161 protein-coding genes are annotated in these 228,198 nt (G+C 36.4%); 94 read left to right on the plus strand and 67 right to left on the minus strand.

The window, feature by feature from the left end:
* Nucleotides 1–508 precede the first annotated feature (508 nt).
* Nucleotides 509–889 (minus strand): hypothetical protein, encoded by a 381-nt coding sequence (locus LUA86_RS13365; protein ID WP_231463520.1) that lies wholly within the window; start codon nt 887–889, stop codon nt 509–511.
* 462 nt (nt 890–1,351) lie between these two features.
* Here LUA86_RS13365 and LUA86_RS13370 point away from each other — a divergent pair, with 462 nt between their 5' ends.
* From LUA86_RS13370 to LUA86_RS13385, 4 genes are all read left to right on the plus strand, one after another.
* Nucleotides 1,352–1,918: a LytTR family transcriptional regulator DNA-binding domain-containing protein gene (locus tag LUA86_RS13370; protein ID WP_231463523.1), complete on the plus strand. Its 567-nt coding sequence runs from the start codon at nt 1,352–1,354 to the stop codon at nt 1,916–1,918.
* 1,009 nt (nt 1,919–2,927) lie between these two features.
* Complete coding sequence (locus LUA86_RS13375; RefSeq protein ID WP_231463831.1) at nt 2,928–3,827, plus strand: helix-turn-helix domain-containing protein; 900 nt, start codon at nt 2,928–2,930, stop codon at nt 3,825–3,827.
* Between the two features lie 12 nt (nt 3,828–3,839).
* Nucleotides 3,840–4,226 carry a response regulator gene (locus tag LUA86_RS13380; RefSeq protein ID WP_231463525.1) on the plus strand — a complete coding sequence of 129 codons (387 nt, stop codon included), beginning with the start codon at nt 3,840–3,842 and terminating at the stop codon, nt 4,224–4,226.
* A 13-nt stretch (nt 4,227–4,239) separates the two neighbouring features.
* Nucleotides 4,240–4,773 (plus strand): DUF892 family protein, encoded by a 534-nt coding sequence (locus LUA86_RS13385; protein WP_231463527.1) that lies wholly within the window; start codon nt 4,240–4,242, stop codon nt 4,771–4,773.
* An 81-nt stretch (nt 4,774–4,854) separates the two neighbouring features.
* Here LUA86_RS13385 and LUA86_RS13390 read toward each other — a convergent pair whose 3' ends face one another.
* Entirely contained in the window at nt 4,855–5,358 is a 504-nt protein-coding gene (locus tag LUA86_RS13390; protein ID WP_231463529.1) for an RNA polymerase sigma factor, read from the minus strand.
* Nucleotides 5,359–5,595: 237 nt separating this feature from the next.
* Between LUA86_RS13390 and LUA86_RS13395 the strand changes: the two genes are divergently transcribed.
* Nucleotides 5,596–6,258: a DUF4142 domain-containing protein gene (locus LUA86_RS13395; protein WP_231463533.1), complete on the plus strand. Its 663-nt coding sequence runs from the start codon at nt 5,596–5,598 to the stop codon at nt 6,256–6,258.
* Nucleotides 6,259–6,317: 59 nt separating this feature from the next.
* Here LUA86_RS13395 and LUA86_RS13400 read toward each other — a convergent pair whose 3' ends face one another.
* From LUA86_RS13400 to LUA86_RS13435, 8 genes are all read right to left on the minus strand, one after another.
* On the minus strand, nt 6,318–6,527 hold the full coding sequence (locus LUA86_RS13400; RefSeq protein ID WP_231463535.1) for a hypothetical protein: 210 nt from the start codon (nt 6,525–6,527) through the stop codon (nt 6,318–6,320).
* 31 nt (nt 6,528–6,558) lie between these two features.
* Nucleotides 6,559–6,762 (minus strand): hypothetical protein, encoded by a 204-nt coding sequence (locus LUA86_RS13405; protein ID WP_231463537.1) that lies wholly within the window; start codon nt 6,760–6,762, stop codon nt 6,559–6,561.
* 302 nt (nt 6,763–7,064) lie between these two features.
* Nucleotides 7,065–9,515: a PAS domain S-box protein gene (locus tag LUA86_RS13410; protein WP_231463539.1), complete on the minus strand. Its 2,451-nt coding sequence runs from the start codon at nt 9,513–9,515 to the stop codon at nt 7,065–7,067.
* A 274-nt stretch (nt 9,516–9,789) separates the two neighbouring features.
* Complete coding sequence (locus tag LUA86_RS13415; protein WP_231463541.1) at nt 9,790–10,071, minus strand: hypothetical protein; 282 nt, start codon at nt 10,069–10,071, stop codon at nt 9,790–9,792.
* A 64-nt stretch (nt 10,072–10,135) separates the two neighbouring features.
* Nucleotides 10,136–10,741, minus strand: a complete 606-nt coding sequence (locus tag LUA86_RS13420; protein ID WP_231463543.1) for a ferritin-like domain-containing protein — start codon at nt 10,739–10,741, stop codon at nt 10,136–10,138.
* Nucleotides 10,742–10,949: 208 nt separating this feature from the next.
* Nucleotides 10,950–11,534, minus strand: a complete 585-nt coding sequence (locus LUA86_RS13425; RefSeq protein ID WP_231463545.1) for a DUF4142 domain-containing protein — start codon at nt 11,532–11,534, stop codon at nt 10,950–10,952.
* 434 nt (nt 11,535–11,968) lie between these two features.
* Complete coding sequence (locus LUA86_RS13430; protein WP_231463547.1) at nt 11,969–12,865, minus strand: winged helix-turn-helix domain-containing protein; 897 nt, start codon at nt 12,863–12,865, stop codon at nt 11,969–11,971.
* Between the two features lie 158 nt (nt 12,866–13,023).
* A complete protein-coding gene (locus tag LUA86_RS13435) occupies nt 13,024–14,961 on the minus strand; it encodes an LTA synthase family protein (protein WP_231463549.1) in 1,938 nt (645 codons plus the stop codon).
* Nucleotides 14,962–15,187: 226 nt separating this feature from the next.
* Here LUA86_RS13435 and LUA86_RS13440 point away from each other — a divergent pair, with 226 nt between their 5' ends.
* The 6 genes from LUA86_RS13440 to LUA86_RS13465 all read left to right on the plus strand — a co-directional run bounded on the left by LUA86_RS13440 (nt 15,188) and on the right by LUA86_RS13465 (nt 24,155).
* The gene (locus tag LUA86_RS13440; protein WP_231463552.1) at nt 15,188–16,576 is read left to right on the plus strand and encodes a PAS domain-containing protein; all 1,389 of its coding nucleotides are present in this window, start codon (nt 15,188–15,190) and stop codon (nt 16,574–16,576) included.
* A 124-nt stretch (nt 16,577–16,700) separates the two neighbouring features.
* Nucleotides 16,701–18,026, plus strand: coding sequence for a paraquat-inducible protein A (locus tag LUA86_RS13445; protein WP_231463554.1), 1,326 nt, complete (start codon nt 16,701–16,703; stop codon nt 18,024–18,026).
* A gap of 32 nt (nt 18,027–18,058) precedes the next feature.
* On the plus strand, nt 18,059–19,393 hold the full coding sequence (locus LUA86_RS13450; RefSeq protein WP_231463556.1) for a paraquat-inducible protein A: 1,335 nt from the start codon (nt 18,059–18,061) through the stop codon (nt 19,391–19,393).
* 101 nt (nt 19,394–19,494) lie between these two features.
* Entirely contained in the window at nt 19,495–19,860 is a 366-nt protein-coding gene (locus tag LUA86_RS13455; protein WP_231463558.1) for a DUF2200 domain-containing protein, read from the plus strand.
* Nucleotides 19,861–20,125: 265 nt separating this feature from the next.
* Nucleotides 20,126–22,528: a TonB-dependent receptor gene (locus LUA86_RS13460; protein WP_231463559.1), complete on the plus strand. Its 2,403-nt coding sequence runs from the start codon at nt 20,126–20,128 to the stop codon at nt 22,526–22,528.
* Nucleotides 22,529–23,276: 748 nt separating this feature from the next.
* A complete protein-coding gene (locus LUA86_RS13465; RefSeq protein ID WP_231463561.1) occupies nt 23,277–24,155 on the plus strand; it encodes a DUF808 domain-containing protein in 879 nt (292 codons plus the stop codon).
* Between the two features lie 3 nt (nt 24,156–24,158).
* Here LUA86_RS13465 and LUA86_RS13470 read toward each other — a convergent pair whose 3' ends face one another.
* Together LUA86_RS13470 and LUA86_RS13475 are read right to left on the minus strand one after the other, a co-directional pair.
* Nucleotides 24,159–24,974: a response regulator gene (locus LUA86_RS13470; protein ID WP_231463563.1), complete on the minus strand. Its 816-nt coding sequence runs from the start codon at nt 24,972–24,974 to the stop codon at nt 24,159–24,161.
* On the minus strand, nt 24,959–28,129 hold the full coding sequence (locus tag LUA86_RS13475; protein WP_231463565.1) for a two-component regulator propeller domain-containing protein: 3,171 nt from the start codon (nt 28,127–28,129) through the stop codon (nt 24,959–24,961). The genes LUA86_RS13470 and LUA86_RS13475 overlap by 16 nt, the downstream gene beginning before the upstream one ends.
* Nucleotides 28,130–28,428: 299 nt before the next feature.
* Here LUA86_RS13475 and LUA86_RS13480 point away from each other — a divergent pair, with 299 nt between their 5' ends.
* The 6 genes from LUA86_RS13480 to LUA86_RS13505 all read left to right on the plus strand — a co-directional run bounded on the left by LUA86_RS13480 (nt 28,429) and on the right by LUA86_RS13505 (nt 39,158).
* Nucleotides 28,429–31,635, plus strand: a complete 3,207-nt coding sequence (locus LUA86_RS13480) for a TonB-dependent receptor (protein WP_231463567.1) — start codon at nt 28,429–28,431, stop codon at nt 31,633–31,635.
* A 17-nt stretch (nt 31,636–31,652) separates the two neighbouring features.
* On the plus strand, nt 31,653–33,554 hold the full coding sequence (locus LUA86_RS13485; RefSeq protein ID WP_231463569.1) for a RagB/SusD family nutrient uptake outer membrane protein: 1,902 nt from the start codon (nt 31,653–31,655) through the stop codon (nt 33,552–33,554).
* Between the two features lies 1 nt (nt 33,555).
* Nucleotides 33,556–34,278, plus strand: coding sequence for a DUF3823 domain-containing protein (locus LUA86_RS13490; RefSeq protein ID WP_231463571.1), 723 nt, complete (start codon nt 33,556–33,558; stop codon nt 34,276–34,278).
* 101 nt (nt 34,279–34,379) lie between these two features.
* A complete protein-coding gene (locus LUA86_RS13495; protein WP_231463573.1) occupies nt 34,380–36,830 on the plus strand; it encodes a glutaminase family protein in 2,451 nt (816 codons plus the stop codon).
* Between the two features lie 84 nt (nt 36,831–36,914).
* The gene (locus LUA86_RS13500; protein ID WP_231463575.1) at nt 36,915–37,991 is read left to right on the plus strand and encodes a glycoside hydrolase family 2 TIM barrel-domain containing protein; all 1,077 of its coding nucleotides are present in this window, start codon (nt 36,915–36,917) and stop codon (nt 37,989–37,991) included.
* A gap of 6 nt (nt 37,992–37,997) precedes the next feature.
* Nucleotides 37,998–39,158, plus strand: a complete 1,161-nt coding sequence (locus tag LUA86_RS13505; RefSeq protein WP_231463577.1) for an aldose epimerase family protein — start codon at nt 37,998–38,000, stop codon at nt 39,156–39,158.
* 244 nt (nt 39,159–39,402) lie between these two features.
* Here the strand turns inward: LUA86_RS13505 and LUA86_RS13510 are convergent, their stop codons facing one another.
* Nucleotides 39,403–39,570, minus strand: a complete 168-nt coding sequence (locus LUA86_RS13510) for a hypothetical protein (RefSeq protein WP_231463579.1) — start codon at nt 39,568–39,570, stop codon at nt 39,403–39,405.
* Between the two features lie 525 nt (nt 39,571–40,095).
* On the opposite strand from LUA86_RS13510, the gene LUA86_RS13515 reads away from it, so the two are divergent.
* The 7 genes from LUA86_RS13515 (at nt 40,096) to tatA (ending at nt 45,844) form a co-directional block, all read left to right on the plus strand.
* The gene (locus LUA86_RS13515; RefSeq protein ID WP_231463581.1) at nt 40,096–43,470 is read left to right on the plus strand and encodes a PAS domain S-box protein; all 3,375 of its coding nucleotides are present in this window, start codon (nt 40,096–40,098) and stop codon (nt 43,468–43,470) included.
* A complete protein-coding gene (locus LUA86_RS13520) occupies nt 43,463–43,867 on the plus strand; it encodes a response regulator (protein ID WP_231463583.1) in 405 nt (134 codons plus the stop codon). The genes LUA86_RS13515 and LUA86_RS13520 overlap by 8 nt, the downstream gene beginning before the upstream one ends.
* A gap of 155 nt (nt 43,868–44,022) precedes the next feature.
* Complete coding sequence (locus LUA86_RS13525; RefSeq protein ID WP_231463585.1) at nt 44,023–44,229, plus strand: hypothetical protein; 207 nt, start codon at nt 44,023–44,025, stop codon at nt 44,227–44,229.
* 139 nt (nt 44,230–44,368) lie between these two features.
* On the plus strand, nt 44,369–44,557 hold the full coding sequence (locus LUA86_RS13530) for a cold-shock protein (RefSeq protein ID WP_231463587.1): 189 nt from the start codon (nt 44,369–44,371) through the stop codon (nt 44,555–44,557).
* Nucleotides 44,558–44,666: 109 nt separating this feature from the next.
* Nucleotides 44,667–45,188: a protease gene (locus tag LUA86_RS13535; RefSeq protein WP_231463589.1), complete on the plus strand. Its 522-nt coding sequence runs from the start codon at nt 44,667–44,669 to the stop codon at nt 45,186–45,188.
* A gap of 130 nt (nt 45,189–45,318) precedes the next feature.
* Nucleotides 45,319–45,546: a hypothetical protein gene (locus LUA86_RS13540; RefSeq protein WP_231463591.1), complete on the plus strand. Its 228-nt coding sequence runs from the start codon at nt 45,319–45,321 to the stop codon at nt 45,544–45,546.
* Between the two features lie 106 nt (nt 45,547–45,652).
* On the plus strand, nt 45,653–45,844 hold the full coding sequence (tatA, locus tag LUA86_RS13545; protein WP_231463593.1) for a twin-arginine translocase TatA/TatE family subunit: 192 nt from the start codon (nt 45,653–45,655) through the stop codon (nt 45,842–45,844).
* Between the two features lie 68 nt (nt 45,845–45,912).
* Here tatA and LUA86_RS13550 read toward each other — a convergent pair whose 3' ends face one another.
* From LUA86_RS13550 to LUA86_RS13570, 5 genes are read right to left on the minus strand one after another with little or no spacing between them, the layout of a single operon-like run.
* Nucleotides 45,913–49,035, minus strand: coding sequence for an efflux RND transporter permease subunit (locus LUA86_RS13550; RefSeq protein WP_231463594.1), 3,123 nt, complete (start codon nt 49,033–49,035; stop codon nt 45,913–45,915).
* A 26-nt stretch (nt 49,036–49,061) separates the two neighbouring features.
* The gene (locus tag LUA86_RS13555) at nt 49,062–50,159 is read right to left on the minus strand and encodes an efflux RND transporter periplasmic adaptor subunit (protein WP_231463596.1); all 1,098 of its coding nucleotides are present in this window, start codon (nt 50,157–50,159) and stop codon (nt 49,062–49,064) included.
* Nucleotides 50,160–50,165: 6 nt separating this feature from the next.
* A complete protein-coding gene (locus LUA86_RS13560; protein ID WP_231463598.1) occupies nt 50,166–51,437 on the minus strand; it encodes a TolC family protein in 1,272 nt (423 codons plus the stop codon).
* Nucleotides 51,438–51,471: 34 nt separating this feature from the next.
* Entirely contained in the window at nt 51,472–52,842 is a 1,371-nt protein-coding gene (locus LUA86_RS13565) for an ATP-binding protein (protein WP_231463600.1), read from the minus strand.
* The gene (locus tag LUA86_RS13570; protein ID WP_231463601.1) at nt 52,842–53,519 is read right to left on the minus strand and encodes a response regulator transcription factor; all 678 of its coding nucleotides are present in this window, start codon (nt 53,517–53,519) and stop codon (nt 52,842–52,844) included. Before LUA86_RS13570 ends, LUA86_RS13565 begins: the two co-directional genes overlap by 1 nt.
* A gap of 158 nt (nt 53,520–53,677) precedes the next feature.
* Here LUA86_RS13570 and LUA86_RS13575 point away from each other — a divergent pair, with 158 nt between their 5' ends.
* Complete coding sequence (locus LUA86_RS13575) at nt 53,678–56,341, plus strand: alpha-L-rhamnosidase (protein ID WP_231463604.1); 2,664 nt, start codon at nt 53,678–53,680, stop codon at nt 56,339–56,341.
* Nucleotides 56,342–56,515: 174 nt separating this feature from the next.
* Here the strand turns inward: LUA86_RS13575 and LUA86_RS13580 are convergent, their stop codons facing one another.
* Nucleotides 56,516–57,235 (minus strand): DUF1080 domain-containing protein, encoded by a 720-nt coding sequence (locus LUA86_RS13580; protein ID WP_231463606.1) that lies wholly within the window; start codon nt 57,233–57,235, stop codon nt 56,516–56,518.
* A 109-nt stretch (nt 57,236–57,344) separates the two neighbouring features.
* Nucleotides 57,345–59,930 (minus strand): hypothetical protein, encoded by a 2,586-nt coding sequence (locus tag LUA86_RS13585; RefSeq protein WP_231463607.1) that lies wholly within the window; start codon nt 59,928–59,930, stop codon nt 57,345–57,347.
* Between the two features lie 235 nt (nt 59,931–60,165).
* Here LUA86_RS13585 and LUA86_RS13590 point away from each other — a divergent pair, with 235 nt between their 5' ends.
* From LUA86_RS13590 to LUA86_RS13605, 4 genes are all read left to right on the plus strand, one after another.
* Entirely contained in the window at nt 60,166–69,537 is a 9,372-nt protein-coding gene (locus LUA86_RS13590) for a putative Ig domain-containing protein (protein ID WP_231463608.1), read from the plus strand.
* 31 nt (nt 69,538–69,568) lie between these two features.
* Entirely contained in the window at nt 69,569–70,570 is a 1,002-nt protein-coding gene (locus tag LUA86_RS13595; protein WP_231463611.1) for a PorP/SprF family type IX secretion system membrane protein, read from the plus strand.
* A 6-nt stretch (nt 70,571–70,576) separates the two neighbouring features.
* Nucleotides 70,577–72,571 carry an OmpA family protein gene (locus tag LUA86_RS13600; protein ID WP_231463612.1) on the plus strand — a complete coding sequence of 665 codons (1,995 nt, stop codon included), beginning with the start codon at nt 70,577–70,579 and terminating at the stop codon, nt 72,569–72,571.
* A gap of 156 nt (nt 72,572–72,727) precedes the next feature.
* Complete coding sequence (locus LUA86_RS13605) at nt 72,728–72,925, plus strand: hypothetical protein (protein ID WP_231463614.1); 198 nt, start codon at nt 72,728–72,730, stop codon at nt 72,923–72,925.
* Between the two features lies 1 nt (nt 72,926).
* Here LUA86_RS13605 and LUA86_RS13610 read toward each other — a convergent pair whose 3' ends face one another.
* Nucleotides 72,927–74,129 (minus strand): sugar transferase, encoded by a 1,203-nt coding sequence (locus LUA86_RS13610; RefSeq protein WP_304622664.1) that lies wholly within the window; start codon nt 74,127–74,129, stop codon nt 72,927–72,929.
* A gap of 4 nt (nt 74,130–74,133) precedes the next feature.
* On the minus strand, nt 74,134–74,538 hold the full coding sequence (locus tag LUA86_RS13615) for a response regulator transcription factor (protein ID WP_231463616.1): 405 nt from the start codon (nt 74,536–74,538) through the stop codon (nt 74,134–74,136).
* Between the two features lie 634 nt (nt 74,539–75,172).
* On the opposite strand from LUA86_RS13615, the gene LUA86_RS13620 reads away from it, so the two are divergent.
* Nucleotides 75,173–78,616: a PAS domain S-box protein gene (locus LUA86_RS13620; RefSeq protein ID WP_231463618.1), complete on the plus strand. Its 3,444-nt coding sequence runs from the start codon at nt 75,173–75,175 to the stop codon at nt 78,614–78,616.
* A 51-nt stretch (nt 78,617–78,667) separates the two neighbouring features.
* Here LUA86_RS13620 and LUA86_RS13625 read toward each other — a convergent pair whose 3' ends face one another.
* From LUA86_RS13625 to LUA86_RS13645, 5 genes are all read right to left on the minus strand, one after another.
* Complete coding sequence (locus LUA86_RS13625) at nt 78,668–78,862, minus strand: DUF3606 domain-containing protein (RefSeq protein WP_231463621.1); 195 nt, start codon at nt 78,860–78,862, stop codon at nt 78,668–78,670.
* Nucleotides 78,863–78,919: 57 nt separating this feature from the next.
* Nucleotides 78,920–79,915 (minus strand): L-glyceraldehyde 3-phosphate reductase, encoded by a 996-nt coding sequence (mgrA, locus tag LUA86_RS13630; protein ID WP_231463624.1) that lies wholly within the window; start codon nt 79,913–79,915, stop codon nt 78,920–78,922.
* A 61-nt stretch (nt 79,916–79,976) separates the two neighbouring features.
* A complete protein-coding gene (locus LUA86_RS13635; RefSeq protein WP_231463626.1) occupies nt 79,977–80,603 on the minus strand; it encodes a M23 family metallopeptidase in 627 nt (208 codons plus the stop codon).
* 41 nt (nt 80,604–80,644) lie between these two features.
* Entirely contained in the window at nt 80,645–81,871 is a 1,227-nt protein-coding gene (locus LUA86_RS13640; protein WP_231463628.1) for a metallophosphoesterase, read from the minus strand.
* A gap of 101 nt (nt 81,872–81,972) precedes the next feature.
* Complete coding sequence (locus tag LUA86_RS13645) at nt 81,973–83,361, minus strand: response regulator (RefSeq protein WP_231463630.1); 1,389 nt, start codon at nt 83,359–83,361, stop codon at nt 81,973–81,975.
* Nucleotides 83,362–83,601: 240 nt separating this feature from the next.
* Between LUA86_RS13645 and LUA86_RS13650 the strand changes: the two genes are divergently transcribed.
* The 7 genes from LUA86_RS13650 (at nt 83,602) to LUA86_RS13680 (ending at nt 92,158) form a co-directional block, all read left to right on the plus strand.
* Nucleotides 83,602–84,048, plus strand: a complete 447-nt coding sequence (locus LUA86_RS13650; protein WP_231463631.1) for an Rrf2 family transcriptional regulator — start codon at nt 83,602–83,604, stop codon at nt 84,046–84,048.
* A 242-nt stretch (nt 84,049–84,290) separates the two neighbouring features.
* A complete protein-coding gene (locus tag LUA86_RS13655; RefSeq protein WP_231463633.1) occupies nt 84,291–86,375 on the plus strand; it encodes a HEPN domain-containing protein in 2,085 nt (694 codons plus the stop codon).
* Nucleotides 86,376–86,479: 104 nt separating this feature from the next.
* Nucleotides 86,480–87,250 carry a uroporphyrinogen-III C-methyltransferase gene (gene cobA, locus LUA86_RS13660; RefSeq protein WP_231463634.1) on the plus strand — a complete coding sequence of 257 codons (771 nt, stop codon included), beginning with the start codon at nt 86,480–86,482 and terminating at the stop codon, nt 87,248–87,250.
* Complete coding sequence (locus LUA86_RS13665; protein ID WP_231463636.1) at nt 87,234–88,745, plus strand: TSUP family transporter; 1,512 nt, start codon at nt 87,234–87,236, stop codon at nt 88,743–88,745. The genes cobA and LUA86_RS13665 overlap by 17 nt, the downstream gene beginning before the upstream one ends.
* A 2-nt stretch (nt 88,746–88,747) precedes the next feature.
* Nucleotides 88,748–89,476, plus strand: a complete 729-nt coding sequence (locus LUA86_RS13670) for a phosphoadenylyl-sulfate reductase (protein ID WP_231463638.1) — start codon at nt 88,748–88,750, stop codon at nt 89,474–89,476.
* A 381-nt stretch (nt 89,477–89,857) separates the two neighbouring features.
* Nucleotides 89,858–90,763, plus strand: a complete 906-nt coding sequence (cysD, locus tag LUA86_RS13675) for a sulfate adenylyltransferase subunit CysD (RefSeq protein ID WP_231463640.1) — start codon at nt 89,858–89,860, stop codon at nt 90,761–90,763.
* Nucleotides 90,764–90,907: 144 nt separating this feature from the next.
* Nucleotides 90,908–92,158, plus strand: coding sequence for a sulfate adenylyltransferase subunit 1 (locus LUA86_RS13680; RefSeq protein ID WP_231463642.1), 1,251 nt, complete (start codon nt 90,908–90,910; stop codon nt 92,156–92,158).
* A gap of 363 nt (nt 92,159–92,521) precedes the next feature.
* Here the strand turns inward: LUA86_RS13680 and LUA86_RS13685 are convergent, their stop codons facing one another.
* From LUA86_RS13685 to LUA86_RS13740, 12 genes are all read right to left on the minus strand, one after another.
* Entirely contained in the window at nt 92,522–93,079 is a 558-nt protein-coding gene (locus LUA86_RS13685; RefSeq protein ID WP_231463644.1) for a DUF4082 domain-containing protein, read from the minus strand.
* A gap of 25 nt (nt 93,080–93,104) precedes the next feature.
* The gene (locus tag LUA86_RS13690; RefSeq protein WP_231463647.1) at nt 93,105–93,578 is read right to left on the minus strand and encodes a hypothetical protein; all 474 of its coding nucleotides are present in this window, start codon (nt 93,576–93,578) and stop codon (nt 93,105–93,107) included.
* Nucleotides 93,579–93,608: 30 nt separating this feature from the next.
* Nucleotides 93,609–94,133, minus strand: a complete 525-nt coding sequence (locus tag LUA86_RS13695) for a hypothetical protein (protein WP_231463649.1) — start codon at nt 94,131–94,133, stop codon at nt 93,609–93,611.
* Between the two features lie 12 nt (nt 94,134–94,145).
* Complete coding sequence (locus tag LUA86_RS13700) at nt 94,146–95,609, minus strand: hypothetical protein (protein ID WP_231463650.1); 1,464 nt, start codon at nt 95,607–95,609, stop codon at nt 94,146–94,148.
* Nucleotides 95,610–95,614: 5 nt separating this feature from the next.
* On the minus strand, nt 95,615–96,592 hold the full coding sequence (locus LUA86_RS13705) for a hypothetical protein (protein ID WP_231463652.1): 978 nt from the start codon (nt 96,590–96,592) through the stop codon (nt 95,615–95,617).
* 20 nt (nt 96,593–96,612) lie between these two features.
* Nucleotides 96,613–97,182: a hypothetical protein gene (locus LUA86_RS13710; protein WP_231463654.1), complete on the minus strand. Its 570-nt coding sequence runs from the start codon at nt 97,180–97,182 to the stop codon at nt 96,613–96,615.
* 11 nt (nt 97,183–97,193) lie between these two features.
* Entirely contained in the window at nt 97,194–98,513 is a 1,320-nt protein-coding gene (locus tag LUA86_RS13715; protein ID WP_231463657.1) for an OmpA family protein, read from the minus strand.
* Nucleotides 98,514–98,523: 10 nt separating this feature from the next.
* Complete coding sequence (locus tag LUA86_RS13720) at nt 98,524–99,264, minus strand: hypothetical protein (protein WP_231463659.1); 741 nt, start codon at nt 99,262–99,264, stop codon at nt 98,524–98,526.
* Between the two features lie 79 nt (nt 99,265–99,343).
* Nucleotides 99,344–99,970 (minus strand): response regulator transcription factor, encoded by a 627-nt coding sequence (locus tag LUA86_RS13725; RefSeq protein WP_231463660.1) that lies wholly within the window; start codon nt 99,968–99,970, stop codon nt 99,344–99,346.
* A gap of 46 nt (nt 99,971–100,016) precedes the next feature.
* Nucleotides 100,017–101,891 (minus strand): tetratricopeptide repeat-containing sensor histidine kinase, encoded by a 1,875-nt coding sequence (locus LUA86_RS13730; protein ID WP_231463662.1) that lies wholly within the window; start codon nt 101,889–101,891, stop codon nt 100,017–100,019.
* A gap of 11 nt (nt 101,892–101,902) precedes the next feature.
* Nucleotides 101,903–102,268, minus strand: coding sequence for a hypothetical protein (locus LUA86_RS13735; protein ID WP_231463665.1), 366 nt, complete (start codon nt 102,266–102,268; stop codon nt 101,903–101,905).
* 153 nt (nt 102,269–102,421) lie between these two features.
* Nucleotides 102,422–103,267 (minus strand): hypothetical protein, encoded by an 846-nt coding sequence (locus LUA86_RS13740; RefSeq protein ID WP_231463666.1) that lies wholly within the window; start codon nt 103,265–103,267, stop codon nt 102,422–102,424.
* 234 nt (nt 103,268–103,501) lie between these two features.
* On the opposite strand from LUA86_RS13740, the gene LUA86_RS13745 reads away from it, so the two are divergent.
* Nucleotides 103,502–103,858 (plus strand): PleD family two-component system response regulator, encoded by a 357-nt coding sequence (locus LUA86_RS13745; protein ID WP_231463668.1) that lies wholly within the window; start codon nt 103,502–103,504, stop codon nt 103,856–103,858.
* A gap of 6 nt (nt 103,859–103,864) precedes the next feature.
* On the opposite strand, the gene LUA86_RS13750 is transcribed toward LUA86_RS13745, so the two are convergent.
* From LUA86_RS13750 to LUA86_RS13770, 5 genes are all read right to left on the minus strand, one after another.
* Nucleotides 103,865–104,215: a hypothetical protein gene (locus tag LUA86_RS13750; protein WP_231463670.1), complete on the minus strand. Its 351-nt coding sequence runs from the start codon at nt 104,213–104,215 to the stop codon at nt 103,865–103,867.
* A 65-nt stretch (nt 104,216–104,280) separates the two neighbouring features.
* Nucleotides 104,281–105,063 carry an HAD-IIA family hydrolase gene (locus LUA86_RS13755; protein WP_231463671.1) on the minus strand — a complete coding sequence of 261 codons (783 nt, stop codon included), beginning with the start codon at nt 105,061–105,063 and terminating at the stop codon, nt 104,281–104,283.
* Nucleotides 105,064–105,144: 81 nt separating this feature from the next.
* Nucleotides 105,145–105,354, minus strand: a complete 210-nt coding sequence (locus LUA86_RS13760) for a hypothetical protein (protein WP_231463673.1) — start codon at nt 105,352–105,354, stop codon at nt 105,145–105,147.
* Between the two features lie 368 nt (nt 105,355–105,722).
* Complete coding sequence (locus LUA86_RS13765) at nt 105,723–106,922, minus strand: pyridoxal phosphate-dependent aminotransferase (RefSeq protein WP_231463675.1); 1,200 nt, start codon at nt 106,920–106,922, stop codon at nt 105,723–105,725.
* A 62-nt stretch (nt 106,923–106,984) separates the two neighbouring features.
* The gene (locus LUA86_RS13770) at nt 106,985–107,380 is read right to left on the minus strand and encodes a DUF1573 domain-containing protein (RefSeq protein WP_231463677.1); all 396 of its coding nucleotides are present in this window, start codon (nt 107,378–107,380) and stop codon (nt 106,985–106,987) included.
* Nucleotides 107,381–107,553: 173 nt separating this feature from the next.
* Between LUA86_RS13770 and LUA86_RS13775 the strand changes: the two genes are divergently transcribed.
* Nucleotides 107,554–109,974 carry a thiamine pyrophosphate-dependent enzyme gene (locus LUA86_RS13775; RefSeq protein WP_231463679.1) on the plus strand — a complete coding sequence of 807 codons (2,421 nt, stop codon included), beginning with the start codon at nt 107,554–107,556 and terminating at the stop codon, nt 109,972–109,974.
* A 235-nt stretch (nt 109,975–110,209) separates the two neighbouring features.
* The gene (locus LUA86_RS13780; protein ID WP_231463681.1) at nt 110,210–112,492 is read left to right on the plus strand and encodes an ATP-binding protein; all 2,283 of its coding nucleotides are present in this window, start codon (nt 110,210–110,212) and stop codon (nt 112,490–112,492) included.
* Nucleotide 112,493: 1 nt separating this feature from the next.
* Here the strand turns inward: LUA86_RS13780 and LUA86_RS13785 are convergent, their stop codons facing one another.
* The 9 genes from LUA86_RS13785 to LUA86_RS13825 form a co-directional block, all read right to left on the minus strand.
* Nucleotides 112,494–113,228, minus strand: coding sequence for a LytTR family DNA-binding domain-containing protein (locus tag LUA86_RS13785; protein ID WP_231463683.1), 735 nt, complete (start codon nt 113,226–113,228; stop codon nt 112,494–112,496).
* Nucleotides 113,229–113,300: 72 nt separating this feature from the next.
* On the minus strand, nt 113,301–113,912 hold the full coding sequence (locus LUA86_RS13790; RefSeq protein ID WP_231463685.1) for a DUF1684 domain-containing protein: 612 nt from the start codon (nt 113,910–113,912) through the stop codon (nt 113,301–113,303).
* 185 nt (nt 113,913–114,097) lie between these two features.
* On the minus strand, nt 114,098–115,195 hold the full coding sequence (gene aroC / locus LUA86_RS13795; RefSeq protein WP_231463687.1) for a chorismate synthase: 1,098 nt from the start codon (nt 115,193–115,195) through the stop codon (nt 114,098–114,100).
* 71 nt (nt 115,196–115,266) lie between these two features.
* On the minus strand, nt 115,267–116,535 hold the full coding sequence (gene aroA / locus LUA86_RS13800; protein WP_231463689.1) for a 3-phosphoshikimate 1-carboxyvinyltransferase: 1,269 nt from the start codon (nt 116,533–116,535) through the stop codon (nt 115,267–115,269).
* A gap of 161 nt (nt 116,536–116,696) precedes the next feature.
* A complete protein-coding gene (locus tag LUA86_RS13805; RefSeq protein ID WP_231463691.1) occupies nt 116,697–117,836 on the minus strand; it encodes a chorismate mutase in 1,140 nt (379 codons plus the stop codon).
* 95 nt (nt 117,837–117,931) lie between these two features.
* Nucleotides 117,932–118,765: a prephenate dehydratase gene (locus LUA86_RS13810; RefSeq protein ID WP_231463693.1), complete on the minus strand. Its 834-nt coding sequence runs from the start codon at nt 118,763–118,765 to the stop codon at nt 117,932–117,934.
* Between the two features lie 680 nt (nt 118,766–119,445).
* Nucleotides 119,446–120,399, minus strand: a complete 954-nt coding sequence (locus LUA86_RS13815) for a sterol desaturase family protein (RefSeq protein ID WP_231463695.1) — start codon at nt 120,397–120,399, stop codon at nt 119,446–119,448.
* Nucleotide 120,400: 1 nt separating this feature from the next.
* Nucleotides 120,401–121,459 (minus strand): 3-dehydroquinate synthase, encoded by a 1,059-nt coding sequence (gene aroB, locus LUA86_RS13820; RefSeq protein WP_231463697.1) that lies wholly within the window; start codon nt 121,457–121,459, stop codon nt 120,401–120,403.
* On the minus strand, nt 121,459–121,665 hold the full coding sequence (locus LUA86_RS13825; RefSeq protein WP_056871128.1) for an RNA-binding S4 domain-containing protein: 207 nt from the start codon (nt 121,663–121,665) through the stop codon (nt 121,459–121,461). Before LUA86_RS13825 ends, aroB begins: the two co-directional genes overlap by 1 nt.
* Nucleotides 121,666–121,757: 92 nt before the next feature.
* On the opposite strand from LUA86_RS13825, the gene LUA86_RS13830 reads away from it, so the two are divergent.
* Nucleotides 121,758–122,945, plus strand: a complete 1,188-nt coding sequence (locus tag LUA86_RS13830; RefSeq protein WP_231463699.1) for a proline dehydrogenase family protein — start codon at nt 121,758–121,760, stop codon at nt 122,943–122,945.
* A gap of 278 nt (nt 122,946–123,223) precedes the next feature.
* Here LUA86_RS13830 and LUA86_RS13835 read toward each other — a convergent pair whose 3' ends face one another.
* The 4 genes from LUA86_RS13835 to LUA86_RS13850 all read right to left on the minus strand — a co-directional run bounded on the left by LUA86_RS13835 (nt 123,224) and on the right by LUA86_RS13850 (nt 125,820).
* Nucleotides 123,224–123,547 (minus strand): DUF962 domain-containing protein, encoded by a 324-nt coding sequence (locus tag LUA86_RS13835; protein ID WP_231463701.1) that lies wholly within the window; start codon nt 123,545–123,547, stop codon nt 123,224–123,226.
* Nucleotides 123,548–123,556: 9 nt separating this feature from the next.
* On the minus strand, nt 123,557–124,192 hold the full coding sequence (locus tag LUA86_RS13840; protein ID WP_231463703.1) for an HAD family phosphatase: 636 nt from the start codon (nt 124,190–124,192) through the stop codon (nt 123,557–123,559).
* A 65-nt stretch (nt 124,193–124,257) separates the two neighbouring features.
* The gene (locus LUA86_RS13845) at nt 124,258–124,455 is read right to left on the minus strand and encodes a hypothetical protein (protein WP_231463705.1); all 198 of its coding nucleotides are present in this window, start codon (nt 124,453–124,455) and stop codon (nt 124,258–124,260) included.
* A 51-nt stretch (nt 124,456–124,506) separates the two neighbouring features.
* The gene (locus LUA86_RS13850) at nt 124,507–125,820 is read right to left on the minus strand and encodes a patatin-like phospholipase family protein (RefSeq protein ID WP_231463707.1); all 1,314 of its coding nucleotides are present in this window, start codon (nt 125,818–125,820) and stop codon (nt 124,507–124,509) included.
* Nucleotides 125,821–126,004: 184 nt separating this feature from the next.
* Here LUA86_RS13850 and LUA86_RS13855 point away from each other — a divergent pair, with 184 nt between their 5' ends.
* Nucleotides 126,005–126,769 carry a LuxR C-terminal-related transcriptional regulator gene (locus LUA86_RS13855; protein ID WP_231463709.1) on the plus strand — a complete coding sequence of 255 codons (765 nt, stop codon included), beginning with the start codon at nt 126,005–126,007 and terminating at the stop codon, nt 126,767–126,769.
* 196 nt (nt 126,770–126,965) lie between these two features.
* On the opposite strand, the gene LUA86_RS13860 is transcribed toward LUA86_RS13855, so the two are convergent.
* Nucleotides 126,966–127,148: a hypothetical protein gene (locus LUA86_RS13860; protein WP_231463711.1), complete on the minus strand. Its 183-nt coding sequence runs from the start codon at nt 127,146–127,148 to the stop codon at nt 126,966–126,968.
* Nucleotides 127,149–127,401: 253 nt separating this feature from the next.
* Nucleotides 127,402–127,749 (minus strand): hypothetical protein, encoded by a 348-nt coding sequence (locus LUA86_RS13865; protein ID WP_231463713.1) that lies wholly within the window; start codon nt 127,747–127,749, stop codon nt 127,402–127,404.
* 281 nt (nt 127,750–128,030) lie between these two features.
* Between LUA86_RS13865 and LUA86_RS13870 the strand changes: the two genes are divergently transcribed.
* Nucleotides 128,031–128,807: an AraC family transcriptional regulator gene (locus LUA86_RS13870; RefSeq protein WP_231463715.1), complete on the plus strand. Its 777-nt coding sequence runs from the start codon at nt 128,031–128,033 to the stop codon at nt 128,805–128,807.
* Nucleotides 128,808–128,810: 3 nt separating this feature from the next.
* On the opposite strand, the gene LUA86_RS13875 is transcribed toward LUA86_RS13870, so the two are convergent.
* On the minus strand, nt 128,811–129,506 hold the full coding sequence (locus LUA86_RS13875) for an NUDIX domain-containing protein (protein ID WP_231463717.1): 696 nt from the start codon (nt 129,504–129,506) through the stop codon (nt 128,811–128,813).
* Nucleotide 129,507: 1 nt separating this feature from the next.
* Nucleotides 129,508–130,179, minus strand: coding sequence for an HAD family phosphatase (locus tag LUA86_RS13880; RefSeq protein ID WP_231463719.1), 672 nt, complete (start codon nt 130,177–130,179; stop codon nt 129,508–129,510).
* A gap of 128 nt (nt 130,180–130,307) precedes the next feature.
* Between LUA86_RS13880 and LUA86_RS13885 the strand changes: the two genes are divergently transcribed.
* Nucleotides 130,308–131,456, plus strand: coding sequence for an aldose epimerase family protein (locus LUA86_RS13885; RefSeq protein ID WP_231463721.1), 1,149 nt, complete (start codon nt 130,308–130,310; stop codon nt 131,454–131,456).
* Here LUA86_RS13885 and LUA86_RS13890 read toward each other — a convergent pair whose 3' ends face one another.
* The 4 genes from LUA86_RS13890 to LUA86_RS13905 are packed head-to-tail and all read right to left on the minus strand — an operon-like array spanning nt 131,457 to nt 134,252.
* Nucleotides 131,457–132,278 carry an amidohydrolase gene (locus tag LUA86_RS13890; RefSeq protein ID WP_231463723.1) on the minus strand — a complete coding sequence of 274 codons (822 nt, stop codon included), beginning with the start codon at nt 132,276–132,278 and terminating at the stop codon, nt 131,457–131,459.
* Between the two features lie 4 nt (nt 132,279–132,282).
* Nucleotides 132,283–132,612 carry an L-rhamnose mutarotase gene (locus tag LUA86_RS13895; protein WP_231463724.1) on the minus strand — a complete coding sequence of 110 codons (330 nt, stop codon included), beginning with the start codon at nt 132,610–132,612 and terminating at the stop codon, nt 132,283–132,285.
* Nucleotide 132,613: 1 nt separating this feature from the next.
* On the minus strand, nt 132,614–133,462 hold the full coding sequence (locus LUA86_RS13900) for a fumarylacetoacetate hydrolase family protein (protein ID WP_231463726.1): 849 nt from the start codon (nt 133,460–133,462) through the stop codon (nt 132,614–132,616).
* Between the two features lie 25 nt (nt 133,463–133,487).
* Nucleotides 133,488–134,252: an SDR family NAD(P)-dependent oxidoreductase gene (locus tag LUA86_RS13905; protein WP_231463728.1), complete on the minus strand. Its 765-nt coding sequence runs from the start codon at nt 134,250–134,252 to the stop codon at nt 133,488–133,490.
* Between the two features lie 372 nt (nt 134,253–134,624).
* Between LUA86_RS13905 and LUA86_RS13910 the strand changes: the two genes are divergently transcribed.
* From LUA86_RS13910 to LUA86_RS13940, 7 genes are all read left to right on the plus strand, one after another.
* Nucleotides 134,625–137,339: a hypothetical protein gene (locus tag LUA86_RS13910; RefSeq protein ID WP_231463730.1), complete on the plus strand. Its 2,715-nt coding sequence runs from the start codon at nt 134,625–134,627 to the stop codon at nt 137,337–137,339.
* A 1-nt stretch (nt 137,340) separates the two neighbouring features.
* The gene (locus tag LUA86_RS13915; RefSeq protein ID WP_231463732.1) at nt 137,341–138,888 is read left to right on the plus strand and encodes a glycosyl hydrolase family 65 protein; all 1,548 of its coding nucleotides are present in this window, start codon (nt 137,341–137,343) and stop codon (nt 138,886–138,888) included.
* A gap of 14 nt (nt 138,889–138,902) precedes the next feature.
* On the plus strand, nt 138,903–140,489 hold the full coding sequence (locus LUA86_RS13920; protein WP_231463733.1) for a glycoside hydrolase family 28 protein: 1,587 nt from the start codon (nt 138,903–138,905) through the stop codon (nt 140,487–140,489).
* A 19-nt stretch (nt 140,490–140,508) separates the two neighbouring features.
* Nucleotides 140,509–143,343, plus strand: a complete 2,835-nt coding sequence (locus tag LUA86_RS13925; RefSeq protein WP_231463735.1) for a glycoside hydrolase N-terminal domain-containing protein — start codon at nt 140,509–140,511, stop codon at nt 143,341–143,343.
* A gap of 3 nt (nt 143,344–143,346) precedes the next feature.
* A complete protein-coding gene (locus LUA86_RS13930) occupies nt 143,347–146,856 on the plus strand; it encodes a malectin domain-containing carbohydrate-binding protein (RefSeq protein WP_231463737.1) in 3,510 nt (1,169 codons plus the stop codon).
* Between the two features lie 235 nt (nt 146,857–147,091).
* On the plus strand, nt 147,092–148,657 hold the full coding sequence (locus LUA86_RS13935; protein ID WP_231463739.1) for a sodium:solute symporter: 1,566 nt from the start codon (nt 147,092–147,094) through the stop codon (nt 148,655–148,657).
* 54 nt (nt 148,658–148,711) lie between these two features.
* On the plus strand, nt 148,712–149,644 hold the full coding sequence (locus LUA86_RS13940; protein ID WP_231463741.1) for a dihydrodipicolinate synthase family protein: 933 nt from the start codon (nt 148,712–148,714) through the stop codon (nt 149,642–149,644).
* A gap of 87 nt (nt 149,645–149,731) precedes the next feature.
* Here the strand turns inward: LUA86_RS13940 and LUA86_RS13945 are convergent, their stop codons facing one another.
* Nucleotides 149,732–150,601 carry an AraC family transcriptional regulator gene (locus LUA86_RS13945; RefSeq protein WP_231463743.1) on the minus strand — a complete coding sequence of 290 codons (870 nt, stop codon included), beginning with the start codon at nt 150,599–150,601 and terminating at the stop codon, nt 149,732–149,734.
* 229 nt (nt 150,602–150,830) lie between these two features.
* Between LUA86_RS13945 and LUA86_RS13950 the strand changes: the two genes are divergently transcribed.
* The 21 genes from LUA86_RS13950 (at nt 150,831) to LUA86_RS14050 (ending at nt 190,276) form a co-directional block, all read left to right on the plus strand.
* On the plus strand, nt 150,831–152,462 hold the full coding sequence (locus tag LUA86_RS13950) for a fucose isomerase (protein WP_231463745.1): 1,632 nt from the start codon (nt 150,831–150,833) through the stop codon (nt 152,460–152,462).
* A 5-nt stretch (nt 152,463–152,467) separates the two neighbouring features.
* Nucleotides 152,468–153,142 (plus strand): DUF3826 domain-containing protein, encoded by a 675-nt coding sequence (locus LUA86_RS13955; RefSeq protein WP_231463747.1) that lies wholly within the window; start codon nt 152,468–152,470, stop codon nt 153,140–153,142.
* A 33-nt stretch (nt 153,143–153,175) separates the two neighbouring features.
* A complete protein-coding gene (locus LUA86_RS13960; protein WP_231463749.1) occupies nt 153,176–156,346 on the plus strand; it encodes a TonB-dependent receptor in 3,171 nt (1,056 codons plus the stop codon).
* A gap of 11 nt (nt 156,347–156,357) precedes the next feature.
* On the plus strand, nt 156,358–158,214 hold the full coding sequence (locus tag LUA86_RS13965) for a RagB/SusD family nutrient uptake outer membrane protein (protein ID WP_231463750.1): 1,857 nt from the start codon (nt 156,358–156,360) through the stop codon (nt 158,212–158,214).
* 115 nt (nt 158,215–158,329) lie between these two features.
* Nucleotides 158,330–159,307 (plus strand): hypothetical protein, encoded by a 978-nt coding sequence (locus tag LUA86_RS13970; RefSeq protein WP_231463752.1) that lies wholly within the window; start codon nt 158,330–158,332, stop codon nt 159,305–159,307.
* Between the two features lie 382 nt (nt 159,308–159,689).
* Nucleotides 159,690–161,345, plus strand: coding sequence for a polysaccharide lyase family 1 protein (locus tag LUA86_RS13975; protein ID WP_231463754.1), 1,656 nt, complete (start codon nt 159,690–159,692; stop codon nt 161,343–161,345).
* Nucleotide 161,346: 1 nt separating this feature from the next.
* Nucleotides 161,347–162,978, plus strand: coding sequence for a polysaccharide lyase (locus tag LUA86_RS13980; RefSeq protein WP_231463756.1), 1,632 nt, complete (start codon nt 161,347–161,349; stop codon nt 162,976–162,978).
* 230 nt (nt 162,979–163,208) lie between these two features.
* Nucleotides 163,209–166,361, plus strand: a complete 3,153-nt coding sequence (locus LUA86_RS13985) for a DUF6298 domain-containing protein (RefSeq protein WP_231463758.1) — start codon at nt 163,209–163,211, stop codon at nt 166,359–166,361.
* Nucleotides 166,362–166,363: 2 nt separating this feature from the next.
* On the plus strand, nt 166,364–167,764 hold the full coding sequence (locus tag LUA86_RS13990; RefSeq protein ID WP_231463759.1) for a glycoside hydrolase family 140 protein: 1,401 nt from the start codon (nt 166,364–166,366) through the stop codon (nt 167,762–167,764).
* A 221-nt stretch (nt 167,765–167,985) separates the two neighbouring features.
* On the plus strand, nt 167,986–168,933 hold the full coding sequence (locus LUA86_RS13995; RefSeq protein WP_231463761.1) for a glycoside hydrolase family 43 protein: 948 nt from the start codon (nt 167,986–167,988) through the stop codon (nt 168,931–168,933).
* 88 nt (nt 168,934–169,021) lie between these two features.
* On the plus strand, nt 169,022–170,848 hold the full coding sequence (locus LUA86_RS14000; RefSeq protein ID WP_231463763.1) for an exo-alpha-sialidase: 1,827 nt from the start codon (nt 169,022–169,024) through the stop codon (nt 170,846–170,848).
* 1 nt (nt 170,849) lies between these two features.
* On the plus strand, nt 170,850–172,574 hold the full coding sequence (locus tag LUA86_RS14005; protein ID WP_231463765.1) for a sialate O-acetylesterase: 1,725 nt from the start codon (nt 170,850–170,852) through the stop codon (nt 172,572–172,574).
* Nucleotides 172,574–175,384, plus strand: coding sequence for a glycoside hydrolase family 2 TIM barrel-domain containing protein (locus tag LUA86_RS14010; RefSeq protein WP_231463767.1), 2,811 nt, complete (start codon nt 172,574–172,576; stop codon nt 175,382–175,384). Before LUA86_RS14005 ends, LUA86_RS14010 begins: the two co-directional genes overlap by 1 nt.
* A 182-nt stretch (nt 175,385–175,566) precedes the next feature.
* Nucleotides 175,567–178,305: an alpha-L-rhamnosidase gene (locus tag LUA86_RS14015; RefSeq protein ID WP_231463769.1), complete on the plus strand. Its 2,739-nt coding sequence runs from the start codon at nt 175,567–175,569 to the stop codon at nt 178,303–178,305.
* A gap of 117 nt (nt 178,306–178,422) precedes the next feature.
* On the plus strand, nt 178,423–179,559 hold the full coding sequence (locus LUA86_RS14020; RefSeq protein WP_231463771.1) for an exo-alpha-sialidase: 1,137 nt from the start codon (nt 178,423–178,425) through the stop codon (nt 179,557–179,559).
* Entirely contained in the window at nt 179,556–181,256 is a 1,701-nt protein-coding gene (locus tag LUA86_RS14025; RefSeq protein WP_231463772.1) for an acetylxylan esterase, read from the plus strand. The genes LUA86_RS14020 and LUA86_RS14025 overlap by 4 nt, the downstream gene beginning before the upstream one ends.
* Nucleotides 181,257–182,180 carry a sugar phosphate isomerase/epimerase gene (locus LUA86_RS14030; RefSeq protein ID WP_231463773.1) on the plus strand — a complete coding sequence of 308 codons (924 nt, stop codon included), beginning with the start codon at nt 181,257–181,259 and terminating at the stop codon, nt 182,178–182,180. It begins immediately after the preceding gene.
* Between the two features lie 39 nt (nt 182,181–182,219).
* Nucleotides 182,220–184,775 (plus strand): L-rhamnose mutarotase, encoded by a 2,556-nt coding sequence (locus LUA86_RS14035; protein ID WP_231463775.1) that lies wholly within the window; start codon nt 182,220–182,222, stop codon nt 184,773–184,775.
* A 248-nt stretch (nt 184,776–185,023) separates the two neighbouring features.
* Nucleotides 185,024–186,109 carry a Gfo/Idh/MocA family protein gene (locus tag LUA86_RS14040; protein ID WP_231463777.1) on the plus strand — a complete coding sequence of 362 codons (1,086 nt, stop codon included), beginning with the start codon at nt 185,024–185,026 and terminating at the stop codon, nt 186,107–186,109.
* 290 nt (nt 186,110–186,399) lie between these two features.
* On the plus strand, nt 186,400–187,986 hold the full coding sequence (locus LUA86_RS14045; protein WP_231463779.1) for a sodium/solute symporter: 1,587 nt from the start codon (nt 186,400–186,402) through the stop codon (nt 187,984–187,986).
* 124 nt (nt 187,987–188,110) lie between these two features.
* Nucleotides 188,111–190,276 carry an alpha-rhamnosidase gene (locus LUA86_RS14050; RefSeq protein ID WP_231463781.1) on the plus strand — a complete coding sequence of 722 codons (2,166 nt, stop codon included), beginning with the start codon at nt 188,111–188,113 and terminating at the stop codon, nt 190,274–190,276.
* Between the two features lie 339 nt (nt 190,277–190,615).
* Here LUA86_RS14050 and LUA86_RS14055 read toward each other — a convergent pair whose 3' ends face one another.
* Complete coding sequence (locus LUA86_RS14055) at nt 190,616–191,386, minus strand: IclR family transcriptional regulator (protein WP_231463783.1); 771 nt, start codon at nt 191,384–191,386, stop codon at nt 190,616–190,618.
* A 292-nt stretch (nt 191,387–191,678) separates the two neighbouring features.
* On the opposite strand from LUA86_RS14055, the gene LUA86_RS14060 reads away from it, so the two are divergent.
* The 22 genes from LUA86_RS14060 (at nt 191,679) to LUA86_RS14165 (ending at nt 227,529) form a co-directional block, all read left to right on the plus strand.
* Nucleotides 191,679–194,816 (plus strand): TonB-dependent receptor, encoded by a 3,138-nt coding sequence (locus tag LUA86_RS14060; RefSeq protein ID WP_231463785.1) that lies wholly within the window; start codon nt 191,679–191,681, stop codon nt 194,814–194,816.
* 10 nt (nt 194,817–194,826) lie between these two features.
* Nucleotides 194,827–196,368 (plus strand): RagB/SusD family nutrient uptake outer membrane protein, encoded by a 1,542-nt coding sequence (locus tag LUA86_RS14065; RefSeq protein ID WP_231463787.1) that lies wholly within the window; start codon nt 194,827–194,829, stop codon nt 196,366–196,368.
* Between the two features lie 206 nt (nt 196,369–196,574).
* Nucleotides 196,575–199,334 (plus strand): family 78 glycoside hydrolase catalytic domain, encoded by a 2,760-nt coding sequence (locus tag LUA86_RS14070; protein WP_231463789.1) that lies wholly within the window; start codon nt 196,575–196,577, stop codon nt 199,332–199,334.
* Nucleotides 199,327–200,427, plus strand: coding sequence for a glycosylase (locus LUA86_RS14075; RefSeq protein ID WP_231463791.1), 1,101 nt, complete (start codon nt 199,327–199,329; stop codon nt 200,425–200,427). Before LUA86_RS14070 ends, LUA86_RS14075 begins: the two co-directional genes overlap by 8 nt.
* Before the next feature lie 12 nt (nt 200,428–200,439).
* Nucleotides 200,440–203,073, plus strand: a complete 2,634-nt coding sequence (gene galB, locus LUA86_RS14080) for a beta-galactosidase GalB (protein ID WP_231463793.1) — start codon at nt 200,440–200,442, stop codon at nt 203,071–203,073.
* 82 nt (nt 203,074–203,155) lie between these two features.
* Nucleotides 203,156–204,316: an ABC transporter substrate-binding protein gene (locus LUA86_RS14085; protein WP_231463794.1), complete on the plus strand. Its 1,161-nt coding sequence runs from the start codon at nt 203,156–203,158 to the stop codon at nt 204,314–204,316.
* Nucleotides 204,313–205,464, plus strand: coding sequence for a CaiB/BaiF CoA-transferase family protein (locus LUA86_RS14090; RefSeq protein ID WP_231463796.1), 1,152 nt, complete (start codon nt 204,313–204,315; stop codon nt 205,462–205,464). Before LUA86_RS14085 ends, LUA86_RS14090 begins: the two co-directional genes overlap by 4 nt.
* 322 nt (nt 205,465–205,786) lie before the next feature.
* Nucleotides 205,787–206,950: a CaiB/BaiF CoA-transferase family protein gene (locus tag LUA86_RS14095; protein ID WP_231463798.1), complete on the plus strand. Its 1,164-nt coding sequence runs from the start codon at nt 205,787–205,789 to the stop codon at nt 206,948–206,950.
* Nucleotides 206,943–208,181: an extracellular solute-binding protein gene (locus tag LUA86_RS14100; protein WP_231463800.1), complete on the plus strand. Its 1,239-nt coding sequence runs from the start codon at nt 206,943–206,945 to the stop codon at nt 208,179–208,181. The genes LUA86_RS14095 and LUA86_RS14100 overlap by 8 nt, the downstream gene beginning before the upstream one ends.
* The gene (locus LUA86_RS14105; protein ID WP_231463802.1) at nt 208,178–209,245 is read left to right on the plus strand and encodes a Gfo/Idh/MocA family protein; all 1,068 of its coding nucleotides are present in this window, start codon (nt 208,178–208,180) and stop codon (nt 209,243–209,245) included. The genes LUA86_RS14100 and LUA86_RS14105 overlap by 4 nt, the downstream gene beginning before the upstream one ends.
* A gap of 273 nt (nt 209,246–209,518) precedes the next feature.
* Complete coding sequence (locus LUA86_RS14110) at nt 209,519–209,959, plus strand: MaoC/PaaZ C-terminal domain-containing protein (protein WP_231463805.1); 441 nt, start codon at nt 209,519–209,521, stop codon at nt 209,957–209,959.
* 165 nt (nt 209,960–210,124) lie between these two features.
* The gene (fucP, locus tag LUA86_RS14115) at nt 210,125–211,414 is read left to right on the plus strand and encodes an L-fucose:H+ symporter permease (RefSeq protein WP_231463807.1); all 1,290 of its coding nucleotides are present in this window, start codon (nt 210,125–210,127) and stop codon (nt 211,412–211,414) included.
* 82 nt (nt 211,415–211,496) lie between these two features.
* Nucleotides 211,497–214,907 (plus strand): glycosyl hydrolase, encoded by a 3,411-nt coding sequence (locus LUA86_RS14120; RefSeq protein WP_231463809.1) that lies wholly within the window; start codon nt 211,497–211,499, stop codon nt 214,905–214,907.
* 88 nt (nt 214,908–214,995) lie between these two features.
* Entirely contained in the window at nt 214,996–217,017 is a 2,022-nt protein-coding gene (locus LUA86_RS14125; RefSeq protein ID WP_231463811.1) for a glycoside hydrolase family 127 protein, read from the plus strand.
* A gap of 40 nt (nt 217,018–217,057) precedes the next feature.
* On the plus strand, nt 217,058–218,302 hold the full coding sequence (locus LUA86_RS14130) for a ribulose-bisphosphate carboxylase large subunit family protein (RefSeq protein WP_231463813.1): 1,245 nt from the start codon (nt 217,058–217,060) through the stop codon (nt 218,300–218,302).
* A 4-nt stretch (nt 218,303–218,306) separates the two neighbouring features.
* Nucleotides 218,307–219,704, plus strand: a complete 1,398-nt coding sequence (locus tag LUA86_RS14135) for a four-carbon acid sugar kinase family protein (protein WP_231463815.1) — start codon at nt 218,307–218,309, stop codon at nt 219,702–219,704.
* Between the two features lie 21 nt (nt 219,705–219,725).
* Nucleotides 219,726–220,391, plus strand: coding sequence for an aspartate/glutamate racemase family protein (locus LUA86_RS14140; RefSeq protein WP_231463818.1), 666 nt, complete (start codon nt 219,726–219,728; stop codon nt 220,389–220,391).
* 4 nt (nt 220,392–220,395) lie between these two features.
* Nucleotides 220,396–221,691, plus strand: coding sequence for a bile acid:sodium symporter family protein (locus tag LUA86_RS14145; protein WP_231463821.1), 1,296 nt, complete (start codon nt 220,396–220,398; stop codon nt 221,689–221,691).
* On the plus strand, nt 221,672–223,111 hold the full coding sequence (locus LUA86_RS14150) for a sialate O-acetylesterase (RefSeq protein ID WP_231463823.1): 1,440 nt from the start codon (nt 221,672–221,674) through the stop codon (nt 223,109–223,111). The genes LUA86_RS14145 and LUA86_RS14150 overlap by 20 nt, the downstream gene beginning before the upstream one ends.
* A 152-nt stretch (nt 223,112–223,263) precedes the next feature.
* Nucleotides 223,264–225,498 (plus strand): DUF5703 domain-containing protein, encoded by a 2,235-nt coding sequence (locus LUA86_RS14155; RefSeq protein ID WP_231463825.1) that lies wholly within the window; start codon nt 223,264–223,266, stop codon nt 225,496–225,498.
* A gap of 91 nt (nt 225,499–225,589) precedes the next feature.
* On the plus strand, nt 225,590–226,378 hold the full coding sequence (locus LUA86_RS14160) for an SDR family oxidoreductase (protein ID WP_231463827.1): 789 nt from the start codon (nt 225,590–225,592) through the stop codon (nt 226,376–226,378).
* Nucleotides 226,379–226,515: 137 nt separating this feature from the next.
* Nucleotides 226,516–227,529 (plus strand): zinc-binding alcohol dehydrogenase family protein, encoded by a 1,014-nt coding sequence (locus LUA86_RS14165; protein ID WP_231463829.1) that lies wholly within the window; start codon nt 226,516–226,518, stop codon nt 227,527–227,529.
* Nucleotides 227,530–228,198: the final 669 nt, after the last annotated feature.

The raw sequence follows: 228,198 nt of genomic DNA on the forward strand, positions 1-228,198 counted from the left end.
TTTCAAGGGGGTCAATTTGGATCGGCGCAAAGGGGTCTTTTTGCTTTGGCGAACCTTATCAAATTAACTCGGCAAAGGGGGGCTTTTTAAAGTGGCGAAGAGGGGTCAATTTGAAGCGGTTTATCCATATTGGCTAAGAACATCATTTGTCCTGCAAACCAAAATCTTGTAGGTATTAGCCGTTCTGATGACGGGCGGTAGGCGGCTAGCGTTCCGGTTTCAACGAAGCATAGTCTATGAACTATTTTACCCCGGGTGAAGAGCGTATCGTTTCTATTGAGATACAGAGGTTCGGTAATACCGTTAATCAGTTCAAGTATATTGGGAGGTAAAGGTTGGATTCCGTTTAGGAAGCTTAAGAATGGTGTCATGATTTTGCTGAGTTAATTTCATATAAGAGGCAGCAAAAAACGGATGTTCCTGCCTCTTGATAGAATTAGCAATTTCGCTTGATGGCACCCTCAAACTTAGCTATTCGTTGTTTCTTGAGTTGGGATGAATTGGAAGCTTAGTAGCTGATTTGGATAATCAATTCACCTTCTGCTTCAAATTTACCATCTAATGTGGCTAATTCCATAACTAGCTGCTTAGGCTCGATAAGTTTACTATCATAACCAATTACCGGCTTAATCTCTGGTTTAATCAGCGTTACAGGTAAGCGACCTTGTATCGCAATTGCTGTTTGAGATGCTAATTGCGAGATGGTTTCCCCCGATAGTGTTTTTAGGTGATTGATTTGCTCCCGGTTTAATTCAAAATTGTTATCCATCCATTGGATAAAGTCTTGATTAATTAAGAGCGATTGATGTTCTAATTCTGCATCAGAATGTTTGTACAACACCCGCTGCAAGGCATCAAAGCCGAGCGTGTTTAGCTGGAATTTTTGCATAAAAAAAATGTTAAGGTTTAACTGCCGTGTGGCATTGTGGACAAAATTATTTTTAGAAATGTGCCAATTGCTATCTGTAAGGGGGTTTTAAGATGAGCGATACATTAATTAAGACGAGCGATATTTTAATATAGAAAGGTGATATGTATAGGATTATTATAGGTGGTTTTTATTCATTATATTGTATCTATCCAAACGCTTATGATTACGCTTTCAATTTATCCAAGGGAAAAATCAATCTACCCAAATTTTTATTACAGACTAATAGTCTGCCTTGTCATTGCTCATTTTATTGTTTCCTTTGGTGAGGAGCCAAATTTTTTTCAATTGATTTGTTTACCGAATTATTACCCTGCGTTGGCGGGTAGTTTGGGCATTACAGTTGTGTTAAGTGAATTTATTTACTTAATGCATCAGCATTTTGAAAATAACTTCTCTTGGCGTAACCAAATAAAGACCAGAATGATAGTACAAATTGTTTGTGGTTTCATTATTTCGAGTATGCTTGCGATATTTTTAGCGATGATATATTTCAAATTAAATGGCATTTCTATCTGGAACGCGGGTTATTTCAGATATGATTTTACAGTCGTTTTATGTTTTATCGCATTAGTTAATTCATTCTATGTTATACTTAGTTTATTCCAATTAAAACTTTTGCCTAGCAGACGGAACCATTCAAATGCAAGAATTTCATCACAGGAACAAATTAAAAAAGACATCCCAGCAATCATATTTAGTGAGCAAAAACATAATTTCGCCTTGCAATTCGATGCCCATAAGTTTAATTGGCCCAAATCACTGAAGGCAACTATGGGTGATTTACCACTAGAAGATTATTTTCAAATAAATCGCGGAACTATCATACACTATAATATCATCAGTCATTACCGACCATTGACATCAGATACGTTGAAGCTCGTGTTGAAAGCGCCATTTGAGGATATTTATTATGTAGTAAGTCAGCGTAATGCGGTAGATTTCAAACGTTGGTTTGATGGGGGAAATGATTTAACAGTTAATGCGTAGGATTTCTGAGACAAGGGACGGCAAATGTTATGGTGTTGATAGCCAATTCATTCATAATTTGATTTTGCCCAAATGTTTATTGTTTTGTTACTTTGGAAAAATTGAAACAGACTATATTATTCACTTATGTTAACTCTTTCAAAACCCTTTACTTTTATGTAGCCAAGTATACCGCATGCTGTAATTATTAAATATACATAATGGTCAATATTACACTGTACGGGTCCGTTTGCTGTATACAAAACATAGTTGTATTCGTCGAATTGAATACCGCCTACAATGAATTGACATTTAACACCAGTCTTAGTACCGAGTTGCACTCTGGGACAGGTCGGAGCGGAAGTTGGATATTTATTCCCAAGCAATTCATAATAGCCAAAAATATTCTTCTGAGAATACAATAAGCCATCGTTTGTTCGTAAGCAACCTATACCAGGTTGTGCATGTGTGCTGAAATTCAGTAGAGCAAATGCGCAAAGTAGAATAATATTTTTCATGACTAAGATATTATATCTTAATCAACTCGATAATTTTTTAATGGTTTAACAATGAATAAGTTGAACAAAATCAGAAGCACAAAATCACAAATTTTGATATATAATGAACAATTTAATTTGGTAATAATTCTTAAAAAATTTGCCTGATTACAGCTAAATCGACAGGCAAAAAGGTTTATGAGAGATCAATGGATTTGCATCCTGATCTCAGTGCTTTTGTTTTTCGCGTATAAATACCTGCGTATTCTTTTGCAATCGTTACATAGGTAATTTCTGGCTTCTAAGCCGGGATAGTTTCAGCGTCTGACCGGATGCCGCAACCTTTTGGTTAATCCGTTTATCTAATCTTCCCTCAACAGTGTAAATCCTCTTTAAAGGAGAAATTTCATCATTAAATTGCAGTGCCGGCATTTTGAAAAGCGCCTGTTAGGTATATAATTCTGACGTATTTATACCCATATCCGACAAAGTCGCGATTCGGGATTGCTTGGTCAAACATAATTCCCTTGATTGTGTTCCTTAATCAAAATGCCACCTCTGGCATTAGGATTTATCAGCTAATTGATGAAAATATTGAAATGGCAAATGTAATGGCACAGGATGTTTTTGAGATGGATTACTTGGTACAAATTATTCCGGACCTGGTGTGTGTAATTGGAGCGGATGGATGTTTTAAAAAGTTTAATAATTCATTACCTGAAACATTAGGTTACAGCAGTCAGGAATTGATGCGCTACCCTGTTACCCATTTCATTCATCCTGATGATTTGAGTGCCCATTTAACACTTTGCGATGCCTTGTTTGGTGGGGGGGAGAGCCAGAAATATGAGAACAGGTTTTTAACGAAGCAGGGGAAGGTTGTGTTTTTATTCTGGACGATTGTTTATGCGGAGCGATACAATGCTTTATTCTGCATTGCGAAAGATGTTACGCTTATTAACCAGCAGTCGGAACAGAGCCGTATTGACAACATATTATCTGGTTTGAAGCCAGAGCAGATTGAGCGGTTAAAGGTATCGCCTGAAACCCTTCGGAAAAATGCCGGCATGAGTGCCTTAAAACCAGATTTACAGCAGTTTGAAAATTTGTCTCAGCGTGAACGTGTATGGTTTGAAAAGTTTGAATCTGTTGTGCGTCATCATCAAAAAAAGGAGCCATTAACGCTGAGCATGGTTAGCTCGGAGCTTGCCATTACAGAGCGCCAGCTGTATCGTTTGGTGAAGAAGACCTTGAATACCACACCGAATATGCTGGTTAGGATTATACGTTTACAAATGGCATGGGAAGCCATTGCAACGGGCAAACACAGAACGGTTACGGAAATTGCCCATGTTGCGGGTTATCCATCAAGGGCTTATTTCCAGCGAATTTTTCTGGAGGTTTATGGAATAGAAGTTTCGGAGTTATTATAAATATGTGTTGATATGTCTGGATTAAATCTATCAAATAAAATAAACAAAACAATACTCGTAATTGACGACGATGAGGATATACTCTGCGTTTTGGATATTTTATTACAATTGGCGGGTTTCCAGCCATATCTATCCAGAACGGGATTGCCTATTGAAGAAGTTGCGGCCATTAACCCGGCTTTGATTATGACCGATGTACGCATCAGTGGTTATGAAAAAACCGGTGCTGAACTTTGTAAGGAGCTCAAGGAACATTCGGAAACCCTATCTTTTCCGGTGATATTAATTTCTGCGGAATATGAATTACCAAAGCTTGCAGCAGATAGCATGGCCGACGCATATATTGCCAAGCCTTTTGATATTGATTATGTACTGTCGACTGTAAACAGGTATTTTTAGTAAATTTTAGAATATGATTTCAAATTCAGGGCAATTGGGTGCGTGGTTACAGATTCCATTAGAAAAAGCGCAGTTACGCAAATTTATTATCAGCCATTTAAACCGGATTTATTCTGCTAAGTTGCATTTAACCAACCGGTTGCCTATGTTGCTTAAACATGTGCAGTTTTCGGTTTTAGAAAGTGCCATTGTTGAAACGGTAGAAGATGTAGAAAAACAACTTGCCAGGATGGAGCTGATTTATGCGCTTATGGATCGCAAGATATCTAAAAAGCCGATAAAAGGTTTGAGTGGTTTAATTGAAGATGCTTTTTATTCGATTGAAAAACTTGCAGACCAGGACGAGTTGTGTGATTTATCGATTATATTTTACCTTCAGAATATTAAGAGCGTGGAGATGTCATCCTTTCAGATATTGCAAATGGCGGCGGCAAAATTATCGGATAAGCAGGTGGTAAAATTGCTGAATGAGAATTACCAGGAAGCAAAGGCAGACCGTGTACTTTTCTTGCAAATTTCTACAAAGTATGTGGTTTCTGCTGATTAGCGAAACGTTTCTTTGATTCCTTTCATTTATAAGCAGGCTAAACGCAAGCATAGTCTGCGTTTAGCCTTGTATAGCTCATTATTAGCGGTGTGCTTTTAAATTCTTTTTAAGCAACTCTCTGGCGGCATGGATACGGGTTTTAACTGTACCAAGCGGAATATTAAATTCTACAGCTATTTCCTCGTATTTATAACCTTCAAAATATTTAATAAATGGAATTCGATAGGCATCGGGTAATTTTTTAAGTGCTTTACCAATATCGCCTAAAGCGAAACTTGATATTGAAGCATTTTGTGTGGCGCTTATCATTAAATGGTCGTAAGAAATTTCCTCTTCGGTGGTGATAATTTCCTGTTTTCGTTTATCGAGCCTGTATTTATTTACAAAGGTGTTTCGCATGATTACATACAGCCAACTTTTAAGGTTGGTATTGCTTTCAAATTTATCGCTAAAACGTATGGCTTTCACTAATGTATCCTGCACTAAATCTCTTGCATCATCAACATCTTTTGTGAATTTTAAAGCATGGCTAAAGAGTTTATCACTTGCTTCCTGTGCAGCAATTGCAAATTCTGTTTGATTCATAAGTATGTTTTTTAAGGTAAGCTTTATACAAATGAAGCTAGTACATTGTTAGGTACGGATCTACTATATGGGCTAATTTGAGTAATAAACAGCGTAGAAATGTTATTAATACGCTGTTTAGCGTATTATTTAAAACATGGTACGGTGATTTATTTATGAAAGAAAAATCGTCGAAACTTTATCTGCCGGATAAGGTTTTAATAGTAGACCATGTGTTTGGCTTCAAAATTTTCTGCTATGAAAAAGTATTTCAATTTATTCTATATCGCCGGTTTTTTATTTTTAATGTTGACGGCTGTTTTTGCCAGTGCATCTACCATGTCTGCCCGTATTAATAACCCTGCTAAACAAGAAAGTATTACTACAGCACAATTGCTGGGTCAGCTTTATTTATATAGTAACCAGGCGATGCTGAGTGCAAAATTGGCAGCAGATAAATCGAGTGATGCGCTGTTAAAAAAACAGAGTGCTGAACTTGTAGACAGGCACATTCAATTTAATGAAGCCATTAGGTTATTGGCGAAGGATAAGAAAGTTGATTTACCAATGAGTTTACCGGATGGAGGGCAAAGACCTGATGGTAGGGTAGATTCGGCACCTGAAAATTTACGGGATACCACCAGAACACAAAAAGCTACCAGCGAAGCTGAAGGCGATAAAAAGCTTGGCCGTATGAATGGCGTTAATGAGGCGAGCGTAACTGAAGAGGTAAACCGACTTAAGGCATTAAGTGCTGCTGATTTTAATAAGGCTTATTTGGCCTCTGCTGTATCAGTTCAGCAAAAACTATCGGCGCTTTTGAGTAAAGGTGCTTCATCATCTGATAAGATGATAAAAAGTTTTTCTAAGAAACAGCTGAGCGCTATAAATGCTCAATTGAGAAAAATGGAAAAGTTATAATATAATGAGAGAAGTTTCGGGGGATTTGATGTATCGGCTCGAATTACAGAACTGAAATACTAATCATTGCAAAAAGCTTGCCCAACCTGGTAGCCTCCACGTGATTTTGAAGGAATAACCTCTCCGCTTTGCAGGTAAAATTTGTATAGCGGCTCGCCAGTGGCGGGAGAGGTTTCTGTACTGATAACCTGTATTACGCCACAAATCTTCTTTTTACAAGATGAAGTTAAGATACTGACTAAGACTAGCAGTATTATTAATTTATTCATTTTTCCCATCAAATCTAACACCTTTTACTGATTATATCACGCTTTCAATCATTTTCAAGTTTATGGCAACTTCGTGCCTTTCTCTAAGCGTCATTTCAAAAGATACGATAGAACCACGGTTAGGGATTTTTTTTGAATCATCGGCATGAAAGCGAATCGTTTGATTTTTGGTGTCTAATAATACGCCAACCCCTGTCACTTTATTATATGTGAGTACCTTACCTGTCATCATCATTTATGTCTATTTTCTGTATTATTAATTATGCAATTATTATAAATTTTGATAATAGAACATTGTCTCTTTAAGATTGTTTTATAAAATTTTAAGAAATTTAGATTTCTAAGCTCTATCAGAGAAAATTGACATAGACTGGCAGAGCGCCATCTGGGCTGTTGGCGATAGTAAAATTTCAGCGTAAAATGAAGTTGGTTTTATGGCAAAGCTGCGAGGGTTACAGCCTTTTCTGGCAAGGGCAATATACTAATCAATAATCCTATTCAATATTAAATTTAAAATAGAATTTCTTTATCGATTTATTATACCGGTAAGGTGATGGTAATTACAGTTTTGTTTGTTTTTGTAGTGACATTAAAATTGCCACCTAATAATTTAAGATTAGCCCGGATAGACGATAAACCTAAACCTATTTGTCTGGATTCATGCCTGAATGGCGTTCCATCGTTAGTTACTTTAATCAATATTATCCTTTTTTCTTGCGATAGGCTAAGGTTAATAAAACCCGGGTTAGCATGTTTAATGGCATTTGTAATTAATTCCTGCGCCGTTCTGTAAATAAAAGTCTGGTGTAAGAGTTTAGTATCTGCAGGTATTTCTGCAATATTTGTTTCAACAGATATCTTACCAGTTAAATTTTGACTCATATCTTCCAGGGCTATTTTTAAACCATGCTCCTGCAATATGGCCGGGCTTAATAAATGCGAAATCCGACGGCTTTCGCTAATCGTTTCTTTTAACATATTTTGCGCCTGACTGCGAATTTGTTCAAAATCGGCTAAGCTGTTTAAATCGTCTGGGTTTTTAAGTTCATCCAATTTTAAAAGTATGGCAAAAAGGGATTGTGAAAAACTATGGTGCAGGTTTTCGGCTAATCGGGCCCGCTCTTCTTCCTGTATGTTTAAGGTATGCGTTATACGCTCTAGCCGTTGCTTTTCTTTAAGGTTGTAACTGGCCTTAGTTAGTTGTTTATTCTTTTGTTCGAGGGCATGCATTTTGGATATATCCATATTTACCCCTAAAATTTTGGATAGCGTTTTTGCATTAGCATCCGTACTTTTCTCGATAATTGTTTTTATTAAATGCCTTCTTCTTTCTCCATTGATATTAAAAACAAGCGATATTTCCTGCGCTTGCTGGCTGGTTATTAAATTCTTCAAAAATTCGGCAGCTTTTTTTCTACAACTTTTCGTCGATTTTTCTACAAAAAAATCAGGTGCTAATTTAGTGTCTGGTGTTACATTAAATAAAGCGTAAAACCCTGGTGAGCATACAAATAAATCATTTTGAACGTCAAATTCCCAGCCACCTGTTTGTGCGGTAGATTCTGATTGCGTTAATAATTTGTGGCTACTTTCCAGTTGCTCCTGTTGTTTTTTTCTTTCCGTAATATCTGTTGTTGATGTGGCTACACCATCGCCGAGTTTAACAACCGACTGATGAAACCAACCATTGAATTGTTCTCCGGTATATTTTACATCGTATTGCAAAGCCTCACCTGTTTCTATAACCTTAATAAAATTTTGAAAAATGCCGGTTTGAATAACATTAGGGTTATTTTGAAGCAAGGATTTGCCAATAACATCGCCATAAATTTTTTCTGAGCTTTGATTATTTAAAATCCATTCAAAATCTATGATATTACCTTCTTTGTTTCTTACTGCTCTGAACACCTGAATCATTTCACTAACACTATCGAAGGTAGCATTCAAGGTATTTTTGAGCTGACTGATATCCTGTACCACCATAACCTGTTCATTTGGCTTGCCATCCGAATCTGACAGTTGAGTGCGATAATATTTTATCCACTGCTGTGCATTATTTTTATCAAGATATGACGCTTCCCCTTCAAAAGCATCTTGAGCATGTTCATCATTTTGAAACGTAAAGGCCTCCGGGTTTTGTAGTAAATTTGGGATGGCTGAAGCCATTTTTTTCCAATGTTCGTTATGTAATGAAACGTTGCCATGCTTATCCATAACTGCAAGACCGACCGGTAGAATTTTAAAGATTGCAGAAAGTCTTTTTTCGTTTTCTGATAACTTTTGCTCCAGAGTTTTTCGCCTGGTGCTATCTCTGGATAAACCAATTACATAATCTACAGTACCTTTGTCATCAAAAACCGGCGCATAGATGTAATCAAAATAAGCCGCGAAACCTGTGCGGCTAACAAAATGAACTTCATCTTTAACCGCTACACCGGTTTGAAAGATGGATTCTATCTCATTATTTAATTTATGGGCTAGGTTTGCCGGATAATCTAATTCTTCCAGGGTTTTCCCTATCGGGTTCAAATCAGCACCATACAATACCTTCATCGATTCGTTAACGTAGATAAATCTTTTATTCCGGTCAAATGCATAAACGTAATCGTTAAGGGCATCTAATGCAGCGTATATAAATCTTTGATTTTTGTGGAGCCGTTCGGTTTCCTGATGGTTGAAATTATCCTTATTGGTTGTTAATTCTTCATTAATCCTGCAAATCAATGCACCCTCTGCATAAGGTTTTATGGTAAGGATGAGGTATGGAGCACTGTAACGCTGAATATTATTTTCGTCAGCTTTTTGTACTTTATTAGAAAGGGATTTTAATTGATTTATTATCCATTTACTGGCAGAAGCATCGAATATTTGGTTTATATGCTCGCCTACTGCAATGCCCGACTGGTTTGTACAGATGATTTTTGCCTTAAAGCTAATGTAATAATAGTTTAAAGGCAGCGAATTTAAAATATCCTCTGGGCAATACATTTTAAAATTTTCAGCTTGAGCTAATTAGGGAGATGATTTTTAGCTTTTATTAAATTACAAATTTATTCTAAATATGAATAATTCGCCGAAATTAAATAATGCGGTGATAAAAAATCAGGTGTTTGATATTTGGCGTATTTTTTAGCTTAAGTTCAAGTATAAATACAAAAATGGAAAGTTTCGTTTGTGTGGTAAGCGGTATTTGTGATTACTACAAATGCAAAAAGCTCCTATCAGGGAGCTTTTTACAATCTTAATTATTGTTTATTATCTTCTATTCGGACTGTTTGCCTTCATCATTTCCAAAATCCTGATCTTCAAATGTATCATTCGAACTTTCTTCATTATCCAGTTCCTGATCCTCGCCAAGTGTATTATCCAAAAGTGTTCCTTTGCCATCTGCATATCCTGTTTCTTCTTCAGTATATTCAGCGTCGTCGGTTAATGGTTCGTCACTTTCCAAATCTTCTTTTTCATCTTGTGGCGCACGGCCAACCTGAAACTGCTCCGGATTGATGATTTCCTCTTCGTGTTGGTTCTCGGTATTACTTTCCATAATTTTATTTTATTGATAGATGTGTAGCTTGTAATAATGCGTTCGTTTTTATTTAATGCATAGATTATTCATCAGCTGCTGCGGCATTAATAGCACCTTCTGCAATCTCTGTTAAAGCAACGTCTGTAGCCTTTTCGTTTTCCAAAGTCTGGCTTAACAAATCTGCCACATCCTGGCGGTTCATATTCTGAGCAAAAACTCTTAGCGTTCCGTAAGTTGCAATTTCATAATGCTCTACCTTTTGCGCAGCCAAAATTAATCCCGCATCACGTATCATTGTACCTTGCTCGGTATCAGCTATAATTCCTTCTGCTTCTTCTAACAGGCCAGCCATAGCATCGCATTTCTTTGCGGCTGCTTTTTCATCCAACAATTCAAAAACCTGCTCTAATGTTTCTATGTGCTGTTGTGTTTCTGCAGTATGTTTATCAAAAGCTGCAGCTAATTCAGGACTGGTTGCTGCTTTTTTCATTTTCGGTAAAGCTTTAACCAAATGTTTTTCTGCCCAATAGATGTCTTTTAATTCGTCGACAAAGAATTCATGAAATTCATTGTCTTCCATTTTTGCATTTTTTGTAGCCGATTGGTTCTGAGCTTTTGTGGTCGTTTTTTTTGTGGTATTTGCTGCTGTACTTTTTGATGCTGTTGCAGCTTTTTTAGTTGTTGCCATGTTTATGTTTTTTAGGGTGATTGTATTAAAAAAACCATTGCAAGCCGCTAAAGGTTTGGTGTATTAGTACCCGTTTTATAGAATTAATACTAAAGATATGAATTGTATTTATCCCAACGTTGTGAACGTAAATTATGCAGTTAGTTAGGCTAAAACTAAAAAACCCGGCCTGGGGCCGGGTTTTAAAATTTATGAAATCGAATTTAATCTATTTTAAAGATTTTTTAATCATTTCGATTTTATCTAAGTGCGCTTTAACGATAGGAGCAGTTTTAGATGCGAATGCTTTTAAATCAGCATCTTTACCATCTTTTGCTTCATCTTCCATTAAATCAAGTGTAGATTTATGTCCGTCTACCATTGCGCTAGCGTAAGCTTTATCGAAATCAGCACCTGTTTTCTTGCTTAAATCTTCCATTTTTTTCTGATGATCTTCATCAACAGTTGTAGGTAATGTAATGTTTTTCATACCTGCAATCGACATTAATTCGGTATTTGCTTTTCCGTGGTCTTCAACCATCATTGTAGCAAATTCTTTTACCTGGGCATTTGTGCTTTTTTCCAATGCCATTTTGCCCATTTCAACCTCAGCCATTCCACCAGCCGCTGCTGTTGTTGCAAATTTAGAATCTTCTTCTGCTACAGCAATGCCACCGGTTTCTGCTACATTAGTTGTGGTGTCTTTTGCCATGTTTAAACTATCTGCTGTTTCTTTGGCATCTTTGTTTCCGCTGCAAGCCTGCATGCTGAAAGCAATGACAGGGATAGCCATTGCATAGATTAATTTTTTCATAGTATAATTTTTTTGTTGTTGCCTATTACAACCATTAGAATGCAGAAATGTTTTAAAAAATTAAATGCCTAAAAAAATGCATTTCAGTTAGCAGGATTGGTCATCATCATAAAAAAAATACCCTATTTCTTTTGAGCTTAAAGGGTAAGCAAACACAATTTTTTGGCTTGTTTAGATAGATGTGAAGATAGCTTTTAAGAATAATTTAAACTTTAATTTTATTTTAATGTATTATTGTATAGGTTATATTTCTATCATTATTAACCTTTAATTAGTTCAAAATGCAGGGATATGGATGTATCTCTGCATTTCTTTTAAGATAGATTTGCAGATCGAATAGGTTTTTTGATTTAGAAATTTGTATGCTGAAAGGGATTTAAAGAAAGTCTGTAAGCGCTTAGTACAAGTTCGACAAGATGCCTTTCAAGTGAATGCTAAGCGTTTATCTCCAATTTATAGCCCTTACTTCGTATTACCACGATATTAATGTTTGGGGCAATTTCCAGTTTTTTTCTAAGTTTTGATATGAACATATCCAAACTGCGACCAACAATTACGCCTTCATCTTCCCAGATTTCTTTTTGCAGCCTGCTTCTTTCAATAATTTCGTTTGGTGCCATAGCAAATATCAGCAATACCCGGGTTTCAGTTGCTGTTAAGTCTATAGTGGTTTCATTTAAGGTAAGCTTTCGGTTTTTTGCATCGAATAAAACGTTGCCCAGGCTAATTAAGTTTGCATCCTGAGCGGCAGCAGTTAAGGTTTTTTTTGGTTTAGCCGATTGGAAAAAGATGAAGCCAATAAATGCCAGGAAGGGCAGGCTACCTAATAAATATCGGTTCTTTTCTATTTGTAAGCCTTTAGGTTTAAATTTTATATTTATTGTATAATTCGCTGTTGGCTGTTTCCTGCCGATGCAGGCTATGATATCGTCTTTTTTGGTATTTGAAATCGCAAAACTATAAGCAATACTGGCGTTTGCAGGGTTTAAAACATTCACCACATATTCTGATACCAAAGGGTCTTTAGCTAATATTCTTTGAGTAGTTTTAACTAAAGAGTCTGCCTGAAAAGTTAGCTTATTTTCAAAATCGATTTGATATTCGTTTTCGGCAATTTTTTTTACAGGCATTACACGAGACACTTTATCTCCGTTTTGAAGAAGCAATTCGTGCCCAATTCTACGCATTAAAACCTCTCTTCTCGAGTTAGCGAAATCATCATTATAATTTACGCTAAAAGCTAAACAGATGGCTGTGATAAATAAAATGGCTGTAAATCCCAAAAGGTACTTTCCGGTTCCGAACAGGAGATTTTTGCTGTCAAACATCATTGCACAAATTTATTCACAAACGCTTTAATAATCCTTTAGTAAATACGAAAATTTAATTTTTCATAAATGCAGCAAATAATCTGGATTATTTGCATAAAGGTACAAAAAAATGTGTTTCTAAATGAGTTGATTGGCTGTATGTTTATCCAATCAAAAGCTTATTGTATTTGCTGGTACAGTTTCTTTTGGTATAGGTAGGAAGCAAGCTGGTAATATGAAATTGCCTCGTTGGTTAATTTATTATCGTTGGCAACTTTAACCGAATTGCCGGTTTTAAAATCGGGTTTATAAGTGCTTACCTTTTTGTTTGGGTTTAAAATCACTAATTTATTGTTTCTGATGTAGCCCAAACTTTGATAGGTACTTATAAATGCTCTTTGTGCACTATCTTGCATTGTAAAAACATCATGGCCGAAAAACTTACTTTTATAACCCATATTCAGGTACGATAATATCGTTGGTCCGATGTCTAATTGTGCTGTTAGTTTTTCAAATTTTGAAGGAACAATATGGCCTGGCGAATAAAAAATCATTGGTATGTGATATCTATCTACCGGGAGTTCTACTTTTCCTGCGCTTGATGCGCAGTGATCTGCCACAACAACAAACAGCGTATTCGAGAACCATAGCTTTTTACGGGCTTCTTTTAAAAATTTACCAATGGCGTAATCGGTGTATTTAACAGCCCCTTCGCGGCTCGTTTTTGAAGGAATATCAATTCTACCTTCGGGATAAGTGTAAGGCCGATGATTGGAAACCGTCATGATTTGAGCGAAGAATGGCTTTTTATTCTGGTAATCTTTATCCAATTCATGCATAGAAAGGGTAAATAAATCTTCATCAGCTACGCCCCAAATATTAGAATAATGAATTTCTGCATCCTTTAATGCACTTCTATCGGTTACGGTGTAGCCATTGTTAGAGAAAAATTCTGTCATATTATCAAAGTATCCGTAGCCTCCATATATAAATCTGCTAGAGTATCCTTTTGAGCGGAAAACGCTCCCTAAAGTGAACAGGTTTTTATTATCAGGTCGCTTTACAATTGATTGTCCGGGTGTAGGCGGTATGCAAAGCGATAGGGCTTCTAAACCCCTTACTGTACGAGTTCCGGATGCGTAAAGGTTGGTGAATAACAAGCCTTTCTTTGCAAGAGAATCTAATTCAGGTGTTATGTGTTGCTGATTACCAAATGATTCTAAAAAATCTGCGCTTAAACTTTCTACACTTATCAACACCACATTCATTCTTTTTTCTGCTTGAGTATGCAGTATCATTTTGGACGTATATCTATCAGTTGCTAATCCTTTGCCAGTTGTATCTTTAAATATGTTTCTAATTATATTTTCTACCTGTAAAATTGGTAAGGTTTTGTAAAAAGTATTGTAATCGAGTTGATTATTCCAGAAGGCAAAACCAAAATCGTACATACCGTTTCCACTGAGTTCGTTGGTATATTGGTTGTTGCTAAAGAATTTCCACTTATGGCTAACGCCAAAATATACAGTTAATGGAATTAGTAAAAGCAGCAATGCATACAGGCTGCGCTTTTTAAAATGTTTATCTGCAAATTGTGTGGGCCAAATCAGCTTCCTAAGCAAAAATAACAGACCTGCAGTTATCGCAACCATTACTAAAATAATGGTGTTTATTGGATACGACTGGCGAATGTTTCCTATCACTTCGGTGGTGTAAACCAAATAATCTACAGCGATAAAATTATATCTGACAGAAAATTCATCCCAAAAAAACCATTCAGAAACGGCATTAAATATCAGGGTAATGATTATGATAAAGAAATAGATGAAAAGTAGTATTTTATTCGTCTTGCTTCTGTAAAACCGAGTTGGAACTAACCACAAATAAATTACCAGCGGGATAATTGCGAAGGATGCAGCGGCTAAATCATAGAACAAGCCAATTGCGAAAATTTTGATGATATTAATTACAGACCAATCTACTTTACGGAAAGATGCGATGCTCAAAGCCAATCTTGTTAATAAGGAGATGCTACAAAGCATAGCTATTGCTATTAAAATTGGCGAAAACCTAGCACCGATTGTTTTATTAAATTTACTGTTCTCCAATTTTTGCATGTTTTATTTGGTCAGCGCCAAAAATAAAATTTAATTCTGAAGCAATTCTGAAGATAGATATACGGCTGAAAGGCGTTTTGCGGTAGATATATTTGCAGATAATTAAATTTGTGTTGCAAAAATTATTAAATTGGATCTACAGTTTAATGCTATATTCTGCTGTAGTGAAACAAGTAGAGCTATTTGGTGTTAAACAGCTGTACAAATTACTATCCCTAATGAAAGCATGATTAATAATGAGCAAAATGGTATTTCCGATGCGTCTGAAATGGCCAGAATTGTTGCTTTGGAACACTTCAAAATTACAGGAACACCGCCTGAACCGGCATTTGATGAACTTACAAAATTAGCTGCTGATGTTTTTAATGTTCCGATAGCCGCGATATGCTTTATCACTAAAGATACTTTACATTACAAATCTACTTTTGGTTTAGATAATATCAATGCTGAACTTAGTACTATTATCCCTTTTAATCGTGCTGTAAACATAACTGATGTTACCGTTACTGAAGATTTTTGGGCAGATAAACAAGCATCGCCAGATGGTACGGAAAAAATTAGATTCTATGCTTCTGCACCAATAACCACAATTAACGGTTTTACTATAGGCACATTTTGTTTAATGGATTACCAACCAAGACAACTTGATGCCCGCCAAAAAGACATTTTAAAAAGCTTAGGTAAAATTGTGATGGATAGGGTAGAGTTAAGATTGCAAAATTTAAATGTTGCGGGCATACCAAAACAAAAGCAAACTATAACACCGGTCAATCCACAAATTTTTGAGCATAATTCGGAGTTATTGGCCTATCATGAGCAAGTTTTAGAAGCCAACAATTTATTGGAAAGTGTTTTAGATAGTTATGAACGGCTATTTAAATCTGCACCAATTCCTATCGGAATTTGTTCTGGAGCTGATAAACAAATTTGGCAAGGCAATAATGCCTTGCATCAATTATTCGGTGTAGATGAAGGTGTGTTAATTGGTAAAGCGCTGAACGATATTATTATCGACGCAAATGGGAATGACTTTGTTGGTTTGTTGGATGAGGTATTTCTTAGCCGAAAACCTTACCATGCTGTTGCTGTAAAACTACGGGTTTTGATTGATGGAAATCAGAAAACGCTTTACGCCAATTTATCTCTGCAACCTGTTGCCAGAATGGGCGATGAACCAGATAACATCATGTTCATTATTGCCGATGTTAGTGAAGAAACTGTTTCTAAATTGTTGATTCAGGAGGCAAACACAGTGCTGATGAATGCGATTGAGGCAACCGGAATGGGTTATACAGTGGTGCATTTTGCTACGGGCAACATGACTTCTAACGATCAGCTAAAAAATAATTATGGCTACAAAGCGGACGAAGATTTTAACTATCCCGATCTGCTCAACACCATTTTAGCAAAGTATAAACAGCGGATTAAAGATGCCGTTAAATACGCTTTGGATAATAATAGTATATACAGCGCAGAATACGAGGTGAAGTGGAAGGACGGAAGCACACATTGGATACGAGGTTTTGGTAAACCTGTTTATGATGAAAATGGAAAAGCAACCCACATTATTGGCTTAAATAAGATAATTGATAATCCGCAAGAAGCTGAAAATTAGTTTTTTATAAAATTGATATTTTTATTAAAACCTTTTTTAGGGTTGATGGTTGTAATTGCCAATACCTAACCAATTAAAAGCTTTTTAAGCAAACCGGTTTGGTAGCAACCTTAAACTGAACGGCTTGGAAACACAAACAAAAGATACGAAAGCGCAAAAATCTTTAAAACCTAAACTTCTTCTCATTTTTGTACTGGCTATTCTGCTTGGCGTAGAGGGATATTTCGGCTACAAACTGCATCAACTTTCTGAGCAGCAAGAGCAAATTAAAGAAGACTTTTCGGGCATTAATAACATCACCTATGGTTTATTTTCAGTGCAACAATGGAAAAACAATGTTGCCAGGATAGTGCATAAGCAAGTGCGCAACCTTAAAATGACCAAAACACAGAAAAAGGTTTTGCAAGGCGAAATTGAGAAGGTACTGGTTGCACTGATTGATAAGGCTGAGGCTTTGGTTAACAAGCCGAAAAAAACCATCAGTGGTAAAATCCAGAAATTTGCGATTAAAAACTTTGTAAACTCAGATAGTATTAAAGCCCAGGTACCTGGTTTTGCAAGAAATATTATTGCTGAAGTAGATAATCCGAAGAACAAGAAACAGCTGAGTAAAATGGCTATCGGCGAATTTAACAATCTCGCAGAGGAAGAAAGCTCTGATAGCGCTTATGTTGCCAATGATAAGGCCGTTAAAACGCTTTATGCTAAATACCATGTTTCATCTACCGATGCACTAAATCAAAAACTAAATGAATCTTTAGCCAGCATCCGTACAAAAACTTACAGTTACTCTTTTATCATGCTCGGTTGCGTAACCTTTGTACTGCTGCTTTGGTGGGGTTTGCGTAAGCGCAGAGATTTGCATGTAACGCTATTCATTATGTCGTTACTATTTGCGTTTATATTACTCGCAGTAGGTTTAACGGCATCTATGATTGAGGTTGATGCCAGAATCCGTTCGCTCGATTTTGTGCTGCTTGGCGAACATGTAATGTTTAAGGATCAGGTTTTGTTTTTCCAAAGTAAGAGCATTATGGATGTGGTAAAAGTATTAATCAGTCAATCTGGTATAGATTCTGTTTTGGTTGGCGTGTTAATATTGGTTTTCAGTATTCTGTTTCCAGTGGTGAAATTAAGTTCTACGGGCGTCCATCTCTTAGGTAGAAAAAAACTAGCTGAAAACAGAGTGGTAAAATATTTTGCTTTTCAATCTGGCAAATGGAGCATGGCTGATGTTATCGTTATCGCAATTTTGATGGCATATATTGGCTTAAATGGTTTGCTGGAAGGACAGCTACAAGCCTTAAATATTAAGAATGATTCGTTAACGATTTTAACCACAAATAATACTGCACTACAGCCGGGTTACATCATTTTTATAAGTTTTGTGCTTTACGGTTTAATCCTTTCTACAATATTAAAATTTATTACACCGCATGATGCTCACTAACCCATTTATGCTAAGCGTTATTAAATAATTATATGGCAACGAATACTAATTCATCTCAAAATATTCAGCAGAAAAAGAGCATCTGGACCTCAGCTGCGCTGATTATTGGTTTATCTCTGCTGTTGCTTGTTGCTGTTTTTTCAGGCTATCGGTTCTATCAGCTTTCTATTGAGCAAAAGCAAATTAAAGAAGATTACAGCTTATCGAACAACATCACCTTTGGTATTTTCTCTGTAGATAGATGGGGCGAAAAAATTTCTGTTGTGGTAGACAGGCGGGTTAAAGGTTTTAAGCTAACCAAAAACCAAAAAGCCGAAATGCAACAGGAAGTAGAGAAGGAGTTGCATGGACTGATAAACAAAGCCGTAGCAGATTTTACCAAACCAAAAAAGGGTTTGGGGGCAAAACTTAAAAAGTTTGCGTTTGATAGTTTTGTAGAAGTTGATGAATTGCATGCACAGGTGCCTTCTTTTGCACGTACAATTGTTTTGAAAATTACGAGTCCGGCTACGTTAAAGAAAATTAAAGGTATTGCCGTTAGTAAAGTTAATGAACTTGAAGAACAGACTTACGATAATTCTGATACAACCATTACCACCGTAGAACATACAATTTTCGACAAGTATAAAGTTAAAAATTCAACCGAATTTGATAACGTAGTTAAGACAAAACTTGCTGGTATTAAAAAACTGAGTAATCAATTTGCTTTAATAATGATGGTTTGTGTGGCTATTGTATTGCTGTTGTGGTTAATATTGAGAAAAAGCCAGAAATTACATGTTTCGCTGTTTATTATGTCGCTTTTGTTTGCTGTGGTTTTGCTAACGGTTGGCGTAATTTCTCCTATTATAGAAGTTGATGCCCGCATTGATACCTTAACATTCGCATTGATGGGCGATAAGATTGCCTTTAACAATCAGGTTTTATTTTTCCAGAGTAAAAGTATTTTAGGCATTATTAGCACTTTGGTAGAGCAACCTAAGCCCGACGCCGTTTTAGTAGGTGTTTTACTTTTAATTTTTGTAGTTGTTTTGCCTTTACTCCGACTTATTGCCAGAGGCATACACATTTCATGCAATCATCTTTTTAATAACCCTAAAGTGCTTAGGTTTCTGGCTTTTGATTTAGGTAAATGGGATATGGCAGATGTTATGGTTGTGGGTATCGCAATGACTTACATCGGTTTAAACGGAATTTTAAAGAGTCAATTATCTGGGCTAAATATTGAAAATGAAACGCTTAAAACGGTTACAGCCAATAACTCGGCCTTGCAGATGGGTTTCTTTATTTTTGTAGCCTATGTGGCCTTTGCAAAAGTACTTTCCTTACTGCTTAAAAAAATTGATGAGCAGAACGGACCATGTTAAGGCTTTTATAGAATATTTATTTATAATTTTAATTATTGGATGATTTAAAGTTGACCATTCGGACAGTCGCATATTTATCCATAAACTTAAGATATAATCAGATGAAAACTACGGCAGAACATGATTTACGTATCGCAAAAATGACTTTCGCATCGGTGTATCCGCATTATGTTAAAAAGGTAGAGAGCAAGGGCAGAACTAAGGAAGAGCTTCATGAAGTTATAGAATGGCTAACCGGATTTGATACCCGGAAAATTAATGAGCTTATTGATGCCAAGGTTACTTTTGAAGATTTTTTTGCCCAGGCCCAATTAAATACAAATGCAGCACTAATTACCGGCGTTATTTGTGGATACAGAATCGAAGAAATTGAAAACCTACTGACCAAAAAAACCAGATATTTAGATAAGCTGATTGATGAGTTGGCGAAAGGTAAGAAGATGGAAAAGATTTTAAGAAAGGCTTGATTTATAGGTAAGCAGCCCTTTTCCAAAGCGACCAAACCATTTATATTTATAAATTATTTGAAGAGAAAAAATCATTAATAAATGAAATTAATTCAGGCCAATGCCTGAATTTTTTATTTAAATCCATTTTGCTTGTTTAACCGCATTTCTCTAACAAATTTATCTCGTTGAAAATTATTGTTTTTATTTAGAATAATTAAAAATAATTTTTTTATCTCGTTTATATTTTCTTTTTTTGCGCTAAATAAGAATTAATCTAAATAAGATGGATAGAAAAATTACCCCTATTTTTAAACTCGTTATATTATTTATTGTCCTTTCCAATAGCGTTTTTGCGCAATCCAGGTATGGTTCCATTTCGGGAAAAATTAAAACCAGCGACGGAAATCCTGCAGCTTACGTTAGCGTTGGTTTAAAAAACACCAATAAAACCACACAAAGTGATGAAAAGGGAAACTTTGAATTAAAGAACGTTACAGCAGGAAATTATACTTTAAAGTTATCTGCCATTGGTGTATCATCTCAGGAAAAAGAAATCGCCGTAAAAGATGGAGAAATATTAAGTCTCTCATTCTCTATTGCAGAATCTTCCTCACAGTTAGATGAAGTTGCCATTACCGGTTACAGAACTCCAAATACAAAACCAGTTAACTTGGGTAAAATTGCAATAGCACCACGAGATCTACCTCAGGCGGTGCAGATTATCGGCACTCAGGTAATTGCAGATCAGCAGGCAAACAGCCTTGGAGATGTGATGAAAAACGTTAATGGTGTAGCACTTGGTGCGAACAGAGGTGGAGTAGGCGAGAACTTTTATTCAAGAGGATATAGCCTTGGTTCGAACAACATTTTCAAAAATGGCGCACGTACTGCAATAGGCGGTAGCCCGGAGGCGAGTACTTTAGAATCTGTTGAGGTTTTAAAAGGTAGTGCTGCTTTACTTTATGGCGGTGTTACTGGCGGTGCGGTGGTTAACATGGTTACCAAAAAACCTAAATTTGAAAACGGTGGCGAAGTTTTAATGAGAACTGGTAGCTATAGCCAATACAAACCAACTGTAGATCTTTACGGGCCAATATCTAAAAAATTAGCTTTCAGAGCGATTGGTACCTATGAAAATGCCGGCAGTTTTAGAGATTATGTAAAATCAAACCGTTTTTACATCAATCCATCATTACTTTACAAAATAAGTGATAAAACTGAAGTATTAGTTCAGGGTGATTACTTAAAAAGCGATTATACGCCCGATTTTGGTGTAGGCTCAGTAAATAGTGTGATTGTAGATTATGGTCGCGAAAAATTTATTAACACGCCATGGGCATATAATAAAACCAATACAGCAACCGCTCAGGCTAATGTTAGCCATCAGTTTAGTGAGAACTGGAAATTAAATGCAATAGGATCTTTTCAATCTTATAACCGTAATTATTATGGTTCTGAGCGTATTCAAGCCAATGCAAGTGGTGTTGCAACAAGAAATTTAGCCCGACAAATTAGTCAGGAATATACATACAACCAGCAAATTAACTTAAATGGTAATTTCAAAACCGGCCGTTTAAAACATACTTTATTGGTTGGTGTAGATGCAGATCAATCCCGGGTAACCAGTAATGCTTTTGCTTATGGAAAAACTGCGGCAGGTGCAAATATTACAACCTTCAATTATGGTAATGTAAATTTGTTCGACCCTAACACTTACTATGGTTCTGGAGTAATGCCTGAGGCTTTCGCCATTACGCAAACACTTGCTCCAATTTACAGATACGGTGCATTTGTACAGGATTTAATTGAAGTTACAAGCCAGTTTAAAGTGCTGGCGGGCATTCGTTATACCGACCAGAAAACTTCAAGCTCTAGAGCTTTAAATTTAGAAACCGGAGCAGTTACAAACGGTGCCACAAAATTTGATGATGCTTTTTCTCCAAAATTCGGGTTGATTTATCAGCCTTTAAAAACAACATCGATGTATGTTAGCTACGCAAATAACTTCATTCCAAATTCTGGTATCGATGTTAATAGCCAGGCACTTCCTCCATCAATGGTTGATCAGTACGAAGCTGGTGTAAAAAACGACTTTTTCGGTGGTAAATTAACTGCAAATTTAACCTATTATAAAATCATCAACAGCAATATTTCTCAGGCGGCAATTATGCCCGATGGCAGTACAAGTGCATTATTCAGACAGCTAAATGGCGAAACCACAAGTGATGGTTTTGAAGCTGATATTAGTGGAAATTTGGCAAAGGGTTTGAACTTTTTAATGGGTTACGCTTATAACTACATGCGTTACACTAACACAGCCGATGTTACCGGTATGATTGAGGATGTTCGTTTAGTTGGAACGACCAAGAATACAGCAAACGCCACACTATTTTACACTTTTCAGGATGGAGCTGTTAAAGGTTTAAAGCTTGGTGCGTCTGCATTTTACACAGGTAAACGTAATGGTGGCTGGAATGATGCAAAAAATGCGGCTACAATCAGGTTAATTCCTTTATCAGCATTTACAACGCTTGATTTTTCAGCAGGTTACACCTGGAAAAAATTCGCTTTGCTGGCAAAAATGTCTAACATCACTAACGAATTAAACTATTTTGTACACGAAAATTACAGCGTCAATCCGATTGCACCTCGTCAATTTTTAACAACGCTTTCTTATAAATTTTAAGTTTAAAAAGAATTCTTTATAAATTTTTAAAAGCCTTCAGAATAACTGTTCTGAAGGCTTTTATTTTTTAATTTAACTATTTTGAGTGTACATATTACTCCGCTTGACCAGGCATCATAAGGCGAGTCACATCGTAATTTATATGATTTACAATTCCCGCAATCGGGGGAGTAACGAGACAGCAAATTTATTTTAATCATTCATGAGCTCCTGCATGTGACATAGCATCATTTTTGACTAAAGGCTTAATCCTGGGCCGATAACTTTCATTCCACAGGCTTCATGTAATTTATCCACTTCTTCATTTGATGGCTTATGGTCTAAATTATTCATTGCACGAAAAAACGCTTCGGCTTTGCCAGCCGGTTATACAAAATAAACTAATTTACCTTTATCGCTTTATCGTATCCAGGTGTGCGGTATGTTTCGGGGCAGAAAAATGGTGTCGCCAGCAGTAAGCTCCATTAAAGCATTGTTCTGGCCTGGGCGTGTAAATTTTAGGAGGGATAATAATCTTTCCATCAAATTCAAAATCAATAATTCGATAATACCTTACAAAAGCGCTTAAAGAATTACTGGGTTTGATTTCCCTCAAATGCATAGGGTATATTATTGATGCCTGACTAAAGATAATTATAATTTATCCATCAGGTATTGTGAAAGCTTTAATTCTGCAAATTAATCCATTAAAAATGCCGCTAATTTAAATTTGAATGTATAATTTGCGGCAGATAAAAAGGTACAATTTATGGCTTCGGGTTTTTTTGCAATTTTAGATGATATAGCAGCGTTAATGGATGATGTGGCGGTTACCGCCAAAATTGCAACAAAAAAAACAGCTGGTATTTTAGGCGATGATTTGGCTGTAAATGCCGAAAAGGCTACGGGTTTTTTATCTTCAAGAGAAATACCTGTATTGTGGGCAATTACCAAAGGCTCTCTTATTAACAAAATTATTATTGTACCTATTGCCTTGTTGCTCAACGTATTTTTTCCGATTGCGATAAAGTACATCTTAATTTTAGGTGGTTTATACCTGGCTTATGAAGGCGTAGAGAAAATTATAGAATTTCTTTTCCATCGGCCTAAACCAACTAAAAAGGTTGTAGAAAAAGTGCTTGAACGTGATGATGAGGCCGAAAAAGCGAAGGTAAAATCGGCAATTACAACAGATTTTATACTTTCGGTAGAGATTGTAATTATTGCTTTGGGAACTGTTTTGGATAAAAGTTTAACCATGCAGATTTTAACCGTTTCAGTGGTAGCAATTTTAGCAACAGTAGGCGTTTACGGCATTGTTGCACTAATTGTTAGAATGGATGATGCTGGTTTTAAATTGATAAAAAAATCTAACGATAAAGGTTTTTTATCGGGTTTAGGACATATTTTAGTTAAAGCCCTTCCATTAATTATTAAAGCTTTGGGCGTTATTGGCACTATTGCGTTAATTTTGGTTGCCGGAGGTATTTTCAATCATAATATCGATTACATTCATCATATTTTTCCAACGATGCTAACCTTTATCAAAGAGTTGGCTTTAGGTTTAATTGCTGGTTTATTAATGGTTCCTGTTGCTTTAGGAATCAAGAAAATATTTGCTTCCTTTAAAAAATCAGATAGCAGGTAATTGTTATTTTTTGATGTTTTTCGATTGAATATATTCTGATGGAGACATGCCGAATTGTTTAGAGAAATTACGTCCAAAATGCGTTTGAGAGCTATAACCAACCTTTTCAGATATTTCATAAATCTTCAAATCGCCATCATTTAGTAACTCTGCAGCTTTTTTTAGGCGGGCAATGTTTATTAATTCGTTCGGACTTAAATTTGAAATAGATTTTATTTTTCGGTACAATGTCGGGCGGCTCATGTTCATGTGCTCTGCCAGGTGTTCTACATCCAACTCAGGGTTATCTAATTGGTTGTTAATTAGGTTATGAAGCTTTTCTAAGAAATGTTCATCGCTTTTAGAATAAGCCATTGTTTTAATATGGATTAAAGGAGAACTCGCAAAGTATGCTTTGATTTTATTTCTGTTTTTAATTAAAGATGCAACCTGAACCTGCAAAAATTCAGGCGAAAAAGGTTTTTCAACATAAGCATCGGCGCCTAATTCCAAACCTTCAATTTTGGCTTGTAAACTGTTTTTTGCAGTGAGTAAAATTACAGGGATGTGGCTAAATTCAAGGCTGGATTTCATTCTTTCGCAAAGCTGATAACCGTCCATTTCGGGCATCATTACATCGCTAATTACTAACTGTACAATTTCCTGGCTTAAAATCTGCAAAGCTTCATTACCATTTCTTGCCGTTAAAACCTGATATTTTTCACTTAAATCATCAGCTATAAAATCCAGAATTTCTTCTTCATCATCAACCAGTAAAACCACAAATTTTTCTGCTTTATCTTCTTTGCTGAGTAGGTTGTTCGCTATTGTTTTTTCCATTGTCCTTTCAAGTTAAATTCGATAAGTTGATGTATTGGGAGTTCGAGCACGAATATGTTTTGACTAAGGTTATTTGTTGTAGCAAATAAATTCCCGTCATGCAATTCTGCCAGTGATTTTGAAATTGAAAGGCCTATTCCTGTGCCTTGCTTAATTTGCTGTTCGGTTGCCCTGAAAAAAGGTTCAAATATTTTATTTCTTAAATCTGCCGCTATGGTTGGCCCATCGTTTACGACTTCAATTTTAAATAAATCTGCATTTTCATCCTCAATCACCAATTTTATTTCTGTCAGTTTTTCGCCGTATTTAATTGCATTATCCGTTAGGTTACTAATAATTTTGTAAAATGCCTCGGTATCTACATAAGCAAAAAATGGCGCTTCGGGCATTGTAAGTAAAAAGATAAGATTTTTTTCTTCAGCCATTGGCTGAAAAATCAGGTTTATTTCTTTCAGAAATTCTGAAATGTTTGCCTTTACAAAATTTAGCGAGAAGCCGTTTACTTCTGTTTTTCTAAAATCTAATAACTGATTAGTCAGCTTCAACAATCGGTCGGTATTCCGATTCATAACCCTTAGGTTTTTCTCAATGAAAGGAACGGTTGCGGCTTGCTTAATTACTTTTTCCATTGGTCCTTTAATTAAGGTTAATGGCGTTCTTATCTCGTGGGCAATGTTGGTAAAAAATTCTATTTTAGCCTGATATATTTCTTTTTCCTTTTTGTTCTCAAAAAGTTCTATCCTTCGGTTTGTTCTGGCTTCCATTTTTAAATGGTAGCCCCGAATGGTAAAATAAGCAATGCCTATTAATAGTATAGCGTAAATTAAATAAGCTAAGTTACTTTCGTAAAAGGGTGGGAGGATTGTTATTGCAACCCGGGGGTTGTGCTCACTCCAGTTCCCGGCGCCATTTATTAAAGCTTTAACTTCAAAAACATAGTTTCCGGCAGCTAATTTTGTGAAATATACTTTCCTGTTGGTTTTTAAATAAATCCATTTATTACTCAAACCTTCCATTCGGTAAGCATACTGGGTCATATCTGGCGATACGTAACTTAAGGCTGCAAAATCAATACTGAATGAAGATTGTGAATCATTAAGCTTTATATTATCTGTATATAAAATTGATTTATTTAGTACCGAATCCTGGCTGGAAATTTTACTTTCTTCATTATCAATCTGGAAACCGGTTAATTTAATTGATGGCGTAACTGCATAATTTTTTAAATCTTCTGGTTTAAAACTGATTAAACCCCTTACACTACCAAAATAAATTCTTCTGTCATCATCTTTAAAACCTGAGTTATAATTAAACTGATCGGTAAGCAAACCATTTGAACGGGAATAAACTTTTACCGATTTATCTACCGGATTGTAATTTATTAAGCCACGTGTGCTACCAATCCACAATTTTTTATATTCATCTTCAATAATTCTGAAAAGAAAATTACTTGGCAACCCATCCTTGCTGGTAATGCGGGTAAAGTTATTTTCTTTTGGATTATAAAGATTTAGTCCACCACCATCTGTGCTTATCCAAATGTTCTTCTTGCTATCTTGTAAAACGCCGTTTATGGTGTTGTGGCTTAGGCTTTTGATGTTTTTCGGGTCGTTTTTATATTGGGAAACATCATTTCTATCCAATCTAAAACGGATTATTCCATCGTTAAAAGTTCCGGCCCAAATATGCCCATCGCTATCTTCGGTTATAACCTCATAAAATACAACCGGTATATTGTCTACCAACTCAAAATCATCGTTTTTCCTGTCGTAGCGGTACAATCCGGAAATGGTTGCAACCAGAATTTCGCCTTTGCGGGTTTTATAAAAACTAACGATAAAATTTGTACGTAATTTATTGCCTTTACCAGCAGAATAATGTTTGATAACTTTCTTTGTTTTAATGTCTAAGATATCCAGTCCATGTTCAAAAGTTCCAATCCAGAGCTTATTTCCATCAACCAATAAACCATGGATGTTATAATAAGAAATACTTGTTGGCTTTCCATTCGGAAGAAAATTTGAGAATAATCCGGTTTTAACATCGAGCATATTTAGTCCGGCGTCTTCAGTACCAATCCATAAATTACCGTTAGCATCTTTACAAATTTCCCTAACATCGCTACCGCTGATGGCGTTGTTATCTCTTTGCGGAAAATACTTTGTAAATATTGAATACTGACTTGAATAATAATTTACACCGCCAAAATAAGTGCCTGCCCAAATGCCGTTTTCGCGATCTTTAAAAACGGTGTAAATGGCGTTATCTGTAAGCGAATACAGGTTGCTGTACTGTTTTTTTAATCGGATAACTTTTTTACTTGAGTAAATGTAGATGCCCGATTCGGTCGCCACCCAGAATTCGTCCGGGCCGGCTTGTATAATATCTCTAACATAGATAGATGTTTTGTCATCATTAAAAGTTAAAATATCTTTAATTAAACCGGTTGTTCTATCAAATAATTTAATGCCCTGGTTTGCCGTTCCAATTAGGATTTTCTGGTTACCAACATCAAGTGTTCGGTTTGCCCAACTACTTTCCTGAGGGTTTGTTTTACTCATCACAAAGTGAGATTTAAAATCCTTTTTCGCTGGATTATACTCTTCAATAGTGCCTTGCATGGTACTAATCCAAATACTACCATCATGCATCACCGAAACAGAATTTGCATCAAATGGAGCATTTTTGCCAAAAGCATACAATTTTTTTAGCTTGGTATTGTAGATGTAGACTCGTGATAAAGAAATAATCCACAGATTACCTTGCTTATCGGAGTTTAAATCATTTATTCTGAAATTTTCTGTACCCTTTATAATTACAAATTGTTCGGTTTGTGGGATGAATTGGTAAACACCATTATTTGTACCTATCCAGAGTCTGTTATCCGAATCTTTGTGCAAATCGTAAACTAAATCGTTACCCAGGCTACCTGACTGATCTGCATCATGCCGGTAAGTTTTAAATTGGTAACCATCAAACCTGTTTAGGCCATCTTTAGTACCAAACCACATAAAGCCATTTTCATCTTGCGCAGTACAAAAAACAGTATTATTTGATAAGCCATTCTCAACCTGGTAGTGCCGGAAATAGTAAGGCTGAGCAGAAGAAATTTCTGCCAGAAGCAATATCAGGGTTAAAAAAAATAACTTTTTCAAGTGGTAAACATTTGGCTAATTAAGATACTGCACAAGGCTTATTAATAATACGAAATCATTTTTGAAATTATATGTAGAATTGATGATACAATTTTAATAATAATTGAATTGGAACATTTTAAAACGATTTAGTATCTAAGTGAAGATAGATAATATTTTACTGAGAAATAGAAACAAATTGAAGAAATATTGATACAAATTGATAGAATAGTCACACCTGAAATCGTCCATATTTGAAATATAATAATTCGGGCGGTAAAAAACTTCCCGATTAGTAACTAACCAAAATAAACTATTTTATGAAAAAAACTTTATCCTCTTCCGGAGGAGGGGCTATGAATTACTCGTGGCTTTCGCCTCAAAAAAACGGTTTTAAGAAGTATAATTTTTCCCTTATTGGAAGTTGCCTCTTATTTTTATTGTTATGTACAAATTTTCAAGCATTTGCCCAAACCGTTATTACCGGAACTGTAGCTGATGAAAAAGGGGAGAAAATTGCAGGCGCTAGCGTTAAGGTAAAAGGTGCTACAACTATTACCAGCACAAACGATTCAGGAGATTTTAAAATTACCGTTCAAGATAAAAATGCAACTTTAGTTGTTGCTTTTGTGGGTTATAACTCGTTAGAATATCCTTTAAATGGTTCGTCAAATATTCGAATCAGATTGGTCCCATCTACAAGCGATTTAAATGATGTAATTGTTGTGGGTTATGGTACACAAAAGAGAGAATCCATCACCGGGGCGGTTGCAACCATCACCAGTAAAGATTTTGAGCGTGTACACGGTGGTGCAACGGTAAGTACAGGTTTGGCAGGTAAGCTTCCAGGTGTTTCTTTCCGTATGCCTGATGGCAGACCAGGTGCTAGCGCAAATATTCAAATCAGAAACATGGGCGATCCGCTTTATGTTATTGATGGTATTCAGCAGGATGCTGGTCAGTTTAATAACATTTCGCCTAATGACATCGAAAGTATAACCGTATTAAAAGATGCTTCAGCGGCCATTTATGGTAGTCGCTCGGCAAATGGTGTTATCATTGTAACCACAAAACGTGGTGCGAACAGCACCAGAAATACTTTTAGTGTTGATGCTTACACAGGCTGGCAAAATTGGGTTCGTTTTCCTGAAACTACCGATGCTTACACCTACATGTTAGGTAAAGCAACGGCAGAATTAAACGGAACCGGAACAACCGCGATTACCCAGGCAGAGCTTGATAAATGGAGGGCCGGCACTGAGTATGGTTATCAAAGCCAAAATTGGAGAGATTTAATTATTGCACCAAACGCACCACAGTATTCTGTTAACCTAAATGCATCTGGTGGTACAGATAAATTAACGTATTACATCTCGGCAACGCGTTTAGACCAAAAAGGCGTTTACGGTACAGCAAGAGAATTTGAATTTAACAGAACCAATATTCAAAGTAATGTTTCTGCAAAAATTACCGACCGCTTTAAGGTAAGCATGTTATTAAACGGTAGGATTGAAACCCGCGACCAACCGGGTGTACCGGGTGGAGATGATTATTTTGCTGCAAGATTTGCGCTGCTACGTAACCGCCCAACAGAGCAAGCCTATGCAAATGGTAATCCACTTTATCCAAATGATATTGGGCACAATACCGAGAATTTTGCTGTACAAAGTAAAGCTTTAACCGGCTACTGGCGCTCGGACTGGAGAGTTTTACAAACCAATTTAACTGCCGATTATGATACGCCTATTAAAGGTTTAAGTTTAAAAGGTTTATACTCTTACTACATCGCAGATAACGTAATCAACGGCCACGAGTATACTTACGATGTTTATACCTATCGCCCTGAAACCGGGATTTACGAAAAGAAAGTTGGTAGTTCGAATCCTTATCGCGAAAGAAGAAACGAAAAAGTTATTACCAATACTTACCAGTTACATGCTAATTACAACCGTACATTTGGTAAGCATACGCTTGGTGCATTGTTGTTGGCAGAAAGGTTAGATCGTTTCCGTACTTATACCTTCCAACATGCGGTACCAAAAACAAATGTTTTACCTGTATTGCAATTTGCAGATTTAGATGGGCAAGATTACACCGACCAACAGCAGGAAGAAGCCCGTATTGGTTACGTAACGCGTTTAAATTATAATTTCGACAATAAATATTACTTCGAATTTTCTGGAAGAAGAGATGCATCATGGAAATTTTCTCCCGATCGCCGCGTAGGTTATTTCCCTTCGGCATCTGTTGGCTGGAGAATTAGCCAGGAAGGCTTTATGAAGAAATTGCTTGGTGAAAACAGCATCTTAACTGATTTCAAATTCAGAGGTTCTTATGGTGTTTTGGGTGATGATAACATTAATATCGATCCATTTGCCTATTTACCTGGCTATACTTATAATGTTGGTACCGCTATTCTGGATGGGCAAACTATCGTTACCTCTAGAGATAAAGGACCAATTATTAACAATTTAAGCTGGTTTAAGAGTAAAATCGCTGATATAGGTGCAGATTTCTCTTTATTCGATGGAAAACTAAGTGGTTCTGCAGATTATTTCTATCGTAAACGTACTGGTTTAAGAGGTACTAAAAATGATATTTTAGTTCCTGCAGAACTTGGTTATAATTTAAGCGATGAAAACATAAACAGTGATGCACAATATGGAGGTGAGTTTATGCTTAGCTATCGAAATAAAGTTGGTGAGCTTAATTATAATGTTAGCGGTAACGCATCACTTTCTAGAAGTAAATTTTTAGATTCATATAAACCACGTTTTAATAACTCTATAGATCAGTATCGTAATTCTAGAGAAAACAGATATAATAACATTTTCTGGGGTTATGAAGTTACTGGCCAATTTCAAAGTGTTGAGGAAATTAATAATTCCAAAATAAATATGGATGGACGTGGTAACCGTACGTTGCTTCCGGGAGATTTAATTTACAAAGATCAGAATGGTGATGGTGTAATAGATGGCTTGGATGAAAGGCCAATTGGTTACACAACAACCGGTCAGCCGAATTTAATGTTTGGTTTCTCTATCGGTTTATCTTACAAGGGATTTGATTTTGTTGCAGATTTTTCTGGTGGTTCGATGTACTCATGGAACCAAAACTGGGAGCAAAGATGGCCATTCCAAAATGGTGGTGCATTGCTGCAAAACTTTGCCGATGATAGCTGGCACAGGGCAAATCCTTACGATTTAAACAGTCAATGGCTTCCTGGAAAATATCCGGCCATGCGATATAACGATAACTCATTGAGTAACTACAATAAAAACTCTACGTTTTGGTTGCATAATGTAACCTATTTAAGGGCTCGTACCATCGAATTGGGTTACACTATTCCAAAGAAATGGTCGGAGAAAATTAAAATTCAAAATGCCAGAGTTTATGTAAACGGATATAACCTGTTCTCTTTAGATAATCTAAAAAGTTATGGTGTAGATCCTGAAATTGCTGATGATAATGGTTTGCAATATCCACAGAATAAGTTTGTTAACGTGGGTTTTAAATTATCGCTATAAACTTCAAATCGAATACAATGAAAAAATTTATATATACATTATCTGCAGTTGCGCTGTTATCCTTTTCGCAATCGTGTAAAAAAGATTCAGAATTTTTAAATAAGCAACCTACAAATACCTTAAGTGTAGATGCAACCTGGAAAGATGCCAATCTGGTGCTTTCGGTAATGGGCGATTTATATGATCGTTTTCCAGATTTCCAAAGGGTAGAATCATGGTGGTTGTATACCGATTTTGATGAGGGTTTTGCATCTGCCGGAGGCGATTATTTTCGCCATCAAAACATAGAATATAATTATGATTCGTGGAATTATTGGGATTATGGTTACATCCGCGATATCAATTTATTTATTAAACGTGGTGAAGAATCTACCAGTTTATCGGCTGCCGATAAAAACAGATTTATTGCCGAAGCAAGGTTTATCCGTGCTGGTGTTTATTTTGAAATGGTTAAAAGAATGGGTGGTGTACCCATTATAACTGAGGTTTTAGAATATGATTATAGTGGCGACCCAACTTATTTACAACGTGCCCGTGCAAAAGAATCAGAAGTTTATGATTTTATAATTTCTGAGTTGGAAGCTGTTAAAGGCATACTGCCAAATGCAGCGAATGTACAAAGTCGTGCAAGTAAAGCCGCTGCATTAGCAATGGAATCAAGAGCAGCACTTTATGCAGCATCTATTGCAAAGTATGGCGCTTCAACACCATCAGTATCTTTAGCGGGTGGCGAGGTAGGCATACCGGCAACAATGGCGCAGGCTTATTATAAAAAATCTCTTGACGCTGCGAAAGAAATTATTGCAGATGGTAAATACACTTTGTATAGCAAAAACCCTAATTTATCCGAAAATTTTGCCTCATTATTTACGGATAAAGGCAATAATACTGAAATGATTTTTGTGAAAGATTTTAAACTTAAAACCAATAAGGCGCATGGTTTTACCATTGAAAATCAACCACGCTCATCTGCAGAGGAGCAACAGGGTGGAAGGTTAAACCCATCTTTAAATCTGGTTCAATCTTTTGAAAAATTAGATAATACTTTCGCTTCTTTACCTAATGTTGATGCTGCCGGAAACACACTTTATTATACCAATATCGGCGATATTTTTACCGGGAGAGATGCAAGATTAGCTGGAACGGTTATTTTGCCTGGTTCGCAATTTAAGGGTAAAACAGTTGATATTTGGGCAGGTTACCAGCTTGCCGGTGGTGCCACAGTTACTGGCGATAATTTCGGCCAGATTAAAACCAATGTTTTACCCGGTAATACAGGTGCGGTACAGGTTGTTGGTGGCGATGGTCCGGTTGATGGACTTGAGTTTAGCGCTCAATCTGGTTTTTACATTCGTAAATTTTTAGATCCTGCAGCAGGTTCGGGTCAGATAGGTACGCGAAGTGAAGTTTGGTGGGTACGTTATCGCTATGCGGAAGTTTTACTAAACGCTGCAGAAGCAAGTTTCGAAATGGGCGATGCCGCAGGTGCAGCTTCATATTTAAAACCGGTTAGAGATCGTGCTGGTTTAACCACAGCGCTTACAGGAACTCAAATTACTTTTGATCGTATTGTACATGAGCGCAAAGTTGAATTGGCTTTTGAAGGACATGAGCTTTGGGATATGAAAAGATGGAGATTAGCCGATAAAGTTTGGAATGGAAATTCAATGAGCACTGCCGATTTTACCAATGCATCAAATATCGGTGCATCAACAAAACAGAGCACACAGGTTTATGGCTTATGGCCTTACAAATATTATAATCCAGGCGATCCGAATCACAATAAATACATTTTTAAAGTCGTAAAACCTAGTCGTGTTACGGCAGCTCACCGTTTCCGTTTAGGTAATTACTATTCATTTATCAACCAGGATATTATCAACAGAAATCCAAAGATTGTTAGAAACCCAAATCAATAATATGTTAACAAGATATATAGATATGAAAACCAGATATTTTTTAGCCATAGCACTAATGGTTGCAGTGTTTGTTAGCTCTTGCAAAAAGGATAATTACGATGCACCTGAGGTTGATTTTAATGGCAGGCTTGTGTATAAAGGCGAAGCCATCAACGTACAATATGGTAACGTTAATTTTGAATTGTGGCAACCAGGTTTTGGTAATAACGGAGCAATTAACGTAAATGTAAATCAGGAAGGTGGTTTCTCTGCAAAATTGTTTAATGGTAATTACAAACTTGTTTTTTCCGCAAATCAAGGTCCTTTTTTATGGCCTAAAAATGCAGCTGGCAGACAAGATACCATACAGCTAAATTTGAACGGTAGTAAAACAATGGATATTGAAATTGTACCTTATTATATGATTAGAAATGGCGTTATAACTGCTGCTGCCGGTAAAGTAAATGCAAGTTGCAAACTCGAGAAAATTATTACTGATGCAAACGCTAAAAATATTGAAAGTGTTAGCCTTTATGTAAATAAAACGCAGTTTGTAGATGGTTCTAATAACCTTGCAACACAAACTATTAGTGGCGCTGCCATAGCCGATTTAAATAACCTAAATATGGTTGTTAACATACCAAGCATTGTGCCTACACAGAATTACGTTTTTGCCCGCATAGGCGTAAAAATTACAGGCGTAGAAGATTTAATATTTACACCCGTCTCTAAATTAACCTATTAGTTTTCCTCTTTAGGCCATCCGGTATTGCGGGTATTTTGCAGATTTAGCGGTTGCGAAATAATCAAATATTCGGATGGCTTTTTCCCAATTAAACACATTTTATGAAAAAAGTCCTGTCATTTTTATTTCTATCTTTTGCCCTTGTAAATGGTTTTGCTCAAACCAGAAAAGCGCCTGCGTATCCTTTAATTACTCAAGATCCTTATTTCAGTATTTGGTCTTTTACGGATGAGTTGAATACATCGCCAACAAAGCATTGGACCGGAACCAGCCAATCGTTAACTAGTTTTGCCAAAATTGATGGTAAAGTTTATCGTTTTTTAGGTAGCCCTGATAAAAGTTTTCAAAGTGTTTTACCAGCTGCTGATGAGCAAGACTATAATGCCCAGTACACAGAAGATAGCCCGGCAAATGGTTGGCAACTAAATAATTTTAACGATAAGGGCTGGAAAACAGGTAAAGGTGCATTTGGAGATGGTGAGGCGAAAACCAAATGGAAAAGTAAAGATTTATGGGTGAGAAGAACTTTTAATCTGGAGCAAACTCAGTTTCAGAATTTAAATTTAAAACTTAATCATGATGATAATGTGGAGGTGTATTTAAATGGTGTTCAGGTGTATGCTTGCCAATGCTGGACCGGCAAATACATTTACATTCCTTTAAACAATTCAAAAGTTAAATTAAATAAAGGCAAAAACGTATTAGCAATCCATGTTAAAAATACTGCCGGTGGCCAATGGTTAGATGCTGGTTTGGTAAACGAAAAACAAATTACTGAGTTTCAGGGAATTCTTCCGGCAAAGCAAACTGCTGTAGATATAACGGCTACGCAAACCAAGTATAAATTTCAGTGTGGTCCGGTAAATCTTGATGTAGATTTCCTTTCTCCGTTATTGATGAACGATTTAGACTTACTTTCGAGGCCGGTTTCTTACGTTACCTTTAAGCTAAAAAGTAATGATGGCAAACAACATAAAGCAGAAGTCTTCTTCGGAACTTCTACTGATTTGGCTGTAAATACAAGCGCTCAGGAAGTTAAAGCCGAAAAAATGGTCAGTGGGAATCTTAGCGTTCTAAAAGCTGGTACTGTTGAGCAACCTGTTCTTAAAAAAAGCGGAGATGATTTACGGATAGATTGGGGTCATGTTTATGTGGCAGCTAATAAAGCAAACGCCAATCAATTTATTGCAAATGAGCAAGAAGCCATAAAATCTTTTATAAACGGAAAGACTTCGATAGCAACGAATCAAAGGGGTAAAAAATTAAGTTTAGCTACAATATTAACCTTTAAAAACATTGGCAATACTTCAACAGAAAATAATATTTTACTGGCTTACGACCAAGGCGATGCGATTCAGTATTTTGGACAAAATTTAAAATCGTGGTGGAATAATGACGGCAGTCAAAACATTGAAAAACAGCTGGATCTTGCAAATGCTCAGTATAAAAATATTGTATCGCAATGCGATAAATTTGATGCTCAGTTTCGTAAAGATAACATTGCCGCTGGAGGCGAAGAATACGCAAATTTATCAGATGTCGCCTATCGTCAATCCGTTTCGGGACATAAATTGGTAAAAAGCCCTGATGGTGAACTTCTGTTTTTATCTAAGGAAAACTTTAGTAATGGGTCAATAAATACGGTAGATATTACTTATCCGTCTGCACCACTTTATTTGGTTTATAATCCAGATTTATTAAAGGGTATGATGAATGGCATCTTTTACTACAGCGAAAGTGGTAAATGGCCAAAGCCTTTTGCAGCACATGATTTGGGTACATATCCTTTGGCAAACGGACAAACGTATGGTGAAGATATGCCTGTGGAAGAATCGGGGAATATGATCATTTTAACTGCAGCAATTGCAAAGGTAGAAGGCAATGCTAATTATGCTAAAAAGCACTGGAAAACATTATCTATTTGGGCAGATTACTTAAGTAAGGAAGGTTTTGATCCGGCAAATCAACTTTGTACTGATGATTTTGCTGGTCATTTGGCTCGTAACGCAAATTTATCGGTAAAAGCTATTGTGGCTTTAGGCAGTTATGGCATGCTCGCAAAAGAATTAGGAGAGCAGGCAACGGCAGAAAAATATACCAAAATGGCTAAAGATATGGCCTTAAAATGGATGGAAATGGCTGATGATGGCGACCATTATGCTTTAACTTTTGATAAGAAAAATACCTGGAGTCAGAAATATAATCTGGTTTGGGATAAAGTTCTTAACCTAGATATTTTTCCGAAAAGTGTATACAAAAAGGAAATAGATTTCTATTTAAAAAAGCAGAATAAGTTCGGCTTGCCATTAGATAGCCGTAAAACTTATACAAAATCTGATTGGATTATGTGGACGGCAACTTTGGCGGATAACCCTGCAGATTTTAATAAACTAGTAAAGCCGATTTATGAGTATGCTCTACAAACTCCAACACGAGTTCCACTAAGCGATTGGCATGAAACGACAGATGGTAAACAAGTTGGTTTTCAAGCCAGAAGTGTGGTTGGTGGTTATTCTATAAAATTATTAGATAAAAAATTAAATAACAGGTAAGAATATCTTTCCAAAAAATGCTTGTAAGCAAATTTTATCGCAAGGCGATATTTGAGAAATTACAAAATCTAAATAATACATAAAATGAAGATTAAAATTTATTTATTAGCCGTAGTACTTTTCTTTTCGGTTGCCGGCACTGTTTCAGCCCAAAAAAGTAAGAAAGAGCCGGGTAAAATCTGGTCTGTAGAAAAGGCAAACGAATGGTATAAAACCCATAAATGGCTTACGGGTGCCAATTATATTCCAGCCAATGCCATTAATCAGCTAGAGATGTGGCAAGCAGACACTTTTAGTCCGGATATAATTGATAAAGAGCTCGGTTGGGCCGAAGGAATAGGTTTTAACACGCTAAGGGTATTTTTATACAGTAAAGCTTATAAACAAGATCCACAAGGATTTTTAAAACGTGTTGATCAGTTTTTAACCATTGCAGATAAACATAAAATTACACCAATGTTTGTGTTTTTTGATGATTGCTGGAATAAGACTTCAGAAAATGGAAAGCAGCCTGCACCCAAAACGGGTATTCATAATTCGGGTTGGTTACAAGATCCTGGCGATCCGGCATCTAAAGAAGAAGCAAACTTTGCCGATCTTGAAGTATATGTAAAGGCAGTATTAACCAGGTTTGCTGATGATAAACGTATTTTGCTTTGGGATTTATACAACGAGCCTGGCAATAGTGGCAAATTGGAAACCACAATTCCATTGCTAAATAAAACTATCGAATGGGCCAGGGCAGTAAATCCAAGTCAGCCGATTAGCATTGGTTTATGGAATTGGGGTTACGAAAAACTCAACAAAATTCAAATTGCAAATTCGGATATAGTAACGTACCACAATTATGAAGCGCCAGAATGGCATCAACGTACAATTGATTTATTAAAAACAATCGGCAGACCGTTAATTTGTACCGAATATATGGCCAGAAGCCGCAATAGTCGATTTGCGAACATTCTTCCACTACTAAAAAAGGAAAATGTTGGCGCAATTAACTGGGGTTTTGTTGATGGTAAAACGAATACAAAATTTGCATGGGATACGCCATTAGCAGATGGCAGCGAGCCAATTGAATGGTTTCATGAAATTTTTAATCAGGACGGTACACCTTACCGTAAAGACGAAACAGATTTAATTAAAAAATTGAACGGAAAATAATCAAATATGAAATCAAATATTTTAGTCGGGTTATCATTTATTGTAATGGCATGGGGCTGTAGCTCTGGCACAAAAGAAAAATCATCTGTAGATTCTACAGACAAAGCAACGCAATTTTCTGTAGTTGCCGATTCATTTAAAAGTACTTTAGATGGAAAGCAGACAGCACTTTACATTTTAAAAAATAAGAATGGGATGGAAGCCACTTTTACAAATTATGGCGGACGCTTAGTTAGCTTAAATGTTCCGGATTCGGCAGGTAAAATGGTTGATGTTGTGGTTGGCTTTAAAAGTTTAAACGATTACAAAAACTCTACTGAACCATATTTTGGTGCTACAATTGGTCGTTTCGGTAATCGCATAGCGAAAGGAAAATTCGTGTTAGATGGCAAAACTTATACTTTATTCACTAATAATGGTGTTAATACGCTTCATGGAGGCAAAAAAGGATTCCAGTATGTAATTTGGGATGCCAGCCAGCCGAACCCACAAACCTTGATTTTAACATATAAAGCTAAAGATATGGAAGAAGGTTTTCCTGGTAATATGGATATAAAAGTAACTTATGCTTTAACGGATGCTAACGAATTGAAAATGGATTACGAAGCTACAACGGATAAAAAAACGGTAGTCAATTTAACCAATCATGCATTTTTCAATTTAAATGGCGAAGGCAGCGGCACCATTTTAAAACACAATGTTCAGATTTTTGCAGATGAATACACACCAGTTGATTCTACATTAATCCCTTTGGGAAATATTGCCACAGTTAACAATACGCCTTTCGATTTTAGAAAAACAAAAAGCATTGGCGAAAGAATTGGTGTTGATAATGAGCAGCTAAAGTTTGGTAAAGGCTATGACCATAACTATGTATTAAACAAAACAAAAGACTTAGGTATGTATCATGCAGCAATGGTTAAAGGAGATTTATCAGGTATTGTAATGGATGTTTATACACAAGAGCCTGGTTTACAATTTTACAGCGGAAATTTTATGCAGAGTAAAAACACCTTCAAAACTGGTGCAAAAGATGATTTTAGAACAGCTTTTGCAATGGAGACACAACATTTCCCGGATGCCCCAAATCAACCAAGCTTTCCATCAACTGTGTTAGAACCAGGAAAAACTTATAAAACCAGCTCGGTATATAAATTTTCAAAGTAAAATTCTTGGCATAAGCATTATAATATGCAATCAACTTTCACTGCTGTTCTAGCATTTATGGTTAAGTATTTAGAATACTGATTTAAGCTCTGGTTTATGCCAGGGCTTTTTTTTATGACTTTCATTTTCTGCAAAAAAAAATATGAATACGACAAGGCATTCTAATTTTATTTAGGCAGAAGGTAAACTTTGCGAAAAGGTGTTTGATTTAAGGCAATTAAATCACCTAATCTTCAATTTTGTATTATTCAGCAGAATTTTCAGGCTGTCTTTTAAAATATAGCCAGAAAGCAATGCTCCAAATTATAATTATGGTAGCAATACCCAATTCTGGGTCGGCAATATTTAATGAAAGAAGCATAAAGCCCAAAGATATCAGTGCTGCTATAAAGAAAATATACATATTTTTCATAACTTTCTGATTAATTGGTGGTTGATGATTAAAATTAATGATTTTTATGTTGAAATCCTAATTTATGATGTCCTTTTAGTGTAGAAATTTGCTTATCAAACTATATATCAAATTTAAATGGAAAACACTTTGCAAGGCTAAGCGCCATAAAAGGAACTTTTATTCGCAACCACGATTTTATTAAGCTCAAATAGTTTAACCTGAAAGCTTAAAGAATGAATACATTGAATATAAAAAAATATAAAAAAAAATATTCTGTTCACAATTTGAATAGCATAACTTTCTTTTTGCAATATTTTGATTTTTAAATAGTTGAGTTTTTAAATTCGATGGTATAATCAAATTATTGATACCACAATTAATCCTAATCTGCATTTAGCCTATCTTAATGCATATATATGATGATTCAAGATTTGCATAACAAGTAAATATTGAATACTTTTCGAGCCTTATAGCATCTATTGTTGCAAAAAAGCCAGATAATTGCTATATTAACTAATCATTCCTACAATCTTGAAAAACATAATGCCGGATACTATTTATTCAGCTATTTTTAATTTATTAACAGAGCCTTCGCTAATTTTGAAAATATCAGAAAATAGCGTTACTGTTATAGATGCATCCTTAAGCTTTCTCAATTTCTTTAACCTGAACAGAAACGAAGTAATTGACAAACCATTTGAAAATATAACTTCCCACTATAATTTAGGAGCCAATCAGTTAGCTACGCTTAATCGCAAACTTATTGATGCTGTATCTTCAGAATCTGCCATTAGCTTACAGTTTTATTCAGAAGAGAGGAAAAGCAATTGGAACTTCGAGTTTTGTAAACCGCATTTATCTGAAAATGAGTGCATCGTTTTACTAAAGCTTTGGGTAAGTTCTCCAGAAAAGGACAAGATAGATTTATCTGGAAGTATCGACGAGCAAACTTTTAAATACCTGGTTCAGGAAGGAATGGATATGATTGCTGTAATTGATAATATTGGCAATTACGTTTATGTTAGTCCAACTTCTGAAAGCATCTTAGGTTTAGGTTCAGATTTTTTTATAGGAAAAAATGCTTTAGAATTTGTACACCAGGATGATTTATCAACCGTTGAATCTATTTTGTTGAACCTTAAGCCTGGCGATACAATAACATTAGCACCTTTCAGGTTTATTGATGGCAAAGGAAATTACAGATGGATTGAAACTGTATTAACCAATTTAATAAACGAGCCAAGTGTTTTAGGTATTGTTGCAAACTCCAGAGATGTAACCGAAAGGATAAATTATCAAAACGAAATATTGCTGGCAAATGAACGCTACAAATATGTAACTAAAGCCACTGCAGAAGCAATTTGGGATTGGGATATTGCAACAAATTCTCTTTATTGGGGAGAAGGATTTTCAACGCTTTTTGGTTATAGCGAGGCCGAACTTAAAAGCTATATTGACATTTGGGCCGTAAAAATCCATCCAGAAGATTACCATAGAGTGGTAAAAGGATTGGATGATGTTATAGCAAAAGGTAGCCACCATTGGAAAGATGAGTATCGAATGATGCGAAACGATGGCTCATACGCAACCGTTATAGATAATGGCTTCGTTATATTTAATACAGACGGTAAAGCAATAAGAGTAGTTGGCGCCATTCAGGATATTTCAAAACGCAAAGCGGAAGAACAGCAATTAGAATTATTAGAATCAGTAGTGTTAAATACAACTGATTCGGTTGTTATAACCCGTTACAATGAAGAAGAAAATCCAAGCAACGGCGTTATTTACGTTAATGATGCATTTACTGAAATGACAGGTTACACCCTTGAAGATGTTTTAAAAGGTTCGCCCAGAATTTTAGAAGGACCACGTACCGACCACGAAGAGGTGTTAAGGATAACTTCTGAGTTATTAGAAGGCCGGCCAGTTGAGGCTACGCTCATCAACTATAAAAAAAATGGTGATGAGTTCTGGACAAATTTCTCGGTAACGCCAATTGCAGATGAAAGGGGTAGGTACAACCGATGGATATCTATACAGAGAGATGTTACGAGTACAAAAATAGAAGCTGTTAGGAATAATCTTCTCTCCGAAATTGGTTTGTTGTTCAATCAGCATTCTGATTTAAAAACCATAATGTATAAGGTGCTTTCGGCCATCAGTAAATGCGGTAATTTTTGCATTGCAGAGGTTTGGTTACCTGATAATGAGCATAACGAATTAGCGTTGTATTCATATATCATATCTGATGAACAAATTGCAGAATTTTACGACAGTACCAGAAGTCATCGAAAGGCAGCAAAAGGCGAGGGCTTAGCGGGAAGAGTTTGGAATAATGGGGAGCTGGTTTCATGGAGGTTGGATAGTGAATCCGGCCATATCGCTCGTTTATCTGCAGCAAAAAAGGCTGGCTTAAAAAAGGCATTTGGCTTACCCATGGTTGATAATGGTGTATTAATTGGGGTGCTTATTTTAGCCGGACGAGAGCAGCACCGTTTAGAGGGCATGGCGGTATTATCAAATGATTTTGCAGAACAGCTTGCCACCGAGGTAAGCAGGAAGCAATTAGAACAGGAACTTACAGATATATTTACGTTTGCCCCTGATATATTAGCCATCATTAATAAAAATGGTTATTTCACTAAAATAAATCCAGCTGCGGGAGAATTGCTTGGCTACAACGAAGCTGAACTTTTAAAATATCCTTCCCGGTTTTTTGTTCATCCAGATGATAGAAAACAAACCCTTAGAATTATAAAAAATCTTACCGTTGGCGGCGATTCCAATAATTTCGAAAATAGGTTTATAACTAAATCAGGTCAAACAAAATGGCTTTCGTGGACTGCCAATGCCGTTTCAAACGAGGGTTCTATTTTTGCTGTGGCTAAAGATATAACCGAGAAAAAAGTTTTAGAAGAGCTTTTATTAAAAACCAATAGCTTGGCCAGAGTGGGTAGCTGGGAAGTAGATATTATAAACAATTGGGTTTTTTGGTCAGATGTAACAAGAGAAATTCATGAAGCTCCATCATATTTTCAGCCAGATATTATAAACAATACAGATCATTTCAAAGCCGGCCATGATAGAACACTTATCGAACGGAAATTTCAGGAATGTATTGAATTTGGCCAGCCATGGGATGAAGAAGTAGAAATTGAAACCTTTAAAGGAAATTATAAATGGGTTAGAACAATTGGTCAGGCCGAAATTGTTAACGATAAGTGCATTAGGATTTTTGGTAGTGTGCAGGATATTAACGACCGTAAAAATGCAGAATTGCTTAATCAGAAAATTCAGCGTGAGGTTGCCGAATCAGAAAAGCGCTACAGCGAGCTCTTCCATTTTTCTCCATTACCAATGTGGGTTTACGATTATGAAACATTAATGTTTTTAGATGTAAATCTTGCTGCAGAAAATAATTACGGTTATAGCCGTGATGAATTTTTATCTATGAACCTTCGGGATATCAGGCCAGATTCTGAATTGCTTTATCTTGAAGATACGCTTAGTTTCACAAAATATAATAAAAGCCTTTTCCACCAGGGGATTTTTAAGCATAAAACCAAAAGCGGCGACATCCTCGATGTGGATGTTAAAAGCAATTTGATGGAATACAAAGGCAGAAAGGCTAAATTGGTAGTTGCCACAAACATTACAGACCAATTAAAGCACATTAGTTCTATCGAACAAAAAAATGCCCAGCTAAAAGAGATTGCCTGGATTCAATCTCACAATGTTAGAGCGCCATTGGCTAGAATTATGGCATTGGTGCAGCTAATTGATATGGGTAAGCAACAAACCAAATTTACGCTTGATGAAATTGTTGAGCACATTAAGCAATCTGCAAATGAACTCGATAGCATCATCAAAGAAATTAGTGCCAAATCAGATAAAGCAGAAAGCGAACATTATGAATAGGAAAATTTTAGTGATTGATGATGATCCGCTAATTTTATTAATACATGAGGCGGTTCTGGAAACACAACAACTAAACTGTTGTCTGGAGTTTTTTGACGACGCAGGTGAAGCTATTCTTTTTATGGAAAAGGATGAACATCAGGCAACTAAATTTTTATTGTTGCTGGATATTAATATGCCGCTGATAAGTGGTTGGGACTTGTTGGATGAAATACAAAATTCAGATTTTAAAGAAAATGTAGCTGTGGTAATGGTAACATCATCAGTAAATGAAGGCGATAGGCTAAAAGCCAAGAAATACGACAATGTATTGGATTTTATAAGCAAGCCGTTAAAGGATTCAGACTTTAATCATTTAAAGAGTTTGGGACAACTCAATGCGTTTTTCAAAAATTAACAGCGTACAACCTTCTGTGCTAAAACACATCTAAACTGAAATAAGAATGTTACAGTTGTCGCAAAATTACGCAATTGTGGAAAAAAATATTACTAATCATACAACTTTTAAGGGTTTTTGCTTGCGTTTTTGTTTCTAACTCAGTTAATTAGTATATGGAAAATAAAAATTGGATGATTTTTAAACTTGCACCACAAAAATTTAATGAAATTTCAAAGCTTGTAGATTTGAATGTTGAAACCCTTACTGTTTTAACTGAAATTACTGAAGAGCCAGTTGAATTTGGTGCAATTTTTTTGAAGAAAAGCAATTTGGAGGTGATGTTAGAGGAATACGAAAAATCTTTAGATGATGATATTTAACATACTCAAACATTCTAAATGGCTCAAAGAACAGAATTGAAATAAAAAAAAATGTTATTTAGTTAATGAACAGCTTTTAGGTTTGTTTTTTTGATTTTAAAACATATTTTTATGAAATAATTAATAAACAAAATCTAAAATGAAAAACGGTACAGTAAAATTTTTTAATGAGGAAAAAGGCTTTGGCTTTATCAAAGAAGATAGTGGTTCAGAAATTTTCGTTCACGTAAGTGGACTTATAGATAAAATTAGTGAGAATGATAAAGTTGAATATGAAGTGCAGGAGGGTAAAAAAGGCCTAAATGCAGTAAAAGTAAAACTGGTTTAAAAAATTCTCAGAAAGTTAAAAGCAGGCTATCAAGGTCTGCTTTTTTTTTGCTCAAATTTTTATTGAGCTACCAGTTTGGATAAGTTTTTGTTTAGTGATTCTACAGCTTATGAAAAATTTAAAATTAATTATACCTGCGATAGCAGTATTATTTGGGGCTTGTAGCCAAAATCAAACAAATAACAACAAAAATGTGGTAGCTGATACTACAAGCAAAGTGTCTTCAGATTCAATACAGTCTGATTCATTGTTTGCTAAAATGTATATTAATGAAACTGCAAAAAAAGGCTCGCCGGTTTTATTAAAATTTACGGTTATTAATAGTGCCGATTCGACTAAATCTTTTTGTAAATGGCATACGGCATTTGAGCCATTTATTAGTAAATATTTAGATATTACCGACTCTAATGGTAACGAAGTAGCGTATATAGGTGCAATGGCAAAAAGGATAATGCCACCTCCGGCAGATAGTTATTTATCTGTAAAAGCAAAAGATAGTATCTCTGCCAAAGTGGATTTATTGAAAGCTTACGATTTAAAACCCGGCAATAAATATTATGTGAGCTACAATGGCAGCAACATAAGCGGTGTTTCTGCTCCAAAAAAATTATCATTCAGTTTTGAAGAATAATTTTTTCGATTTCTAACATTAATTTTTGATAGCGAAAATGTTAATTTAAAATTAAATGTTAGTATTTTTTTTAAAAAACGAATCAATAGTGTATAATTAATAAGTCGTTTTTATTATTTTTGGTTATTAAATGGAAAAGCGAATATCTGAATTAACATCTTTCCTGCAAAAAGTAAAACAATTAAGAGGCTTTGGCGATATGAATTCGTACAAAGTGGTTAATGAGTTTAAAAAAATTGCTGGCGAAGAACACGATGAGAAGCTAAAAAATATTATAGAGGATTTTTCAAAACCACATACTTATCAAAATGGAAAAGCCAGTTTGATAAAAAATGTTGAATCTGAATTGAAAAAATAATCGCCATAAAATTTAGATAATAATTTTATTATTATAGCTTTTCAAAAAACCAGTGTAACACTATTCACGTATCTACTGTTATATCTTAAACTTTAATACAAACGGAATGAGTAATGTTACAATCGCTGCCTTACTAGGCGGACCAGAAATCATAATTTTATTGGTAGTCGTACTTCTTTTATTCGGTGGTAAAAAAATACCCGAGCTTATGAAAGGATTAGGCAAAGGCATAAAGGAATTTAAAGACGGGCAGGATGGCAAAGACATTCCGGCTACTGAACCAATTAAAAAAGTCTAAAATTAATATTCCTTTAATTAACCTACAAAACCTTGTTCCCATCCAAGGTTTTGTAGGTTTTTTTATTTTCAGACTATATTACCTTTAACCAGGTTCTTTTTGTATGACCAATAAAATACAATTGGATATACAAATAGATTGAATAAGGTGTTGGTGATTAAGCCTCCTATTACTACAATAGCCAATGGTTTAGATGCTTCAGAACCAATTCCTGTTGATAGTGCAGCAGGCATTAAACCAATAGCAGCCATAAGTGCTGTCATTAAAACAGGTCTGAACCTGCTTGCTATCCCATCTCTAATGGCATCTTTAAAAGTCCATTTTTGATTATATTTTAGTTCGATGATATTGGTTTTAAAGCGGGTAATTAAAATAACACCATTTTGTACACAGATTCCAAATAGTGCTATAAATCCAATCCCTGCAGAAATATTAAAGTTTACACCTGTAGCTAATAGTGCCAAAATGCCACCAATCATCGCAAATGGAACGTTATTTAAAACCAAAAGCGAATCTTTTATATTACCAAATAGTACAAATAAAATAAAAAATATAAGCAGCAAACTTACCGGAACAGCCTGCGATAATCTGGCAATTGCCCTTTGTTGATTTTCGAAGTCACCAGCCCATTCTAACTTATATTCCTTTGGAAGTTTGATTTCTGCATTAACTTTTTGCTGAGCTTCATCAATAACGCTGCCCATATCTCTGCCTCTAATCGAAAATTTAATGGCACCGTAACGCTTATGCTTATCGCGGTAAATTATACTCGGGCCTGTAATTTTTTTTATGCTGGATATTTCTCCCAATTCAACATTTGAACCGTTTAAAGTTGGAATTCTTAATCTGCTAATAGAAGTTTCATCATTTCTAAAATCTTCCGGGTATCGAATTATTAAATCGAATTTTCTTTCGCCTTCAAAAATCTGTGTTGCAGCCTTTCCTCCAATGGCCATTTCAATAACTGAATTGGCATCAGCTGTACTTACTCCATAAAGTGCCATTTTTTTCTGATCGAGATTTATTTGTAGTTCCGGTTGACCAAGATTTCTTAATATTCCTAAGTCTTCAATTCCATCAACAGTTTTTAAAATTTCTTCAATTTTTTCTTCCTGCTGTTCGATATATTCAAAATTTTCGCCAAACATTTTCACTACAATAGAACCTTTAACACCAGAAACTGCTTCCTCAACATTATCAGATATAGGTTGTGAAAAATTTAGACTTATGCCCGGAAAACTCTTCAGTTTTTGCTGCATTCTATCTATAAGCTGCTCTTTAGTTTGCTTTCGCTTCCATTCTTTTTTTGGATAAATATCTACATGAAATTCCATGTTATAAAAGCCTGTAGCGTCTGTTCCATCATTTGGCCGGCCTGTTTGCGACATTACTTGTTTAACCTCATCGAAGCTTAAAAAAATCTTCCGCATATCGTTAGAAAGTTTCTTTGTTTCATTTAACGAAATACTAAGCGGGCCTGTAGCACGAACGTAAATGGAACCTTCATCCAAACTTGGCAAAAATTCTGTTCCTAAAAGCTTAAAACTGTAAGCACCAAGCAGCAAAACAATCATCGAAACTGAAAATACAAGTCTTTTCTTTTTGAAACAGATATCAAAAAACCGGAGTGTTGCTTTTGTCATCCATTCTAAAAATATATTATGCTTTTCTTTAACATTCTTTTTAAGCAGAACACTTGCTAAGGCAGGCACCAAAGTAAAGGTTAATATTAAGGCGCCTAAAAGTGCAAAACTTAGGGTCCAGGCTAATGGAGAAAACATTTTACCTTCAACTTTCTCGAAGGTGAAAATTGGCATCAAGCCAGTAATAATGATAAGTTTTGCAAATAAAATTCCCTTACCATTTTCAAGGCAAGCTTTTTTTATTGCACCAAGTTTGCTCATTTTATTAAAGCGATCCATTCCGTATCTGTGTGCCCGGGCATCGAGCGCCACAAAAATACCTTCAACCATTACAACCGCACCATCTATAATAATTCCAAAATCAATGGCACCCATTGATAGAAGATTGGCAGGCATACCTTTTAATTTAAGACAGATGAACGCAAAAAGTAGAGCAAGCGGAATAATTATCGAAACGATTAGCGTGGTTCGCCAATCGGCCATAAAAAGAAATACGATTAGGGTTACGAATATGATACCTTCGAGCATATTGCCCATAACGGTATGCACAGAATAATTTACTAAATCTTCACGATCATAAAAGGCTTTAATTTTTACATCATCCGGCAGGATATTATTATTTATGTCACTGATTTTGTTCTTCAAACGAGCAATTACATCACTCGGATTGCCGCCTTTTCGCATCACTACAATGCCTTCAATTACATCTGGGTCATAATCTCTGCCAACCTGGCCAAGCCTCGGAAGCGCAGATTCGGTAACATCGGCAATGGTTTTTACATAAACCGGAGTACCATTTGCATTATCTACAACTACATTACGTATTTCATCAATATTATTTAATACGCCAATACCGCGAATAACGTAAGCTTGTCCGCTTTGTACAATAACATCCCCGCCAACATTTATATTGCTTTTAGAAACGGCTTCGAAAAGTTCGGTTGCACTAACGCCGTACTGAATGGCCTTTTGCGGGTCTACCGTAATTTGATAAGTTTTCACTTCACCACCAAAACTAACTACATCAGCAATGCCCGAAACGGATAAAAGTTCTCTTTGAATAACCCAATCCTGCAGCGTTTTTAATTCCCTAACAGTTTTAACATCGCTGGTTAAGGTGTATCTAAAAATTTCTCCTGTAGGTCCGTAAGGGGGTTGCACTTCCGGACTTATACCATCAGGTAAATCAGCTTCATCTAAGTGGTTATTAACCTGAACACGGGCTTCGGCATAGTCAACATCATCTTCAAAACTTACTTTTACAATCGATAAACCAAATAGGGAAGAGGAGCGAATGCTTGTTCTTTTTTCTGTTGGATTCATTGCAATTTCCAACGGTCGACTTACAAATTTTTCAACTTCTTCAGCACTTCTTCCAGGCCATTGAGTTATAATCGTAATATTGGTATTCGTAACATCAGGAAAGGCATCGATAGTTGTGTTTTTAAACGAAAGATAACCTGCTGATATTAATATAAATGTTGCAAAAAATATAAAATATTTGTTTTTCAGCGCAAAGCTGATGATATTTTTAATGAATTTATTCATTATTTAGAAATCTAATGGATAAGATATTATTGAGCTTTGAGCGTTTCGAACAAGAAAACCTGTTTTGAGGCAATAACACGCTCACCAGGGTTTAAGCCTTTGCTTACATATATTTTGTCTGCCGTTTTACGCCCGATTTCTATTGCACGAATGGAGATTTTTTTATTTTTATCTACAACTAAAACATAGTTCTTATTATCGTCAAAAATTACTGCCCTTGAGTTTAGAACAGGTAAATCTATGCCCGAACTTGCCGTTACACTCACTGTGCCTAACATGCCGGGTTTTAATAAATAACCGGGGTTAGCAATTACAACTCTTGCATTTAATACCTTGCTATCTTCGTTTACTAAGTTGTAAATCTTGTCAATTTTGCCATTAAATGTTTTTTCGGGATAGGAAAGCGTTGAAAGCTTAACATCATCTCCGGTTTTTAATCTCGAAATATCTGATTCGTAAACGTTGATCATGGCCCACACATTTGATAAATCGGCAATGGTGAAAAGGCTTTTATCATTATCGCTACGAAGCTGCATATTGTTGGTAACCTGTTTTTCGATTACGAAACCGCTAATGGGCGATTTTATGGCATACAATCCGGCACTATTGCCACCGTTTAAACGTAATACTGAACCTGCTCTCTTTACTTCTGCTTTCTTAATCTGCAAGTCGTTTTTTGCTTCTTCAAATTCTTTAGCAGATGATAAGCCGCTTTGAAACAACTGCTCCGCTTGTTGTAAAGTTCGCTCGGCATTTTTTACTTCGGCATTTGCCGAAATATATTCTTTATCAAAACCAGCCATTTCTGCGCTTTTTACAGTTGCTAATATTTGGCCGTTTTTAACCTGATCGCCTAAACGTATATTAACGTGATTTACCGTTCCGCTTACCATTGGAAACAGTTCAGATTTACGTTCTTCGTTAGCGGTAATTTTAGCCGAAAACCTAATGTTTGTTTTGTTATTGGCTTGTTGAACGGTATCAATAAGTAATCGGTTTATTAAAGAATCAGTAATAGCGAATCTCTCTTTAACAACTTCGGTTTTCTTTTCGCTGCATGAAAAACTAAAGCCAATTACTGATAATAAGCTGGCGTAAGAAATGGTTTTATGGATGATTTTCATGTTAAATTATTTAAAAATGTTTGAACCCGTTACATAATTTAGCTCCGCCCTCGAACTCATTTGCTCGTAATGAAGTTTATTAAGTTGAAGTGTTGTTTGTTTGTATGAATCGTATAAATCCAAAAACTCAATTAAACTGATGTTTCGTTCTTTAAAATTTTTAATTAAAGCAGTTATCAGTTTATTAAAATCTGAGTTGAAATCGACATCGATTTCAGTAAGCAGCTTATCATTTCTTAATGCAGTTTTATAACTATTCATTACCTCATTCTCTAGCAAATACTGTTGTTTGTTAATTTTTAAGTTCGATGCATCAATAGAAAGTTTTGCTTTTTTAATTTCTCCCTGGTTTCTGTTAAAAAGAGGAATTGGAATTTTTAATCCTATACCGGTATATTTCTCGGGATAATTGCCTTTATAGTCATAGCTTAGTGCAAGCTCGATATCAGGTATGGCCATTGCTCTTTGCAAATTCAAATTAGCTTCGCTTAATTGCAAATCAGTTTTTGCAAGTTTTAAATCTGGTCTGTTTGCTCTGGCTGAATCCAACAATGCAGAAATGGGGAATTTTTCAATGTTTATAGGTAGATTCTGGTTTTCATCCATAACCAGGATGATTTGTGTTGATGCCTTTAAGCCACAAATCAGTTTCAAATCTCTGTAGTTGTCTTCTAATTCATTTAAAACCTCTACGCGTTCGGCTTTCAAGCCAATTAGTAGTGATTTTATTCTGATTAAATCCTTTTGTGCAACATTGCCCGAATTATATTGCAATTCGTAAGCTTTTAGTAATTGATTGGTCGATGCAATTTGCTCATCAAATAATTTGATGGTTTGCGTAGCGTAATATATTTTATAAAAATTATTGTTTAACTCAAATTTTAATGTTCGCATTAAGTCAAAGTATTCTGCTTCAGCTAGTTTTACGCCAAATTCTGCAACCTTAATACTTTTGTTTCGTTTACCGGCTAACTTAAATAGCTGAGAAATAGACCCTGCAAACTGACCAAACTCTGCCGAGGTTTGCAGGAATTTTTTGGTTTCATGATTGTAGAATAGATTTTCATATTCCAATTGTGGATTATCGAATAATTTTGCCGTTATAATTTCTGCCTTTGCCTGGTCTATTTGATAATTGCTAACTAACAAGTCGAAATTATTTTTTAAAAACAGCAATTGCGCTTTTGCAATATCTAAACGTAAGGTGTCGATTTGACTTTTTGCAGTTATACAGCAGAAACAAAAAAATACAATGAGTATTGCCGAAATTCTTCTCATGCGGCAAAACTAAAGCAGGCAAATTAAACGCGAATTAAACTGAAATTAAAAGCGGATTAATTAGAGGAAGTTTAATTGTAAAAACACATCCTTTTGGATTGGCTGGCGTTAATTCAATCGTTCCTTTAAATATTTCAATTATCTTTTGGGTAATGTAAAGTCCCATTCCTTCACCTTGCAAACCAAATTCTTTCGATTTACTGTAAAAAGGTTTAAAGATATTATTTACATCTTTTGGATTTATGCCTGTGCCATTATCTTGAATATGAATGCGTAATTCTTGTTCTGCTCTTTCGGCAGTAAAAATAACTTTATCGTTTTTAGAAAATTTAAATGCGTTCGATATGATATTATCCAAAGCAATTCTAATCAAAGTGTTATTCGCTAAAATCTTCAAATTTTTAACCTCATCGTTTACAATAACTTTAAGATTTAAGCCTCTTTCATGTTGCCAATCAGTTTTTATTGAGCTTATCAAATCGTCAATTATAATTTCAGCACGTTGTGAATGGATGAGCTCCATATCCATTTTTGCCAGCGCCAGCAAACCTGTAATAATGTGTTCCATTTTTTCAGATTCTTCTAGCATTGAATTAATAGCGTTTTGATAATCAGACATTTCTCTTTGCTTAGAGAGGGTAAGTTCTGCGTTCATTATCATTCTTGTAAGTGGTGTTCTTAACTCATGCGAAGCATTGGCTACAAATGTTTTTTGAAGGATAAAAGCCCGCTCAAGCTCTTCCATAAGGTTATTGAAAGTTTTTGCAATCTGATTTATCTCATCTTTATTGGCTTTTTCCTCTACTCGAAAGGCCATGTTTTTTGCATCGATTTGCTTAACATCAGCAAGAAACTTATTTAAAGGTTTCAGCATTTTTTCTGCAATCCATCTGCTCAGCAATAAAACAAAAGCAAAAATCATGATAAAAACGATAATCATAATTTGCCAAAGTTTTGATAATCTGTTATGAGAACCTAAATCTTCTGCCGAAGCCAGAATAACAAAATCTCCCTGATTATCTTTGTAATAAATGCCTACAACCTGCCTTTCGCCATCGGTATATTTTAAATGTTTACGCTTACGAACTAGTTCTATTGTAGATTTAGGCCAGTATTGTGCAGAATCGCCAATAAAAGTTGCACGGTTTTCTTTGTCGTAAATTCTAATAACCTCGCTGTTTAACTTTTGCAGATATTTATGGCGAACGGTGTTGAGCGCATCGCGACTAATTTCATCTGCTTCAAGGTAAAGTTTGGCCGTTACCATTGTTCTGTCTGTAAGCCTTTCGAAAAAATCGGCTTGCAAAAATTTCATAAAAGTAAAATATACCGTAAACAGCACCGCTAAAAGTATAGATGTACTGATTAGTGTAAAATAAAGTGCTAAACGGTCTTTTATCTTCATCACTTTAAAATATAACCCATATTTATTTTAGTGTGAATAAGCTTTCTATCAAAACCCTTTTCAATTTTTCTTCTTAAAAAGTTGATGTAAACATCTATTACATTTGTTCCGGTTTCAAAATTAATATCCCAGGCTTGCTCCGCAATAAATTGTCGTGATAAAAGGCGGTTTGGGTTGCGTAAAAACAATTCAAGTAAAATAAATTCTTTTGCACTAAGTTCAATGCTTTTGCCCGCTCGGGTAACTTCTTTACTGGCTGTATCTAAACATAAATCATCAAAGCAGATCAAGTTATTTTGAGCAACATCTATATTGGAAGAGCGCCGTAGAAGTGCAGCAATCCTTGCCAAAAGTTCTTTTAAATGAAATGGTTTTACCAAATAATCATCTGCGCCAGCTTCTAAACCAATAACTTTATCATCTACTGTTCCGAGTGCTGTTAGCAATAAAATAGGCGTTTTTATTTGCCGCTCGCGAAGTAATTTACAAACTTGTAAACCGTTAATTCCCGGCATCATCACATCAATAATAAATAAATCGAATTTATCGTTGATGAAAAGTGAAAGCGCATCTGTTCCGCTTAAAACACTGGCAGTTTGGTAGCCATTTTCTTCTAAAGCCGATTTTAAGAGTGTTGAAATTTTCTCGTCATCTTCTGATATCCCGATTTTGAACATGTTGCAAAAATAACCTTATCATCTTAAAATGAGATTAAAACAGATTATTGTTACAGTTGATATTTGGATGCGAAGGAATAAAAATTGCATATTACAGTAAAATTAGTAAAACGATTTATAATTTAATCTATCATCATATTTCAATATTTAATAACGCAATGAACTTATATTTAAACAAGATAAGCACCATATTTTTATTGTTGATTTTATTTATTCAGACAGTAAGTGCAGCCGGGATTGTGAAGTTGAAATGCGAACATTTAGTAAATCCAATTGGAATTGATAACCCTAATCCACGCTTATCGTGGATGATGGAAGATGATAGAAAAGGTGCTGTGCAACGTGCTTATCGAATTATTGTAGGTACAGATTCTTTACAGCTCAAAAGTAAAATGAATGTGCAGTGGGTTTCAGATAAAGTAAATGCTGGAAATAGTTTGATTACCTACAAAGGCAGCGCTTTAATGCCCTTTACAAAATACTTTTGGAGGGTAGAAGTTTTGGATAAGGATAATAAATTAGTGCTTTCGAAGATTTCGAGTTTTGAAACCGGGATGATGGGTTCCGAAAACTGGCGAGGCACATGGATTAGCGATGGAAGAGATATAAATACTCGACAGGCGCCATATTTTAGGAGAACTTTTGAACCCAAAAAGGAGATAAAATTAGCAAGGGCGTATATTGTCGCTTCAGGTTTGTACGAACTTTATTTGAACGGTGAAAAAGTTGGCAACCACCGCTTAGACCCGATGTATACCCGTTTCGATAGAAGGAATTTGTACGTTACTTATGATGTAACCACTAACCTGAATAAAGGTAAAAATGCAGTTGGAGTTGTTTTGGGTAATGGTTGGTATAATCATCAGGCTATGGCGGTATGGAATTTCGATAAAGCGCCATGGAGAGCAAGACCAGCCTTTTGCATGGATTTAAGAATTACCTATACTGATGGCACGACCGAAACCATAACATCAGGCAGCGATTGGAAAACGAGTTTTGGACCAATCATCTCGAATAATATTTACACGGCAGAACATTATGATGCGAGACTGGAGCAAAATGGCTGGAATAAAGTTGAATTTGATGATACAAAATGGCGGGGTATAAGCTTAAGGGCAGCGCCTTCAAAAAATATTGTTTCGCAAACCATGCATCCTATACGCAATGTTGAAGAGATAAAAGTTAAAAGCCTTCGCAAATTTGATGATACAACTTATTTATATGATTTAGGCAGAAACATTGCCGGCGTGAGTAAAATTAAAGTTTCAGGCAAAAATGGAACAATAATTAAGTTAAAACATGCAGAGCGATTGAATGCTAATGGCCGTGCAGATTTATCAAATATTGATGTTTATTATCGCCCAACTAACAACACCGACCCATTTCAAACGGATATTTTTATCTTAAATGGTGATGGGGAAGAGGAATTTATGCCTTTGTTTAATTATAAAGGATTTCAGTATGTAGAAGTTACAACCAGCCAGCCTGTTAAACTTGAAGAGAAAAACCTGGTGGCTTATTTTATGCATAGCGATGTACCTGCAACCGGCAAAATATCTTCTTCAAATCCTTTAATTGATAAAATCTGGTGGGCAACTAATAATTCTTATTTATCAAATTTATTTGGCTTCCCAACTGATTGTCCGCAAAGGGAAAAAAACGGCTGGACGGGCGATGGCCATTTTGCTATAGAAACCGGATTGTACAATTTTGATGCCTTAACCGTTTATGAAAAGTGGTTGGGCGACCATCGCGATGAGCAACAACCGAATGGCGTTTTACCAGATATTATTCCTACAGGCGGCTGGGGTTATGGTACGGCAAACGGTACCGATTGGACCAGCACAATCGCCATCATCCCATGGAATATTTACATGTTTTATGGCGATACAAAAGCATTAGCCGATAATTACAAAAACATAAAGCAGTACGTTAATTATGTAAACAATATCAGTAAAGATGGTTTAACTACTTTTGGCAGAGGCGATTGGGTTCCGGTAAAATCCACTTCAAATTTAGAATATACTTCTTCGGTTTATTTTTATGTTGATGCAGATATTTTAGCCAAAACCGCAAAACTATTCAATAATCAAAATGATTTTTTGGTTTATAGCGCTTTGGCAAAGAAAATTAAAAAGGCGATTAATTATAAATACTTCGATGCAGAAAAAGTAAGCTATGGCACGGGTGTACAAACTGAATTAAGCATGGCACTACAATGGAATATTGTTGAAGACCAATACCGTTTAAAATTGGCAGAAAATTTAGCTAAGCGTGTTGCTGCAGATGGTATGCATATAGATGTTGGCGTATTGGGCGCAAAAGCGGTTTTGAATGCTTTAAGTGATAACGGACAAGCAGAAACGGCTTATAAGCTCGCCGCACAAGATACTTACCCGGGTTGGGGTTGGTGGATTGTAAATGGAGCAACTACGCTTCACGAAAACTGGGATATGCAGGCAACCAGAGATATTTCGGATAACCACATGATGTTTGGCGAAATTGGTGGCTGGTTTTTTAAGGGCTTAGGTGGTATCAAAATAGATGAAAAACAGCCTGGATTTAAAAATATTCTGCTTCAACCTAATTTTGTAGAAGGTTTAGAACACTTTACCGCAAGCCATGAAAGTCTTTATGGTACAATTTTATCTTCCTGGAAAAGAAATAAAAACGGCCTAAAATATGATGTTAAAATCCCGGCGAACTCTACTGCAAGCCTGGATATTCCAGAGGTATCGGGTAAAAAGGTGTATTTAGACAGAAAAGTGGTTAGCCACAAACAGGAACTATCTGCCGGAAGTTATGCTTTTGAGATAAAATAGGTAGAAGGTACTAAAGCAGGCTGTATTGTGTTTTAAATTTCCCGCTTTCGCCATAAAGTGAAGAGAATGATAACTAAATTTCGTCATTCCCAATTCAATTGGGAATCTTAAAGCGATTTGTATTGTGCTTTAAGATTCCCGTTTTCGTGGAGAATGACGAAAATTTAAGCAATTTTACAATTGCTTAATCTTAATATTTCTCCATTGGCTAGAGCCTGGATGCTCTTGTAATGCAATTTTTCCTTTGGCTACTTTAGCAAAATTTGCGAAAGCTTTATCCTTAAATTTACTGTTGTCAACCAATTTGTTCCATTCATCACTACCAATTTGTCCGTCAAAAGTTTTAGTGCCATTTAAGTAGAAAGTTAAATGTCCTTTATTTTGTATCAAACGCACTTTATTCCATTCGCCAACTGGTTTCGGTTTTGATACCGTTGCATCACCAGCCATATCATATAAACATCCAGCCAGGTGGTTTTCTTTCTTATTATCATCTGCATCGATATTATCCAAAACCTGCATTTCAGGTCCTGTTAAATAAGTGGCTCTAAATTTTGGATTTTCCTGAATATCAAAAATAATTCCGCTGTTTCCGCCTTTAGAAATTTTCCATTCCAGGTTTAATTCATAGTTTTCATATTCCTCATTTGTAACAATATCGCCTCCACCATTTCTTGGTTTTGTTGGATCGAAAACAATTGCGCCATTTTGTACAGTCCATTTAGAACCTACCGTGTCTCTCAAATAGGTGTGCCAACCGTTTAAAGATTTGCCATCGAACAACAATTTCCAGCCTTTTTTAACTTCTTTTTTAGTTAATGTGTTTGCTTCTTGAGCCATAGTTGTTGCGCAAAACATAGCGGAAACGGCAAGAAGTATTAGCGATTTTTTCATCAGGTATTTTTTTTATTTCGAAAATAATAAATACTTGGAAGCTTTTCGTAATTAACGATAATGTGCGTTGAAACTGTTACAAATCGATTTAGTAAGAATTATTTCTATACTAATTTTGTTTGTGCGATTTTAGGATTTTAAAAGTATGGCTAAAGCCTTCGTCGTTTAAATTAACATAATCGGGGAGGGTTAATTTATTTACGTTTATGTAATTCAATAAACCTTTTATGGTTATTGAAACTCCATCGCCATTATTAATATGTTTTAGAGCATTGATTTTTAAGAGCAGAAAAGCAATTACGAAAATGGGTAAGTTATGTTTGTTTGCAAACTCAATACCCTTAGAAGCTTCAATAATAACATTTTTATAATTACCTGTATGGTTTAAGAAATTTGCTTTCGCAGAAATGTATGATGCTTCTGTATATGATGTATAATACGTGTTAGGATTGCTTAGATAATTGCCTAAAAGTTTAATAATCCTTTGGGTAGTTTTTAAGCGATTTAACTTTAGCGTGGTTTGGGCCATAATAATTAACAGGTACGAAGAGAAAACCGAAGAGCGCAGATAAAATATTTTAGGATATTTCTTTAGTATGGCTTCCAATAGATGTATGCATTCTATATAATTTTTGTTGCTAAATAATACCATCAGCACCAAGCGGTAGGTAATCATTTCACAGCTTCCCCCCAGCATATCATTGGGTAATGGCTTACTTTTATGTACCTCAATACAAAACTTATTAATTTTTTCAAAAAGGCTGGCGCTGTTATTTGGCTTGCCTATTAGCGTATTATTAAAAAATGAAATTAAATCGTAAGGATTAATTGGAAATAATTCTAACAGCTTTTTATTGTATCGTTTTAACAGATGCATGCTCTCTGCTAAGGCAACTTTATCTAAATTTAATATGGCAATGCTGCTGCTAATTACATGCAAAATCATCTGTATGTTTTCATCAAAAACCCGCTCAGATAAATTTTTAATCAGCGTTTTGTAATTCTGGCTAATAACCTGTCCAGATACTAATAAATCTACAAAATGAATATCTATGCTTTGGGTATTAAATTTTGAGTCGTTTTTCTCAAGTTCGAAAAGGGCTACATCACATATAAAATCATAAGCTTTATTTTTCTCCTCATTTGTAAATGGAAGTTTGAAAATGTTTTTAAGCGCTGATATTTCATCTCTGTTAATGCAAAATTTAATGCTCCAGTTTATCAGGTGTTGTCGTAAAATCTGCTCTTTAGCGTAATTAGATAAGATTTCTTCGAAGAAACTTTTATTGGGCTTAAATTCAAATTTCTCCGTTAGCTGTAGAAAGAGGAAGTAAGTATAAATATCATCACTTAAAAACTTAACTATCTCCGTAGGAATTGCAGTTGATAATCTTTTTTCTTCTATTAAAATACCACCGTAAAGAAGCTCCTGATAGGCTTCAGAATACTTTACCGTGTGTGGAAGTATCTTTTCTTTAGCAACGCGATGGTATATCGCCCCTTTTGATATTTCCCGACTGATTTCTTTAAGAATAAAAATTTTTTCGGTGCTGTTTTTGGATAAAAATACCTTGTTTTCTAAAAAATAGTTAATTAGTTCCAAACAGAGCAGTTGATTGCTAAGCTTCAAAACTTTTGTTTCCTGTTTTAGTGTGTAATATATCTGCAACCAAAATGGTGTTCTAAATTGATTCAACAAACCAGGATGCAAATCACTTTCATACACTGGTTTTCCTTCAATTTTACTAAGTGTAAATAGAATTTCTTCTTGATTTAGCGCAGGGATATTGGTGTTTTTATCTTCATCAAAAAATAAACCTTTGTACCAGGAATTGGTAAGAAATGCCGAGCCTGTAATGGCTGGTTGCAGGTTTACCCAATTATTAACCCTTAAACCAATTACAATTTTAATAAAATTACTATGCTGGATACTGTGTAGAAAATCTACAAATATTTTAAAGTATTTATCGATTGCTAAATATTGATCTATACCATCAACAATAAGTACAATACGCCCTTTGCAGAGTTTAGGGTTTTTTAAAAAGTATGCAATTAATTCACTAACACCGGCAAATTTAAATTCTTTTAAAAACCATTCTTTAAGTGATAAGCCATTCTGAATAATATCGCTGATTGTACCAGAATTAATCAATAAAACTACATCTGATTTGTATGGTGCATTTTCGCTATAAAAAAAATGTTCAACTAAATGAGCAATTAATATCGATTTTCCTTGTCCGGGCTGAGCACTTATGGTTGTAAACTGATAATCGTTTTTTAAGAAATAGTCAAAATCACTGTATAAGAAATTCCGCTTTGAGGTAGCTGTAAAAGGTACACCTGATGAATTTTTCTTGGCTATTAAAGATACATCCGTAATGGCTTGAGTTCTGATATTTAAACTTTGCCATACATCATCAACATCAGAAACTTCATGCTCTTTCTCTTTACAGAAAGATTCCCAATCAGAATAACCAATATATTGAGATAAGCTATTTAATGTAAAAAGCGAAAATTTATGTAGAGTTTGTGCAAAACCAAAAAAGCGCTTTACCGTGGTTTCGCTGACGTAGTTTTTAGTTTCCTTAAAAATTAGCTCTGAAATTGTCTTACAATGGGCTGGATCGATATTCCTTAAACCAGATTTTATAAGAACGAATTTCCTTAGCTGAGAGAGCAATTCAGTTGTATTCATTAATCAGAGGATGATGATACTAATGTCATAAAAAATATGCAATAGCCGAAATAGTTTTAAGTAACATTTCCCCTATGAATAAAATGAACAGCGCAAATCCTCAGATTAATGAACAATAATGGATAAATCTTAATGATTCTCTCTAGCGTAGATTTACAAATAAGATAAGAAAACACTCCTAAGAGGGATGTAATCCAATTTCTTGAAAAAACAAATTATCCCTAATTGCGCTTGTATGATGAAAAACTTTACTACTTTTTCCCGGTTCGGGAAACCTATTGCAATTCAAATTTTTCTGATAGCTGTTTTAATAACGATTTTAAACCTTAGATCGTATGCACAAACAAAAATTTATGCAAATACAGTAAGCTCGGTTTCCCCTAACGGACAATCGAGTTTAACAGGATGTGGAACTTTAGGTTTATTCGGTTGCTATTTAACACCAACGGTTGATAATGCTACCGATGCAATTACAGCTGATGAATTAACATTTGCAACCGTAAAATCTTCTGGTGGTTTAGCTGTAGGTATAGGTGCATATACTGGAGAGATCGAATTAAAATTTCAGAATACTATTCCAGCTGGTACAACATCGTACATTAGAATTGATGCCGACCCAACACTTTTGAATCAACTTTTAGGCGGAAATTTAGGTGGTTTATTGAGTGGTGTTGCATTAGGTAATCATTCGATTGATGTAGGTGCGAGAAATTCAAACGGAGTTACCGTCTTGTCAGGAACAAGTGTAAATGGATTTACCAGCTCTAATTTACGTTTGGTTAAGGATGCAAATGGATATTTTTATGTTGCGCTTCGGCCAACTGTAGATTATGACAGGGTTTATGTTAAAGATGCCACAAGCGCACTTTTATTAGGAACCTTAAATAATACAAAGGTTTATTACGCCTTTTATACCTCTGGTACAGATGCCTGCGCACAAGCCTTCGCAACCGGTTTTGAAGGCAATGGTTTAACGGTTGATGCACTTGGTTTAGGAAAAGCAGGTGTTACAAATTCGAGTTTTGCTATAGATGCAGACAAAACAAACTATTCAGAGCTAAGTTTAGGTGCTTTGGGTGTTGCCGGCTCTATAAGTCAGAATTTTTATTTCAATGCCCCATCCAATAATGGAGATGAAATCAATTTAAGAATTGCAGCTTCAGGGAATTTAGTAAATGCAGGCGTTTTAAATAGATTAGCTGTTACCGCCTACAATGGTGAAACGCAGGTTTTTAGTCAGAATGCGGCAACTTTGTTAAGTGTCGAATTGTTAAATTCGCTCGGTAGCGGACAACCCATTACCATTCCGTTTGCACCAGGGGCGACTTTTGATAGGGTACAAGTAACCTTGTCATCTTTATTAAATGTTAATTTAACCCAAACCATATTAATTTATGGCTTAACCCGTTCGGCAGCCAGACCAACATTTGTTTTGCCAAGCTCAAATGCGGTGAATGCCTGTTTTAACACAACCGCTACATTATCGGCCACAACGCCAAATACAAATGATTTACGTTGGTACGATGTTGCGGAGGGCGGAGCTGCACTAGCTACCACTGCTTTCAATGGTACTTTTACAACTCCTCAGCTAACAGCAAATAAGGTTTATTACGTTGCGGCAAGAAGATTGGGATGTACAGAAGAATCAGTTCGGGTTCCAGTTTCAATAACTGTAAATCCAGCTATTGTTTTTAATTCCTCTGTTTTATCAAATGCTACCGTTGGTTTTCAATATAGTAAACAAGTTGATTTAGCAACTGGCGGAACACCAACATTTACATATTCTTTAGCAAGCGGAAGTACATTGCCTGCTGGTTTAACTTTATCTGCAAATGGAACAATTTTAGGTACACCAACTGCCAGTGGAACGGCAAGTTTTTCGATAGTTGCAACAGATAGTAAAGGCTGCACCGTAACTGCAAACTACAATTTAATAGTTACCGGCGCTTTGGCTTTAACGCCAGGAAATCTCCCAGATGGAGTGACGGGTGTTTTGTATCCTCCACAAACTATTCCCACAGCTACAGGTGGAACTGAGCCATATATTTATTCGGCAATTAATCTTCCTCCAGGTTTAACCTTCGACCCCACAACCAGACAAATAGCCGGTACACCAACTGCCGTTGGAACTTATAATATTCCGGTTACGGTAACAGATGTTAATGGAAATGCTGTAACATCTGGCTTTGTTGTAAAAATTATCAATCCATTAGTTTTGCCCGCCGCCACACTTGCAAATGGTGTTACGGGTAGAGCTTACACGCCACAAGTTATTCCATCAGCTACAGGTGGTGTTGGTCCTTATAGTTATAGTGCTACTTCAGTTCCGGCTGGTTTAACATTCAATCCAGTTACAAGAGAAATTTTGGGTACGCCAACTGTAAGCGGAACATTTACTGTTCCAATTACGGTTACCGATGCCGATGGTAGAACGATAACCACAAATTATACCATTACCGTAACCGACCCATTATTATTACCACCATCAACATTGGCGAGCGGTACTGTTGGAGCATCTTATCCGGCTCAACTAATTCCTTCTGCCACAGGGGGCGTTGGCGCTTATACTTATGTTGCCACGGGTTTACCTCCGGGTTTAACATTTAACGCATCAACCAGAGAAATTACCGGAACACCTACTCAAGCGGGTAACTATTCTGTACTGGTAAGTGTAACCGATTCGCAAGGTAATACTGCAAATAATTCTTATCCCTTAAGTGTAATTGGTGTGCTATCGTTGCCAACAGCTTCATTACCAAATGGTACAGTAGGGATTGCTTATCCAACTCAAACATTGCCTGCGGTAAGTGGAGGTACGCCACCTTATAATTATACGGCAACAAACCTGCCTCCGGGGTTAAATTTTAATACCACAACCAGAGAAATTACGGGAACTCCAACAGTTGGCGGTACATTTACTGTAGCATTAACGGCTACAGATGCAACTGGAAATATTGTTAATACAGATTACATTATCATCGTAACTGTAAGTCAGCCAATTGCAGCATCTGTTTCGGTTTGTTCAGGCAGCTCAGCAGCATTAAATGTGAGCAATTTACAAGCTGGTGTAACCTACAACTGGTATGCATCAACAGGAAATACGCCATTAGCAACGAATAGTAATGGTCTGTTTAACACTGGTCCTTTAACAGCGAATACTACTTTCTATGTTGAAGCAGTATCTGGATCGGCAATAAGCGCCAGAACAGCGGTTGATGTAAGCATTAATCCTGCGGCTAACCCGGCGGTTGTTTCCACCAATAATCAGGTAATTAATGCAGGGCAAACAACTACATTAATAGCTACCGCTGATGCCGGAAGCTCTATACATTGGTTTGCCGCCCCAACCGGTGGAACTGAATTAGCTTCTGGCTCAAATTTTACAACACCTGCTCTAAATACAACCACAACTTTTTATGTTGAAACCATAAATGCAAGTGGTTGCACAAGCGCCGTTCGCGTACCGGTAACAGTTACCGTAATTAACGGAGTTGGAAATACGGTATGTAATGCAGCCGGTACACAAAATTCTGGTATCACAGGCATCTGTATTTTATGTGGAATTAATGGTGCAGGCAATTCAACTGATGCTAATCCAAATAATTTTACCAGAATAACATTAGCTGTTGGTGCATTATCTACGGGCTATCAGCAATTAATATTTAATTCGGCTGGTACAGCAACTGATAGTGTTCGTTTAGATTTAGGCTTACCTACCGGATTATTAGATTTATCCCTTTTAGGAAACATTACTGTGAACGTAATGAATGGAAATGCGGTTGTTGCAAGCTATCCGTTAAATTCATCACTGTTAAGATTAACGCTTTTAGGTGGAACTCGTTTTGAGGCAATTTTACCGGCAATTGCAGCATTTGATCGCGTAGAAGTTAGAATCGGAGGTTTAGCTTCTGCCATTTCGAGCCTAGATGTTTATGGCGCAACAATAGTTTATCCATCTCCAACCATTACAAGCGGCTCACAAACCATTTGCGCCAACACTGCTGTAAATTTATCTGCTACAGCAAGTGGAGCGACTACCCTGCGATGGTTTGATGCACCTACCGGAGGAAATTTGTTAGCTACCGGAGAAACTTTTACCACACCAGCACTTACTGCAACAACTATTTATTACCTTGAGGTGAGCAGAGGTACATGTGCAAATCCAACCAGAATCCCTGTCACTGTTACTGTTATTCAGGCAATAGCAACTCCGGTTTTGGCGCCGATTGCAAATGTATGTTCAGGTTCGTCTGCAACTCTTTCGGTAAATATTCCAGATGCAACTCTAACTTACAATTGGTATACCAATAGCACAGGCGGATCACCAGTTTTTACCGGCAATGTTTTTACAACGCCAATATTAACTGCTAATGCCACTTATTACCTGGAAGCAGCTAATGGAAGTTGCATAAGTAATGCAAGGGTTGCGGCTGCGGTAAATGTAAATCCTGCACCGGTACTTCCAGTAGTTACAGCATCTTCTTTGTCTGTACCATCAGGTCAAACAGTTACGCTGTCGGCTTCATCAACAGAAACCAACGTTACATTTAACTGGTATGATAGTGCAAATGCTACAAGTCCGGTGTTTACTGGAGCAACATTTGTAACGCCTCCAATTACCGCAAATACAAGTCATTATGTGGAGAGTGTTTCTCCAAATGGTTGTCCTTCTGCAAGCAGAGTCCAAGTTACCATAACCGTTAGCGGCGTTGGTACTCCGGTTATTGTTCCTTGTGAAGCTGCAACAAGTCAGAGTAACGGAGTATCTGGAATAGCCATTGGAGCCGGGGTTGTTAATCCAAACCTTGCAATAGATACTGATGCACAAACTTCTTCAACACTTGTAATGCCGGTAGGAATTGCAGCTTCGGTTTATCAAAATCTGTCATTTCCGGGTGCTTCTAGAGTTGGTGATACTTTAAAAGTTTTAATATCATCTCCAGGAAAACTATTATCCCTTGGCATACTTAGCAATCTTCAAATCACAACATATTTGAATGGTGTATCAAATGGTGATGTTGTTAATTTAAACAATGCAATACTTAATGTTAGACTTTTAAGCGGAAATTCGCAGGCATTAATTACTTTAATTCCATCAGCAAGCTTTGATGGAGCGGAATTGCGTTTAAATTCAGGAATTGCAGGTGCTCTGTCATCCATAAATTTAAATTACATGCAGCGTGTTTTGAAAGCACCTGAAGTTCTATCTGCAAATGTTATCACATGTGCTGGCACTACTGCAACACTACAGGTTTCCAATCCGGTGGCAGGTTTTACATACAGATGGTTTGATGCAAATCAAAATGCATTGGCAGATGGAACTTCATTTACAACACCAAACTTAACTGCAAATACTCAATATTTTGTTGCCGTAGTATCTTCCAGCGGTTGTGTGAGTGCAAAAACACCGGTAGCGGTAACCATATCTGCTTTGCCGCTAGCTCCAGAGTTATTAGCGTCTGCAGTTAATGCTTGCGCCGCTAATCCTGTTATTTTGCAAGTAAAAAATCCAATAGCCGGGGAAACATACAAATGGTACACTGCAGGTAATATTTCTGCGGGGCCTGATGGAGTAACCTTAACGGTTAATCCATTATCTAATACAACCTACACGGTTGAGGCCGTAAATAGTTGTGGAGTTTCTGCTTCGAGAACTACTGCAACCGTAAACATAGGTGCTGGTCCTGATTTGCCAATTGTTTCTCCAACAACTGTAACCATTACATCTGGTAGTACAGCAATATTAACAGCAACATCATCAATAGGCGGAAATACCATCAGATGGTACAGCGATGCAGCACTTACAAATCTTGTATCATCAGATGCAACTTTTACCACACCAATATTAACCTCGAGTACAATTTATTATGTAAGAAATGAAACAACTTGTGGTAATTCTGCAGCTATAGCCGTAACTGTAAATGTTAACCCTGCGTTACCTGGTTCTGCACCATGTGGAACGGCAAGTGTTAGTTTAGCAACCGGAAATGTAGGCGGAAATATCGGTTCGGGCGTATTTAATGCACCTGCAGCTGTTGATAACGACGTAAGTTCAGCATCAACACTGTTCGTTACAGCGGGCATAGCAAATGCTTACGTATTTCAAAGGGTTGGTTTTGCAGGTGGGTTATCGAATGTTGGAGATACACTCCGCATAAAAATTTCATCTCCAGCAAACTTGTTAAGTGCTTCGGTTTTTCCTAATATCAGTCTAACAACCTACAATGGCTCAACCAGCAATGCTGATGAAATCAGATTAAATAGTCAGCCTGTAAAAATAGAACTAGCATCCAATGGAGGCGATGCAATATTAACTTTCGTACCCACTCAACCATTTGATGGAGCCGAACTTCGCATTTACTCTGGTCTTATTGGTGTACTAAACACTATTAATTTTAATTATGCTCAGCGTTCTATTACCGTACCAGAAGTTAGCTCAGCAACTGCAACGGCTTGTTTGGGTTCGTCAGCGCTTTTAAATGTTAGCAATCCAAAACCAAATACTATTTACACATGGTATCAGGATAATGTACTTAAAGCTACTGGTACCACATTTTTAACCGACCCTACACTACCTATCGGGAATCATAATTTCTTTGTAACAGCTAAAGGCAATAATGGCTGCGAAAGTCCTAAAGTATTAGTAACTGTTACCATTGCTGCTCCACCAGCCGTGCCGGTAATTGCATCAGCAAATCCGGCAAACACTTGCGTAAATAATTCTACTACTATTAATGTGCAGGCTGTGGCTGGTGTTATTTATAATTGGTACGATGCTGCTACAGGAGGCAGTCTGTTGGTTAGCAATAGTAGCAGTTTCACTACATCTGCAAATTTACAGCCGGGCACTTATATGTATTATGTTGAAGCTGCATCTGTTTCTGGCTGTGCAAATGCTACCAGAACGGCTGTTACAGTTACTGTAAACCAAAATGCATTAGCAAGTGATATCATAATTAGTGGAAATACATCACTATGTGATAATGGAATTACAACTTTAACCGCAAGCAGTACAACCGTAACAAATCCGGTGTTTGCCTGGTATAGCGATGCGGCTTTGACTAATCAGGTATCATCAAGCAATACCTTCACTACGCCACAAATTACAGCAGCAACAACTTATTATGTTGTGGTTAGTGGTTCCAATCGTTGTGCAAATACGGTAGGAAATGCAGCAGTGGTAAATGTAAATATCAATCCATCAGCAAATGCTGCAGATATTAATGTATCAGGCAATTCTGCTATTTGTTCTGGCGCAGCAACATCATTATCCGCCAGTTCTACAACGGTAATTAATCCTGTTTTTACCTGGTATAACGATGCCGCTTTAACTAGCGTAGCTTTTGTTGGAGCCACATTTAACACCAGTGCCTTAACAGCAGAAACTACCTATTATGTTACAGTAAAAGGAAGCAATAAATGTGAAAATTTAACCGGAGATGCAAGGGCCATCACCATAAGAGTAAATACAATAGCTTCAGCTTCTGATATCAACATTACAGGTTTTAATACGATTTGCAAAGATGTTGCAGCATCATTGTCAGCATCTTCTACAACAATTTTAAATCCGGTATTTACCTGGTACAATGATGCGGCATTAACCAGCGTAGCTTTTGTGGGAGCTTCCTTCACAACGGCTCCTTTGAGCGCTACCACAACTTTCTATGTAACTGTTAAAGGAAGTAATAGTTGCGAAAATACCCCGGCAAATGCAAAAGCAATAACAGTTACTGTTAAAGATTATGCTACAGCTGCAGATATTACGCTGAATAATGTAAATATCTGTTCGGGTAATTCTACAACTTTAATGGCATCAAGCTTAACGGTTTTGCAGCCTGTGTTTACCTGGTACAGCGATGCATCTTTAACAGTTCCGGTATTTACAGGGCCAACATACAATGTTAATTCGGTTACCAGAACAACAACATTTTATGTTACAGTTAAAGGAAGCAATAAATGCGAAAATAATGCAGCTAATGCTAAGGCTGTTACCATAACTGTAAATCCATTAGCCAACACAACTGATATTGTGGTTGCGGGGAATACTTCGGCGTGTGCGGGCTCTGCAACGGTATTAACCGCAAGCAGCACTACTGTTACTAACCCAATATTTACCTGGTATAGTGATGCTGCTTTAACAAACATTTCATTTATCGGAGCATCATTTACTACACCAGTTTTAAATGCAAATGCTACCTATTACGTAACAGTAAAAGGCGACAATAAATGTGAAAATGCTGCTGGTAATGCAAAAGTTGTAGCGGTAAATGTTAGTGCTGTGCCTACAAGTCCGGTAATATCAAGTTCGGGTACAACCATTTGTGCAGGCGATGCAACAACCTTAATTGTTCAGGGAGCACAAACGGGAATAATCTACGAATGGTATAATAGTGCTACTGGTGGAAATTTAATATTTACAGGAACATCTTTCACAACACCTATCCTTAATGCAAATACAACCTATTATGTACAGGCTGTTGGTGCAGCAGGCTGTGCCAATTCGGCTGGGCGTACAATGGTAAGTGTGAGTGTAAATCAGCGTCCGGCAACTACCACGGTTGCATCATCAGCAGTAAGTGTATGCTCAGGAAGTTCAACCGTGTTGAGTGTTACGAATTCCCAGGCAGGTTATACTTATAATTGGTACACAAACGCTACAGGTGGTAGTATTGTAGGCTCTGGTGCAAATTTTAATACAGGTGCGGTGACCGCAAATACCACATTTTATGTCGAATCTGTTTCAGGTAATTGCGCATCTACCACCAGAACTTTGGTTAATGTAACCGTTATTCCTGTTCCGCTGGCCCCAGCGCAATTGAATGCTGCAAGTAATTTAATTTGCGGTGGAAGCTCAGCAACATTAACCGTTGCAAATCCAGATGCAGCTTTAACTTATAATTGGTACACGGCAAGCGCTGGAGGAACATCAATTGGTCAGGGAAGTACATTTACAACACCAGCTATAACCGGTACAACTATTTTCTACGTAGAAAGTTCTAATGCTTCGGGTTGTACAAGTGTAACCAGAACACCAATTACCATAACAGTTTTACCAATACTTACTGCACCAATTGTTAGGGTAGAAAGTACCACGAGCAACAGTGTAATTTTTGCATGGACTCCTGTATCTGGCGCAACGGGTTATGAAATATCGTTTAATAATGGTTTAACCTGGCTTCGCCCGTCTGAAGGAGCAAATGCTACAAGGCATGTTGTTAGTGGCTTAAAACCAGACCAAGGTGTTACCATAGTGGTGAGAACAACTGGTCAGATTGCTTGTCAAACCAGTACAAACTCTAATCCATTAACGGGCAAAGCTGCGAATCCGCTAGGTAATGAAATTTATATTCCGAATGCCTTTACCCCAAATAACGATGGCAAGAATGATATATTCTTAGTTTACGGAACAACCATAGCATCGGTAAAAATGAGTATTTACACGCAATGGGGTCAGCTTATTTATCAGGTCGATTCTACAACAACAGGCTGGGATGGAACTTTTAGAGGTGTTGCACAGCCAAGTGGGGTTTATGTTTACATGATTGAAGTGATATCTAACGATGGAACTAAAGTGATGAAAAAAGGAACGATAACACTTATCAGATAACAATTTATAGCACAGTTAAAATTTAGATACCATGAAAATATTCTCTCAGATTAAATTATATATTATTGTTTTTACGCTGTGCAGTTTGTCTTTAAAGATGAATGCACAGGTAGATCCTCATTTCTCACAATACTATGCTTATCCGCTTTGGCTAAATCCAGCTTTAACAGGTGTTATTGATGGCGATTACCGTGCGTCTGTTAATTTTAAGCAGCAATGGGGTGCGCTATCAAACTCTTTTTTAACAGGGGGCGCTTCATTTGATGTTGCGCCAACTAAAAACTTCGCCTTTGGCGCAACAATTATTAACCAAAGAGCTGGCGAATTAGACTTCAATTATTTAAGCGCATTAGTATCGGGTTCCTATCGTTTACGTTTCGGTTTAGAGGGTTTGCAAATGATAAGTTTTGGTTTGCAGGCTGGTTTTGTAAACCGAAGTTTTGATTTTTCTCAAGCCCGTTTTGGTAACCAGTTCAATCCAATTGGCGGTTATGATGGTGGAATGATGAGCGGAGAAACATTTGCTTCAACTTCATCATTCGTACCAGATATAAATGCGGGTATTATGTATTTTGATGGAAATCCAAACCAAAATGTAAACGTCTTCGCCGGTGCCAGTGCGGCTCATTTAAATCGCCCGGTTGAGCGTTTCTCGGGCAATAGTATGCGCACACCAATTCGTTTTACTGCACATGGTGGCGCAAGGATAAGAGCAACCGAAATTTTTGATGTGGTGCCGAATGCTTTATTCATGTATCAGGGTAATACCTGCGAGATTTCTTTAGGTGGTTATGGCCAGCTTATGTTAAATCAAGAAGCCAACATTCTTTTTGGTGGAAACTACCGTATTAAGGATGCCGCAATCGCTTTTGTTGGCTTACAATTTAAAAATATGGTTTTTGGATTGAGTTACGATGTTAATACTTCCAATTTTCAACGGGCTTCGAATAGTAATGGTGGTTTAGAATTATCCATTTCATTAATTGGCAGAAACGGAATTATTGGTCCAAACTTTTTTTGTCCTCGTTTATAAGTAAATATGAAAAAATTAATCATCCCAATAATTATTTTCCTGAATTACATAACGGCAAATGCACAATATGTAGTTAATTATAAAAAGGTTGCAGATGCATATTTCCAAAACAAGGATTATTACGCAGCATCAACATTTTATAAAAAGGCTTTGAAAATTACTTCAGATAGCTCGCAAATTGTGATGCCCTACACCAGTGAAAGCAAGCAAAATATAAAGGAAAACCTGATTGAAGATTATGAAGGTTCTTTATTTAACTTGGCAGAATCTAGCAGGCTATACAGAAATTTTTTAGAAGCAGAAAAATACTATGCTGTTGCAAGCACATTTGGAAAGCCTAAATATAAAAACGCATTATTTTACTATGCAGAATGCTTGCGGACAAATAAAAAATTTCCTGAAGCAATATCGGCATTCGAGCAGTTTATTGCAAAAAACAAAGGCGATGATTTGGTTAAAACTGCAAATTTAGAGATACTTTCGTGCAGGTTTGCTATCAAAGAAATGCGTTATCCTCGCATGATGCAAATTAATAAAGTGCCCGAGAAAGTTAATGGTTTGGGCTCTAACTATGCTGCGGTTAAAACTGCTGATAACTTTTACTACACCTCATCAAGGCCTATTGCAGTTGCAGGCAAGCCAGAAGTTATTAAAGCGGTTAAAGGTGAAACCGTAGTGACTACTAAAGCAAACCCTTTTATCAATAATATTTATGTTGTTAAAGATAATTTAAGTGCGAGTGAAATTGCTGTGAAGATGCTCGATTTAAATTTGCCGAAAGATATGGAAACAGCTGCAATAAGTTTTAATCCCGAAGGAAACGTAGCCTATTTTACTGCCTGGAAAGAGAAAGAGAAATATGCCATATACCAATCTAAAAAAGTTGATAACAAATGGCTCGCTCCAACATCATTAGGTTTACAAATAAATGATAAGGATTTCAATTCTGCTCAACCATTTGTTACTTCTGATGGTAAATTTCTTGTGTTTTCTTCGGACAGGAGTGGAGGCTTTGGAAAATACGATTTGTGGTATGCATCTATCAGAACTGATGGTTCCGTTGGGCAGCCGGTTAATTTAGGACCGCAAATTAATACTGAAGATGATGAAAAAGCACCATACTATAACCTATTAACGAAGAAACTTTTCTTTAGTAGCGATGGAAGAATAGGCTTTGGCGGATTTGATTTTTTTGAATCTGAAGGTGATTTTATAAACTGGACTAAGCCGGTAAATTTAGGTTATCCATTTAACTCCTCTAAAGATGATTTATATTTCACACCAATAAATGCTGATGCAAGCAGAGGCTACATCAGTTCGGATAGGGAATCGGCTTGTTGCTTAGAAATTTTTGAAGTAAAACGTGAGTTTATTAGTATTGAAGGCATCATCAGCGATTGTAAAACGAAAAAGCCACTTGATGGTGTTTCTGTAAAAATGATGGATTTGGATGGAGAGAAGGCAATTATTACAGATAAATCTGGTAAGTATGAATTTAAGATAGATAGCCGCCGGCCAATAAAATTAAACCTTTCAAAGGATAATTATTTTTCACTAAGCAAAAGCTATAGTTATGAGGAAGTAGCCAAAGCTGATACATTAATGCAAATGGATTATTGTGTTAATTCTTTTAAAATCAATGTTCCGATAGTTCTCGAAAATATATATTATGAGTTTAATAGTGCAGAACTAACACCATCATCTCAAAAAACACTCGATGCTTTAGTAGCTATTATGGAAGATAATCCGGAAATGGAAATTGAATTAGGTGCACATACCGATGATGTTGGCACTGATGCATATAATCAGGATTTATCTGAGCGTAGAGCTAAGTCATGCCTTAATTATCTGGTTAGCAAAAACATCGCAGAAAACAGATTGAGTTATAAAGGTTATGGAGAAAGTGTTCCTATTGCCCCAAATAAATTTAGAAATGGTAAGGATAATCCCGACGGAAGAGCAAAAAATAGGCGAACAGAATTTAAAGTGTTAAAAAAATAATGTTTAGTATAGGTTGGTTTGGTTTAAGCAGGATTTTAATCCTGCTTTTTTTATTCAAAAAAGTTGTGAATTGTATTTTAAATCATACGAATTAATTATACAATATTTTATATTATTGCCAACTTAATATTCATAAAAATACACACTAAAGTCCCGATGCTTAGAGAAGGTAAAATCACATCAATTAATAACGATGGTTCTGGTATAATTACAGACGAAAATGACCAGGAAATTCCTTTTAAGCTAGGCGATAATTTCTTCTATAATATAAAAGGCGCTAAAGTAAAATTCGATATTGAATTAACTGATGCGGGACTTGTGGCCATAGATGTTCATTTGGCCATCGACGAATAAACTAAACGTTTTCTTTTTGGAATAATGCGGGGATGGTTTTAAAAATGAGTTTAATATCATTTTTAAAACTCTGTTGCTGGGCATAAGTATTATCAAGCATTAAACGTTCATCTTCACTCATTTCACCTTTACCACGCTTTTCTACTTGCCATAAACCGGTAATTCCGGCCGGAGCTGCAAAACGAAGCACATACTTGTCTGTAGTTAACTTTTCTGCCTCGTAAAGTGGCAAAGGTCTGTTTCCAACAATACTCATATCACCAATTATCACATTCCAAAGCTGCGGGAGTTCATCAATACTTGTATTTCTGATAAAATTTCCAACTTTAGTTATCCTTGGGTCGTTTTTGATTTTGAAAAAGGCAGAACCAGAATTGGCCTGTTTTGAATATTTAAAATCCTTTTCACACCATTGCATATTGTCTGCGTACAAAGGATATTGACATTTACCTTCAGCCGCACATTGATTACACAAACTCTCCTTAATGGAAGCATTTTCATCAACTTTTGATGCAGAATCTATATTATATTGATTTAAATGCTTTAAATCTTTAATTCGCTGGTCTGCGTTTACAAACATCGACCGGAATTTGTAAAACTTAAAAACCCTAAAACCTGTACCAGCTCTAAGCGAATAATAAAATACCGGGCCTTTTGATTCTAACTTTATTAATATATAAATAATTAAAAACAGGGGCGATAGGAAGAATAGGGCCATGCTTGCAAAAAACACATCAAATACGCGTTTTGCAAAGCCAATATTTTTTATCGGTGGAACATCAGATTTAATACTGTCCTTTAATTCGTTCCAGTTATCGATAAGAAAATTAATACGTTTTTCTATTCTGTTAACTTTTAAGGGAATTCTAAATACATCAGAAATACCGGCGGTTAGTGCTAATTTTCGAAGATTTGGATTGAAGTAATTAACTACAAGAAAAAATGGTACAACAGGTAAATCTTTTTTCTTTAGGGTTTCTACAAGTGCTAATCCGGCTGGTGCCATAATCTCACTGTAAGAAATAATTGCAGTTATATTTAAATTTTGGTCGTGCCAGGCTGTTGCCATTTTCATTCCGTTATCGAAATGAATAGTTTCTTTTTCACCAAAATTACAATTTGCAAAAAGGTCTTCGAAATTATTTTCGAAACCAATTAAAGCAATTATGGGTTTTCCTGGTTGAGCGTAAATTCCTTCAGACATATTTTTATGCACTCAGCTTACCCATTCTTCTTAAAACAACCCTAATTCTCGCTTCTAATTCTGCCGGATTAAATGGTTTAACAACAAAATCATCTGCGCCGGCATCAAGGCATTTAATTCTTTTATCAGAACTTTCTTCGCCAGATAAAATTAAAATGGGTACAGAATTAAAGAAATCACTAACTTTTACTTGTTCTATTAGTTCTAAACCATTAAGTTTTGGGGTATTCAAATCAGCTATTATTAAATCAGGAATGTTTCCATTTTGCATGTATGCTAAAGCGTCCATACCATTGGATCTGGTTTCGATTTCGTAAGTGGAATTCAAAATCTCCTCCAATATTGCCTGCATAAAAACGTCATCTTCAACAATTAGTATTTTTATTGTCCGAGAACCTGATAAAATCATTTTTGGTTTGTATAGTTTAAAACTTCAGTGTTTATAACGTAAAAACTGTGAATTAGGTTTTTATTATTTATGATTAATTTTTAAAGCTAATTTTTATAAAACCGTAAAATATTGATTTACAAAGGCTTTGTGAAATGGATTGTAGCTTTAACCTAGATTGAATAGTTGTATTTTTTATTTGTTTTAGTTAATCTTCTTTATGGTGATAATATCAACACATGCAACAATACTCAAATCACTACGTACCACCGAAATAAGGATAGATAAACTATTTTATAAGGGACTATAGTTTTTAGGAATATACGGGATGATATTTCTATGCAATATTAACTAAATCATAAGTAATTACCAATTCATTTAAGATGTAATATTTTCCTTTTTTTTTTTTTTTGACGAAAATCCAATTACAGAATCTCTAAAGCGCATTTTAAAGCAATTATTTTTAAATTTTTAGATGAAAGCCCAAAAATGAATCTTGGCGCACTAATTGCATTGTAAAAATTATGGATTGCGTAATTTTTTAATTTTTAAAGCCATATATTTAATCTTTTGTTAAGGAAAGTTAAATCATCTTATCAAATTAATTAATATCACGCCCTTTTTTATAACGCTCAAACAAATATTGTTGACAAGCATGACTTCATCTCTTTTTTCATTTAACAAAGCTCAACTCAACAGGTTATTTCCTTATCATATCGTTATCAATAATGCTTTAATTATAGAGGAATGTGGTGTAGAACTAGCTGCTATAAATCAAAATCTTATAGGTCAGTCATTCGTACAAAATTTTATTATTAATGATAAAAACCTTCAGGGTTTCAGTTTTGAGAATTTAAAATCGTTTACAAATCAGTTGTTGAATGTAAAATCTATTTTTAATTTAAATAAAACGATCAATGGTTATTTAGAACTTGGAGAAAATAATTCTTTATTATTTACCGGAAATTCTATAAATGATTCTATACCAACTGATAGTGAGGTTAAATTTACAACCAAAAATCAAAGAGAACAACTTTTAATCTTATCTCAAATTGCCGAAGTAAATACTAACACCGTAATTATAACCGATGGAAATGATTTGATTACTTGGGTTAATCAAAGTTTTACCAATATGACGGGATATTCTTTCGATGAAGCCATTGGCAGAAAGCCTGAATATCTTTTGCATGGACCAGCAACCAGTCAGGCTACCTTAAATTATTTAAATGGACAGGTATCAAAAGGAGCATCATTTAATGCAGATATTTACAATTATTCAAAATTCGGGAAACCTTATTGGGCTAGGATTAAAGGACAACCTATTCATGATCAGCAAGGCAAAGTTACAGGCTTTTTTGCATTGATTGAAGATATAACAGTTGAGAAGGATGCACAAGAAAACTTAAAAGAATCAGAAAACAGGTTTAGATTAGCTTTAGAAAAAATTGGAAATGTTTGGGAACATGATTTTATTACCGGTAAAACATTTTTCTCCAAAACCAATAACGATTTTTGGGGCTACACAAATAATGAACTCGAAGAAAGCGAATCGAACTGGTGGGATAGAGTGCATAAAGATGATTTTCATCTTTTAGTCGAAAATTTTAAAAAGTATCGTCGTGGTAGGATTGATGCCCATAATGAAGAATATCGAATTTTGCATAAAAACGGCGAAATTAAATGGGTTTTGGACCGTGGTGTTGTTATCGAAAAAGATGAAAATGGAAGGCCACTTCGTGTAGTTGGTACGCATACAGATATAACCCCCATTAAAAGAACCGAACAAGAACTTGAACAAAGGGTTAAGCAATTTAAATCGCTTTCTGAAAACATTCCGGGTGTAATTTATGAGTACGAATACCGTGAAGATGGAACAGATGGCTTACGATACATTAGCCCGGCAATTGAGCGTGTGTTTGGCATAACTGCAGATGATTTTTGGAACCACAAGTATATAACTCCAAAGGATCAGGATAGAATTAATACGAAACAGCAACATAGCAGAAATACGCTAGAGCCTTTTTATGATGAAACAGAGATAACCATTCCCGGGTCTAATCCTCGCTGGTATGCTGTTCACTCATCTTATTCATACACCGACCCCGATAATGGCGCCAAGGTATTTACAGGATTTATGTCTGATATTACCGAACGTAAAGGCGTTGAGGAATCGTTAAGAATAAACGAGGAGAAATATAGAAGCATTTTGGCTAATATGAAGCTTGGCTTGCTAGAAATTGATAATGATGGCCACATAACTTATGCTAACAATAGTTTTTGCTATATGAGTGGCTACGCAATGCCAGAACTAATTGGTAAAAGTGCTGAAGATTTGTTTCTTCCGGAAGGAAAATCTGAAAGCGAAAAAGATAAATGGAGAAGCATTGAAAAAGGCCTTGCAGATGCTTATGAAATCGAAACCGTAGATAAACAAGGCAATAAAAAATGGTGGTTAAGTAGCGGTGCACCAAGGTACAATGATAAAGCTGAGCTTGCTGGTTCAATCGGTATTCACTTAGATATCACGGATAAAAAGAACCAGGAGTTAGAGTTAGTTGATGCGAGGGTAGAAGCAGAGCAATCTGCCCAGTCTAAAGAAACTTTCCTGGCGAATATGAGCCACGAAATTAGAACGCCAATGAATGCCATTATGAGTATGGCAAATCAGCTAGCTAAAACAAATCTCGAGCCTCAACAAGAATTTTATCTAGAAACGATTCACACGGCATCGAAAAATTTATTAGTCATTATTAATGATGTATTAGATCTTTCTAAAATTGATGCAGGAAAACTCAGCCTCGAAAATATTGGTTTTAACCTGATTGATGTATTGCATAACGCTATGCAGGTTATAACGCATAAGGGCGAAGAGAAGGGCTTAGATTTAAATAATTATCATTTTGATGGTAGCATAGCTAAAGTTTTAATCGGCGATCCTTACCGCTTAAATCAGGTATTATTAAATTTAATGACAAATGCTGTGAAATTTACAGAAAAAGGCTCAGTAGATTTGATATGTAGAGTTATTGCCGATAAACCGAACTCGCAGGTAATCCATGTTTCTGTTGTAGATACAGGTATAGGCATGGAGGCATCATTTGTTAAACACTTATTCGAGAAATTTAGTCAGGAATATGAGTCTGTTAGCCGTAAATATGGTGGTACAGGTTTAGGCATGAGCATTTGCAAAGAATTAATTGAGCAAATGGGAGGCGAAATTTTTGTAGATAGTGTTAAAGGTGTAGGTACAACAATCTCATTTGTAATCGAATTTCCAAAAGGTAAATCTGATGATGTACCAGAAAAAGCCGAAACAACCTTTAGCGAAGACTTTTTATTAGGCAGAAAAGTTTTGGTTACTGATGATAATGATTTAAATAGACTGGTTGCTTCGATTTTGCTTTTAGATTATGGAGCTACGGTTATGGTTGCCGAGAATGGAGAGATTGCCTTAGATATGATCGAGAAAGAAACTTTCGATGTGATATTGATGGATATCCAGATGCCTGTAATGAATGGTTACGAAACTACTCGAAAAATCCGTAAATTGGGTAACAACATTCCAATTATTGCTTTAACTGCATCGGCAATTAAAGGCGAGAAAGAAAAATGTTTATCTATGGGAATGAACGATTACATCACTAAGCCAATAAATGAGGAAGATTTTTTAAAAACGATTGATAAATGGATTAAACAAGATGATGGTAATGTGTCAAATATGGAAATAATGGAAGAGGAACCTGAAACTGCTTTATATGATTTGTCTACTTTAAGGCAAATAAGTAAAGGCCGTGAGGCTTTTGTTAAAAAGATGGTTGATATGTTCTGCGAACAAACACCATTATCAGTAAAGGAAATGATTGATGCTTACCATGATAATGATTTTCATCAAATGGGTGCTATTGCCCACAAAATAAAACCAAGTATTGATAATTTGAATATCAGCTCGCTGCAAAAAGTAATAAGGGACATAGAAACTATTGGAAAAGAAGGTTTAGATGGCTCTTCATTGCCCGAAGCATTGAAAAAAACAGAACTAACGATAGATAAAGTTACTGCTAAGTTAAAAGAAGAATTTCCGGATGAGGAAGAGCACTAAAAAAAAGGGGATAAACGTTAAACTTATCCCCTTTTTGTGTGTTTGATAGAATTAGTCAGATAATTTCCCAACTGCTTTTAAATATGATTTTACGTTAGCGTAAACAGTACTTCTGCATGCTCTAATCGCCGATTTTAAGGTTTCAATACTCACGCCTAATCTGTCTGCCCAATAATTTTGATCTTTTTCCTCTGCGATAGCGATGTAGATATCGTTCGGATTTAATGCAAATTTTTGATTTATCATATACTTGGTTATGTCTCATTATGGAAACAACATTTAATATGATAAGTTTCAAAAACTTTATTTTCCTGATAAGATCTGGTCGATAATATTTAATTCATCCGCACTAAACTTTGTGTTTTCTAAAGCTTTTAAAGAATCTGTTATCTGTTCTGTTTTACTGGCGCCAATTAAAACTGAAGTTACCCGATTATCTTTTAATAACCATGCAATGGCCATGTGTGCCAGCTTTTGTCCGCGTGCTTTGGCAACATCATTTAGTTTAGCAATTTTGCTTAAAATTTCAGGAGTTAAGTTATTTTCATTCAGGAAAACGCCACTTGTTGCAACTCTAGAATCTGATGGAATGCCATGTAGGTATTTATCTGTTAATAAACCTTGCGCCAAAGGCGAAAACGGAATACAGCCAACGCCATTTTCCTCTAAAACATCTAATAAACCATTTTCTACCCAACGTTCAAACATCGAATATTTTGGTTGATGAATGACACAAGGCGTACCCATATGTTTCAAAATTTTAAAGGCTCTTGAAGCTTCATCTGCCTGATAATTTGAAATGCCAACATATAGTGCCTTACCTTGCTGCACAATTAAATTTAGGGCTGCCATCGTTTCTTCTAATGGCGTTTCAGGATCTGGTCTGTGGTGATAAAATATATCAACATAATCCAGTTTCATCCTTTTTAAGCTTTGATCAAGGCTTGAAACCAAATATTTCTTTGAACCCCAATCTCCGTATGGGCCATCCCACATAGTGTAGCCTGCTTTTGATGATATTATCATTTCATCGCGGTAGCTTTTAAAATTATCATGTAAAATTTTACCGAAATTTTCTTCTGCAGAGCCTGGCGGCGGACCATAATTATTTGCTAAATCGAAATGTGTTATCCCTTTACTAAAGGCCGTTGCTATTAATTTTTTACTGTTTTCAAGTAAATTAACATGCCCAAAGTTATGCCATAATCCTAATGATAATTCTGGAAGTTTTAAACCACTTTTTCCGCTTCTGCGAAAAGACATATTATCGTAACGATTTGTTAAATCTATGTTGCTCATTTTATAATTATTGATGGAATAGGAATATAATTTTCTTGATCGCTAAATTAAGATTAATAGCTTATTTCAAATGCTCTTTAATAAAGATTTGCGGATTATAAAAACGCAGGTTAAGCTGTTCTTTATTCATTGTTAACCAACTAGCGCAACCATAATCATCAAACTTTTTCCGTATCTCCAGATGAAGATGATGGTAATCGCCACCATATTTTTTGCTTTCTTCTTTAGTAAAAAGCCTGGCAAGTTTTGTGTTAATATTAACCTGTTGACCAAGGTTTACATATACTTCTTTTAGGTGTTTATAGCTTGTAAACAAGGTTTGTCCGTTTTTTAATTGGTGTTTAACAACAACTGTTTTTTGATTTTCGCCTAAATGAATGGAGCAAACAACGCCATTTGCCATTGCAAAAACGTTTATTAATTTTCCTTTTGGCTTAGAAGGGTTAATATCAATGGCAGTGTGAATATGTCCTTTAAAAAAACTATCTCTATGATCGCCAAAGATGCTTATAATTTTAATCGAACCTATGCTTTTTCTATTATTGCTTTCAAATGGTAAAACCCAGTTATCTGCAACATTATTTGGCGCAACATCTGTATAATAAGGCTTCCATCTACCTTTATCTGTTTCGATAGAAGGTTTCTGAAAAAAGAAAGAACTTAAAAGCAATACGAGTAAAACCTTCATAAAATTTGTTTTATGTAAGATAGAATTTCTGACCGATAATTTTAGGATGCTTTTCTTTTGAGCTCGATAACCGTAATTTCTGGCCAGATGCCAATCCTGCCAGAAAAACCAATAAAGCCAAAGCCTCGGTTAATGTTTAAAAATCGTCCGTTTTCTGATTTTAAACCTGCCCAATGTTTATATCTGTATTTTACCGGGCTCCATTTAATGCCTAAAGCTTCAATTCCGAATTGCATGCCATGCGTATGCCCAGCAAGCGTTAATTGAATTTTCGATGGATTATTTTTTACCTGAGCTTCCCAATGCGTTGGATCGTGAGATAGCAGAATCTTAAAATCTTTTTCATTTGTGTTTTGAAGCGATTTTTTTAAATCACCACGTTCTCCAAAACCAATACCCCAGTTTTCTACACCTGAAAGAATAATTTTTTCGCCGTTTTTGTGAAGTTCAATGTGTTCATCTAATAAAAGTTTAAAACCTAATTCTGCATGATAATTTTTTAATTGTTGCAAATTTTTAATTTTATCACTTTCAGATGGCCATTTAATATAGTCGCCATAATCGTGGTTGCCTAGAACAGAGTATTGTCCATAAGGGGCTTTTATTTGAGAAAAATGGTTAAGGTATGGTTTAATTTCTGATGCCGCGTTATTCACCAAATCTCCTGTAAACACAAATAAATCACTTTTTTGCTTATTGATTAAATCTATCCCTTTTTGCACCTGATCTGGTTTGGTAAAACTTCCTGCATGTACGTCAGATATCTGCGTAAGCGTAAAACCATCAAATGCCTGGGGCAAATCATCAAAATATAATGTATGTTTAATTACTCTGTAAGCATATTTACCTCTTGTAATTCCATAAATAAACATTACTATCGTTAATGCGAACATAATCAGCGCAAAACTAATCCAGTTTGGGCTTCTATTAATCCAATGGAAACCCTCGGGCTCAAAATTGCTGGCCATTCCAATAAAAAATCTATAAATATCGCCCACCAAAAGAAAAACTGCGAAGATTAATTCAGCAACAAAAAGAATTAAAAAGGAATGGGAAGCTATCGTAAAAAACTTATCCACGCCTTTACTTCGCATTCTTCTTATTGCCACAATGATAGATATGCTTAAAGCCAAAATGATAAACCAAAATATTGGGATTAATATTTTAGCACTCACTACAACAGCCAGACCACTTAAAATGTAGCCGTTTAATAAGAGAAACAGGATGGAGAAAATTATGAAGGGAAGAAGATTTATTTTTCTTTTCATCTTTAAATTTATATTACCAGGTAAAGTAAATCTAAAGATTACAAAAAGGTAAATAAATTACAGCGTTCTGCTTTTTTTGACTAAAATTTGATTAAAGAGATTTAGCTTTTGGTCCACTTAAACATCATGCCCTTTAAATCATCAAAAGTAAATGGTTTGGCAATAAAATCTTTCATGCCAGCGTTTAAACATTCGCGTTTATCTTCTTCCATGGCGTTTGCACTACAGCCAATTATGATTGGTGCAGCTTCGTTTTTATGTTGATATGTTTCTAATATTTTTCGTGTTGCAGAAATTCCATCCATCTCTGGCATTTGCATATCCATCAAAATTATATTAAAATATTCATCTTCAATTTTTTTAACCGCCTCTAAACCATTATTGGCTACCGAATATTTATAGCCCGATTTTTGAAGCATTTTGGAAGTTATAATCTGATTAAAAACATTGTCTTCAGCAATTAAAATGTTCATTCCCGCTACAGGAAAGTTAGTTTTTGCATCATGTTTTAAATTTTTAACTATCTCCGGATTAAATAAATGCGCTTCATAAGGGATTTTGAAAGTGAAAACAGAACCTTCACCTTTTTTACTTGAGGCATAAATATGACCGCCCATCATTTCTGCAATCTTGGGTAAATTACTGTCGATATTGAATTTGTATTTTAGATTTTTATTCTTGATAATTAAAGGATGAACGATGTTTTCAATATCTGCAATTGATTTCCGGATTTCGAAAGGACTTTTGTGTACATCCATTTTGTTTGCCTCGATGCGGGAGATGTCCAGAAGATCGTTTACAATATCAACCATTATACTATTACTAGCCTGTAGTGTATTTAACAGTTGTAATTGTTCCTCATCAAGTTTTGTAAGTTTTAGTAACTCCGCTGCGCCAATAATTCCATTTAATGGAGTTCTGATTTCGTGGCTCATGTTGGTTAAAAACTTCGATTTTGCCTTCGTTGCCGCTTCAGCTTCCTCTTTTGTTATAATTAATTCTTGTTGTGATGTTTCTAAACGTTGCTTACTTTTAAGTAGTAAAAATCGTTCGTATTCTGTTACTTTTCGGTAAACTACCAGCATAAATATCATCATGAACGACATGTTGAGGAATGCGAAAAGTATGTCAAGCTTTCGGGCTTGTTCGTTCGGGTACTGAATTACAAAGTTTGGGTAAAAAATTTCTATAACTACACAGCTAATTGCAATGCTAAAAAAGGTTATAATAAATTTTAATCTGTATTTTTTTGATAATGATAGCATCGCAATGCTCAAATAAAATATCAAAAAAATTGGTGTTGAACCTGTTGAGCCGCCGTTTAAGAACCATGCCGGCAACATTGTTATGCAATTGAAAATAAAATACCAGAACCGACCAGATTCTTTTACCTTATCAGCTATTGCGAAATAGTAAAAAGTTAAATGTACAGCAACGTTAAAAAGTATAGAAAGGTTAATTACCGAATCTAATTGCAATATTACATTCATCACAATTGAAAACAATGAAACAATTGTAACACAAAGGCATAACACAGCAAAAAGCTTAGATTCAATACTAAGTTTTCTATTACGGATGTTTAGTATTTTAATCTTTTTAAACACGTTGTAAAGTTTAACCTACAAAGCTACTATTAATTGATCATATAAAATCAAACACCTAATTTAGACCGGTTTAAGGTGATTTATTACATTTTAAAATTATACTTAATTTACTAGCTTTGTACGAATATGCTATCAAAAAAGACTAAATATGCCATCAAAGCACTGGTTGCTCTTGGTAAAAATGTAGAAAAACCACCAATGCAAATTTCAAAAATTGCCGAGGAGGAGCATATCCCTAAAAAATTCTTAGAACAAATTCTGCTTGATTTACGCAATGCAGGCTTTTTGTACAGTAAAAAAGGTGCCGGTGGTGGTTACAGTTTAAATAAAAAACCAGAAGATATTCTGCTTGTGCAGGTTATGCGTGTTACTGATGGGCCTATTGCAATGGTTCCATGTGCCAGCTTAAATTTTTATCACAAGTGTGATGAATGCGTTGATGAAAAAACCTGCGGCATTAGAAGTGCTTTTATTGATGTAAGAGATGCTACTTTAAAGGTTTTAAGCGAAACCAGCATTGCTGATGTTATTGGCAGAGAAGATACTTTGAAACTAAATATAGACAATATTTAAAGATTTACTTGCTTATTTATCAACGAATAAGCAATTTTTTTAACAAAAATTACTACTATTCCTATATACTTTATATATTTGACGGATGAACATGAACTTTATATCTAATCTATTTTATATCCAAATAATGTGCAGCTGTTGTAAAACAATGTAATAGAGGGTATTAAATAGTTTTATGTATAAAATTTTAAATGCTTCTCGGTAAATGAGAAGCATTTTTTGAATCAAGCTAACAACACAATATGCAAAGTTTCAGAACAGAACTCGAAAATAATATTGTCGAACAGGACATTATTGATTTAGAGAATAAGATTAAAGCTTTTCGCGATGGAACCATCCACGATGAGAAATTTAGAAGCTTACGTTTGGCTCGTGGCGTTTACGGACAAAGGCAACCAGGCGTACAAATGATTCGCATAAAATTGCCATTCGGAAAAGCAACTTTTAAACAATTGCTGCGGATTGCTGATATCGCTGATGAGTATGGAAGTGGCAATTTACACCTAACAACCCGCCAGGATATTCAGTTACATTATGTGAGTTTAGATAAAACGCCAGAGCTTTGGGCAAAGTTAGAACAAGACGACATTACCTTGCGTGAGGCTTGCGGAAATACCGTACGTAATGTAACCGCGTCGCCCAATTCGGGTATTGATAAAGATGAGCCTTTTGATGTTTCTCCTTACGCCCAGGCGGTTTTTAAGTATTTTTTGCGTAACCCAATTTGCCAGGAAATGGGCAGAAAGATTAAGATTTCTTTCTCATCCAGCGACAAAGATACAGCGTTCAGTTACATTCATGACTTAGGTTTTATACCAAAAATTAACCCAAATGGCGAACGTGGCTTTAAGGTTTTATTCGCCGGTGGCTTAGGTGCTCAGCCATTTTTAGCTAACGCGATAAACGAGTTTTTGCCCGAAGATCAATTGATTCCTTTTACGGAATCTGTGCTGCGTGTGTTCGACCGTTACGGCGAAAGAACCAATAGAAATAAAGCACGCTTAAAATATTTAGTGCAAAAATTAGGCTTAGAAGAAGTTTTACGTTTGGTTGCCGAAGAGCGAATCGCGAATAAAGTGAAAACTTATATAATTGATAGAAATACTGTTCCCGAGCCAGAATTACCAGCAATACAAAATTTTGGAGATGTTGAAATTTTAAATGAAACACATTATAAGCATTGGTTCGCAACGAATGTTGTAGCACAAAAACAAGAAGGTTTCTATTCGGTTTACGTAAAAGTTCTGGTTGGCGATATTAAAACAGATAAGGCAAGAGCTTTTGTTGATGCGATTAAGCCTTATGTGGCCGATGAAATCAGAGTAACGCAGAACCAGGGTTTACTTTTAAAATTTGTTCGTACGGAAGCCTTGCCATCACTCTATTCGGCTCTAAATAAAATTGGTTTTACAACAGCTGGTTTTGATAGTTTGGCTGATATTACCACTTGCCCGGGTACGGATACCTGTAATTTGGGTATTTCCAATTCAATGACTTTAGCCGAAGTTTTGGAAGATGTAATCTACACCGATTTTCCGGAATTCATTTACGAGAAAAACATCAAAATAAAAATTAGTGGTTGTATGAATTCATGCGGTCAGCATGGCTTGGCAGAGATTGGTTTCCACGGTAGCTCTGTAAAAGCAGAAGGAAAAGTTGTACCCGCTGTGCAAGTAATGCTTGGTGGTGGTACGGTTGGAGATGGTTTAGGCCGGGTTGCAGAACGTGTAATTAAGGTGCCATCCAAAAGAGCAACAAGCGTTTTACATTTCATTTTAAATGATTTTAAAGAAAATAACGAAGAAAACGAAAACTTCCATCAATATTATGATAGGAAAGGTAAAGACCATTTTTATCAGCTATTAAAACCATTGGCTGATTTAACCAACCTTAAGCAAGAGGAATTTGTAGATTGGGGACATGTAGAGCAGTTTGTTACGGCAATTGGTGTTGGCGAATGCGCAGGTGTGGTTATCGATTTGGTAGCTACTTTACTTTTAGAGGCTGATGAAAAGTTTGGCTGGGCAAAGCAAAATTTAGATAAAGGCGCTTACGCTGATGCAATTTATCATACCTATTCAACTTTCGTTAGTGCCGCGAAATCATTGCTTTTGGATAAAGGTGTAAATAGCAGTACGCAGGTTGGAGTAATCAGAGAATTTGATAATCACTATGTGGAAACAGGCGAGTTTAATTTGCCAACCAATTTTTCGGATTTGGTTTTACAGATAAATAAAAATGAGCCATCTGCAGAATTTGCACAAAGCTATTTTAATCAGGCTGATGCATTTTTAAATCAGATAAAAGAAAAAAGAGCGGTAAAGTGATATGATAGCGTGAATGAATTATAGAATGATTGAACTCGCAGAATCGCTAGCAAACATTCATTCCTTCATAATTCATTCTTTCAAAATCCAATAATTAAAAAGATATGTTAAATCAATATAAAGAATCAAAAATTACGCTTTTAGGCGCTGGTCCGGGCGACCCGGATTTACTGACTTTAAAAGGTGTTAAAGCTTTACAAGCTGCTGATGTGGTATTGTATGATGCATTAACAAATGAAGCCTTGTTAGAACACGCTCCGGCTGATGCTATTAAAGTATATGTTGGAAAACGTTCCGGAGAGCATTCGTATCCGCAGGATACGATTAATAAATTGATGATTGACTACGCCTTAAATTACGGGCATGTTGTACGCTTAAAAGGCGGAGACCCCTTTGTTTTTGGTAGAGGATATGAAGAGCTGGATTATGCGGCATCATATAGTATCCCTGTTGATGTAATTCCAGGTATTTCGAGCTCAATCGGCGTTCCGGGTTTACAACAAATTCCGGTAACACACCGTGGTTTAAGCGAAAGCTTTTGGGTTATTACAGGTACAACAACATCTGGCGAAGTTTCCAATGATATTTACCAGGCTGCAGAATCAAATGCTACGGTTTTAATTTTAATGGGTTTAAAAAAGCTCTCTAAAATTGTAGAAATTTTTAAGGCTGCGGGTAAACATAATTTGCCGGCTGCGGTGGTTCAAAATGGTTCATCATCAGATGAAAAATTAGTTGTTGGTATGGTTGAAACTATAGAAACTTTAGTGAAAATTGAACAGATTAAAGCACCGGCATTATTAATTTTTGGAGAAGTGGTTTCTTTACATCCATCGTTTAAAAATTTAGTAAAACAATATGCAAGTATTGCCTAATCAACCTAATAATGAGCAAACTTTTTCTGAAGAAGAGAAAGGTAATCAGCTTTTTCCGGTTTTTATAAAACTGAATAAGCTGCGTACATTATTAATTGGTGCAGGAAATATTGGTTACGAAAAACTAACGGCAATTGTAAATAACAGTCATCAGGCTAAAATAACAATTGTTGCAGAAAATGTTTCGGCAGAAGTTTACTCGCTTGTATCAAAATATCCGCTTATAAAAGTGAAGCAGAAAAGTTTTGATGTTTCTGATTTGCAAGACATTGATATTGTTTTTGCTGCGACCAATAACGATATTTTAAACGAAGAAATTAGAGCGGTAACGCATGAAAAAGGTTTGCTGATTAACGTAGCCGATAAGCCGGATTTATGCGATTTCTATTTAGGCTCAATTGTTCAGAAAGGCGACTTAAAGATTGCTATTTCTACAAATGGTAAATCCCCAACCATCGCAAAGCGATTAAAACAGATTTTGAATGAGGGAATTCCGGCAGAGCTGGATGAAACTTTACAAAACATGAGTGCATTGCGCCAAACTTTAAACGGCGATTTTTCGGCGAAAGTAAAAAAGCTTAACAAGGTTACGCAAAGCTTAATCAATCCTAAAAAAAGTTTTTCAGAACGTAACATTAAGTGGCTAATTTGGGTAGCGGCTGTTTTGTTAATCGGTTCAATTGGTTTAACCTTATGGAATACAGAACCAGAGTTTCAAAGCTTCTTAATCCACATCGATCCATTATTTTACTGGTTTTTAGGTGCCGGATTTTTATTTGCGCTTATAGATGGCGCAATCGGTATGTCGTACGGGGTAACAACAGCTTCATTTTCATTAGCCATGGGTTTGCCACCTGCATCTGCAAGTATGGCCATTCATATTTCTGAAGTTTTAAGTAATGGTATTGCAGGATGGATGCATTACCGAATGGGCAATGTAAACTGGAAATTATTTAAAATATTAATTATTCCGGCAATTGTTGGTGCGGTTCTCGGTGCTTACATTTTATCGTCTTTAGAGCATTACAGCGCTTATGTAAAACCTATAGTTGGCATTTACACTTTGTTTTTAGGCGGTGTTATTTTGATGAAAGCTTTCAACATCAAAAGAAAAAAGGGAAATGAAAAAATCAAGAAAATTGGTTTTTTAGGTTTTGTTGGTGGTTTTATTGATGCCGCTTTCGGTGGCGGATGGGGCTCAATTGTTTTATCTAGTCTAATTGCTGGCGGTCGGCACCCTTTGTTTTCTTTGGGTACGGTTAAAATTAGCAGGTTTTTTATTGCAACATTAAGCTCTTTAACTTTTTTTACAATGTTGGGTGGCAAGTATTGGGAAGCCGTATTAGGATTAATTATTGGTAGTGCGATTGCATCGCCAATTGCGGCCAGGGTTTCAAATAAAATATCAGCAAAAACCATTATGGTTGCCGTAGGTTTCATCGTAATGATTGTAAGCCTACGAAGTGTAATTTTATTTATTTTAAAATTGATTTAGTGATGGGAGTAGAGAGCTTAAAAACAGAACTTCAGGGACTAACAACCGTAAATAAGTTGAAATATCTGGCAGATAAATATGCCGGTAAAATTATATTTTCGACCAGTTTTGGTTGGGAAGACCAGGCGATTACGCATTTGATTTTTGAAAACAACATTCCAATAAAGGTTTTTACCTTAGAAACAGGCAGACTTTTCCCTGAAACCTACTACGTTTGGAACCGCACACTGGAGGTTTACAACAAACCAATTTATGCATACTATCCAAAAAATGAATTGTTGCAAGACATGGTTAATACCAAAGGCCCGAATAGTTTCTACGAATCGGTCGAAAACAGAAAGGAATGTTGCTACATACGCAAAATTGAACCTTTAAAAAGAGCATTGACTGGCAATGAAATTTGGGTTACGGGAATTAGGGCAGAACAAAGTGCAAACCGAGAAGATATGAATGATTTAGAATGGGATGAAGGTAATCAATTGATAAAATTCCATCCGATTTTCGATTGGACTTTAGATGATGTTAAGGCTTACATTAAAGATAATAACATCGTTTACAATACTTTACATGATAAAGGTTTCCCTAGCATTGGCTGTGCCCCATGTACAAGAGCGGTGCAACCTGGCGAAGATTTTAGAGCCGGCAGATGGTGGTGGGAAGACCAAAGTAAAAAAGAATGCGGCTTGCACTCGACAGAGGTTGAGGATGTGAAGGATGACGGCGGAGGGTAATCGAGACCAAATCGAAGAGTTTAGTCCAATCGTCATTGCGAGGAACGAAGCAATCTTAAAGCGATAGGCTTGATAATTAAATGGTTCTTGAGGACACGAACCATGGCTGAAAACCAAAGCGAAAACCTCACCCTTTGAAAGGAGCTGCTTATAAGCACTTCAGCACATCCCTCTCCTTGAGGAAAGGGAGTTAACAGATAAAGGTTTTAAACCGTGATAGTAAGAACGCAAAAACTTTGTTCCCTCTCTTCAAGGAGAGGGAAAGCACAAAACAAGCCAAAGCCCGAACATTGATAGGTTGAGGCTTAGAAATAGAAATGTATGGAATGATGCTACTCAACTTTACAACATTCCAACTTTAAAACATTACAACATTTACAAATGAGCGAATACAATTTTGATTATTTAGATGAATTAGAAGCAGAAGCCATTCACATCTTGCGTGAAGTGGCTGGCCAATTCGAGAAACCAGCTTTGCTGTTTTCTGGCGGAAAGGATTCCATTACATTGGTGCGACTGGCTGAAAAAGCCTTTAGACCAGGGAAATTTCCTTTTCCATTGGTACATATTGATACTGGACATAATTTTGAAGAAACCATTCAATACCGTGATGAAATGGTTGCTAGAATTGGTGAAAAACTGATTATCGGTTCGGTACAAAAATCTATTGACGAAGGAAAAGTAATTGAACAAACAGGCAAAAACGCAAGTAGAAATGCTTTACAAACCGTTACGCTTTTAGATACTATTTTAGAACATAAATTTGATGCATGCATCGGCGGTGCCAGAAGGGACGAGGAAAAAGCGAGAGCGAAGGAACGAATTTTTTCTGTACGTGATGAGTTTGGGCAGTGGGATCCAAAACGCCAACGACCAGAACTATGGAACATTTACAATGGTAAAATTCATAAAGGCGAAAATGTGAGGGTTTTTCCAATCAGCAACTGGACCGAGCTTGACGTTTGGAATTACATTCGCCGCGAAAACATCGCTTTGCCAAGTATTTATTTTGCGCATCAACGAGATTGTATTACAAGAAACGGTCAGTTAATGGCGGCATCTCCTTTTTTAAATATGGATGATGAAGATGTTGTGGTAAGTAAAAAAGTTCGTTTCCGTACTGTTGGCGATATGTCTTGTACCGCTGCGGTAGAATCTAATGCTGATTTGATTGATGACATTATTCAGGAAATCAGCGAATCTAAAATCTCTGAACGTGGAGCTCGTTTAGACGATAAAGTTTCTGAAGCCGCAATGGAAGACAGAAAAAAGGGGGGATATTTTTAAAGGAGTATCAAGTAGCGAGTATCAAGTATCAAGAGTTGATACACGCTTATAATTAACTCAAATTGAAAAACTAAAAAACTAGCAGTATTAATGATAGGCTTGCAAAGTCTTGATACTTGATACTCATATCTCAATACTAAAAACATGAACATACTAAAATTTTTTACAGCGGGCAGTGTAGATGACGGTAAAAGCACCCTCATTGGCCGTTTGTTATATGATACAAATTCTATTTTAGCCGACCAGTTGGAGGCTTTACAAAATTCTAACCGTAAAAACGACGATGGAACAATAGATTTAGCCATTTTAACTGATGGTTTAAGAGCCGAACGTGAGCAAGGTATTACTATCGATGTAGCTTACAAATACTTTCAAACTGATAAGCGGAAATTTATTATAGCCGATACACCGGGGCACATTCAATATACCAGAAACATGGTTACCGGAGCATCTACTGCTAATTTAGCCATTATTTTAGTCGATGCCAGAAATGGGGTAGTGGAGCAAACCATTCGCCATTCGTATTTGGTTTCCCTATTAGGAATTAAGCATGTTGTGGTTGCGGTAAACAAAATGGATATGATGGATTACAGCGAAACGGTTTTTAATTCTATAAAAGATAAATACAAAGCTCTGGCCCAAAACTTAAACCTTATCGATGTAAATTATATACCTGTTAGCGCTTTAAAAGGCGATAACATTGTGCAAAATTCTGAGCGAATGGACTGGTATAGAGGCGAAAGCTTATTACATTTTTTAGAGCAGGTTGATACCGATAATTTAGATAAATCGCAGTTGGCACGTATGCCTGTGCAATGGGTAATTCGTCCTCAAACAGATGAATTACATGATTATCGTGGTTATGCTGGTCGGGTTTTGAGCGGAACATTCAATTTAAACGATAAGATTACGGTTTTGCCCTCGGGTGCAAGCTCTACCGTTGAAAAAATCGAGTTTTTCGACCAAACGCTTGATGCCGCACATGCAGGTCAATCGGTTATTATCCATTTAAAAGATGACGTAGATATTAGTCGCGGCGACACTATTGTAAATGCATCGGCTTTGCCACAAGAAACTAAGCTAATTGAAGCCGATTTATGCTGGATGGATGGCCGGGCTTTAGATACTTCGATTATGTATTTGATACAGCACAATAGCAAAACCACTAAATGTAAAATAAGCGAAATTTTGCACAAGGTTGATATTAATACAATGGAAAAACACCCGGCTGATGAATTTAAGTTGAACGATATTGGTCGTGTAATTGTTAAAACAGCCGATGCTTTGGCTTTCGATTTATATGATGATAATCGGGCAAATGGCTCTGCAATTTTGATTGACAGTCGCACTAATTTAACTGTTGGAGCTTTAATGTTTAGAGCTTCGGTAGAGTAGACCAACTCGTCATTGCGAGGAACGAAGCAATCTTAAAGCGTTAGTAAAGTAATAAGCAAATCAATTTCAGTGGGGCATCGGTTACGGTAGCCCCACCTGCCTACCGAAGGCAGGCTTTCCGTTACAATCTTTTTTGTTATTAAACCTCGTAGGTTTTAAAAACCTGCGAGGTTTGCAAAAAAGGATTTTCATTGCAATTGGGTTTATTTTACTTCTTTTTTTTGCAAAATGAGGGGTTTTGCCTAGCAAAAGCCTAAGTTTTTAGCCCCAATTGAAGCGGTATCTCCCGATTTTTCTTCGGGAATATAGCGTAAAGTGGGACTAACGCTGTAGCAAAGCACAAAAATTGCGCTCCAAAAAATCTTATTTCACTTCCCATTCAAAATCTAAATCCATTAAGCCGTGTATCACATTATCAACCCTAAACTCCGGAAAGCGCTGATATATACCTTCGGCATAAACACTGCTGTTTAAGGTAATTTCAGGTAATGTTAAAGCCAGTTTATCGAATGTTAACACATGGTAATAATACTCTCGAACATTAATGGTTAGGCAATAGGTTTTATTAGCTTGCACTGGTATTTGGAAGTAGCCAAAATTGTATTTTCTCGGGTCGCCATTGTTGTAAGTATAAGTGTTTAATAGTTTTTTCTCATCAGCGTCCCATAACGATAAGCGCAAATTTCCCGTTTGTGGGTTTTTGATGCGAATACCTCTAATCCGCCCATTTTTATGCGGACGAAACTCAATACCTAGTTCAAAATTCGGTTCGCCGTAGGCTACTTTTCTGTACTCGGTAGGGTATTGGTTATAGTGTTTTGCAAAAATACCTTCTTCGCCAGCATAGCTGATGCCGTTTTTTAGGATGGTACAGCTCGTTAACAGAATACTTGCAGCAAAAATCGAGATAAGATTTTTCATTATCAAGAATTTAGATATGGTTTAATTAATTTCCCTCAGCTTCTCGTTTTTTCCTTCTTTCTTCAGCAGCACGTTCTCTGGCAAGTCTTATCCTCTCTTCTCGAGCTCTTTGTGCTGCAGCTTTTTGTGGGTCGTTTCGCTGTGGCGAAGGTCTGCTTGGCGTATTGCTATTTGCCTCTCTTGCTAATCGTTCGTTTTCACTTCTTTCTTCTAATCGTTTTTTCTTTTCATCTTCTCTTTCCTGCTTAAGGCGTTGGTTTTCTATATCTCTATCTTTGTTCATTTGCACCTTTTTCTCTTTTTTTCTTTGCTCCTTTGCCTGTTTACACATTATGTATTCCATGGTTTCCCGGTTAACATCGGCAGAAGTTTGTCCTTTTTTGTATTTTGGTAAAGGGCAAGGTGTATCATCACCAGTTTCATTAGCTTTTTTTTGTGCCATAGTTGCCGTTGCCAACCCAATTAGAATTAGCAAAGCTGATGTTTTTAAACCTTTCATGTTAAAAGTTTGATGTTAAAAAAAATAAGTCTATTTATCAATTTTTAGCGATAACTCATCAGAAATATTATTGGTAATCAGCAATTCGTTATTGTTATTAGCACCATTTACAGTAATTACCAACCTCAGTTTAAGCGGTTTATTATAAGCCTGTTCTGGTATAGGTTTAAAAATAAATTGATGTTTCAGCAATACTTCTTTACCTGGTTCTATGGCTTGCAAAATCATTGGATTTGATTTGATAGAGATTAAACCTTGTGAACTCAAATAGCTATATTCTGCATAAACAGTTGTAGGTTTGGATGTTGTAAAACCAATGTTTTTTACAATAAAATTGATGGGTATTTTTATTCTGCCCGAAGTATCATCAAGCTTTTCTACACCGTTCCCACTGCCTACCAAAACCGGTACAAGATGAAAAGTTAAATCGGGCAAAGCCCTAGATACTACTTTACTTGGATGACCCGCAACACCAGTATTATTATTCACCTTTTGTGCGTATACATTACATAACCATGCTATTGTAAATCCTGTAACCATCAATATCCTTTTCATCGCATTCGTTTTTTACCTTAAAATTTGAAATGTTTTAGAGCGAGCATCGCCCGAGAAATAATGTATTGGCGCACCAACTTGGTCAATTAAAACTCTGGTTTCGCTACCAATTGTTAAAGTAATTTTGAGCTTGTCCAAATGCCAATCATCCGCACCAGTTCCTCTACCTCCAGTATGTTTTAAAATTATGTCTTCAATATCATCAAAAGTAAATGGAGGCGCCATTAATGGTTTTGTAATACTTCTTTCGGTAAAATTGGGCCATTTTCTGCCGGCGTTAATGTTATTTAAACTAATATTTCTAACAGGTCTTATTTTTAACCTAATTAACACATTAAGGTTATCGTTACCACCACGTAAATCGTCTCCGCCGGTTAAGGTTTCTATTTTAATAATCGGATTTGCAACGGATGTTCTTGGTGCAGGAGTTGGTTGAGCGCTACTAGAACCTTCGCCAAAAGGGATTGTTATTTCTCTTTGCTCTATTGGGTTATCATTGTTTCTTTTTTCGTAAACAATACGTACTAAAGGCCCACTTGTTGCAGTTTTATTTAAAATTATTGTTCTTACTATACTGCCATTAGTTTTAATTGAAGCAGTTGCCGTAACTCTATTAATGTTCCAATTATCTGCCATTCCAGCATCAAAATTATTCCAATTACTTACTACAGTTCGTTTGATGTTAATTGATAGTAAATCCTCCAGATTAATATCATGAGGTAGCGGTATCGAAACCCTTTTAATAGAATTATTTGGCCAATTTTGGTTGTTATTAATGTTTTCTAATACTATCGGATTACGGTTTTTTACATGAATTGTAATCTGGGGATTGGTCTGAAATCCCCTTGGTTCTAAATTATCGGCACCTGTTTTAATATCAACTTCTAGTTTATTGTCTGATAGTGGCGCAACCACAACCGATGGACTTGCTTGCGGTGCCAATGGCGTAATTGGAGGCATAAAACGCCAAGCATCTTTTACATTAACGTAACCATTTGCGCCTCTTTTAAATAAACCAACAGCATAATTAGCACCTGTATTTAGCGTAGCCGATAAGTAAAAATTATTAGGCACACCATCGTCTAAGGCTGGTTGTATTTGATAACTTCCTTTGTCGTTTGCAATAATTTTAAACGCCTGATATTTGTAGTTTTCTCGTACAGTAATTCTTGGTTTTAAGCTCATTTCAAGCCTAGTAGCACCCTCGGCTCCTTCTTCCCAAGTTAAGTATTTACCAAGGGGGATACTTATAATTTGGTACAAATTGGGCGAAATTCTGGATTGAGTAATTTGCCAAACCTGGTTGCCACAATTGGGCGACCTATCTCTGCAGTCTTCCGCAACTCGTATAAAATTACTGCTGTTTAGCTCCATCACGGAGTTATCAGAGGCCAACTTAAATTTATAACGTTGTGGCGTTACTTGTGCAAACAAAAATACTGGAAAGAATAGGAGAAGAGTAAGTAGCTTTTTCATGGTATTTATTTGCTAAAATGAATTCTAAAATCTTTGATTATGCTATATTGAACACCAGAAGCTGCGCCATAATTATTATCGGGGTTACCTTTTACAGTAAATGGTTTTGAGGAGAAATACATGCCTGCATTTTTGTAATTAATCAAATCGTAATCAATAGCTAACATTTTCACGTTAGATGAGTAATCGGTTGCTAAATCGCTTGTTTTATGTCCAACAGTAATATTTGGCACTACTTCTACAAAGATTTTTCCGTTTTGTAAGGCATAATCACTTACCATAAACACAGCTTTTATTGCAGGTTTGTTAGATGCTACGGTACTTGAAATAACTGGAACAGTGGCGCCAGAATTAAATATAAAATCTCTCATCTGGTTAGCTTCAGCTCTTTCTATACCTGTTTTTGAAAACATGGTAGTTTGTGCTTTGTAGTTGCTAATTGTTGTTCCGTTTTCGTTAATAATTGGACAGGGTGCGTAACTTCCGTCGGTTAGTTGTTCTACCAACCTAACTTTTACTGTGCCCGCCATTTTTTTGCAATCGTTATTGTGTACAGGCAAAGAGAAACCACTAAAACTTACGTTTTGTGCATTTGCAGCTTTTACGGTAATTGATAAAATGTTGTTCCTAAATACGGTGCCAAAATTTGGATGGTCGCCCGTAAAAATTATAGTACTTTGAAATTCATCATCAAACTTGATGTAAGCAATGTGACCCGGAGCAACTTTTATAGATACATTGCGTTTATTGGTAAATGGATATCTAAACGGGTCAACAACGTTTGCGTATTTAGCAACCCTACCGCTAAAATTAGGCTGCTCGTAAATTTCTACTCTATCTATATGCGTAGTTGTTGGCAACTGTATTGCTTCTAACGGCAAAGGATTTCTGCCAATTGGCGTAACCACTCTAGGGTTTATTTGTGCTTTTGCCCCTATAACTATCAGTATAAGGCAAATCATAAAGGATATCTTTTTCATCATTTCTAGATTATTAATGGTTTTTAATTTTCTGTTACTAACTCAACTTCAAATACTCTTGAGGTGTTATTACGTGTATCGGTTTCTTCGTCTGGTATTGTATAAAAAATTTGTGCCGTTAACCGTACCTTTTTACCTGGCGCTAAATTTGGGAACTTTCTAAAAACAAAAGCGTGCTTTATAACTAATTCTTCGCCTTGCGCCAAGGCTTGCAGTGGTAATGGTTCAGAAATTTCCGCATCATTAAATGCACCTTCGGCCACGCCATGTTCTACTTCAGAAAAAGTTCTTGGGGCTTGGAAGTGTACATAAAATATCACTTTGCATGGTTTAGATTTGGCAACGCCGTTGTTTTTGATAATTAAATTAACCGGGATTTTAGTCTTTTTTTTATTGGCGAAAGTGGCAGGCTCATAAAGTGCTGCAGCTCCTCCATTTCTAAAACTAGGGATAAGTGTTATGGTTGAATTTGGTTTTATTTTTGGAACTGTTCTATCTTGATTGGTAATCACCCCATTTGTTATGCCATTTTGTGCTTTAGCAAAGCTGATGATACAAATCATCAACAATGCAATAGATAGTAATTTTTTCATGGTATTTAGGTTTATTTAATTTTGATGAACTCAACTCTGCGGTTATTTGCCTTGTTAATTTCACTTGTATTTGGCATTGCAGGTACACTTTCACCTTTGCCATCAATTTGCATTCTGCTGGCTTCAATTCCAAAATCCGTAGTTAACATGTTTTTTAAAGCTTCGGCACGTTTTTTAGATAAGGCCAGGTTTGCTTTTTCATCGCCATCGCTATCTGTATGGCCAATTATTTTAATTTTTACTGGCGGATTTTCTTGCAAAATCACCGCAATAGATTTAATTAAACCTAAACTTTCGGGTTTAATGTTTGCCGAGTTTACATCAAACAAAATACCTGAAGAAACAAATTTGCCTTCGTTTAATAACTTGTTTCTGGTATCTGGTTCGCCAACGGCCAACCTTAAATTATTGATGTAATATTTATCTTCTTCTTTTTTAACGCCACCAGTTTGAAACAGGATGGTATTGTATTTTTTTCCATCCACAAAAGCATTAGGCAAATCCCAAACTTTCTCCTGATTTAAATAAACCCTCAAACGATTTTTTTGGCGCCAAACACTTACATGAACGGTAGCTTTTACATCGCTAATAAATTCACTTTGTACGGTTTTATTTTTAGCGCCCAAACTGCCATTATCGTAAATTTGGTAATTGGTAGTGCCTTTTGCGTTTACTGTAGAAACTGATTTAGGATGAATGCCAACTTCGATACCATTTCTACCCAAACGGGTAAGCATTTTCCATTTCAAATAATCGGTGCTGGGTTTTGCTAATTCGGCAATAGAAAAATTAAGTGGATTGCTGTAAAAGTTAAAATTTGCGCTACAAGTAACATCAAACTCAAAAGTGAAATTATCTGGTAAGTTATTGATAAACTGAGGCAAAAACACGCCGTTTTTACCAAGTTTTAGCCAATTTTCGCCATTTAGTTCAACAATTTCTCCACCGCTGTTGGTGGTCCATTTCGCAGGGAAATCACCCAAATTATCCTGACTAAAATTTTCTAAAACTAAAATTTTATCGCCTTGCACAAAATCAAATTTCCTTAAAATATCAGCATTTTGTTGTGGCATTTCGTTGCCAGTTTCGCTTACTGTTTCTGCTGGTTGCGCTACCGCTTCCGTTGCTAAAGTATCGGCTTTTGCTTTATTTTTTTTGCCTTTAAACAATCCGCCAATACCTTTTTCAAGTTTATCTATTCCAGCATTTACACCTTTGCTTATGGCTTCATTGGCTCGGCCTTCGGCACTGCGTTTAATATCTTTGGTGTTAATTTGAGCTTTGCAAAGGCTACAAACAAACATCAATATTAATAAGAGTTGAGTTTTCATAACCAGGTATTTAATTAACAATGATATTGAAACTGCAAGGCTGGCATTTTTTATTCCCGCAAAGCGGATTAATAGCCAACTTGTATTTGCCTGCCGTTGGAAAAGGAGAATTAACGCCATCCATTTTAAAATTCGGGAAGTTTTGCACTAAGCCAGTGCTCAGATTAGTTAGTTTGGCATTTAAAACTGCTTCGCAATTGCCCTCACATTTGTAACCGCCTTTAAACGAAAACGGCATACCAACCTTTAAATTAATGGTTGCGCCACAAGCAATTTGCTTCGAAACATTGTCTATAGAAACGTAAATATTATCCCAGCCTGCTTTATTACAATCACATTTAGCAAGCTCATCGCAAGCAACATTAAAATAGAATTTAATTGTAGGGCATTTTTTGCCGCCACAAATGGGTGTTATTTCTATCGAATAATTTCCGCCAGTTTCAAATTCATATTCCAACGGAAAAGTGAAGTTTGGAAAAGATTTTATTACCGTCCCCGATGAATTTTTTATAACAGCAACAAGTTTAACATCACAAACTTTATTGCTGTAATCGCATTTGTAACCTCCATTAAAAGAAAATGGCTGTTTGCATTTTATGCTAAATTGATGGCCATCTCTTACAGTTTGGGTTGCTTTACCATTTGAATAAACAAAAGGATTAAAACCGTTTGGGTTACAATCGCATTTTTGAGCATTTGCCACAAGCATAGTTGTAGCAAATAAGATTAATAATAGAGTTAATTTTTTCATGGCGAGATTTAATTAATGGTTTCTTAATCAAATTTATAGGCTAATTAACTGCCCATCAATACCATAAAAGGGTTAGTGCCTAACCTTGATTGTACTTATAAATAGCTTCGGTTGCACTATTCACCTGTAGCTTTTTATAAATCTTTTTAATGTGACTACGGATGGTTTCAACAGAAATTTGAAGTTCGCCGGCAATCATTTTATAGCTTAAACCTTTAACCACATATTCTAGAATTTCAGTTTCGCGGTGGGTAAGCAGTTCGGTGGTTTGCTGGTGTTTATTTTGCTTTTTGGGGATAAAAGAAAGCACTTTTTTAGCTACGCTACTCGTCATTGGTGCGCCACCCGCCATCACATCATGTATAGCAGCAGGCACCTGGTCGAAGTTTTTCTTTAACAAATAACCGTTAGCACCTGCGCAAATGGCATCGAAAATGTTATTTTCATCTTCAAAAACCGTTAGCATTATCACAAAAATTTCTTGGTTTTGCTGGCGGATTTTCTTCAACGCCTCAATGCCATTTAGGCCAGGCATATCAATATCCATTAAAATAACATCGGCTTTGTAAGTTTGCAAAATTTCATCCAAAGAGTTTGCATCAGGCATGGCCTTAATTAAATTGAAATCGGCATTCCACTGAAGCATGGTTTCTATGCTAAAGCGCAAATTGCTGTTGTCTTCAAATATTAAAACGTTTATTGCCATTGATTTACAAAATTAAGCTATCAGTTTTTTATCGGCTATGCCCAAATTAGGGGAGGTTGATAGCAAGCAATAACACAGTGCCCTTATCATCATTGCTTAAAGTTAGTGTGCTGGTTATGGCCAAAGCTCTTTCTTTCATACTCCGAATGCCCGTTCCAGAAGTTTCGCCTTTCCAAAGGCCATTATCTGCAATAAATAATTGTGCTGTGTTTTTATCAATTTTTTTAAGGTCGATATTTACTTTACTTGCGTTAGCGTGTTTACTGATATTGGTTAACGCTTCTTTGTAAATCAGTAAAATCTCTTTGCGGTATTCGATGGGTAATGATTTACTGGCTAAATCTTCATCGGTAATAAACGTAACTAAAATACCCAAAGGTTCGAGGGTTTGGGTTGCAAATTCCCGCATTCTGATGGCAAGATTTTCAATTTTATCGTTATTAGGCTGTATGCTCCAAACAATATCGCTCATACTTTGCTGTATGGTTTTGCTTTGCGAAGTTATTTTTTGCAACATTTTTTTGGCTTTGCCGGTATCTTTATCCATCGCTTGTTGCGATACACTACTTAAAATGTTGATGCTGGTTAAAGTACTCCCAATTTCATCATGCAAATCTTTACTAATGTTGTTTCTTATAGCTAAAAGCGCTGTTTGCTGTTCTAATTTTTTCTTCAGTTGGTAACGATTAAAATAAGTAACGATTAAAAGTAAGAGCAAAACAAAACCACCGATTAATAAATTTCTTGTCGTTTTTGCGTTAGCTAATTCATTTTCTTTTGCTAATTGTTCGTTTTTTGCCAAGCGTAATTGTTGCTCTTTGTTTACGGCATTTAAATTCTGAATTCTAATTTTTTCATTCTGTTCCTTTAACCTTAAATCTTGCAATTGCTTCTCTTTTGATAGAAGTTCTATTTCACTTTGTTTTTGCCTGGCCAAAAGTAAATTGCCAGTAATTAAAGCATTCTGTTTTTCTATTTGGAGTTGTTTTAACCGTTCAGAAGTGCTTAATTTTAAAATTTCGCCATCTTTTTTCTCGGTTTCGTATTTAACCCGAACCTCTTCAATTTTCGCCAAATTACTTTTTTCGGTTATGCTATCGCGATATAAAATATGCTGTTTATAATTTTCATAAGCATTTTTAAAATTGCCTCTCGAGTTATAAAAACTGCTCAGTTTATCATAAGCATTGCTGATATTTTCTTTGTTTTTTAAGGCTTTAGATAATAATAATGCTTTATTATAATAAGCAATTGAAGCTGTTGTATCGTTAATTTTATTAGCCAAATTACCTGCCGAAACGTACATGCGTGATAACATTTGTTTGTCGTCAATTTTCTCGTAAAGCGCAATTGCTTTGCTTTGCCATTGCAAAGCATTCTGATTGTTTTTTGCACCTAAAGCCTCATAAGTGGCCATGCCAGCATAAGTGCTGGCAATTAATTTACTGTTTTCGGTTTGCTCTGCATATTTTACCGCATTGGTTAAATGTTGTTTGGCAAATGGGTTTTCCTTTTTTATCAGATACAATTGTCCGATGTTCAAATTCCCAATCGCAAGTCCGGGTTTATCGTTAATTTTTTCTCTTACTGCAATGCTATTTTTCTGGTAATTTATCGCATCATCAACCTTGCCCATTAAATAATAAACCGATGAAATATTGCTGTAAGTTTCGCCAATGCCACGTTTGTTCTCGTTCAGTTCAAAAAGTTTCAGGGCGTTAAAAAAGTTGTTTATTGCTTTGTCTTTATCGCCCGTGGCTAAAAGTTGAGAGCCAATATTGCTGTAAACTTCTGCAAGTTTTTTGCTTTCCTTTTTGGCCAAACATAAATTTAAAGCGGTATTGTAGTGTTGCGTGGCCAAATCATTCTGACCATCTTCGGCGTAGTAAATTCCTTTTCGGTTATTTAAATCGATAAGCAATAAAGTATCTTTTAACTGATTGGCAATTTGGCTGGCAAAGGCATCGTAAGTTTAAAATCTTTAAACTCCCTTTTTTTAAAACTCACTTCTGCTAGTAAATCATAAATATGGGCTTCGTGTCTTTTATTTTTAGTGGCTTCAGCCTGCTTTAAACCATCTTTTAATAGTGCATTTGCCTGGTTGTAGTTACCCGAGTTTATGTAAGTATTGGCATTTATTAGTAAGTTATCTATTGCTGTAGATTGGGCATAGCTGGTTTGAGCAATTAGAATAAATAGAAAAAGTTTTATAAACCAGCGTAAGCACATAGAAAGTTTTTGAATATCAGAAAGATGGAAGAGCTTCAGTTTTGACAAGCATAGCCGACAGTTTTCCATGATGTTTCAATCATCTATGTTAAATATAGCTATAAGTTTTAAGAAATTTTATAAGCAATTTTTTATTGTAAGTATCAAATTAACCTGAAGAAATTTACTTGAGGTTAATGTAACTTAGCATCCAGAGGAGGCTTAGCGGGAAATATAATTTGATTAGTGATTTACAACTTCTTGTAGTTTAATGTTGTAAACTTTTTCCAATTTGCTGATTTTACTGCTGTTTTTTGAAAACAGACTTTTCAAGTGTTCAAAATCATTCTTCAGGTATTTCGAAGCAAATATATTGGAAACATATTGACGGATTTTTTCACCTAAAAAAACTTCTGTTAGGATGAATGAAATCAAGAAAATATAATGATTTGATAAAACTGAATGTGGTTTTAAACTTAAGGAAATGCTTTTTGTGAAATAATCCAATATAACCGGTATTATTAGAGTAAGTATGGTAGCCACTAGTTTTGTAGCATAGATTATTTTCTGCTCAGCAGATTTAATTTTCTCTCGTAAATTTCCATTTTTATCACCAGCATCGGCTTTTACAAAAACATTTCTTTGATTAATTTTTTCCTGTTGCTTTCCATATTCAATATCTATTTCTCGAACATGGCTAATCAATTCATTTTCGGCTTGGTTCAATTTTTCCTGGTCGGCAACTATTGCTTCTTGCTCTGCAATTAGTTTTTCCATTATCATTAAATCATCAGGAATGCCTCTTGCCATTTTTTGCTCAGCAGCAATAATTCTATTGTCGAGCTGCCTGTATTGTTTTTTTAGCTCTAAAAGTTCACTATCCCAGTGTTCCTTTTTTAAATCATAATCTTTTTTTATGCGGATAATTTCCGCTTGATTTTCAAACTGTTTTAAGGCATTTTCATTTACCTCAAGCTTATTATAAAGCTCAATTAATTCGGTAAATAAAATGTTTATAGAAGTTTTTTTATCAGAAATTAATTCTTGGTAGCGGGTTATATCTTTTTCAGAAAGCAGAGTTAATGGCATATCGCTGTTAAAATTATAAAAATTATGCCAGTAGTAATTATTTAATCACTTTCATCCTTAAAATTACGATTGAATTATTTTATAAAGCGCATTAATATTGCCTAAATATTTTCGTTACTGATCATTATTTATTACAGGTTTCGATAAGTATTTGTATATCAGCTAAAAAGACTTATTCCATCTATTTTCTATTATAAGTAATAATACTTAGATTTAAGTACCGAATCTCCCGATATGTCAAAAATACTGATTGTTGATGATGACGTATTTAACGCCGATTTACTTACATCAATTCTTGAGCGAGAAAACTTTGAAGTAGAAAGTATTCACAATTGTGATATGCTTCAAGCTGTTATTCAGAGCTACCATCCAAAATTAATCATAATGGATATTCAACTCAGTTGCGCTAATGGTAGAATACTCTGTAATCTGATAAAGAAAAATCCGAAAAGTATGCAAATTCCTATTGTACTTTTATCTGCCTTAAAGCCGACACAGTTTTTAGAAATTCCTTGTTTTGCTGACGGATTTATAATTAAGCCTTTCGATGTTGAAGACCTTTTAGCAATCGTGAGGTTGCAGCTAAAGTAATTTACTTTAATACGCCTTTTTCAAGTAATCTTCAATTGAAGCTTTTATTTCACTATTTAACGCTTCTTTACCACAGTTTTTAAGCTTATGTTGTGATGAATTGTATTTCTCTATATATGTAGCTTCAGTTGAAGTAAATTTTAAATAACCCTGTTCAAAAAAACGTTCTTCAATTTCATTTGATGAATCCATAGAACGAAACCATAATTTAATTAGTGATTTTGTATCCTTCTCAAAATAAAGCCAATGAAAAATCTCATTCAAAGTGGCAGTTTCGAGTAAATCAAGTCGTTTAATTTCAATTATTACCAGTTCCTGGTTTTCAAATTGAAATAGTGTTTTGTATTTAGAAGACATTGCTGCAAAAATAAAAACAAGATGCTTTGCACTTGAATTTATTTGTCAACATTTAAAATTGAATTTTATTTATTAGCCCACCAACTTAAGGGAAACTGAATTTCATCTACAGAACTGGCGACCATATCAGGTTTAAAAGCGTAATGGCCAAGCCTATCTTTACTTGCAATACCAGATAACACTAAAATGGTTTTGTAACCCATCTGCACACCACCTTGAATGTCGGTTTCCATTGTATCACCAATTACGGTAGTTTCGCTGGTTTCTAGTCCTAAAAATTTTCTTGCAGAACGCATCATTACCGGACTAGGTTTGCCGGTTACAAATGCTTTTCTGCCGGTAGCTTCCTCAATCATGGCTGTTGTTGCTGCAATACCAAGATTGTTCCATCCTGGCTTTTTGGGTGAAGGATCACGATTTGTTGTAATAAATTTAGCGCCTGCCAAAATCATATCAACCGCTCTCTGAACCATTTCTAAAGTAAAATTTCTGCCTTCTCCAAGCACCACAAATTCCGGGTCGGTATTTACCAATGTGATGCCATTATCGTGCAAACTACTTAATAACCCTCCTTCACCTAAAACATAAGCTGTTCCATTCGGACTTTGATCGGCCAAAAACTTCGCTGTAGCCATTGCGCTCGTATATACATGACTTTCATCAACTGTAATGCCTAAACCCTTCAGTTTACGCACAACCTCTAAGCTCGTTCTTTGGCTGTTGTTGGTCATAAAAGCAAAAGGAATATCTTCGTCAATTAAATTTTTAATAAACTTATCAGCACCAAAAATTAATTCTTCACCGCTGTAAATCACGCCGTCCATATCAATAAGTAAACCTTGTTTCATAATCTTGAAATTTAATTGAGTAAAAATAATTTTTAGATGTTAACTGTTTATGAACAGAATGTATTAAATGTAAATTCCGGATTAAGCATTTGATTCTATAAGTAACTTTAAAGCTTTCAAACGCCAGAGTAAAGGCTGGTTTACCCTAGAATCCGGATCTTTTCTCAAAGGCGCAAAATGACTTTCCAAAAAATGCTCATAGTCATTTATTATGGTAGCCGGATTAAGCAGGAGTGGGGTAACGGGTTTCTCTACCGATTTAAAATATTCTTCGAGTTCAGGGATTGTCATAGCCCAAAGATAATAAACCAATCAATTTGTTAATCCTTAATTGTATAATTTTAAAATAACTACTATAAATAAATCTGCCTTACTAGAATTATAGCGATTAATATTACACTAAGAATCAAAATAAATAGAATCAGCTTGTTTTGCTCTTTATCTTTCGAAAAATTTACTGCTGATTTAATTAATTTCATGATATACTTTATAAATTTCATTAATTTGATGCTGAGAAAACATTAATTGAATAAAATTTTGACTGACGGCAATGTAAAAGGATTAATCTGTACTAAAAATTTAAGAATTTTTAATTCAACGGAAACACAAAAGGCCTCAATTTAAATTGAAGCCTTTTGTGATTTTAAGGTTGTAGTTTTTTAAATTATTCTACCTGGATATTGTTTCAAAGCAAGTTCTAAACAATCCATCGATGCATTTAAATCATCAGTATTTAAAACATAAGCCATTCTAACTTCATTTTTTCCAGAACCTGCGGTTGAGTAAAAACCAGTTGCAGGCGCCATCATAACGGTTTGGTTATTATGGCTAAATTCTTCAAGCATCCATTGGCAGAATTTATCAGCATCATCAATCGGGAATTTTGCAACAACATAAAATGCGCCGCCTGGATTTGGGCAGAAAACACCTTCAATATTATTCAATCGTTCCACAAGCGTATCTCTACGAAGTGTATATTCTGTGTTAACTTTTTCAAAGTAACTATCTGGTGTATCAACAGCAGCTGCTCCTGCAATTTGCTCAACCATCCCTGGGCTTAACCTGGCCTGTGCAAATTTTAATCCCGATGCGATAACCTCTTTGTTTTTTGTAATTAAACAACCCAAACGAGCACCACAAGCGCTGTAACGTTTAGAAACAGTATCCATTATAACCACATTCTCATCCAGTCCATCTAAATGCATTGGAGAAATAAATTCACGTCCGTCATAACAAAATTCGCGGTAAGCCTCATCAGAGAATAAGAACAAATCATATTTTACACAAAGTGATTTTAAAGCTTCTAATTCTGCTCTCGAATAAAGGTATCCCGTTGGATTATTTGGATTGCAAATGATGATTGCTTTTGTTTTATCGGTAATCAGTTTTTCAAATTCTGCTATTGGAGGCAATGCAAAACCATTCTCGATATAAGATAAAATTGGTTTTACCACTACATTACTCATGCAAGCAAAACCGTTATAATTTGCATAAAATGGCTCAGGAATAATAATTTCATCACCCTCATTAACACAAGTTTGCATGGCAATTGTAATGGCTTCAGAGCCACCTACTGTTACAAGAATATTTTCTGGTTTAATGTTATAACCAAGTTTATTGTAGTATTCAGTTAATTTTTGGCGATAAGCTAAAGTGCCTTCAGACGGGGTATAAGCCCAAACATCAAAATCGATGTTTTTTATTGCATTTAGCATTCCTTCTGGCGTTTCTATATCTGGCTGACCAATATTTAAGTGAAAGACCTTTTTGCCATCTTGTTTTGCTTTATCTGCATATGGCGTTAATTTTCTGATTGGCGATGCAGGCATCTGCAAGCCTTTTTGTGAAATTTTTGGCATGGTACAAAAATAAAAAAGTCCCGATACAAATCGGGACTTTTTAAATATTATAGATTAAAAAATTATTTTGTTGCTGAAGCAACAGTTTCTCCTTTAATATAAAGCACTTTAATAGGCGTTTTCGCATTCGAAGTAACCGTAACCGTTTTAGTAAAAGGCTGTGGTGCACCTGCAGCGCTAAACGTAACTGAAATTGTTCCGCTTTCACCTTTTTTCAAAGGAACTGTAGTATATTTTGGTGTTGTACAACCGCAACTTGCCTCAGCCTTAGTAATAATTAAAGGCTCCTCGCCAACATTGGTATACTTAAACTCGTAAGTTACAGGTTTATTAACCGTAATCTTACCAAAATCATGGGTTTCAGCCTCAAATTTAAACTCTGCTTTAGCTGCGGTTTGTGCATTAGCAACTAAACCAAATCCCATTACAAAGGCGAATAATATAAAAATCTTTTTCATGTTTCTGTGTTGAAAAAATGTTTGTTAAACTTATTAAACAAATTTAATATTAATAGGAGTAAAACAAAAACTATTCCAAATATATTTTATCAATCCATATATAATTTTACAATTTAGGATAAAGGCAAACTTTTAATTTTATATATATTTGCGACAACCAATATTTGATTACGATGCAGAATGAAAAATTGATTACCAACTCTATTGATGCTTCTGAATTAAGTTTTAACGATTTTAAATCTATCGTTATAAACGACTATAAAATTGCCTTTGAAAGCCGTCAGGCTAGCGTTTTAGGCAGAAGAGAAGTGTTAACCGGGAAGGCGAAATTTGGCATTTTTGGCGATGGTAAAGAGGTTCCTCAAATAGCAATGGCTAAAGCTTTTAAAAAAGGCGATTGGCGTTCTGGCTATTACCGTGATCAAACTTTTGCTTTTGCAACGGGTATCTCTACAATAAAAGAATTTTTTGCTCAATTGTACGCAAACCCGGCAGAAGGTGCCGATCCTTTTTCGGGCGGCAGGCAAATGAATTGTCATTTTGCAACAAAATCTATCAACGAAGATGGAAGCTGGAATGATTTAACACAAATTAAAAATTGTTCGTCAGATATTTCTCCAACTGGTGGTCAGATGGCTCGTTTGGTTGGTTTGGCTTATGCATCTAAACTTTTTAGAAACAATAAAGAATTAGATTATTTAAAACACTTCTCGGTTAACGGAAACGAGGTAGCATTTGGTACAATCGGCAATGCTTCTACTTCAGAAGGTGTATTTTTCGAGGCGATTAATGCTGCCGGTGTTTTACAAATTCCAATGGCCATTTCTATATGGGATGATGCTTATGGTATCTCCGTTCCGGCAAAATATCAAACCACTAAAGAAGATATTTCTGAAGTTTTAAAAGGCTTTCAGCGCACAAAAGAACTTGCAGGCTACGAAATTTATAAGGTTAAAGGATGGGATTATCCCGCTTTATGCGAAGTTTATGAAAAGGCAATTAACGTTTGCAGGGAAGAGCATGTACCCGTACTTATTCATGTTACAGAGCTTACACAGCCGCAAGGTCACAGTACTTCGGGTTCTCATGAACGTTATAAATCAAAAGATAGATTAGGTTGGGAAAACGAGCACGATTGCATCTTAAAAATGAGAGAATGGATGCTCGAATCGGCTATAATTTCTGAAGAAGACCTTGCTGAATTAGAAAAAACAGCTAAAGCATTTGTTCGTAATGCTCAAAAAGAAGCATGGAATGAGTTTTTAGATAGCATTAAACCAGAGCAAAAACAGGTAATTGATTTAATTGGAGGAATGGTAAAGCACCAGCCCGAACTGGCAAAGCTTTCTACTCAATTGGCTTCTATTGCTGATGCTCAAAGACGTGAAATATTTACAATTGCCCGCAAAGCGATACGTCTTTCTGTAAAGTTTAATTCTGCAGAGCGTGATGAATTACTGAATTGGTATAAAAATCAGGAAGGTTTAAATTACGCAAGATATAATTCAAAACTTTATACCAATGGAAACGAATCTCCGGATAAAATTGAGGTTGTAGAAGCCGAATTTAACGATTTATCTAAAATGGTAGATGGCCGAGAAGTTTTAAACGCTTGTTTTGATGCAAATTTTGCCCGCGACCAGCGATTAGTGGCTTTTGGTGAAGATTTAGGAAATATAGGTGACGTAAATCAAGGTTTTGCAGGTTTACAGGTAAAATATGGCGAATTGCGTATTACAGATACCGGTATTCGTGAAATGACTATCATGGGGCAAGGTATCGGTTTGGCCATGAGAGGTTTAAAACCTATTGCCGAAATACAATATTTAGATTATTTAATTTTTGCACTTAATGTACTCAGCGATGATTTGGCTTCATTGTCGTATCGTACAAAAGGCATTCAAAAAGCACCGGTAATCGTCAGAACACGCGGACATAGGCTTGAAGGTGTTTGGCATTCGGGCTCGCCAATTGCTATGCTCTTAGGTTCATTAAGAGGATTGCACCTTTGCGTACCAAGAAATATGACGCAGGCAGCAGGTATGTACAATACTTTATTCAGGGCTGATGAACCTGCCGTTGTAATTGAGTGCTTAAATGGATATCGTTTAAAGGAAAAATTGCCTGAAAACGTTGGAGCATTCACAATTCCGTTAGGGATAGCCGAAGTTTTAGAAGAAGGAACAGATATTACAATTGTATCGTATGGCTCAACTTTAAAACTTGTACAAGAAGCCGCAGAAGAGTTGGCAACTTTGGGTATTTCAGTGGAAATTGTTGATCCTCAAACCCTGTTACCATTCGACAAAACTAAAGTTTGCGCTACATCACTTAAAAAAACAAATAAGCTTTTAGTTGTAGATGAAGATGTTCCAGGAGGTGCTTCAGCTTATATATTACAACAAATTTTAGAGCAGCAAAAAGGTTATTTTAATCTTGATGGACAACCAAGAACACTCACTGCAAAAGCACACCGACCACCATTTGGATCAGACGGCGATTATTTTAGTAAACCATCGGTTGACGATATTATAGAACTTGTGTATGAAATGATGCAGGAATCTAATCCAACTAAATTTGTCAGTTTGTTTTAAATCGAACAACTAAAGGTTGTAAAACTGTATTTATACTCAAAAAATATTGTTTTAAACGCATTAAACAAACATTTGGGTCTATCTATTAAATAAAAAAAATTATCTTTCGGTAATAATTAAGAAACCGATCATTCCTCAATTCTTTTCTATTGCTAGAAAAGAATTTCTTTTTCAGTTCCGTTTTATGTAGTTTCTTAGTGTAACCAAAAATACCGAGGTAATTAAGATTTGAGCAATGGTTTACAGGAGAACTGAGATTAGTGAATGGCTTTATGGTAGAAGATTGTTTAAACAATCTTTACTAATTTTAACTCTTATACTCTTATTTTCTAAAACCTTTGCGCAAACTGTTATTCCGCGTAAGTTAGATAGTCTTTTTAAAGTCAACCAAAAATATTCAAGGCCCGATTCTAATAAAATGAAAACGCTTTATTTTATTATGAGGGAATACATGCTGCTCAAAAGTTCATCAAAAATTGAGGAGTATTATCAGAAAAGTTTGCAGTTATCTCAAAAGCTAGGCAGAAGAGATTTTTCTGCAGTGATTTATAATCGCAGAGCTTTATTTAATCACGGCCTAGGCAATTATCTGGAAGCCGAAAAGTATTATAAAAAAGCTTTAAATGAATATCAAATCCTAAAGAACGAGTATAAGCAGGCAGATATTTATCTAAATATGAGTGCGCTTTATGGATCTATTCCAGACTATGTGAAGTCGCTGGAAGCAAATCAAAAAGCAATGTTTCTGTATCAAAAAACAAATAGTCAGGAAGATTTGGCTAGCTGTTACATTAATATTGCGACAGTTTATCAAGCATTGAATAAGCAGAAATCGGCCACTGAATACGCAAAAAGAGCATTAAAATTATTCACTGCCAATAACGACCAAACGGGAATAGCTTTTGCCTACCGATGTTTAGGAGAAAGTTACATGGCGGCAAACACTGCTGACTTATTAGATATCGGGCTTAAATCCCAACAGAGGCTCGATGTCGCTTTAGACTATTTTAACAGAGGATTAAAAATCTCTGAAAGTTCTGATAATCAGTTAAGTATTTCGTCATTTAAAAGAAATATTGGTAAAGTTTACGAGCAGCAAGGGCATGAAGCATTAGCACTGAAGTTTTATTTAGAAGCATTAAAGTATGATGAGCAAACTGGACAAAAAGCCTATTACGCAGTAACGCTGGAAACTTTAGGGGAATTCTACAAAAATCAGAAAAGATATAATGATGCTATTGAAACATTAAATTCAGCGCTCAATACTTCATTAGAAATGAATTTTTTAGATATTCAGAGAAATGTACTCTTAAAACTTAGTGAAATCTATCTTGATTTAAATAGATATAAAGAATCATTAGATTATTATAAGAAATACATCATTGCAAAAGATAAATTATTTGATGAGGATAAAGAACGCGAAGTAACCAGAAGACAGCTTATGCTTGATTTTGCAGTTAAGGAGAACGATTACAAGCTTATGAAGCAAGTTTCTGATGCAACCTTAAAAGAACAGCTGCTTTTGGCAAAGCAACAAGAGCAAAAACTCTTGTTAAACCAGAAAGAGCTTAAATTGGTGGGCAAGGAGAAAGATCTACAAAGCAGTAATTTTGAAAGGTCAAAGTTGCAATCAGATTACGATAATTATCTAAAAAACAGACAAATTTCAGAGCAAAAACAACAAATTGAATTTGACGGGAAGGTGAAAATATTTTTAATGGTTGCAATTACTTTGGTAATGTTAACTGCAGCCCTAATTTATTTCAATCAACGTAAAACCACCAGATTAAATAAAATAATAAACAAACAAAAAGCAGAATTAGAACAGCTGAGTAGGGTAAAGGACCGGATTTTCAGTATCGTTAGTCATGATATGAGAACGCCTGTAAATTCATTAATATCATTTATTCAGCTATTAGAAGCAGGTAAAATTGAGCAGGAAAAACTCACAAGATACGCTTCATCGTTGAAGAATAGTTTAGCGTATACATCATCAATGATGGAAAATTTATTGAACTGGGCAGCCAGCCAAATGCAAGGATTTAACCCTTATTTAGAACTATTGGATATTTCTAAGCTAATTCTTGATGTTTTAAATGCTTTTGAAGATTCTGCCGACCTAAAGCGCATCTCTATTCACAACAATGTTCAGCCAGATACAATCTGCAGGGCAGATGAGAACATGCTCTCGTTGGTGTTAAGAAATTTAATAAGCAACGCTATAAAATTTACACCCGAAGGCGGAAAAATTACGATTGCATCTTCAACTAAGGAGAATGAGGTCGTTATTTCTATTTCAGATAATGGAATTGGTATGGCAGAAGGACAGGTTAACCATTTTAATAACTCGACATTTCAGGGTGCCGGATTTAGCACACTTGGTACAAATAAGGAAAAGGGAACTGGTTTGGGTTTACTTTTATGTAGAACTTTTATGGCACTAATGGATAGTAAAGTCGTTTTACATTCCGTAAATGGCGAAGGCTCTACATTTAGCCTGATTTTTAAAAGAAGTTAAGCTATTTTTTAAATCGCGAAAGTGTTTTTTTCTCAATAACGTTTTCCAGCAATTCCTGCTTTGCAGCGGCACTAACGGGTACAATATATTTGTGTTCTAAATGAACCTCATGTGTAGTTAGGGTACAAATTGCATTTGTATTGATAATATATTGTTTATGAACCCTCATAAATTGATTTGGAAGTTGCTTTTCAAGATTTTTAAGACCTACTAAAATAATGTGTTTGTCATCAGCAGTGTAAATCTTCGAGAAATCGCCCATGCTTTCCATATAAATAACATCGCTATATTTCAACTTTGTTATTCCTTTAGTTTCTCTAAAAAAAAAGTATTCATCCTCTTGTTTAATATCGCTTTTTACAAAACTGGCAGCTTTTCTAAGTTCAATGTATTCAATCGCTTTATTTGCAGATTTAAGCAATCTTTCGAAAGTTGCTGGTTTTACCACAAAATCAATGGCATCTAAATCAAAACTTTCTGCTGCGTATTCGTTATGAGAAGTTATAAAAATAAATACTGGTTTGTTTTTAAGTGTTTTTAACAGAGATGTACCAGAAAGTTCGGGCATATCTATATCCGAAAAAACGATGTCAATTTGATTTTTGTTTATGATGTCAACTGCCTCTACACCATCCTTACAGATTGAAACGATATTTAAATTAGGGATTTTACCGAGGTGCATAGTAATCGCATCACGTTCTATCTCGTTATCATCTACTACTAAACAGTTATACATTGTATGGGGATGTGAAATCCAAAGATAACTATTAATACGATTATAAAATTGCCTTAAGTGGTTTATTTCAGCTTAATTCCTGTGCTTTTTTTCTCCAGTATAAAGTTTTTCTCCTGCCTTTATTTCAATTTGTAAATCATTTTCTGCCGGCGGTACGGGGCAACGGTACCCATCACTATAGGCGCAATACGGATTATAGGCTTTATTAAAGTCGACTTCAATTTTATTATCTAGAATCGCTTTTGAACTTAAATCAATGTAGCGTCCACCTCCATAGGTTACCTGATTATTGGTTTCATCAGTAAAAGGCAAGAAAAGTAAGTCTTTATAAATCGGATTGCCAGCCAAGGCCACGTTTTTGTAGAGCGTCATTATAATTTGTTTGCCGTTTAAATCGAAGCTTATTTTCGCAAAGCGATAAAATTCTTTACTTGTTCCATCATAAGTTGGCATTTTAAAAATCTTTTCATTTTTTAAAAGTTCAACATTTGCTAAAACTTTATAATTACTATCGGCATCATAAAAATGAAGGTTCGCTAAATCATTTTCTTTAAGTGGAGAATTGCTTTCCTTAATAAAATCTTGCTTATAATTTTCACGGTGTTTTGCAATTTGCTCCGCATAATTTTGAGCAAAAGTATTTATGCTGATGAAGAGTAGTAGGATAGGGAGAAGTTTTCTCATGATTTTTATTTTGTCATCGTCATTTCGACTGGAGCACAGCGGAATGGAGAAATGTTTGAAATTTGCTAAACATAATTTAAAGATTTCTCGGCTTCGCTTGAAATGATGGTGAATAATATATTAAAGTCCTTCGACAAGCTCAGGATGACAAGTTGCTTAAAAGTATTACAATATTAGCCTCTAGCCTAAACTACACTTACCTTATTTCTCAAAAACTGATCCGCTAAAACCAAAGCAGCCATTGCCTCTACAATTACTACAGCTCTCGGCACCACACAAGGGTCGTGGCGGCCTTTACCTTTAATTTCAGAAGCTTCACCGGCAGCATTAATGGTTTGCTGGTTATGCATAATGGTAGCAACCGGCTTAAAGGCAACTTTAAAGGTAATATCCATTCCATTGGAAATACCACCTAAAATACCACCTGCAAAATTTGTGGTGGTTTTAAATACTTTTGAATCTGCTGCTTTTGGTTGAGGAATATCATTGTGTTGGGAACCTCTGAGTTCACTTCCGGCAAAACCAGAGCCATATTCAAAACCGTGAACAGCATTAATGCTTAACATTGCCTTACCTAAATCGGCATGTAATTTATCAAAAACAGGCTCACCTAAACCAGCAGGGCAGCCTTTAATTACACATCCAATTTTACCACCAACAGTGTCGCCATCTTTTCTAACCGAATCGATAAACTCAATCATTTCATGCGCTGTTGCAGGGTCTGCACATCGTACAATATTTTCTTCTCTAATATCCAGCAAAGCTGATAAATCGTTACTTTCTAAATTAGGTGCCTCAATAGTTCCGACTGAAGTTACGTGGGCAAAAATTTCGATGCCTTGTTGTTTTAAAAATAGTTTAGCTATTGCGCCTGCAGCTACACGGGCGGCAGTTTCACGGGCAGATGAACGCCCGCCACCACGATGATCGCGTATGCCATATTTTGCGTCGTACACGTAATCTGCGTGGCTAGGGCGGTAAACATCAACATTATGACCATAATCTTTAGAGCGTTGGTCTTCATTTGGAATTAGCAAAGCGATAGGCGTGCCGGTACTTTTTCCTTCGAAAATACCAGATAAGATTTGAACGGTATCGCTTTCTTTTCTTTGGGTTGTAATCTTAGATTGACCTGGTTTACGTTTATCCAATTCTGACTGAATAAAATCCATGTCAATATCCAATTTTGCCGGGCAACCATCAATAATTACCCCAATGGCTACACCATGAGATTCGCCAAAGGTGGTTATGCGAAATAATTGTCCGAAAGAGTTGCCTGCCATATTTTATTGAGTGAATAATTGATTTTTGAATGATTGATTGAGATTTACACTCCCAGTCTTTATACTTTTTACTAAATACTTTCTACTGAGAACCCTACTTTTTTCAAATCCTCCCAAAAATAAGGATAAGATTTTTCTACAACCTGCATTTCTTCAATTTTAACTTCGTTGATTAGTAATGCAAGCGGGGCAAAGGCCATCGCCATACGGTGGTCTTCGTAAGTTGCAATGGTAATTTTTTCAGGGAAATGAAGTTCATCTGTATTTAAAGTATAAACTAAATTATCTTCCGTTAAAGTAACACCAATTTTAGCCAATTCGTTTTGCAAGGCGGCTATTCTATCTGTTTCTTTAATTTTTAAAGTTTCAAGTCCGGTAAACGACATATTTTTACCCAAAGCAGCTGCGATCACAATAATGGTTTGTGCTAAATCCGGACAAGTTTTTAAATCCAAAACCTGATTGGTTTCTAATGCCAAGCCCAAGTTGCTTATGGAAATTCCTGTTTCGGTTTTTTCTGTTGCAATACCAAAAATCTTCATGATTTTTTTAATCTGGCTATCGCCTTGCAAGCTTTTTTCTTTCAATGCTGGTAAATTGATTTTAGCTTCATCTGCCAAAGCAGCAATACTATACCAATAAGATGCAGCACTCCAATCAGGCTCTACAACTAAAATTCCAGGCTTAAAAGACTGAGGTTTTATAGAAATCGAATTTCCACTCCATGTATGTTCAATGCCTACTTCGGCTAACATATCCAAAGTCATGTCTACGTATGGCTTTGAGGTTAATTCTCCTTCAATTTCTAACGTTAAACCTTCAGGTAAAACCGGTGCAATCATCAGCAATGCCGAAATATATTGACTGCTGATATCGCCTTTGATTTTAACTTGAGCAGTTTTTTGATTTAGCGGGCCAACAATATTTAATGGAGGAAAGCCCTCAGCCTCTGCATAAGAAATATCTGCCCCGATGGTTTTTAAAGCTTCTGCTAAAATCCCAATCGGACGCTGTTTCATACGTTCAGTTCCGGTTAATAGAAAATTACCGTTTTTAGCAGAAAGATAAGCAGAAAGAAAACGCATGGCTGTTCCGGCCGGGCCAACATCAACAGTTTGTGATTCTTGAATCTCTACTTCTAATTCATCCTCTAAAATATTTAGAATGCCATTCAATGTTACCGTATCGGCAGCATTTGATAAGTTTTTAACTTGTACTAGCTTTTTGCTTAAAGCACTAATAATCAAGGCTCTATTGCATTCGCTTTTGGAGCCCGTTAGTTGGATTTCCGTATTAATATTCTTGGCTCCTTTAAAAGAAACTAAGGCGTTTTTTGACATGGTATTCTGTTTTAGCCCCACCCAACCCTCCCCGGAGGGAAGGGCTTTACAGTGAGCTGATATTTTAATATTATAATTTGTTGCTAAAGATGTCTCGCAAGGAGATGGTCTTTAAGCTTTGGACTTGAAACCCTCTACCTTAAGCCTTTCAACCCTTAACCTTATTTACTAACTTCTGTATGTTGTTCTGCAGCAATTCCTTTTTCAGCTTTGCCAGCATTCATAATTTCAGTTTGTTTACGAATAGATTCGCCGTGTACCAATTCTAAAAATTTTTCGGTAAAGTTTAAATCTAATTTTAAAGCTTTTGCAAAAGCGTGACCTTTTTTAATGATGGCATCCCAACGGTTAACTTGTAAAATCGTTACCTGATTATCGCGTTTAAATTCTCCTATTTTTTCTACAATAGCCATACGTTCCGCTAATTTTTGTAATAAGATATCATCAATTTTATCAATGTTCTTACGCAAATCAGCTAATTTATCAGCGAAAGCTTCATTTGGTGCTTCAGGTTCACGAACTGTTAAGCGGTCAACTAATTCAGCTAAAGCTGCCGGCGTAACTTGTTGTTTAGCATCTGTCCAGGCAACTGATGGGTCAACGTGAGATTCAATCATCAAACCTTGCATGTCTAAATCCAAAGCTTTTTGAGAGATGTAAGGAATCAGCTCACGGTTACCACAAATGTGACTTGGGTCGTTTATGATTGGCAATTCAGGGCATAAAGTTTTCAGTTGAATAGCCATTTCCCACATTGGTTCGTTACGGAAAGAGCTTTTCTCAAATGAAGAGAAACCACGGTGTATTGCTCCAATTTTAGTAATTCCTGCCCCATTGATACGCTCGATTGCACCAATCCATAACTGTAAATCAGGGTTAACCGGGTTTTTAATTAAAACCGGAATATCATGACCTTTTAAAGCATCAGCAATTTCCTGAACTGTAAATGGGTTTACTGTAGAACGAGCACCAATCCAAAGGATATCAACACCAGCCGCTAAAGCCTCTTCCACATGTTTTGCATTTGCAACCTCAACAGCTGTTGGCAAACCAGTTTCTGCTTTAGCACGTTTTAACCACTCTAAACCAATGCTTCCAATACCTTCAAATTCTCCCGGACGAGTACGTGGTTTCCAGATGCCAGCTCTTAAAACTGAAACTTTACCAGTTGCAGCTAATAAATGTGCTGTAGTTAATAATTGCTCTTCAGTTTCTGCACTGCAAGGACCAGAGATAATTAATGGTTCGTTGTTAACGTTTAACCATGTGTTTAAAGGTTGGATGTTTAAATTAAGTTTCATGATTTATGGCTTGTAATATTTTATAATTCGTTTGTTTAATTGTTGTACTGCTTAATTATGGAGTTGTAATTCGTAAATCTAAAATCGTAACGCTATCATACTTTATCGTTCTTTTGATATTCGCCGAGGATATTGAAATTCGAAGTGTATTTTAATGCTTTTCTAACAGCTTTATCGTATTTTTCTGTACTCGGCCATTCTAAGTCAACGTAAAAATAATATTCATTTCGTTTACCTAACACAGGCATAGATTGTATTTTTGTTAAGCTTACTTCTTGTTCTGCGAAGATATTTAATACGGTTGCAAGTGAACCAGCTTTATGGCCAACCTGAAAGCAAATTGATGCTTTGTTTATTTTTTTGCCTTCATCTGTTTTATCCTTTTTAAGGATAAGAAAGCGTGTGTAATTTTTTTTATTTGATTCTACTCGACGTTCTAGAATGTTTAAACCGTAAAGTTCTGCTGCTAAGTTGTTTGCAATAGCCATTGTATCAGTAAGTTTTTCTTCTTGAATACGTTTTGCACAAGCTGCAGTATCGTTACTTTCTACAATTTTAATGTGCGGATAATCGTAAAAGAAATCGATGCATTGACGAATAGCGATAGGATGTGAGGTTACGATTTTGATGTCTTCGAATTTTACCCCTGGCAATGCCATTAAGTGCAGTTGAATAGGAAGGTAAACTTCTCCAACAACAGAAAAGCCATAGTCGCGAATTAAGGTGTAATTTGGCAATAAGCTACCTGCGATAGAATTTTCAATCGCCATTACAACGAAATCTGCATCGTTTTTTTCCAGTTTATCGCAGGTTTCTTTAAAAGAATTGCATTCTACAGTTTCGATTTCCTTACCGAAAAATTTGTAGGCTGCTTCTTCATGAAAAGATGCTTTAATACCTTGAATTGCTACTCGTTTTGTCGTTTCCATTTTTGCGTAAAACAAAAAAGTCCCGGCTGTTTGCCGGGACTTTTTTATACATTTTAATATTGTTATATATCTTTTTGCATATTAGCCCCGGCTCTTACTAAAATAGTAAAAGTAACCAAAGTAATATGTGTTGAATAATTTCATTCTTGTTTTTGCTTGAGCCAAATGTAATAACAAAATTTAATTTGTCAATAGGAAAATGAAAATATTTTTATTTTTTTTCATTTATACCGTTTTGGTGTTGGGTATGAAATGAAGATTTAATGGTTATTAGTTTGCTAAACCTGATAGCAATGGAAATACTTTTAAAATTGCAGGAAACCTAAATATTCTGTTATGCTGAGGAACAGCCTGTCCCGACACTTCGGAAAGAATCTGCAACCGATTAAAGGGATTCTTCGTTCCTGAGAATGACAGAAGTTTTTTAAAAGATTGCCTGCCTGCGGTAGTCAGGGAATGAATAGCAGGGCTGAATGAGCCAAATGAACAAAGCTACTCATTTCCAAAATCTTAAAAGAAAAATATTCTCTGAGAAAAAAAATGCTAATAATTATGCTGCTTGGCACATAACCCACGATTTAAATCGTGGGTTATGTGCCAATTCCTCTAGGTACGCGTATTAGGCAATACCCCAATTCCTAAAAAAAAAAACAGTCTGTAAAATACAGACCGTTTAAATATTATCCTGCCGAACTTAGCGTTCGTTGCTCTTCGTTAATATCTTTAACATTATGATTTTTTGCTGATTTCTCCGCATCATGTAATTCCTGTTGCATAATTTTGGCAATTTTGGTGCTTCCATCGTGGCTCCATCCCGGCGGATTAAGGATGTATTTCACCTTATCCAAAAAAGTCGGTGCCTTTTTTACATCTGCACTTAAGGCAATAAATTCGTGAAAGATAATGTTTACCGGTCCGGTATCGGATGGTTGCGTAGTTAGGCCATATTTAACTTTATCCTCTGGTAATTCTGCCTGAAAAGTACCAAACCATCTATCCCAAAGGATTAGAACCATACCCATATTTTTATCTAAATAACGAACATTGCTTGCATGGTGCACACGGTGATGCGATGGCGTTACAAAAACGTACTCATACCATTTAGGAAATTTGATATCATACTGTGTATGAACTAGATTACCATATATTTGAGTAACCAGATAAGCAAAAAGGATATCCATAGCCGTAAAACCCATAAAAGCTAAAGGCAAGTAGAAAAAAACGCGATATAATGGCTCGAAAACTGTAGAACGGAAACCCGTTGTTAAATTGAAATGCTCTGATGAATGATGCGTTACATGCATAGCCCAAAAGAAGCGCACATAATGTCCAACAGTATGTAAAAACCAATATAGAAAATCTTGTGCAAGGATTAAAACGGTCCAATAAATCCAAATATTTGAGATTTGAAAAAGCCTGAATTGATAGCAATATTCTAATAAAAAGAACGTGGCAGTTTTCATGCCTAAATTAATTACAATTGCCGTAACCATTAAATAAATATTGGTCCAGGTATCGCGTTTGGTATATAATTTTCTATCGTGGGCATAGCTGAAATACATTTCAACCAGGGTTAAAACGATTACAAAGCCAAACAAGGCACCAACAGAAATATCACTTCCGGTGTATTTCATATTACAAACTATTATAGTAATCTAAACTGCTCAAAATATCGGCTGTAGATACACGGCAGTTAAACGTGCATTTGCCTATTGTTTCTAGTAAAGAGAACAAAATGTTACCATCCTCATTCTTTTTATCACTTTTCATCAATTCCAAAAGCGTTTCAAAACTTTCTTTTTTAATGTGGTATTTTGGATATAGTGAGCGCATATACTCGCTAATATCTTTTAATTCTTCTTTCGTTAAGCCACTGTTTTTAATTGATAAGGCAGCCTCGCAAACAAAGCCAATAGCAATTGCTTCGCCATGTGTAAGCGGGTTTTCATCGTTTGCAAGCGAATAACTTTCTACAGCATGACCAATCGTGTGACCAAAATTTAAAATCTTACGCAGATTTTTTTCATGTGGGTCAATCGTTACAACCTCATTTTTAATTTCAACAGAACGATAAATATCTTCTGCCGATGGCGTTAAATAATCTGTAGTTTTTAACTTTTCGTAGTAAGCTTTGTCGTAAATTAAACCGTGTTTAATCATTTCGGCAAAGCCTGATAAAAGCTCTCTTTGGGGCAAAGTTTTCAAAAATTCAGTTTCGATAAAAACCATTTGAGGCAGCGTAAAAGTACCTACCATGTTTTTAACGTTATCAATATCGATACCTGTTTTACCGCCAACCGAAGCATCAACCTGCGAAAGTAATGTAGTTGGAACATTTACAAAATCGATACCACGCTTAAATGTTGAAGCAATGAAACCACCCATATCGGTAATTACGCCACCGCCTAAATTTATCATTAAACTTTTACGGTCGGCTTCAAAATCTAAAAGCGTTTTCCAAATGCCTATACAGAAATCTATATTTTTGTTTTCTTCGCCAGCAGAAGTTTCAATTAAATCGAAATCTGCAAAGTCATCCATCATCGATTGAAATACCGGTAAACAGATTTCGCTTGTATTTTCATCAGCAAGAACAAAAACCTTACTGTATTTATTACTTTCTAAAAGTGCTCTTAAGGCATCTAAATTGCTTTCGAAATAAAGCGAATGGCCTGCGCTAGTTAAGGTTTCCATTAAATTACTTCGATTTTATCTTGTTCAAAAGTGATAATATCGCCAACCCTTACTTTATAACGCTTGCGAAATTCTACTTCTCCATTACATTTAACTAAGCCATCCATTACTACGGCCTGGGCATCTCCACCTGTTCCAACCAAACCCGTAGCCTTTAAAAGCTGGATAAGTGGTATAAATTCGCCCTCTAATTTGAATTGTATCATTTTGTTGCAAAAATACGATTATTTCGATGTTTTACGTTCCAACAATGGATGCTTTTTATAATTTTGCATCCGTCTGACTTATTACACAACAAATGATTGATTCATCATCCAATAAACAACCCAATTTTGACAACACCGAAGTTGCTTTTCGCCAAAAAACCAATGCCGAATTAAAAAAGGCTTTTTGGCTTTTTAAAATGATAGGCAGCAATTTCCTTACAAAAGTTGGTCCTCCGATTACAAATTTCTTTTTAAATATTGGTTTGCCAATCCAGGGCGCCATTAAATCGACCATTTTTCAGCAATTTTGCGGTGGCGAAACCATTGCCGAATGTGATAAGGCAATTGCCCAACTGGCTAAGGGTGGTGTTGGAACTATTTTAGATTATTCGGTTGAAGGAGAGGAAGAAGAAATTGTTTTCGACGAAACTTGCCAGGAAATCATTCGAACTATTTTGCGTGCCGATGGCGATAAAAACATCCCGATTACCGTTTTTAAAATTACGGGAATTGGTCGCTTTGCATTATTAGAAAAATTAGACGCAAAACAAAGCTTAACTTCTGCAGAACAGGCTGAATTTGACAAAGTTAAATTGCGTTGTGAAATGATTTGCCGCACCGCTTTTGATAAAGGCGTACCAATTATGATCGATGCTGAAGAAACCTGGATTCAGGATACTATAGATGAATTGGCTTTAGATATGATGCGTAAATTTAACCAGGAACGCATAATTGTGTACAATACTTACCAAATGTATCGCCATAATAAATTAGCCGATATGAAAGCCGACCACTTAATTGCCAAAGCTGCAGGCTTTATATTAGGCGTTAAAATGGTTCGTGGTGCATATATGGAAAAGGAGCGCAAACGTGCTGCTGAGCTGGGATATCCATCACCAATACAACCCGATAAAGAATCATCAGATAGAGATTACAATGAATCTTTGCGTTATTGCGTAGATCATATTGATGAGATTGCAATTGTTTGCGGAACGCACAATGAAGATAGCAGTCGTTTGCTTACATACCTCTTAGACGAGAAAAAAGTAGCCCACAATCATCCACACGTTTACTTTGCGCAACTTTTAGGCATGAGTGATAACTTGAGTTTTAATCTTGCAGATGCAAATTATAATGTGGCCAAATATGTTCCTTACGGCCCAATTAAAGCTGTAATGCCATATTTGTTTAGAAGAGCACAAGAAAATACTTCAGTTGCCGGCCAAACCGGTAGAGAGTTGGGTTTAATTGAAAGGGAATTGAAGAGAAGAAGGCTTTAAAATATTTTTATTGATGTTTTGGAAATGTATGGACTGTGGTTCTTGGAAGAATGCAGTCCCGCTTTCTGCTTCAATCTTTTTCAATCCTATTAGGTTTTAAAAACCTTATAGGATTAATAAAAAGTATTTCCGCTCCAATCGGGTATAGAAACAAAGCTTTTGGCTAAACACTTAATCACATAAAAAAAGGCAGCTAAAGCAAACTATAATAATAAGAAATATATTATCATTGTTTTGATTCATTGCCCTTTCTATTAACCAATGTATTGGAATATTGCTTAGTCTTTCTCTACTACAAAGTCCTGTTTGCCTGTAAGCAAATCGTAGAAAAGAATAAAATCACTTGCCAATGAGTATCCAGGATATTTGAAAGTTGCCGGCTTGTTCTTTTCAAAGAAAAAATGACCAACCCAAGCAAAGCCATAACCTAAAACCGGCATCGCTAAAAAGAACAGCCAGTTGTGGAACATAAAGCCTGTAAAAAAGGCCAATACAACTAAACCGGTGCCAATAAAATGCAGCACCCGCGATGTAGTATTAGTATGTTCTGACAAATAGTATGGATAGAACTCTTTTAATGATTTAAACCTTTTTTCTGCCATAATCTTAATTTACAAAATTCCGTGTGCCTTTAAAAATGATGCTAATTGGGCTGGTTTTTCAGTCATTAATAAAGTATTTAAACCAACTTTTTTTGCGCCTTCAATATGCTGCGGACTATCATCAATAAACAAAGTTTCTGCCGGATTTAAATTATTGTCATTTAAAACCTGTTCAAAAATGTTGGTATTTGGTTTGCGCAATTTCATGTGTTGAGAAAAGTAGGCCTTCTCAAAATAATCATCATAATTGTTTAGCTGGAACGTAGTTTTAAGGTAATTGATAATCCAATCGTAATGAATTTCGTTATTATTACTCAATAGAAAAGTTCTGTATTTTTCTTTAACTTTTAAAAGAAGTTCATGATTTTCCTGGTGTGTACCAATCAATAAACTATTCCAGGCATCATCAATTTGGCTATCCGTTAATTCAGGTTTGTTTGCAGCTTTTCTAATCCCCTCACGAAATTTAGCCGGAGAGATTGCTCCAGTTTCAAAATCATCAAATAATTGATTATGAGATTTATGCGCAAAGAAATTTTCGATATCCGTTATGCCTAATTTTTGGAAAGATGCCTGGGCAATTCTGAAATCGATGTCGAAAATTACGTTTCCGTAATCAAAAATGATGTTTTTGATGTTTTGCATGAGTATTAAACTTTTTGCAAATATCTTTAAATAATTATGATTCTGATCAAGGAATTTTAATTTAGCTAACAAACGTTTTTTACTTTCCTGATTTGAATTTTCGAGCCATTATCCAACAAAAATGTAAAATCCCAGTATAGGTCTGTTACCTCCACATTGATATTTTCTATCCTACCAGAAATTCCTTTGTCATTTTCTATTGATGTGTTTGTCTTTAAACTCAAAAGGTCGGATGTTGGTGTAAGCTCATCAATTTTTATCATGCATAAATATAAAGGCTTAAAAGGTTAACATTCAAATTGCATACTCAGAAATTATACAGGATTACAATTTAACCATCGTTTTTTTGCTTTTTCGTAGGTATCGTCGCCTAAGTGAATCCCGTTTCTATCTCCTCTGATAAGTTGATTAGCAGCTACAAAACCATTGTTTCCATTTAGAAAATTTATGCAAAGCTGCTTAATCAAGTCAACATCTTCGTTCGCAACAGCATCCATGTCTAAATCCATTAATTTAGCAAAATGCTCAGAACCATCTATTTGCGATTTGTATACCTCGGGTGCTTCAAAAATTTTTGTAATTGGGTTTAAAATGGGTTTTATGCATGGATTTATTCTGACCAAACAAGCTGTATTACTCAAAGTTGGATCGATAATAGAGTAGGCAATAAAAGTTGCTGAATCTGGTGGATCGCCTAAAATACTTGTCGACATTTTCTTGATATCCGAAACAAAGGTTAAATCATAATCTGTAAAAGCTAATTTGTTATTTCTATTCTTTTCAAAAATATTTTGAATTTCCTGATTGCTCGAAGTTTGATAATCTGCAATCATAGCTTGTCCACCCGTTCCGGTTCCTAAAGATAAAATTTTATAGTCGCTCAATGGAATATCATTATTCGTCATCGCCTCAATTAAGCCTGCCAAAACCGGATTGTTAAAACCCGAAACTGCACCATCCCACATTTTTGTTTTGCGTACATCCTGGCCATTTAGTTGACTAATTTTAATTTCGGCAGGTGCATCAAAATAATTAACCGGTGCATTGCTTGATGAATGTATTGCATGGCCCAGGCTAATTTGATAATATTTACCTCCACTAAAAGCATCAGTTTTACTAGCTATATTTGAGCGGAAAAAAGTTGCTCTTTGTCTGAAATAATCGAAGCCAACAATTAATATTTGTAGTGCTGGCTTCCCAATAATTTGCGGGAGTTCGTTTATGTTAATCTCTAGGGTAGGTTGTGTGGTTTTACCTTGGAGCATTAATTTATTGTAAGCTTTTAAAACGTTTTGCAAACCCGATAATTTGCGCTCCATGCTATATTTAGGACCTAAAACGTTGGTTAAACTAGCAATGTTGCGCCATTTTAATTTCTCCCAGAATGATAGTTTTGAAAATACCTGTTTGCGTTTGCCTTCATCTTCAAAAACAGAAATAATTTCGCTCAACTTCATGTCATTACAAAGAGTAGCCAGTATTAAACTCCCACCAGAATTTGCAATCACCATATCAAATTTTCTTAATAACTCATGGCCGTTTAAATCGCCATAAATATCTTGCAATACTCGGGCTTGTATCAATGCCCATGAACCGCCGCCATCAAGAGATAAAATTTTATAAGACATAATGTAAGTGTTTGAGCTGCTTTAAGCTAAAAATCGTGAATTATAATCGATTATGAAAGATTTATAGATTGCAGTTACAATATCCTAATTTAAAGTTATTCGCATTATCCCTACAAAGGGGGATTTTATTGCTGTTTTATATCAGAAAAAGATTGTAATTTTATGCATCCTTAATTCTCTCATTATGAATAAGTTAAATGATTTGTCTGCAAACGAACTTTATAGAATTGCCGGATATGCGAATCAGCTACAGCAAAGTAGTAAATCGGTAGAATTTATACCTGAGATTGTTACGCATCAATCAGAAAGCTGTATTGGTTATCAAGGTGTTTTCAATTGGTCTTGCATGCAATATTTAAGTATCAGTAATTCTATAAAAACTATTTTAGGTTATGAACCTGAAATATTTATTAAAAAAGGTTTAAATTTTAGTCTAAGCATCATCCATCCAGTCGATTTGGATAGGGTTAGGGCTGTTCATCAATCTATTTTCGAGTACTACTATAAAACGCCTAAAAGCCAGCGCCCAAAATTACGTTTTGGATATAATTTAAGGGTGAGGACTAAAAACCAGGATTACATTCACATTTTAAGGCAGAGTAATTTTATTAGTTTTACTGATGATGGAAAACCTGTAATAGAATATATTAATTGCACCGATATAACGGGTTTTAGTTTTAACAATGTTATTTGCTTAACCGTTCATTTATTATCTCCATCAGGTACTTTTGAACTTAGCCACGAACAAGAATTTCCTGAAATTGATAGTAATTTATCAAAAAGAGAAAAAGAAGTTTTAGAATTGGCGAGCCAGGGCTATACAAGTAAGCAGATAGCTGCTAAATTGTATTTGTGTACTGAAACCATTAAAAGCCATAGAAAACATATTATTGCTAAAACAGGCGTTGGCAATATGGCAGCGGCAATAAACAAAATAATAAGACACTAAGTCTAAAACTCCTATCTCTTGTGGAATGGTTTTTGACTTTCACTCGATGTGTAATTTCGAATTGTCTGCAATTATAGTTTTCTAAAAACCAGACAATAGCTAAACTATGTTATTACATATTTATTTATCAGTTATTCTTTATTACGTTAATAAAGTGATTAACTGTTAAATTGGAAGAGGGATATTTATCCCTCTTTTATTTTTTTATCGTTATTACCCTTCCCGTAACCAAATGAAATTCATAGGTTCTGTATAAAGCGTCTTCAATTATATTTATATCTTCAACCAGGCCGGTTTTACTAAACGTATCTGTAACTAAATCGCCTTTCTTAATATCCTGAAGCTCCTCAGAACTGGTATCATTATTAATCCTTTTCATTTTGTAAAAATAACTAATGGAAAGTCATTATTGTTTTTAACAGTTTTTACATATTCTTAAACAGAGTGATAAAATTTTAAAAAGTCTGTGAAATGTCATATAATAGCGCTAACTTTCAATTATGGGCGATACATTAAATTTCATATTAGGGGTTGGTTTTATACTTGGCGGTTTTAGCGTATTCTGTGTAATATTTGGTGGCGGAAAAAAGAGCTAAAAATAAAAGTTATGTAATGATGAAATCTTTGGACTATTACTTCAGTCGGCCCATTATATCAAAATACATATCTCCATTTAGTTGATTTATTCTTACAACAATATCCCTAACCGGAGATTTGTTCACTAAATCTTTAGGTAATCCTTGTGAGTATTCGAAAGAATAATCAGAAAAATCGGTTATATTTTTGGTGTTGTATAGGTAATAATAGCCGCCTTTATTCGCTACTCTAACATACCAGTTAAGTATGTTTGGCTCGCCAATATTGGTGAATTTAATTTCTGTTTGATATAACTGAAGTTTAATCACGTCTGGTTCAGGGATATCCTTTTTACATCCTTGAAACAATACAATAACAAAGCAGAAATATAATAGTGATTTCATTGTTATTCAACAAATATATAGTTATAAGAGTTTTAAATATATTCATAAACTATACAATGTGTATGATTAAATTTACAATTTAAATATTCATATTTTGAGTAAAACCTTTAAACAATTTAAACAATTTGAAATTTAAGCTGTTACTGCTTAAAGTATTAATGTCGCAAATCCACTTAAGGTGGCATTTGCGTAAAAATACGTATTAAGCTTTTTCCTTAATTTTGATTTTTATATGCGGATAAAGTATAATTGTATTTGAACAACAAAAGACTTTGATATAGATGATACAACTTGAAGATATCAAGGGTAGATTTAAAAAAGATAAAGCTATTAGTGCTGAGTTCCCGATTAGGGTACTGATAATTAAAGAGGCATCAGGTATACTTTGTATGAACTCTGGTGATTATGAACTATCGCCCGGAAGAGTTTTTTTTATACCCGAAGAAGGAATAATACGATTAGAAGGTGAAATTATTTCTGCCTATTGGTTAAGCTTTAGTAATTTATTGTACTCCGAATTTCTACTCCAACATACAGATTCTCAATCTAAAAATCTTTTTATGATGTTATCATTTAAAGATTTAACTACTCAACAAGCCCAAAAAGCATTTACATTATTAGAGCAACTTAAAAGGGAAATAGCCGCAAAACGAGATACTTCATATTTAGCTCAATATTTGTCTCTTTTATTAGGTTTTTCAGCGGTTTTAAATGCCGAGTTAATGGATTTATCAGTAGATGAATTACAACAGGTTTTGAGATTCAGGGCAATTTTGGAGCAATACTTTAAAACAGAGCGTTCTACCGAATTTTATGCTGCAGGCATGGGTATGTCTTCTAGAAAACTCAATTCATTCCTCAAAAAAGCATTTTCTAAAAATTTACCTGAAGTTTTATACTCAAGATTAATCCGCGAAGCGGAAGAATTATTAATCCATACAGATTATTCTGTTGCCATGATAGCCGAAATATTAGGCTTTGAGCAGGCAAATTCTTTTGTAAGTAATTTCAAAAAAACTAAAGGCGTATCAGCAGTTGAATTTAGAAAAATGAATTAGCCATTATTTTGGCTTTGAGATGAAATTTAAAAAGGATTGAAATTGAGCTTTATGCTTTTGCCTGTCTAGCTTAAAATAAAATGCACCTCGTCTTGAGCTTGATTTATCTTTTTCAGTTTGTTTTATTAATAATCCACTAGCTGTAATTTTGCGTATAAAATTCCGGTTATCAATAGGCGAATCGTAGACCTGCTCGTATAGATTTTGTAATTGAGGAATGGTAAACTTTTTAGGTAAGAGTTCGAATAAAATAGGGTGGAGCGCTGCCTGATACCTGATTTTATCCATGGCAGATTTTACCATTTCGTTATGGTCAAATATTAATTCCGGCACATCTGTAATCTTAAACCATTCTGCATGATATTGGTCATTTATTTGAGCGCTGTATTTATTAATGTCGATCAGGGCAAAATAAACTACTGATATGGTTCTTTCAATTGGGTCACGGTCTGGACTACCATAAGCATTAAGCTGCTCTAAATAAACGTCGTGTAAACCCGTTAATTCCAGTAAAATTCTTTTAGCTGCACCGTCTAAATCTTCGTCGTTGCCAATAAAACCGCCCATTAAACTCCATTTATCCTTTACAGGTTCTATGGCTCGCTTAATTACGAGTAATTTCAGTTCGTTTCCATCATAACCGAAAATGATACAATCTACGGCAACTAAAACCGGTGTTTGATTTATATACTTTGCCATACTACAAAAATGTATTTAAAATTGGAGCGTTATAATCGTCAATAAAAGCGATGATATTATTATATTCTGAAAATTCGGAAATTTCATGTGTAGTGCTTAATACAATACATTTCATGCCTGCATTTGCCGCAGATTCGACACCTTTTGGGGCATCTTCAAAAACTATACAGTCTTCTGCATCAATATTTAGAGCGTTTGCAGCCTTTAAAAAGGTTTCTGCATTTGGTTTGCTTACCGCAACATCATCAGCAGAAACAATGGCTTCAAAATACTGCCTTAAGTTTAATCCATCCACTACAAAATCTATATTATAAGGTATTGCTGCCGAGCCAATTGCCATTTTAATTTTATTTTGTTTCGCCTTTTCAAAAAACAAATCCAAGCCATTTATTAATGCTAAATGTGGCATGTAAAGTTGTTGGTAACGTTTTTCTTTTTCTGTTGCTAATTGCTCAACCCGTGTTTCTGAAAATTTGCCAACTCCAAAAACCCTCTCCAAAACCTCAGCGTTTTTTCCATACATTTCCTTTTTTACATCTGCATAAGAAATGGAAGCACCTAAATCATCCGTCATAATTCCATGCCACGCAAGGGTATGGTATTCCATATCATTAATTATGGTTCCATTTAAATCGAAAAGGAAAGCTTTAGGCTTAAATTCTGAAATGTTCATATAATTTGTAAAATATGCTAATTTATTTGGATGATTTGGAAATTGCATCAATATTATTGAATAAAATTTATAATCGTTACTATAACGTTATTTATTTTCATACTTTAGTTGCAACCAAATTATTTGTTATGAAAAAAAATAATTATCAATTTATGCTTGCGGCGGTACTTGTATTATCATTTACAGCCTGCAATCAACCTCAAAAAAATAATGTAGACACGGCTGATAGTACAGCTAAAACTTCGGCTTACCAAACAGAAGTAGATGGTAAAAAAGTTGAATTGTTTACATTAAAAAATAAATCAGGAGCTACGGTTACCATCACCAATTATGGCGGTAGAATTGTTTCACTTTTAGTGCCCGACAAAAATAACAAACTTACTGATGTGGTTTTAGGTTACGATAGCCTTTCATCTTACCGTAAAAAAGGTGAGCCTTATTTTGGTGCGTTAATTGGTCGTTATGGCAATAGAATTGGCAAAGGGAAATTTAAATTAGATGGTAAAGAATACAGCTTGCAAATAAATGATGGCGTTAATACACTCCATGGTGGCTTTGATGGCTTTTTTGGAAAGGTTTGGGATGCAAAGCAAATGGGAGATGATAAAATCGAATTGACTTATACATCTGCAGATGGTGAGGCGGGTTATCCTGGTAAGCTTGATGTTAAGGTTACCTATACCTTTAACGATGATAATGCTTTAAAAATTGATTACGAAGCAAAAACTGATAAAACGACGGTTGTAAATTTAACCAATCACGCTTATTTTAATTTAAATGGGGAAGGAAATAATACCATTTTAGACCATGAATTATTTATTGATGCGAATGCTTATACGCCTGTTGATTCAACTTTAATACCGACAGGTAAAATAACGCCTGTTAAAGGAACCGCCTTTGATTTTACAACGGCGAAAACTATTGGTAAAAACATCGAAGATAAAGATGAGCAATTAAAGTTTGGCAAGGGTTACGATCATAATTTTGCCTTAAATCCGCATGATGAAAACAAAGCCATTGCAAAAGTTAAAAGTACATCAACTGGAATTATTTTAGAGGTTTACACCAGCGAGCCCGGATTACAATTTTACAGCGGCAACTTTTTAACTGGCGAAACCAAAGATGGAAAAGGAGGGAAGTCTTATCCGCATCGTTCGGCAATTTGTTTAGAAACGCAGCATTTTCCAGATGCGCCAAACCATGCGAACTTTGCTTCTACCACGCTTAAACCTGGTACGGTTTATAAAAGCACTACAACTTATAAATTCTTAAAATAATTAAATTTTGTAAAAACGATTAGCATTTTTCAGGAAAAGGTTTTCCTTTTCCTGAAATGTTAGTCTTTCCGCGTATTTTTCTACCAGATGAAACCAATCGTTGTAGGGTCTGCTCACTAAAACAACAGGCCAATCGCTTCCATACATTACTCTTTCTGGGCCAAAGTTTTCGATGATGGTATCAAAGCATTCAAATAGCTGCTTTTCTGTCCAATTTTTCCAATCGGCTTCGACCAATAGACCCGAGATTTTACAATTTACATTTGGTTTTTGAGCCAAAGTTTTAATGTTTTCTTTCCAGGTTTTAATAGCTCCACTTTTTACATCGGGCTTACCGCAGTGGTCTAAAACTAATGGTTGGTTATCGAGCTGTTCAACAAGCTTTATTATATCAGGAAGCTGGTTATGGTAGCAAAGTAAATCGTAAGTATAATTATAGTTATTTAGCTTTTTAACACCATTAATAAAATCCTTGGCGAGGAAAAAATCTGCTTTTTCGGCTTGCAATACGTGTCTCCAGCCCTTTATCTTTTTAAACGAGCTCCAATATTTTAACCTTTCCTCTAAATTTGGGTTTTTTAAATCTATCCAACCTACAATTCCTTTAATAATTTCATTTTGTTCTGCCAACGTTAAGAGGAATTTATTTTCTTCTTCTGATTGATTGGCCTGAACGGCGATACAGCCCGTAATTTTTAGCTCACTGTAAGGCCGCATCAAATTTTTCGGAGAAAAATCATTCCGGATTATGCTCATTTCTTCTGTTATCCAGCTATCTCTTTTCGCATCGAAATTCCAAAAATGTACATGGGTATCAATCATATTATTAAAGTTTAAAAATTTGATCCATCAAAATCCATTTTTCGCCTGGCTTTGCTCCGGGTAAAGCTTGCTGATATTTCCACATTAGGGTTTCCCACTCTTGCACCTTTGTATTCTCATCATCAGCTTTTCCTTTAGCTTCGAAAGAGAAATTGTTGTTTACATCCATAATCATAAACAATCGATTACCAAAAAGGTAAATTTCCATATTTTCGATGCCGGAATCTGTAATGCTCGATTTAATTTCAGGCCAAACCGCTTTATGGTGAGCTTTATATTCTTCGATAAGTTGCTCATCATGGATTAAATCGAGCGCAAGGCAGTATCTTTTCATATTATTGATAAGCTTTAACGTGCTGTTTGCTGCTTCCAAGTCCATCAATACCAAGCTCAACCACATCACCATCTTTTAAATACCAAGGCTCGGGTTTTTGACCTAAACCAACACCCGCAGGTGTACCGGTTGTAATTACATCGCCAGGTAAAAGGGTCATAAACTGGCTGATGTAAGAAACCATAAATGGCACATTAAAAATTAAATTTGAGGTATTTCCATCTTGCAAGGTTTTTCCATTTACGGTTAACCACAAACGTAAATTATGAACATCTGCAATTTCATCTTGCGTAGCAATGAACGGGCCTATCGGAGCAAAGGTATCGCAGCTTTTTCCTTTAACCCATTGTCCGTTTCTTTCTAACTGAAATTCTCTTTCGCTATAATCATTGTGTAAAACATAGCCTGCAATATGTTTAAGTGCATTTTCTTCAGAAACATAACTCGCTTTTTTGCCGATTACAATGGCTAATTCAACTTCCCAATCGGTTTTTTTACTGTTTTTTGGAATGGTTAAATCATCATTCGGACCAACGATGGCTGATGTAGCTTTGAAGAAAAGTATCGGCTCTGCCGGAATTGGGGCATTTGTTTCAGCAGCATGGTCTTTATAATTTAAACCAACGCAAATAATTTTTGAAGGACGGGCAAGTGCAGCACCCAAACGAACGTTTTTATCGATTTCGGGTAAGTTTGCTGTTTTAATGGCTTCGCTCAATTTTTCTAAACCATCACCACCAAAAAAATCTTCGTTATAATCGCTCACAAGCGAAGAAACATCATAATATTTGTCTTCTATAATCAATCCAGGTTTTTCTGAACCTGCTGCTCCAAATCGAATTAATTTCATTTTATTGTTTTATCTCGTTGTAATTTTAATTATTTAAAGTCGTAAATCCGCCATCAATTGGGTAATCGCAGCCAGTTATAAATGAAGCTTCATCGCTACATAAATATAAGGCCAGGGCACCAACTTCTTCTGGTTTAGCCATTCTGCCAATCGGTTGGGTTTTCGATAGTTTCTCAAACATTTCATCAATATTATCGGGATAGTTTTTCTGTAAAAATCCATCTACAAAAGGCGTATGTACACGAGCAGGAGAAATGGAGTTGCAACGAATATTTTCTCCGATGTAATCTTTAGCAACGCTCATGGTCATTGCTTTAACAGCACCTTTCGCCGTACTGTAAGCAAACCTATCTGGTAAGCCAATTAATGCAGCAATTGATGCCATATTAATGATTACGCCACCACCCGAAAGTTTGAGTAAAGGAATCGCAGCATACAAACAATTGTAAACACCTTTAACATTAACACGCATAATTCTGTCGAAATCTGCTTCCTCGGTTGTATCAACTTTACCAATATGAGCTATACCGGCATTATTAACCAGAATATCAATCTTACCGATTTTATTAAATGTTTCGATTACCGAAGCGTGATCAGAAACATCACAAGCATAACTAAATGCACTATTTCCTGCTGATTTAATTTCTTCGAGGGCAGTGTGAGCTTGCTCTAAGCCAAGTTCTACAATGTGTACTTCTGCACCTTGGGCGCCAAGTATAGTCGCTATTGCTTTGCCTATACCGCTACCGCCACCGGTTACAATTGCTTTTTTATTTTTTAATGAAAACATGCTCTTATTTTGATATTATATATGAATTAGCATTGCCGAAATATAGCGATTTAAATGCCTTTAAAATTAGAATACTCATAAATTTTACATGGTTAGAAATATTCCAATTGCAAATAAAAAATAATTTCCGAATTGAAAATTGTATCTTCTTGTCTAAATATTAACTAATCTTCGCATGCATGCATTTCTGCGGTTTTGAGAAGTTTAGCTTCAGAAATTTTACAAACTTGACCTAATATATTACTTATATTTGAATATTACTTTTATATTTAAATAATAATTTAACCAAATATGCTTTAAAGTCTGTAAAAAAGGCTTTAAGTTATAGAGCCACACTGAATGAGGAATTTTCTGATTTGTATCTGTCTATTTTTGTCTCCTGTTTTTTCTAATGCTTCAATTGATAAAGTAAATGGAAGTAAAACTATTTTCGTTTCTGCTGGAGGTAATCTTCGTACTGATTTTGGAGTAGAAAAAATATCAGCTTTGCTTAAAAATTTAGGCTATAAAACGGTTTTGAAAAGGCTGGCTTCTAATCAAAAATTATCAAATTTTAAGGATGCGATTGTTATTGGTAAAGTTAGCGATAAATCAATAGAAGCTTTATTACCCGAAAGTGTAAAAAAGAAAGCTTTAGCAGCTGGAAAAGAAGGTTTTACAATTCTTAGTGACGAAAAAGGTACGCTGTATATAATAGGCTCGGATGATTCCGGTACGCTTTACGGCTGTATGGAATTGGCGGAGCAAATTAAAAATCAAGGCAAAATTCCCGAAAATATTTCAGTTACGGAGCAGCCGGAAATGGTTTTGCGTGGCACTTGCATTGGCTTACAAAAACCAGATTATTTACCCGGACATGATGTTTACGAATATCCATACACGCCCGAAACTTTCCCTTGGTTTTATGATAAAGACCTTTGGATTAAATATTTGGATATGATGGTGGATAACCGATACAATTCTCTTTATTTATGGAATGGCCATCCATTTTCTTCGTTGGTTAAACTTAAAGATTATCCTTACGCCATAGAGGTTGATGATGAAACTTTTAAAAAGAACGAAGAGATTTTTAAGTTTTTAACACATGAGGCTGATAAACGTGGTATATGGGTTATTCAAATGTTTTACAACATTATTATTCCTAAGCCTTTTGCCGATAAGCACGGTTTAAAAACACAAGACAGAAACAGACCAATTATACCTTTAATTTCTGATTACACCAGAAAATCTATCGCAGCCTTTGTAGAGAAATACCCAAATGTTGGTTTAATGGTTGCCTTGGGCGAAGCTATGGAAGGCGTTGGTCAGGATGATATAGATTGGTTTACCAAAACAATTATTCCTGGTTTGAAAGATGGCTTAAAAGCTTCGGGTAGAACGGATGAACCACCAATTGTACTTCGTGCACACGATACAGATGCGCCTGCGGTAATGAAAGCTGCCTTGCCATTATACAAAAACCTGTACACAGAGAATAAATTTAATGGTGAAGCCTTAACAACCTATGAACCGCGTGGTGCATGGGCAGAATTAAATAGAAAACTGGCATCAATTGGTACGATAAATATTTCAAACGTTCACATTTTAGCCAATCTGGAACCTTTTCGTTATGGGTCGGCAGATTTTATTCAAAAATCGGTGCAGGCAATGGATAAAATTTACGGTGCAAAGGGGCTGCATTTGTACCCACAAGCAAGTTATTGGGATTGGCCTTACACTGCAGATAATGTTAAAGGACGTTTGCTGCAAACCGATAGAGATTGGATTTGGTACAAAGAATGGGGTCGTTATGCCTGGAATAGCAAGAGAGATAGAAAAGGCGAAATTAATTATTGGGCTAATGAATTGTCGAAAAAATACGGCACTGATTTAAATGGCGGGAAATCTATACTGAATGCGTATGAAGAATCGGGTGAGATTTCGCCGAAGCTTTTACGCCGTTATGGCATTACAGATGGTAACCGGCAAACCTTAACTTTAGGTATGCTCATGACGCAGCTTATAAATCCGTTTAGGTATGGATTGTTTACCTTAATGTATGAATCTGAAGCACCGGAAGGCGAAATGATTATTGAATACGCCGAAAAGGAATGGAAAAAACAGGGTCATGTAGGCGAAACGCCGGTGCAGATTGCTAAAGAAGTTATAGAGCATGGTAAAAAAGCCGTTGCTGCTATTAATCAGGCGAAGCCTACAAAAGACACAGCCGAATTTGAGCGTTTAAAAAATGATATTTATTGTTATGACGCAATGGCGAATTCTTACGCCGAAAAGGTTAAAGCAGCACTTTATATTTTAAGGTACAAATATTCTAACGATGTTAACGACCTTGAAAAAGCTTTGCCATTTTTACAGAAGAGCTTAGATGCTTACACAGAACTAGTTAAATTAACTGAAAATGATTATTTGTATGCAAACAGCATGCAAACCAAACAGCGCAAAATTCCGATGCGTGGCGTAGATAAAACATTTATTACCTGGAAAGAAATGCTTCCGGTTTTTACCAAAGAATTAAACCATTTCAAAAAAAGCATCGACTCATTAAAGCAGATTAAACCTGGTATGGTAGCAAAAATTGTAGCTTACAAAAATGCAGATGTTAAGGTGCTTTCTCCAAAAGCAGAAGAATTTGTTTTAGGTAAAAGTGTGAGTGTATTTTCTGATACGAGTGTTTTGGTAAAAGAAATTACTCCAGAATTAGTTGGTTTAAAGGGAATAAAGGTTTCAAAATCTAATCAGATAAAAGCTGGTACAGAAATTAAGTTTACTACTGAATCTGCCGTTAAGCTTTTGGTGGGTTATTTTAACCCAAAAGATGCCAATACACTACATCCGCCGCAGTTGGAAATAGATGCAAGTGCCAATAATTATGGGCAATCTGAAATTAAAATTTCGAACGCAATTGTTTTAAATGGCTATTTACCCCTTAATGTACATGCATACTCTTTTCAGCCGGGTACACATACCTTAACATTGGGTAAAGGCGCAAGTTTAGTTTTAGGTTTTATTGATGATAAGCAGGAACTACGCATTTTTAATGCAGGTCTTGATGGTCGCGGAAAAGATATTGACTGGTTATTTGAATAAAATGAAGAAGATTTTTTTAACATTATTATTAGCTGCATGCTTTGCATTTTCAGGTTTATCGCAGCAAAAGGCAATTCCTTTAAAAGCTAAGCTTAAAGAATATGTTACGTATTTTAATTCGATAGATACCGAAGCGGTAAAAAACTTTGTGCCGAATGCAAATGCCTACAATTGGTTATCAGAAAATATTCCACTATTTGAATGCCCTGATAAAGTTTTGGAGCAAAATTATTACTACCGCTGGTGGTCGTTCCGTAAACACTTAAAGCAAACGCCAGAGGGTTTTATCATTACCGAATTTATTGAGCCGGTTAAGCATGCCGGCAAATATAACTCCATCAGCTGTGCTGCAGGACACCATATTTATGAGGGTAGATGGTTAAAAGATAATAGCTTTTTAAAAGATTACATTAAGTTTTGGTTTTACAATGCCGATGTTGGCCAAAGCAAAGCTCGTTTCCATCAATTTAGCAGTTGGATAGACGATGCGATTTATCAAAATCAATTGGTTAAGCCTGATGTTGCTTTTTTAAAAAGTATTTTTCCGGCAATGGATGCCGACTACCAGAAATGGGAAAAGGAACGTGGTTTAAAAAGTGGCTTGTTTTGGCAACACGATGTTAAAGATGGTATGGAAGAATCGGTAAGCGGTTCAAGAAAAGACCAAAACAGACGGCCAACAATCAGTAGCTACATGTATGCTAATGCCAAAGCAATGGCACAAATTGCTACCTTATTAAGTGATAATGATTTAAAAAACAAGTATAACGAGAAGGCTATTGCTTTGAAAAAATTGGTTCAGGATAGCTTATGGAGCAATTCCTCTTCATTTTTTGAAACTAAATTGGCTAAAGGCGGCCTGGCAAATGTTAGAGAGGCAATTGGTTTTATCCCATGGGATTTTAACCTGCCGGATGATAAACCTGAATATGCTTTAGCATGGAATCAAATTGTAGATACAGCTGGTTTTGATACGCCCTGGGGTTTAACTACTGCAGAGCGAAGAAACCCAACCTTCAGAACACGTGGCACGGGCCACAGTTGTGAATGGGATGGTGCGCTTTGGCCTTTTGCTACTTCGCAAACTTTAAAAGGGCTTTCAAATTTATTAACCAATTATAAAAATCATGGTAAAATGACTGCCGAAGTTTTTTACGATGAATTACACACCTATGCGAAATCTCATACCAAGAATGGTAAGCCATATTTAGGCGAATATCAGGATGAAAAAAATGGCGAATGGTTAAAAGGCGATAATCCAAGAAGCAGTTTTTACAATCACTCTACTTTTTGCGATTTAATTATAAACGACTTGATTGGTGTTAAACCTCGTGCTGATGACATTTTTGAGCTTTATCCACTTATCCCGAAAGGTAAATGGGATTGGTTTAAACTTGATAATTTATCTTATCATGGCAAAATTATTACCATAAAATGGGATAAAACCGGTAAAAAATATAACCAGGGAAAAGGACTTTATGTTTACGTAAACGGTAAAGAAAAGTATAAAGGAACGGAGTTGAAAAAAATACTTGTTAAGTTGAATTAGTAAAAAATCCAGTAATGAAATTTATTCCATCAATAAAAATAATCGTCGTATTTCTAGCTTTTTCTATTTCGGGTTTTGCTACGAAAGCCCAATCATATTACAATGTTATAAAATATGGTGCAAAGAACGACAGCAGTAAAATCGCTACGGTTGCTATAAAAAAGGCAATTGATGCAGCTTCTGCGGCAGGGGGAGGAACGGTTTATTTTCCGGCTGGTAAATATTTAACAGGTGCCATTCATTTAAAAAGTAACATTACAATTTTTATCGATGCTGGTGCAGAACTACATTTCAGCGATAATTTTAATGATTATTTGCCAATGGTAAAAAGCCGTTACGAGGGTGTTGATGTAACGAGTTTCTCGCCTCTGTTTTATGCCTATAAAGCTGAAAATATTTCCATAATTGGTAGAGGCTTAATTGATGGACACGGAAAAAAATGGTGGGATTTTGTAGAAGGTTATAAAGAAGGGCAGCCACGCTCAAAATGGCAGCTTACATTTGACGAATTAAATAAAGACATCGTCTTACCTGACGACCCAAAGCAAATGAAACGAGGTTTTCTTCGTCCGCCATTTATACAAACTATGTTTTGTAAAAATGTGTTAATTGATGGGATTTCAATTCGTAATTCTCCCTTCTGGACAATTAACCCGGAATTTTGTGAAAATGTAAAAATTCATGCAGTTACCATTAACAATCCACACTCTCCAAACACCGATGGGATAAATCCCGAATCTTGTAAAAACGTTCATATTTCAGATTGCCACATTAGCGTTGGTGATGATTGCATTACCATAAAATCTGGTAAAGATGCGCCTGGGAGAAAAATGGCAGTTCCTGCAGAAAATTATGTCATCACAAATTGTACAATGTTATCTGGGCATGGCGGCGTGGTCATTGGCAGCGAAATGTCTGGCGATGTACGCAAAATTGCAATTTCGAACTGCGTTTTTGATGGAACAGATAGAGGTATCAGAATTAAAACCGCCAGAGGCAGAGGCGGCATTGTTGAAGAAATTCGGGTGAGTAATATCATTATGAAAAACATCCGCGACCAAGCCATTGTACTGGATATGCAATATGCAAAAACTAGTATTGAAGTCGTTTCAGAGCGTACACCGAGATTCAGGAATATTCATTTCAGTAACATAACCGGTCAGGTAAATCAGGCTGCTTATCTTAATGGAATTGAAGAAATGCCAATTGAAAACATCACTTTTAGTGATATAAATATGGATGCAAAAACAGGCTTTAAAATTGATAATGCAAATAAAATTGAGTTTCACAACGTACAGATTAACACTGAGTTGGGGGCTGTAATTACTACTTCGAATGTTAAGCAACTAACCATTGATAATGTAAAAACTTATACGCCAAAGGCAAATGCGGCTGTAATCGATTTAAAAAATACGAGCGATGCATTCATTTACAACGCCTTTCCAGCAGTTGGAACATCAACTTATTTAAACCTAAGCGGTGATAAAACTAAAGGAATATCATTAGGTAATAATAATTTTAAAAATGCATTAAAAGGTGTATTTAAAGCCGAAGAAGTAACTGAAAAAGTGAATGTTATTTCTGGTGATAATGGTCAATAAGTTTAAAAATATTTAAATAATGATTGATTTAAACCCAAACACATTTTTTATAAAGATAGTAGTACTACTTACATTGGTATTGTGTATTCTTTCTGTTGATGTGAAAGCCCAAAATGAATCTTTATGGTACAAAAAACCAGCTTCAAAATGGACTGATGCATTGCCAATTGGTAACGGCAAAATGGGTGCAATGATTTATGGCGGTGTAAATACCGACCAAATTCAATTTAACGAAGAAACACTCTGGACAGGAAAACCTAGAAATTATAACAAAAAGGGTGCATCGGCACATTTACCGCAAATCCGGAAATTATTATCAGAAGGCAAGCAAAAAGAAGCTGAAGAATTGGCGCAAACACAGTTTATGGGTTTACAAAGTGAGCCCGGTAATCGCGAAGCGTGGGTTAAAGAAATTAAATCAGGAAAAGGAATTGAAGGAAATCCTGCACTGCCAAATTATGATGATAAAAATTGGAAGCGATTAAAAGTTCCATCATATGAAGGTTGGGAAGCTGTCGGCTTAGCTAATTTGGATGGTGCAGTTTGGTTTAGAACAACATTTAATGTGCCTTCAGATTGGAAAGGGAAGGACTTAATTTTGGATTTGAATAGAATCCGCGACCAGGATTTTACCTACATCAACGGGAAACTGGTTGGTAATACTGATAATCTTGAACCTCGAAAATATACCATTCCGGCAGCTTTAATTAAGGTTGGCAAAAATGTAATCGCTATTCAGGTTTTAAACTATTACGATAAGGGCGGCATAGCCGGATATAAAGACACCAGCAGAAAAATTGGTATTTATCTTCAGGGTGGCTCCATTGAGCAAGGTATTTCTTTAGTTAAAGAATGGCAATATAAAATCCAAAATCAAGAACCCCCAGCAGTTGCGCAATATCAAGCCAGTTATCAGCCATTCGGCGATTTAAAACTAAATTTTAAACATGGAAATGGAGAGATTACTAATTACAAACGCTCATTAGATTTAAAAACGGCTATCGCAAAAACAAATTATACGGTTAATGGAGTTGATTTTGAACGTGAATATTTTGCAAGTGCGCCAGATAATGCCATAGTCGTGCATTTAAAATCAAGTAAGACTGGTTCTATCAATTTATCAGCTGCGCTATCCAGCCCGCATTTAAAAACTGAAATTGTGAAGATTGATGCGCAAAGTATTTCAATGAAAGTTCAGGTAAAAGACGGCGCATTAAAAGGTGAAAGCTACTTAAGCGTAACCTCAAAAAAAGGTTCTATAAAAATTACGGATAACAAAATCAATATTGAAAAGGCTGATGAGGTAACTTTTTACCTTACGGCGGCAACCAATTTTGTTAATGCAAGTGATGTTTCAGGTAATCCTAAACTGAAAAATTTGGTTTATCAACTCGGGATAGCCGGCAAAGGCTATGAACCCATAAAACAAGCCCACATTAAAGAATATCAATCGTATTATAACGCATTTAGTGTAAATTTTGGTCAATCTGAGCAAGAGCATTTACCAACTGACGAGCGCCTGGAGAAATTTGCACAATCAAACGATGCTGCTTTTGCAGCGCTTTACATGCAATACGGACGATATTTATTGATTTCAAGCTCAAGACCAGGCACTCAGCCTGCAAATTTACAAGGCATTTGGAACGATTTATTAAGCCCGCCCTGGGGAAGTAAATATACAACCAACATCAATCTGGAAATGAATTACTGGCCAGCTGAACTTTTAAATTTATCAGCCATGCATGAGCCATTATTTAAGAAGATTGAAGGCTTATCTATTAAAGGTACTGAAACGGCGAAAGATTATTATAATGCAAAAGGCTGGGTTTTACATCACAACACCGATATATGGAACGGTACAGCCCCAATTAATGCCTCAAATCATGGAATTTGGGTAACAGGTGCGGCTTGGTTAAGCACACATTTGTGGGAGCATTATCAATTTACAGGAGACAAAGAATTTCTTAAAACTAAAGCTTATCCATTAATGAAAAAATCTGCTGAGTTTTTTATAGATTTTTTAGTGAGGGATAATAAAACCGGTTGGCTAATTAGTACACCATCGAATTCGCCCGAAAATGGTGGTTTGGTTGCAGGTCCAACTATGGATCATCAAATCATCAGAACATTATTTAAGGATTGTATTGAGGCCTCAAAAGCATTGGGTATTGATGAGGAATTTCGAAAATCTTTAAAAGAAAAGCTGGAAACGATTGCGCCAAACCAGATTGGAAAACACGGACAATTACAAGAGTGGTTAGAAGATAAGGATGATACGACAAATAAACACCGCCACGTTTCGCATTTGTGGGGTGTTTACCCGGGAAATGACATCACCTGGGATAAGGATAATAAAATGATGAATGCTGCAAAGCAATCTTTGTTATACCGTGGTGATGATGCTACAGGTTGGAGTTTAGCCTGGAAAATTAATTTTTGGGCTAGATTTAAGGATGGCGACCATGCCATGAAACTGATAAAAATGCTAATTAAACCTGCAAATAATGGTGCTGGTTCTTATGTAAATCTTTTTGATGCCCATCCACCTTTTCAAATTGATGGAAACTTTGGCGGTGCAGCAGGTATAGCAGAAATGATTGTGCAGAGCCATCAGGGTTATCTGGATATTTTACCCGCTTTACCAAATAACATTCCTCAAGGACAAATACATGGACTATGCGCCAGAGGCGGATTTGAGGTAGATATAACGTGGACTAAAGGTAGGCTTACATCGCTAATTGTGAAATCAAAAAGTGGTGAGGACTGTAGAATTAAATATAACGATAAATCGATTGAATTTAAAACGAAAGCCGGAGAAAGCTACAGTTTGAATGGAGATTTAAAACTTCAATAAGTTATGAAGAATAAGAGCGGATTATTGATTTTTTTGTTTCTTTTTTTGCTTGCGAATACCTACGCTCAAAGTGTTAGAAAAACAATTAATTTAAATAAAGAATGGCTTAGCATAGCTGATGAAAAAAATATCAATGCTTACAACGGTTTTCAAATTGCGGGTTTTAAAACTAAAAATTGGCAAAGTGTAAATGTTCCACATAATTGGGATCAGTACGAAGGTTACCAGCGAAAACTTCATGGCAATAAACATGGTTATGCCTGGTATCGTAAATCTTTTAAAACAGCTGAAAAACCTAACGGAAAACGCTTTTTCTTATATTTTGAGGGCGTAGGTTCTTATGCTACAATATGGTTAAATGGTGAAAAAGTTGGTTACCATGCAGGTGGAAGAACGACTTTTACGTTAGATGTAACTTCAACGATAAAATTAAATAATCAGACTAATGTTTTAGCGGTAAGGGCAGACCATCCTGCAAATATTCAGGATTTACCTTGGGTTGATGGCGGCTGTTCAACTGAACGTGGTTTCTCTGAAGGCTCGCAGCCGATGGGGATTTTTCGTCCGGTGCATTTGATTATTACAAATGATATTAGAATTGAGCCTTTTGGAATTCACATCTGGAATGATGATAAAATTTCAGAAAAGTCTGCGGTTTTAAATACTGAAAGTACAATCAAAAATTACAGCGCATCATCAAAAGAAATTACCGTTTTAAATCAGCTTATTGATGCCGATAAGAAAATTGTAGATGAACAAAAGACTAAGCTTTTACTAGCGTCTGGCAAAGAAATCAATGTAAAACAGAAAACAAAAGAGCTTTTAAATCCAAAACTCTGGTCTTTGGAGAACCCATACCTATACACTTTAAAAACCACAGTTTTATCTCACGGAAAAATTATTGATGAGCTAAATACGCCTTACGGGATTAGATGGATAAGTTGGCCGATAGGGGATAATTCAAATCAAAAGGTGTTTTTATTAAACGGGAAACCTGTTTTCATAAATGGAATTGCTGAGTACGAGCATTTAATTGGACAGAGCCATGCTTTTAGCAGTGAGCAGATAAAATCCAGAGTTATGCAAATTAAAGCTGCGGGTTTTAATGCTTTTCGAGATGCGCACCAACCTCACAACCTCGAATATCAAACACATTGGGATAAAATGGGGATTCTATCCTGGACACAAATGGCCGCACATATTTGGTATGACACGCCGGAATTTAGAAAAAATTTTAAAACGCTTTTGGTTGATTGGGTTAAGGAACGCAGAAACAGTCCTTCTGTTGTGCTTTGGGGTTTGGAAAATGAAAGCACCTTGCCCGAAGATTTTGCTAAAGAATGCACAGAACTGATTAGAAAACTCGATCCGACTGCTTCTTCACAAAGAAAAGTAACAACTTGTAACGGTGGCAAAGGAACAGATTGGGACGTTCCGCAGAACTGGACGGGAACTTATGGTGGTAATCCGCAAACCTATGGTGATGACTTGCAAAAACAGGTTTTAGTAGGCGAATACGGCGCCTGGCGAACAATAGATTTGCATCATCTTAATGCCGGAGCAAAAGGTTATACGGAAAATGCAATGACGGATTTGATGGAAACCAAAGTTAGGCTGGCAGAATCTGTTAAGGGTAAAACTGTCGGGCATTTCTTTTGGTTGTACAGCTCGCACGATAATCCGGGTAGGGTACAAGGTGGAGAAGGTTTAAGGGATATTGACAGAATTGGCCCGGTAAATTACAAAGGCATGTTTACACCATGGGAAGAACCAACCGATGTTTTTTACATGTTTAGAGCCAATTATGCACCAAAACAAACCGAACCAATGGTTTACATTGTTTCTCATACTTGGCCTAATCGATGGAACAAGCCTGGTGTAAAAGATAGTATCGTAATTTATTCTAACTGTGATGAGTTAGAGCTTTTTAACGATTTTAACCATGAATCTTTAGGTAAACAGAAACGTAATGGTATCGGTACGCATTTCCAATGGAATAAGCCAAACATACAATATAATCTGCTTTATGCGGTTGGATATGTAAACGGAACCGCGGTTGCTAAAGATTTAATCGTGTTAAATAACTTACCAAAAGCACCTGGTTTTAACAATCTTTTAGACCACAAAACAGATGTGATTTCAAACGAAACCAATTATAATTATGTTTATCGGTTAAATTGTGGTGGTCCGAATTATGTGGATTCAAAAGGTTTTAAATGGTTTGCCGATAAAAATTTAAGCGATATAAAAAGTTTTGGTTCAACATCGTGGACGGCAGATTTCAAAGGCATACCTTCTTTTTTTGCTAGTCAGCGAAGAACATTCGACCCAATAAAAAACACAAAAGATTGGCCACTTTTCCAAACTTTTCGGTATGGAAGACATAAGCTAAAGTATCATTTTCCATTACCAGATGGTGAGTATTTGGTAGAGCTTTATTTTATCGAACCCTGGCTAAATACGGGAGGTGGTATGGATGCTAAAGGCATGCGATTATTTGATGTGGCTTTTAATCATCAAACGGTTATAAAGGATTTAGACATTTGGAAGGAAGCCGGACATGATGCTGCTTTGAAAAAATCAATAAAATTCAAGGTTAAAGGTGGAGCCTTGGATATTTCCTTTCCGCAAATTAAATCGGGGCAGGCTGTGATTTCTGCTATTGCGATAGCAAGTTTAAATAAAAGCATCAAGCCTGCTCAACCATCTAAATCTATAATTAATGTAACTGATAATATTTTAACAGCCGATTGGTTGGATATTGGCGATATACAATACACTGATGAAACGATTGAGTTTATCACTTTACCTTCAAATCTTTTCGGTTCTGAATGGATAAAAACATCTAATAAGAAAAGAGAGAAAATACATTTTAGCCTTAACGAAACTGCCGATGTTTTTGTAATGATTGATGTTGCTGCAAAAGATAAATTAGATTGGCTAACCGATTTTGAAGATACCAAAACCCTTGCGGAGAACAGTTTAAACACAAGCTTTAAGGTCTATCGTAAAAGATTTAACAAAGGCGAATCGGTAATGCTAGGCATTAATCCTTCAAATGCTTCAATGTATTCGGTTGCGGTTATGCCTCCGAGTGAATTAGAACCTGCCTACGATTTGAAAACGACAAGCAGCTATAAAGCTACTGATGCTAAACTGATTGGAAATGGTATTGTTAAAGAGGATTTAATGGGTAAACAAAGGGTAACTTTTAAATCTGCATCAAAAGATATTTTGGAATGGAGTTTTTGGGTTGGCGTGGCAGATACCTATTCTTTAACGATTAAATACCATAATCCTCTTGAGAAAATAATTAAAGCAAAACTCGAATTTCTATCTGCTGATGGTACTTTAATGAAAACCGAAACGGCTGAATTTGCACCAACAAAAGCAGGTAAATGGAATTATTTTAATACAAATACCGGAACAATGATAAATGCCGGAAATTATAAATTAAGAATTTTAGCTGTTGATACCGGAGGATTATCAATTGATGCATTGGATGTTCAATAGGAAATCTGTTGCTTAGTCATCTCTTGCGGGTTTCATGTTGCCAGATATAAGTTTCCTGTTTTCGGTAACATATTGTATACGTCTTTGCTAAATTTAAACCACGATAGGTAACTCACAACATGTAACGGTTAATAGATAAAGATAATATCATACAATATGTGGCAAAAATCTTATATTAATATAGCTAACTAGCCTTGCATATTTGTTTTAACCAAATTAATAAACGAGCCAACCGATGATGAAGGGTTTACCTGTATTCGATCTTGCAATAATCTTCATCTATCTTGTTGGAATGATATTGGTTGGTGTTTATTTCTCCAGAAAAAACAAAAATTCCGAACAGTTTACAAAAGCTTCGGGCCTCATTCCCGGATGGGCAATAGGTTTATCAATTTATGCAACATTTTTAAGTAGCAATACATTTTTGGGCGTACCGGGTAAAGCTTTTGGCGGCAATTGGAATGCATTCGTTTTTAGTATCTCTATGCCTTTAGCCGCTTGGATAGCTTCAAAATATTTTGTTCCTTTTTATAGAAATACCGGTGAAATATCAGCCTATACGCATTTAGAGCATCGCTTTGGTGCATGGGCAAGAGTTTATGCTGTAGTTTGTTTTTTGCTTACACAATTAGCCAGAATGGGTTCTATTTTCTTCGGAATTGCGTTAAGTCTGCAGGCATTAACTGGTTATTCCATGCAAATGATAATGGTTGTAATGGGTATTTCAATTATTATCTACACGGTTTTAGGTGGTATAGAAGCAGTTATATGGACGGAAGTTGTGCAAGCTGTGGTGAAAACTTTTGGCGCTTTGCTCATCCTATATTTAATTATCACCAATATGCCCGGAGGCGTATCAAAAGTAATCGAAATAGGTAAGGCAAGCGATAAATTTAGCCTGGGCAGTTTCGCTCCTGATTTTGTTGGATCATCATTTTGGGTGGTGTTGCTCTACGGTTTTTTTATCAACCTTAATAATTTTGGGATGGACCAAAACTATGTGCAACGTTACCATACAGCATCATCAAGTAAGGCGGCTTCTAAGTCAATTTGGCTATGTGTTTGGTTATACATTCCGGCTTCATTGTTGTTTTTTATTATAGGATCTTGCTTGTATGCGTATTATGATGTTAATCCAGAATTGGTACAATCCATTAAACATCAGGTTGCGATAGAAAGATTGCCTATAAGTGCATCTGCATCAGAAATACTTGCCATGGAAAATAGCCTGAAACCAGCAGATTATGGCGATAAAATTATGCCACATTTTATGGTGACTAAAATCCCGGTAGGTTTGGTAGGTTTAATTGTTTCTGCAATCTTATCAGCAGCTATGAGTACCATTAGCTCTGGTATGAATGCTTCGGCAACGGTATTTTCGGTAGATATTTACAAGCGATACATTAAGCCAGATATAACGGAAAAGCAAAATTTATCGCTATTACACATTGCAACGGTCGGTTTTGGTTTAGCGGGCATGATTGCGGGTATCGCTATGATTGGCGTAAAAAGTATTCTGGATGTTTGGTGGCAACTTTCCGGTATTTTCGCGGCCGGAATGTTAGGCTTGTTTTTACTCGGAATAGTAAGCAAAAAAACTAAAAATCACGAGGCTATTATTGCCACAATGTTAGGGATAATAGTTATCATCTGGATGACACTATCTAGCTTTTTGCCTGCTGATATAGAAGCTTTTAGATATCCGTTGCATCAAAATATGATAATTGTAGTTGGCACTTTAACAATTTTTTTAGTGGGCGTTGCCTTAACCAAAATAAAAACAAAAGAACGAGCTACTTAATGGCTGGCAAATCTTTTTAGCAATATTTAATTAAAAATTATCCTTTACAAAATAATGGAAAACTCACAAAAAGGGTTCATCCCGGTTATGCTTACACCTTTTTTAAGCAACGGAAATATAGATTATCCGGCACTAACCCAACTTACCGAAATCTATTTGCAAGCTGGTTCGTCGGGTTTGTTTGCCAATTGCTTATCGAGCGAAATGTTCGAATTAACAGATGTTGAGCGTATTGATGCCATAAAACATGTTATTAAGGTGGTTGGTGGGGCTGTGCCCGTTGTGGCAACCGGAACTTTTGGTGGAGAAATTTCGAAGCAAGCAGATTTTGTTAAGCATGTAAACGATACAGGAGTGGAAGCTGTTATTGCAATTACAGGTTTGCTTGCTGATGAAAATGCTGAGGATAATGTTTTTGATGATAATGTACATCAGCTTTTAAAACAAACCGATAATATTCCTATCGGATTTTACGAATGTCCTGTTCCTTATAAAAGGATTATAAAACCTCAGCAACTGGCAGATTTTGTTTCAACCGGAAGGGTGATTTATCATAAAGATACCTGCTTGGATTTGGCCCAGATTAAAGAAAAAATCAAGCTCACTAAAGATCATAACTTTGGTTTATACGATGCTTATATCGTACATGCATTAGACTCTTTAAAAGCTGGCTCCGCAGGTTTGTCATGCATTCAGGGTAATTATTTTCCTGAGCTTATTGTTTGGCTCTGCGATCATTATAATGATGAATCATTAAAGGAAGAACTGGAAGTTGTGCAACAGTTTTTGATTGATAATATGGATGTTATGCATAATGTATATCCGCTGGTATCTAAGTATTTTCTTCAAAAAAGAGGTTTGGATATTTCAACTTTTACCAGACGAGATGTAGGTAATTTTACACCTGATGTAAGGAAAGGAGTGGAGAAATTATTTGATGATTATACGGCCTTAAGGAGCGATTTGAATATTCAGGTTTACATTTAATTCTCAAAAGATTTAATTCCTTCATTGCGAAGCACGAAGCAATCTATCTTGTGAGATTGCTTCGTGCTTCACAATGACGTAACCGACCTAATTCAAATATTTCCTTTTATAATCAAGCGGAGTCATTCCGGTTACTTTTTTAAAGTGCCTGTAAAAGTTAGATACATTATTAAATCCACAGTCAAAACAAATCATTTCAGTGGGTAACTTATTTTCAATTAGGAATCTACAAGCATGGCTCACTCGTATTTCAATCAGAAAATCGTAGTATGTTTTCTTGGTCATCAGTTTAAAATAACGACAAAAAGAAGTTACACTCAGGTTGCTTAAGGATGCAACTTCTTCTAACGTGATGTCTTTTTTATAATTGCTAAGCGTGTAGTTGCAAATTTTATTGATACGGAGTGTTTCAGATTCGTTAGATTGGTAAAATGTATTAGAACTTGCTACAATGCTTTCAAATTCGTCTGTTTCTGCCAAGGTTTTTAATATGGATAGTAAAATAATGATTCTGTCGATATTTGTTGCATCAACAGCATTCGTCATTAATTCTATTAGTTTTTGTTTTGCCTCGCCATTAATAACCATACCACTTTTAGCCTTTTCGAATAATTTGGGGATAAGATAAGCTTCCGGTAAGTTGATTAAATATTTGCCCAAACAATCTGGTAAAAAATGGATAACCATTGCTTCTGTATTCAGGTTGGTGTTGTTTTGAAAATATTCATCTTTACAGCGCCAGGTATGCGGTAAATTTTCGCCGATTAACACCATTTCTCCTGGCTCAAAATTGCTGATGTTATCGCCCACAAAACGAACCCCTTCGCCTTTAATAACGTAGTGCAATTCTAACTCCGGATGGTAGTGCCAGATGTTACCAAAATTTGGCTTTTTATCATGCCGAATACTAAAAGAACTTTGCAGCGTTACCGGAACTTTATGAAAATGAGGTTTCATGATTTTTAGTAAAAATATTTGGTTAAAATATTCAATGGATTATGGCGAAACATAAACGTATCTTGGCTAAAGATAGCTGCTTTTAAGATAATATCCTATATTAATTAGATAAAAACTATCATAAATTAACTATTTTGATTGTTGAGTTTTGTATATAGCCACTCAGGCTCAAACCAAAATATAAACCGGCAAATTATTTTAATATAAATATTTTGTTCATTAATGAATTATGAAGCACGCAAAATTGAGCGAAATTTTACTTGTTTGCAGTGGTGATTTACGGCTTTCAGCTAACCAAAATTGCTGGACCGCTCAACACGAAATGGAGCAAAAATTAACAGCCGAAATTGAAAAATTTGGTTGGTCGGTTAAGCGTGCTCATGCTTATGATTCAAGCAAAAAACATGGTTTTATAGATTCGCAAAGAATGGGCATTGATATCTTTAGAAATATCGACCCAAAACAACCAATAATTGTTGCCGAAAGTGTTTGGCAATATTCCCATCATGTACTTGCAGGTTTAACCACACATCAAGGACCGATTTTAACCGTTGCAAACTGGAGCGGACAATGGCCGGGTTTAGTTGGCATGCTAAATTTAAACGGCTGTTTAACCAAAGCCGGTATTCCATACAGTACACTTTGGAGTAAGGATTTTAAAGACGATTTCTTTAACCAAGGTTTACAGGAATGGTTATCTACAGGTACAATCACTTACAATCAAAACCATGTTCAAAGTTTTGATTTAAGTATAATACCAGCTGCTGATGATAAAAAAGGCAGAAGTTTTGCCAGCAACTTAAGAGAACGCAAAGTTATTATGGGTGTTTTTGATGAAGGTTGTATGGGCATGTATAATGCCATCATTCCTGATGAACTTTTACACAAAACCGGTTTTTTTAAAGAACGTTTAAGTCAATCGGCACTTTATGCGGCTATGTTAGAGGTTACAGATGCAGAAGCTGAAACCGTTTTAAACTGGCTGTTAAAAAAAGGAATGACTTTTAACTGGGGAACTGAGGAGGAAATTCACCTTACAAAAAATCAAACCTTATCACAATGTAAAATGTACATCGCGGCTTTACGCATTGCAGATGAGTTTAGTTGCGATACAATCGGGATTCAATATCAGCAAGGCTTAAAAGATTTAACCGTTGCCAGCGATTTAGTTGAAGGTTTATTAAATAATGAAGATAGGCCACCTGTTTTCTCTAAAGTGGGTAAAGAACTTTATGCCAAACAAGCATTGCCTCACTTTAACGAAGTTGATGAATGTGCAGGTTTAGATGCCTTATTAACTTATAAGCTTTGGAAAGAGCTTGGCATGACCGGCGAAAACACCTTACATGATATACGCTGGGGCGAACATTACACGGGTGAGGGAATTGATGACTTTGTTTGGCTGTTTCTGATTTCTGGCGCAGCACCTCCGGCCCACTTTATTAATGGTTATGCAGGTGCAAGCAGTGATAGACAACCAGCCATGTATTTTAGATTAGGCGGTGGCTCTTTAAAAGGCATCAGTAAGCCTGGTTTTATTGTATGGAGCAGGGTTTACGTAATGGATAATGAGTTGCATTGCGATTTAGGTGTAGGCGAAGTTGTTGCCCTGCCTGATGCCGAAACGCAGAGGAGATGGAACAATACTACACCAGAATGGCCAATTATGCATGCCGTTTTAAAAGGCATTACCCGCGACCAAATGATGGCGAGACACAAGGCGAACCACATACAGGTAGTTTATACAAATTATGAAGCCAGTGCACATGAAGCTTGCAGAATCAAAGCTGCAGCATTGGATGAGTTAGGCTTAAAAGTTCATTTTTGTGGTGATGTAAAATTGATTGAAAAAAGAAATTAAAGGATATGAGATTAGGGATTATAACAATATTATTTACGGCGTTTATTTCTGTTAATGCAAATGCGCAAAGTAATTTATCGGCAGATGAAAAAGCTAAATATGTAAAGGCAATTACAGAACGTGCCGATAAAATTGTAAGCACATTAGAAATTGCGGATGCCAAAAAAGTAGAATTGGTTAGAAATACAATAAGAGACCAATACAGCAATTTGAATGATATTTACATCGTTCGCGATGCTAAATTGAAAGAGATTAAAGAAAAAAATGCTGATAATAAAGTAGAAAGAGATTCGGCAATAGCAAAACTTAATCGTTCTACTGAAGCTTCCTTGGCAAAACTTCATAAAAAGTACATCAGTAAACTTCCATCTAATTTAAATGAAAACCAGATAGACAAAGTTAAAAACGGTATGACTTACAATGTTTTGCCTATTACTTATAAAGCTTACCAGGAAGAAATTTTAACCTTAACAGATGCACAAAAGAAACAAATATTAATCTGGTTAACCGAAGCCAGAGAACACGCTATGGATGCAGAATCATCAGATAAGAAACATGCCTGGTTTGGCAAATACAAAGGCAGAATTAATAACTATTTATCAGCCGCAGGCTACGACTTAAAAAAAGAAGGTGTGGAGTGGGAGAAGAGAAGAAAAGCAGCTGCTGAAAAAGCAAACTAACCGAATAGATTAAAAACTAACCAAATCATAAATATGAAATTAAAATTTTTACGCAAATTTTCATGGTCCTTACTGGTTGCAATGCTTGTAAGTACAGTTCTTTTTGCACAACAGCGCCAAATTACTGGTAAAGTTGTAGATAAAAAGGACGGACAGCCGGTACCTGGAGTAACCGTTGGTATTCGTGGCAAAACTAATAATGTGAGCACCAATGATAGAGGTGAATTCTCTTTAGTTGCCGATCCGGCTACTGATGCATTGGTGTTCTCGTACATTGGCTATGTTAGGCAAACGGTTCCATTAGCTGGCAAGACAAACATCACTATTAACTTTGAAGAAGATAACAAAAATTTAGATGATGTTGTTGTTGTTGGTTATGGAACAAAGAAACGTTCAGAAATTTTAGGTTCTGTTGCAACTATTACAGGTACTGAAATTCAGGATGTTCCGGCACCAAATTTAGCAGGTGCTTTAAGAAATAGAATTGCCGGTGTTGGCGTTTCGCAACTTTCTGGTCGCCCGGGTGCTCCAATAACTATAAACATCCGGAATTCAAGTGTTTCGCCCACATTGCAGGGAACAGATGCTGGTGGAACTTCGGAACCATTATACATTGTGGATGGAATTACGGTTACCAGAGATGCTTTTGATAATATTGATGCATCAATGGTTGAAAACATGACTTTCTTAAAAGATGCTTCAGCCGCTATTTATGGTGCATCGGGTGCAAAAGGTGTTGTTTTAGTAACTACTAAAAAAGGTAAAGTTGGCAGACCAAGCATTACCTACAATGGTTATGTAGGTATTTCTGATGCTGCAAAAACTCCAGAAATGTTATCCGGCTATGAGCATGCTAAATTGCTAAATGAAACTTATAGCATTCAAAATGCAAATGCCTCTGCCTATTTTTCTCCAGAGGATTTAGAATATATTAAAACATTAAATTACAAAAGCTGGTACGATGAACTTTGGCAACCTGCAACTACCCAACGTCATAACATAGGTATTTCTGGTGGTAGTGATAAGATTACTTTTTTTGCCGGTGGCAGTTATCAAAGTGAAAATGCGAACTATGCCGGAATGAAATTTGATAAATACAGTTTCAGAAGCGGTGTTGTGGCAACCTTAGTTGAAGGATTAAAAGCTGATATCAATTTTAACGTAGATTACGGAACAAGGGTTCAGCAACACAATGCAAGTGATACTGATGCTAACTTTTTTGAGAAACTAGTAACTACACCAAGGTGGGTGCCTATTAGTATTAACGGTAACTATGTTAATTATGTAGGTTTTCAAAATAATAATTTAAACCCTGCTGCGCAAGCAGAATCTGGCTACTACAACAATCGTAGCAATAAAGGCTACCGAATAAATGCAAGTTTAAATTACGAGCCAACATTCTTAAAAGGTTTTTCTGCAAGATTACAGATATCTCAGGCAAGTGGTTCTGCAAAGAGCACACAATATATTCCGCCTTACAGATTGTACAATTATGCCAGAATGGGAAACAACAGCTTATTGTTTACAGATCAATTAGTGAATACTTCAGCAACGTCCTTTTTTGTTGAGCCAACAAGTGCAAGTGCTGCTACAATTACACCAGGCGTTTCAGAAAACAATAGTTATCAAGGTTTCTTAACCTTACAATATGGCAGAACGTTTGGAAAACACACCATGAACTTATTGGTTGGTGGCGAGCAAAGCGAAGGTAATTCGCAGGCTTCAACGGTTCGTTATACAAATCAATTAATACCAGGCATAGATCAATACTGGGCTTTTGATGCATCAACCTTAGCTCGTCAGGATTTTTCAAGAACAACGACTTCAAAACGTTCTGGCTTTGGGCGCTTAAGTTATGATTATGATAAAAAATATCTATTAGAAGTAATTACCCGTTTAGATGCTTCATCTCAATTTGCAACCGGAAATCGTTGGGGTGTATCTCCTAACGTAGGTTTAGGATGGGTTGTGAGTCAGGAAAAATTCTTTAAAGATTCTAAATTTTTAGGTTTTGTTAATTTCTTAAAATTAAAAGCAAACTGGGGTATTACCGGTGATGACAGAATTGGAACTCGCTTATGGCAAGATAGATTCCTGATTGATGTAACAAACGGATATCTTTATGGAAACTCTACGCAAAACAGCTTAAACCGTTCTCGTTTAGCTAATCCGGATATTACCTGGGAAAAGAAACAAACCTTAAATATTGGTTTAGAAACTTCGATGTTTAACAATAAGTTAGATTTTAGCGTTGAGGTTTTCAGAAATTACAATTACGATGCGTTTGATTTAGGTGGTAATAACTTATATCCACAATATTTTGGAACAGCAGCACCTATTATTAATTATAGAGAAACTTACAATTGGGGTTCTGAATTTAGCATTGGTTACAAAGCAAAATTAGCAACCGACTGGAATTTAAACGCAAGTATTAACTTCTCGTATGGTAATTCAGTTGTAGATAAAATACTTTATGCTCCCGGAAATTTATTTAACAATGTAGCTACCGATTGGCTTATAGATTTCGGGACAGATCCTCGTGTATATAACTCAAGTAACATTGGCTTAAAAACTATAGGTATGTTCAGAACACAATCTGAAGTTGATGCTTTCATGGCTAAAAATCCAAATTACAGAGTTTATGATCGCATTCCACAGGCAGGTTGGTTATACTATGAAGATACCAATGGCGATGGTGTAATCTCTGATAGTGATATGCTACCTATGTTTAAAAATACTAATGCGTTCTTTGGCGGTGGTATTAACTTAAACCTAACCTATAAGAGTTTCGCCTTAAGCACTAACATTAATGCAAGGTTTGGTGGTAAAGTTTTCTATGATGGAAGATCGAGAACAGCTCCGGCAGAAAATAGAAACGTTTTAACAATCTGGCAAGATCGCTGGACACCGGAAAATCCGATGCAAGGAAAGTATCCTCGTTTTGATGACCCATCTTTAGCTAGAAATTCTGATTTCTGGGCAGTTGATGGAACAACTATTCGTATAAACACGATGACTTTAAGTTACAAAGCTCCGGCAGGATTTACCAGAAAGATAGGTTTTAGTGGTGCACGCGTTTTACTTACCGGTAACAACCTGTGGACAATCGTAAACCCACTTCCTTACAAAGATCCTTACACTTCAAGTGCATGGGATTATCCTATCCTAAGAACAATATCTTTAGGTTTAAGTCTTAACTTATAATTTTTTGAGCAATGATTAAGCAATTAAAAAACAACATAACAAAATCTTTATTGATTTTGGCCATTGCAGCAGCTTTACCTGCCTGCGTAAATAAAGATGAATTTTTTCTTTTACCAGATACCGAAGGTATTGATATTGCTATTTGGGATAACGAAGGGTCTGTTCAATTACATTTAAACAGAGTTTACGATGTAACCATACCATGGTTCCCATTACAAGTACTGCCAGATAGGATTGGTGTACACCTTGCAAGTGATGAAAATTATTATCCTAATGGAGATGCAAATGCAAGAGCCGCATTAGGTATGGAAGGTATGTTAGGTGTTAACGATGTTCGTGGTATTGTAGGTAATCAATACAGAGGTAATCCTGGTGATAATAAATACTGGGATATCGCAAGATGTAATGATGCAATTACAAACATTCCAAAAGGTGGAATGGCTCAGAACAGACAACGTGAGTATTTGGGCCAGTATTATGCTTTAAGAGCAATGGCTTATTTTGAGTTGGTTAAAATTTATGGTGGTGTGCCATTAATTTTAGAGCAGCAACTTGCAAATAGTGTTTATACAGGGGGTAGAAAAACTGCGAAAGAATGTGTTGCAGCTATTGTTAGCGACTTAAATAATGCAATGACGATGTTAGAAGGCTTTAATCCAGCTGATGGCGACGGTAGAGGCAAAATGACAAAACTTATTGCTGCATGTTTAAAAGCTAAGGTTTTGCTTTATTGGGCTAGTCCGCAGTTTAATCCAACTAACGATCCGAAACATCCTTATGTTGCAGCTAGATGGACTGAAGCTTTAGCAGCCAACAAAGAAGCTTATGATTTATGTATTGCTGCCGGCAAAAGATTAATGCCAAGCTATATCGATATTTTCCGTACTGAAGGAACAGCCAATACAGAAGCAATTTTAGTTAGAACTTATTCGAATACTATTCCAAACAGAGGTCATAACGGTGAATCGAGAAACAGGCCAACTTCAGAAGGTGGTGGATACAATCAAATGTATACGCCAACGGTGAAAATGTTAGAGTCGTACCCAATGAAAGACGGAAAACCAAGAGGAACCTCAACCGACTTTCCTTATGATCCGGTTATGTTCTGGCAGAACAGAGACCCAAGATTTGATGCAACTTTTGCAACAAACGGTAGTGTTTATCCTTTAAGTGGTAATGCGACCAGAAAGCAATGGACTTACAATAATGCGATTAACGAATCTAACGGTAACGCTGTTTATGTGAAACGTTTTACAACACCAGGTTTAGCAGTTGGTGGTGTAAGTTACTCTAATGGTGTTGGTGGTAGTGGTATGGATTGGATTGAGTTAAGATTATCTGAGGTGATGTTAAACTATGCTGATTGTTTAAATGAAACAGGAAATATCGCCTTGGCCAAGGATTTGGTAAGACAAATCAGGGTAAGGGCTGGTGTAGTTGCTGGTAATGTAGATTATGGTTTGGGTTTAGCAAATAGCACTTCCGATTTCAGAACTTTACTTTTAGCAGAAAGACAAGTAGAATTTGCATTCGAAAACAAACGAAATGCTGATTTGAGAAGAACACGTACTTTCCATTTATTAAGTGGTAACATGTCTAAATTAGAAGTTTCCTTAGCAAATACAGCAGATAAAGCAATTTTAGAAGCGGTAACAAACGGTGTAATGTTTAGAGAAACCATTAATGTAAACGATAAAACGACCTACCAAAGGTATTTCAGAAATGTAACAACTACGCCAAATTTTGGTGCTTACACAATTCCTGAGTTTCATTATTTCTATACGTTTCACAACGATTTTGTGAATTTTGGTGCCAACATAGCAACAACTGTTGGTTGGCCAGGTGGTACATTTGATCCACTTGACTAAAAACTTAGAGATTATAAACTGAGCCTATCAGATTAATAAAATTAAATATGAAACCTGCATGAGTGTGCTAATAAGCTGCTCCTGCTGGCTTCATTACCTTTAAAATGTTATTCAAATGAAAACTAAAAATATTCAAAAGTTATTCCTTATTGCAATAAGTGTAATGGTATTTTCCTCTTGCAAAAAGGAATCTGAAAATATATTTACCATGTTTAAGGATGTAACCGTAACTTTTAACAACAGCGATCCGCGTTGCGTTACAGATTACAAAGTGGTAAACGAGAAAGATGAAGTATGGATTGATTTTACAATCAACTCTGCTGCAGAAGATATGTATTCTTATGTGATAGAAACTTCGGCTGGTACAACAACACCATCCCGTATTACAACTGCAATTTCAGATCCGGCACAACGCAGAAGTTTTTCTTTTATATATAAAATTCCAAACAGCTTATACCCTGCATTAAGAGATGGTAAACAAAGTTTTAGAGTGTATGCTCTAAATCAGAAAGGAATTTATATTGGTGATGGTTACAAAAAAGTAACTATTGATGTAAACCCAAGCTACAAAATTTTTGCTAACAGAGATATCTTTTTACCAGATTCTACAGCTAAAGTTTTGCCTTCATTCTTCTCATTAAATGATGCTACAAGTTTTAGCTATACCAATGGTGCTGCAAATTCTACAAAAATAGATTTTGGTATATATCGTACCCTGTATAAAGATGCGCAAGGTGTTACTCAATATGCAATCAATTTGTATAATACTACAGCACCTGCAAGTGTGTTTCCAATTTACGATACAAGTACCTGGCAAAAAAGAGCAACAAAATTTAGTGCTCCAATCACAAATCAAGGAACAGTATTTTTAACCGGCGCTATCTCAGGCTCCACTATCGAAGCATTGGCAAAAGCAAGAACCATAAATCTAAATAATACAGTTGGAACTACTGCTGCAAACGGTTTAGCTGCGGGTAGTGCTGTATTTTTCCTCACACCAGAAGGTAAATATGGAATGATGTTAATCAATCAGGTTACTACTGACTTGCAAAAAAGACCTTACATAGACGTAAGTGTTAAAATGCAAAATTAAAATGCTTGCTTAATGGCGGATTTAGCACCGCCACTTTTATATATATTTGGTTTGAAAAAGGGGAGCAGCGATTGCTCTCCTTTTTTATTTAAGAATGTTACATTTATATATGAATTTTTTATTTACCTTGTAACACGGCTTTGTTAATGAAGTTAATTTGTTACAGGTTATTTGTCCGATTGGTAATATTGTACAATAGCTAGCGAAAATTATACATTAAAAAGGCTGTTTTTGAATGCAAATTTGAAAGATAATATACTTTCTAACCAAAATTTTTAACCAGGAATTACTACAGAATGAGCCACAATTTTTAATTTAACCCATAATTTTAATAGTTAAATTTAATCTGCTTAGCTTAGTTTTTCTTACGAGCAAAACACACATGAAAAAGAACTTATTTACGCTACTATTTTCATCGGCATTAATTCTCTCAGCTGGTTCAGCTTTTGCACAATACCCAAATATTCCAGATAAGATTAAAAAAGAATCAGATTCGATGATGAAGCAAGCTTATCGTCAATCGGATATTGCATGGGAAAAGGCAAAACCAATTATTGAGCAAGAAGCCAAACAAGGAAAGCCATATATTCCATGGGCAGGCCGACCAAATGATTTACCGCAGGCAGAAATTGTTGCTTTTCCGGGTGCTGAAGGTGGTGGTGCTTACAGTTTTGGTGGTCGTGGTGGTAGAGTAATCGTTGTAAAAAACTTAAATGATAGTGGTCCTGGTTCTTTGCGTGATGCTTGTGAACAAGGTGGTGCTCGTATTGTTGTTTTCAACGTTTCGGGTATCATCCGTTTAAAAACGCCTCTAATTATCCGTGCACCATATATCACAATTTCTGGTCAAACTGCACCTGGTGATGGTGTTTGCGTAGCCGGAGAATCGGTTTGGTTAAACACGCACGATGTAATTGTTCGTTTTATGCGTTTCCGCAGAGGCGAAACTTTTGTTGGTCGCAGAGATGATGCCATTGGTGGAAATCCGGTAGGAAATATTATGATTGACCACGTTTCTGCAAGCTGGGGATTGGATGAAAACATGTCGATGTACCGCCACATGTACAATGATAGTACAGGGAAAATTGAAGACAAATTAGGCACGGTAAATATTACGATTCAAAATTCTATTTTTTCTGAGGCTTTAGATTATTGGAACCATGCTTTTGGTTCTACTTTGGGTGGCGAAAATTGCGCTTTCGTTCGTAATCTTTGGGCAGATAATGGTGCACGTAATCCATCAATTGGCTGGAACGGCATTTTTAATTTTGCCAATAATGTGGTTTTCAACTGGAACAACCGTTCTACTGATGGCGGCGATTATACCGCTCAATACAACATCATCAATAATTATTACAAACCCGGACCAGTAACCGAATTAAAAGATCCGATTTCTTACCGTATTTTAAAACCAGAATCTGGCCGCAGTAAATTGCCTTATGTAGTGTTCGGAAGGGCGCATGTAGAAGGAAATATTATTGAAGGAAATGAAAAGGTAACCAAAGATAACTGGAATGGAGGTGTACAGTTAGAGGATAAAAAAGGTAATTTAATGAGTTATGAGCAGGCATCGCCATATTTTGCAGCAATGCGTGTTAAAAAACCATTCCCAATGCCAAAAATATCCATCATCCCAACGCTTCAGGCGAAAGAGTTTGTTTTAACAAATGTAGGGGCAACTTTACCGAAAAGAGATCCGGTTGATGCCAGAGTAATTAAGCAAGTAAGAACAGGAATTATTGAAGTTCATCCGGATGCTAAACCATCTGCTTTTCAGTTTGAACATCGCAGATTACCTGGAGACTCATATAAACAAGGTATTATAACAGAAATTTCTCAAGTTGGTGGCTACCCTGAATATAAGGGCACGCCTTACAAAGATTCGGATAACGATGGGTTGCCTGATGCTTACGAATCGAAAAACGGTTTAAATCCGAAAGATGCTTCTGATGCAGCAAAAATTACTAAAACTGGCTATTCAAACATCGAAAATTACTTAAATAGTGTTGTTCCCGTATCAATAGTAAAACCTAATTAATATGCGTAACTGGAATGCTATTTTTGGCGTAATTGTGCTTTGTGGTGTTGGAAATGTGGCTTTAGCCCAATATCCAGTTATCCCCGAAGCGATGGAGAAGAAATCAGATTCGATAATGGCGGTTTATGCTGAAAGAGCTAATCAACAATTTTTGAAAGCCAAAGCGGTAATGGATGCAGAAGCCAAAGCAGGTAAACCTTACATTCCCTGGGCTAATAAACCAAGTGATTTACCGCAATCAAAATTGGTGGCATTTCCGGGTGCAGAAGGTGGCGGTGCTTATTCTTTTGGTGGCAGTGGTGGTAAAGTTTATGTAGTTACTAGTTTGGAAGATTCAGGAAAAGGAACTTTACGCGAAGCTTGCGAGCAAGGCGGAGCCAGAATAGTTGTATTTAATGTTGCCGGAATTATTCGCTTAAAATCGCCATTAAATATCAAAGCACCATATATAACCATTGCCGGCCAAAGTGCACCTGGCGATGGGGTTTGCATTGCAGGCGAATCTGTATTAATTGACACACATGATGTTGTGATTCGCTATATGCGTTTTCGCCGTGGGGCAACTGATGTAACACGAAGAGATGATGCGATTGGAGGAAATCCGGTAGGTAATATTATCATCGACCATGTATCGGCAAGCTGGGGTTTAGACGAAAACATGTCTATCTATCGCCATGTTTATGATAAGAAAGATGGCTCAAAGCCCGAAAAACTTGCAACAGTAAATGTAACCATCCAAAACTCAATTTTTTCTGAGGCTTTGGATACTTATAATCATGCTTTTGGAAGCACCATAGGTGGATTAAATTCTACTTTTATGCGTAATCTCTGGGCTTCCAATATTAGTAGAAACCCATCTGTTGGTATGTATGGCGATTTTGGATTTGCCAATAATGTAATTTTTAACTGGTGGAATAGAAGTGCTGATGGTGGAGATAATGCTTCATTTTATAGCTTTATCAATAATTACTACAAACCAGGACCAATTACACCTGCGGGAGAACCGATTTCTTACCGTATCCTGAAACCGGAATCAGGCAGAGATAAGCGTTTTGTAAACGATTTTGGACGTGCTTACGTAACCGGAAACATCATAGAAGGCAACGAAAAAGTAACCAAAAATAACTGGGATGGCGGTATTCAGCCAGAAAGCAAACGCGATAAACAGAAATTGTTAGATTCTATCCGTACAGATAAGCCTTTACCAATGGCGAAGATTTCAATCATCGACACAAAAAAAGCATACGATTATGTTTTGGCTAACGCAGGTGCATCTTTACCCGTTCGCGATGCAGTTGATCAACGCATTGTTAAGCAAGTTGCTACAGGGAAAATTGAGGTTTTTGAAGGCGCTCATCTAACAGAAAAGCAAAGTTATGTTAAGCGAAGATTACCTTCAGATTCTTATAAGCAAGGCATAATTTCTGATATTTCTCAGGTTGGTGGTTACCCCGAATATAAAGGAAAACCTTATACTGATTCAGATAATGATGGTATTCCGGATGCTTACGAGCTGAAAAATGGTTTAAATCCAAAGGATGCTAAAGACGCAGCAAAAGTTACAAAATCTGGCTATTCGAATATTGAGGTTTATTTAAATAGTTTAGTGGATATAAATAAAGTTAGGCCTTAGGCGAGTTGTAGGTTTTACGTTATAAGTAATACGTTTTAAGTTGTACGTTATAAGTAATACGTTATAAGTAATACGTTTTAAGTTATAAGTGGTACGTTTAAGCGGAATAACTAAAGCAGAAAAACATATACACCTCGTCATTGCGAGGCACGAAGCAAACTCACAAAAGTATATTTTGCATTAAGATTGCATCGTGCCTCGCAATGACGGGAAATATAACAAAATAAAAAATGCAAAAAACTAACCATCTATATAAAATCAAAGTATTGCCAATATTGGCTTTACTGTTTTTTGCTACAAGTATTTCTTTCGCTCAAAAAACTAAGCCTATTGAGCCACCTAAGCCTCTTTTTAAAGATAAGGATGGTAAATTGGCTTATACATCTGATGAGCAGGGCAATCGTATCCCTGATTTTTCTTTTGCCGGATATATGGCGGGCGAAAAATCAATCCCAAATGCAAACGTTAAAGTAATTATTCCATTAAAAAATGGCGATGCAACTTTGCGCATTCAATCGGCCATCAACTATGTTTCAAAATTACCTATCGGGAAAGATGGTTTACGCGGTGCGATATTATTAGAAAGGGGAACTTATCAGGTTGCAGGAACGCTGAAAATTTCCGCTTCAGGGGTGGTGCTTCGGGGCAGTGGAATGGGAGAGAATGGTACAATAATTTTCGCTACAGGTTTAGACAGGATTGGTGTTATCAGAATTTTGGGTAAGCACAATAAAATTGAAGAAAAGCCGATTGCTATCAGCGATAATTACGTTCCTGTTAATTCAACCAAACTTACTGTAGCAAATGCATCGCGTTTTAAAGTTGGCGATAAAATAATTATTCATCGTCCGTCAACTAAAGAGTGGATAGAAACCTTAAAGACCGTAGAATTTGGTGGTGGCGAAAGTGCTTTAGGTTGGAAACCTGGGACAAGAGATATTCGTTTCGATAGAAAAATTACTGCTGTAAATGGCGCTGTTATTACTATTGATGTTCCAATTACCACAGCACTTGACGCTAAATTTGGTGGGGCAACCATTTCAAAATACCAATGGGATGGAAGAATTGCAAATTCTGGTGTCGAGAATATAAAGTTAGAATCTGATTATAACAAGGAAAATATTAAAGATGAATACCATCGCTGGACAGCCATCAGTTTAGAAAACGTAGAAGATGCGTGGGTTCGTCAGGTGGTTTTTGAACATTTTGCAGGTTCTGCAGTAAATGTTTTAGAAACGGCAAAGCGCATTACCGTTGAAGATTGTAAATCATTAGCACCAATTTCTGAAATTGGTGGCGAACGCAGGTTTACATTTTTAACAACTGGACAGCAAACACTTTTTCAAAGATTATATGCTGAATTTGGTTACCACGATTTTGCAGTAGGTTTCTGCGCTCCAGGTCCAAATGTTTTCGTTCAATGTCAATCCTATCTGCCATTTAGTTTCAGCGGCACAATTGATAGTTGGGCATCGGGCGTTCTGTTTGATATTGTAAATATCGATGGACAAGCCTTGAGTTACTTAAACAGAGGCCAGGATGGGCAAGGTGCTGGCTGGAGTGCTGCAAACAGCGTTTTTTGGCAATGCAGTGCAGCAAGAGTAGATAATCCACAACCTCCAACAGCTCAAAACTGGGCATTCGGAACGTGGGCCCAGTTTTCTGGAAATGGTTATTGGGATATGTCCAATGAGCAAATTCAGCCTCGCAGTTTATACTATGCTCAACTTAAAGATAGATTAGGTAATGGGGTTGAAACCAGAACATTTCTGCTACCTGTTGAAACCGAAGCCTCGAGCAGTCCGCCTGTAGATGTTGCGCAGAAATTAACCAAACTAGCGGTTAAACCCGCTTTAACAGTTGCCGAATATATTGATGCAGCAACTGAGCGAAATAAAATATCAACAGAACCAAAAGATGCGAAAACGATTGATAACATTGGTTTAGATAAAGTTGTTGAAATAAAACTGGCTGAAGCCGCAACCATCGAAAATGGTTGGTTGGTACGCGGCAATCAAATTGTTATTGGCGATAGGCAAGATGTGCCATGGTGGAGTGGTAGTGCTCGTCCGCATGGTTTAAAGAAAACTAAATTTCATGCTACCCGTTTTGTCCCTGGTCGTGAGGGAAATGGCTTAACTGATGATTTGAATGCAATAACCGATTCTATGAAAAATGGCTCGGTTAAAGTATTAGACCATAATTATGGTCTTTGGTACGATAGAAGAAGAGACGACCATGAGCGCATTCGCCGCATGGATGGAGAAGTTTGGGCACCGTTTTATGAGCTGCCTTTCGCCCGTAGCGGACAGGAGAAGGCCTGGGATGGTTTGAGTAAATACGACATTACAAAGTATAATCTGTGGTATTGGGATAGGTTGAAAACTTTCGCAAATCTGGCCGACCAAAAGAGCTTAATCTTAATTCACGAAAATTATTTTCAGCATAATATTATCGAAGCAGGCGCACATTATGCTGATTTTCCATGGCGTACAGCGAATAATATAAACAATACAGGTTTCCCTGAACCGGTTCCCTATGCGGGAGACAAACGTATTTTTATGGCCGAGCAGTTTTACGATATCAGCAATGAAAATCGCAAAGCGATACACAGAGCGTACATCAGGAAATGTTTAGAAAATTTCGATGGAAATACCGGCGTTATTCAATTAATCGGTGCAGAATTTACTGGTCCGCTGCATTTTGTTCAGTTTTGGATTGATACCATAAAAGATTGGGAAAAAGAAACCGGCAAACACCCGATTATTGGTTTAAGTGTAACTAAAGATGTTCAGGATGCTATTTTGGCGGATAAAGAAAGGGCGAGTGTTGTGGATTTAATCGATATCAAATATTGGCATTACCAGGCAGATGGATCGGCTTATGCACCACAAGGCGGGCAAAATTTAGCGCCTCGCCAGCATGCCCGTTTACTAAAACCAAAGAAAACATCTTTCCAGGAGGTTTATCATGCGGTATCTGAATATAAAACTAAATTTCCTGAAAAGGCAGTAATGTACTCAGGAGATAATTTTGATGCTTTTGGTTGGGCAGTTTTGATGGCTGGAGGTTCTTTAAGTAATGTTCAAAATCTCGATAAGTCTGTTTTAAATGCCATATCAACATTAAAAACAATCATCCCGATAGGGAAAAATGGCCAGCAATATGGTTTGGAAAATGCAGGCAAAACTTATCTGTTTTATAACGCATCAGCAGATGTTATCAGTTTAGATTTAACTAAAACTGCTGGAAAATTTAATGTGAAGATATTCAATCCTAAAACCGGTGTATTGGTTAAGGAAGAAAAAATAAGTGGTCAATCTATTGCAAAAATTAAAAAAGTTGAAACTGGAGATGAGCTCATCTTCATTAATAAAATATAATTATGATGCCAAAATCTAAACTATACTTTTTACTTTTTATCAGCCTGCTCGCATTTGGATGTAAAGAAAAACCCCATTTTGGTGATAAAAGTTTATTAGTATCTGATAACGGACGCTTTTTTAGTACCGGAGATGGAAAGCCGTTTTTTTGGTTAGGCGATACAGGTTGGCTGTTGTTTAGTCGTTTAAATAGGGAAGAAACGAATACTTATCTCGAGGATAGAAAGCAAAAAGGTTTTAATGTGATTCAGGTAATGGTTCTGCATGATGTTGCAGCCAAAAATATCTATGGCGATTCTGCTTTGGTTGCCAAGAATGTTTCAATACCTGTTGTTACAGATAAAAGCGATTTTAAAGATTCTACCGCTTACGATTATTGGGATCATGTAGATTATGCTATTGATAAAGCCGCAGAAAAGGGTTTATATATGGCTTTGGTTCCGGTTTGGGGTACAAATGTTAAAGAGAAAAAGGTTAATGAAGCTCAAGCGAAAGCTTACGCTAAGTTTTTGGCTGATAGATATAAAGACAAATGGAATATTATTTGGTTAAATGGTGGAGATATTAGGGGCAGTGACGGCCTAAAAGTTTGGAATACAATTGGTGAAACATTAAGAGCGAACGACCCAAATCATTTAATAACGTTTCATCCAAGAGGTAGAACAGCTTCTTCAGCTTGGTTTCACGATTCGAAATGGAGCGATTTTGATATGGTTCAATCCGGCCATCGCCGTTATAACCAAGACACTTCTGCTAAAGAGAAATTGCATTATGGCGAGGATAATTGGAAGTACATAGAAGCCGATTATAAACTTAAGCCAAACAAACCAACGATTGATGGAGAGCCATCTTACGAAGATATTCCTCAAGGTTTGCATGATACAAGAGAACCTCGATGGAATGATGCTGATGTTCGCCGTTATGGCTACTGGTCGGTTTTTGCAGGTGCTTTTGGCTATACCTACGGTCATAATTCAGTAATGCAGATGTATAAAAAAACGGATTTGAAACCCGCTTATGGTCCAAATGATACCTGGGATATAGCATTGAATGCTAAGGGTGCAACGCAAATGAAATTCCTGAAAGAATTAATGCTTTCGCGTTCTTATTTCGACAGAGTGCCAGACCAAACTTTGGTTGCAGGTACTAATGGTGAAAAGTACGATCGGGTTTTAGCCACAAGGGGAGAGGAATATGCAATGTTCTACACTTACACGGGTAAAACTTTTAGTGTACAAATGGGCAAAACCGATGGCGATGATGTAACTGCTTCGTGGTTTGACCCAAGAACAGGAAAAACGACTGTTATAGGGAAATTTGAAAACAAAGGCATTAAGGAATTTAATCCGCCAGGTGATGCTGCAAATGGAAATGATTGGGTTTTGATATTGGATAAGATTTAGCTTGCCCGTCATTTCAAGGAGGGAACGACGATGCATTTTCATTTTACAAGACAGATTGCTTCAGCTCACACAAACCCGGCTTCGCAATGACGACCGCCGTGAACGTCATTGCGAGGCACGAAGCAATCTCCTGTTATAATTTAAAGTCGGTAATACCCCCAGCTTTATTAAAAACATGATAGCGAAGATTTACCAAAGCAGTAACATTCCCGCGTTCGGGAATGAAGGAATTAAAATATAAAATGTTAAAATCATCAATCATATCATCATTTCGCTTAGCTATAATTGGCCTGGTTTTGTGTGGATTAACTTCTTGCTCTAATCAAGCGTATTTATTCACTTCGTTTCATGAGCCAGCAAATGAAGGTTTGAGATATTTATACAGCTACGATGCCTATCATTGGACAGATTTAAATAAAACATTTCTCAAACCAGCGGTTGGCACGCAAAAAGTAATGCGTGATCCATCAATTGCTCAAGGTCCGGATGGTACATTTCATTTGGTATGGACATGCAGCTGGAAAGGCGATAAGGGTTTTGGTTACGCCAGTTCGAAGGATTTAATTAATTGGAGTGAGCAAAAATTTCTTCCGGTTATGGCGCATGAGCCTAAAACAGTTAATGTTTGGGCGCCAGAAATTTTTTATGATGACGAAAAGAAAGAATTTGTAATCATTTGGGCATCAACCATACCATTTCGTTTTGAAAAAGGTATTGAAGAGGAAGAAAATAACCATCGAATGTACAGCATTACCACCAAGGATTTTAAATCATTCTCTGAAACAAAATTATTTTCAGATCCTGGTTTTAGCGTGATTGATGCAGTAATTGTAAAACGAGCTGCCAAAGATTATGTATTGGTTTTAAAAGATAACACCCGCCCAAATCGAAATTTAAAAGTTGCTTTCGCAGATGATGCTTTAGGTCCGTATAAAAATGTTTCTGAAACATTTAGTCCGAAATTAACAGAAGGACCAACGGTTGTAAAAGTTAAAAACGATTACCTGATTTATTTTGATGCTTACGGACAAAAAACCTATTCAGCTTACAAAACATCAGATTTTAAAAATTTTAAGGATGTAAGTTCTGAGGTTTCTATCCCCGAAGGACATAAACATGGAACTATTATAAAAGTAAAGAGGAAAGTGATTGAGAGGTTGAGGAAGTAAATAACCAACTCGTCATTGCGAGGCACGAAGCAATCTAATTTGCTGATGAGATTGCTTCGTGCCTCGCAATGACGAAATGCATAATAAAATGAAAATATTTAAAATACTTTATTTAGTCTTACCCTTTGTATTTGCAAAATCGCAGGCGCAAGATACCGTTCGTTATACAGGTAAAACTTTGGTTAATGCCGATTATCATCACGGGCAACTTGCGCCGGTAATTGGTGTTCATAATATTCAAACTTTCAGGGCAAACAGAGAACATCCAGAATTAGCCGAAAACTTCGGCTGGACATATAATCATGCGCCAATGCTGGCTTATTGGAACAATAAATTTTATGTAGAATATTTGAGTGATAAGGTTGGAGAAAGCATCCCGCCAGGACAAACATTTTTGCAATCTTCTGCTGATGGTTATACCTGGACGAAACCTGATGTAATTTTTCCGGTTTACAGAATTGCAGATGGAACCACCAAAGAAGGCAGAACGGATGTAGCTAAAGATTTAGATGCGGTTATGCATCAGCGAATGGGTTTTTATGTTTCAACAAAAAATGTATTTCTTGTTTTAGGATTTTATGCCATTAGTTTTGATGCAAAAGATGACCCGAATGATGGGCATGGAATTGGTAGAGCAGTTCGAGAAATACAAGCGGATGGCAAATACGGTCCAATTTATTTTATTCATTACAATCCGGGTTATTCAGAAAAAAATACAAAATATCCGTACTATACAAAAAGCAAAAATAAAGCTTTTGTTGCTGCGTGTAATGAGTTGCTTGCCAATAAGTTAATGACACAGCAATGGAATGAGGAAGCCGATAGAAAAGACCCATTAATTACTTTGCAAAAGCAATATAAAGCCTTTAATTATTACCATTTACCTGATGGAAGAGTAGTAGGTTTATGGAAAAATGCACTAACTGCAATTAGCAATGATAATGGTAAAAGCTGGCCCGAAAACGCCACACGTGCACCAGGTTTTGTAAATAGTAATGCCAAATTCTGGGGTCAGAAAACTGCTGATGGAAATTATGCAACGGTTTATAACCCATCTGAATATAGGTGGCCTTTGGCAATTTCGACTAGTAAAAACGGTTTAGATTACACAAACTTATTATTAATTCACGGCGAAATTACCCCAATGCGTTACGGTGGAAATTACAAATCTTATGGTCCGCAGTATGTTCGTGGCATTATTGAAGGTAATGGAAAACCCGCTGACGGGAAGTTGTGGGTTACATACAGCATGAACAAGGAAGATATTTGGGTTTCTTCAGTTCCTTTGCCCGTAAATGAAAAGGCGCTGCAACATGCTGATGATGATTTTAGCAAATTAACAAAAGGAAAAGAACTTGATAATTGGAATATTTATAGTCCGCTGTGGGCGCCTGTAAAAGTAGAAAATAGCCTTTTAGTTTTAAGAGATAAAGACCCATTTGATTACGCAAAGGCTGAAAGAATTTTTCCGGCATCGAAAAAGATAATCACATCATTCTCGGTAACGCCAAAGCAAAATGATTTCGGTTTACTGGAGATTGAATTACAAGATGCAAAAGGTATGGCAAGTGTTCGCTTAACTTTTGATACAGCTGGAAATTTAAGTGGAAAAGCTGGTGCCCGTTATAAAAATTTTATGAAATATGAAGCTGGCAAAAGCTATGATATCAAATTGAAATTGGATGCGCATACCAGATTTTACACGCTTACAGTTAATGGTAAAGAAGCCTCATTAAGTTTAGCTTATCAACCAGTTGCTGATGTTTCTCGAATTGTTTTTCGTACAGGAGCAACGCGTCGTTTTCCAAATGTAGATACACCTGCCGACCAGACTTATGATTTAAAAAATGCAGGTGAATCAGAGAAAAAAGAAGCGGTTTACTCGATTAAGTATTTAAAAACGGAAGGATTTTAAGATGGGAAGGAACATTAAACACATCGTCATTGCGAGGAGGAACGACGAAGCAATCTCATTCGATAAGTTAGATTGCTTCAGCTCGCACAAGCCCGGCTTCGTAATGACGCATGTATTATCGTCATTGCTTGGTACAGCTGGTTCCGAATTTTCGGAAAAGCAATCGCCTCTTACCGTCATTTCGAGCAAAGCCGAGAAATCATTGAGCCTAACAAAAAAGATTTCTCGATTACGTTTCACTTTGCTCGAAATGACGGGAGTGCAATCGTCATCGGGAAATGTTAAAATGTGGCAATCTTTATTATTCACTGCAATTTTTGCATTATTTTCATTTTCCGCTAACGCAAAAATCCTGTTGCCGCAAATTTTATCGAGCAATATGGTTTTACAACGCGATAAATCCATTAATATTTGGGGTTATGCATCTCCTGAGGAAAAAGTAGAAGTTAATTTTGCTGGTCAAACCAAACAAACTGTAACAGATAAAAACGGCAATTGGCTGGTGGTTTTAGCGCCCTTGAAAACATCTTCAAAACCGCAAACCATGACCATCAACGGCTCCAATAAAATTGAGCTCAGCAATATTTTGGTTGGCGAAGTTTGGCTTTGTTCCGGTCAATCGAACATGGAATATCAAATGCGTAAGCTGGCTAAAATTCCAAAACCTAAAAATGAAAAACTTGGTTTCCCTGCAGATGAAGTTGAAAAAGCAGACAACAACGAAATCAGGGTTTTTCTGGTAAACAGGAAACAATTAATTAAACCTGATTCCATTCACAAAAGCTGGGCGGTTGCGAAAGATTCAGCGCTAAAGGCATTTTCAGCAGTTGGTTATTTTTTCGCCAAAGAATTACAAGATAAATTAGGTATTCCTGTCGGGATAATCTCTTCTTCAGTTTCTGGCAGTGCCATAGAACCCTGGATTGCTCCCGAAGCCTTTAATCAGGAAAAATATTTTCAGAACCTAAAGGTGAGTAACGACCCTGGAAAATTTTATACACCGATGATTGAGCCACTTTCCAAATTTAAAATCCGTGGTTTTCTCTGGTATCAAGGCGAAACAAATTGCTTTTTGAATGAAACCATTAGTTATTCGTATAAATTAAAAACATTAATTAATCTCTGGCGGAAAGCCTGGGATGAAAAGGATATGCCTTTTTACTATGTCCAGATTGCGCCATACGATTACAGTAAGCAAAAAAGTGATAAAGTAACATTGACTGCAGAAACGCTGCCGAATTTTTGGGAAGCCCAACAGCAAATATTACGTATGCCAAATACGGGAATGATTTCTACCAATGATTTGAATGATAATGGTGCTGATTTGCACCCAACCTATAAGTGGGAAGTAGGCAGGCGACTAGCGCTTTTAGCTTTGGGCAAAACCTATCAGCAAAAAATAGATTTCTCTGGGCCGACCCTGAAAAAAAAGCGCATCTATATGCAATATGTCATTTTAAGTTTCGAAAGCCTGAAATTTTTTGTGTCACCTACTAGAGATGATTTTACAGGTTTTGAAATTGCCGGTCCTGATAATAAGTACACTAAAGCAACCGCTTTTCAGAAAGGTACAGACATTGTGCTGAGTGCTCCAGAAGTTAAAAACCCTAAAAAGGTTCGCTACAACTGGTCCGAAAATCCGAAAGGAAATTTATATACTAATGATTTACCAGCTTTACCTTTCCGAACAGATAATCCTTTAACCAATCAATTTAAACCCAATTAATGAGACTTAGATTTATACTTTTCTTTTGTTTGGTAGTGATGTTTGATGCTGTGAAAGCTCAGCAAAAGGAGAAATTATATCTTTCAGGAACTGGAAATGATAATACCGTATATTGGGATTTCTTCTGTACGGCAGGTGCAAATTCGGGTAAATGGACAACTATTCCTGTGCCTTCAAATTGGGAATTGCAAGGCTTTGGAAAGTACAACTACGGTTTCAATAAGGAAGAAAATAAAGGTAAAGAACAAGGATTGTACAAGTTCAATTTTAAAGTTCCGGCAAATTGGAAAAACCAAAAAATCAATATTGTTTTTGAAGGTTCGATGACCGATACGGAAGTGAAAATTAACGGAAAACTAGCTGGAGAGGTTCACCAAGGTTCTTTTTACGTTTTTAAATACGATATATCCAAACTGATTAAACTTGGCGCCGATAATCTATTGGAAGTTAAAGTATCCAAACATTCTGCTAATCAATCGGTAAATGAAGCCGAACGCAAAGCAGATTACTGGATTTTTGGCGGCATTTTCAGGCCAGTTTATTTGGAGGCTTTACCACAAACTCACATCGATAGGGTTCAGATTGACGCAAAAGCCAGCGGAATTTTAAATGCTCAATTGAATTTTACTGGCGAGGCGGATAAAGTTGAAGTGCAACTTATGCAAAAGGATGGCAAGAAATTCGGCAACAAATTCACGGCTGATATTCCAAAAGGCATTCAGAAATTGTTCGTAAATCATCAATTTGATAAGCCTGAATTATGGTCTTCAGAATTTCCAAATCTCTACACCGCAAACTTTACCCTAATCAAAAAAGGGAAAGAAATTCATCAGGTAACAAAGAAAATCGGTTTCAGAACGGTAGAAGTAAAAGAACGTGATGGCGTTTACGTAAATGGTGTTAAAATGAAGTTTAAAGGCGTAAATCGCCATTCTTTCTATCCAACATCAGGCCGAACAACGAGCAAAAAAATCAGCATTACTGATGTATTGTTGATGAAAGAAATGAACATGAACGCGGTGCGGATGTCGCATTACCCACCCGATGGACATTTTTTGGATGTCTGCGATTCTCTGGGTTTGTTCGTTATGGATGAATTGGCTGGATGGCATGGCAATTACGATAAGCCAACCGGAACAAAATTATTGAAAGAGATGATGTTGAATGATGAAAATCATCCATCGATTATATTTTGGGCTAATGGAAATGAAGGCGGTCATAACCGAGATTTAGACCATATTTTTCCCGAAGAAGATATTCAAAAACGTGCTGTAATTCATCCATGGGAAGTTTTTGGCGGCTTTGAAACCACACATTACCGTGAGTTTAATTACGGCATTGGAAATTACGACCATGGGCATAATATTTTAATGCCAACCGAATTTTTGCATGGCATGTGGGATGGCGGTCATGGTGCCGGAATTGAAGATTATTGGAATGCTATGTGGAATAATCCACTTTCTGCCGGTGGTTTTCTGTGGGATTTTGCCGACCAAGCCGTTGTGCGTACTGATAAAAATGGCGAGTTAGATACGGATGGAAATCATGGTCCGGATGGAATTGTTGGACCATATCATGAAAAAGAAGGCAGCTTTTTTACCATTAAAGAAGTGTGGAGCCCGGTTTTTGTCGAAAAAAGAGAAATGACCGCTGGTTTTGATGGCTCGTTTTTGCTGGAAAACAGATACGCCTTCACCAATCTAAATCAATGTACTTTCACATGGAGGCTGAAAAAATTAAATGCTGGCGCAGATGCTGATTTAAAATCAGGCAAAGCCGATGCCCCAAATGTTAAACCTTTCGAGAAAGCAAAATTGCAAATCAATCTTCCGGCAGATTGGAGAAATTTCGATGCACTATATTTAACGGCGAATGGCCCTGATGGAAAGGAACTTTTTACCTGGAGCTATCCAATTGCTTTGCCAAAAGATGATGCTGACGAAATGGTAGTTAAAACTGCTTCATCAAAAGTTATTTTAAAAGAGGATGCCAAAGTTTATCAGGTTTCTGCAAATGGAATCGATTTAACATTTAATAAAGTTAACGGACTGCTGCAGCAGGCTGAAAATGCAAAGGGCGTAATTCCATTTTCAAACGGCCCCGTTTTACAGGATGCGGTAAATAATTTCAAAAATTTCTCAACCAAAATGGATGGGGAGAATTTAATTATTTCATCAAAGTTTGATAAAAAGGAAAGCTGGAATACTTTGCAGTGGACAATATATCCATCAGGATGGTTAAAAATGGAAGTTAAATATTTTCCATCAGCATATTTCACAACATTTGTTGGCTTAAATTTTTCGTATCCCGAAACAGAAATTAAATCCGTTGAATATAAAGGAAATGGGCCGTATCGTGTATGGAAAAACCGTATGAAAGGGACACAATTCGGTATATTTAAAAAGGATTATAATGATTCTGCAACGGGAGAACCAGCCTGGCAGTATCCTGAATTTAAAGGATACTATTCAAATTTGTATTGGTGCGAATTTGTGGGGAAAACACAGAACTTTAAAGTGGTAACCGATAGGGAAGATGTATTTTTAAGATTATTTACGCCAAAAAAATCTAAAGATACGGAATGGGATAATATGAGTCCGACTTTTCCAAACGGCGATATTTCTTTTATGAACGGGATATCAGCCATAGGAACGAAGACACAAAAACCGGAAACTACCGGACCAATGGGCATGAAACACGTTTTTTATGATTTTGATAAGGAACCGGGCAGAGCTTTAGAAATGGTGTTGTATTTTGATTTTTCTCTCGATACGTCGTCATTGCGAGGTACGAAGCAATCTGATAAGTAAAATGATTTGACAAAAAAAAAGATAGATTGCTTCGGCTCGCTCAAATCCAGCCTCGCAATGACGATGATGGCTGCCGTCATTGCGAGGAGGCACGCTGAAGCAATCTCAATTGAAAAAAGATTAGATTGCTTCGGCTCGCTCTAATCCAGCCTCGCAATGACGATAGTATAGAAATTAATTAAATGAATTTTAAAACCTACATATTAATCATCAGCATCTGCATCACGTTAGTTGGGCAAGCTTTTGCACAAATTACTTTACAAAACACAACTTGCGAAATGCTGACTAATCCGGTAGGAATTGATGCAGAAAAGCCACGGTTTGCCTGGCATATTATCGCTAAAGAACGCAATGTAATGCAAACGGCTTATCAGCTTTTAGCCTCTTCATCAGAAGAAAAATTAAAAGCGAACGAGGGCGATATTTGGGATTCGGGAAGGGTAAATTCATCAGAATCTATCCATGTTAATTATGATGGAGAACCACTTAAAAGTCGTTTAAAAGTTTACTGGAAAGTTAAAATCTGGACAAATGTCGGACAAAGCGAATGGTCGGCTGTTAACTCATTTTCTATGGGTTTGTTAAATTACAAAGACTGGCCAAAAGGTTGGATTGGTTTCGACAGAGCCTTCCCATGGGATAATATTAAAACAGATTCGAGGTTATCTGCAAGGTATTTCAGGAAAGAATTTCAAAGCAACAAAACCGTGAAATCTGCAACGGCATCCATCATTGGTTTAGGGTTGTACGAACTATTCATCAATGGTAAAAAAATTGGCGAAGATGTTTTAAAACCAACCGCTACAGATTACACCCGCAATGTAAAATACAACACTTACGATGTTACATCACACATCATTAATGGCAAAAATGCTGTTGGCGCTATTTTAGGCAATGGTCGTTTCTTCGCTATGCGCCAAAATGAAAAGCCATATAAAATTAAAACTTTTGGTTTCCCGAAAATGCTTTTGAACATTCATATTGTTTACAGCGATGGTTCAATTGCAAATATCGATACAGACGATAGTTGGAAAGGAACGACAGATGGCCCAATCCGAACCAATAATGAATATGATGGCGAGGAATACGATGCAACGAAAGAAGCTGCTGGTTGGAATACTGTAGGTTTTGATGATAGCAAATGGGCGAAAGCAGAATTTGTACAGGAACCTAGCGGAATTATTGAAGCCCAAATGAATGAAAATATGCGTGTGATGAATACGCTTAAACCTGTTTCGATTTCAAAATTATCTGGTGGTAGATACGTACTTGATATGGGTCAAAACATGGTTGGCTGGTTGCAGATAAAGGTTAAAGGCTTGCGTGGAAAACAAATCAAACTACGCTTTGCCGAATCTTTGCAAGATAATGGTGAACTTTTTACATCAAATCTTCGCAATGCGAAATGTACCGATTTATACACTTTAAAAGGCGGCGAAACAGAAACCTGGGAACCGACATTTACTTACCGCGGTTTCAGATATGTGGAATTAAGCGGTTTTACTTATCAGCCATCGGTAAATGATTTCGTAGGCAAAATGATTTACGATAATATTAAAACCGTAGGAACTTTTGAAACATCGGATGCGCTAACGAATCAGATTTTTAAAAATGCCTGGTGGGGAATTGCAGGGAATTATAAAGGCATTCCGATTGATTGCCCGCAACGGAACGAGCGCATGCCTTGGCTTGGTGACAGAGGTGCAGTTGCCTATGGCGAAAGTTTCGTTTTTGATAATGGCAGATTTTATACAAAATGGTTGCAAGATATTCGGAATTCACAAAAAGAAGATGGTGCAATTCCGGATGTTGCACCGGCATTTTGGAGGTATTACAGCGACAATATGACCTGGCCAGGAGCGATGCTTTTGGTTACGGAAATGGTTTACAAACAAACCGGCGATGTTTCTACCGTTCGTGATAATTATCCGGCGATGAAAAAATGGTTGGCTTATATGCAAAGCCGTTACATGCAGGATTATATTTTAACCAAAGATAGTTATGGCGATTGGTGCATGCCGCCAATTACCATCGAATTTGGCAGAGGAAAAAGTGCCGATAAAAAGTATCCTTCTGCATTAATTTCTACAGCCTATTATTATCATTTCACAAAGTTGATGATGCAGTTTGCTAAAGCCATTGGTAAAGAAGAAGACATTAAAAATTATGAGGATTTGGGTAATAAAATTAAAGACGCTTTCAACCAAAAATATTATAATGAGAAAGGTTATTATGCATCAAATGCTTTAACCGATAACATTATTCCACTTTATTTCGGAATGGTGCCTCAGAATAAAGTGGAAGACGTTTTTAAAAATATTACCCATACCATCGAAGTAACCAATAAAGGGCATTTAAGTAATGGTTTGGTCGGAATACAATGGCTTATGCGCTGTTTAAATGATTTCGGTCGCCCGGATTTAGCCTACACTATTGCCACAAAAAAAACATACCCAAGTTGGGGTTATATGGTTGATAATGGCGCAACTACCATTTGGGAATTATGGAATGGAAACACCGCCGACCCTAAAATGAATTCGCAAAATCATGTGATGATGCTAGGCGATTTACTAATCTGGTATTATGAAAACGTTGCCGGAATTAAATCTAAAAATGCTGCTTTTAAGCAGATTACTTTAAAACCAGAAATGATTAATGGTTTGAATTCGGTTAATGCAAGTTATAATTCAGTTTATGGAATGATTAAAAGTAATTACTCTAAAACTGGTAGCAAGTTTAATTGGAAAGTAACTGTGCCGCCGAATACATCGGCACAGGTTTATGTTCCTGCAAATAACAGAAATGAAGTTTCGGAAGTAGTGAAATCGATTAAAGATTTAAAATTTATAAAAATGGATAATGGCAGGGCAGTTTATGAAGTAGGTTCTGGCGATTATGAGTTTGTAGTAGAAGGGAAATAGATAAAGTGGTTATGACGAGTGGAGTGCAACTTTATGGTCGAAATGACGAAAAAGTGTAATTAAGCATTTTATTTCGCCTCATAACAACCATTTATAGAAAATTGATTAAAAGTAATTATGTTAAAAAGAAAATTATACATCACAATAGGACTTGTTATCGCTTTAGCAATAACGGCGAAAGCGCAAGTAGAAAAATGGCAAAAGGGCTTTGTAAAGCAAGAGTATTTGTACGAAAAAGCACCATTTCCATCATGTCATTCGGCAACCCTTGCTGAAACACCAACAGGTTTGGTCGCTTCATTTTTTGGAGGTACAAAAGAAAGAAACCCCGATGTAGAAATATACATTAGCCGTTATGTTGATGGAAAATGGCTAGCTCCGGTTTCTGCGGCAAATGGTATTCAGCCGGATGGTAATAGATTACCAACATGGAACCCCGTTTTGTATCAGGTGCCTGGCGGAGATTTACTGCTTTTTTACAAAATCGGTCCTAAACCCTCTGAATGGTGGGGATTAATGAAAACATCAAAAGATGGCGGAATAACATGGTCTGAGGCTACTAAACTTCCTGATGATTACATTGGCCCAGTTAAAAATAAGCCAGTTTTATTAAGCAACGGAAATCTTTTTGCTCCATCAAGCAGAGAGGGTAATGGCTGGAAAATTCATTTTGAGGTTACCAAAGATAATGGCAAAACCTGGAGAACAGTTGGCCCAATTGCCGAAAATGGAATTAAAGCCATTCAACCAAGTATTTTACAACATGGAAATGGTAAACTTCAAATTTTGGCCAGAACTGCAAACAGGGCAATTGTTGAGTCGTGGTCTGAAGACAACGGAGAAACCTGGTCGGCATTAACCAAAACATCTTTACCAAATAACAATTCGGGTACGGATGCAGTTACGATGAAAGACGGTCGACATGTTTTAGTTTATAACCATGTTTTACCTCCCGGCGATTTAGCGAAAGGCCCAAGAACGCCGTTAAATGTTTCGGTTTCTAAAGATGGAAAGGCATGGTCTGCAGCTTTGATTTTGGAAGATTCGCCGATTAGTCAATATTCTTATCCCGCTGTTATTCAAACCGCTGATGGTATGCTGCATTTTATCTACACCTGGAGAAGAGAAAAAATTAAACATGTAGTTGTAGACCCATCAAAACTAAAGCTTAAGAAAATTAAGAATGGCGTTTGGCCAAAGCTAAATGGATATAAAGCACCGGTAATTACAGAAACTAAAAATGAAGAGCCATGAGAAAGATTGAGAAATCACCACGAAATGCCGTCATTTCGACCGAAGTGGAGAAATCTTTTAAGTTAGTTACAAAGATTGCTCGGCTATCGCTCGCAACGACGACCGTTGTATATGCTCCATTTATCGCCACATCGTCATTGCGAGGAGGCACGACGAAGCAATCTAATTTTTTTATAGAGATTGCTTCGCTTGATGAAAAATCAAACCTCGCAATGACGATAGGTCGGTCTTCATTACCAGATAAAGCTCGTTCCGGTTTTTCGGGAAAGCAATCACTTTTAAAATATAAAAATGTTATTAACTTTTTCTTGCTGTTTCTTAGCTTGTTTTTTTGTGCTTTTACAAGCCTCTATGCCCAAACTCAAAACTCTGATAAACTCTACAAAAAACCGCTAACAGACGTTCTGAAAGAAATTCAAATGCGTTTCAAAGTTCAAATAAAATACAGTGAGCCACAGGTAAAAGATAAATGGGTTAATTATGCCGAGTGGCGATTTCGGGCCGATGTAGATGAAACTTTAGCTAACGTTTTAGCGCCTTTGGATATGAAAGTAAACAAAGAAAAACCGGGCGTTTATAAGTTAAAGGAATATGAATATTATCGTTGGGAAGTTCAGGATGGATGGAACTATCTGGACAGTTTAGCTACAAAATATTCTGATAAAAACAGTTGGGAAAAACGTAAGGAAGAAATAAAACCGGAGCTTTATAAAGCCTTGTTATTGTCTCCGTTGCCAGAAAAACCAAATTCAAAGCCAATTGTAACAGCTAAAAGAATTTTTGATGGTTATTCGGTTGAAAACATTGCTTTAGAGATACTTCCCGGTGTGTGGATTAATGGTTCTTTGTATAAACCACTTAAGGCAAAAGGAAAAATTCCGGTCATTTTAAGTCCCGACGGACACTGGGAGAAACAACGTTACCGTGCCGATTGTCAGCTGCGTTGCGCCACAATTGCACGTATGGGTGCTATGGCTTTCAGCTACGATTTATTTGCCTGGGGCGAATCGATGTTGCAATTTAAATATGAAGACCATCGCAAAAGTTTAGCTCAAACCATTCAAACTTTGGGTGGAATAAGAATTTTAGATTATTTCTCATCACTTAAAGAAACAGATACAAACCGAATTGGCATTAGTGGTGGCTCGGGCGCCGGAAGTCATTCAATTTTAATGACCGCAATGGACGACAGAATAAAATTAAGTGCTCCGGTTGTAGCAATGTCGTCATACTTTTATGGTGGTTGCCCATGCGAAAGCGGTATGCCAATCCATCAGTGTGCAGGCGGAACAGATAATGTGGAGCTAGCCGCAATGGCTGCACCCCGACCGCAACTTTTAGTTTCAGATGGTGGCGACTGGACAGCGCATACACCTGAACACGATTTTCCGTATTTACAAAAAATGTATGGTTATTATGGTGTGAAGAATAAAGTTGAAAATGTTCACTTGCCTACGGAGAAGCATGATTTTGGCATCAATAAACGCATTGCGCTTTACGATTTTTTGATTAAGAATTTCAAGCTTAATGCATCGGCGGTTAAGGATAAAATGGGTAAATATGATGAAAGTAAAGTAACCATTGAGAGAGAAAACGCATTGTATGTATTTGGCGATAATGGTGAGAAATTGCCTAAAAATGCGGTTATGGGATTCGAAAACCTAGAGAAATTATTCCCATCAAACACTACGAAATAAATGGAGCAGAACAGGAGAACTTTTATCTCAAACGCCGCTTTGCTAACCGGTGCTTTGCTTTTGCCAAATATATTACTGGCATCAGCAAAGAAAAGCAGATATAAAATAGCAGTAATCGATTTAATGATTCTTAAGCGTCAAAAAATTAGTGCTTTACCATTAGCGAAAGAAATCGGTGCAGATGGATTAGAGTTGGATATGGGCGGCTTGGGCAATAGAGAAACATTTGACAATAAATTGTCTGACCCAGAAATACTTAAAGAATACATGGCTAAAGCAAAGGAGTTAAATCTGGAGTTTTGCTCCTTAGCCATGACAGGTTTTTACGCTCAATCTTTCTCAACGCGGCCAACTTATCAAAAAATGATTCAGGATTGTTTGGATACCGCCAGGGCGATGAATATCAAAGTTGCGTTTCTTCCTTTAGGAGTTCAGGGCGATTTGGTTAAAAATCCAGAATTGCGACCAGCAATTATCGAGAGGCTAAAAATTGCCGGACAGATGGCTGCAAAATCAGGAGTTATAATCGGGATAGAAACTTCTTTAGATGCTCGCGGAGAACTAAAATTGCTTAAAGAAATTGGTTCTAAAAATGTTAAAAGCTATTTCAACTTCTCAAATGCGATTAAAAACGGGAGAGATTTGCACGAGGAATTACGGATTCTTGGCAGGAAAAATATTATCCAAATCCATGCGACAAATGAAGACGGTGTTTGGTTGCAGAACGACCCAAAAATCAATTTATTAAAGGTTAAAGAAACCCTTGATGATATGCATTGGAGCGGTTGGCTGGTTATTGAAAGAAGTAGAGATGCAACACAACCAACTAACGTGAAATATAATTTTACCGCCAATACAAGCTATTTAAAGTCGGTTTTTCAAAATCATAGTTCGTCATTGCGAGGCGCTAAGCAATCTCATTAACAGATTTATGGAAAGAGAAAAGCCAAAAGAATGCTAAATATGTATCGCAATAGAAAATACCACCACTGTTTTAATTCACGTAGAATTTATCAAGCTAAAGCATTTTTTGTTTTAGTGTCTTCACTGTTGTTATTCAGTTTAAATGCTTCTTCTGTAGATATTTATGTGTCTTTAAATGGCAATGATGCTAATTTGGGTACTAGAAAAAATCCATTGGCTACACTACATTCGGCGATTAGAAAAGCTAGTGAATTACGCCGGTTAAATGATAAATCAATCAATGGGGGTATAAAAATTTATATCGAAAAAGGTTTTTATCAGCTTAATGAGCCCATCGTTCTTCGTCCTGAAGACTCTGGAACAAAAGCTAGCCCTACTGAAATTATAGCCACCGAAAAAGTAATTTTAAGTGGTGGTGTAAAAATTAAAGGCTGGAAAAAACTTGTTGGCAACCTGCAAAGCTTACCTAAAGAAGCTATGGGTAAAGTTTGGGTAACCGATATGCCGAATTATGATGGAGGCGACTTACAATTTCGCCAGCTTTGGGTTAATGGAAATAAAGCTGCCCGAGCCAAAAACTATAATGGCGATGTTATGGGGAGGATTTTATCGTGGGACAAGGAAAAACAAACTTGCAGAATTCCGCTTCAAAGTAACATCAATCTGGCTAATATTAAAGGCATGGAAATGCTTATTCACCAATGGTGGGCAATTGCAAATCTTCGGGTAAAATCTGTTAAAATTGTTGGTAATAGTGCCGAATTAGCTTTCATGCAACCCGAAAGTAGAATTCAATCTGAGCACCCATGGCCGGCTCCCTGGATTTCTGAAAAAACCGGAAATTCTGCTTTTTACTTAAGCAACGCAATTCAATTTTTAAATGAACCCGGCGAATGGTACGCGGATTTAAAAAATCACAAGCTTTATTATTGGCCTAAAGCATCAGAAAATTTGCTAAATGCAGAAGTTGTAGCGCCCGCAATAGAAAATCTTTTGAAAATTGAAGGAACAATTGATAATCCGGTTTCATTTGTGAGTATTAAAGGCATTTCATTCGAGCATTCTACTTGGTTAAGGCCATCAAAACAAGGTCACGTTCCGCATCAGGCGGGATTGTATATGCTGGATGCTTACAAACTCAAAATTCCAGGAACAAAGGATAAATCTACGTTAGAAAATCAGGCTTGGGTTGGCCGACCTGCATCAGCGGTTGAGGTTACTTATGCCAATAATACCTCGTTTGAAAATTGTCGTTTTGAACATCTGGCTTCCACAGGTTTGGATTATAAAAAAGGCACATCTGGTAATTTAATCAAAGGAAATTTATTTAAAGATATTGGCGGTTCAGCTATTTTAATCGGAACTTTTTCTGATGAAGCAACCGAAGTTCATTTACCTTATAATCCATCTGATAAGCGAGAAATATCTACCAATGATAAAATTGAAAATAATTTTATTACCGATGTAACTAATGAGGATTGGGGTGCTGTTGGCATTGGTGCTGGTTATGTTCAAGGCATTGAAATTCTACATAACGAGATTAGTAATGTTTCTTATTCAGGTATCAGCCTGGGTTGGGGCTGGACAAAAACAACAAATGCGATGAAAAATAATACCATCAGCGCAAATAAAATTCATCATTACGGCAAACACATGTACGATGTCGCCGGAATTTATACCTTATCGGCGCAACCTAATTCTTTCATCACTGAGAACGTAATTGATAGCATTTACAAAGCGCCTTACGCTCATCTTCCCGAGCATTGGTTTTATCTATATACTGATGAAGGCTCGTCGCAATTCACCATCAAAAATAATTGGACACCAACTGAAAAATACCTCCAAAACGCCAACGGGCCTGGTAATTTGTGGGCAAGCAACGGACTGAAAGTTTCTGATAACATCAAATTAAGCGCCGGCTTAGAACAAAATTATCAGTATTTACTAAAAGAGAAAAGTGCTTATTCTAAGCGTGGAATTAATACTGCAGAAGATAAATCTGTTGTTTTTGAATTGATTTATGAAGATAGAAAACAGCCTTCGGATGATGTTCTTGAAAATTTTGCGAAAGAAAATAATCTTTTGCCAGGTGAAATTTACAAATGGAACAATAGGATTGTGCTCTACACCTCATCATTAAAGGTAGAAAGTTTACAGCAAACCTTAAAGCGATTAAATGCTCATCAAATTAAGCTGTACGATAATCTGTTTTATGAATTTACAAGAGCAAAAAACTGCAATGAAAAGCCAGTAGCTGAATGGGAAAATATCATTTTATCTGCCAATTTAGTTAAAGATGAAAAGATGCAACAAGAATATCTGGAGTACCATAAAACACAATTCGAAAAATGGCCGGAAATTTCAAAAGGCTTTTGCAATGCAGAATTTCAGCGCTTAGCTATTTTTAAAAACGACAGGCAATTAATGTTGATTATCAGCATCCCGAAAGGGAAAAAATTAGATGATTTAAATCCAAAAACGACTTTAAATAATCCAAAAGTTGATGAATGGAATCAAATAATGAAAAAATATCAGGAAGGAATAGAAGGCACAAAAGCTGATGAAGTTTGGGTGTTTTTTAAACCGATAGAATAATTTACACGTCATTGCGAGGCACGAAGCAATCTCTTTTATTTGGCGCATTAAGATTGTTTTGCGCCTCGCAATGACGACTAAAAATAGACAAGACTCATGCTTTAGCGGTCATCACCCTGAACTTGTTTCAGTATCATAAAGCTATAGTTATGAAAAATGTGTGATGCTGAAATAAATTCAGTATGACGATTGGTTAACATATTGACCAGAAAAAAAGAAAAAAACAATAACGCTTAGAAAACAATAACATGTTAAGATTAGGAATTTTAGGATTAGGAGAAGGCAGAAGTACAATTTCTGCATCGTTGGCGAGCAAAAAATTTAAGCTCATTCAAATTTGTGATGCCAATAAAAAACTTTGCGAAGAAAGAGCTTTGGAATTTGATTTTCAAAACTGGACAACAAATTATGAGGATATGTTAACCAGTGATAAAATCGATATGATTGCGATTTACACGCCAGACCATTTGCATTTTGAGCATATAAAACTGGCTTTGCAACATGGTAAACATGTGGTTTGTACCAAGCCTTTTATTGATGATTTATCTCAGGCAAATGAGCTTTTAGAATTGAGTAGAAAATCGAGAAGGAAAATTTTTGTCGGGCAAAGTTCTCGTTTTTTTGAACCGGCAATGCGCCAGAAGAAAGATTTTGATAAGGGTTTGATTGGTGAATTGATTACCATCGAGAGCTATTACCACGCCGATCATCGCTGGTTTTTAGAGAAAGGCTGGTCGTTAAAAGAGTCTTTTAAATGGTTGTATGGCGGTTTAAGCCATCCGGTTGATTTTGTGCGTTGGTATATGCCTGATATTGAGGAAGTAATGGGTTATGGGATGTTAAGTTCAAATGGCTTAAAGGCGGGTTTGAAAAATCAAGATACCATGCACTTTATTTTTAAAGCTAAGGATGGTAGAATTGCCCGTGTTAGTGGCGCATATACAGGCCCAACGCAACCTGCAAGTCGCGATAGTGGCATGAGTTGTATTTTACGTGGAACGGAAGGCGCAAGCCAGGCCGATTACCACGAATTGCGTTACTCGGTAACCACCAAAACCGGCGAAGAAAAAGTAATTACCTGGGGCGATGCTACTTTGAAACATTATTTTCGTTTTGAAGGACAAAGCCATCATGCCGGGGAGTATCAAAATTACTTAGATTATTTTGCAGATAGCATTAACAACAAATTTACGGCTTATCCTGATTTGAAAGAAGGCATCGGAACTGTAGCGCTTTTACAAGCGATGGATAAATCGATGGTAACAGGTTTGCCGGTTAAGATTGATGAAATTTTAGAGGCGAATAACATTACAAGGGAATCGATAGGATTGTAAGCTAAATGAATAGTCCATCAGGCATATACTTAAAGGGTCGTCATTGCGAGGCACGAAGCAATCTTTTTAGATAGAGATTGCTTCGTGCCTCGCAATGACGGGGCGCTTAGTATGGCCAAAGCACAATTTCTCCGTTAAGCGCTAAACCGGCCTAACAAATTTTTGGGGATAGATAGCCTGAGCCAACGCAAAAACTTTAAAACAAAAATTTTAAGCCGGCAATTTTGTTTCTTTTGTTGTCAAAAGAAAAAAGCCTGTCTGGCTAAGACAATTACTAACCAAATAAACCAATGAGTAACATTGTAGAACGATTAACGAGCTTAGATTATTTTATCGTTGTAGCCTACGTCATTATTTTAATGATAATTGGCTATAGGGCTAGTTTTTCGAAGAAAAAAACTGATGAGAATTTATTTTTAGCCAATAAATCATTAGGCTGGAGTAGTATCGGCTTCAATATGTGGGGTACAAATGTAGGTCCGTCTATGTTAGTTGCTTTTGCCAGTATTGGCTACACAACCGGTATTGTAGCTGTAAATTTTGAATGGTATGCTTTTATTTTTCTTTTCCTTTTAGCAATTGTTTTTGCGCCAAAATATTTAGCCGCCAAGGTAAGCACCATGCCCGAATTTATGGGCAACCGCTACGGCGATTCTACTCAAAACATATTAGCCTGGTACGCTTTAGTGAAAATATTAATCTCCTGGTTATCATTAGGTTTATTTGCTGGTGGCGTTTTGGTCAGGCAAATACTGGGCGTGCCGATGTGGCAATCGGTAACGGTGATTGTAGCCTTTGCAGGTTTATTTACCTTTTTTGGAGGATTAAAGGCCATCGCGAAGGTAAACGTATTCCAAATGATTTTGCTCATCTGCGTATCTTTAGCGTTAACGTATTTGGGTTTAGAAAAAGTAGGAGGCGTTGCTGCACTCTACCAAAAAACACCAAAGCACTTTTGGAATTTGGTTCAGCCCGCAACCGACCCACAATATCCATGGTATGCAATTTTGTTAGGTTATCCGGTTTCGGCAGTTGCATTCTTTTGTACAGACCAGTCTATGGTTCAATCGGTTTTGGGTGCTAAAAATTTAGAGCAAGGTCAGTTAGGTGTTAGTTTTATTGGCTGGCTTAAAATACTTTCACTACCATTATTTATTGTAACCGGTATTTTATGTTATTTACTTTATCCTGGTTTAGAAAATGCAGACATGGCCTACATGACTATGGTAACTACATTGTTTCCTCCCGGGATGAATGGTTTAGTAATTGTAGTACTCATTGCAGTATTGGTTGGCTCAATTGGCTCTTGCTTAAATTCTTTGAGCACCGTTTTTACGATGGATGTGTACGTGAAGAAAATCAATCCTCAGGCAAGCAACAATCAGATAATTAAGGTTGGCAGATTAACAGTTATTGCTGGTTGCGTATTTGCTATTTTGGTTGCTTTGGCTATAGATAACATTCAAGGTTTAAAACTATTTGATATTTTTCAAGCGGTGCTTGGATTTATTGCTCCGCCACTATCAGTAGTGTTTTTATCATCGGTATTTTGGAAAAGAACGAGTAAAAAGGCGGTTAATTTCACACTTTCCGTAGGCTCAATAATCAGTTTAGGTATCGGCGTTTGTTATTTATGGATTTTTCCATCTTCAGAATACCATTTTTGGCCACATTATTTGGTTTTATCCTTTTTGATTTTCGCTCTGCTGGCAATTTTATTAGTGATAATTACACTTACCGATTCATCGCCTTCAATTTATAAAATTAATGAAGAACACTTAGCAAATACAGAAAAACCAACCCGAAGGGTTTGGATTTCTTTCGGCGCTTTAACCATTATTATGATTGCCTTATATATTTTCTTCAACGGACATTAATGCATTATAAATAAGTCGTGATTTCGACTGAGGCGCAGCGGAATGGAGAAATCTTTTAACAGGACTAAAAGGTACAAAGATTTCTCCGCTACGGTCGAAATGACGACACATAAATCCATACAACATGAAAAACTTAAAAAAAATACTTTTACTATCAATTCTAACGAGTTTAGTAGCTCCAGTTTTTGCTCAAAAAGCCTCGTGGATTTGGTACCCGGGCGATTTTGATATTTACATGAGTAACGCAATGCAAAATCGAAGAACAGAGCGGGGGTCATTTTTTCCGGTATTTTGGAAAATGGATAGCCATTATGTGTTGGTCGATTTTCATAAAGAATTTACGCTTACCGAGGCTGAAGATGTTAAACTTTTTGTAGAAGGAACATACAACGTAAAAATTGATGGTCAGGCAATTTCAGGCTTTCCAAAAACGATAAAAATTCCGGCAGGGAAGCATAAATTAAGCTTAAAAGTTTACAGTCAGGCAGCGGTTCCGGCAATTTTTGTTCAAGGCAAAACGGTTGTTTCTGATGAAACCTGGTTGGCAACATTTGAAGATAAAGAATGGATAGACCAAAGTGGAAAAGTATCAGATAAATCGGGAACCACATTTGTTTCAGCGGGCTCGTGGAATTTAAACAACCCAACACAATTACCATCTCAATTTAAGTTGCCAACTAAACCGATGGCTGCGGTTAGCAGAAAAAAGCATGATGGTGGTGAATTGCTAGATTTTGGCAAAGAAACTTTTGGTTTTATAAAACTGCATGGATTAAAAGGCAAAGGCAGGGTTAGTCTTTACTACGGAGAATCGCCTGAAGAAGCACTTTCTACAGATAAATGTGAAACTTTAGATTATGTTGATATTGATTTATCACAGCGTAAAGATTCTATCATGCCGCTTTCAAAGGCTTTTCGTTATGTTAATCGTGAATTTTCAGGTAATGTAACAGTTGATTCGATATCCATGCTTTACGAGTATGCACCAGTTACCGAGCGTGGGAGTTTCAAATCATCAGATGCCGAGTTAAACAAAATTTACGATGTAGCGAAATACACATTTCATTTGAACACACGAGAGTTTTTTATCGATGGTATAAAACGCGACCGTTGGGTGTGGAGCGGAGATGCTTATCAAAGTTATCTGATGAATTATTATTCGTTTTTCGATGCACCAACCGTCAAGAAAACTTTATGGGCACAACGTGGCAAAGACCCCGTTACAGCACACATCAATACCATTATGGATTATTCTTTCTATTGGTTTTTAGGAATTTACGATTATTATAAATTTACCGGCGACCAAAAATTTGTGCAGGATATTTATCCTAGAATGCAATCGCTTATGACTTACATAGATGGCAGGAAAAACAAAAACGGTTTGTTAGAATGGATGCCGGGCGATTGGATTTTTATTGACTGGGCAGATAAATTAAGTAAAGATGGCGAAGTGAGTTTCGAGCAGTTATTATATGCCAGAAGTTTAGAAACCATGGCTTTATGCGCCAAACTAGCAAATGATGAAGAAGGTTTTGCAAAATATGATAAGCAGGCAAAAGAACTAAAAAGCAAAATTTTCGAACTGTACTGGAATCCAAATAAAAATGCCTTAGTACATAGCAGAATTGATAATAAACAAACCGATAACGTAACCCGTTATGCTAATATGTTTGGAATTTTCTTCGATTATTTTACACCCGAACAAAAATTAGGCGTAAAAAAGAATGTATTACTGAACGATAAGGTAGCCAAAATTACCACACCATACATGCGTTTTTACGAGCTGGAAGCATTATGCGCCATGGGCGAACAATCTTACGTACTTAAAGAAATGAAAAGTTATTGGGGAGGGATGCTGAAATTGGGCGCAACTTCATTTTGGGAAGAATACAATCCTGATAAGAAAGGAATCGAGCATTTAGAAATGTATGGCCGCCCATATGGAAAAAGCCTTTGCCATGCTTGGGGCGCTAGTCCGATTTATTTATTAGGGAAATATTATTTAGGTGTAAGACCCGTTAGTGCAGGTTACGAAACTTATATCATCGAACCAAGTTTAGGCAGTTTAGAATGGATGGAAGGCAAAGTGCCAACAGTAAACGGTGATATTTCTGTTTACATGAACAAAAAAGAAATCAAAATTAATTCTGCTGTTGGCCTGGGAACGCTAAAGCTTAAAAGTAATTCGAAACCGGTTGTTAAAGGTGCAACGGTTAAAGAGGTTGCGAAAGGCGTTTTTGAAATTGCAATTGAGAAGGGGAAGGATTATTTAGTGAAATACAGTGGGTAAAAGCTCATTGCCGTCATTGCGAAGCACGAAGCAATCTTAAAGCGCTAGATATAACACCTTAGTTGTAAGATTGCTTCGTGCCTCGCAATGACGAACGCCTTAATAGCAATGAACTTTAAAATTAGTGCTACGGGTTTTCTCTTTAATAGTTTCACTGTTGTCCATTTAAACCCGATTGCAGTAAAAATACTTTTCCTAAACCTATAAGGTTTTAAAAACCTTATAGGTTTAAAAGATTAAAACGAGCGGGGCTGCTGTTTCCAAAGAAATGCAAGCCCCGCTTTTCAAATAATTAATAAGATTGCTTCGTCATGCTTCTTCAGCAATGACGAATTTGCTTTACACCCCAATCCTCTGTTCAATTTTTTTAACGCATTTATAAGCTTCTGCAAGTATCACATCGTTATCCACATTTTTGTTAAGGTTTAAGGCATTTAGCATGGATATGGTTAAACATGCAATAATACCGCCGCCATTTGAAACGCCAATAGGTACAGAAATATCCGTTACACCTGCTGCCAAATCACTTGTTTTTAAGTAAGCTCCTTTTTCATGAATCTCTGCTAATGAAGCTATAAAATCATCCTGCTGTGGCTTAAGATATTTTTTAAAAATGGCATTGTTTTTTAAAGCATTACTTCTCTCGTTTTCTGGCATGTAGGCTAATAGAACCTTTCCAGAAGCCGTTAAAGGCAATGGAAACAGGTTTCCTTCTTCAATGGAGAGCGCAATTGGTCCGGGGCTTTTGGCGTGTATAATTACCATTACCTGGTTCATATACAAAATACTCAAATGGCAGGATTGACGAACCGTATTAGCCAATTCTTCCAATGGAAATTGGGCAGCTTTTCGTAGCTCATCCATTGGTGAGTGCCTATGTGAAAGGTAAAATAATTTTAGGGAGAGGCGGTATTTTCCTGAAACTTCATCTCTTAAAATATAACCACGACTTTCCAAACTCATTAACATCCTGTAAATCTCGTTTGGCGTTTTTTCGATGCCTGTAGCAATTTCAGTTTGCGATAGTGGTACAGATTGGGCAGATAAGTATTCGAGTATATCCAAACCCTTGTCTAAAGCAGGTGCCTGGTATTTAGTATCGTTATTCATTGATTAGAATTTAAACAAACTTAATAATTTGAATCAGAAAAAATAATTTATCTGACAGTAGAAATTGCTATACAAAAGTTACATTCATATATGAAATAACTATTTATATTTGAGATATCCGGTTAATCTATTAAAAATATGAGATTTACATTCCTCTGAGAATGATTAGGTAACAGGTCAGTAAAATCAACCAAATATTCACGCTTAAAAAAATCATTTCCAGAATCTGAGTTGCCTCTCCGATAATTATCATCAATTATCAAAAACTTAACCTAACCAAATAAATTCAATTATGAACCCAATTAAATGCAAAAGCTATTGCCAATTTTGGCTACGCAATGTTTTAATCGCTAAACTCATTTTTATAATGTTGTTTACTGCGGTTTCAGGATTTGCGCAAACATTACCAGGAACATTTATTATTAAAGGGGCAGTAACATCGCAAACCGGAGAACCAATTGCCGGTGTGAGTGTGAAAGTGAAAGGCACAACTACTGGTGCAACAACCGATAATGATGGGAAATATTCAGTTTCTGCTTCTTCAGGAAGCGTAACATTAATATTTTCTTTTGTTGGCTACACCAATCAGGAAATTCTGGTAAGCAACAGAAATACAATTAACGTAAAGCTGGCCGAAGAGCAAAATGACTTAAACGAAGTAATTGTTGTTGGTTATGGTACTCAAAAGAAAATTAATTTAACAGGTGCCGTTGCTACAGTTTCTGGTGCCACATTAACCGAAAGACCAGCACCCAATGCCGCAAATTTAATACAAGGTAGAATTACAGGTGTGCAGGTTACACAACCATCAGGCGAGCCTGGAAGAGATAATCCTAACTTTTTGATTAGAGGAAGATCTACTTATGGAGGAAGTACAGATCCACTTATCCTAATTGATGGCGTAGCTGGTTCATTTAATAATTTATCGCCAGATGATATTGAAAACGTTACGGTTTTAAAAGATGCATCATCAGCTTCTATTTATGGTGCCAGAGCAGCAAATGGCGTAATTTTGGTTACCACCAAAAAAGGTAAAAGAGGTGAAACGGTTTTCAGTTACCGCACCAATTTTGCACGCCACACACCAACTGCTTTGCCAGATCTAATTACAAATTCGGCGCAATACATGGAAATGTACAATACGGCTGCTGCACGTTCGGGTATCGCATTCAGATATCCGCAGGCTGATATTGAATTATACAGAAATTCGCCAAATAAGGCACAATATCCTGATTTTAACAGTATGGATTATTATATCAATCCGGCAAATGTTATGCAGCATAATCTTTCTATTTCTGGCGGTACAGATAAAAGTACCTTTAATATTTCTGCCGGATATTTAGACCAGAATGCAGTTTTTGAAGGCTACAAATTTAAACGTTACAATGCTCTATTGAACTATAATAACAACTTAACAAAAAGCATTAGCGTTGGTACAATCATCAACATGACTTATAAAGACCGTAAGGAGCCTCCGTTTACCGGAGAAAATATGGCTTTATTGGTTTATGCAGCCGGGCCACTTTATGGTCCTTTTTTACCTGATGGTAGCGGTAGAATAGTTTCAAGAGCTTACGCTAATGAAGGTAGAAATCGTAACCCGCAGGAAGTTTATGCAATGGGCGAACAAACCACAAAAGAATATAATATTAATGCTCAGGCTTATATAGATATTAAACCTTTCAAAGGATTTACCTGGAGTTCGAAAGTTGCAATTAATTATGTTGATGAATACTATAAAATGTATCAGCATCCATACTCAGCTTATCTATTGCAAGATAGAGCCGCCGGAACAAACGAATATGTTGCAAACTCTTTCGGTCCGGATATTTTAGGGGTAACAGACCAATATTCAAAAGTTTTAAATCCAACGGTTTACTCTACAATTACTTACGAAAAAACTTTAGGCACATCACATAACCTAAAAGCTTTAGCTGGTTTTGAGCAATTATCTTATAAAAATCAAAATTTAAGGGGCAGAAGAACTAATTCAGTTGCACCAATTTTAGAAGACTTAACAGGATATTCTGCTTCGGGTGAGTCATTATATTTCACCCATCCACGTTTACCATCGTTAGCTGCACCATCAGAATGGGGTATGCGTTCTTTGTTTGGGAGAATTAACTATGATTTTAAAGGAAAATATCTATTAGAGGCTAACATCCGTTACGATGGAACTTCAAAAGTTTCTCCTGATTACAGATGGGGCGTATTTCCTTCATTTTCTGCAGGTTGGTTAGTTTCTGAAGAAAGTTTTCTGAAAGATAAATTAAGCTGGTTAAGCAGTTCTAAAATAAGAGCATCATACGGTACACTTGGAAATCAGGATATCGGAACCTACCTATATCAGGATAACATCATCATCAATAACGTTAATTACCCATTTGGTAATGGCGCATTGCAACAGGGTGGTGTAATTAACGATTTTAAAGATGTGAGTTTAAGATGGGAATCTACCAGAAGTATTGATGTAGGTTTCGATTTGAATGTCAAAAATGGCCTCTTCGGCGCTACATTCGATTGGTTCAGACGGTCAACCTTTGATATTTTGGCAAGACCAAATGTTCCTTTGAGTTTAGGTTTGGGCGCATCAACAGTTAATGATGGAAGAATGAGAAGTCAGGGTGTTGAGCTTGCATTAACGCATCAAAATAAAATAGGCGAATTTACTTATGGTTTAAATGCCTTAATCTCCACAGCTAAAAATAAAGTAATTGAGCTCAGAACACCGGCAAAAGGCAGTACAATAAATGAAGTCGGCTTACCATATTCTTCTTTTTACTTGTATGAGTGGGATGGTATTTTCCAGGTTGAGGATATTGGTAACCCGAGCGTACCCGTGCATGAATTAAACCGTAATCCAAAAGCCGGCGATTTAAAAATGAAGGATGTTAACGGCGATGGTATTGTAAACGCAAACGACAGGGTAGTGGTTGATGGCGCTTATCCGGATTTTAACTATTCGTTTGGCTTAAATATGGGCTACAAAAGATTTAGTTTCAGCGCATTTTTCCAAGGCGTTGAAGGCATTAAAAACCGTGTTAACAATTGGGGAATCGATCCATTTATGCAGGGAACTGCGCCTTCAACAAAATTCTTAAATGCCTGGACGCCAGAAAACAGAAGCAATACGGTTCCGGCATTGTATGTATCGGGTTACAGTGGCGTTGCACCTTACACGGCATCAACTTATTATTTACAGGATGCATCTTATTTAAGGTTGAAAAACGTAATGTTAGGTTATGATGTTCCGGTTGGAGCGATTTCCAGGATTGGCATTAAAAATTTGAACGTTTACGTATCGGCAGATAACCTTTTTACGGTTACAAAGTATGAAGGTGGCGACCCCGAACGAGCAAGTTCTACGGGTAACCTTGCACAGTATCCACAAACCAAAATTTTTAATATCGGTCTAAATGTTAAATTCTAAGCTGTATATCATGAAAAATAAAAATATATTATTCTGTACCCTGTTCGGATTATTAGCATTCGGATCATGTAAAAAAGATTTTTTAGATAAAAATCCATTAAATAGTGTTTCTTCACAAATCTTTTGGGCATCAGAAGGCGATGTTCAAACCGCTTTGGCAGGTGTTTATTCTCGCTTGCAGCAAAACTTTTTAGGTTACGAAAGGGTATATATGGATGCCCTAAGTGATAATGCTTTTCCATATCAAAATACAAACCAGGCAAATTTACTGGAAATGACTACCGGTAGTATTTCTCCTGCTTTGAGTGGGGTTTTACCAAACCTTTATTCATCGCCTTACCGGGCAATAACTTCCTGCAATTACTTTTTGGATGATGTTGATAGAGCTCCGATAACCGATGCCAAGAAGAATTTATACAAAGGTGAAGTACGGTTTATAAGAGCCTTAGCTTATTTCGATTTAGTTCAAAACTTTGGTGGTGTTCCAATTAACAGTACTTACCCAAAAACGGTAGATGAAGTTAAAATTGCGAAAAGCAGTAAAGAACAGGTTTATGCGTTTATTCAGCAGGATTTAGATTTCGCAATTGCAAATCTTCCTAACGAAAAATATAATGGGCATGCAGTAAAGGGTAGTGCCCAAGGTATTAAAGCGAGGGTTTTAATTACGCAACAAAAATGGGCTGAAGCTGTTCCGGTTTTAAAAGAAATAATGGCGGATAATAAATTCGCTTTATCTAATAATTACGCAGCATTATTCAAAACCAGCGGACAAGCAACTGCAGCGGTAAATACTGAGATTATGTTTTCTACACAGTATCTGGCACCTACAAATCCGCAAAGAATTTCGCCTGGTGCTGCAGGTATGGATGTAGAATTAGGTTGGTTTTCTCTAATTCAACCTTATAAAGATTTGGCTGATGATTATGAAATGACCGATGGAAAGCCAAGTGCAGAATCGCCATTGTTTAATTTGGCAAATCCCTATGCTAACCGCGACCCACGTTTAGATTTAACCATGAAATTACCGAACGAAACCTGGAGAAACTCAACCAATGTAATTTGGAGCGGCTTTGCGCAATCTTTTACAGGCTTTTTGATGGAAAAATATGTTGATTTATCGCGTGCACCAATTACGGCAGCAACAGCAACATTAACCGACCAGGATTACATCCACTTACGCTACGCGGATATTTTGCTAATGTACGCCGAAGCTCAAAATGAATTAAGTGGTCCTGATGCTACAGTTTACAAAGCAATTGATGATGTTAGACAGCGCCCTGGCGTTGCAATGCCTGCAACCGATAGAACTAAATATGCTACGCAGGCTACCTTGAGAAATTACATTCGCCATGAAAGACGTATTGAATTAGCACTTGAAGGTCAGCGTTACAACGACTTAAAACGTTGGAACATTGCACATATAAAATTGCCTACATTGAAAACACCAGCTGGTGCATCTTTAATTTTCGATACAAAAAATTATGTTTTGCCTTTTCCCGCATCCGAATTAGATAATAATCCTCAGTTGGTACAAAACCCTAATTATTAAAATAAATAACTGTAGCGCGTATTACGCTACAGTTATTTTACAGTTTTATTAGAGTTAGTTTGTGTTCATATTTAAAAAAATAATTTATATTTGAATTGATTGAAGGTTGTTTATTTAAATTGAATATCCTAAAATTGATTTTTTACAATCTAAATATTAACCAAATTATAAACCTAAACAAGCATCACTAACGGTGTAGAAATTTAATGAGTAAAATCGCAATTTTTTCTTGTCTGTTTTTAATTAGCATTTCGCTGTTTGGGCAAGATATAAATATTGCTGAAGTTCAATGCAGTTATCGTAAAAATCCTATCGGGATTGATTTAGTTTCGCCAACATTAAACTGGAAATTAACATCATCAAAACAGAATGTAACGCAAACGGCTTATCAGATTCTGGTTTCAAATAGCACCAGTAATTTAGATAAGAATATTGGTGATGTTTGGGATACTAAAAAGGTAAATTCATCAAAATCTATTCAAATACATTATAAAGGCGCAAAACTTTCATCAACAAAAACATACTATTGGAAAGTTCGGGTTTGGGATAACAAGGGAAATAAATCCAGCTGGAGTAAAACTGCCTTTTGGCAAATGGGTTTATTAAATGTTGCCGATTGGAAAGGTGCAAAATGGATAGCTTACGAGAAGCTTGCCGATAGCAATGTGAACATATTGCCAACGGATGGTAAGAAAGATAAGTTTGATGCAAACAATATTTTGCCCATGTTTCGCAAAGGATTTGTAGTTAACAAAACCATTAAAAAAGCAACTGCTTTTATTTCCGGTTTAGGGCATTTCGAAATGAACTTAAATGGTCAAAAAGTTGGTGATGATTTTCTTGCACCAGGCTGGACTAAATATGATAAGGAAGCTTTGTACGTAACTTATGATATCACAAAGCAAATAAAAACGGGCGATAATGCCATTGGCGTAATGCTTGGGAATGGTTTTCATTATGTTCCGCCGGTAAAAGATAGATATAGAAAATTAAAAGTTGCTTACGGCTTCCCGAAGATGATTTGCAGGGTTTTGGTAGAATATGCTGATGGAACAACGGAAAACATCGTCAGTAACCAGAGCTGGAAAACGGATAAATCCCCTGTAGTTTTTTCGAGCATTTATGGTGGTGAAGATTATAATGCGAATCTTGAGCAAAAGGGTTGGAATTTAGCTGGTTTTGATGATAGAAATTGGAAATCAGCCTTAATAGTTGATGGACCTAAATTAAATGCTCAAAAAGAAGAACCTGTTAAAGTTTTTGAATATACGGATGCTCTAAAAACTACTCCGGTTGCCAATGGCGAATGGGTTTATGATATGAGACAAAATTCATCATCTATAATAGAATTGAAAGTTCGTGGCAAAAAAGGTGATACCGTTCGAATTACACCTGCTGAATTATTGAAAGAAGATGGTTCGGTAACGCAGAAAAATATCGGTGGGCCATCTTACTTCACTTACATCTTGAAAGGTGAGGGTGTCGAAATTTGGCGGCCTAAGTTTTTTTATACTGGATTTAGATATTTGCAAGTTAAAGGCGGCACACCCACGGGAAAAGAAAATTCATCCGGCAAAGCCGTAATTGAAGATTTAAAAGCATTACATATTAGAAATGCTGCAGAACAAATTGGTGAATTTTCAACCTCAAACGAATTGTTTAATAAAACTTTTACCTTGATAGATTGGTCGATTAAAAGCAATATGGTGAGCGTTTTTACCGATTGTCCGCACCGTGAAAAACTGGGTTGGTTGGAGCAATTACATTTAATGGGCAACTCTGTTGGTTACAATTATAATGCTGCTCCACTTTTCAAAAAGGCATTGCAGGATATGAAAAATTCGCAATTACCAGATGGCTTAATTCCTGAAATTGCGCCTGAATATGTGAAATTTGATTGGGGTGGAGGAATGTTTCGCGATTCGCCTGAATGGGGAAGCAGCGGCATTTTGTTGCCGTGGTATTTGTATCAATGGTATGGCGATAAGCAAGCATTAGTTGATTATTATCCAATGATGCAACGTTACATTAACTATCTTGCCACTAAAGCTGATAATCATATTTTACCTCAAGGTTTGGGTGATTGGTATGATTTAGGGCCAAACCCTCCGGGCGTTTCACAACTAACACCAATGGGCGTTACCGGAACAGCCATTTATTATTATGATTTAAAAACTCTTGAAAAGATAGCTGCAATTTTAGGTAAAAAAGCGGATGCAAATGCTTATTCAAATTTAGCTGTTGAGGTAAGAAAATCATTTAATAATAAATTTTTCGATGCTAAAACTAAACAATATGCAACCGGTTCGCAGGCTGCAAATGCCATGGCAGTTTATATGGGTTTGGTAGAAAGTACAGATAAAAACGCCGTTATTGATAATCTGGTTAAGGATATTAGAGATAGAAAAAATAGCTTAACGGCAGGCGATATCGGTTACCGCTATGTGCTGCGTGTGCTGGAAGACGCAGGAAAATCTAACGTGATTTTTGATATGAATAGCCGCTCGGATGTACCGGGTTATGGAATGCAAATTGCTAAAGGCGCAACCGCACTTACCGAAAGCTGGGCGGCTTTGCCAACAGTTTCAAATAATCATTTTATGCTTGGCCATTTAATGGAATGGCTATACAGCGGTTTAGGTGGCATTCGTCAGACTGAAAATTCTATTGCTTTTAAACACATTAAAATTGAGCCTGAAGTTGTCGGCGATTTAAAAGCTGCGGATGTTAGTTACGATTCTCCCTATGGAAAGATATCTTCCTCATGGAAAAAAACGGATAAAAACTTTACGTTGGAGTTGAATATTCCGGTAAACACTAAGGCTCATGTTTATTTTCCGGGTAAAACAAAACAAACCATAACCGATGAGCTTAACCCAAAGATGAATGTTTTAAGTGCCGAAAACGTTAAAGTAAAAGTTACGATAGGTTCTGGCCATTACAAATTTATATGCACAAATGAATAGGATTAATATGGTCATATTTCTACTGTTTTGTGCTGTTAATTTGCAGGCTCAAAAAACTAATCCAGTTTCTGCAGAAACAATGGAAAAGATTTATCAGGAAGTAAAAACGCCTTATAAATATGGTTTAGTAATGGTTCCTGCCGATAAAGACCATAAAATGGATTGCCCAACTGTTTTTAGAAAGGGCAAAGATTGGTACATGACTTACCTGATTTTTAGCGGTCGCGGTTACGAAACCTGGATGGCAAAAAGCAGTGATTTATTAAACTGGCAAAATCTTGGTAAAATCATGTCGTTCGAAGATTCCGGTAAATGGGATGATAACCAAAAAGCTGGTTACAATGCGCTTTTAGATACGAAATGGGGTGGAAGCTACGCAGCAAAATCGTTCAATGGAAAATATTGGATGTCGTATTTTGGTGGTAAGGAGAAAGGTTACGAAGTAGAACCATTATCAATTGGTATGGCTTATGCAACTCAACATCCATCAGTAGTACAGGAATGGAGCAGATTGGATAAGCCTGTTTTAAGCTCATTGGATAAAGATGTTCGCTGGTGGGAAAACAGAAATAAGCTTTTTAAAAGCACAGTAATAGAAGATAAGAAAAAGTTAACCGGGCATCGCTTTGTAATGTATTATAATGCGGTTGGCGATTCGTTGGCAAACAACAAAAAAACACGTTGGTACGAGCGGATTGGTATGGCGGTTTCTGATGATATGATAACTTGGAAACGATTTAACAAAAATCCTGTGGTTCATCATCCGGTAGGCATAACTGGCGATGGCGTGATTCAGCAAATCGGTAATCACTTTGTGATGTTTTACTTCGGCGCATTTTGGGAAGACAGAAAAGGCTCTTTTAATCGCTTTGCGGTTTCAAAAGATTTAGTAAACTGGACAGATTGGACTGGAGATAATTTAATAAAATCATCAGAAAAATATGATGAATTGTATGCGCATAAATCTTTCGTTTTAAAATATAAAGGTGTGGTTTATCATTTCTATTGTGCGGTAAATAAGCAAGACCAACGTGGTATTGCAGTTGCAACATCAAAAGATTTAGGTAAAAGTAAAGTGAATTTTGTTCAATAATTAGAAATGAAGATGCTCGAATTTAAACATTGGATTTTTGGTTTGATTCTTTTGGTGTTTTTAGCATCAGGTAATTGTGAGGCTTCTGGTTTCGTCATTTCGACTGAAGTGCAGCGGAATGGAGAAATCTTTGAACGTAGTTTTACAACAAACGGAAAAGATTTCTCCACCACGGTCGAAATGACGACCGCCTCAGTAAAGCCATTTAATGAAATTAGTAATAAATCCAGCCTTGAAATAACGCTTCCTTTATCGTCATTGCGAGGAGGAACGACGAAGCAATCTACTCCAGAACCTCGCACCAGAACCAGCTTTAATAAAGATTGGAAATTCTTTTTAGGCGATGAACCTGGTGCAAAATCTCCTGCTTTTATCGATGCCAAATGGCGAAAGTTAACTTTACCGCATGATTGGAGCATTGAAGGAAAATTCGATGAAAAAAACCCTGCAAAACCAGAAGGTGGTGGTTTGCCAACCGGAATTGGCTGGTATAGAAAAGAGTTTACAGCTCCTGCAAATTTCCAAAACAGGTTAATTACCATCGAATTTGATGGCGTTTATAAAAATTCGGAAGTTTGGGTTAATGGCAAGTATTTAGGCAAGCGCCCTTATGGTTATATTTCTTTTTCCTATGATATCAGTAAATATCTAAAAGCAGGAAAAAATATTATTGCTGTTAAAGTTGATAATGCTTTACAACCAGATTCCCGGTGGTATTCGGGTTCGGGTATTTACAGAAATGTTTGGTTAACTTCTACAGCTAAAATTGCGGTTGCACATTGGGGCACTTTTGTAACTACAGATAAAAATGGAAAAGTTCAAGTTCAAACAAAAATTCAGAATAAAACGCTAAAAACACAAAATGTAACCATTGTAAATGCTATTTATGCTGCCGATAGAAAATTGGTTGCAAAGAGTATGGCTAGGTCTGCTAAAATTGATACTTCCGGGAAAACTAACAATGAAACTTTAGATTTAAAAAATCCACTCCTTTGGTCGGTAGAAAATCCTTATCAGTACAAATTAGTTACTCAAATAGTTCAAAACGGTAAAGTAATCGATGCTTACGAAACCAAATTTGGTATTCGTTCTTTCAACTTCGATGTGCAAAAAGGCTTCTCTTTAAATGGAAAACCGATGAAAATTTTGGGCGTTTGTATGCATCACGATTTAGGCGCATTAGGTGCTGCGGTTAACGTTCGTGCTATGGAACGCCAACTCGAAATCATGAAAGAAATGGGTGTTAATGCTATCCGCACAGCACATAACCCACCAGCGCCTGAGTTTTTAGATTTATGTGATAAAATGGGTTTCCTTGTTATGGATGAAGCTTTTGACATGTGGGCAAAAAAGAAAAACAAAAACGACTACCATTTGAATTTTCAGGAATGGCATAAACGTGATTTGGAAGACATGGTGCTTCGCGATAGAAATCATCCATCAATTATTCTTTGGAGTATCGGAAATGAAATACGCGAACAGTTTGATAGCACAGGCATTGCGCTTACAAAAAAATTGGTTGGCATTGTAAAAAATTTAGATACCACTCGCCTGGTAATTTCGGCTTTAACTGAAACCGATTCTGCCAAAAATTTTATTTATCAGGCGAAAGCCTTAGATATTTATGGCTTAAATTATAATCACAAAAAATATTCTGATTTCCCTAAAAACTATCCTGGCGTTAAATTTTTAGCAACAGAAACTACATCAGCTTTAGAAACCAGAGGTTTTTATGATACAGCCGATACAATTCGTCGCTGGCCAAGAGATGGCAAAACAAAGTTTGTTGAAGGCAATAAAGAATGGTCTGCATCATCATACGATAATGTTTCAGCCTATTGGGGTTCTACGCATGAAGAAACATGGGCGGCAGCTAAAAAATACGACCATGTTTCGGGTTTGTTTGTTTGGACGGGTTTTGATTATTTAGGCGAGCCATTGCCGTATCCTTGGCCGGCAAGAAGCTCGTATTTTGGAATAGTCGATTTAGCCGGTTTCCCCAAGGATTCATATTACATGTACCAAAGCGAGTGGACAAGCAAACCAGTTTTACATATTTTACCACATTGGAACCTGCCATTCGGACAAGCAGAAAGGGAGCAAGGTAAACCTGTTGAAGTTTGGGCCTACTATAATAATGCAGATGAAGTTGAATTGTACCTCAACGGGAAATCATTAGGAAAAAAATCAAAGCAAGGCGAAGATTTGCATGTAAAATGGGATGTAAAATACGAGCCTGGAACACTAAAAGCAGTATCTAGGAAAGCGGGTAAGGAAGTTTTAGTACGTGAAGTAAAAACAGCCGGTGCTGCCGCTAAAATCGAATTAATTGCCGATAGAAAGAATATTAAAGCTGATGGCGTAGATTTATCTTTTGTAACCGTTCGCATTTTAGATGCTGATGGGAATGTTGTGCCAAATGCCGATAATCTTGTTGATTTTAAGGTAGAGGGCGTTGGTTTTATCGCTGGCGTAGATAATGGCTTTCAGGCTAGTTTAGAGCCTTTTAAAGCGAATTACCGCAAGGCATTTCATGGTTTATGCTTAGCTATTCTTCAATCAACAGAAAAAATAGGTGCAATCAAATTAACTGCTACATCAAATGGCTTAGCTTCCTCATCAATCATAATTAACTGTACTAAATAATGATGATGAGCGTAAAAATTAAGAGCATTCATTGCCGTTGGCTTAAGTTAGCGGTTTAATAAATATAAATAGAGTAAATAAAGTGGAGAAGACGATAAATTTAAAAGGAATAACCTGGAACCACAGCCGCGGACTTTTGCCTATGGTTGCAACGGCACAGCGATTTTCTGAACTCAATCCGAATGTGAACATCACTTGGGAAAAAAGAAGTTTGCAGCAATTTGCAGATTTTTCGATTCAGGAATTAGCAGAGCGATTTGATTTGCTGGTTATCGACCATCCTTGGGCTGGTTTTGCTGCGAAAACAAAATCAATTGTTCCTTTGGATTTTTACCTATCGGATGAATATTTAGAAGATCAGAAAAAAAACTCTGTAGGTCAATCATACGAAAGTTACTTTTATGATACGCACTTATGGGCTTTGCCAATTGATGCGGCAACACCTGTAGCCGCATCGCGACCAGATATTTTTGCCGAAAAAGACCTGCAATTGCCTAAATCATTTGATGATTTATTAGCACTGGCAAATAAAGGCTTAGTGGCTTTTGCTGGTATTCCGATAGATGTTTTAATGAACTTTTACACGCTTTGCTGCTCTTTGGGCGAAGACCCTTGTCAAAATGACGAACAAGTGGTTTCGACTGAAACTGGGGTTAAAGCATTACAAATGTATAGTGAGTTAGCTTCAAAAATGGATAAAGCAAATTTCAACCGAAACCCAATACAGGTTTATGAAGCGATGACGCAGAGCGATGAAATTGCTTATTGCCCGTTTGCTTATGGCTATTCCAATTATTCTAGAAATGGTTACGCCCGTAAAACTTTGCATTTCCACGATATGATATCCTTAGATGGAAAAACAAATCTGCGAAGCACCTTAGGTGGAACAGGTTTGGCCATTTCATCTAAATGCGAAGATTTAGAAATCGCAGCCAAATATGTAGAATTTGTAGGTTCTCCAACTTGTCAGGCTACATTGTTTTATGAAAATGGCGGTCAGCCCGGTCATTTAGCCGCCTGGCAAAACGAAGAGGTAAATCGCCAGAGCCAAAATTATTTTGCAAATACTTTACCGGCACTGCAACGTGCTTTCCTTCGCCCACGTTACCATGGTTCTATGTATTTTCAAGACCACGCAGGCGATGTTGTTCGCGATTATTTAATGAATGGTGGCGATGAAATTCAGGTTCTATCAAAAATGAATGAGCTATTTCAAAAATCTAAAACTTTAGTTTTATCATGAACAGACCATTAGAAGGACTTTTGGTTTTAGAGTTTTGTCAGTTTTTGGCAGGACCATCGGCTGGCTTAAAACTGGCTGATTTAGGTGCCCGTGTAATTAAAATCGAGCGACCAAACAGTGGCGACGCCTGCAGACAATTATCCATCAAGAATCTTTTTGTAGAGGCAGACAGCTTGCTTTTTCATACCATTAACCGTAATAAAGAAAGTTATGCTGCCGATTTAAAAAATCCGGAAGATTTAGAAAAATTAAAGAAACTTATAAGCAAAGCTGATGTAATGACGCATAATTTCCGTCCGGGTGTGATGGAAAAAATTGGTTTAGATTACCCAAATGTTCAAGCCATAAATCCAAAAATCGTGTACGGCGTAGTAACCGGTTACGGTAATGAAGGTCCATGGCGAAATAAACCTGGTCAGGATTTGTTGGTTCAGGCCGTTTCGGGTTTAACATTTCTATCCGGATTAGATACCGACGGTCCGGTGCCATTCGGTTTGTCAGTTTCTGATATTATGTGCGGAAACCATTTGGCGCAAGGTATTATGGCGGCCTTAATCAAGCGGGCAAAAACGAATAAAAGCGTTTTGGTTGAGGTAAGTTTGTTGGAATCGATTTTAGATGTTCAGTTTGAGGTTATTACCACATATTTAAATGATGGTGGAAAATTACCTGATAGAAGCGGGGCGAAAGGTAGTGCACATGCCTATTTAAGCGCACCTTACGGGATGTATGAAACCAAAGATGGCTATATTGCAATGGCCATGGGTAATCTGCCAAATATTTGTGCCATTATAAATTGCAATATCGATGATTTATATGTCGAAGCCGGCTCAGCCTTCGATAATCGCGATAAATTAATTATTCGTTTGGCGGCAACATTCAAACAAAAAGAAACTAAAATTTGGGTTAACCTTTTGGAAAGTAATGGCATTTGGTGCGCCGAAGTTCTAAATTATCAAACGGCAACCTCTTTAAGCACTTATAAAAATTTGCAGATTGAACAAGATTTAGAATTAAGCAACGGAAAAAAAATAAAGACAACTGTAAGTCCGATTCGTTTGGATAATGAAAAGTTATTTGCGGTAAAGCCTGCGCCAAAACTTGGATTTGATACGCAGGAGATTAATAGAGAGTTTGAATTAACTTAACTCCGTCATTGCGAGGAGCTACGACGAAGCAATCTCATTTAAAAGCACTCTTTATAATTTACACAAAAGAAGAGATTGCTTCGTGCCTCGCAATGACGAGGTGCGGATGCAAATAGTAAAGAAAAGAAGTTTGAATTAAACAAATTGTCACGTTGAGCCTGTCGAAACGCATTTAAAAAGTTCTTCGGCAAGCTCAGAATGACAATTAAAATGAAATAAAATAACAGTCGTCACCCTGAATTTATTTCAGGGTCTTAAGCGAAAAGATGCTGATCCCGAAAATTCAGGACAGCATGACGAATTTTTAATAAAAAATATAATTATGCAACCGCTTGAAGATTATTTAGTTATCGATTTCAGCCAGTTCCTTTCTGGGCCATCGGCGAGCTTGCGCTTAGCAGATATGGGTGCTCGGGTAATTAAAATCGAGCGTTTAGGCGTTGGCGATATTTGCCGTACGCTATACACCTCAAACCTGATTATGAATGGCGAATCGTCGGTTTTTCATGCCATCAACAGAAATAAAGAAAGTTTTGAAGTTGATTTAAAAAATGAAGATGACTGCGAAATTGTTCGCGAACTGCTTAAAAAAGCAGATGTAATGATTCATAATTTCCGCCCTGGTGTAATGGAACGCTTAGGTTTTGATTATAAATCTGTTGCCAACATAAATCCAAATATCATTTATGGAGAAATTTCTGGTTATGGAACCGAAAGCGAATGGAAAAATAAACCCGGACAAGATTTACTTTTGCAAGCCGTAACTGGCTTAACATCCCTTACCGGAAATGCAGACAGCGGCCCGGTTGCTATGGGTTTATCCATTGTGGATATGCTTGCCGGAGCACATTTAGCCCAAGGTTTACTAGCTTGTTTGTATCGCAAAGCCATTAAAAATGAAGGTGGTTTTGTGCAAATAAGCATGATGGAATCTGCTTACGATTTTCAGTTTGAAACCATTACAACTTTTATGAATGATGGTGGAAGTTTGCCAGAACGTTCTAAAAACAACAATGCGAATGCATATTTAGGTGCTCCGTATGGCATTTATCAAACAGAAAACGGATATTTAGCACTGGCGATGGGTTCAATACCACAACTTGCTGTTTTACTAGGTTGCGAAGCTTTGGAAAACTACATTGAAATTAGTGAAGCTTATGATAAACGTGATGAAATTAAGGAGATTTTGGCCACCCATCTTTTATCTGATACCACCGAAAACTGGCTTTCTAAATTAGAGCCAGCCGATATTTGGTGTGCTGATGTGTTGAATTGGAATGCTTTAATGGCTCACGATGGTTTTAAGGTTTTAAATATGATACAAGAGGTTGAGATGGTTGATGGTTATAAATATCAAACCACCCGATGCCCGATTCGTATTGATGGAGAATTATTATTTTCATCAAAAGGCTCGCCTAAATTAGGTCAGGATAACGAAAAAATTATTCAGGAATTTATTACCCAGAATACAACTGCAAATGCATAACCAAATAAACACTTTTAAAATTGCCGTTCGCAAGTTTGCCCCCTTTGAAGCTGCTATGCAGGATTTTTGGACTAAATACTGCAAATTTTCGGGCTGTAAACTGGAGTTGGAAATGGTGGTGATGGATTTGCATGAACTTTACGAAAACACTATCACTAAAAAAGGATTAGCCAATGGCGATTTTGATATTGCGCACATCAGTACAGATTGGGTTTTAGAAGGCTATTCAAATCAGGATTTTGAAGTTTTAAATCCTTACATCAATAAAAATAAACCGCAGGATTTTCCGAAAGGTTGGAGTAAATCGCTTTTAACCTTACAACGTTTTGGCTGGGAGGTTGTAGGTTTGCCATTTCATGATGGACCTGAATGTTTTATCTACCGTAAAGATTTATTTGAAAGTGAAACTGAAAAAGCAAACTATCAGTCTACTTATGGTAAAGCGCTTGAAGTTCCTAAAACATGGGAAGATTTCTATCAGATAGCGCAGTTTTTTAATCGCCCTGCTGATAATTTATACGGAAGTATTTTTGCGTGTTATCCTGATGGCCACAATACAGTATTTGATTTCTGCTTACAACTGTGGACCAGAGGTGGAAGTTTAGTTGATGCAAACGGGTTAATCCAGATTAATAACCAGGCTGCTATTGATGGCTTAAATTTCTATCGGACTATTGTAAATGATAGAACAGCTGTTCACCCAAAGTCTAATGAATTTGAATCTGTAGCCGCCGGAATTGCGTTCTCGCAAGGCGAAGCAGCCATGATGATTAACTGGTTTGGTTTTGCCACAATGTGTGAGGTTGATGAAAATTCAAAAGTTAAAGGCAAAATTGATGTAGAATTATTACCATCGGTAGAAGGTAAAAACTCAGCATCGTTAAATGTATATTGGCTTTATACCATCGCCAAAGGCAGTAAAAATAAAGAAATTGCTTACGATTTTCTTCGCTTTGCCTTAGCCGAAGAACAAGATAAACAGCTTACATTAGAGGGTGGCATTGGCTGTAGAATTTCGACCTGGAATGATGAAGAAATTAATCAAATCATTCCTTATTACCATAAATTAGCGCAACTGCATGAGGTTGCGAATATGCTTCCGCAGAAGAAAAATTGGGCTGCAATAGCAGCAATTATTGATGAAATGGTTTTAAATGCAATTAATACAGATGCACTTACCGAGCAACTTATCGAGAAAGCTCAAAACCGAATTAACGAGATTGATAAATGAGTATTGATATAAAATATAAGCCTGAATTACCAAAAACGAAGCAACCCATAATCATTATCGGTGCGGGTGGAATTGTTGCCGATGCCCATCTTCCGGCATATAAAATTGCAGGCTTTGAGGTTTTTGGAATTGTAAACAGGACTAAAGAAAGAGCGCAAAAATTAGCTGATGCTTTCGGCATTCCGAATGTTTATGATACGGTTGCTGATGCTGTTGCCAATGCTCCTGCAAATGCTGTATATGATTTAACCACCATGCCGGCGCAGTACATTGATGCGTTAAACCAATTGCCAGATAGTAGTGCCGTTTTAATTCAAAAGCCAATGGGCGATGATTTTGCACAGGCAAATGAAATTTTAGAACTATGCAGGGCGAAGAATTTAAAAGCGGCAATAAATTTTCAGTTACGTTTTGCACCTTTTGTAAGTGCGGCCAGATATTTAATCGAAAAAGGTTTAATTGGCGAATTGTACGATATGGAAGTTCGGGTTACGATTAAAACGCCATGGGAGATTTTTCCGCATGTTATCATTCACCCACGGTTAGAAATTCAGTATCACAGTATTCATTATGTCGATTTAATTCGTTCGTTTTTGGGCAATCCGCAAAGTGTTTTAGCTAAAACTTTGAAGCATCCGGCAAAGAGTTTATCATCATCTCGTAGTACGATTTTATTTGATTATGGAGATACTATGCATGCGGTAATTAACACCAACCACGACCATGATTTTGGTCCAAACCACCAGGAAAGTTATATAAAATGGGAGGGAACTAAAGGCGCAATTGTAGCCAAAATAGGTTTATTGATGGATTATCCACACGGCGTGCCTGACGTTTTTGAATACTGCCTGATTGAAGATGGTAAATCGCCAGAATGGCAAAAGGTTAATTTAGATGGTTCGTGGTTTCCGGAGGCGTTTATCGGTACTATGGCTAATTTAATGCGATATAATGAGGGAAGTGATGAGGTATTGCTTACAGGTGTTGAAGATGTGATACAAACGATGGCAGTTGTAGAAAGTGCTTATAAATCGAGTGATATTGGAGGGGTTAGGGTTGAATAGGCGCATCGTCATTGCGAGGCACGAAGCAATCTTTTAGTTTGTCTTAGCCAGACAGGCTTTTTTCTTTTGACCGCAAAAGAAACAAAACTCCCGGCTTAAAATTTTTCTATTAAAGTTTCTGATTAGGCAAGGAAACTGCAACCCGAAAAATTTGTTAGGCCGGTTTAAGTAGAACGAAGATGTAGTGGCTAGGCCCAGTTGGGTGTCAATGCCAATGTGGAAATAATAAAACCCATGATTTTAATCATGGCAAATAAAAGATAGATAAAAAATATGTATTTCAAATCAACATTTTTTGAAGATTACCAATTACAAGATAAACGTGTAACCTTAGGTCGCACGATAACCGAAACAGATTTTGTAGTGCATGCAGGCCATACCGGCGATTTTTTTCCGCACCACATGGATGCAGAATGGTGCGCCACACAACCTTTTAAAAAGCGTATTGCCCACGGAACAATGATTTTTAGCATTGGAATTGGATTAACCGCCTCAGAAATAAATCCTGAAGCGATGTCTAAAGGTTACGATAAATTACGCTTTGTAAAACCTGTTTTTATTGGCGATACCATCCATTCTGAAATTACGATTTCTGAAAAAGGAGATAGTAAAAGACCTGAATATGGAACGGTAACCGAGCATGTAGAAATAATAAACCAGCATGGAGAAGTCGTTCTTGTTTGCGATCATCTTCTTGTAGTAAAGAAGAAATAGTTCATTAGCTCATTTGTTTATTAGTGAATTGGTATAGATGCCTATTACCACTTTAGAACCAATGAACTAATTAGCTACATGTTTTAATACACTCGCTAACAAATGAACAAATGACTAGTGAACAATTGAACCAATAAACCACTGAACCAAAATAAACCAAATATAATGAACAACAACACACAACCAGAAATTATTACCGAGGGCGACCAATCTTCAGGGAAAAATTACCTTTTACCTTTTATACTTGTAGTAAGTTTATTTTTCCTTTGGGGGATGGCACACAATTTAGATTCCATCCTTATTCCGCATTTAAAAAAGGCTTGTAATTTGAGTAATAGCCAATCTACCTTAATTGATACTTCAGTATTTTTAGCTTACTTTTTAATGGCTATCCCTGCCGGAATTCTTTTAAAAAGATTTGGTTATAAATCAACTATGATTACCGGCTTGTTAGCCTTTGCTTTTGGTGCGTTTTTATTCGTTCCGGCAGCAAATAACTTATCCTATATAACCTTTTTAGTTGCGCTATTCATCATAGGTTGTGGATTAACTTTATTAGAAACCTCCGCGAATCCTTATGCAGCGATTTTGGGCAGTCCCGATAAAGCAGCATGGCGATTAAACCTTGCAGCAACATTTAATGGCTTAGCAGCACCTTTAGCCACCATTGTAGGTCGTTTTATTCTTTCAGGAAAATCTCACACTAAAGAAGAATTAGCCGCAATGACAGATACTGGTAGAAATAATTATTTCTTAACGGAGGCTTCAACTGTAAAAACACCATACATCATCCTCGGAACAATTTTAGTTCTCGTGGCCATATTATTTTATTTTATGAAGTTACCCGAAGTGAAAACAGCCAGTAAAGATGGTATTTCGCAAGGAAGCTTTTTAGGTGCATTAAAGCATAAACATTTGCGTTGGGCGGTTATTGCACAGTTTTTCTATGTTGGTGCGCAAGTTTGTGTAACCAGTTTTTTTATCAGGGCGGCACAGCAAGCTGGAGGTTTTGATGAATATACAGCATTATATTATTTAGGCTTATACGGTACGCTATTCTTAGTAGGTCGTTTTGTAGGTACTGCTTTGCTACGCTACATCGCATCAAATAAATTACTGGCTATTTATGCAGTAATATCAGTGCTGTTGAGTATTGTAGCCATTACTGGTAGCGGTGTCGTGGTGGTTTATGCATTAGGCGGTTTAGGTTTTTTCATGTCGATAATGTTTCCAACCATATTTGCGCTAGGCATTGATGGCATTGGCGATGATACTAAGCCAGGTTCATCTTGGTTAATCATGTCGATTGTTGGTGGAGCAATTTTACCTTATGCGATGGGAAGTTTAATTGATATGTACGGCGATAATATTCAAATCGGTTACAGCATTCCATTTGTTTGTTATTTAATTATTTTATTCTTCGGATTAAGAGGTTATAAAATCGTTCATAAATAATAATTAAATCTTCATTAATAGACGCTGCCTATCCTGTATCTAAGGAAAAGCAATCTCCTTTGAAATAAAAAATTAACCCAATATGAAATTTAGGTTTAGTATAATTTTTTTGCTGCTTTTTGCCATTTGCTTTAACCTCAAGGCTCAGCAAAGCGATGGTGCAAAACCGTGGGTATTTTGGTATTGGGTAAAAGGTGCGGTTTCAAAAGAAGGCATAACTGCTGATTTGGAAGCCATGAAAACTAATGGGATTGCAGGTGCATATTTAATGAGTATTCAACGGCCAGATAAAAATCCGGTTTACAATCCTCCTGCAGTGCAGCTAACGCCAGAATGGTGGAAACTGGTAGAGTTTGCAATGGCTGAAGCTAAACGTTTAAACCTAAAAATTGGGATGCATGTGAGCGATGGTTTCGCTCTGGCTGGTGGTCCATGGATTACACCAGAACTTTCTATGCAAAAGGTTGTTTGGTCTAAAATAAATATCAGTAAATCAACAGGTAAAATAATTTTACCTAAACCAAAACATAACGAAAATTATTACAAGGATATTGCCGTTTACGCTTATCCATCGCCGGTTGGCGAAGGTATATCTACGCGAAACATTAGTCCGAAAATTTCAGCAAGTAACGGGGCTGATGCAACAGGCTTGGTTCAGGTTGGAAACAAAAAAAGTTTTGGTTCAAATGAGCCTTGTTACATTCAGTACGAATTTGAAAAGCCTTTTACTTGCCGAACGGTAACTATCAAAATTAGTGGCAATAATTACCAGGCACAGCGATTAGCCATCGAGATAAGTGACAATGGAAAAAACTTTCGTTCTGCCGGCAGGTTAGAAGCGCCACGCCACGGTTGGCAAGATACGGATGAAGATGTAACGCATTCCATCAAACCTATTACAGCAAAATTCTTTAGATTTATTTATGATAAAAAAGGTTCTGAACCTGGTGCTGAGGATTTAGATGCTGCAAAGTGGAAGCCATCTTTGAAACTGTTAAACCTCGAATTATCATCCGAAGCACAAATTAACCAGTTTGAAGGCAAAAATGGTTCGGTTTGGAGAGTGAGCCATAGAAGCACTGAAGAGCAAATTTCTAAAAATCTATGTGTTCCTTTAAATAAAATCATCAATATAACGGATAAATTAAATCCTGATGGAAGCTTAAACTGGAAAGTACCGAATGGAAATTGGACAATTCTTAGGGTTGGGCATACATCAACCGGGCATACAAATGCAACTGCAGGTGGAGGTAAAGGTTTAGAATGTGATAAATTTAATCCAGAGGCGGTAAAATTGCAGTTCAACAGCTGGTATGGCGAAGCAATCAAACATGGTGGGCCAGAAATAGCAAAGAAAGTTTTAAGCACTTTTCATGTAGATAGTTGGGAATGTGGTAGTCAGAATTGGTCGCCGTTGTTTAAAGCAGAGTTTTTGAAGCGCAGAGGTTATGATTTAACGCCTTATCTTCCAATAATGACAGGATTGCCTGTGGAAAGCAGCAAATTGTCTGAGGATTTCTTATATGATGTTAGAAAAACCATTTCTGAATTGGTTATAGATCAGTTTTACAAAACCTTAGCCGCTTTAGCCAAAGAACAAGGTGTAATTTTTACTGCGGAAAGTATTGCGCCAACCATGATGAGTGATGGTTTAATGCATTACAAAACGGTTGATGTACCAATGGGCGAGTTCTGGTTGAATAGCCCAACGCATGATAAACCAAACGATATGTTGGATGCCATTTCAGGAGCGCATATTTATGGTAAAAACATCATCCAGGCAGAGGCTTTTACAACTGTTCGTATGGATTGGAATGAAAGTCCGGCGAATATGAAGACGCTCCAAGACAGAAATTATGCCTTAGGGATAAACAAACTGGTTTATCACGTTTTTGTGCAAAATCCTTTTACAGATAGAAAACCGGGCGTTACTTTAGATGGTGTAGGCTTATATTTTCAACGAGACCAAACCTGGTGGAAGCTCGGTAAAGCTTGGATAGATTATGCAGAGCGGACTCAAAATTTGTTGCAAAAAGGAAAACCCGTAATTGATGTTGCCGTTTTTTCTGGAGAAGAATTGCCTCGTCGATCGGTTTTGCCGGATAGATTGGTTGAAACTTTGCCAGGGATTTTTGGCGATGATGTTATTGAAGCTGAGAGAAAAAGGTTGGCAAATGTTGGTGAACCGTTAAGGCAAATCCCGGCAGGTGTAACACATTCTGCAAACATGGCCGACCCTGAAAATTGGGTAAATCCGCTTCGCGGATATGCTTACGATAGCTTTAACCCGGATGTATTAAGCGCTGCAACCGTTAAAAATGGGGAGGTGGTTTTTGAGAGTGGTGCAAGCTATAAAATATTGGTTATTCCCGGACAAATGAAAATGAATCCGAATTACCAATACATGAGCTACGAAGTTGTGCGCAAACTTGCAGAATTAATTAAAGCTGGTGCCAAGGTAATCATCTCAGATAAGCCGCTTTATCAAAATGGAATTAAACAGGTTTCTGAATCAGATTTTAAACAGATTGTTGAAGAAATCTGGGGTGGTAATTTCGATTCGTTCAAAAGTGGTGGTAAACCTATTTACATCAAGAAATTAGGTCTGGGGCAAATTTACAAAGCACCATTTGAAGGCAATGATTTTAACAGTTTGGGCTTAGAAAAGGATTTAGATATACAAGAAAAGGGACCATTGTTGAGTTCGATGATTCCGCTACCGAAGCACATATCATACGCACATAGAAAAAGTGATTTTAAAGATGTTTATTTCATTTCAAATCAAGAGAATAAGCAACGTGATTTAATTTTTTCATTTAGATTAAATGGAAAGCTTCCAAAGCTTTATAATGCAGTTACAAATGATACAACCACTTTAAGTAGTTGGTCTGTAAAAGATGGAAGAACAAATATTGCTTTAAAGATGGAGCCTAATCAATCTCTGTTTGTAATTTTTGATAAAAATACTGCTGAAACTCAATTTTCCAACGGAAATAATTGGTCGAATTTTAAAACTGCACAGGATATTTCAAAAAGCTGGCAAGTTCAATTTGATGCCGTTTACGGCGGTCCGGCAAAACCAGTTTTGTTTAACGAGTTAATAGATTGGTCAAAGCATTCGGATAGTTTAATAAAATACTATTCCGGAAGGGCTATTTATACTAAAACATTTAATTACAAAGGTGATGTCAAAAACGCCTGGATTGATTTGGGTGGTTTTTCGAGTATGGCCGAGGTTAAAATCAATGGTATAAGCTGCGGAACTTTATGGACTGCACCTCATCGGCTAAATATTAGCAAGGCCATCAAAAAAGGTAAAAATGAAATAACCATTGAAGTCGTAAATACCTGGGCTAACCGTTTGATTGGCGATAATAAACTGCCAGAAGATAAAAGACTTACAAAAACAACTGCTCCTTTTAGATTGGAAGGAAAACCATTAAATCCAGCTGGTTTATTTGGCCCTGTTGTTATACAGTTAGAAGAGAAATAAATCATTCGTTATTGCGAGGCACGAAGCAATCTAATTATTAAAATAGATTGCTTCGTGCCTCGCAAAGACGGCAAAAAATTATAGAATTATGAACAACAAATTTGCATTAATTATCATCTTAGCCTTAAGCTTTTTAAAGATAAGCGCTCAAGACAAAGCCCTGGTAAATACTTCAAACAGCAAGTTTGCCAAGTTGCACAGCATTAATATGAGTGATGTAACCTGGACGAAAGGTTTTTGGGCAGATAGATTTAAGGTAGCCACCGAAACCATGGTTCCAAATATGTGGGCAATATATAACGACCCGAAAATTAGCCATGCGTTTAAAAATTTTGAAATTGCTGCTGGTTTGGATACAGGTTCACATTCCGGGCCATCATTTCATGATGGAGATTACTACAAAACTTTAGAAGCCGTTGCGGTGCTTTATGCATCAACAAAAAATCCTAAGCTTAACGAAATGATGGATAAAGCCATCGCAGTTATAGGAAAATCGCAACGTGAAGATGGATACATTTACACCAAAGCAATGATTGAGCAACGTAAAACGGGCTCTAAAAATCAATTTCAGGATAGATTAAGCTTTGAATCTTACAATATCGGCCATTTGATGACGGCTGGATGTATTCATTATCGTGCTACTGGCAAGACCAATTTGCTAAATATCGCCAAAAAAGCAAGCGATTATCTCTACAATTTTTATAAATCGGCCTCGCCAACTTTGGCTAGAAATGCCATTTGTCCTTCGCATTACATGGGCGTTGTAGAGATGTATCGTACCACGCAAGACCCACGCTATTTGGAATTGGCACAGCATTTAATTGCCATTAAGGGTAAAATTGACGATGGAACAGACGATAATCAGGATAGAATTCCATTTTTGCAACAGAAAAAAGCAATGGGTCACGCCGTTAGGGCAAGTTATCTATATGCTGGCGTTGCCGATTTATATTCAGAAACAGGGAAAGACTCGCTTTTAAATACCTTGAATTTGATGTGGGATGATGTTCAAAGCCATAAAATGTACATTACTGGCGGTTTAGGTTCATTATACGATGGCACTTCTCCTGATGGTACTTCGTATAATCCAGCGGATGTTCAAAAAATTCATCAGGCTTTTGGTCGCGATTATCAACTACCAAATTTCACAGCCCATAACGAAACTTGTGCAAACATCGGTAACGTGCTTTGGAACTGGAGGATGCTGCAAATTACTGGCGATGCGAAATATGCTGATGTAATGGAATTGGCTCTGCACAACAGCGTTTTATCTGGAATCAGCCTTGATGGGAAGAAGTTTTTGTATACCAATCCGCTGGCGCAAAGCGATGATTTACCTTTCAAACAGCGTTGGTCTAAAGATAGAGTGCCCTACATTGGCCTCTCAAATTGTTGCCCTCCAAATGTAGTTAGAACAATTGCCGAAGTTAGCGATTATGCTTACAGTGTATCTGATAAGGGCTTGTATTTCAATTTATATGGTGGCAATAACTTAAGTACAAAATTAGCCAATGGAAATATAATTTCTTTAACCCAGGAAACCAATTATCCTTGGGATGGAAAGATTAAAATTTCTGTAAAAGAAATTGCCAATAAAGCATACTCAGTTTTTCTTAGAATTCCGGCATGGACGCAAAATGCGCAAATCAGTATTAACGGGAAAGTTGAAAATGTAAAGGCAGTTTCAGGAACTTATGCAGAAATAAATCGGGTTTGGAAAAAGGGCGATGTAATTGAGTTGAACTTACCAATGGAAGCCACATTAATTGAAGCAAACCCTTTGGTTGAGGAAAACAGAAACCAGATTGCCGTAAAACGCGGCCCGGTGGTGTATTGTTTAGAGTCTACTGATTTACCAGGCAAAAGTATTTTCAATGCTTTCGTACCAACCTCTACCAAATTTGAAGCAAAGCCGATAAATATTGATGGTGCAGAAATGATGAGCCTGGTTGGAAATGCCAAAATCGTTGAACCAAATAATTGGAAAAACGTTTTGTATCGCCCGGTAAGTAAAAACAACGTAGAGACTGAAATTAAACTGGTGCCATATTTTGCCTGGGGAAATCGTGGTCATTCAGAAATGTCGGTTTGGTTGCCGGTGAGTAAGTAAATAGGTGAATCGCCTCGCAATGACGGCAAGAATAAAAATAATGGAAAGAATTACAGCAACATATTATATTGAAACACCGCTTGATTTAGAAAAGTCGGCTCAGGTTTTAGCTGGCGAACAATCTTCAGGTACTTTTATTGCCGTTCCTGGTGAAACTGAAGAGTTGAAAGCAAGATTTGCAGCTCGTGTAGAATCAATCGAAAAATTAGATAATTCAAGGCAACCATCAATTCCAAGTGTAAAGTTAAAGCCCGGAATTTATCAAAGGGCAATTATAAAAGTTTCCTGGTCGATAGAAAATTTTGGATACAATTTGCCTGTGCTTATCTCAACTTTACAGGGTAATTTATACGAATTAACTCAATTCACGGGCTTAAAATTAATGGATATTGATTTTCCAGATTCTTTTGCTAGTGTTTTTAAAGGTCCGCAATTTGGGATTGACGGATGTAGGAAATTAACGGATGTGCAAGGCCGGCCATTAATTGGAACGATCATTAAACCCAGTATTGGGATGAGCCCGGAGCAGACGGCCGAATTGGTGAAAACCATGGCAGAAGCCGGTATCGATTTTATCAAAGATGACGAATTACTGGGTTCGTCGGCTAATTCTGCATTTGATAAACGTGTTGATGCGATTATGAGTGTGATTAATGATCATGCTGATAAAACTGGTAAGAAAGTGATGTACGCCTTTAATTTAAGTGATGAAATTGACCAAATGCAACGCAATTACGAAAAGATTGTAAAAAGCGGAGGCACTTCAGCAATGATTAGTTTAAATAGTGTTGGCTTGGCTGGTGTAAAAAAAATTAGCGATAATAGGGAATTAGCCATTCATGGGCATAGAAATGGCTGGGGAATGCTAAACAGGCATCCGCTTTTAGGTATCGAGTTTCCGGCTTACCAAAAATTATGGCGCTTGGCAGGGGTAGACCAAATCCATGTTAATGGCATCCAAAACAAATTCTGGGAATCTGACGATTCTGTTGTAACCTCAATTGAATCGTGCTTGAAACCATTTTTAACTGGTTTTTCTGTATTGCCTGTTGTCTCTTCTGGGCAATGGGGCGGACAAGCTGTAGAAACTTACAGGCGTACCAAAACGGTCGATTTATTGTATATGGCAGGTGGTGGAATTATGGCGCATCCAAGCGGTCCTGCTGGTGGCGTTATGGCTTTACAGCAGGCCTGGGAGGGCGCAGTTAATGGTCTGTCAGTTGAAGACACCGCAAAAAAATATCCAGAATTTAATCAATCAGTTTCCGTTTTTGGAAAAAAATAATTTCATGGAGCATACAGAAAATAACCGTTTATTGATTGCTTTTTATGGTGATGATTTCACTGGCTCGACAGATGCTTTGGAATTTTTGTGCAGAGCAGGAATTAAAACAGTTTTATTTATTGATGTTCCATCAGCAGAACAATTAGCGCAATATCCGGGCATACAAGCCATCGGAATTGCCGGTATGACCAGGTCTTTATCTCTGAAAAATATGGAGGCTGTTTTAAAACCGACTTTCGAGGCTTTAAAACAACTCAACCCTAAACATGTGCATTACAAAGTTTGCTCAACTTTTGATTCATCACCAACTATCGGGAGTATTGGCAAGGCCATTGATGTTGCTCAGATAGTGTTTGAAACGCCATTTGTGCCTTTGGTTGTTGCGGCACCTGCTTTAGGTAGATATTGTTTATTCGGTAATTTATTCGCCAAAATGGGGATTGGGAGTGATGGTGATATTTATCGTTTAGACAGGCATCCATCAATGCGTAAACATCCGGTTACGCCTGCGGATGAGAGTGATTTACGCCTGCATTTGGCTAAGCAGACAACTAAAAATATTGGACTTTTTAACATTATAAACCTTCATCAATTTGCCGGAAAGACATTGTTTATGCCTGATTTTGCGGACAATGAAGTTGTTCTTTTCGATGCCCTGACAAATGATGATTTAAAGCCTATAGGTGAAATTATCGAAAGTCAGTCTACATCAGTAAATGTAGTTTTTTCTGTAGGTTCATCTGGTGTAGAAATGGCTTTAGGTTCATATTGGCGAGAAAAAGGTATTGTAAATAATGAAGCTTCCTGGCAGGAAATTAATATTTCAAAACCTATACTCGTTATTTCCGGCAGCTGTTCTCCGGTAACCTCACTACAAATTGAAAATGCAATAAATAGTGGTTTTGCCGAAGTTGGTATTGATACGGTTTCATTAGCTGAACAATATCATGTAGATTTTGAAATAGATGAAAATATCGAAATTGCTTATGCTGAAAAAGTTTCAAAACTAATTAAATCGGGAAAAAATGTTATTGTACATACAAGTTTTGGACATAATGATGTTAGGGTTATTGAAACTGATAAAATATTGAAAGGCAAATTATTATATAAATCAATTGCATCAAAACTTTATGGAAAACTACTTGGCTCGATAGCCAAAATTGTTGCCAAACAAACCGATATTGAGCGTTTAATTATTGCCGGTGGAGATACATCAAGTTATGCGGCACGAGCTATGGAAATAGAGGCAGCGGAGATGATTTTACCACTTGCACCCGGAGCACCCCTTTGCAGGGCAAGCTCAAAAAATAATGCGGTTAACAATTTGCAAATCGTTTTTAAAGGCGGCCAGGTAGGTAAACCAGATTTTTTTATCCAGGCAGCAACAAATAATTTCAATTAAAAATTTAATAAATAACCAAATATGAAAACTAAAACCCTCGGACTTGTACATACCTCAGCTACGCTTGTGCCTGTATTTCAACAATTATGTTCAGTGCATTTGCCAAACGTTAACGTTTTTAATATAGTGGATGATAGCTTGATAAAAGATGTTATTGCTCGGAATGAACTCACAAAATTAACCGCCAGAAGAGTTGTAGATCATGTTGGTTCTGCTGCCTTAGCTGGTGCAGATTATATTTTGGTAACCTGCTCTTCAATTGGTGCAGCTGTAGAAGCTGCTGCAGAATTAACCGGTGTTCCGGTTTTGAGGGTAGACCAGCCAATGGCAGATTTGGCCGTACAATCAGGTAAAAAAATCGGTGTTATCGCAACTTTACCAACAACCCTCGGCCCAACAAGCGATTTGGTAAAACGCAGAGCTGCGGTAGCTGGTAAAGAAATCGAACTTACAGCTAAACTATGTGAAGGTGCATTTGAAGCTTTAATGGGAGGAAACCCTGAAAAGCATGATGAAATGGTTGCAACCGCTTTAAAAGAGCTTTCAACCCAAGTGGATGTTATTGTACTGGCGCAGGCATCCATGTCGCGTGTAGTAGATGGTTTGCAGGAGTCTGAGAGGAAAATTCCGATTTTAGCTAGTCCGGCGTTAGCTATACAGCATATTTCCACATTGTTAAAAGATTAGGGATATGCAAAATATCCGAAAAATCTGCCTGGTCATATCAGCTATTGCGTTTGCAGTATTGCTTTTTGGTTGTTTTACCAACAATGCAACTTATTGGCAGCCTGCTTCTGTTGTGTTGGCCGTAAGTTTTGCAATTGGCATTGGCGCAATAGAAAGCCTTAAGAACTACCAATACACCATGTGGATAATCGTCGCCGTTATTGCGGGAATGGTTTATCCCTCAGCATTTTTAAAATGGGGTAATTTTGATTTGCGCAATAAGTGGCTGGTATTGGTCGTAGTACAATTTGTGATGTTCGGCATGGGTATACAAATAGGTTTAAAAGATTTTTCGGGACTTGCAAATTCGGGTAAAGGAATAATTATTGGTTTACTTTGCCATTTTTCTATAATGCCCTTAATGGGTTTGTTATTGGTTAAAATATTCAATTTTGAACCTGAAATAGCAGCTGGAATCATATTAATAGGTTCTTGTTCAAGTGGTTTGGCTTCAAACGTAATGGTTTATATAGCTAAAGCAAACCTGGTGTTATCGGTTGCAGTTACGGCTATCGCAACCTTGGTAGCACCGATTATGACACCATTATTGATGAAACTTCTAGCCGGAACTTTAATCGAAATCAAGTTTTTAAACATGATGATGGAGATTATTAAAATCGTTATTGTGCCTATTGGAGCAGCATTGGTTCACGATTATCTTAAAAAAGCAACACCTAAAGGAATTAACATTATAAAAGTTATTGTTGGCTTTAGCGTTGTATGGCTTGCCGCACTATATTTTGGGTTATGGAATAGTTTAGCACAAAACTTACCTGAGGATGCCATGCATTCTGTTGAAATTTTCAGCTTCTTTGCAGGCGCTGTTTTGGTTGGCGTAATCTATCATCTGCTTACACTAAAAATTATTAATTTGGATGATTTAATGCCTTACGTTTCCATGTTTGGTATTGTTTACTTTACAACCGTAACAACAGCAGCAGGTCGCGATAATTTATTAAAAGTTGGCTTTCTGCTATTTTTAGCATCCGTTATTCACAATGGCGCAGGTTATTTATTCGGCTATATGTTAAGCCGGACATTTGGTTTGGATAAAAAATCATCAAGAACGGTTGCTTTTGAAGTTGGCTTGCAAAATGGTGGAATGGCATCTGGCTTAGCTGGTGGAATGGGTAAATTAGGAACCGTAGGTTTAGCAGCAGCGGTTTTTAGTCCCTGGATGAATATCTCGGGTTCAATTTTAGCAAACTATTGGAGAAGAAAAGCAATAAAAGAAGAAGAAAATGAACATAAACTTGCATAAAATAATATTAAGCATCAGTTTAATAACCTTTGCACTTTTTTCAAATGCAACGGTAAAGCCTGCTTCAATATTCACTAATCACATGGTTTTGCAGCAACAAAGTAAAGTTGCGATTTGGGGTTGGGCAAAACCATCATCAAAGTTAAAAATCATCACTTCGTGGAATAAAGAAAGCTATTCTGTAAATACCGATACGGAGGGAAAATGGAAGGTTAAAATAGCTACACCATCTGCTGGCGGACCATATACTATCGAATTTAACGATGGAGAAAAATTAATTCTATCAGACATTTTAATTGGCGAAGTTTGGTTTTGCGGTGGGCAATCAAACATGGAGTTGCCTATGAAAGGTTACAAAGGACAGCCGAATATTGGTAGTAATGAAGCCATCTTAAAATCTAAAAACCCCAATATTAGGTTGTATACAGTGCCCACGTCTTCTGTTACAGAAAGAAAAGATAATAGTAAAGCATCAGAATGGAAGTTAAGTGAGCCAGAAGTTGTCTCAAATTTTAGCGCCACAGCTTACTATTATGGTAAACTATTGCATGAAATTTTAGATGTTCCGGTTGGCATAATTAACGATAGTTTTAGCGGTTCATCTATCGAAGCATGGATGTCGCCCGAGGATTTAAAACCTTTTCCTGAAATAAAAATACCATTTAAAACCGATTCAATAAAAGAAGTTAGCCGAACACCAACCACGCTTTACAACGGAATGTTATATCCGGTAATTGGCTATGGTATAAAAGGCGCAATCTGGTACCAAGGCGAATCTAATTATGAGCGGCCAGACCAATACGAAAACTTGTTTCCAGCAATGGTTTCGTCTTGGAGAAAAAATTGGGACATTGGAGAATTTCCTTTTTATTACGCCCAAATTGCACCCTATAATTACGCTCAGCTGGCACCATTTCATAAAGGTGGAAAATACAATTCTGCTTTTCTTAGAGATGCACAGCGTAAATCTTTATCAAAAATTCCGAACGCAGGGATGGCCGTTTTAATGGATATTGGTGAAGAAAATATGATTCATCCATCACGAAAAAAAGAAGGTGCAGAGCGATTAGCATATCTGGCTTTATCAGAAACTTATGGGGTTAAAGGTTTTAACGCAAAAAGCCCGCTTTACGAATCATTAACAATCGATAAAAATACGGCTGTTGTTAAGTTTAAAGATGTTGCTAATGGTTTAACTTCTTTCAGTAAACAATTATCTTTATTTGAAATTGCTGGCGCAGATAAGAAATTTTATCCTGCGAAAGCGGTAATAAAAGGGAGCAGTGTTGTCGTGTCTGCCGAAGAAGTTAAAAATCCGATAGCTGTGCGTTATGCCTTTAAGGATTTTGTAATTGGCGATTTATTCGGAAACGATGGCTTGCCGGTTTCATCATTCAGAACCGATGATTGGGATAATTAACGATACATCATTTTGAGGCATGAAGTAATCTCCATTATAGATTGCTTCGTGCCTCGCAATGACGAGAACCTTAAATAGAAACAAAGAATATAATGCCAAAAAACACGGTTTTCAAATATCTAAAATGCACAAGGACTGTAAAACTCTTCCTTGTGTTCTTCCTGTTTTTGTGGTTTATACAAACAACGCAAGCGCAAGAAAACGTTATCTGGAATAGCCAAAGCAAAAATTCAGCTGAATCGATGCCGGTTGGTGGTGGCGATATCGGACTAAATTTATGGGTTGAAAAAGGAGCAGTTTACCTTTATTTATCGCGTAGCGGAACCTTTGATGAAAACAATACGCTGCTAAAACTTGGTCGTATAAAACTTAAATTTAGTTCTAACCCATTTGATGGAAAAACATTTAAGCAAGAGCTTGTTCTAAAGGATGGATACGCTCAAATTAATGGTTCAAATATAAAGATAAGAGTTTGGGTTGATGTTTTTAATCCGGTTGTTCATTTGGAAATAAAATCAAATCAAAAGATAATTACCGAAGCAAGTTACGAAAGCTGGCGTTACGAAGATAGAATAACGAAGGGCAAGGAAAATAATCAAAATTCTTACAAATGGGCGCCGCAAGGCATTGTTAAAACTGCAAAAGATGAAATTGCATTTAAAAATAATGGCGTTCAATTCTATCATCACAATAAAGCAGAAACTGTTTTTGATGTTGCTGTTAAACAACAAGGGTTAGAAGATAGAAAAGCTGAGCTATTCAATCCGTTAAAAAAACTGGTTTTTGGCGGTTCAATGCAAGGAAAGAATATGATTCCGGCAGGTAATGAAGATGGAACATATTTGAACACGCCATTTAAATCGTGGAAATTAAAAAGCAAATCGCCAAGCCAATCACAAGAAATTACAATTGCTTTAAATTCCAGCAAAGCTGATATTCAAAACTGGGAGCAAGAGCTAAAAGCGGTAAAAACTAACTCAAATCAAAAAAGTAGTTTGAAATGGTGGAATGATTACTGGCAAACAAGTTTTATTTACATCAATTCTAATGATGAAGCTGCAAACCAATCCTCAAAAAATTATCAATTATTTAGATATATGTTGGGTTGCAATGCTTTTGGTAAATACCCAACGAAGTTTAATGGCGGTTTATTTACCTACGATCCTCAACTTATAGATTCTACTTTAAAATATACACCCGATTTTAGGAATTGGGGTGGCGGAACGCATACCGCTCAAAACCAGCGTTTGGTTTATTGGCCAATGCTTAAAAGTGGCGATTTTGAAATGATGAAGCCACAGTTTGATTTTTATCTGGATTTATTGAAAAATGTAGAAATTAGAACTGAAGCCGCTTGGGGACATGATGGCGCAAGTTTTACCGAACAACTTGAAAATTTTGGCTTGCCAAATCCGGCAGAATATGGTTGGAAACGTCCGAGTGATTTTAATAAGGGCATGGAATACAATGCTTGGCTCGAATATGAATGGGATACGGTGCTGGAATTTTGTATGATGATTTTAGAAACGGAAAGGTATGCTGGCAAGAACATTGAAAAATATATTCCTTTAATTGAAAGTTCATTAACCTTTTTTAAAGAACATTACACCTATTTAGCCAAGCAAAGAGGAGCAAAGGCTTTAGATGCTAATGGACATTTGGTTTTTTATCCTGGTTCAGCTGCCGAAACGTATAAAATGGCTTACAATTCTACCTCTACAATTGCCGCCTTAAAAACGGTTTTAGAAAGATTAATTCAGCATCCAACATTAACGCAGAACAAAAAGGCAGAATGGATGGAAATGCTTAAAACCATTCCGCCAATCAGCTTTAGAGATTTTGATGGCAAACCTACAATAGCACCTGCAAAACTCTGGGAACGCATTAACAATACCGAAAGTCCGCAGTTGTACCCTATTTACCCATGGGGGATTTATGGGATTGGCAAACCTGGTTTGGATACCGCAATTAATACTTTTAAATGTGATACAGATGTTTTGAAATTTAGAAGTCACATCGGTTGGAAGCAGGATAATATTTTTGCAGCAAGATTAGGTTTAACAGATGAGGCCGCTAAATTTACAACTGAAAAATTAAAGGATTCTGGAAGAAGATTCTCGGCGTTTTGGGGGCCAGGTTTTGATTGGACACCAGACCATAATTGGGGCGGCTCTGGAATGATTGGCTTGCAGGAAATGCTAATGCAGGTTGATGGAAAGAAGATTTATCTTTTTCCGGCATGGCCGAAAGAATGGAATGTGCATTTTAAATTACATGCACCATACCAAACTACAATAGAAGGTAAACTGAAAGATGGAAAATTAACGGATTTAAAAGTATTTCCCGAAGCGAGAAAGGCAGACTTAATAAATAAAATGATAGAGTGATAGAAGGATTGAATTAGAGATTGTTGGATAAAGATTTTGTTTAGCACATTCACTCATTCAAAATTCAATCATTCATTAATTAAAAAATGATATGGATTTAAATTTAAAAGAAAAGGTTATCGTAATTACTGGTGCTGCAAAAGGTATTGGAAGAAGCATTGCAGAGGTTTTTGCAAAGGAAAACGCAATTGCAGTTGTTGTAGGTAGAAAAGCTAAGGATAATCAAATCGTTGTTGATGCAATTATCGAAAATGGCGGTAAGGCTGCACAATTTGTTGCTGAATTATCAAACCCAGATGACTGCAAAAAAGTGATTGCAGAGATTGTAAGCCAATTTGGACGAATTGATGGTTTGGTAAATAATGCGGGTGTAAATGACGGTGTAGGTTTAGAAAGTGGTAATTATGAAGATTTTATGGCTTCTTTGCATAAAAACGTAGTTCATTATTATTTAATGGCACATCATGCTTTGCCCGAATTAATTAAAAGTAAAGGTGCGATTGTGAATATTACTTCAAAAACTGCAGAAACCGGACAAGGGAATACATCAGCTTATGCCGCGGCAAATGGGGGTAGAAATGCCTTAACCCGCGAATGGGCTGTAGAATTGTTGAAATATGGTATCCGTGTAAATGCAGTTGTGGTGGCCGAATGCTGGACACCAGCCTACGAAACATGGATTGAAACGTTGCCAGATGCCCAAGCCAAACTGGATGAAATTACGGCTAAAATTCCTTTGGAAAACAGAATGACTACAGCTGAAGAAATTGCAAATATGACGGCCTTCTTAATGTCTGATAAATCGAGCCATACAACCGGACAAATCATTCACGTTGATGGTGGTTATGTGCATTTGGATAGAGCTTTAGCGAACGCGTAATTTTAAATATCTTAATTGGCGGTCATCATTGCGAGGCACAAAGCAATCTCTCTTAGATTAACAATGAGATTGCTTCGTGCATGGCAATGTCGAAAATATTCACTCATTCTATCATCCAAAATTCAATCATTAAATAAATGAAAACCCTAACCTGTACAACACCTGGGACTTTTGAATATTCAGAAACCGAAAAACCTGAATTGAAAAAAGACCATGCAATTATAAAAATAAAACGAATTGGCATCTGTGGAACTGATTTACATGCTTTTGAAGGTACACAACCATTTTTTAGTTATCCCAGAGTTTTGGGGCATGAGCTTTCTGGTGAATTAGTTGAAGCAGATGGCGCAACAGATTTTAAAATAGGAGAGGCGGTAACTTTTATTCCATATTTTAATTGTGGCGAATGTATTGCCTGCCGTATGAATAAACCAAATTGCTGTGTAAGAATGCAGGTTTGCGGTGTGCATGTGGATGGTGGCATGCGTGAGTATTTACAAGTTCCATCGCGTACATTGTTACACGGAGAAGCTTTGAGCTATGATGAATTAGCACTGGTAGAGCCTTTGGCTATCGGCGCTCATGGCGTTCGCAGGGCTGATGTTCAAAAAGGAGAATTTGTATTGGTTATTGGTGCTGGTCCGATTGGTTTGGGTACTATGGAATTTGCCCGAATTGCAGGCGCAAATGTTATCGCTTTGGATATTAACAACGACCGATTAGCTTTCTGTAAAGAAAAACTTGACGTTCAGCATATAATCAATGCCCTTTCGCCTGATGTTACAGAGCAATTAAGTAAAATTACAAATGGAGATATGCCTACGGTAGTTATCGATGCAACGGGAAACCAAAAGGCAATAAATAATGCCATTAATTACATGGCGCATGGCGCAAGATTTGTTTTAATCGGTTTGCAAAAAGGCGATTTAATTTTTAATCACCCAGAATTTCATAAAAGAGAATCTACATTGATGAGCAGTAGAAATGCTACTATCGAAGATTTTGAACATGTAATTAAATCAATGAAAGCCGAATTGGTAAATCCTACAAACTATATTACGCATCAGGTTAATTTTGATGAAGTGAAAGATAATTTCGAAAGTTGGTTAGACCCGAAGAATGGTGTGATTAAGGCAATGGTAACTATATAGTGTCTCACGGATTATCTATCGTCATTCTCGCGTATGCGGGAATCTTAAAGCACATTTTGGTACAAGCGCTTTAAAATTCTCAATCAAATGGGGAATGATTAACGCCTCAAACTCAACACCACGTTATTGCGAGGCACGAAGCAATCTCTAAGCTATCGTTATTAAAATTCAATAATGAGATTGCTTCGTGCCTCGCAATGACGAATGAGCAAGCAAAGCAAATATCATCATCAACATTCTCGTATATGCGGAAAGGTTAATGCTTAGTTTAATATATGCGCTTTAAAATTCTCAATCAAATTTGGAATAACGAAGGCCGCAAACTCAACACCATGTCATTGCGAGGCACGAAGCAATCTCTAAGCTATCGTTATTAAAAATTCAATAATGGGATTGCTTCGTGCCTCGCAATGACGAATGAGCAAGCAAAGCAAATAGTATCATCAGCATTCTCGCGTATGCGTGAATGTTAATGCATCATTTAAATACATGCGCTTTAAAATTCCCAATTAAATTGGGAATGACGAAGGCCGCAAACTCAATGTAAGCTCCCCTGTTTTTCAGACCATTCAAAAGTATAATTTTGTCCTCAAATTTCCTGCAATAAATCTACAGGAGATTTGAAGTTTAATGCCTGGTGTGGTCGATGGTAATTGTAGTCCACCATCC

The organism is Pedobacter sp. Leaf132, from assembly GCF_920984695.1.
GTDB lineage: Bacteria > Bacteroidota > Bacteroidia > Sphingobacteriales > Sphingobacteriaceae > Pedobacter.

Bases quoted from the DNA above. Each gene is read 5' to 3' on its own strand.
- LUA86_RS13465 (WP_231463561.1), top strand. From the start codon at position 23,277: ATGGCTTCGGGTTTTTTTGCAATTTTAGATGATATAGCAGCGTTAATG.
- LUA86_RS14050 (WP_231463781.1), top strand. From the start codon at position 188,111: ATGAAAAACTTAAAAAAAATACTTTTACTATCAATTCTAACGAGTTTA.
- LUA86_RS13965 (WP_231463750.1), top strand. From the start codon at position 156,358: ATGATTAAGCAATTAAAAAACAACATAACAAAATCTTTATTGATTTTG.
- LUA86_RS13830 (WP_231463699.1), top strand. From the start codon at position 121,758: ATGATTGATTCATCATCCAATAAACAACCCAATTTTGACAACACCGAA.
- LUA86_RS13525 (WP_231463585.1), top strand. From the start codon at position 44,023: ATGGAAAATAAAAATTGGATGATTTTTAAACTTGCACCACAAAAATTT.
- LUA86_RS13370 (WP_231463523.1), top strand. From the start codon at position 1,352: ATGATAGTACAAATTGTTTGTGGTTTCATTATTTCGAGTATGCTTGCG.
- LUA86_RS13600 (WP_231463612.1), top strand. From the start codon at position 70,577: ATGAAAAAATTAATCATCCCAATAATTATTTTCCTGAATTACATAACG.
- LUA86_RS13885 (WP_231463721.1), top strand. From the start codon at position 130,308: ATGAAAAAAAATAATTATCAATTTATGCTTGCGGCGGTACTTGTATTA.
- LUA86_RS13615 (WP_231463616.1), bottom strand. From the start codon at position 74,538: ATGATTTTATCAGGTTCTCGGACAATAAAAATACTAATTGTTGAAGAT.
- LUA86_RS14125 (WP_231463811.1), top strand. From the start codon at position 214,996: ATGAACAACAAATTTGCATTAATTATCATCTTAGCCTTAAGCTTTTTA.
- LUA86_RS13805 (WP_231463691.1), bottom strand. From the start codon at position 117,836: ATGAAACTTAATTTAAACATCCAACCTTTAAACACATGGTTAAACGTT.
- LUA86_RS13580 (WP_231463606.1), bottom strand. From the start codon at position 57,235: ATGAAAAAATCGCTAATACTTCTTGCCGTTTCCGCTATGTTTTGCGCA.
- LUA86_RS13825 (WP_056871128.1), bottom strand. From the start codon at position 121,665: ATGATACAATTCAAATTAGAGGGCGAATTTATACCACTTATCCAGCTT.
- LUA86_RS13765 (WP_231463675.1), bottom strand. From the start codon at position 106,922: ATGCCAAAAATTTCACAAAAAGGCTTGCAGATGCCTGCATCGCCAATC.
- aroA (WP_231463689.1), bottom strand. From the start codon at position 116,535: ATGTCAAAAAACGCCTTAGTTTCTTTTAAAGGAGCCAAGAATATTAAT.
- LUA86_RS13420 (WP_231463543.1), bottom strand. From the start codon at position 10,741: ATGGCAACAACTAAAAAAGCTGCAACAGCATCAAAAAGTACAGCAGCA.
- LUA86_RS13480 (WP_231463567.1), top strand. From the start codon at position 28,429: ATGAAAAAAACTTTATCCTCTTCCGGAGGAGGGGCTATGAATTACTCG.
- LUA86_RS14145 (WP_231463821.1), top strand. From the start codon at position 220,396: ATGCAAAATATCCGAAAAATCTGCCTGGTCATATCAGCTATTGCGTTT.
- aroC (WP_231463687.1), bottom strand. From the start codon at position 115,195: ATGGCAGGCAACTCTTTCGGACAATTATTTCGCATAACCACCTTTGGC.
- LUA86_RS13880 (WP_231463719.1), bottom strand. From the start codon at position 130,179: ATGAACATTTCAGAATTTAAGCCTAAAGCTTTCCTTTTCGATTTAAAT.
- LUA86_RS13535 (WP_231463589.1), top strand. From the start codon at position 44,667: ATGAAAAATTTAAAATTAATTATACCTGCGATAGCAGTATTATTTGGG.
- LUA86_RS13850 (WP_231463707.1), bottom strand. From the start codon at position 125,820: ATGTCTTATAAAATTTTATCTCTTGATGGCGGCGGTTCATGGGCATTG.
- LUA86_RS13690 (WP_231463647.1), bottom strand. From the start codon at position 93,578: ATGAAAGGTTTAAAAACATCAGCTTTGCTAATTCTAATTGGGTTGGCA.
- LUA86_RS14100 (WP_231463800.1), top strand. From the start codon at position 206,943: ATGCATAACCAAATAAACACTTTTAAAATTGCCGTTCGCAAGTTTGCC.
- LUA86_RS13915 (WP_231463732.1), top strand. From the start codon at position 137,341: ATGAAGAAGATTTTTTTAACATTATTATTAGCTGCATGCTTTGCATTT.
- LUA86_RS13890 (WP_231463723.1), bottom strand. From the start codon at position 132,278: ATGATTGATACCCATGTACATTTTTGGAATTTCGATGCGAAAAGAGAT.
- LUA86_RS13860 (WP_231463711.1), bottom strand. From the start codon at position 127,148: ATGAAAAGGATTAATAATGATACCAGTTCTGAGGAGCTTCAGGATATT.
- LUA86_RS13740 (WP_231463666.1), bottom strand. From the start codon at position 103,267: ATGCCATTAACTCTGCTTTCTGAAAAAGATATAACCCGCTACCAAGAA.
- LUA86_RS13870 (WP_231463715.1), top strand. From the start codon at position 128,031: ATGATACAACTTGAAGATATCAAGGGTAGATTTAAAAAAGATAAAGCT.
- LUA86_RS13810 (WP_231463693.1), bottom strand. From the start codon at position 118,765: ATGGAAACGACAAAACGAGTAGCAATTCAAGGTATTAAAGCATCTTTT.
- LUA86_RS13760 (WP_231463673.1), bottom strand. From the start codon at position 105,354: ATGACAATCCCTGAACTCGAAGAATATTTTAAATCGGTAGAGAAACCC.
- LUA86_RS13985 (WP_231463758.1), top strand. From the start codon at position 163,209: ATGCAAAAAACTAACCATCTATATAAAATCAAAGTATTGCCAATATTG.
- LUA86_RS13655 (WP_231463633.1), top strand. From the start codon at position 84,291: ATGCAAAGTTTCAGAACAGAACTCGAAAATAATATTGTCGAACAGGAC.
- aroB (WP_231463697.1), bottom strand. From the start codon at position 121,459: ATGGAAACCTTAACTAGCGCAGGCCATTCGCTTTATTTCGAAAGCAAT.
- LUA86_RS13790 (WP_231463685.1), bottom strand. From the start codon at position 113,912: ATGAGAAAACTTCTCCCTATCCTACTACTCTTCATCAGCATAAATACT.
- LUA86_RS13595 (WP_231463611.1), top strand. From the start codon at position 69,569: ATGAAAATATTCTCTCAGATTAAATTATATATTATTGTTTTTACGCTG.
- LUA86_RS13490 (WP_231463571.1), top strand. From the start codon at position 33,556: ATGTTAACAAGATATATAGATATGAAAACCAGATATTTTTTAGCCATA.
- LUA86_RS13875 (WP_231463717.1), bottom strand. From the start codon at position 129,506: ATGGCAAAGTATATAAATCAAACACCGGTTTTAGTTGCCGTAGATTGT.
- LUA86_RS14065 (WP_231463787.1), top strand. From the start codon at position 194,827: ATGAAAAATAAAAATATATTATTCTGTACCCTGTTCGGATTATTAGCA.
- fucP (WP_231463807.1), top strand. From the start codon at position 210,125: ATGAACAACAACACACAACCAGAAATTATTACCGAGGGCGACCAATCT.
- LUA86_RS13495 (WP_231463573.1), top strand. From the start codon at position 34,380: ATGAAAAAAGTCCTGTCATTTTTATTTCTATCTTTTGCCCTTGTAAAT.
- LUA86_RS14045 (WP_231463779.1), top strand. From the start codon at position 186,400: ATGAGTAACATTGTAGAACGATTAACGAGCTTAGATTATTTTATCGTT.
- LUA86_RS13750 (WP_231463670.1), bottom strand. From the start codon at position 104,215: ATGTCTTCTAAATACAAAACACTATTTCAATTTGAAAACCAGGAACTG.
- LUA86_RS13570 (WP_231463601.1), bottom strand. From the start codon at position 53,519: ATGTTCAAAATCGGGATATCAGAAGATGACGAGAAAATTTCAACACTC.
- LUA86_RS14140 (WP_231463818.1), top strand. From the start codon at position 219,726: ATGAAAACTAAAACCCTCGGACTTGTACATACCTCAGCTACGCTTGTG.
- galB (WP_231463793.1), top strand. From the start codon at position 200,440: ATGCTCGAATTTAAACATTGGATTTTTGGTTTGATTCTTTTGGTGTTT.
- LUA86_RS13695 (WP_231463649.1), bottom strand. From the start codon at position 94,133: ATGAAAAGGATATTGATGGTTACAGGATTTACAATAGCATGGTTATGT.
- LUA86_RS13925 (WP_231463735.1), top strand. From the start codon at position 140,509: ATGATTGATTTAAACCCAAACACATTTTTTATAAAGATAGTAGTACTA.
- LUA86_RS13390 (WP_231463529.1), bottom strand. From the start codon at position 5,358: ATGAATCAAACAGAATTTGCAATTGCTGCACAGGAAGCAAGTGATAAA.
- LUA86_RS13705 (WP_231463652.1), bottom strand. From the start codon at position 96,592: ATGATGAAAAAGATATCCTTTATGATTTGCCTTATACTGATAGTTATA.
- LUA86_RS13395 (WP_231463533.1), top strand. From the start codon at position 5,596: ATGAAAAAGTATTTCAATTTATTCTATATCGCCGGTTTTTTATTTTTA.
- LUA86_RS13585 (WP_231463607.1), bottom strand. From the start codon at position 59,930: ATGAATACAACTGAATTGCTCTCTCAGCTAAGGAAATTCGTTCTTATA.
- LUA86_RS13565 (WP_231463600.1), bottom strand. From the start codon at position 52,842: ATGAAGATAAAAGACCGTTTAGCACTTTATTTTACACTAATCAGTACA.
- LUA86_RS13720 (WP_231463659.1), bottom strand. From the start codon at position 99,264: ATGAAAAAATTAACTCTATTATTAATCTTATTTGCTACAACTATGCTT.
- LUA86_RS13385 (WP_231463527.1), top strand. From the start codon at position 4,240: ATGATTTCAAATTCAGGGCAATTGGGTGCGTGGTTACAGATTCCATTA.
- LUA86_RS13920 (WP_231463733.1), top strand. From the start codon at position 138,903: ATGAAATTTATTCCATCAATAAAAATAATCGTCGTATTTCTAGCTTTT.
- LUA86_RS13625 (WP_231463621.1), bottom strand. From the start codon at position 78,862: ATGATAAATCAAAAATTTGCATTAAATCCGAACGATATCTACATCGCT.
- LUA86_RS13960 (WP_231463749.1), top strand. From the start codon at position 153,176: ATGAAATTAAAATTTTTACGCAAATTTTCATGGTCCTTACTGGTTGCA.
- LUA86_RS13775 (WP_231463679.1), top strand. From the start codon at position 107,554: ATGCAGAATGAAAAATTGATTACCAACTCTATTGATGCTTCTGAATTA.
- LUA86_RS13450 (WP_231463556.1), top strand. From the start codon at position 18,059: ATGGCAACGAATACTAATTCATCTCAAAATATTCAGCAGAAAAAGAGC.
- LUA86_RS13780 (WP_231463681.1), top strand. From the start codon at position 110,210: ATGGTTTACAGGAGAACTGAGATTAGTGAATGGCTTTATGGTAGAAGA.
- LUA86_RS13980 (WP_231463756.1), top strand. From the start codon at position 161,347: ATGCGTAACTGGAATGCTATTTTTGGCGTAATTGTGCTTTGTGGTGTT.
- LUA86_RS13970 (WP_231463752.1), top strand. From the start codon at position 158,330: ATGAAAACTAAAAATATTCAAAAGTTATTCCTTATTGCAATAAGTGTA.
- LUA86_RS13380 (WP_231463525.1), top strand. From the start codon at position 3,840: ATGTCTGGATTAAATCTATCAAATAAAATAAACAAAACAATACTCGTA.
- LUA86_RS13935 (WP_231463739.1), top strand. From the start codon at position 147,092: ATGATGAAGGGTTTACCTGTATTCGATCTTGCAATAATCTTCATCTAT.
- LUA86_RS13950 (WP_231463745.1), top strand. From the start codon at position 150,831: ATGAAGCACGCAAAATTGAGCGAAATTTTACTTGTTTGCAGTGGTGAT.
- LUA86_RS13685 (WP_231463644.1), bottom strand. From the start codon at position 93,079: ATGAAAAATCTTATCTCGATTTTTGCTGCAAGTATTCTGTTAACGAGC.
- LUA86_RS13640 (WP_231463628.1), bottom strand. From the start codon at position 81,871: ATGAAAAGAAAAATAAATCTTCTTCCCTTCATAATTTTCTCCATCCTG.
- LUA86_RS14030 (WP_231463773.1), top strand. From the start codon at position 181,257: ATGGAGCAGAACAGGAGAACTTTTATCTCAAACGCCGCTTTGCTAACC.
- LUA86_RS13555 (WP_231463596.1), bottom strand. From the start codon at position 50,159: ATGAAAATCATCCATAAAACCATTTCTTACGCCAGCTTATTATCAGTA.
- LUA86_RS13530 (WP_231463587.1), top strand. From the start codon at position 44,369: ATGAAAAACGGTACAGTAAAATTTTTTAATGAGGAAAAAGGCTTTGGC.
- LUA86_RS13855 (WP_231463709.1), top strand. From the start codon at position 126,005: ATGAATAAGTTAAATGATTTGTCTGCAAACGAACTTTATAGAATTGCC.
- LUA86_RS14160 (WP_231463827.1), top strand. From the start codon at position 225,590: ATGGATTTAAATTTAAAAGAAAAGGTTATCGTAATTACTGGTGCTGCA.
- LUA86_RS13670 (WP_231463638.1), top strand. From the start codon at position 88,748: ATGGGAGTAGAGAGCTTAAAAACAGAACTTCAGGGACTAACAACCGTA.
- LUA86_RS13550 (WP_231463594.1), bottom strand. From the start codon at position 49,035: ATGAATAAATTCATTAAAAATATCATCAGCTTTGCGCTGAAAAACAAA.
- LUA86_RS13725 (WP_231463660.1), bottom strand. From the start codon at position 99,970: ATGGCAATAAACGTTTTAATATTTGAAGACAACAGCAATTTGCGCTTT.
- LUA86_RS13575 (WP_231463604.1), top strand. From the start codon at position 53,678: ATGAACTTATATTTAAACAAGATAAGCACCATATTTTTATTGTTGATT.
- LUA86_RS13785 (WP_231463683.1), bottom strand. From the start codon at position 113,228: ATGTATAACTGTTTAGTAGTAGATGATAACGAGATAGAACGTGATGCG.
- LUA86_RS14075 (WP_231463791.1), top strand. From the start codon at position 199,327: ATGAATAGGATTAATATGGTCATATTTCTACTGTTTTGTGCTGTTAAT.
- LUA86_RS13410 (WP_231463539.1), bottom strand. From the start codon at position 9,515: ATGTATTGCCCAGAGGATATTTTAAATTCGCTGCCTTTAAACTATTAT.
- LUA86_RS13500 (WP_231463575.1), top strand. From the start codon at position 36,915: ATGAAGATTAAAATTTATTTATTAGCCGTAGTACTTTTCTTTTCGGTT.
- LUA86_RS13770 (WP_231463677.1), bottom strand. From the start codon at position 107,380: ATGAAAAAGATTTTTATATTATTCGCCTTTGTAATGGGATTTGGTTTA.
- LUA86_RS13715 (WP_231463657.1), bottom strand. From the start codon at position 98,513: ATGAAAACTCAACTCTTATTAATATTGATGTTTGTTTGTAGCCTTTGC.
- LUA86_RS13590 (WP_231463608.1), top strand. From the start codon at position 60,166: ATGATGAAAAACTTTACTACTTTTTCCCGGTTCGGGAAACCTATTGCA.
- mgrA (WP_231463624.1), bottom strand. From the start codon at position 79,915: ATGAGCAACATAGATTTAACAAATCGTTACGATAATATGTCTTTTCGC.
- LUA86_RS14165 (WP_231463829.1), top strand. From the start codon at position 226,516: ATGAAAACCCTAACCTGTACAACACCTGGGACTTTTGAATATTCAGAA.
- cobA (WP_231463634.1), top strand. From the start codon at position 86,480: ATGTTAAATCAATATAAAGAATCAAAAATTACGCTTTTAGGCGCTGGT.
- LUA86_RS14070 (WP_231463789.1), top strand. From the start codon at position 196,575: ATGAGTAAAATCGCAATTTTTTCTTGTCTGTTTTTAATTAGCATTTCG.
- LUA86_RS13505 (WP_231463577.1), top strand. From the start codon at position 37,998: ATGAAATCAAATATTTTAGTCGGGTTATCATTTATTGTAATGGCATGG.
- LUA86_RS13455 (WP_231463558.1), top strand. From the start codon at position 19,495: ATGAAAACTACGGCAGAACATGATTTACGTATCGCAAAAATGACTTTC.
- LUA86_RS13930 (WP_231463737.1), top strand. From the start codon at position 143,347: ATGAAGAATAAGAGCGGATTATTGATTTTTTTGTTTCTTTTTTTGCTT.
- LUA86_RS13700 (WP_231463650.1), bottom strand. From the start codon at position 95,609: ATGAAAAAGCTACTTACTCTTCTCCTATTCTTTCCAGTATTTTTGTTT.
- LUA86_RS13990 (WP_231463759.1), top strand. From the start codon at position 166,364: ATGATGCCAAAATCTAAACTATACTTTTTACTTTTTATCAGCCTGCTC.
- LUA86_RS13710 (WP_231463654.1), bottom strand. From the start codon at position 97,182: ATGAAAAAATTACTATCTATTGCATTGTTGATGATTTGTATCATCAGC.
- LUA86_RS14055 (WP_231463783.1), bottom strand. From the start codon at position 191,386: ATGAATAACGATACTAAATACCAGGCACCTGCTTTAGACAAGGGTTTG.
- LUA86_RS13620 (WP_231463618.1), top strand. From the start codon at position 75,173: ATGACTTCATCTCTTTTTTCATTTAACAAAGCTCAACTCAACAGGTTA.
- LUA86_RS13835 (WP_231463701.1), bottom strand. From the start codon at position 123,547: ATGGCAGAAAAAAGGTTTAAATCATTAAAAGAGTTCTATCCATACTAT.
- tatA (WP_231463593.1), top strand. From the start codon at position 45,653: ATGAGTAATGTTACAATCGCTGCCTTACTAGGCGGACCAGAAATCATA.
- LUA86_RS13665 (WP_231463636.1), top strand. From the start codon at position 87,234: ATGCAAGTATTGCCTAATCAACCTAATAATGAGCAAACTTTTTCTGAA.
- LUA86_RS13940 (WP_231463741.1), top strand. From the start codon at position 148,712: ATGGAAAACTCACAAAAAGGGTTCATCCCGGTTATGCTTACACCTTTT.
- LUA86_RS14150 (WP_231463823.1), top strand. From the start codon at position 221,672: ATGAACATAAACTTGCATAAAATAATATTAAGCATCAGTTTAATAACC.
- LUA86_RS13680 (WP_231463642.1), top strand. From the start codon at position 90,908: ATGAACATACTAAAATTTTTTACAGCGGGCAGTGTAGATGACGGTAAA.
- LUA86_RS13540 (WP_231463591.1), top strand. From the start codon at position 45,319: ATGGAAAAGCGAATATCTGAATTAACATCTTTCCTGCAAAAAGTAAAA.
- LUA86_RS14105 (WP_231463802.1), top strand. From the start codon at position 208,178: ATGAGTATTGATATAAAATATAAGCCTGAATTACCAAAAACGAAGCAA.
- LUA86_RS13510 (WP_231463579.1), bottom strand. From the start codon at position 39,570: ATGAAAAATATGTATATTTTCTTTATAGCAGCACTGATATCTTTGGGC.
- LUA86_RS13955 (WP_231463747.1), top strand. From the start codon at position 152,468: ATGAGATTAGGGATTATAACAATATTATTTACGGCGTTTATTTCTGTT.
- LUA86_RS13365 (WP_231463520.1), bottom strand. From the start codon at position 889: ATGCAAAAATTCCAGCTAAACACGCTCGGCTTTGATGCCTTGCAGCGG.
- LUA86_RS13815 (WP_231463695.1), bottom strand. From the start codon at position 120,399: ATGAAATACACCGGAAGTGATATTTCTGTTGGTGCCTTGTTTGGCTTT.
- LUA86_RS13605 (WP_231463614.1), top strand. From the start codon at position 72,728: ATGCTTAGAGAAGGTAAAATCACATCAATTAATAACGATGGTTCTGGT.
- LUA86_RS13650 (WP_231463631.1), top strand. From the start codon at position 83,602: ATGCTATCAAAAAAGACTAAATATGCCATCAAAGCACTGGTTGCTCTT.
- LUA86_RS14010 (WP_231463767.1), top strand. From the start codon at position 172,574: ATGAGACTTAGATTTATACTTTTCTTTTGTTTGGTAGTGATGTTTGAT.
- LUA86_RS13435 (WP_231463549.1), bottom strand. From the start codon at position 14,961: ATGCAAAAATTGGAGAACAGTAAATTTAATAAAACAATCGGTGCTAGG.
- LUA86_RS14120 (WP_231463809.1), top strand. From the start codon at position 211,497: ATGAAATTTAGGTTTAGTATAATTTTTTTGCTGCTTTTTGCCATTTGC.
- LUA86_RS13735 (WP_231463665.1), bottom strand. From the start codon at position 102,268: ATGGAAAACTGTCGGCTATGCTTGTCAAAACTGAAGCTCTTCCATCTT.
- LUA86_RS14040 (WP_231463777.1), top strand. From the start codon at position 185,024: ATGTTAAGATTAGGAATTTTAGGATTAGGAGAAGGCAGAAGTACAATT.
- LUA86_RS14090 (WP_231463796.1), top strand. From the start codon at position 204,313: ATGAACAGACCATTAGAAGGACTTTTGGTTTTAGAGTTTTGTCAGTTT.
- LUA86_RS13470 (WP_231463563.1), bottom strand. From the start codon at position 24,974: ATGGAAAAAACAATAGCGAACAACCTACTCAGCAAAGAAGATAAAGCA.
- LUA86_RS14130 (WP_231463813.1), top strand. From the start codon at position 217,058: ATGGAAAGAATTACAGCAACATATTATATTGAAACACCGCTTGATTTA.
- cysD (WP_231463640.1), top strand. From the start codon at position 89,858: ATGAGCGAATACAATTTTGATTATTTAGATGAATTAGAAGCAGAAGCC.
- LUA86_RS13415 (WP_231463541.1), bottom strand. From the start codon at position 10,071: ATGGAAAGTAATACCGAGAACCAACACGAAGAGGAAATCATCAATCCG.
- LUA86_RS13865 (WP_231463713.1), bottom strand. From the start codon at position 127,749: ATGAAATCACTATTATATTTCTGCTTTGTTATTGTATTGTTTCAAGGA.
- LUA86_RS14000 (WP_231463763.1), top strand. From the start codon at position 169,022: ATGAAAATATTTAAAATACTTTATTTAGTCTTACCCTTTGTATTTGCA.
- LUA86_RS13995 (WP_231463761.1), top strand. From the start codon at position 167,986: ATGAAGGAATTAAAATATAAAATGTTAAAATCATCAATCATATCATCA.
- LUA86_RS13900 (WP_231463726.1), bottom strand. From the start codon at position 133,462: ATGAAATTAATTCGATTTGGAGCAGCAGGTTCAGAAAAACCTGGATTG.
- LUA86_RS13895 (WP_231463724.1), bottom strand. From the start codon at position 132,612: ATGAAAAGATACTGCCTTGCGCTCGATTTAATCCATGATGAGCAACTT.
- LUA86_RS13975 (WP_231463754.1), top strand. From the start codon at position 159,690: ATGAAAAAGAACTTATTTACGCTACTATTTTCATCGGCATTAATTCTC.
- LUA86_RS14110 (WP_231463805.1), top strand. From the start codon at position 209,519: ATGTATTTCAAATCAACATTTTTTGAAGATTACCAATTACAAGATAAA.
- LUA86_RS13840 (WP_231463703.1), bottom strand. From the start codon at position 124,192: ATGCAAAACATCAAAAACATCATTTTTGATTACGGAAACGTAATTTTC.
- LUA86_RS14015 (WP_231463769.1), top strand. From the start codon at position 175,567: ATGAATTTTAAAACCTACATATTAATCATCAGCATCTGCATCACGTTA.
- LUA86_RS14035 (WP_231463775.1), top strand. From the start codon at position 182,220: ATGTATCGCAATAGAAAATACCACCACTGTTTTAATTCACGTAGAATT.
- LUA86_RS13560 (WP_231463598.1), bottom strand. From the start codon at position 51,437: ATGAGAAGAATTTCGGCAATACTCATTGTATTTTTTTGTTTCTGCTGT.
- LUA86_RS14025 (WP_231463772.1), top strand. From the start codon at position 179,556: ATGAGAAAGATTGAGAAATCACCACGAAATGCCGTCATTTCGACCGAA.
- LUA86_RS13400 (WP_231463535.1), bottom strand. From the start codon at position 6,527: ATGAATAAATTAATAATACTGCTAGTCTTAGTCAGTATCTTAACTTCA.
- LUA86_RS13845 (WP_231463705.1), bottom strand. From the start codon at position 124,455: ATGATAAAAATTGATGAGCTTACACCAACATCCGACCTTTTGAGTTTA.
- LUA86_RS14060 (WP_231463785.1), top strand. From the start codon at position 191,679: ATGAACCCAATTAAATGCAAAAGCTATTGCCAATTTTGGCTACGCAAT.
- LUA86_RS13905 (WP_231463728.1), bottom strand. From the start codon at position 134,252: ATGTTTTCATTAAAAAATAAAAAAGCAATTGTAACCGGTGGCGGTAGC.
- LUA86_RS14095 (WP_231463798.1), top strand. From the start codon at position 205,787: ATGCAACCGCTTGAAGATTATTTAGTTATCGATTTCAGCCAGTTCCTT.
- LUA86_RS13520 (WP_231463583.1), top strand. From the start codon at position 43,463: ATGAATAGGAAAATTTTAGTGATTGATGATGATCCGCTAATTTTATTA.
- LUA86_RS13405 (WP_231463537.1), bottom strand. From the start codon at position 6,762: ATGATGATGACAGGTAAGGTACTCACATATAATAAAGTGACAGGGGTT.
- LUA86_RS13485 (WP_231463569.1), top strand. From the start codon at position 31,653: ATGAAAAAATTTATATATACATTATCTGCAGTTGCGCTGTTATCCTTT.
- LUA86_RS13635 (WP_231463626.1), bottom strand. From the start codon at position 80,603: ATGAAGGTTTTACTCGTATTGCTTTTAAGTTCTTTCTTTTTTCAGAAA.
- LUA86_RS13515 (WP_231463581.1), top strand. From the start codon at position 40,096: ATGCCGGATACTATTTATTCAGCTATTTTTAATTTATTAACAGAGCCT.
- LUA86_RS13440 (WP_231463552.1), top strand. From the start codon at position 15,188: ATGATTAATAATGAGCAAAATGGTATTTCCGATGCGTCTGAAATGGCC.
- LUA86_RS13755 (WP_231463671.1), bottom strand. From the start codon at position 105,063: ATGAAACAAGGTTTACTTATTGATATGGACGGCGTGATTTACAGCGGT.
- LUA86_RS13945 (WP_231463743.1), bottom strand. From the start codon at position 150,601: ATGAAACCTCATTTTCATAAAGTTCCGGTAACGCTGCAAAGTTCTTTT.
- LUA86_RS13430 (WP_231463547.1), bottom strand. From the start codon at position 12,865: ATGATGTTTGACAGCAAAAATCTCCTGTTCGGAACCGGAAAGTACCTT.
- LUA86_RS13645 (WP_231463630.1), bottom strand. From the start codon at position 83,361: ATGAATGTAATATTGCAATTAGATTCGGTAATTAACCTTTCTATACTT.
- LUA86_RS13610 (WP_304622664.1), bottom strand. From the start codon at position 74,129: ATGTCTGAAGGAATTTACGCTCAACCAGGAAAACCCATAATTGCTTTA.
- LUA86_RS14005 (WP_231463765.1), top strand. From the start codon at position 170,850: ATGGGAAGGAACATTAAACACATCGTCATTGCGAGGAGGAACGACGAA.
- LUA86_RS14020 (WP_231463771.1), top strand. From the start codon at position 178,423: ATGTTAAAAAGAAAATTATACATCACAATAGGACTTGTTATCGCTTTA.
- LUA86_RS13460 (WP_231463559.1), top strand. From the start codon at position 20,126: ATGGATAGAAAAATTACCCCTATTTTTAAACTCGTTATATTATTTATT.
- LUA86_RS13425 (WP_231463545.1), bottom strand. From the start codon at position 11,534: ATGAAAAAATTAATCTATGCAATGGCTATCCCTGTCATTGCTTTCAGC.
- LUA86_RS13745 (WP_231463668.1), top strand. From the start codon at position 103,502: ATGTCAAAAATACTGATTGTTGATGATGACGTATTTAACGCCGATTTA.
- LUA86_RS14135 (WP_231463815.1), top strand. From the start codon at position 218,307: ATGGAGCATACAGAAAATAACCGTTTATTGATTGCTTTTTATGGTGAT.